Source organism: Sinorhizobium sp. NFACC03, assembly GCF_900103435.1.
In the GTDB taxonomy this organism is placed as follows: domain Bacteria; phylum Pseudomonadota; class Alphaproteobacteria; order Rhizobiales; family Rhizobiaceae; genus Ensifer.
Window position 1 is genome coordinate 56978 of sequence record NZ_FMXF01000003.1, and the last position, 229108, is coordinate 286085.

The window sequence follows — 229108 nt, forward strand, 5'->3', positions numbered from 1 at the left end:
GTCTGCCACGCGGCAAAGACCTTGTCGCTTTCCGTGCGCGTTTCGCGCCAATCGGTCTTGCCCGCTTCGTCCCCGACATCGAAGCCGTTGCGCGAAAGCAGCCGGATCGCTTCGTCGTAGAGCGATGGCGCGGCCAGGATCGCCTCGAGCTTTTCCATGATGTCGGGACGGTGTGCGTGCGGGCCGAGCATGGCGACGTTGCGGTTGCCGGCGAGAAATTCGATCGCCCGGTATTGCCACGACTGGAAGCCGGAGGATTGGCCGAGCGATTCGCGGAACGTGGTGTATTCGCTGGGCGTCATCGTGCGCAGCACGTCCCAGGCGCTGTTCAACTGTTCGAAGATGCGCGCCACGCGCGACAGCATCTTGAAGGCGGGTTCCAGCCGGTCGTCGCGGATCGAGCGGACTGCGGCGTTGATCTCGTGCAGCGCGAGCTTCATCCAGAGCTCCGACGTCTGATGCTGGATGATAAACAACATCTCGTCGTGGGCCTTCGAGAGCGGCTCCTGCGCGTCGAGTACCTTCTCCAGCATGAGATAGTCGCTGTAGGACATGCGTCCCTTGAACGACATCTGGGCGCCTTCTTTCGAAGGATCGTATGATTTGCTCATGGTTTTAGTTCTCCGACCGCAATCGGAACCGCTGGATCTTGCCCGTGGCTGTCTTCGGCAGGTTCTCCAGGAATTTGACCGATCGCGGATATTTGTAAGGCGCGATCGTCGCCTTCACATGATCCTGCAGGCGCTTGATCGTCGCGTCGTCGGCCGAGACGCCTGAAATCAGTACGACATAGGCTTCGACGATCTGGCCGCGCTCCGCATCGGGCGCTCCGACGACGGCGCATTCCGCGACTTCCGGGTGCGAAATCAACGCCGCCTCGACCTCGGGGCCGGCGATGTTGTAGCCGGCCGTAACGATCATGTCGTCCGAGCGGGCGGCGAAATGGAAGAAGCCGTCTTCGTCCTGATAGAAAGCGTCGCCGGTCAGGTTCCAGCCGTCGCGGACATAATCGCGCTGGCGGGCGTCCGCCATATAGCGGCAGCCGGTCGGGCCGCGCACCGCGAGCTTGCCGACCGTACCGCGAGGGACCTCCCGCATCTCGTCATCGACGATCCGGGCTTCGTAGCCACCGACCGGCTTGCCGGTCGAGGCGGCCTTGCGGTCTTCGAAGCGGTTGGAAATGAAGATGTGCAGCATCTCTGTCGCGCCGATCCCGTCGAGGATTGGCTTGCCGGTTTTTTCCGTCCACTCCTCGAAGACGGGCCCCGGCAGCGTTTCGCCCGCCGAGATCGCTACCCGGAGCGACGAAAGGTCGGCACCGTTGTCCATCGCCTTCATCATCGCCCGATAGGCGGTCGGAGCGGTAAACGAGATCGTTGCTTTGTACTTCTCGATGATCTCCACCATGTTGGCGGGCGTCGCGTGCTCGAGCAGCGTTGCCGCCGCGCCGAAACGCAAGGGGAAGATGGCAAGGCCGCCGAGACCGAAGGTGAAGGCGAGCGGCGGTGAGCCGACGAAGACATCGTCGGGTGTCACCCCGAGCACCTCCCTGGCATAGCCGTCGGCAATAACAAGGAGATCGCGATGGAAGTGCATGGTTGCCTTCGGGACCCCTGTCGTGCCCGAGGTGAAACCGAGAAGGGCGACGTCGTCACGACCGGTGTGTACCGCTTCGAAGACCACAGACTTGTCGAGCGCAATGCGGTCGAGTTCGGCGTCGTGGTTTGCTGTCCCGTCGAAGCCGACGACCTGCTTCAGGTAGCGACTGTCCTTGGCGCAGGCGATCATCTCGTCCATCAGGCGGGTATCGCAAAGCGTCAGGCTGACCTCTGCCTTGTCGACGATCTTGGTCAGTTCGCCGGCTCTGAGCATCGGCATGGTGTTGACGACCACGGCGCCGGCCTTGGTGGCCGCCAGCCAACAGGCGACCATGGCCGGATTGTTGGCCGAGCGGATGAGCACACGGTGGCCAGGCTTCACGCCGTAGTTTTCAACGAGGGCATGGGCGAGCCTGTTCGTCCAGTCGGACAGCTCCTTGTAGGTTCGCCGGCGCCCGTTGCCGATCAGCGCGGTATGGTCGCCAAAACCCTTTGCGACCATGGCATCCGTCAATTCGACGGCGGCGTTGAGATGGTCCGGGTAGTCGAAGCCTTCGAGACGGAATTCCGGCCATTCTTCCGGTGGCGGCAGATGGTCGCGTGTGAACGTATCGACGTGCGAAGTCGGTCCAAGCATGTGGCGGCTGTTCCCTTGTTCAGTTTCTGCCCGTTGCCCAGGCATTTTCAAAGCCGGCTAAAGTTCTGGTCGTCGCGCGGAGCCCTGCCGTGCGAACAGACGCCAAGCCTCGCCGCATCGTCGTCGATGGGGGCATGCCGTCGCCAGGGCGGCTCCAGTGATCGTGATGGGCACAGCGAGACCTCCACTTCTCGGCTGAACATGGGGCAGCATCGCACCAGTCCAAAATTATTTCAAGCCTAAAGTTTTTTTGAATGACGCATTGCGTTTCTTGATGGGGCAGGCGATTTCTATGCGTGGGGAGACATCGAAGGGAGGATTGCATCGATGCTGGAACACCGTGTTTCCGATTGGAACGACGCCTATGCCAATGGCGTGAACATTGCGCGGGGCGACCGGTGGCCGCAGGCATGGGTTGGGCCGGCGGAGGCATTCCGCAATGCGCTTTCGGCATCAGGGCTGGCGAAACTCGACCTTGCCTATGGCGAGCGATCCAGAAATCGCATGGACCTTTTCTTCCCCGATGGCGCGGCCAAAGGCCTGGTCGTCTTCGTGCACGGTGGGTTCTGGCTGCAGCTCGACAAGAGCTTCTGGTCGCATCTCGCCGCGGGCGCTGTCGCCAGTGGTTACGCCGTCGCCATGCCGTCCTACACGCTCTGCCCGGAGATCCGTATCGCGGGGATCGTCGAGGAGGTCGCGGCCGCAATCGGTGAGGCGGCAAAGCTGGTCGAAGGGCCGCTGATGCTGACTGGGCATTCGGCTGGCGGCCATCTCGTCAGCCGGATGATCACGGCGACCGCGCCGCTCTCGCCGGATGTCCAGGGACGCGTCCGCAACGTCGTCTCGATCTCGGGCGTGCATGACCTGCGACCGATTATGTCGACCGGGATGAACGAGAAGCTTGCGATCGACGAGGCGGAGGCTCTTTCGCAAAGCCCGGCGCTGCTGCGGCCGATGCGGGATGCCCGCATCACCTGCTGGGTCGGCGGCGGAGAGCGCGCCGAATTCCTGCGCCAGAATGCCCTGCTTGCCAATATCTGGACGGGACTGGGTGCAACCACGGCCGCCATCGTCGAACCGGACAGGCACCACTTCAACGTCATCGACGGTCTTGCCGACGCCGGGCATCCGCTGACGCGAACTCTGCTTTCGGTGTGAGTGCGGCGCTGGTCCAAGGGCCGGGTGGTTGCGAAATCCGGGGCACCCTGCTCGCTCTCCCTCGCCATGTCACGGGGGAGCGCCATAACACCCTAGGGTTATTGGCATAGCCCTCGGTTTCCCCGACGCTTCCAGTCTGTTCGTTGGAGGAGGGGAACATGACACAAAACATTAAACTCGATCGAACCCTTGGTCTGTGGTCAGTGGTGCTGTTCGGGCTTGCCTACATGACGCCGATGATCGTGTTCGGCACGTTCGGGGCGCTGGCCTCGGCAAGCCAGGGTACGACGGCGATGGCCTATTTCATCGCAGCGCTTGCAATTTTCCTGACGGCGGCGAGCTACGGGATCATGGCGAAGGTCTATCCGGTCGCCGGATCCGCCTACACCTACGCCCGCAAGTCGCTGAATTCCGGTGCGGGCTTCCTGGTCGGCTGGGCCGTCCTGCTCGACTATTTCTTCCTGCCGATGGTTATCTGGCTGATCGGTGCCGCCTATCTGGGCTCCGCCTTCCCGGCCGTTCCGGCCTGGCTGTGGATCGTCGGCTTCATTGTGCTGACGACAGCCGTAAACGTCATCGGCATCGCTTTCGCCAACCGGGTGAACGTCGTGCTGATGCTGGTGCAGCTCACCGTGCTGATCGCCTTCGTCGCGCTGGCAGCGCGCTATGTCGTTGCCATCAATGGTGTCGGTGGGCTTGCGTCGGTACGGCCATTCTTCGAAGCGAATGTGCCGTTCAGTGCTTCCGTCGCCGGTGCGGCAATCGCAGCCTATTCTTTCCTGGGCTTCGATGCCGTCTCAACCCTGACGGAAGAGACGCGTGACCCAACCCGCACGATGCCGAAGGCGATTATGATCATCGCGGTGATCGGCGGGATCATCTTCACCGGTTCGGCCTATGTGACACAGCTCGCCCATCCCGGCGGCGAATTTACCTCTGTCGATTCCGCTGCGTCGGAAATCGCTCTGATGATCGGCGGCGATATCTTCGTGACCCTGTTCCTCGCCACGCTCGTGGTTGCCCAGTTCACCTCGGGGCTTGCGGCACAGGCGAGCGTCGGTCGGCTGCTTTTCGCCATGGGCCGCGACGGCGTGTTGCCGATGGGGATCTTCGGCAAGCTGCATGAGAAATGGCGCACGCCGGTGTTCAACCTCGCGCTCGTCGGTATCGTCGGCCTGCTTGCGCTCACACTCGACGTGACGACCTCGACGTCCTTTATCAATTTCGGCGCGTTCCTCGCCTTCACCGCCGTCAATGTCTCGGTGATCGCGCTCTATCTGCAGGGCAATGCAATCGTGCGGCCGCTGGGCGCGCTGCTCGGGCTTGTCGTGCCGGCCGTCGGTGCAGTTTGCGACCTGTTCCTGCTGTGGAATCTCGATGGCCACGCCAAGCTTCTGGGTATCATCTGGCTGGCCATTGGGGTGTGTTATCTCGCCTACCTCACCCGGTTCTTCCAGTCAGCACCGCCGGAAGTCGAGTTCGTCGAATGATCAGCGGCGGCTGAGGAAGAGATGGAAGAGTTCCGCCTGGCTGGAAATGGAGAGCTTGGCATAGGCCTGGCGACGATGGACCTTGACCGTATTCGGCGAGAGGCCGAGCGTCGCGGCGATGGAATAGGTCGAGTGACCCTTGAGGATCAGGGTCACGATCTCCAGCTCCCGTTTCGAAAGCAACGGGTGGCTGATCGTCGCTGCGGCATCCTCCTCCTCCTCGCGGGGCGGGTCGAACCGCGCACGCCAGTGCCGTTCGGCGAGCGCCCGCACGATTGGTGCAGCACTTTCCAGCCGGGCGATGTCACGGCGGGAGAAGCCGGGCACGTCGCCGATGCGCGAGAGCGACAGCACCGCATCGACGTGCGGAAGCTTCAGAATGAAGCCGATCTCGTCGACGATGCCGGTCGCCTGGTAGTGGCGGCGGAAATATTCCGTCTCGGTGAAGCGGTCCGGCGCCAACCGTCGCATCACCAGGACGCCGCCGTCGAATTTTGCGTTGCGGACGGCATCGTAGAACGGGTCGAGGATATAGGCGCCGTCAAGGTAGTGATCGACGATGGTGACGCGGTCGCCGATAATGCGCTCGTTATGGAGATCGAAGGCCTTGCCGCCTGGCGAATAGGCAAAGCCGTTCATCATCTCGAAGGCGACGAGTTGCCGAAGCGTGCGCTCCAGGGTTTCCGGGAAACCGGGCTCGCCGAGGTTTTCCACGGCCTCTGCGAGCCCGGCGTTCCAGGCATCGATATAGGCGCTCGCCCCACCGGATCTTGCTGCCACGTCCATTCCCCACCTGTCGAAGACAAGACCTAGCACGGAGTCCGCAGTCATGCAGACGGTTTCTCGCATCCTTGCGCCCATGCATCCGCTCGACCTGCCCGCAACGGAGATCGCTGCCGGGATCCGCGCCCGCCATTTTTCGGCTGAAGCGGTCGTTGCCGAATCGCTCCGCCGCGCGAAAGTCGTCAACCAGGCGCTGAACGTATTCACGCTATTGCGAGAGGAGCCCGCGCTTGCATCCGCCCGGGCGGCTGACGCGCTCATCGCAACCGGCGGTGACACGCCCGCTCTTCTCGGCGTCCCCTTCGCCGCCAAGGACTTGACACCGACCAAGGGCGATCTCACCACGCTCGGCTCGTGGACGCGTGGGAATTGGATTCCAACGGAGACGGCGCTGTGCATCGAGCGGCTGGAGGCAGCCGGCGCGATCCTGATCGGCAAGACGACGACGCCGGAATTCGCCCATTCCAGTTTCACGTCGAGCCCACGCTGGGGCGTGACCCGCAACCCCTGGAATCCGGGGCGCACCTCCGGCGGCTCCTCGGGCGGATCGGCCGTCGCTGTCGCGACCGGCGTGGTTCCCTTCGCCGAAGGCACGGACATGGGCGGGTCGGTGCGCATTCCTGCCGCTCTCTCGGGCGTCGTCGGCCTCAAGCCCAGCCTTGGGCGAATTCCCATGACGATCCTACCGAGCGTCTTCGACAACATATCCCATTTCGGCCCGCTGGCGCGCACCGTCAGCGACGCCATCGCCTTCATGGCCGCGGCTGCCGGCCCGGATGATGCGGATATCGCCTCGTTGCCGCTCTCCTTCGCGGCCGACCGGGCAAGAGCAGGCTCACTTGCGGGCCGACGCTTCGCCCTTTCGCTGGATCTTGGCTACTACAGCGTCGATGCCTCCGTGCAAGCCGCGATCCTTGCGGCGGTCGACCAGCTTCGTGCAGCCGGCGCCACGGTGGAACCGATGGACATCGGCTGGTCCCGCGCCGTCAACGACCAATGGTACGATCTCTGGTGCGTGTTCATGGCGGCATTTTTCGGCAACGCGATCGATCGCTACCGCGAGCGCATGGATCCGATCGTGGTCGAGCTCATTGAACGCGGGCTTGGTATGAATGCTACAGTCTACAAACGAGTGGAACTGCTCCGGACTGCGATGTGGCGTGATCTCGCCACGATCCTCGCCCGCTACGATGCGCTGCTCTGCCCGACTTGCGCGGTCACGGCCCCCTCGGCTGACGCGGACGACAACGACTACATTGCCGATACGCCGGACGGGCGCTTTCGCGGGCTGGACATGACCTGCCCGTTCAACCTGCTGCCGCAGTGTCCAGCCCTGTCGGTGCCTGTCGGTCTCGCCAATGATGGCCTGCCAGTCGGCCTGCAGATCGTCGGCCGCCGCTATGCCGATGAAGAGGTGCTGTCGCTTGGCGGCGCCATCGAGAGCGTGTTGCAGGCTTCGGGTTTTGCGGTCGGCCGGGCGGAGCGGTGGCGCTGGTAACGTGGGCGGCGCCTACGATCGGCAAGCTCCGCCCCTCAAAGCAGCAGGAGCTTCTTCAGCACCGAAACGACTTCCACGGCTTGCTTTTCGGCAATGTCTCATCGGGCGTTGAACTGGAAATAATCTAATAAAATCAATTGCGTGATTGTTGTTGCGTCGGTGTACTCCACGAATGCGAAGCTCGGTATCGAAGAGTCCGCCGATCGCCCGAGAGGTGCTCACCTCGCACTGCCCGGCCAATGAGGCGCACCATGAGCGTGTCAGCGAATGAAGATCAGCGCCATGCCGAGGACGACGAGGGCAGCACCGGCCCAGGCGCCGGCGGCAGGCCGTTCGCCCGTCCTCAGCCACAGCATCGGCAGGATCATGACCGGCGAGGTCGCGGACAATGTCGATACGATGCCCACCTTGCCGCCCGAGAGCGCGAAGAGCAGCAGCGTCATCCCCATGCCAAGAGCGAGGACTCCGGTCAGCGCGGTCATTGCGGCAACCTTCAAGGTTAGCGGCGCCCTCGGCTTGACCGATGGAATGGGCAGCTGGATCAAGGTGCTCAGGCACAACGCCGCAATGCCGACGCGCAGCATGGAGGCGACAAAAGGATCGATGCCGGCGGCCATGACCGGTCGCACGATGATCGAGCCGATCGCCTGGCCGGTGGCGGCGCCGAGCCCAAGCAAGACGCCGACCCAAAGCGGCCCCTTGACCTTTTCCCATTCGTGCATCTGCGCTCGGCGCTTGCCGAAGAGAATGGCGAGGAACACGCCGGTGGCCGTCAGCGCGATGCCTCCAACCGCGGTTGGTGACAGCGCTTCGCCAAGCACCAGCCAGCCGAGCAAGGCGGCGATCGGCGCGTTGAGGGCGAAGAGGATGCCGGAGCGGCGCGGACCGAGCCGGTTGAGCGCGGCAAAGAGCAGCGTGTCGCCGATGAAAATGCCGATCAAGCCGGACAAAAGCAGCGGCGTGACGCTTGTCGCATCCAGCTCACGCCACGCCCCGGTGGCGAGCACATAGATTGCCAGAAGTCCCGTGACGAAGATCTGCCGAAGGCGGTTGAAGGCGGGTGCGCCGAGATGGCCGGCCGGTCCGGCCGAGATCAACCCCGTCAGGGCCCAGCACGTCGCGGCCCCCAGCGCAGCGAGTTCATGAATTGGCATGATATTCCGATCGGTAGACTGCGGCCCCGAAGGAGCTCTCCTCGGCCTTCGTTAAAGCTTGAGCGAGCGGCATTCGTCCAGCGCTTTTTCAGCCGCATCAACAGGGCGCTTCGCGCCGGGCGGCGGATAGTGCAGCAGCGCTCATCATGGTCGTCTTGTGCCCACAGGCGATATGTCCATGGGGCCACGCGCCGACCTTGATTCCGAACGAATTTTTCAGCACTTTTCCCCAGGCGATTGGAACGCCTGAAGGCGGCTGCCGTTAGGTTGGACATTAAAGGAATCCGCCATGAAAAAGGTCCTGATTGCCCTTCTGGTCTTCGGCGCGCTCGCGGCCGCTGGCGGCCTGAGCCTCGGCTATCTGTCGCGACGGGAGGCAACGGTGCCGATTGAAAAGACCTACGGTCCCGATCCGGTTCTGGTCGAACCAAGGGTGGAGCTCGTGCCATCCGTCAGTGTCGCGGAAGCCACGCCCTGGCCTGCAGGCATGATGCCATCGGCCGCGCCAGGCCTTGCCGCTAAGGAATTTGCGGGCGGCTTCGATCATCCCCGCTGGCTGCACGTGCTGCCGAATGGCGATGTGCTGGTCGCAGAAAGCAATGCACCACCCCAACCCGACCCCGGCTTTTCGGTGCGGGCCTTTGCTGCTCAGCTCATCCAGGGCAGGGCCGGCGCCCGAAGTGAGAGCGCCAATCGCATATCGTTGTTGCGCGACGCGGACGGTGACGGCGTGGCGGAAACGAAAACGCCCTTCATCACCGGGCTCAATTCGCCGTTCGGCATGACATTGGTTGGCGGCAAGCTCTACGTTGCCAATGCCGACGCGATCGTGGCCTTACCCTACCAGGAAGGTGCAACCGAGATTACGGAGCCGGCGGACAAGATTGTCGACCTGCCGGCAGGCCGCAACCACCACTGGACGAAGGACGTCATCGCCAGCCCGGACGGGACCAAGCTTTACGTCACGGTCGGCTCCAATTCCAACGTCGGCGAAAACGGCATGGAGGAGGAAAGGGGACGCGCCGCCGTGCACGAGATCGACCTTTCCACCCGGCAGATGCGGCCGTTCGCATCCGGACTTCGCAATCCCAACGGCCTCTCATGGCAGCCGGATAGCGGTGAGCTATGGGTTGCCGTCAACGAGCGCGACGAACTCGGGCCCGATCTCGTTCCCGATTACATGACCTCGGTCAAGGACGGCGCCTTCTACGGCTGGCCCTATAGCTGGTACGGGCAGCATGTCGACGAGCGGGTGAAGCCGCAGAAACCCGAACTGGTGGCGCGCGCGATCAAGCCGGACTATGCGCTCGGCCCCCACACCGCCTCGCTCGGCCTGACCTTCAACACCGGCGACCTGTTCGGCCCGGAGATGAAGAACGGCGCCTTCGTAGGCCAGCATGGCTCGTGGAACCGGATTCCGCGCAGCGGCTACAAGGTCATCTTCGTGCCTTTCAGCAACGGCAAGCCGTCCGGCCCGCCGCGGGATATCCTGACGGGTTTCCTGACCGACGACGGCAAGGCGCTCGGCCGTCCGGTCGGCGTCGCCATCGCTCGTGATGGCGCGCTGCTTGTTGCCGACGATGTCGGCAACAAGGTGTGGCGGGTCGTGCCCGTACCGTGAGCGATCCAGCGGCGCTGGGCCAGTGGGCATAATGTGCAACTATTTGGTTGCGCATCCGTCTGCGATCCCTATACTTGCAACCAAGTCGTTGCACGAAAGGAAAGCGTCATGAGCTCATTCGATCGTATCGAGAAGGCAATCCTGCTGCGCGCGCCCATTGAGCGCGTCTGGCGGGCGATAACCGATGTCTCGGAATTCGGGCAGTGGTTCGGCGTAAAGCTGAACGAGCCTTTTGCTCCCGGGCGGGCGATAACCGGCTCTTTTAAGGGAGAGTTCAAAGCGGAGGACATTGCGAAATATCAGGCTTCGATCGGGATCGAGCCGGCACCGATCCGCCAGCCCGAGCCGAATGCAGTTTTTTGCACCGTCGAGGAAATGGATGCGCCGCGGCTTTTCAGTTTTCGCTGGATACCCTATGGCCTCGATGCCGAATGCGATCCCGCGCGGGAACCGACGACACTCGTGGAATTCCGGCTGGAAGCGGTTGCCGGTGACACACGGCTGACCGTCACCGAATCCGGCTTCGAAGGCGTGCCGGCGCATCGGCGCAAGCGCGCATTTCTCATGAATGACGGTGGCTGGAGCGCCCAGATTGAAAACATCAAGCGCCATGTCGAACACGCCTGAGCGGGAACTGGCGGGCGTCTTCGCCGCCCTGGGCGATACGACCCGCCTTGCGCTGATCACGCGGCTTTTGGCTGCCGGTGCCCTGACGGCAACCGCGCTGTCCGAGGGGCAGGCGATCACCCGGCAGGCGATCGTGAAGCACCTGCAGGTGTTGGTATCAGCTAGGCTGGTGGTGCACGAGCGTCACGGCAAGGAGGTCCTCTACGCGGTCGATCCGCGCCGTCTCGAAGAGGCGCGCGCGTTCCTGACGGCAATCGCTGAGGGTTGGGACAAGGCGCTTGGCCGGCTCAAGTCGCTTGTCGAGGCGCCGTGACGCGAGACACCCAACCGCGCTGGGCCGCTCGGAGCAAAGTGCGTGCCCGCCGGCAACCTGGATGACCTGGCCGTGATCCAATCGGACGCGCGTCGCTGAGAAGAAACAGCACTGCGGCTGCAATTCGATGGTTGCCGACGGCCTTAGCCGTGGCTACTTTTTCCCGGACGGCCGCCTGCCGACACGCGCGGCGAGCGCCGTGCCTCGGTGCACGAGGCCTATGTCGCGCCGATCAAGGTCGAGAGCCCCCACTCGGTCGCTCCCCGCACTTGCCCGTGATCGGTCCAATCGACCGCTCCAGCAGGCTTGAAATCGAAACGCCCCGCTACAGTTGTTTCCTTTTGGTCACCAGGCGTGGGACCAATTTCACAAGCGGATTCGTGATCGCAGTCTTTAGCGGTGGTCCCCGTAGATCGCTGGCCGGGACCCGGAGTGCAGACATGAGGCAGAGTTCGTCCGGCGTCGATAGCTCCTGGATCAAGAAGGCGGATGAACTGGCGGCTCTGTTTCAGTTCACGGATGCGCTCTATCGTGCCAATTCGCTGGCCGACATTTTCGATGCCACGTTCGATGCGATCGAGCGAGCCTTGCGCTGCCGCCGCGCCTCCATCCTACTTTTCGACTCTGCGGGGGTGATGCGTTTCGTCGCTTCACGCGGGCTCTCCGAAGGCTATCGCCGGGCGGTCGACGGTCACTCACCGTGGAGGCCCGGTGACCGCGAAGCCACCCCGATTTTCGTCAGCGACATAGATCTTGCCGAAGAGCCTCAGGCGCTCAAGGACACCATAAGGGGCGAGGGGATTCGCGCGCTCGCCTTCATTCCCTTGACCGCCAACGGCGTGGTCATTGGAAAATTCATGACCTATCGCGAAGTCGTGCATGTCTTCACGGAGGAGGAGGCCGTCCTCTCCCTGACGATCGCTCGGCAACTGGGCTTCAGCATCGAGCGCAGACGGACCGAGGAGGCGCACCAGCGTGCTGAGGAGGGACTTCGCCGCAGCAACGAGCGGCTGCGGATCATCCTCGACAGCGCCAGCGAGTATGCGATCATCACGCTCGACGGTGCCGGACGGATCGCAAGCTGGAACAGTGGCGCCGAACGGCTGCTCGGCTATCGCGACACCGAGATCCTCGGTCAGCCGGGTGACATTTTCTTCAGCCCGCAGGACCGTGCATCGGATGTCCCCGAGCAGGAGATGCGAACGGCGCGCGAGGAGGGGCGCGCGACCAACGAACGCTGGCACTATCGCGAGGATGGATCCCGTTTCTGGGGCTCCGGCGTCATGCTTCCCGTCGAGGAGAGCGGACCGGATCGCTATCTCAAGATCTTCAGGGATCGAACCGAGGAGCGCAGAGCACAAAAGCGCCAGAAGCTGCTGATCGGTGAGCTCAACCATCGTGTGAAGAACACGCTTGCAACCGTGCAGTCCCTTGCCGAACAGACGTTGAAGAGTGCCGATAAGCCGGAAGCCTTTGCCGAAGCGTTCAACGGCCGACTGCTTGCTCTTGCCGAGGCACACGACCTGCTGACCCGCGAGGCATGGCAGGCGGTGTACCTGAACGATATCGCCCAGGCGGTTCTCGCAGCCTGGATCGAAGACGGGCGCGTGGCTCTCCACGGGCCTGCGATCCGCATCAGCCCGAAACAGGCCCTGCCGCTTTCGATGGCGTTCAACGAATTGCTGACCAATGCGATCAAATACGGTTCTCTATCGAGCCCCGGTGGCCGTGTTGCGCTGTCATGGCAATGTAGAGACGTGTGCACGGTCCGGTGGGAAGAGCGCGGAGGACCACTGGCATCGCCCCCTCAGCGGCAGGGTTTCGGGCTGCGCGTTCTCAACCGCGGCCTCGCCAACGAACTGGGACACCCCGTCGATCTCCGGTTCGAGCCGGAAGGTGTCACCTGCACGATCGCGATGGACTTCGTCGACGGTGAGCGTGCCGGCATGGACGACAAGGGGGAATGACCATGTCTGGGATATTGACGGGACGCCGGATACTTGTCGTCGAAGACGAGATGCTGGTGGCCATGTCGATCGAGGACACCTTGGTCGATGCCGGCGGCGAAGTGATTGGTCCTGCGCCAACCGTCGGGCGGGCATTGGGGTTGCTGCAGGAGGAGACGAAAATCGACGCCGTCGTGCTGGACATGAATCTCCAGGGGCACAGCGGGCTCCCGGTCGCCGACGCATGCGATGAAAGATCGATCCCGTTTCTCATATTGAGCGGCTATGGCGACACGGCCCTGAACGGCACGCACCATGCGGCCCCGATCCTTTCCAAGCCCTTCGCGAGTGCGGTGCTGGTGGAGACGCTCAAGACGCTTTTCGGAGGCAACCGCGCGTGACGGGTCCGGGTCGTACCCGGTTGGTGACACCTGCACCGATTGCGTACAGCCGGGATAAGGAACCGCATTTCATCTCGCAGAGTTTGTTCGTTTGACCCAAATGCATCGGGTGGCCCATGTGTCGGGTGGATTGTGATCATGAACGCGGAACGCTGGATTCATATTTGCGTCGACATGCAGCGAATGTTCAACGAGGAGACGCCGTGGCAGGTGGATTGGATGGCGACGATCTCCGACCACGTGGTGGAGGTCGCTAGCCGCTTTCCGGATCGCACCATCTTCACTCGGTTCGTCCCGCCACATTCGCCGGCGGAAATGCCGGGCATGTGGCGGCCCTACTACGAAAAATGGCCGATGATGACCGCGACGCGGCTCGATCCGGGCCTGATCAATCTCCTTCCTCCCTTGCAGCGTCTGGTGCCGCCCGCCCGTGTTCTCGACAAGCGCACCTATTCCCCCTGGTTAAGCGGCAAGCTGGAAAGCCTGCTCGCTCATCAGGATATCGGAACGGTCGTTGTGACCGGCGGCGAAACGGATGTCTGCGTCTTGGCGACCGCGCTCGGAGCGATCGATCTTGGCTACAGGGTGATCCTGTTGAAGGACGCCGTCTGCAGCTCGGTCGATCAGACGCACAATGCCGCGCTCGAGCTTCTCGGCAATCGCTTTTCGGTTCAACTGGAGATCGCGACGACCGCGGAGTGGCTTGCGCAGGCGCGGGATTAGGCGCGGCCCATTCGGGAAACTTTGCGCGCCACCCTGTTCGCCGCCCTTCAAGCCATGCTTGGTTCCCTCTCCGGCGATGCGCGGCTGGCCATCAGACCCATGAGACCGATGCCGATGATCGCTGCCGCATAGATGTCGGTCGTGAGCTGGTAGCCCACCGCCTTCGCCAGAAAGCCGGCCAGAATCGCCGGCAGACTGAACGCCAGATAGCTCTGGATGTAGATGGCGGACAGCAGCCCGGCGCGCTCTTCGGTTTTTGCCAGCGGCATGACCGAGCCGAGCGTGGCGAGGAAGCTCGTGCCGAAACCCATGCCGGTGAGAAGCGTGCCGACGATCAGGACGGGCACATAGGCGAGATGCGTTCCGGCGACCACGGTCAGCATGCCGAAGGTCGTGCTCAAGACGCCGAAGGTCAGGTTTGCCTGAGGGTTGCGCGCACGGCGAAGGAAGACGCCGAACGCGCCGGCGGCCATCAGCGCCGCGACCACGGCGCCTCCGGTGAGCGGGTTCTTGCTTCCCGTGGTGGCGGCGACAAGCGAGGGGACGAGCGAGAGGTAAAAACCCCCAAGCGCCCAGTTCGCGATATTTACGGGGGTGACGAGCGCCAGCGGCCGCTTGGCGCGCTGCGGAATGGCGATCCGCGGCATGAGCGAGGACAGCGCTCCGGGACGACGCGCGCCGGTTTCAGGGATCAGCCAGATCGCCGCTGCCTGGACTATGAAGCCGACGAACAGCAGCACATAGATGAGATGCAGCGGAAGGGGGCCGTACTGTATCAGCGCGCTGGTGCCGAGCGCCCCGACCGCCAGGCCGATCAAAGGTGCGAGCGAGTTGACCAGCTGTCCCCTGACGTGATCGACATCGACGAGCGCCGCGCCGAGCGAAGCGCCGGCAACGCCGGTCGCAAGACCCTGCACGATGCGTGCTGCGATCAGCCAGCCGGTTCCGTCGGCAAGGACGAACAGAGCCATCGCTGCCATCTCGACGAGCAGCGCTGCGAAAATCACCGGCTTGCGCCCGAGATGATCTGAGATCGAACCGGCGATCAGCAATGCCACGAGAAGTGCGAAGGCATAGACCGCGAAAATAACGGTCATCTCCACCGGGCTGGCGGCGAAGTTCTCCTGGTAGAAGCGGTAAAGCGGGGTTGGGGCCGAGGAGGCGCCGAAGAATGTCGCGAGCGTGACGGCGTAGAAGGCAATGGGATTTGCCGCGCGAGTGCTCTCTCTGGATTCGGAGGATGAAGACATCTATATAACCCTTAAAGCTAAATCGTTGCGTTTGGCAGATTTAGGTATGCTTCGCGCTAAAAGCAAATAATTTGCTTTTATGTTGTTGTGAGAATTTCTGAAGCATCGGCCGCACGGCCGAAGAAAGACGGGGTTGGAGCGAATGGCGACAAAGGAAAGCCCGCGGCCGGGCGGACGAAGCGCCCGGGTTCAGGCATCGGTTCACAAGGCCGTGCAGACCTTGCTGGCGACGCTCGAGCGCACCGAGGTCACAGTTCCGCTGATCGCAGCGGAAGCGGGCGTCACGCCTTCGACCATCTATCGCCGCTGGGGCGACCTGCAGGAACTGCTCGCAGACGTCGCGGTCGAGCGGCTGCGTCCCGACATGGTTCCGGTCGACACTGGAAGTTTTGGCAGTGACCTGATGGCCTGGGCCGAGCAATATGCCGAGGAAATGTCCTCCGGGCCGGGTCGCGAAATGATCCGTGACGTGCTTGCGGCGCAGGATGGAAGCGGTGCCTACCAGTGCTGCAACTTCACCAGGCAGCAGATCGAAGTGATCGCCGAACGCGCCGAGGAGCGTGGTGAAGTCTTTCCGGATGTCGAGGCCGTCATGGACGGCGTCGTCGCGCCGATCATGTATCGGATCCTCTTTGGCGGTGCGCCTGACGCGGCGCACGTCGAGCGTCTGGTGACGGCATCGCTGGCATCAAACCCGGCGCCTTGAGGCGTAGTTGCTTCCAAGAAGCATAACACCCGCATCCCGCGTAGGTCTTGTGAGGATCCCGCAACCGGAACCTAAACCCGTTCCCGGGGTTGGAACACCTGCTGAACACCTGTTCTGGAGGATGCGAGATGAGACCGTTCCACAAGAGTTCCCTTCTGGCTGGCCTTGCGACTATTGTGATCTTGGCCGCCGGCGGCGTTTCGGCCGAAACCCTGAAGTTCAAGGCGGACATGACGGGACCGGGTGAGGTGCCGCCGAACGAAAGCGAGGGCAAGGGCACAGGCGAGATCACCCTCGATACGACGACGAAGAAGGTGACCTGGACGGTGACCGCCGATGGCCTGTCGGGGGATGCGACCGCCGCCCATTTCCACGGTCCGGCAGCCGCAGGCGAAAATGCCGATCCGGTCGTCGACATCTCGACCTCGATGAAATCTGGTTCTGCCGAGCTTACCGATCAGCAGCTCGCAGATCTGCAAGGCGGAAAGTGGTACCTCAACATCCACACGGCGAAATTCCCCGACGGCGAGATTCGCGGCCAGGTGGAGAAGGCACAGTAGACGCTGGCGGTCTTCTACTTCACTGCGCCATGGGCCAGTCCGCTGACCAGATAGCGCTGCATGAACAGCGCGATCAGGTAGACCGGGGCGATGCCCGCGAGCGAGGCTGCGGCCATCTGGCCGAAATTCACCAGCCTGTCGCCCTGGAAAAGAGAAATGCCGACCGGCAGCGTTCGCGTGGCATCGGAGAAGGTGAAGGCCGAGGCGAAGAGGAACTCGTTGTAGGCGAGCACCGTGACGATGATGAAGGTCGCCACGATGCCGGGCGCAATGATCGGCACCACGATCTGCAGCAGAATGCGTAGCGGCCCCGCCCCGTCGATGGCGGCCGCCTGCTCGATCTCGAGCGGCATCCGGCGCAGGAACGGTGTCAGCAGCCAGAAGGCGACGGGCACGTTGGCAAGCCCGTAGATCAGAACCAGGCCGGCGCGCGTGTCGAGCAGGCCGCTCGTCTTCAGCAGGAAGAACAGCGGGATCAGTGCGACGATCGGCGGCGCCATGTAGCTCGAGAGCGTCACGTCCGAAAGCCATTGGCCACCGATCTTCAACCGCAGGACCGCGTAGGCCGACGGCAGCGTGAGCGCGATGGTGAGCAGCCCCGCCAGCAGCGACACGGTCACGGAATTCACGATGAACCCGATGACATTGGCCGCCTCGAAGGCCGCCGGCCAGTTGGCAAGGGTTGGCGCCGTCGGCCAGAACGAGCCGTTCAGCACGTCGTCCTTCGTCTTCAGGGAAACGGCGATGAGATAGAGGATGGGCAGGGCGAAAAAGCCGACGATCGGCGCCGTTGCCAGACCCAGCCAGAGATGGCGTCCGACGCGCCTCATAGTTCGCGCCTTTCGAAACGCTGGTGCAGGCGCACCACCGGCAGCGTCGCCAGACCGATGATCAACGCATAGACGATTGTCTCGGCGGCCGCCCGACCGACATCGAACTGCTCGATCGCCCGGCGATAGATGGAAAATCCTGCCGAGGTCGTCGCAAACCCAGGCCCGCCGAAAGTGAGGATGTAGACGAGGTCGAACAGCTTGAACGAGAGGATCAGCTTCAGGAGGTAGATGGACGAGAGCGGTGCGGCGACAAGCGGCAGCGTGATATGCCAGAAGCGCTGCCAGCCATTCGCGCCATCGACGAGTGCCGCTTCCCGCACACCCTCCGGGATCGTCGAAAGGGCTGCAAAGCAGAGGATGACGATGAAGGGCGTCCATTGCCAGAGGTCGGCAACGGCGATCGCCAGCCAGGCCAATAGGGGGTGGCCGAGGAAAGAGATCGGCTGGGAGATCATGCCGTAGTTGATCAATGTGCCGTTCAAAAGTCCGCCCGCGGGCGCGAAGATCAGCTTCCAGGCGATGCCGACCATGACGGGCGGCGTCATCAACGGCAGCAGCACAAGGCTCATCAGCAAGCGACCGCCTTTCAGCAGAGACGTGAACAGCAGCGCGATCAGGAAACCCAGTGCGAGTTGCAGCAGCGACGTCGACAGCGCATAGGCGACACTTCTGCCCATTGCCGAAAGGAAGATCGGATCCTGAAGCGCCGTTGCGAAGTGCTTGACGCCGACGAAGCCGCGAAACGGTTTTCCAAGCGTGCTCTTGCTGAAGGCAAGCCCCAGCAGGAAGACCGTCGGGTAGAGCGTGGTGACGGCCAGTGCGAACACGACGGGAGCGATCCACAACGCGCGGCCGAGACGCGCTGCAAGGACGCCTCGTCGCGCGAAATGGCGATCGGTGTCCGGCCCAAGAGCGTCGAGGGTGAAGGCGGTCATGCCGCCTCTGCCAGAGCCGGCCGCGTCGGCCCACTGCCAGCCCGCGTGGCAACCAGCATGTCCTCGATGTCATCGAGGTCGCCAGGGGTGAGCGCCACGGTCGCCGCTTCGATCCAGCCGTCGATATGCGTTGGCTGACGTGCCCCTATGATCGCCCCGGTGACACCGGGCCAGGAGAGCGCCCAGGCGGCAGCGATCGCGGCAATGGTCGTCTCGTGCCGCGCGGCGATGTGCCTCAGTCCCTCGGCGAAAGCGAGATTGCGGTGGAGCGCCTCGCCGGAAAATTCCTCGTCGCGCGACCGCCAGTCGTTCGTCGGAAGCGCCCGGGCGCGGGCCGGCGTGAAAGCGCCAGTAAGCAGGCCCGACTGCAGCGGACTATAGGCGATGACGCCGCTGCCATGCGCGCGCACCCAGGGCAGGTCGTTCTCGGCGAACGTGCGTTTGATCGCGGAAAAAGGTGGCTGCACCACGTCGACGGGAGCGACCGTGGCAGCGCGCTCCAGCAGTTCCCGGTCGTGGTTCGAAAGACCGATTGCCCCGACCTTGCCCTCTTTCTTGAGGTCGGCAAAGGTTGCCCAATAGTCTTCGACCGGTGTGCCGTCGTTGGTGGGCCAATGCATCTGGTAAAGGTCGATCACCTCGACGCCGAGCCGCTTCAGCGAAGCCTCCACCTCGCGGCGCAGCGATTTGGCATTGCCGATGCGGGCCGGAAGGGCGTTGCGATTGTCCGGATCCCAGACCAGTCCGGCCTTGGTGAAGATCAGCGGGCGCTCGGATTTCGGGATTGTCGAGAGCGCTTCACGAACGATCTCCTCGGAATGACCGAGACCGTAGACCGGTGCCGTGTCGATCCAGTTGATGCCGCGCTGCACCGCATGACGGATAGCTGCAATAGACTGGGAATCGTCCTGGCTTCCCCAGCCCCATCCCCAATCGGGGCCGCCGATCGCCCAGGCGCCGAAGCCGACGGGAGTGATGTCGAAGCCGGTACGGCCGAGTCTGCGCTTCGGCAAGATTTCCGTGGTCATGATCTTTCACCTCTAAAGAGAAGAGGGGCGCTGCCGGGAGGAAGCGAGCGCCCCCAGGGAGCAATCAGCCGTTGGTCTCGATGATCTCGGTCCAGGTCTGGTGGGCATCGGCGATCGCCTGTTCTGCGCTCTTGGTGCCGGCCAGCGCCAGCGCCAGCTCGTCGGTCAGCGCGTTTTCGAGCTTCGGCGCATAGACGGCGGTCGGCCAGGCAAGGCTGTTTTCCAAGGCGCCGTCGTCGAGCAGCGGCTGCACGAGCGGCTGGAACGCCCTAAACTTCTCCGACTTCAGGCCCGACTGGCGGTCCGGGTCGATGCCGGAGCCGGTCAGCGCCAGCAGCTGCTCGTGATAGTCCTTACTGGTGGCGAGCTTGATCAGGTCCCAGGCGACATTCTTGTTCTTGGATCCGCTGGTGATCGCAAAGCCGAAGCCCGCGTTGAAGGCGAGGCGCGGCGTCTTGTTGCTGCCGCCGGTCGGAATACGGGCCACGCCCCATTTGTCGACGATCTTCGAGCCCTTGGGATCCTGGGCGTAGCCGCCAAGATCGGTCCAGAAATCGATCTGCGCCGCCTTGCCGTTGAGAAAGGCGGGCAGGCCTTCCTCAAAGCGCGTTTCGAGCGGGGTCGGCAGCGCGTGGGGTGCGGAGGCGAGCAGCGACTTCAAGGCCTTGACGGCCTCGGTGCTGTCAAGCGCGGAGGTGCCGTCCGGCTTCAGGAAGTTGCCGCCGAAGCCGGTCAGGCGGTTGGCATAGGTCGAGAGGATGATGACCGGGATCTTGGCGCCCAGGACGGCCGCGCCATAGATGCCGTTCTTCGATTCGGCCTCGGTGATCACCTTGGCGTTCTCGTTGTATTCGTCCCAGGTGGAGGGCGCCTTCAGGCCGTAACGGTCGAAGAGTTCGCGGTTGTAGAACAACAGGTGGCTGTCGCCGTCATAGGGCAGGCCATAGCGGCGGCCGTTGTGCAGCGTGTACTGGTCGTAGATGGTCTGGATGAAATCTTCCGGCTGGATCTCGACCTTGTCGCGCTCGATAAGGTCGGTCACGTCCTCGATCACGCCGTCCTCGGCAAGCTGACCCTTGTAGGTGTAGAAATAGTCGATGACATCGAACTGGTTGGCGCCCGATTGCACGTCCAGCGTCGCCTTGACGCTGACCTGGTCATAAGGCACCGCCGTGACGTTGACCTTGGCGCCGGTCAGCTTCTCGAAGTCCTCGGCGATCTTCTTGCCGGTGACGACATGCGGCTGGATGATCAGCAGATTGATCGTGCGCCCGGCGTACTTGTTGCCGGAAGCAAGGGCCGTCGACGAGGCAAGTGGGGCGATGAAGGGCAGGGTGCCCGCGGCGGCAAGCGATTTCAGCACGCTGCGGCGGCGATAGGCCTGGCCGAAAATGGAACTGGACATGGAATCCTCCGTCGAGATCTGAGTTCTGGCGGTCGGCGATGGCGTGCGCCAATCCGTTGGCCGGCGGTCTGCGCCGTGCGACTTTGCTTCAGCATCATGGGGGAGAAGAGGATTCTGATATACAGATAATACATATATTTTATGGACTATCTGAGAACGATTTTCCTGCGGCGAGCCGCCGGTCGGGGTAGGAATTTCTCAGGCGACCCGATCGCCGCATCAATGCCGTTGGAGGCGGAAGACGCTCCCGTCGGCGCTGTTGCGGGAACGAGCCGCGCCAGACCGTAGAGACGGCAGAGGAAGCCGATTGGGTCCCGGCGCTCAGACGCTCAGGGCCCAATCGCTGCGGTCATACCTCGAAGACGTCCTCGAACGATTCCGGGAAGCTCTGGCGGGCAACCTTCTCGTTGATGATGAGCAACGCTTCATAGGACACGGGATCGAAATCCTTGTCGACCGGCAGCACCTCGCGTCCGAACAGGAGGTTCAGCCGGGCGGCATCGAGATTGCCGCGCTCGAAAGGTTCCGCACCGAAATGATGCCAGAGGGCGTGGAGGAAGGCCGCATCGATGCGGTGCGCCCCAGATCCCGGCCGGGCATGGCGAGGCAGCGCCTTGATCGGCGTTGCCCCCTTGGGATTGGCCCGACGGATGACGAACTGGATGCCCGTGCCCGGCATGGCGTAGGGAAAACCCCGATGTTTCGTCATATCAGCCAGCTTGGCCATTCTGTTCTCCTTACGCGGTCTGCTTCTCGACGATCTTGTCCTCAGTCTTCGTGTCGAAGTCGGAGGCGTCGTGACGCTCATGCAATTGCTCAGCCGGATCGCCGCTCAGCCGGTTGACCATGCGGCCGCGCTTGACCGCCGGGCGAGCGGCAATTTCGGCCGTCCAGCGCTGGACGTGCTCGTAGCTCTGAACCTCGAGGAAGGTGCCAGCGTCGCCATAGACCTGGCCAAGTGCCAGGTTGCCATACCAGGGCCAGGTCGCCATGTCGGCGATGGTGTATTCGGAGCCGGCGAGGAACCGGTGGTTGGCAAGATGGCGGTCGAGCACATCGAGCTGGCGCTTCACTTCCATGGCGTAGCGGTCGATGGCGTATTTGATCTGCATCGGCGCATAGGCGTAGAAATGACCGAAGCCGCCGCCCAGGAACGGTGCCGAGCCCATCTGCCAGAACAGCCAGTTCAAGGTGTCGGTGCGGGCGCGAAGCTCGCTCGGCAGGAAGGCGCCGAATTTCTCGGCGAGATAGGTGAGGATGGAGGCCGACTCGAAGACGCGGACCGGCTCGCCGCCGCCCTTCGGCTGATGGTCCGTCAGCGCCGGGATCTTGGAGTTGGGGTTGACGTCGACGAAGCCGGAACCGAACTGGTCGCCATCGCCGATCCGGATCGGCCAGGCGTCATATTCGGCGCCCGAATGGCCCGCCGCCAGAAGCTCTTCGAGCATGATCGTGACTTTCACGCCATTCGGAGTCGCGAGCGAATAAAGCTGCAGCGGGTGCTTGCCGACCGGCAGGTCCTTGTCGTGTGTCGGTCCGGCGATCGGGCGGTTGATGCTGGCAAACGCGCCGCCGTTGCCTTTGTCCCAGGTCCAGACCTTGGGAACTTGGTAGCCGGCAGGGAAATTGTCAGCGGGGGATTTTTCGGTCATGAAATCTGTCCTTGTCGTCTAAAGGCATATCCAACGGGCAAGCAACGTCACAAAACATGCGATGTCGGCCAGCTGCTTCGCGCAGTTCTATACCGTCCTTTCGGTACCTGCCAGAAAAACGGTTTCTCTTCCTGCCCGCGCTAGCAAGCAAGTTTCGGAGACGTGCGACTTTTTCGACATGCGCATGTCCGCTTTGGCCAGCGGGAACACCAGCGGCAGATCGCCCGCCGCGGTGCAGCATCAACCGCGCCGTGCCGCCTCGATCGCGGCCACGTCGATTTTGCGCATGTCCATCATGGCCTCGAATGCGCGCTTCGCCTCGCCGCCGCCGGCCGCCAGCGCTTCCATCAGGACCCGGGGCGTGATCTGCCAGGAGATCCCCCATTTGTCCTTGCACCAGCCGCACGCGCTTTCCTCGCCGCCATTGTTGACGATGGCGTTCCAGTAGCGGTCGGTCTCTTCCTGATCGTCGGTGGCGATCTGGAACGAGAAGGCCTCGTTGTGCTTGAACATCGGCCCCCCGTTGAGGCCGAGACAGGCGACGCCCGCAACGGTGAACTCGACCGTCAACACATCGCCCTCCTTGCCGGACGGATAGTCGCCGGGCGCCCGGTGCACTGCGGTCAGACGGCTGTCCGGGAAGACCTCGGCGTAGAACCGCGCAGCGGCTTCGGCGTCCTTGTCATACCAGAGGCAGATCGTGTTCTTTGCCATAGCCTTGTTCCTTTCGCGTTGAAGGCTTGCGGCCCTCTCCATGGGGTCTCATACGAAATAGGTAGCAGCCCGGTTATCTCCAGCCCGAAAGTGCTAGTGCGCTTTGCTGAGCGCAGATGATGACGACGCCACCGCTTGCGGCTTCTACGCGTCGGTTCGATCGCGTACGATCTGATTTCCGTTCGTCGCAAGATCAATCGTCTACATATGTGAACGATAAGTCTATTTTCGGCAGTCTACAGAGGTAGCGTCCACGCGAATATATCCATGGCATCAACCATGGAGAAACCGACATGCACACTATCGCTGAACCGATCTTCACCGCGGGCTTTCCGCTCGGCAGTTCCGCCGGACTGGTCACCGCGTTTGAATGGCTCGGCCAACCCTACCGCCTCACCCGCGTCGACATGCTCGGTGAAATGCGCACCGAGGCCTATCAGCGGCTGAACGGCCGGGTCGAAACGCCCGTGTTGGTCACCGACGAAGGGCGTGTCCATACGGAAACGATGGCGATCGCGCTGTGGCTCGAGGGGCGGGACCATGAGCGCCGCATCAGCTTCGCGCCCGGAACCTACGAAGCCGACCGGATGCATCAGTTCATCGCTTTCCTCAACACCGGCTTCACCGGTGCCTTCTTCCCGATGTGGGTGGCGCTGGAGGCGGAAGAGGCTACGGAAGAATATCGCCAAACGCTCCGCGTCTTCGGCCGTGAGTTTGTCGCTAAGCGCCATGCGCAGCTCGAGGCGATGATGGGCGACAGCGACTACCTGCTGGGCGGCCGGCCGACACTGGCCGATGCGGTTTTCATCGGCGTCGCCCGCTGGGTGGATTTTCACGAGGCGATCGAGCCCGAGGACTATGAGCGGAACTACCCGCGCATCCATGCGCTGCGCAAACGCATCGAGGCTGATCCCGCATTCCGCTTCGCATTGGCGATCGAAGACGGCGAACCTGCCGCCGGCAACGGTTCGATGAAAGGTCTCGTTCCGCTTGAGGACGTATTGCGTTTGACGGGCGCGATTGCGGTCTGAGCCGCCGGAGTGTTGCGCGCCGATGGTCGCGGCGCGCGACCTGCCACTCTGTCAGAGGCGCCGCGCGAAATCGATGATCGCGTCGCTCACGAGGTCCGGACGCTCCTGCGGGAGCCAATGTCCGCTGCCGGGCATGACGATCTTGCCCTTGAGTTGGGGGACGAGGCCGGGCATTGCATCGATGATATCGAGCATCCCCGGTATGCTGAGCCCCGTGTCCCGCTCGCCGATCATGAACAGGGCCGGTACATCGACCATGACGCCGGCGAGCGCCGCTTGCAGTTGCCAGTTGCGATCCAGGTTGCGGTAGTAGTTCAGGCCACCGCGAAAGCCGGAGCGAGTGAAAGCGGCCGCATAGGCGCCGAGGTCGGCAGCGGTCAGCCAGTCCGGCATTTGCTGCGGATCGGGAAGGGCTGCGAGCAGCCCGTCGCGCCGCGAGACCATTCCGAACGGATTTGGCGTCTGGTCTCCGGCTTGCCGCGGGCCGGCCTCTCCCGAAGCCGCGAAGAGGATTTTCCGCAGCGTCTGTCGAATGTCCCGCTCCAGTTCTGCCTCGGCGATCCCGGGTTCCTGGAAGTAGAGTGTGTAGAGTTGTGCCTCATCGGTCTGCGGGAAGATGCGGGTTGGCGGCACGGGTGGTTGGGCCATCATCGGAACGCTGATCGCGACCACGCCGCGGAAGCGGTCGGGCCGCATCTGCGCCGCCTGCCACGCGACCGTCGCGCCCCAGTCGTTGCCGACGATGAAGGCGGTCTCTGCGCCGAGGGCGTCCAAGAGCGCGACCATATCCCCGACAAGGTGAAACAGAGTGTATTCGTCGATCGCCGAGGGGCATTCCGTATGCCCATATCCGCGCATGTCCGGCGCCACCGCACGAAATCCGGCCTTGGCCAGCGCCGCGATTTGATGACGCCAGGCGTGGGCCGTTTCCGGAAAGCCGTGGCAGAAGAGGACAAGTGGCCCTTCTCCCTGTTCGACGACATTCATCCGGATCGTTCTCGTCTCGATGGTGCGAGCAGGCATTTTCGGTCCTTCCGTTCTTGATGTCGTACCGCAGATGGCGCTCGGCGCGGCGCTACACGGCCATGCGGCCGCCAACAGACCGGCCAACATCGTTCGTCTTCGCATCCCTGGGCCCTTGATTCCGTAATTATCTAAGTTACAGAATTGGGTGAGGTCAAGTATGCGTAACAATAATAGTTACGCTTTGGGGGTGGCATATGAAACGAGACAGCCGGCTGGCGCGCATGATCCACGTGCTCATCCATATGGGGCTTTTGGGCGGGCGCGAGACCTCGGAAACCATCGCGAAGATGCTGAACACCAATCCCGTGGTCGTGCGCCGCACGATGGCAGCTTTGAAGCGCAAGGGGGTGGTGGGTTCCGAGGGAGGGCGAGGTGGCGGATGGGTGCTGCTGCGGTCTCTGGACGACTTGACGGTCCTGGACATCCAGAAAGCGCTCGACGAAGGCGAGGTTTTGTCCGCCGGCCTTTCGGAAGATCATCCAACCTGTCCGGTGGAGCGGGCGGCGAACGCCGCCCTGGTGCAGGCCTTCGATAAGGCGGAGAGCACTCTGCTGGACGAGTTCGCAAAGCTCAGGCTATCGATCATCGCGGAGCATGCCCTGTCGGCGGACAGGCAGCTGACATGGCACCAAGACGGAAGAAATGATGGCTGACAACAGCGCTGACCATCCGCGTTTCGTATGGCGCGGCGACTTCGCGAATGCCGAGTTGAATGGCCTGCATGCCGAGTGTTTCGAGCACGCGCTTGCCGGTGACGATTGGTGGAAACAGGTGAACACCTTCAGCCTCGGCTGGGTTTGCTTGCGTCTCTCGGGCAAGCTTGCCGGTTTCGTCAATGTCGCCTGGGATGGCGGTGTGCACGCTTTTCTGCTCGACACCATGGTCCCCGCACCCTGGCGGCGAAAGGGTTACGCGCGCCGGCTCGTCGACGAGGCGGTGGTAAATGCAAGGCTGTCGGGTTGCGAGTGGCTGCATGTCGACTTTGATGCGCATCTTCGCGACTTTTACCTTCAAGCCTGCGGGTTCGTTCCCACGGATGCCGGCCTGATCCGTCTTCGCCAGGATTAGCGAATGCGAGTCCGATCGGGGCTTCCGTTGCGAATTAAAGATGAGTAAAGAAGGAAGGAATTAGTTCGAGGCGCGGCCTCTGATTTCCCCGAGCATTGGGCAATTGATGACGTTCCAGCCACGGATGCAGAACAAGATCTCCGGCTTCAAGGTCCTCGGCGGTTTGCGCCGCCGGGAATGGAACGGGATCATCGCCGACGTCTGGGATGTCGAATGCGAGGCGCGGGCGGGCGGTCACTACGTGTCCGATGATCCGCGCATGTTCATCGTGCTCGATGCGCAGGGTGGGAGCCGCTGCAACGTCAAGCTTTCGCCCGGCGGCCCCGGGACCGTGCAGAACTATCGCGAACAAGGGCTTTCCTACATCCCGGCGGGCATGGAGATCTGGGCCGATGTCGTTGACGTGCAATACATCCGCCATCTCGATCTGCACTTCAATCTCGATGTCCTCAGCCGACGGCTGATGGAGGATCTTAACGCCAGCCGTTGCGACGCACCCAGGCTGATGTTTCATGATGAGCGTTTCCTGCAGCTCGCGCGGCTCATCGCTGCGGAGTGCCTCAATCCGCAGCCCCTGCATGATCTCTACGGGGACGGCCTTACCGTCGCGCTGTTCATCAACCTGATGAAGCTCAGCCGCGCCGATCCGCGCAAGCGCAGTCCGCTTGCTGCCTGGCAGATGCGCCGCGTGGCCGACTACATCGAGGAGAACTTCGGTCGCAACATTCGGCTCGAGGAATTGGCAGCGCTTGCCGGGTTGTCGCAGTCGCATTTCAGCCATGCCTTCAAGGCCTCCACCGGCATGGCGCCGCATCAGTGGCAGACGAATGCGCGCGTCGAACGGGCCAAGCAACTCCTGCTCGGGAACGACGCGTCGCTGACGGCGATTGCCGTCGAGACCGGGTTTTCCGACCAGGCGCATTTCACCCGGGTCTTCCGCAAGGTCGTCGGCACAACGCCGGCGCAATGGCGGCGGAGCCGGTTGGCCTGAGCAAATCCCCGCAGGTGTGGGCGGTTGTTCGCTGTAAATAGCCCAGGATCGTTCAATTGTCGCGGATCGCTCCAAGCGCCGGCATAATAGTTGATATAGACACTCATCTTATAGGGATTACTTTCTAACGCTGCATATCGCCCCGGGGATTGGCGCGATGGGCGGCTCAGGGCGATGACGAGATGATGGTGAGTGGCAGGGCGGCACGTTTCGCCGAATGGCTGGCAGGTGGGGTAGCCGGTATTGCAATTCTGGCGGCGGGCGCCGCGATGGCGCAGGACGCGCCGGCGACCTGGCTGGAAAAGATCGAGGTCCAGGCTGGAGCGACCGCAGACGACGCAACCGGTCCGGTCGAAGGCTATGTCGCCAAGGCGACCACCACCGGCTCGAAGTCGGCAACGCCGATCAACGAAATTCCCCAGTCCGTATCGGTCATCGGCCGCGATGAGCTGGACGATCGCGGCGTCGTCAACAAGATCGACGAGGCGCTTCGCTATACGCCCGGCGTGATGGCCGAGCCCTTCGGCGTCGATCCGGATACCGACTGGTTCTACATCCGCGGCTTCGATGCCACGCAGACCGGCGTCTTCCTCGACGGCCTCAACCTCTTCTCCTATGGTTTCGGCGGTTTCCAGATCGATCCCTTCATGCTGGAGCGCGTCGAGGTGCTGAAAGGGCCGGCTTCGGTGCTCTATGGCGGCGCCAATCCCGGCGGCATCGTCAGCCTCATCAGCAAGCGGCCGAGTGACGAGACCTCGACCTACGTGGAAACCGGCATCAACAACAACGGCAATGCCTTCCTTGGCATCGACGTGAACCGCTCATTGGATGATGCGATCAACTACCGCGTCATCGGCAAGGTCTCCGGCGGCAACAACTACACCGACCATTCGGAAGACCTGCGCGGCTTCATCCTGCCGCAGATCACCTATCAGCCCGACGATGCGACCAGCCTGACCGTTTACGGCCTGCTGCAGGGCCTTGATCAGGTCCATACCGGTGGCGGCTTCCTGCCCTATGTCGGTACGGTCGTCGATGCGCCGTTCGGCAAGATCGATCGCAAGGCCTTCTTCGGCGAACCGGCTATCGATACCGGCACCTATGTGCAGCAGATGCTCGGCTACAAGTTCAAGCACGAGTTCGATAGCGGTTGGCAGTTCAGCCAGAACCTGCGCTACGGCCACCTCTACAAGCATGAGAACGGCCCGTACACCTACGGCTACTACGATCCAAGCCTGCCGTTCCCGGTTTCGCCGACGCCTGCCACCCCGGACAATCTGCTTTATCGCCTGGGCTTCGAGGCGACCTCCAAGGTCGATACGTTCAGCGTCGACAATCGTCTCGAGGGCGAATTCGAGACTGGCGCGCTCGATCATACGCTGCTGGTCGGGCTGGACTACAAGCTCTTCCGCCTGGACCACGTTCAGGCGTCGTCCGCGGGAACGCCGATCAGCGCCACGGATCCGGACTATGGCGCACCGCAACCGGCCAACGCCATCTATATCAACCAGGTGATCACCCAGCAGCAGCTTGGCGTCTACGCGCAGGATCAGATTCGCTTCGGCGACGGTTGGCTTGTCACGCTCAATGGCCGATACGACTACGTCGACACGAAGACCGATAACGGCCCCACCTTCTGGGCTCCGACGCAGAATTCGAGCTTCGATTACAGCGAAGGCGCCGTCAGCGGCCGCGCCGGACTTGCCTATGAATTCGACAATGGGCTGACCCCCTATGTCAGCGTCGCGACCTTCTTCAATCCGATCGTGGCGGTAACGGCGACCGGCAACACCAAACCCGAGGAGGGCGAACAGTTCGAAGCCGGGGTCAAGTACGAACCGACCTTCTTCGATGGTGTGCTGACGGCGTCGATCTACCAGCTGACCAAACGCAATGCTCTCGTCACCGACCCGCTGACGAGCATTTCCACCCAAACCGGCGAAGTGCGCTCCCGTGGCATCGAGTTCGAAGGCAAGGTCAATCTCAACGAGAGCTGGAAGGTGATCGCCGGCCTCGATTTCATGGATATCGAGGTGACCGAGGACGCGAACCGGGTGCTGGTCGGCAAGGCGCCCTATCTCGTCCCCGATGCGCAGGCTTCGCTGTGGATCGACTACACCGTGCAGCAGGGTGCGCTTGAGGGCGTCAGCCTCGGTGCTGGTGTTCGCTACCGCGGCGAAAGCTGGGCGGACAAGGAGAATACGGCGAAGGTACCCTCCTCGACGGTGTTCGATGCCGGGCTGCGCTATGAAAAGGATGGCTGGGGTGCCGCTCTCAACGTCACCAACCTTTTCGACAAGGAATATGTGAGCGGTTGCAGCGGCGTGCTCGTCTGCGGTTACGGCGACGCCCGGACCGTCACGCTCAAGCTCAGCAAGACATGGTAGTTTGAACCATCGGGCGGGGCCGGAGCGCACCGGCCCTGTGCCACTTCGGGGACGGCCTCAACCACGGTCCGGGGAGCCCCGCCCGGCTGCCTCAAGAGGCGCCATTGTTTTCCAGCTGAACCAGCCATTCCGAACCGATCCGGTAGCGGCGCAAGACCGTGGCCGGGTCCTCCGCATCGAGCCGCGAGCAGATGCGGTAGACTTCAAGCGTCTCGGCATCCATCAAACCGCGCTGGTAGAAGAGCATGGCGGCCGGCACGACGAGCCCGACAAGCTTCGCAGGTCCGGCGTGGAACTCTTCGAGATGCCGGAATATGACCTGCCCTTCGTTGCCGGTTGTTCCGCCTGGCTGGTCTGCCGAACGATCTCCGAGCCATCCATTCAGGGCCGCTATGAGCTCTTCATCGGCGAGGTCATCGCGGTCTGGGCGGATGATCGCGTGTTTCGCGATGGGCACTGGATGTTCGAGACGGCTGACCCGGCCTTGCGCAGCCTGCACTATGTCGCGGGCGGGCATTTCCACGCGATCGGCGAGGCGACCGACGTCTCCCCGAAGTAGTTGGTCTCTCGCCTATCTGCTCCAATTCCGCGGACGGACCGACCTGGAAAACGGGTTTCCGCAAAGCATTTGACAAACGCATAGTCAATTGGCTATATGTCATCCCATAGCCAATTGGGTATGAGACATGTCGCAGTTACAGGATGCGGTATTTCGGGCGCTTGCAGATCCCACACGTCGCGGGCTCTTCGAACACCTCTGCCGCCAAGGAGATACGACGGTCGTCGGATTGCTGGCCGATGCCGGGGTTTCGCAGCCGGTCGTGTCCAAACATCTGAAGATCCTGAAGGCGGCAGGGCTCGTGCACGATCGGCATGAAGGCCGTTACACCTATTACAGCGCCAAGCGCGAAGCTCTTGCCACCCTGGTCGATTGGACGACCGAGATGGCCAGCTTCTGGCAGGAGCGTTTCGATGATCTCGATGATTTACTAAAGAGAATGGACCAATGAACGAAACAACCGAAACAACACGCTCTGTCGTGGTCGAACGCGAATTTTCTCATGCGCCGGAAAAGATCTGGCGCGCGCTGACCCAGCCCCATCTGATTGCCGAATGGCTGATGCGGAACGATTTCGTGCCCGAAGTGGGCCGTCGCTTCACGCTTTCGGCCGACTGGGGACAGGTCGATTGCGAAGTCGAAACGATCGAGAAGGACCGCTCGCTCGCCTATCGCTGGGACACAAAAGATCTCACCAGCGTCGTCACCTGGACACTCGTTCCCACCAACGGCGGCACCAACTTGCGTATGGAACAGCGCGGCTTCAAGGCGGATCAGAAGTCTTACTACCAGGGCGCAACCGTCGGGTGGGGACGCTTCATCGACCAGCTGGCCGAAGTTGTCGCAAAGCTCGACTGACCATCTCCCGGCTTCAGGACCCTTTCTCAAACAACGAGGTGCCAGAAATGACCGCTCTCATCCGAACAATCCATCGCTGGACGTCGGTGCTTTTCTCCCTGGCCGTTGCGGCGATCTTTGCCGGCATGGCTCTGACGACGCTTCCCGAATGGGTCTATCTCATGCCACTGCCGCCGCTTGCCGTGCTTGTGCCGACCGGCCTCTATCTCTTCGCGCTTCCCTATATGGGCACACAGCGGGGCAGGGTTCAGGCGGCCGAGTAGGGGCGGCAGCCTGCCAGTTTATCCGGCCGGAAGAGCCGGGCTGGCGAAGCGCTTTCGGTACTCTGCCGGCGTCACGCCGACATGGCGCATGAAGGCACGGCGCAGCGTATCGGCATCGGAAAAGCCGCATTGAGCGGCGACCTGCTTGGGCGCTTCGTGTCCCTGCTCGAGAAGGCGGCGGGCAGCGTTGACCCGCGCCTCCTCGACCCAGGTTGCCGGGGTGATGCCGACTTCGCTGCGGAAGAGCCGGGAGAAATGGCGCGGGCTGAGATCCATCCGGCTGGCGAGGCTTGCAACGCTGTGATCGTGCGCGGGATTGGCCGCGATCCAGCGCTGCAATTCCTGAAGCGCGGACCGGCCCGCTGGCATGGCCTCGCCCTTGCGGCTGAACTGCATCTGCCCGCCGGGCCTTTTGAAGAACATCACCAGCTGGCTCGCCACGCGTTTGGCGATCTCATGCCCGAGGTCCTCCTCGACCAGTGCCAGCGCCAGGTCGAGCCCCGCCGTCACGCCGGCCGCCGTGCGCACCGGCCCGTCGCTGACATGGATCGCGTCCTCGTCGACGGTGACGTCAGGAAAGCGCCGCGCGAGTTCTTCGGCGACGGCCCAGTGCGTCGTCACGCGTCGCCCCGTAAGCAAGCCAGCTGCCGCGAGGAAAAAGGCGCCGCTGCAGACCGAGCCATAGCGCCGGACCGTGGGAGCCCGCTGCCGCAGCCAATCCAGAACGACCCCATCTGCCGGCACTTCCGCCGCATTCGGGCATCCGGCGACAAGAAGCGTGTCGATCGTGTCATCGAAGTCGCGGCCGATGACGCGGTCCGGCATCAGCCGCACGCCCGACGAGCTGCGGAGCGGTCCTGGCTCGGCTGCTGCGACGAGAGGGCTATAGGCCTCGCGGCCGACTTGCGCATTCGCTTCTGCAAAGACATCCAACGGGCCGGAGACGTCGAGAAGTTGAACGCCGGGTAGCGCCACCATCACGATCGTTCTCGTCTTCGCCTGCATGTGCGTCCGCCTCCATCTGGATTTGTCCTGATATCACGTATCACGCCGATTGCAGACAAAATAGGCGATTTCTATCCTGCTGGCGAGTAGAAAGCGCAGGAGAAAGCAATGTCGCTCATCGTCAAAGACGCCGCCATTCCCGATAGCAAACTTGCAAAAGCCATTACCGAGTACATCCGCGACACCGAGACGGAACTGCTCTTCAACCATTCGAGCCGCGTCTATCATTTCGGTGCACTCGCGGGCATTCATAGCGCGCTGACCTTCGACCGCGAACTGCTCTATGCCGGTGCGATGTTTCATGACATCGGCCTGATGCCGAGCCACAGCAGCAAGCATGAGCGCTTCGAAGTCGACGGCGCCCATGCGGCGCGCGACTTTTTGCGCGGTCACGGCATTTCGGAAGCAGAAGCCTACACGGTCTGGACGGCAATTGCGCTGCACACCACGCCGGGCGTGCCCGAGCACATGCATCCGGTCGTGGCGCTCGTGACCGCCGGTGTCGAAATGGACGTGCTCGGTCTCACCTACAAGCAATATTCCGACGCCGAGCGCGAAGCAGTCGTCAATGCCTTCCCGCGCACGCCTGATTTCAAGGAGGATATCATCCAGGCCTTCTACGATGGCATCAAGCACAAGCCCGAAACGACCTTCGGCAACGTCAAGGCCGATGTCATCGCCGACAAGGATCCGTACTTCCACCGCGGTAATTTCTGCAGCGTGATCCGCTGCTCGCACTGGCACGGCTGAGGCGTCCTATGCGCGGGCTGCCGCATGTCCTGCGGCAGCCTTTGCCTGTTCAGCTTACTCCAAGAGGCAATCGATCAGCGCTCGCGTTGCGGCCGAGAGGTGGCGATGCGGCGAATAGATGAGGGAGAAGGGACGCGACCGGCCGCCGGAATCCGGCAGCAGTTCAGCCAGGCTTCCCCGCGCCAGGCGATCGCGCACGACGAAGTCGTAGGTCTGGCATATGCCAAGGCCTGCTTCCGCCAGCGACACGGTGCCGAGGACATCATTCTCGATATGGACAGGACCCTGCGGCACCCACTCGATGTCATTCCCATCGACCCGGAACAGCCACGGCCCGGGACGGCCGGTTCTCGGCATGATGAACGGCAAGCACGTATGCGTCACGAGATCGTCGATCGAGCGCGGCAGTCCGCGCCGCGCCACATAGGTGGGAGATGCCACCAACCTTAGCGGTGCGTCCTCGAGTTTTCGCCCGATCATGCCGCTATCGGGAAGCTGACCAAGTCGTATGGCGAGGTCGTAGCCTTCGGCGACCAGATCGACGTTGCGGTTGGCAACCGACAATTCGACGATGACGGACGGGTGCTTCAGCGCGAAGCGTGTCAGCTTTTCCGGCAGGCGGAAATGACCGTAGGTGGTGGAAACGCTGAGGCGGACCCGCCCGGCCAGAACGCCCTCGCCCTGAACGGCCCGCTCGGCCTGGTCGATCGTCTCGAACGCCGAGCGGACCTGTTCCAGATAGGTGCGTCCCGCTTCCGTAAGGCTGATGCGCCGCGTCGTTCGCCGCATCAGTTGGGTCCCGAGCTTCGTTTCCAGCCGGGTGATCGCCCGGCTTAGCACCGAAGGCGTCGTACCAAGCGCCACGGCGCCGGCCGTCATCGAACCCCTGTCCATGACCGTGATGAAAGCCTCGACATCGGCGAGGTGATCGAAGCGACGCATTTTTGCCTTTCAAGACCAAATCATTTCCCTAAAGGCGAATTTATCGCCGATATCGAAGCTAATAAATAGACGCCATCAGCAACGCCCGCGACGTCGGGCCCATTCCAAAAAGGGAAGTGATGATGACGGAGACAGCCCCGTTAGCCGGAAAACCCGTGCTTTTCGTTCTCACCAGCCACGGCACCAAGGGCGACGGCGGCCAGCCGACCGGCTTCTATCTCGGTGAGGTCACGCACCCGCTGGCCGTGCTCGAAGCGGCTGGGATCTCCGTCGAATTCGCGTCGATCAAAGGGGGTGAACCGCCGATCGACGGTCTCGATCTCGAAGACACGATCAACCAGCGCTATTGGAACGACGAGGCGTTTCGCGCCGCGATCCGCACGACCGCCAAGCTCGATGAGGTCGACCCCTCGCGCTACGCTGCGATCTTTTTCGCCGGCGGCCACGGCGCCATGTGGGACCTGCCGCAAAGCGGCGCGGTCGACCGGGTGACCCGTTCGATCTTCGAGGCCGGCGGTGCTGTCGCGGCGGTGTGCCATGGCCCGGCGGCGCTCGTAAACGTCAAGCTTTCCGGCGGCAGCTACCTGGTGTCCGGTCGCGATGTCAGCGCCTTCACCGATTCAGAAGAACGCGCCGTCGGTCTCGACAAGACCGTGCCCTTCCTGCTCGCCACCATGCTCGTCGAGCGCGGCGCGCGGCATCACCCGGCGCCGGACTGGACGTCGAAGGTGGTCGTCGATGGCCGATTGATCACCGGCCAGAATCCGCAGTCCGCCACAGGCGTCGGTGAGGCCCTGCGCGACGTTCTCGTCGCCTGAAGCACCCCAGTTGCAGGAGGCCGTGAGACCTCCATTCGGAGACTTAGAGATGAAAATGCTGATGAACCTGGCAGCCACGATGGCAATCGTCCTCGGCGCCACGCACGCGTATGCCGCCAATATCCTGGTAGTGCTTTCGGATGAAAACAGCCTGGACCTCAAGGATGGCAAGGTTTTCGAGACCGGCTTCTACCTCAACGAATTGATGCAGCCGGTAAAGGCGTTCATGGACGCCGGTCATGAGGTGACCTTTGCGACGCCGAAGGGCATGGCCCCCAGCGTCGACCGTACGTCGATCGACAGGATGTATTTCGGCGGCGATGAAACGGCGATGCGGGAAAGCGAAGCGCTGCTCGGCAAGCTCAAGATCACCTCGCCGGCCGAGACACCGGTTGTCAGTCTGTCGCGGGTGGAACAGATCGGCTACGACCATTTCGATGCCGTCTATGTTCCGGGCGGGCATGCGCCGATGCAGGATTTGCTTGTCGACGCGGACCTCGGCGAGTTGCTTCGGCATTTTCACGCGAGCGGCAAGACGACCGCCCTGATGTGCCACGGGCCGATCGCGCTTCTGTCGACATTGTCCGAGCCAGTTGCGTTTACCGGCGAACTGGCAGCGGGCCGTCAGGCTGCCGCCGATGCCGGCTGGATCTATGCCGGCTATCGGATGACGGTCTTCAGCAATGGCGAGGAAGAAATGGCCAAGCCGCTGCTGAAGGGCGGCGAGATGAAGTTCTATCCGCAGGATGCGCTAGCCTTGGCGGGCGGCGCAATCGCCAACGGTGATACGCCCTTCCAGCCGAACATGATCGTCGACCGCGAACTGATCACCGGCCAGAATCCGGCGAGCGCCACGGAAGTCGCGGCAGAGATCCTGAAGCGCGTGCAATAGTCTTTTATTGTTGGGGTGGCGCTCGGGGTCGCTTAGATTTCGTTTGCGAATTAAGTCTATGCAATGCATAGGTTTTTGATCGCCTTCACGAGGTTGCTCCGAGGTCGCTCATGCCCATCGCAAGTCTTGCCATGTATGTCAGTCCGGCGCCGCTGAAGGACGCGATGCGGCAGTTCTGGGAGGCGCTGGCGGACCGCCTTCGCGCCGTGGGGGTCGATGCGCCCACGGCTCTGCAAGAGGATATGCGCTATGACGAGGCGTGGCTTCGTCCCGACCTCCTGTTCGGCCAGACCTGCGGCTATCCCTATGTCCAGCGCCTGCGCGGTCAGCTGCAACTGGTGGCGACGCCGGTCTACGGACTGCCGGGCTGCGATGGTCCGCTCAAATGCAGCTTCATCATCGTCAACGCCAAGTCCGCCGCGCGCTCGATCGAAGATCTGCGGGGGGCACGCGCGGCGATCAACGATCCCGGCAGCAATTCCGGCTACAACCTGTTCCGCGCCTCTGTGGCGCCCCATGCGATCGACGGCCGGTTCTTCTCGTCGGTGCTTCAGACCGGCGGCCATGTGGCGAGCATCGACGCGGTTTCGAGCGGGGTCGCCGATATCGCGGCGATCGACTGCGTGACCTTCGGCAACACCTTGCGCTTCGACCCCGATCGCGTCGCTGGCGTGCGCATCCTGGCGGAGACAAAAAAGGGTCCGGGTCTGCCTTTCATCACCGCGGCATCGACGCCGGCAAAGGATCTCGTGCTGCTGCGCCGCGTGCTTGCGGAAACCATTGCCGATCCGGCGCTTGCGGAGATCTGCGATACGCTTTCGCTGCGCGGTATCAGCCTGCTCGGAGACAGCGACTACGAGGCCCTGGCAGCGCTTGATCGCGATGCCGCCGGTCAGGGGTACCCGACGATCGCCTGACGGTTCATCGGTAGCGTTTCATGGCGACCCGTTGCGAAAATAACGGTCGAGAAATAGAATATAAATTACATAGAATAAATATTTTACCTGTGTGACGTTTGGCGCAAGCAGTATTCCAGTTTGCGCCGCTTCGCCGCAAAGCCATGCGGCGCGTTCCCATTGGCCGGCTTTTTATATTGGCGATTGAAATCTATCGCTTTTCCGGCCGGAGACCGCATGTCGACTGATGCGCTGCCCCCACAATCGAACCTAACTGCCATCGCCCACGTGGAATGGCAGACCGTTGCTCTGGCCCTCGTCATCTATGGTGGCTTTCTCGCTCTGACCTGGTTCTGGCAGTCGCTTCCGATTGTCCTCGTGATCGGTCTTGGCGGTTGGCTCATTGCCTGGCACGGGTCGCTGCAGCACGAAGTCATTCACGGGCACCCTACGCGCAATCAGCGCATTAACGATGCGATCGGATGGCCGCCGCTGTCTCTCTGGCTGCCCTATGCGATCTATCTGGAAGGCCACCTCGTCCACCATCGCGACGAACATCTGACGGATCCGATCGAGGATCCGGAGTCCTCCTATTTCACCCGGGCCGCCTGGGAAGGCATGGGCAAGGTGGGGCGGAAGCTTGCAGAGTGGAATACGACATTGCTCGGCCGGCTGACGCTCGGGCCGCTGGTCATGATCCTGAGCTTCCTCGCACAGGAACTGGTGCTGATCGTGCGGGGTGACAGGGAGCGGGCAAGGATCTGGCTCTCGCACGGGGCAGGCGTCGCCATCGTGCTCGCCTGGGTCGTCGCGGTCTGCGGCATGCCGCTCTGGCTCTACCTTTTCGGCTTCGTCTATGTCGGTGCGGCGCTGACCAGGCTTCGCTCCTATGCGGAACATCGTTATGCCGGCCATCAGGAGGAACGGACGGCGATCGTCGAAGACACGCCGCTTTTCGGTCTCTTGTTTCTCTACAACAACCTGCATGTGCTGCATCACCAGCGGCCGGGTATTCCCTGGTACCAGATCCCGGCGCTCTATCGCCGGCACAGACGTGCGCTGCTGGCGATCAACGGCGGCCTCGTCTATTGCGGCTATCGCGACGTGGCCCGTCGCTTCCTTCTGAAGCCGCATGATGATCCGCGCCATCCGCAGCATCTCTGACGTTACCGACGCGCGCCGCGATCCGCGAAGGTCTGCGCGAAGCCCTAGGCGCCTCGCCGGTGGTGGGCGACGAAGGCGCGCACGGCCGCCGAGCCTTCGACCTTGCGATAGGCGACGGCGAGGTCCGACGTGACGCGGTTTCGCGCCAGTGAAACATAGCGCACGCCGGGAAGCTGCAGGCAATGTAGCGACTGCGGCACAAGCGCGATGCCGAGCCCCACGGCGACCATGCTCATGATGGTGGTGAAATCACGGCCCGTCGCGCTGACCTTTGGCGTGAGCCCAGCGTCCTTGCAGGCGTCGAGTGTATTGGAGTGGAAGCCGACATCGGCGGGTTGGCGCGGCGTTATGAAGGTCTGGTCCGAGAGCGCTGCGAGATCGATCGCATGCTGGGCGGCGAGGGGATGCGCCTCCGGCAGCGCCACGACCAGCGGCTCGCGCAACACGGTGGTCGTCGTCAGGCCGGCCGGGATCGGCGCCGGCGGGCGGATGTAGCCGAAGTCGAGTTCGCCTTCCGAAATCATCGTGAGCTGCTGGCGCATTTCGATCTCGACAAGCTGAAGCTCGATGTCGGGAAATTCCTGTCGGAAAGCAGTCAGAGATTCCGTCAGCACGCCCGAATAGGCGGCCGAAGCGACATAGCCGATCGATATTCTGCCCGTCTGGCCGCGGCCGACCCGTTGCAGTTCCGACAGGGCGAGGTCGGCCTGGGCGACAATCTTTCGGGCTTCGTCAAACAGCAATTGCCCCGACAGTGTCAGCTGCACGGAACGTTTCGCGCGGTTCAGCAGCGGAATGCCGACCAGGCTTTCCAGGTTGAGCATCTGCTGGCTGAGGCCGGGCTGGGCAATGCCGAGCCGGGCGGCCGCCCGCTCGAAGTTCTTTTCCTCCACGAGAGCGATGAAATAGCGCAGGTGGCGAAGTTCGAAGGTCGCGGCGCGTGGCGATTTTGGAGCCGACATGAGGCCTCGAGTGCGATAACTGAAAACGATGCTGTGCACATGTACCATAACTGATAGTTCTGAAAAATCCTGTGCCGAGTTATTGGAATGCCGGAAAATTTGGCTATAGAAAGATGACAAAATTACTCCAGATTGAGCGCGCAGATGCCACGCGCGCAGAGGCTTTCGTCATCCCATGTCACGCGTTCATTGGCTGCTGTTAACGTCCGTCGCTTTCATGGGGTCCGTCGGACAGACCGCCATGGCACAGCAGCAAGCCGAGACCAAGCTTGAGGCGATCGTCGCGAAAGGCGACGGCGAGGCCGGCGGCCCGGTCGAGGGTTATGTGGCGAAGTCGAGCCGCACCGCTTCGAAGTCCGGCGCGCCTCTGCTTGAGACGCAGCAGTCGGTGTCCGTCATCACCCATGACCAGATCGAGGCGCAGGGTGCCCAGACCGTGGGGCAGGCGCTGAATTACACGCCCGGCGTTTTCGCACAGCCCTTCGGTGCCGACCCGCGTTTCGACACGCCGATCATCCGCGGTTTCGACGGTCGCCAGGTCCAGTTCCTGAACGGGCTCAGGATGATGCGCACCGCCGGCGCACCGGCCGTTGAAATCTACGGGCTTGAAAACATCGACGTCCTTCGCGGACCCGCTTCGGTCATGTACGGCCAGGGCAATCCGGGCGGTATCATCAGCATGATCAGCAAACGGCCGGTCTTCGAGAATTTCGGCGAAGTCGGCGTGCAGGGTGGAAGCTACGAGACTTTTGGTGGGTTCTTCGATTTCGGCGGCACGCTTGGCGAGGAGGCGGATTATGCATACCGGCTGACCGGTCTTGGCAAGAACGCCGCTGCGCAGGTCCACGAACTGGACAACGATCGCTATTTTATCGCGCCGGCGCTCACCTGGCAGCCGGACGAGGATACGAAACTGACGATCCTTGCGAGCGTCCAGCACGACAACCCCGGCACGCCCTCGGGCCTGCCGCCGCAATATACACTGAACGCCACCGACTTTCGCCTGCCGCGTGATTTTTATGTCGGCGACGAATCCTTCGACCGCTCCAGCCGCACGCTTACAAACCTCGGATACGAACTCGAGCAGCACCTGAGCGAGAGCTGGATCTTCCGGCAGAACTTCCGTTACACCGACCTCGACTGGGACTACCAATCGCTTGGCATGTCGACGCTTGGTCTTGCGGCCGACGGGCGCACACTCCGCCGAAACGCGACTTTCCAGGACGAGGCGCTCAACACCGTCAATATCGACAACAATCTGCAAGGCGAATTCTCGACCGGCGAGGTCGACCATACGCTGCTTGTGGGCCTCGATTATCGCTACTTCGATAACAATGTGCGGACCCGCTTCTTCCAGGCGACACCGCTCGACGTGCGTTCGCCAAGCTATGGCGGACCGATCCGGCTGATCGCGCCGACGCTCGATACGACTGTCGATAGCGAGCTTTCGCAGCTTGGCGTCTACGTGCAGGACGAACTGGCACTCGGAGGCTGGCGCGCAGCGTTGGGCCTCAGGCAGGATTGGACCAGCAGTTCGGGAACGTCGCTCAATGGGCTCTCGCGCGTTTCCCGTCCGCTCGACCAGGACGATCATGAGCTGACCGGCAGGGCCGGCCTCAGTTACGTCTTCGACAACGGCATTGCGCCCTATGTCAGCTACTCGACGTCCTTCGAGCCGGTGATCGGCGCGGGTCCGGACGGCAGGCCATTCGAGCCGACTTCGGGCGAGCAGGTCGAGCTCGGCGTGAAATACGAACCAGCGGATTGGAACGGCTTCTTCACGGCGGCCGTCTACGACCTCAAGCAGAAGAATGTGCTGCGCACCATCGCCGGCATTTCGTCGCAGATCGGCGAGGTCAATGTCCGCGGCCTGGAACTCGAAGGTGTCGCGAGCATAACACAAGGGCTCGATTTGCGGGCGGCCTACACCTACACGGATGCCCACATCGCAGCAGGCGCCGACGACGGCAATCGCGTCGAAAACGTGCCGGAGCATATGGCGAGCCTCTGGGCGAACTACACCTTCCAGGAAGACACGGCGCTCGAAGGTCTCGGCGTCGGGGCGGGCGTGCGCTATGTCGGTCAGCGCTATGGCAACAGTGCCAACACCTTCAACCTGGACTCGGTCGTACTCGCCGATTTCGCGCTCTCCTATAAGAAGAATGGTTACAAGGCGTCGCTCAACGTTCAAAATCTCTTCGACAAGGACTATGTCGCAAGCTGCAGTTCCTTCGGCTGCTACTACGGCGACGGCCGCACGTTCATGGGGAAGCTGACCTATAGCTGGTAGCGAATTGAGAGAGCGGGCATTGGGTCCTTTTGTCAGTCGCCGGGAGCTGCTTCTCGGCGCGGCGCTTTTCTTCGCCGCGCCTGAGGTCAGGGCCGGCGCGCCCTTGCGCATTGCCGCGATCGACTGGGCGATGCTGGAGACGCTGTGCGCGCTCGGCCTTACTCCGGTTGCCGCGACGGAGCTCATTCAGTTTCGAAGCGGTGCCGTCGAGCCCCTATTGCCAGCAGATGTCGTCGATCTCGGTCTGCGTGGTTCGCCCAACTTCGAGCTGCTCCACCTGCTCAGGCCGGACCTGATCCTGATCTCGCCGTTCTATGTACGCCACGAGGCGGCGCTCGGCCGGATCGCGCCGCTTTTCTCCCTGCCATTCTATGTGCGGGGCGAGCCGCCTTTCGAAAAGGCGCTCGCAGCGGTGAAGGCGCTCGGCGAGCGTCTCGGACGCTCCGACAAAGCGGAGGCGCTGCTGAAGGAAATAGCCGGCGAAATCGAAGCTCCCAGGCAGACGGTCGCCCCCTTCGCGAACAGGTCCACCTATATCGTCAATATCGGCGACGCGCGGCATGTCCGCGTCTTTGGTTTCGACAGCATGTTCGGCGACATGCTCGCCCGGCTCGGGCTGCCGAATGCCTGGACGGATCGTTCGCGCTTCACCTTTGCGGCACCCGTCCCGATCGAAAACCTTGCGGCCGATCCCGACGCGCGCATCGTCATTGTCTCCGAGGTGCCCGTCGAGGCGCGCAGTGGCCTTCGAAACAGCATCATCTGGAATTCGTTGGAGCCGGTCCGCAAGGGGCGGGTCATCCAGCTCGCCAACGTCAATCCCTACGGCGGTGTTACTGCGGGCCTGCGGTTTGCGCGCCTCTTTGCCGAGGCGATGCTTGCAGGAGACCGGCGCGGATGACGATGCGGGCATGGTCCTTCCTGTCGGCCAGCCTGCTCGCCGGCCTCATGCTCTTCGCGCTGGCCGCATCGAGCCAGGTCCCGTTTTCGCAATGGGGAGACCTGTTGGCCCCTCCCGCCGAGCTCACGCTCGACAAGATCATCCTGGCCTATAGCCTGTTCCCGAGGGCAGCGGTCGCTCTGGTCGCGGGCGCCGCACTCGGCCTATCCGGGGCGCTTCTCCAGCAATTGCTGCGCAATCCGCTTGCCGATCCCTCGACCCTCGGCATCTCGGCGGGCGCCCAGTTCGCGATCGTCGCAGCGACGCTCTATGTTCCCGAGATCGTCGATGGCCACCGAACTTTGGTCGCGCTCGCCGGCGCCGCCGGCGCAGCGGCGATCGTCTTCGCGCTCGGTTGGCGTCGCGCTTTCGAGCCGGTGACGATGGTGGTCTCCGGCCTGCTTGTGGGGGTGACAGCCGCAGCCTTGTCCGCAGCGATGACGCTCGCGCGGGGCGAGTACCTCATGTCGCTCGTGACCTGGAACGGCGGATCGCTCAGCCAGCAGGACTGGTCAGTGTTCCAAAGCCTTGGCCTGGAGTTGGTGCTCCTTGGCCTGCTTGCCGGGTGTCTGTTGATCCGCCCGTTGCTGCTGTTGGGGCTTGGCGATACGAGCGCGCGCAGCCTGGGGGTCAATCTCGGCGGCATCCGATTTGCGGTTGCCGCGATCGCCACGGCGCTTGCCGGCTTCGTCGCTTCAGCGGTTGGCCTGGTGAGCTTCGTCGGCCTTGCCGCCCCAGCCTTCGTGCGCGCCTGCGGCGCCCGCCGACCGGCGGCGATCGTTGCGCTGTCGCCGCTCGCCGGCGCACTCTTCCTATGGCTCTGCGACGGCATCGTGCAGACACTCGCGCGCGCCTCGAGCGAGAATTTTCCGACGGGCGCGGTCACCCCACTCGTTGGTGGTCCTTTGCTGCTCTGGCTTCTGCCCAAGGTGCGAAGCATGGAAGTGCCGCACGAGGTGCGCGAAAGCGTTCATCGCGGCAATCTAAAAACAGCATTCGCCGCCTTTCTGGTTCTCGTGCCGTTCCTTGTCGCGATCGCATTCTTCGTCGGGCCGTCCGGGCATGGCTGGAAGATCCTGAGCTGGGCGGAAACGCTCGATCTGGCACCGCTCAGATGGCCTCGGCTCCTGGCGTCTGCCGCGGCCGGCGGCCTGCTGGCCGTGACCGGCGCGATCCTGCAGCGCATGACCGGCAATGCGATGGCCAGCCCCGAGGTCGTCGGCGTCAGCGGTGGTGCCGGCCTTGGGTTTGCCGCAGCGCTCACCTTCGCGCCCGATGGCGGCACAGTCGTGGTTTTCACTGGCGCCGGGCTCGGTGCGCTCATTGCCATGCTGGCGGTGCTCCTCTTCGCCAGCCGCCGGCATCTGCCGCCGGAAAAGCTGCTGCTTGCGGGCGTGGCGGTCGGTTCCTTCAGCTCGGCCGTCCTGTCGGCGCTGCTGGCGATCGGTGATCAGCGGTCTTGGCAAATTCTCTCCTGGCTCGGCGGTTCGGCATCCACGGCAACGCCGGCGACCGCAATATTCCTCGCTATTCTCTCTTTGCTCGTCCTTGCCGCCGCACTGCTGTTGAGCCGCTGGCTGACGATCCTGCCGTTCGGGCCGTCGATCGCCCTGTCGCTCGGCCTGTCGGTGCGGTTGAGCCGCGTGCTTCTCCTGCTTCTTTCAGGTGCTGCGACCGGCGCGGCGTCCCTGCTTGTCGGGCCCTTGAGCTTTGTCGGGCTCGTCGCGCCGCATATCGTCCTGCGCGCCGGTCTCGTCACGACGCCGCAGCACCTGGCGGGCTCGTTCCTGCTCGGCTCGATCCTGATGACCCTTGCCGATTTCGGCGCCCGCACGGCGACCTTCCCCTACGAACTGCCGCTCGGCCTTTTTGCTGCCCTCGTCGGCGCGCCCTACCTCATCTGGCTTCTGGGGCGGCAGAGATGATGGTGAACCAGCTTCCGGCGCTTCCGATTCCGTTCGCGGATGCAGCCCTGAGCCACGCGGTGCCGGCTGAAGACGATGATCTCCTCAGCCTGGACAGCATTCTCGAGCCAGGGCCGGTTGCGAACGCACTGGATGGACTGTTGCGGCGGTGGGGGCCGGGCGATCGCCGGGCCGCGGCGTCGCTATGGACGCAGGGTTACTTCGGCCGGCTGCTCAGACCCGTTATCGCCTATGGCCTCGTTCACGACATCTGGTTTTCGATGACGTTGCCGGACGTTCAGGTCGGCCTATCCGATATGGCGACGCCCGTCCGGTTCGCTCTGAAACGCGCGGCTCCCGCTCCGTTGAGCGCGCGCCTGCGGGGGATTGTCGAAGACAATGTGCGACCTTTGATCGTCCGGATGGCGAACGTGACGGCCACGTCCGAACGGGTGCACTGGAGCAATGCGTCCTTCGCGTTTTGCCGCGCCCGCCGTCATGTCCATGATCTCTGGCCACAGGAGGCCATGCCGGCCGATGTTGCGGCGCGCTTGCGTGAGATGGAGACGCTGATGGCTGCGGACCATCCCCTTTTTCGGCTGACGCAGACGGTCCCGGATGCCGCGGGCGGTGCCTGTCTCCAGCGAAAGATCTGCTGCATCCGCTATAAGCTCGACGGCCTGAAGAAATGCGGCACAGCCTGCCCGATCAATGCCTCGACCTTTTGCCGTCAATGATATCTATCGATGAGACCAACAGCAGGTCCAGCGATCCTGCCCGGAACGAAAAGATGCAGAACCACGCGACTGAAACTCCACCCATCGCCCGCGACCAGGCCGTACTGTCGCTTCATGATGTGAGCTTTGCGATCGATGGGCGCAACCTGCTGCACCCGCTGACGCTGGAGATCCCGGCAGGACATTCCATCGCGCTGATCGGCCATAATGGTTCCGGCAAATCGACGCTGCTCAAGCTGATCGGGCGACAGCTCGCGCCGACCACGGGGCGTATCGATTTCGAGGGAAAGCCGCTTGCTGGCTGGGGAACGCGGGCCTTCGCCCGGCGGCTCGGCTATCTGCCGCAGAATACGCCGCCGGCACCCGGTATGCTTACCCGGGAGCTGGTCGCACTCGGCCGCTATCCCTGGCACGGCGCGCTCGGCCGCTTCGGGGCGGCCGACAAGGCGAAGGTCGAAGAGGCGATCGAGGTCACCGGTATCGACCCGTTCGTCAACCGGGAGGTCGACAGTCTTTCAGGTGGGGAACGCCAGCGCGTTTGGCTCGCCATGCTCGTCGCCCAGGATGCCACCTGCCTGCTGCTCGACGAGCCGATCTCCGCCCTCGACATCGGCCACCAGCTCGAGGTGCTGGCACTGACCCGCGATCTCTGCCGGGACAAGGGCATCACCATCATCTCGGTACTGCACGAGATCAATATGGCGGCCCGCTTCTGCGACCGTATCGTGGCGCTCCATTCCGGCCGCCTCATTGCCGAGGGCACGCCTTCCGACATCATGACGCCGGAAGAACTGGCGCGGATTTACGACGTGCAGATGGATGTATTGGAACAGCCCGTCAGCGGACGTCGCGTGGCGCTGGCGCGGTAGGCCACACGGCCACGGATCTGGCCGATAGTCCGACCGAGCGCGTACTGAACAGAGGTCCCGTTTGCTCGAACGGCGAGGACGGGCTTCGCCGTCCCAAGCGATCAAGAGCCACAGATCCCAATAACAACCCGGCATTTGGCACCAAGGCGCCTGACCCGCAATTGACATGAGTCAATGCGGCAGCCTCGTCCTTCGGGCCTATTCCCGGTTGTGTTTGAGTGGTCGCGGGCTATTCTCGTGGTCCGTTTTGATGGTGGGACGCTGAAATGGAAAAAGCCCGGAAGAATTGGCTCCTGGTTGGTCTGGTCATTCTGGCGCTCGCGGGCGGCTACTATGCCTGGCAGAACATGGATCGCAATGCGCTACCCGCCGGGATCGCGAGCGGCAACGGACGCATCGAAGCAGTTGAGATCGACATCTCGACCAAGACGGCAGGCCGGATAAGGGAAATCCTGGTGGATGAGGGCGATTTCGTCACTGCCGGCCAGGTGCTCGCCCAGATGGATACCGTGCAATTGGAAGCGCACAAGCGGCAGGCCGAAGCGCAGCAGCAGCGTGCGATCATCAGCGTCGAAGCGGCGAAGAACCTGGTCACGCAGCGCGAAGCGGAAAAGGCGGCGGCGGAGGCTGTCCTCGCGCAGCGGCGCGCACAACTGGACGCTGCCGAACGGCGGCTCGCCCGGTCCGAACAACTCGTGAAGACGAGCACCGTTTCGCAACAGGTGCTCGACGACGACAGGGCCACCGCCGAGGGCGCGCGCGCTGCCGCCAGCGCCGCGGAAGCATCGCTCGCCGCGTCAAATGCGGCGATCAATTCGGCGAAGTCCCAGGTCGTCGATGCCGAAGCCTCGGTCGAGGCGGCCAAGGCGTCGGTCGAAAGCATCATCGCCGACATCAACGACAGTACCCTGGTCTCGCCGCGCGACGGCCGTATTCAGTATCGTGTGGTCCAGCCGGGCGAAGTGCTGGCGGCCGGCGGCCGCGTGCTTAATCTCGTCGATCTCGGCGATGTCTACATGACGTTCTTCCTGCCGACGGATCAGGCCGGACGCCTGTCGATCGGCAGCGAAGTCCGGCTCGTACTGGACGCCGCACCGCAATACATCATTCCCGCCAAGGTTTCCTATGTCGCCGACGTCGCGCAGTTCACGCCGAAGACGGTCGAGACGGCAGAGGAGCGGCAGAAGCTGACCTTCCGCATCAAGGCGCAAATTCCGAAGGAACTGCTGAAGAAGTACATCCGCATGGTGAAAACCGGTCTTCCGGGCGTCGCCTATGTGAAAGTCGATCCGAATGCAGAGTGGCCGGCAAGCCAGACCGGCACGCTGGTGCAGTGATGGCAGCCCCTGATCGGGCCGGCCTGCCGCCGGCAGAGCCCGTGGTTCGTCTGGGCGCCGTCACGCTTTCCTATGGCAAGGCCGAGGCGCTGGATGACGTGACGCTCGACATACCCTCGGGCTGCATGGCCGGGCTGATCGGGCCCGACGGCGTTGGGAAATCGAGCCTGCTGTCACTCGTCGCCGGCGCACGCGCCGTACAGGCGGGGCGCGTCGAGGTGCTTGGCGGTGACATTGCCGATGCCGGCCATCGGCGCCGGACCTGCCCGCGTATTGCCTACATGCCGCAGGGTCTTGGGAAGAACCTCTATCCAACCCTTTCCGTCTTCGAGAACGTCGATTTCTTCGGCCGGCTCTTCGGCCACGATCGCGAGGAGCGCGAGAGGCGGATTGCCAGCCTGCTCGAAAGCACCGGGCTTGCCCCTTTCGCCGACCGTCCGGCGGGCAAGCTCTCCGGCGGCATGAAACAGAAGCTCGGGCTTTGCTGCGCGCTGATCCACGATCCCGATCTCCTGATCCTCGACGAGCCGACGACCGGCGTGGACCCTTTGTCACGACGGCAGTTCTGGGAACTGATCGATGAGATCCGCACTGAGCGGCCGGGCATGAGCGTCATCGTGGCAACCGCCTATATGGAGGAAGCGGCCCGTTTCGATTGGCTGGTCGCGATTGATGCGGGCCGGGTGCTGGCCACGGGCACGCCCGAACAACTGCTTGAAAAGACCGGCGTCGACACGCTTGACGCCGCCTTCATCGCGCTGCTTCCCGAGGAACTCAGGCGCGAGCACCACGACGTCGTCATCCCGCCGCGTCCGGAAGGGGTGGGCGGCGACATCGCCATCGAGGCCAACAACCTCACCATGCGCTTCGGCGATTTCGTCGCCGTCGACAATGTCAGCTTCCGCATCGGCCGCGGTGAGATCTTCGGCTTCCTCGGCTCCAATGGCTGCGGCAAGACGACGACGATGAAGATGCTGACGGGCCTGCTGGCTGCCAGCGAAGGGACGGCAAAGCTCTTTGGACGCGAGGTCGACCCGCGCGACATGGAGGTACGCCATCGCGTCGGTTACATGTCGCAGGCCTTCTCGCTCTATACCGAGCTTACGGTCCTGCAGAACCTGGAACTGCATGCCAAGCTCTTCGGCATGGCGGCGGACAGCATTCCCAAGCGGATCGAGGAACTGGCGAAGCGCTTCGATCTTTCTGATGTGATGGAGGTCTTGCCGGACGCCTTGCCGCTCGGCGTGCGCCAACGACTCTCGCTTGCGGTTGCGCTGATCCATTCACCCGATATCCTCATCCTCGATGAACCGACATCCGGCGTCGATCCCGTGGCGCGCGACAGTTTCTGGCAGATCCTCGTCGATCTCTCCCGCAACGATCAGGTGACGATCTTCATCTCCACCCACTTCATGAACGAGGCGATGCGCTGCGATCGCATGTCGTTGATGCATGCGGGCAAGGTGCTCGTCAGCGATACCCCGGCTGGTATCATGAAAAGCCGTTCCGCCTCGACGCTGGAGGAAGCCTTCATCGCTTATCTGGAAGAGGCGATCGCCGGGGCAAAGCAGCCGGCGCCCGCAGTGGTCAGGGCCAAAGCGCCGCTGGAGCCGATTGCCGAACGGCACGCCGAGACGATGCGGTCCTCGACGCCAGGGTTCTTCGACGTCGGGCGGATGTTCAGTTATACCCGCCGCGAGGCGCTGGAACTGGTGCGCGATCCCATTCGCGCGACGCTTGCCACGATCGGCACCGTGATCCTGATGTTCGTCATCGGCTACGGCATCAACATGGATGTCGAGGACCTGACTTTCGCGGTGCTCGACCGCGACCAGACAACGACCAGCCGCGACTACATCCTCGAGATTGCCGGTTCGCGCTACTTCATCGAGAAGGATCCGATCACCGACTATGCCGATCTCGACCGGCGCATGCGCAACGGCGAACTGAGCCTGGCGATCGAGATCCCGCCGGGCTTTGCCCGCGATGCGGCGCGCGGCGATACGGTGGAGATCGCCGCCTGGATCGACGGCGCGATGGCGAGCCGTGCCGAAACGGTCAAGGGCTATGTGCAGGGGCTGCACGCCCATTGGCTGACCGGCAAGATCCGCGAACGCTATGGGGCGGCCGCGACCACCGGCAGCTTCAAGATCGAAACGCGTTTCCGCTACAATCCTGATGTCAAGAGCATCGTTGCCATGGTGCCGGCGGTCATCCCGCTCCTACTGATGCTGATCCCAGCCATGCTCTCGGCGCTCAGCGTCGTGCGCGAGAAGGAGCTGGGGTCGATCGTCAATCTCTATGTCTCGCCGGTGACGCGGCTCGAATTCCTGATCGGCAAACAGATTCCCTATGTTGCTCTGGCGATGCTCAATTTCGTGTTGCTAACCGCATTCGCGATCTTCGTCTTCCGGGTGCCGTTCACCGGCAGTCTGCTCGCCTGGACGGCCGCGGGCCTGATCTATGTTTCGGCGGCAACGGCCATGGGGCTCGTCATCTCGACCTTCATGTCAAGCCAGATCGCCGCGATCTTCGGCACGGCGATCCTGACGCTCATCCCAGCAATCCAGTACTCCGGGATGATCGATCCGGTCTCCTCGCTCGAAGGGGCGGGCGCCTTCATCGGCCAGATCTACCCGACCACACATTTCATGACGATCGCCCGCGGCACCTTTTCCAAGGCTCTAGGCTTCGGTGATCTCGGCGGCGCGTTCGTGCCGATGCTGATCGCGGTGCCCGTACTGCTCACGATCGGCACGCTATCCCTCAAGAAACAGGCGAGGTGACGATGCGCCTGTCCCATATCTACCATCTCGGCATCAAGGAACTCTGGGGCCTCTGGCGCGATCCCATCCTGTTGATCCTGATCGTCTATTCCTTCACGCTGTCGGTCTATACGGGCTCGACCGCAATGCCGGAAACCTTGAACCGTGCGGCAATCGCCATCGTCGACGAGGACCGCTCGCCGGTTTCGACGCGGATCTCGACGGCTTTCTATCCGCCCTATTTCGTGCCGCCGCAGATGATCACGCCGGCGGAAATGGACCGCCGCATGGACCAGGGGCTCGATACCTTCGCGCTCGACATTCCGCCGAATTTCCAGACGGATCTGCTGGCCGGCCGCTCCCCGACGATCCAGCTCAATGTCGACGCGACGCGCATGAGCCAGGCCTTTTCCGGCAACGGCTACATCCAGCAGATCCTCACCGGCGAGGTCTCGGGCTTCCTTGACCGACACCGCAGCGAGACGCCACTGCCGGTCGATCTGGTTTTACGCGCTCGCTTCAATGCCGAACTCAACAAGGGCTGGTTCGGCGCGGTGATGAACGTCATCACCAACATCACCATCCTGTCGATCGTGCTCACGGGTGCCGCCCTCATCCGCGAGCGCGAGCACGGGACGGTGGAGCACCTCCTGGTCATGCCCGTGACCCCGTTCGAAATCATGGTCAGCAAGGTCTGGTCGATGGGGCTCGTGGTGCTGCTCGCCTCGGCGGTCTCGCTGATCTTCGTGGTCAAGGGCGCGCTCGCGGTTCCCGTGCAGGGCTCGTTCGCCCTGTTCCTGCTGGCAACGGCCCTGCAGCTCTTTGCGACCACGTCAATGGGCATCCTGCTTGCCACGATTGCCGGCTCCATGCCGCAGTTCGGCCTGCTGCTGATGCTTGTGCTCTTGCCGCTACAGGCCCTCTCCGGGGGCATGACGCCGCGCGAAAGCATGCCCGAGATCATCCAGAACATCATGCTGGCGGCGCCGAACACACACTTCGTCATTCTGGCGCAGGCGGTTCTCTTTCGCGATGCCGGTCTGGACGTGGTCTGGCCTCAGCTTCTTGCCTTGCTGCTGATCGGCGCCATCCTCTTCGCCTTTGCCATGCGGCGCTTCCGGGTTTTCCTGAAGTAGGCATCCCATACATGGCTGATCGGTTGACGTGACGTGCCGACCGACGAGCGCTTTGTCGGAAAAACGCTATTGTCGGCACCGTGCGCGAGGCGTCAGGCGGGAATAAACTTTCCGTCGTAGCGCACGCGAAAATTCCGGCGTTGGGCGTCTTCCTGGAAGCAGACAAACACCAGTTCGAGATCGTGCGTGCTGCTGCGTCTGCCAAGCAGGCTCAACGTGATCACGATGACGCCGCCATAGGTGCGCGTCAGATTGATGGCGGCGCGCCGGATTTCATTGGTTCCGGCATCGTCCCGGTCTTCGCGCCGCTCGTATACCTGCCAGAAACGCGCGCTTTCCCAGGCCGATCGCAATGCTTCGGTTATCTCAGCCTTGAACTCGTCCACCGACCTGCCCTTGCTCCATGAAACGGTCCGCTCGGTGTGATCGCCAAAGATATCGAGATAGCCGTCATAGTCGTCCGGATCGGAAAAACACCGCTCGATCATTCCGAATGCTACGTCGTCGGAAATTGCTGCCTTAAAGAAAATCGTCATCGAATCGCAATCCTGCCTTGAGCGCCTATGTTGTCAAAGCGTCGACGGTGTATCCAGCCCCTCGGCGTCTGATCGCCGCCGCGCGAACAACTATCGTCTCGCTGAATGGCTTAGGTGGGTCGATCGCATCGCGCCGGCGGCCGATACCGCGTCCATGATCGTTGCCTTATGTTCGGGCTCCATGCTATCGTTGGCTTCATTATTCACTGACGCAACTTTCATTTCTCTTTCGCCATCCCGCGCACGATCGCAGCAATGGATGCGAAAGAACTATTTGTTTTGATAGTCATATTTCCAGAATGAAATTTGCGGGGGGCCGCGCACCACGCTGATGCGAAAAGGGATCGGGCGAGATCCCTGGACCGCCGGCGCAGGGACAGTCGGGAGAGGGACAGTTTTTTGATCGGCATGGCATTTCCACGAGAAGTTTTCTCGCGTTCAGTGGTCATTGTCTGTCTGTTGGTTGGGCTCCTGGCCTCGGCCGCGACGGTTCGAGCGGCGCCGGCTGGCGGCGCTGACATGCAGTTCTTCGTGGTTCGCAGCGGTCAGCCAGGGTGCGAGCCAACCTGTCCGGAGTGGATATCGGCTGAGGGGACGCTCGTTCGCGAAAGCCCGGCGCAGTTCAAGAAGCTGCTCAAAACCATCGGCAAGCGCCGCCTGCCCGTCGTGGTGACGTCACCCGGGGGAGACGTCGATGCTGCGCTGGCGCTAGGGCGGCTCATCAGAGCGCGAAAGCTTGAAGTGGCGGTCGGCAAAACGCGCTTCATCGGTTGCCAGCCGCAGCAGAAGGATTGCCGCGAAAACGACGGCAAGGGCGCCCGCTATATCGGTATCGCCTATTCGGGCGGAGCCTACTGCAATTCGGCCTGTCCGCTGATGTTCGCCGGCGGAACCCGCCGAGTGGCTGGGGAATGGGCCTATCTCGGCGTTCACCAGATCACCACTGTCTTCGTTCAGACCCAGACGCGGTATCGGGAGGAGTACCGTATCGTCAACGGCAAGAAGAAGGTGACCAGCAAGAAGGTCGTCAGCCGCAGGAATGTCGGCAGCCGCAAGATCTACGAGATGACCAAGGCGCAGGAGCGCGAGTTGACCGCCTACCTCGCGGAAATGGGCATCGGCCGCACGGTTATCGATCTGATGAAGATCACGCCCGCCTCCGATATGCGCAAGATCGAACCCGTCGCGATGACCGAGATGAAATTGATCACGCAGCTGGGCGGGGTCGAATTGCTGACCTCGGTCGAGACCTGCAGAACGGTACCGGCGTCCGCCAATTGTCGGGTTTTCGTCATGTCGGACCTGAAGCGTTAGACCAGGGGATTTGGGTTGGAGACCGGAATGCGAATATGGAGTTCTCCCGTCGGCGCAGCCACGCCCCGCCTGCTACGGGTTGCGCTGGTAATCTGTCTGCTGGCCGCAAGCCTGTTGATGGAGCGGCCGGCAATGGCGGCTGAGCAGGAGATGCGGTTTGTCGTCGTGCGCTCCAACCAGGCCGGGTGCGAGCCGACATGTCCGGAGTGGATTTCCGCCGCGGGCACCATCGGGCCGGAGACACCGGTCCTGCTGAAGGCAACCTTGAAGACGCTCGCAGGCCGCAAGCTGCCATTGGTCCTGCGATCGCCCGGTGGCGACATGGCGGCTGCGATGGCACTCGGCCGCCTCATCCGCAAAAGCAAACTGAGCGTGGCGGTGGGCGCGACCGTTTTCTTCGGGTGTCAGCGCGATCAGAAGAACTGTACCGCAAACGACCAAAAGGGGGCCGCCTATATCGGCAAGGCCGTTTCGCTCGGAGCCTGCTCACAGGCATGTACGCTCGTCCTTGCGTCAGGCAGTCGACGGCTCGCGGGAGAAGGGACGATCGTCGAAGAGATTCCGATGGTGACTGGAAACGAAGCCAGCAGCAAAAAGCTGGCGGCCTACTATGATGAAATGGGCGTGCGCTACCAGATGCTGGCCGAGGGCCCGCGCGATGCGGCTGGCAATCCCGGTCTCTGGCAATTGTTCAAGGCCCTTCTGCTGACGAACACGCTGGCAGTGGACCAACTGGTCGATGCGCAGATTTGCAAAAGCACGCCTGCGCCCGACAATTGCCGCGTCTTCACCACGATGGATCTGGAGTAGCTGCGCCCAAATAATTGTCGGCCAGTCTCGGCCGTCGATCCGTCTCCCGCCAAGATCTCCGGGCGACGCACGCGGGTCTCCAGGCGGGCAACGAGCGATGGTGGGTTGAGGTGGCAGCAAGCAATGGCTATGTGGTGCGTTCCGTACTCAACGAACCATAAGGCCAATCGGGATGATCCCAGCGTTTCTCGTTACCCATTCCGGTGGCTTCCATGCCGACGAGCTGTTGTCCACCGTCATTCTCACGCGGCTTTTCCCGCAGGCTCGTCTGATCCGCAGTCGGGCTCCGGAATGGATCAGGCCCGGTGCAGACCGTATCGTCTACGATGTGGGTGGCCAGTATGACGCCGCGGCCGGTATCTTCGATCATCACCAGCGCGGCGCGCCGCTGAGAGAGGACGGCCAGCCCTACAGTTCGTTCGGGCTGATCTGGAAGCACTACGGCCGCGACTATCTCGCCGCTTCAGGCGTTCCTGAACCATATCGAGGCGGTCCATGCGGCCTTTGATGCACGCTTCGTGCTTCCGGTCGACCTGGTGGATAATGGTGCGCTCGACCCTTCCGTTGCCGGGCCGCTCGCAGGGCTCACCCTGCCGGCGCTTTTGGAAACCTTGAAGCCGGTTTTCGACGAGGCCGGCCAGGAGGCTGACGATCGCGGCTTTCAGGCGGCCCTGGCGGTTGCCCGTGCGCTCGTCGAGGCCAGCGTCGCCCAGCGCGCCTCCAAGCTCAGAGCCGAGGCACTCGTTCTTCAGCAAATCGCCCGTGCCGGGGATGGTCGCGTCCTCGAGCTGCCGATGGGCATGCCCTTCCGTCCGGCCGTCGTGAAGTCCGGTGCCGATCACCTGTTGTTCGTCGTTCACCCGCGTGACAAAGACTGGTGCCTGACGGGCATCCGCAAGGCCGATGAGGGCTTTGAGCTTCGCGCAGACCTGCCCGCAGCCTGGGCCGGCCTGACCAACGGAGAACTGGAAGCGGCCTGCGGGGTCGCGGGCGCAAGCTTCTGCCACAATGGCCGCTTCATCGCGGCTGCCGCAACGCGCGAAGCTGCCCTTGCCATGGCCGAGCTGGCCGTCGCGGAGGCTGCTACGTCCGCAATGGAAACCAAGGCGTAAGTCAGGGGATGGCCCGCGTCGGGGCGCCTTCGCCTGTTCCGGCCTTAGCCGGAAGCGGCGGCGTCATGGTCCGACCGTGGCGCGGTCGGTCGCTGAAGCAGCTTCGCGTTAACTCTTGGTGAGGCCGGTGCCCGCAGTCCTGATGAAATCGACGAAGGCGCGTAGCGCCGCCGGCATTTGCCGCCGGCTGGGGTAGTATAGATAGAGACCACCGTAGTAGGGGCACCAGTCCTCGAGCACCCGAACAAGTTTCCCTTCGTCTATCAGCGAAAGCACCTGATCCTCGAAGGTGAAGGTTACGCCGGCGCCCGCAAGGGCAGCGTCCACCATCATGTCCTGGTCGTCGACGATCAGGGGGGCGCTCACTTCGACCTGAAGTTCCACGCCGCCGCGCTCGAACTCCCATGCGTAAAGTCGGCCGCTGCCGAAGCGCAGTCCAACACAGGGGAGTTCCCTCAGGTGATCGGGAGCGGTCGGTTTTGGAAAGCGCTCGAAGAAGGAAGGTGTTGCCACAATCGCGGTGCGCTGGCGCGGCCCGATCGGGACGGCAATCATATCCTGCGCGATGACCTCGCCGAAACGAACGCCGGCGTCGAAACCCTCCGATACCATGTCGACGAGGTCGTTGTCGGTGACGATCTCGATGCTGATTTTCGGGTAGGCTTCGAGAAAGCGTGCGACCAAAGGCAGAAGCACCATCTTCGCGGAGGCGCGCGCCGCATTGAATTTCAAGCGCCCGACAGGTGTGCCTCGGAAATTATTCAGGTCGTCAAGCGCATCCTCGATGTCGCGGAAGGCGGGTGCGACGCGCGCGAGCAGAAGTTCGCCGGCTTCCGTCAGCGCGACGCTGCGGGTCGTTCGGTTGAAGAGGCGAAGATCGAGCCGTTCTTCAAGAGCCTTCAGGGCATGGCTGAGTGCGGATGGCGTGCAGCCGACCTCGTCAGCGGCGCGGCGAAAGCTTCGGTGCCGGGCCAAGGCCAGGAAGGAGGACAGGTCGGAAGGCGATACGGTTCTCATTCATGAATCTTACTCATCAGCTCAAGGAGAATCCAGTCGATTATCTCAGCAGATGGAGCGCGGTAAAACCTTCTCAGCCGCCGACGATGGAGCGGCGAAACAAAACAGGAGGTTCACATGCATACATGGTTCGTTACCGGGGCATCCCGTGGATTTGGCGCCCTCATTGTCGAAAAGGCGCTCGCCAAGGGCGATCAGGTCGTCGCGACGGCGCGCAATCCGAAGGCGATCGCCGAGCGTTTCGGCGAGCAACCCAACCTTCTGGCCGTGGCGCTCGATGTTACCGACGAGTCCCAGGCGCATCAGGCGGTCGGGCAGGCGATCGCCCGCTTTGGACGGATCGATGTTCTGGTCAACAATGCCGGCTACGGACTGCTGGGCGCGGTCGAAGAGGCAAGCGGTACCGAGATCGAGGCTCTCTATCGCACCAACGTCTTCGGACTGCTGGCCGTCACCCGTGCCGTGCTGCCGCATATGCGCCGCCAGCGTTCGGGACGCATCCTGAACTTCTCGTCGATCGGCGGCTATCGCAGCGGCCCTGGCTTCGGGGTCTATTGCTCGACGAAGTTTGCGGTCGAAGGCCTGACCGAAGCGCTTGCGGCAGAGCTTGCCCCGCTCGGTATCCATGCGACGGCGATCGAACCCGGCTACTTCCGCACCGACTTCCTCGACTCGACCTCACTCGGCATCAGCCCGGTCGAGATCGAGGACTATGCGGAATCGGCGGGCGTCGTTCGCAGCAAGGCGAGAGAGATCAGCCACAACCAGCCCGGCAATCCCGACAGGCTGGCAGAGGTCTTGATCTCGTTCGTTGACGCTGAAAATCCGCCGGTGCGGTTGCCGCTCGGCAGCGACACGTTGGCCGCGATCGAAGCCAAGCACGCATCAGACGTAGAAATCCTTGCCCAATGGCGTGCCGTGTCCCTCTCGACCGACTTTGAACCGGCCGCATAAACGACGAGGAGCGGCGGTTGCCGTTCCCTCAGAAGCCCCGCCATAGCGCGGGGCTGCTCGTTGGCTGAGCCAACTTCGGTCAGTGCTTCGGAGCTCACTCAACCGTTCAACGCTGCGCGTCTTCTGCATGCTTGGATCCCGTAGGTCTTGTCGCCAGCCAGAAGAGCAGCGAGGTAAGGCTGATCGCCGCGCCCATCTGGCAGACGCCGTTCCATCCCGCATGCGTATAGGCGACCGTGGAGAGAGAAGATCCGATCGCGCTGCCGAGCGAATAGAAGAGCATGTAGGCTGCCGTCAGTCGGTTCTGCGCTTCCGGACGGACGCGATAGATCAGGGCCTGGTTGGTCACGTGGACCGCCTGGAGCCCGAAGTCGAGGACGAGCACACCGGCGATCAGCCACAGGATCGAGTGATCCAGCAAGGAGATCGGCAGCCATGCGATGAGCATGAGCGCGAGTGCAATGCCCGTCGTCGCCTGGCCAAATCCGCGATCGGCCCAATGGCCCGCACGAGAAGCGGCCAAAGCCCCGGCGATCCCTGCCAAGCCGAAGAGGCCGACCTCGGTATGCGACATGGAGAAGGGCGGCGCACTCAGCGGCAGGACAAGCGGCGTGAGCAGCGTCGTCACGTTCGCGAAGATCAGCATGGCGATCACGCCGCGGGTGCGGAGCACCGGCTCTTCCCAGATCAATTTGAAGGTGGAGCCGACAAGGCGGGGGTAGCTGAGCTTGCTCGTTTCCCGTCTCTGGTGCGGCAGCAACCTGTACAGTAGTCCGGCGATCAAGAGTGTCGCGACGCAGGATGCCAGATAGACCGATCGCCAGCCGGAGAGATCCGTCAGAAGGCCTGCGACGGTGCGTGCGGAGAGGATGCCGATCACGATGCCGCTGGTGACAAACCCCACCACCCGGCCACGTTCCGATGGTTGGGCCAGGCTGGCCGCATAGGCGACCAGGGCCTGTGTCAGGACGGCAAGCATGCCGACGGCTGCGATCGAAGCCATCAGCATTTTGGCGTTGGCCGAAAGGGCGACGAAGCTGAGCGCGACCACGGAAAGCAGGGATTGAATGATGATGACCTTGCGGCGATCGAAAAGGTCGCCAAGAGGAACAAGCAGGACCAGGCCGAGCGCGTAGCCGATTTGCGTCGCGCCGACGATCAAGCCGGCGCTGGTCTGCGAAAGGCCGAGATCCGCGGCCATCACATCCAGCAGCGGATGGGCAAAGTAGGCATTGGCGACCGCAAGGCCAGAGGCAAAGGCGAAGAGGGTCATCATCGGGCGCGTCAACGGTGATGCCGTGGCATCTCCGGCATTTGGGCGCGCAGCGTCGTTTGCGGCGTCGATCGACGCCGCAGCAGCTCTACCATCCATTGGACTTCTTCCTTATTTCGGTTTAATAATGAAACCAAATTAATCGATACCGATTTGGTTTCATAATGCAACCAAAATCTCGTGGCCGCGAGAGAGGAGAGTTCGTATGGTGGCGCGCAGAAGCCTCAAGGGAGACTACTGCCCCAGTGCGCGATCTCTGGACGCGATCGGCGACTGGTGGTCGCTGCTGATCGTGCGCGATGCGTTCGACGGATTGAGACGCTTCAGCGACTTTCAGAAAAGCCTCGGCATTGCCAAGAACATCCTGACGGAGCGCCTGCGCACGCTCGTCGATCGCGGCATTCTGGAGACGGTTCCCGTCGGCGAGGCGAAAGCGCGGGTCGAGTATCAATTGACGGCGATGGGCCGGGACCTCTTTCCTGTGATGGTCGCCTTGCGCCAGTTCGGCGAAAGGCACCTCTTTCAGCCCGGCGAAGAGCATTCCCTGCTGGTCGAAAAGGAAACCGGACTACCGGTGAAACTCGACATCCGCACACAGGACGGCAGGCCGATCAAGGCCGCCGAGACGGTCCTGATCAAGGTGCCCGAAGACAGCGGCGAACCGATCTAACTTTAGACGAATATTCAGTTTTCTCTGCTAGTTTGCTGGAGTCCTTCCGCAGCCGGGGAAATTGGTAATGGGCGTTGTCACGCTAGACCAGGTAGAGAACCAGATCGCGCGCGGCTTTCGTTATCTGCAATTCTCGCCGGAGATCGAGGCGCTGTTCCGCAAGGAATATGCGGCCGAACGTGTGCGGCTCGCGGTGATCTGGGGCGTGATCGGCGTTTTTATCTACGATCTGGTCTATTTCGGCGATCGTACGATGCTGCCCGACGTGTTCAACGAGCTGCTCGTTGCCCGCTTCCTCGTGTTCACGCCGTTCGTCATCGGCTGTATCCTGGCGGTGCGCCGCTGGCCGAATGCGCTTCTCTACGACGTTCTGGCCGTGGCGATCGCGGTGCTGGGCGTCACCCTGCCGATGGCGGCGGCCACGCAGAGCGCCAGCTCCTACCTCTTCGTCTATCAGAACGGCAATTCCGCCGCCTTCCTGTTCTTCGTCATCGCGCTGCGGCCGCGCTTCTTTGCCGTCGTGATCGGACTCGCGCTGATGTGCGCTTCCCATTTCACCACCACGCGCCTGACCGGCGCCTTCGACGATGTCACCTATTCCGGTATCATCACCTTCTATCTGACGCTGTCGATCTTCCTGGCGGTCAGCGCCTATTTTCTGGAGCAGAAGGACAGGCAGAATTTTCTCAACCAGTTGAGGGGCAGCCTTCTCTACCGCCAGCTTGAGCGTAATGCCGAACGAGATGAACTGACGGGACTGCTGAACCGCCGCTCGCTGGCGCGGGTTGGCGAGATGCTGTGGAACGACGCACCTCGTCTGGCGCCGGTTTCGGCGATCCTGCTGGATATCGACCACTTCAAGCGGTTCAACGACGTTCACGGCCATATCGAGGGCGACGCCTGCATCCGCGCCGTCGCGCGATGCATGCGCGACACGGTGGATGACGCCTCCTTCGTCTTCCGTTTCGGCGGGGAGGAGATGCTGGTGCTCGCGGCGGATCGGGAGCCGCTGCAGGCGCTGGCGATGGCCGAGCGTATCCGCACGGCGATCGAACGGCTCGACATTGCACATCGCGGACTTGGTAATGGGTGCGTGACGGCAAGCCTGGGCGTTGCTGCGGCGCTTGCGACTGAGACGACGCTTGAAAAGCTGCTGCAAAAAGCAGACGCGGCTCTCTACGAGGCGAAGCACATGGGCCGCAATACCGTCGCGTTGGCTAGCGCGCCGAAGGCCGGCGCGCAGGTCGCCTGAAACACGGGGATTACCGCTCAGCCAATGATCGCCTTCGGCTCGAGAAAGGCTTCGAGGCCGAAGGGCCCGAATTCGCGGCCGATGCCGGAATGCTTGAAGCCGCCAAAGGGAGCCTGAGCATCCGCCGGCGCCTCGTTGAGGACCACGCGTCCGGCCTCGAGTTGGCCGGCCACGCGGCGCATGTGTTCCACATCGGTGCCGAGAACGTAGGATTGCAGGCCATAGTCCGCGTCGTTGGCGATGGCGACAGCCTCGTCTTCGTCGCGATAGGAAAGAACGCTGAGGACGGGGCCGAAGATTTCTTCCCGCGCGATCCGCATGTCGTTGGTGACATCGGTGAAAACGGTGGGGCGAACGAACCAGCCACGATCGAGCCCTTTCGGGCGACCTTCGCCGCCGGCCAGCAGCTTTGCGCCGTCCTCCTGACCGAGACGAATATAGGACTGGACGCGCTGCCATTGTCTGGCGCTGACCATCGGGCCGATATCCGAGGTCGGGTCGCTCGAAGGGCCGATCTTCAATGCCGAGACGGCGGTGGCCAGACGCGAGGTCACTTCCGCTAGCCTCCGCTCCGACACCAGAAGCCGGGTGCCGGCAATGCAGGCCTGGCCGCTGTTGCGGAAGGCGGAAGCAAGCACGTGCGGAATGGCGTGATCGAGATCGGCATCGTCGAGCAGGATCTGCGGCCCCTTGCCGCCGAGCTCCAAGGTCACGCGCTTGAAGCTTTCCGCAGCAGTTCGAAGGATCGTCTTTCCGGTCGTGGTCGAGCCGGTGAAGGTGATCTTGGCGATACCCGGGTTCTGGCTGAGCTCCGCACCGACGACATGCCCATAGCCATTGACGACGTTGAGTACGCCGCGCGGCAGACCGGCTTCGTGCAGCGCTTCCAGCAGAGTCTGGGTCTGGATGGCGCTCATTTCCGACGGCTTGATCACGATCGTCGTGCCGGCCGCAATTGCGGTGGCGAGCTTGGTGCAGATGAAGCCGATGTTGCTGTTCCAGGGGGTGATGGCGGCGGCAACCCCAACCGGTTCCATGACGACCGCGGCGTTGCCGATCTGCCGGGTAAAGGCATAGCCAGCAACGGTCTTCGCGGCGACCTCGAAAACGTGCGAAGCATGCGGGACTGAGAAAGCGAGGAAGGACTGCGGTGCGCCGTACTCGGTCGCCATGGCCTCATGCAAGGTATCGGCGTGCGCGGCGACCGCATCGCGCAGCGCCTGCAGCATGGCGATGCGCTCGGCTGGTGTCGTGTGCCGCATGGCCGGGAAGGCGCGCTTGGCGGCTGCGATCGCCGCGCGGGCGTCTTCCGCATCACCGAGGCGGACCTCGCCGATCTTCTCTTCGGTGGCGGGATTGAAAAGCTCGAAGCGCTCGCTGCCCTCAGGGGTCACGAAAGCGCCGTCGACATAGATCTGTTCGATCATCTTCATCGTTCGGTTTCCTGTTGTGATGAAGGGGATATGCGCCGGAAGGGTCGCCAGGATAAGATCATCAATCATAGACAGGTTGATGAGGAAAATAGCGCAATGAGACCCAGTCTGTCCGAACTCGAGGCGGTGACGACGATCGCGCGGCTCGGCGGTTTCCGCGCCGCTGCCCGGGAACTCGGCGTTTCGTCCTCCGCGCTCAGCCATGCCGTGTCGGCGCTTGAAGAGCGGCTGGATGTCCGCCTGTTCAACCGGACGACCCGGTCGGTGGCGCTCACCGCGGCGGGCGAGGCCTTCGTGGCCGAGGTTCTGCCGGCTCTCGCCGCGATCGACGGTGCGGTCGAGAGGGTGACGGAATCCCGGGCGCGGCCGACCGGGACGCTTCGGCTGAACACCTCGCCCGGGGCGGCACGCATGGTGCTGCAGCCGCTGCTGATGGAATATCTCCGGCGCTTTCCGGACATGGCGGTGGATGTCGCGACCGACAACGCGCTGGTGGACATCGTCGCCCTCGGCTTCGATGCCGGCTTCCGGCTGGTTGAGGCGGTGCCGCCGGACATGATCGCAGTGCCGGTCACGCGCCAGTCGCGCATGATCGTCGTCGGGTCGCCGGATTATTTCCGGGAGAGGGCGGCGCCTCAGCGACCGGCCGATCTCATGAACCACACTTGCATTCGGGCGCGCATGGCGAGCGGCCGGATTTATCACTGGGAGTTCTCGCGTCATGGCGAGAGCGTGGAGATCGATGTGCCCGGACGGCTCATTCTGGACGAGAGCGGGCTGATGCTCGAGGCGGTACTGTGTGGCGCAGGGCTGGCCTATCTCTCCGACTATGCGGTCCAGGAGCATGTCGCTGCCGGACGGCTGGTGCGGGTTCTCGAGGATTGGACGCCACCCTATGACGGCCTTTGCCTCTATTTCTCCGGCCGGCGACACGTACCGGCAAAGCTCCGGGCGTTGATCGAGCTCGTCAGAGAGTTGCGTGTCGAGGGCGCGGAGATTGGTGGCGCCCTTGAGTCTCGACACCGAAAGTGAGACGAACCGGACAGGTTGAGCGCTCGACTGCCGTTTCGTTGGCCATGGCGAGAAACCGGAAAAACCGCCATGTTCGCCATCCCTGCCGCGTCCGGTTGACACGGTTCGTGCTCAGATGGGTAATCGCCCTCGGAGCGAAAAGTTCCGCTTCTGCAACGGGATACGGTCTCCGGCCAAGGATGCTCAGGCTCGGCGGCGAGGCGTCGAGGCAATTGGCTGGAAAAATAACATGACTATTACAGACAAGTTTATTTACGCGTGCTAAGAGACGTCGCGTTCGTTTGGCCATCCGGTCCACCGATCGCGTCGCGGCAGCCAGTGTGAACGACGCTGGACGCCACATCAAAGTTGTTTTGTTCGGATCAGACGCCTTGGTCGACATGGAAACGCGCCATCAGGTCTATTTCGCCAATCGTACCGCTTTGGTCGCCTATGCGACCCGCATCGTCGGGTCGCGTGAGACGGCCGAAGACATCGTACAGGAGGCGTTCATCCGCTTCGCGCCGGCCAATGCCGACAATGGTTCCCAGGGCCTCACGCCTGCCTATCTCTACAGAATCGTCCGCAATCTGTGCCTCGATCTTCTCAAGCGTCGGAAGATAGAGGCGCGGGAGGAACAGGACGAGCCCCCGTTCTGGTCGATGCCGATCGAGATGCCGACGCCCGAAGACATCGCCGTGGTGACCGACGAGATCCGGCGCATTTCAGGTGTCCTCGACGATCTTCCCACGGACGTTCGTGTTGCCCTTGAGATGCACCGCTTCGGTGGATACACCCTGGAAGAAATCGCCGCCCACCTGAATATCTCGGTCGCAACCGTACATCGCCATGTTCGCACCGCCATGATGCGGGTGGCGACAACTCTGGCGGGCGATGTCTCCTAGAATTTTGGGCCGGCGTGAAAAAAAATCCGAAGTAATTCGTCTTTGTGACAGACCGAATGATTCCGCTACTGCATGTTTCCTTTAATCGTGCCCGATTAAAGGATGAAAACATGCAGCAATTCAAAGTGCTACAGCGACCTTTGCGCGTCCGATAAGACGCGCGGCGCTGTAGTGTCTCGTCGAACACGAACCAGCAGGCAGAGCTTTGACCAAGGAAAACCACATACCGGAGGTATTGCTCGAAGAGGCCATGGACTGGTTCCTCGAACTGAAGGCGCGTCCGAACTGTCGGGAGACGGAGGTCGCGTTCCGGACCTGGTTGGGCAGGTCGGAACTGCATGTCCGATCCTGGGAGACGGCATTGAAGACCTGGCAATTGCTGGGAGAAGTGCCGCCGGTTCATGAGCAGCTTTGGCGCGGGGCGACGCCGTTAGTCTCATCTGCGGCAACCACCCGCCAGCCGAAGCGTTGGGCGGCCAGAACCTTAGTTGCCGGCACCGCGGTGATGGCGCTTGCCGCCTGCCTGGTGCTGTTCGTCGCGCTCCCGTCGCTGCTGGTGTGGTGGCAGGCCGATCATGTGACCGAGACCGCGCAGAGCAGGACGATCACGCTGGAGGACGGCACGACTATCCAAATGGGTGGCGGCAGTGCCATCGCCACCGAGATCAACACCGCGGCCCGGCATGTCCGGCTTCTCAAGGGCGAGGCCTATTTCGATGTCGCGCGCGACCCGTCGCGTCCGTTCGTCGTCGATGCCGGCGGCGTGGAGGTTTCGGTTCTCGGCACCTCTTTTGACGTGCAGCTTGCGAGTACGGAGACAACGGTCGAGCTCGCCCACGGCACGGTGGCCGTTTCGTATAGCGGCGAAAACCATAAGCAGAATTTCGAACTCGCGCCGGGAGAAATGGCGACGGTGGCGCATGCGACGGGTGCTGTCACCCGAAGCGCGATCGCGACCGAAGAGATCGGCGCCTGGCGCAGTGGCAAGATGTTCGTCAACAACGTCACCGTTGCGGCTGCCGCCGAGCGGCTGCAACGTTACCATTCCGCCTGGATCTCCATCCCGCAATCCGAACTCGCGGCGCGACGGGTGACGGGCGTCTATGATCTCACGGATCCCGATCACGCTCTTCAGGCATTGGTTCAGCCGTTTGGTGGCAATGTGCGCGAGGTGACATCCTATGGCCGCGTTCTGACGCAATTTTAATTTGGACTCAAAAATTCAAGAAAAAATCGCGGACCGGTGAAAAAAAATCCGGAGCCCGTCGTCTTTGGTCCGAAGCGCCTGCCGAGAGGCAGCGCGCGGATCATCGAGACGGGGGTAAAATGAGTTCGCCGAAATGCCGCAACGCAGGATATAGCCATGCAGGTCTGCGCCTGCTGACAACGACGGCGATCGTCGGGCTTTCCTCCCTTGCCTTCATGCCCCTTTCCATCGCCTCCGCCCAAGAGACGACGTCGCGCGTCAGCACGGCCCGCACATTCAACATTCCGTCGCAACCGCTTGCGAGCGCATTGAATGCCTTTGGGCGGCAATCCGGTCTGCAGGTGACCCTGGCTGCAGCGACGTCGAAGGGCATCCGCTCGACTGCCGTCAGCGGCACGCTGGAGCCGCAGCAGGCCCTGGCACAGCTTCTGTCAGGCACCGGCATCTCCTACAGCGTATCGGGCGGAACGGCGCTGATCGGCTCGACCACGGCGGCCGGCAGCGGTGACGGCGTGGATGCTTCCGGCGCCACCGTCCTCGACCCGATTTCCGCCTTTGGCAGTGGACCGCTCGGCGCCGGCGAGATCGTCATCTCGTCGGAGGACCTGAGGCTGAAGAACCCCGCCAACATTGCCGACGTCTTTTCAGGGGAGCCGGGCATCGCCGTCGGCAGCTCCTTGCCGATGTCGCAGAAGGTCTACGTTCATGGCATCGAGGAAACGAGCCTTGCCGTGACCATGGACGGCGGCCGCCAGAACAACAAGGTCTTCCACCACAATGGCACGAACCTCATCGATCCGGGCCTCCTGAAGGCCGTCAACGTCGATGCCGGCGTTGCCCCGGCCGATGCCGGCCCAGGGGCGCTCGCCGGTGCGATCGCCTATGAAACGATTGATCCGCGCGATCTGTTGGATGCCGACGGTTTCGGTGGCTTCGTTACATCCAGCTATAATTTCAACAGCGACACGGTGACCACGGGGCTCTCCGCCTATGGCATGCATGAAGGGCTTGAGTTCCTCGGCTACTTCAACTTCGGCAATGGCAACGATTTCACCGCGGGCAACGGCAATCAGGTCGAAGGCACCAGCACCAATCTGCTGAGCGGCCTCGGAAAGCTCGCCTACGAGTTCGAGAGCGGCGACCGTTTCGAGATCAGCCACGACCGTATCAACGACGATGCGCCACGGCCGTTCCGCGCCAATGTGGGTTCGATTTCGAACCCTAAGCCGTGGGAGCCGCGCAGCCGCGACTATACGCTCGACCGGCAGAACACCGTCTTTACCTATACCGACAGCACGCCGGAGGGATGGTGGGACCCGAAGCTCCTGGTTGCCTACAGCAAGACAGAGGTCGATCTGCCGATCTTCCCGAAGCCGGGACCGGGCGTTCCCACCACCTATGACGCTCTCGGCACGTCGGATAGTTTCAATGGCAAGTTCGAGAACAAGTTCTCTTTCGATATCGGCAATGTGATCGCCGGCATCGACTTCTACAGCGACAAGGCGGAGCTTGAGGATCTCTACGATCCCGGTACCGAGAAGGCGCGCAATGTCGGCATTTACGCGCAGGCGAGGCTTGAGCCTTGGGAGAGGACGCGCCTTTCCTTTGGCGCAAGAGGGGACAACCAGCACTTTACCGGAACGACGGGTGAGAAATGGACCAACTCGGGCTTCAGCGGCAACGTCTCGGGCGAATATGATCTCATCGAGGATCTTCTGACGGCCAAGGCCGGGTATTCGCATGTCTGGGCGGGCATTCCGCTTGCCGAGAACTTCATCATCAATCCCAACTGGGACTATGGCAACGGTCCGAAGCCGGTAACGGCGGACAATTACGTCTTGGGATTGGAGGTCAACTACAACGGCTTCATAGTCGAGGGCAGTGTCTTCCAGACCGATCTCGATGATGCGCGCGCACCACGCTTCCGCGCAGACCTCGGCATCGCCGCCCATGATGTTCGCTCGCGCGGCTTCGAAATCGGTGGCGGCTACACTTGGGGCGATGGCTATTTCAAGGTGAAATACGCCAATATCGACGTCGAGATCGACGGCAAGCCTGCCGATTCCGACCTCGGCACCTATCTCGCAGCACCCGCAGGCCAGATCATCACGCTGCAGGCGATCCACACGCTGGCCGACTGGGGCGTCACCTTCGGCGCCGACGCCGAGATTGCGCTCGACTACGACGACGTCGCCGCCGGCAGCAAGCCTTTCGAGGGCTACGAGGTCTTCAACGCCTTTGTCGAATATGTACCGCCGCAACGGCCGAACCTGACGCTGCGGGCCGAACTCAAGAACATCTTCGACGAAACCTATTCGGACCGGGCGACCTACGGCCAGGAGTTCGGGAACGTGACGCCACTCTACGAACCCGGCCGTTCCTTCATCCTGACCGCAAGAGCGACCTTCTAGGCCGACGGTTCACGATCGCGGCCGCCGTGTCCTCCCCACGGCGGTCGCCCAAGACGCTCAGGCGGTCATCCCGGGCCGACTGGGCAACAAAAAGCCTGATGACAGGAGTTCCAGATGCAAGAAGCGACCACCCACTTTGCAACGGACGACGGCCAGAAATACCTGACGCAGCTCTGCAAGCACTTCGCCCACAAGATCGACGTCGAGCAGACGGGCGATCGCGCCGAACTCCGGTTTTCCTGCGGGACCGGCTATCTCCAGGCCACACCGGATGGCCTGAGCATCCGCGCCCGCTCGCCTGGCGAGGCCGATCTCGACGATACGAAATCGGTCATCGAAAGCCATCTTCTGCGCTTCGCGTTCCGCGAGCAGCCGGGATCGCTCCACTGGCAGGCCGCCGGCTGAGCGCCACGGGCTGACAACGCTCTCAATAAGAAAATTCAATGTGTTGGTCGAAAACGTCCAACGCCATTGCGCGGCTATGCGTCGCGTGCCGAGGATCGACAGGATGCAATCGTCTAGGCAAATCGCAGAAATCGCCACCTTTCAAAGCTTCGCCAACTGCTATCTACGCGAAGTGAACCCGGGTATCCGGGTCATGCATCGAACCGCCGGCGGCGCTTTCGACTGTGTGGAATGGTCGCTCCCGAGGCAGCACATGATCCTGCGCGTCGAGGTGACGTCGCCGTCACTCTGCGGCCCGCATCACTTCGGCCGGGTCTGGGGCAGGGGCGTTTCCGACGGGACATGGCGCCAGATCGAACTGATCTCGGCGCTGCATATCCTCATCCACGAGTGCTACCGCCAGGGCGATGAAAACCAGGCGGATGCCTTGCGCGGCTTCGAACTCGAACTGCTGATGCGGGTGCTCGAAAGCTATCAGCAGACCGCACTCTATATCGATAAGGCGGAGCCCGAGCCGGCAAGCGGCGGCTACTTCATCGAGGCGGAGCAGTCACTCGCCTTTGGTCATTGGCAGCATCCGACGCCGAAGAGCCGGCAGGGCATGACCTACTGGCAGCAGGAATCCTACGCGCCGGAACTGCGCGGTACGTTCAAGTTGCACTATTTTGCCGCCAAGGCGGAGTGTGTGCGGCACGCGTCCGCCCGTTCGACGGTGGCCCATGAGATTGTCCGTTCGCTGTTGGGACCGGATGCGGATGGCGTCACGCTCGGCAGCGATGAATGCCTGCTGCCGATGCATCCGCTCCAGGCGGAGGCGCTGCTGCTTGATCTCGACATTCGGTCAATGCTCGAGAAGGGGCAGTTGCGCCACTTGGGGCCTGCCGGCCGTGCCTTTACGGCGACCTCATCAGTGCGCACGGTCTATGACGCCGATGCCGACTGGATGCTCAAATTCTCCCTGCCCGTCCGCATCACCAATTCCGTGCGTCTGAACCGGCGTCAGGAGCTCGAGGCGGGCGTCGCCATGGCGAAGCTGATCGATCGCATCGGCTTTGCCGCGCGGTCGCGAAATTTCCGGATCATCCAGGACCCCGCCTATATCATGCTCGACCTGCCCGGCCGGAGCGAAAGCGGCTTCGAAGTCATCCTGCGGGAGAACCCGTTTTCGGGCGCGAAGGGCAGGGGCGTTGTGACGGTTGCCGCCCTGACGGCCGATCCACTTCCGGGCCAGGGTTCCCGCCTGGAGCGCCTCGTCCGAGCCCTCGCCGCGCGCACGGGTGAAAGCCTGCCGGGCGCGGCCCTGATGTGGTTCCGACGTTATCTCGATTGCGCCGTCGAGCCATTGATCCGCCTTTATGACGATTATGGCATCGCCCTTGAGGCGCACCAGCAGAACAGTCTGCTGGACATCGCTAGCGGTTATCCATCCGTCAGCTACTACCGGGACAACCAGGGCTTCTACCTCTCCGAACGTTATCGCGGCCTGATCGTCAGCCATGTTCCCGAGACGCAAACGATCGCCTCACTCTATTTTGCCGACAGCGAAATCCGCGACCGCTTCGCCTACTACCTGATCGTCAATCAGGTCTTCTCAGTCGTCAGTCGCATGGGCCATGACGGCGTCTGTGACGAGAGCCTGCTCTTGCGCGAACTGCGCCTGCATCTCGAAGGTTATGCCGCCCGCATGACCGGAGCCGGACGCGAATTCGCGCGTCACGTCCTCGACCTGCCGACGATCGCCTCGAAGGCCAATCTGACGACGCGCCTCTATGACGTGGACGAGCTGCAATCCAATCACGCGCCGACGCTGTATCGCCCCGTGCCAAACCCGTTGCGGGCGCCGGCCGTCCTGACAGTGCCGAGGACCGATCATGCCATTGCCTCTTGATCTCAAGGGACGGCCGGACGAACGCGTGCTTCGCCAGCTCGCCGCCGCCCTCCTATACGAAGACATCGTCGATGCCAGTGAGCACGCCCACGGGGATGCGGTCGATTTTTCTTGGTCGCTCGGCGGCCGGGATTTCCGGTGCCGCGGCGCCATTGGCCCCTTTGGACGGCTTCGCTTGATGCCGGGTTCGGTGGAGATGCGCGAAGACACGGACAGCTGGGTCGCGCCGCCGCTGGCGCAACTGGTTGCCGCCTTGCCGGGCAGCGGCCCGACGCGCGGAAAGCTGCTCGACGAGCTCACCCAGACGATCGCCTTCTGCCAGTGGAACGAACGTCACCTCCCTGCGCGGTTGCGGCGCACGATGTCCTTCGCCGAACTGGAAGGCGCACTTGATGAGGGGCATCCGTACCATCCCTGCTTCAAAGCGCGTACCGGCTTTTCCTTCGCAGACCATGCGGCCTACGGACCGGAAACGGGTCGGGCGTTCAAGCTCGTCTGGCTCCTCGTCGCTCGCAAACATCTTCACCAGGCAATGCCCGGCGGCGAGGGTGCCTTCTGGCGCGTGGAACTCGGACATGAGGTGTGGGCCGAGCTGCTCGCGAAGCAGCAGCAACGCGGCGTCTCGCCGGAAGATTTCGGGCTTGTCCCGCTGCACCCCTGGCAGTGGCGCGAACTGCGCGAAACTGAGCTTGCCGGTTGGATCGCATCGGGGGACATCCATTATCTGGGGCCGGCCGGCGACCGCTACACGGCAACACAGTCGGTGCGCTCGCTGCTGAACCAGGACAGGCCTCTTGCGGCAAGCATCAAGCTGCCGCTCAACATCGTCAACACCTCGTCGCGGCGGACGCTTGAGCCGCATTCGGTCTGCACGGCGCCGGTGATCTCGCGCTGGATTGCCGGGATCGTCGAGAGCGATCCGGCCTTTGGCGAACGCTATCCGCTCACGATCCTGCAGGAATATGCCGGGATTATCGCCGGTCGCGAAGGACCTTTGGCGGGCCAAGTGGCGGCGATCTGGCGCGAGAGCGCTGAAGCCACCCTTGCAACAGGCGAGGCTGCCATTCCCTTCAATGCCCTGATGATGATCGAGGCGGACGGACGCCCGTTCGCCGACGACTGGATCCGCCGTTTCGGCCTCATGCCGTGGATCAACCGGTTGATCGAGATCGCCATCCTTCCGGTCTGGCATCTGCTCGTCCATCATGGCCTGGCGGTCGAGGCGCACGGGCAGAATATGCTGCTCGTTCATCGCGAAGGCTGGCCGGTCAGGCTCATCCTGCGCGATTTCCACGAGAGCATCGAGTTCTCGCCGGGCTTTTTGCGCGAGCCGGAAAAGGCGCCGGACTTCCTGGCACTGAACCCAGTCTACCGTGATGCCGAGCCGGACCAGTTCTACTTGACGGACAATCTGGATTCGCTGCGCGAATTGGTGATGGACACGCTGTTCGTCTACAATCTCAGCGAGATCTCCCATCTTCTCGACCACTGCTACGATCTGCCGGAAACGCTTTTCTGGCAGCGGGTCCAAACCGTGCTTGCGTCCTATGAGAGCGAGCAAGGGGCGACCGAGCGGCTGAGCCAGCTCGGCTGTGGCCAATCCCGCATTCTCACCGAATCCCTGATGACGAGGAAGCTCCTCGCGCTCAAGCCGGAATACCACCACACGGTGCCGAACAGCTTGGCCGCAAAAGCGCTTCAACGAAGGAGAAAGTCATGATCCGCATCGATGATAGGCTCTACGACGAGTCCTATTTCAGCGAAACATCGGCACGATTGGCCGCCGAGATCGGCCTTTCTGACCGTGACAACGGCCGCTACGCCGTCTGCTTTCCGGAAACTGTCGACTGGCTGGCGCTGTTTTTCGCCATCCGCAAGGCGGGTGCAAGCGTGCTGCCGATCCATCCAGGTACGCCCTATGCGGCCGCACGCAAGCTCGCGATCGGCGCCGGTTGCGACCGGCTGTTCTATAACAGCCTGACAGCCGAAGTTCTCCAGAAGCCCGAGCTGGGGTCGCCGCAGGGCACGCTGTTGCAGATGAGTTCCGGGACGACAGGCGCGCCGAAATGCGTGGCGCGAAGCTGGGCGGAAATCGACGCCGAAAACGAAAGCTATGTTCGCACGTTCCGCCAGCCGGAGAACATGACGCCGGTCATCGCCTGCCCGACCACCCACTCCTACGGGCTGATCTGCGGCATTCTGGTGGCGCTGAAGCGCGGCCAGACGCCCGTGATCGTCAACACCGGGAACCCGAAATATCTGCTGAAGGTGCTGCGCGAAACGGAGCGACCGTTGCTCTATTCGTCGCCGGCGATCCTGCACACGCTTGCGCGGCTCCTGCCCCAGGGCGAACAGATCCACGCGACGATGACGTCCGGCACCCTGCTCCCCGATCCATGGTTTGCCGATATCCGCGCCAAGAGCCGGTTCATGTTTCAGCAATATGGCTGCTCCGAATCCGGCTGCATCGCCATCAATCCGGATGTCGCTGCCGCTGGCGACATGGGCTTCATTCTGCCGCATCTTTTCGCGGAAACGGGCAGCAGTGTCGAAGACGCCGGAGAGATTGTCGTCAGGAATGGCGATGGCGCGCCAATCCACACGCGCGATCTCGGCTATCGCCGCGCCGACGGCATGTTGGTCTTCGTCTCGCGTTTGGACGACATGATCAATGTCTCCGGCCTCAACGTCTACCCGAAGGACGTGGAGGATGCCGTCATGGCCATGCCCGCGATCACCGATGCGGTCGCCTTCCGCAAGAGCGACCGTTTTGCCGGAGAGCGCGTCGCGCTGCTCTTCAGCGCCGAGGTGCCGGTAGCGCCGCCGGCGGTACGCGAATGGTGCAGCCGCCATCTCACCGGCCACCAGTTGCCGATGGAGATCCTGCAGGTCGATGCGGTTCCGCGTCAGGCGAACGGCAAGATCAGCCGTCGCGATGTCGCGGCGCGCCATCTGGCAGGGGAGTTCAACAGGCCAATGGCGGGAGCCGCATCATGAGCGAGAACGAAATCCTGGCGGCGATCGAGACTGTCCTCACCGAAAAGATGGCACATGGGCATATGGAAGGCTTCGGCACGGATGCCCGGCTGAATGAAGACCTCTATCTCGACTCCGTGCTGATCCTCGAGATCTTCCTCAATCTCGAACTGGAATACGGGCTTTCCGTGCCGGAGGAGGCGATCGCGAAACACGAGATCGAGACGGTCGGCGATCTCGTCTCGCTCTATCTGCCGAAGACAACGGGTACCGTCGTTCCGGCCTTTCCGCTCACGGGCGGGACGGCCGACGAGGGCGTTCATGGCGAGGCCTACTACGACATCAAGGTCCATTGCTTCGTCAGCTGCGTTTCCGATGGCCTGAAGCGAAATGGGCTGGATCAGCGGCCGTTCTATTTCGGCGTTTGGGACGCGAAGTTTGCTGTCAGCGACCGATTCGAGCTTCTCTATCACGCACCCGACATTACCCAGGAGTTCTTCCGCGGCTGGTGCGAGCGGCTCTACGGTGTATCCGTCGTCGAATGGTACGATCCGGCGCGCACCAAGCTCGACAACCTTGCAGTGCTGCTCGGTCTTCTCAAGCAGCGTAGCGAAACCGGCTCGGTCATGGTCATGCTCGACATGTTCCACCTACCGGAGCGCGAGAACAAGTTCAATCAGAACCCCTTCCCGCACTACCTCATGCTGCAGGAAACCGCCGATCCCGAGGCCTGGTTCGTGCACGACCCCGACTATCGTTGGGAAGGCGAGATCGCCAAGGAAAAGGTCATTCACGCGATCATGCAGCCGACAGTCGGCGGCGGCTATGTCTTCGATAACGCCGAAGCGCGCGCGCCGTACGCGGAAGACCTGAAAGCCTATTTCGAAGCGTGCTTCGTTCGTGACCGGAACCCGCTTGTCGATGCCGTCCGCGAAATCGTCACCGCGCACCTCGACGAACGAGACGGGCTCACGCTCTCGAATCTTGGCGCCGCGGTGCGCGAACTGCCCGTCATCACCGTCCGCAAATATGCCTATGAGCATGGCTTTGCCTTCTACTGGCGGGCACTGAAGCTACCGGCGGCGGAATTCGAGAAATGGTGCGAGGAAATCGAGGCGCTTGTTCAGGCGCTGAAGACCCTGCACTACGCCTGCATGAAGCTGGCCCGGGCGGGAGATCGCGCCCTGGCCGGAGCAGTCTTCGAACGGCTCGACGAAGCGGACCGGTTGGAGGCGAAGCTTAAGGCAAAGCTCGCCGAGGTCTTCGATCTCTGGTCCGACCTCGTCCTTCCCGCAGAACTTCCCCCATTGAAGAGGGTCGCACGATGAGAGTCTCGCTCTGCACCATCACCTTCCGGCATCATCTCATCTCGCTCGACGAGATCGCCACCTGGGCCGAGGCCAACGATTTCCAGGGCATCGAACTCTGGGGCGCGCATGCGCGCAACCTGGCGCCGCGCTCGGACCGCAACGCCGAATGGCTCGACGGCTACGGCCTGTCCGTGCCGATGATCAGCGACTACTTGCCGCTTGATGGCGATACCGAAGCGTTGCGGCACAAGACGGTGGAGCTTTGCAGGCTTGCCCGCCGTTGGCGCACCCGCAAGATCCGCACCTTCGCCGGAAGCCGCGGCAGTCTGGCCGTCGGGGCGGAAGAGCGGCGGCAGATCATCGCTCGCCTGAAGGAGATCTGCGAGATTACCGCCAGCTACGGCATTCACCTGCTTGCCGAGACGCACCCGAAGACACTGGCCGACACGGCGGCCTCGACCATGCAATTGATCGAAGAGGTCGACCATTCCCATTTCGCTGTTAATTTCGACACGCTGCATGTTTGGGAGGGTGGTGACGATCCGGTCACGGTTCACCGGGCCATGAAGCCGCATATCCGCCACTACCACCTGAAGAACATTGTCGATCGGGCGGATCTCACCGTCTTCGAACCGGCCAATGTCTATGCCGCCGCCGGTAGCAGGCGCGGTATGACACCGTTGTTCGAGGGCACCGTCGACTACGATCGATTCCTCCGGGAGATTTCAGGCGATCCCCTGGCCGATGCATCGCTGGAGTGGTTCGGCAATGATTGCCTGGACACCCTAAGGCGCGACCGCAGGCTGGTGCGCCAGGCGATCGAAGGCGGCGAGCGCCCGCTCCGGACAGCGAACGTCTAACGATACGTAAAGAGGGCCTTGGTGGCGGACCGCAGCGTTCCGCCACCAAGGTAATGCGTCAGTCGGAAAGCGTGGTCGCGGCCTTCTCAATCAGCGCGGCGACAGCCGCCGGCTGGGACATGAAGACTGCGTGGCTGGCTTTGACTTCGACCGGTTCGCTCCCGGCGCGCTTCGCCATCTCCCGCATCAGATCGGGATGAATGGCCCGATCGTCGGTGGCGATCAGCGCCCAGCTCTTCTTGCTTTTCCACGCCGGTGCCGTGATCTTGGTCTCGAAGGCGGCCTTCGCGGGGAAGACCTGGGATTGCGCCATGAAGCGAGCCTCGTCCGCGGGGATATCGGCGGCAAAATCCTGAGCGAAAGCCTTCGGGTCGAGGTGGAGATAACCGTCCTTCGTCGCCGCGATGCTCTTGGTTGCCGCGGGTGTCCGGGCGGCGAGGTCGAGCAGGGTCTCGCCTGCATCCGGCTGGAACGCCGCCACATAGACGAGGCCCGCGACGTTGTCGGCGCTTCCCGCTTCGGTCACCACCATGCCGCCATAGCTGTGGCCGACAAGAATGGACGGACCGGCCTGCAGGTCGAGGATGCGCTTGGTTGCAGTGACATCGTCGCCAAGCGAGGTCATCGGCGGCTGGACGACGGAGACGTTGAAACCCTTGGCACTCAAGAGGTCGAAGACCTTGCGCCAGCCAGAGCCATCGGCAAGTGCCCCGTGCACGATGACGACGTTCCTGATGGGATCGGCAAAAGCCTGCCCGAGCGGGGCAACCACCATTGCCAAGAGAGTGGCTGCCAGAATTCTTATTGTTCGCATTTGGAAAATCCTTTCCTGTTGGGTGCGGTTTCCCCTCGTACGGCGTCTGTTCCGGGACGGTGACGCTTCTCGGTTTTTGGAAGACGCAGGCGACCGCTCGCTGCCGGACAGACAACGCGAGGCCATTCGTCTTCAAAGGTGTTGGTGTTCAGCCGGCGCTACGGAAAGAGGAGTGCCTCTTGCCCGGCGGCGGTCCGCCGCCCCGCGGTCAGCGCCATGACCGATGCGGCGATGGCGCTGCGGTCGAGACGGAAATGCCGGTAGAGATCGCCGATCGTCCCGGTCTGGCCGAAGTGTTCGACGCCATGTGGAATGGTCCGGTGGCCGGCGACTGCGCCGAGCCAGGAAAGTGTGGCCGGATGGCCGTCGATCACGGTGACGATCGCGCAATTGTTGGGCAGCGGATCGAGCAGCCGTTCGATGTGGCTTCTTGCCTGCGGGTTGCCGCGGGCGCGCTCGCGCTGTGCAGCCGTCCAGCCGGCATTCAAACGGTCGGCGGAAGTGACCGCAAGCACGCCGATGTCGCGGCGAACCTCACCGATCAGACCTGCGGCGGCAATCGCCTCATCGGCGACGGCGCCCTGGTAGGCGATGACCACGGCGCAGTTCGGGCCGGGCTTGCGCAGCCAGTAGGCGCCGTCGATCGCGCCCTGACGGAAATCGTCGTCAACGCGCTTCAACGGTTGTTCGAGCGGCTTGGTGGTGAGCCTGAGATAGACCGAGCCGCCGGTCTCGTCGCGCAGCCAGGTGCGTTCGTCCGGGTCACCCTCGCCGTCGCGCTGCATGTAGTCGAAGGCCCATTCCATGATGACCGCGAGCTCATCGGCAAAGGCGGGCTCGAAGGCTGCCAGGCCATCCTGGCTGATCCCGATGAGCGGTGTGCCAATCGACTGGTGCGCGCCGCCTTCGGGCGCGAGCGTCACACCTGACGGCGTGCCCACGATCATGAAGCGGGCATCCTGGTAGCAGGCGTAGTTCATCGCATCGAGGCCGCGGCAGACGAACGGGTCGTAGACCGTGCCGATCGGGATCAGCCTTCTGCCGAACAGCGAATGGCTGAGGCCGGCGGCGCCGAGCAGCAGGAAAAGATTCATCTCGGCGATGCCGAGTTCCACGTGCTGACCTTCCGGCGTGAATTCCCACTTCGCCGTCGAGGCGATGCGGTGTGCGATGAAGGCATCAGCAAGCGGCTTTCGGGCGAAAAGCTTTCGCCGGTTTACCCAGCCGCCGAGGCTCGTGGTGCCGGTCACATCCGGCGATGTCGTCAAAATGCGCTCGGCGAGTTCGGATTGGCCTTTGGCGAGATCGTCGAGGATCTTGCCGAACGCCATCTGGGTCGAGATTTCGCGTTGCGTCTCGAAGGCGATTGGCAGCACCTCCAGCCGACGGTCGGCATGCCGCCGTGCACCCTCGGCGAAGAAGGGGGCGGACGCGAGGAACGCCTTGAGCGCGCCCTGATCCCGCACGCCGGCGAACGGCTCCCACTCCTCGCCCTGTGCCACGCCCATATGCGCCTGCCATTCGGCAAATTGCGCTGTTGTCATCAGGCCGCCGTGGTTGTCCTTGTGGCCGGCGATCGGCGTGTTCCAGCCCTTGATCGTATAGGCGAGGAAGCAGGTCGGCCGGTCGTGGTCGATCGCGGCGAAGGTCTCCGCCATCGTCTCGACGCAGTTGCCGCCGAGGTTTTCCATCAGCGCTGAAAGCTCGGCATCGCTGCGCCGGTCGATCAGCGCGGAGACGTCGCCCTGGTCGCCGAGATCGTCGGCGAGGCGCTTGCGCCAGACGGCACCGCCCATGAAGGTAAGCGCCGCATATTCCTGGTTGGAGCAGCGGTCGATCCAGTCGCGCAGCTTCTCGCCGCCGGGCTCGGCAAAGGCCGCGCGTTGCAGCACGCCATACTTGACCCGCACCACGTCCCAGCCGAAAGCGCTGAAGATCTTTTCCACCCGCTCGAACAGGCCCTCGCGCACGATGCCGTCAAGGGACTGCCTGTTGTAGTCGATGATCCACCAGCAATTGCGCAGGTCGTTCTTCCAGCCCTCCTGCAGCGTTTCGTAAACATTGCCCTCGTCAAGCTCGGCGTCGCCGACGAGCGCCACCATGCGGCCGAGCTTGCCCTCTCCCCATTCCTTGGCGCGGACGAAATCCTGGACGATCGAGGCGAGCGCAGTGATGCCGACGCCGAGCCCGACGGAGCCGGTGGAGAAGTCGACGTCGTCGACATCCTTCGTCCGGCTCGGATAGCTCTGCGCCCCGCCATAGCCGCGGAAGTTCATGAGTTTCTCGCGCGTTTGCCTGCCCATCAGATATTGCATCGCGTGGAAGACCGGCGCCGCATGCGGCTTGACGGCGACGCGGTCCTCCGGCCGGAGTGCCGAGAAATAGAGCGCCGTCATGATCGAAACGACCGAGGCGGAACTTGCCTGGTGCCCGCCTACCTTGATGCCGTCGATCTTCGGCCGGATGTGGTTGGTGTGATGGATCATCCAGTGGGAGAGCCAGAGCAGGCGCTTTTCAATGGTCTTCAGATGGGTGGTGTCGGTCATCGCCAGGTTCCGATGGAGAAGGACGAAAGGTGACAGAATTTGGCCGGCCTTCAGCCGTCCTTGTAGTAATAGCTGTAGCCGTTGAGCGCCGGTGCGCCACCGAGGTGGGCGTAGAGCACACGAGATCCCTCCGGGAAGAAGCCCTTGCGGGCAAGGTCGATCATGCCTTGCATGGATTTGCCCTCATAGACTGGGTCGGTGATCATCGCTTCGGTGCGGGCCGCAAGCCGGATCGCCTCGTTGGTTTCTTCCGATGGTACGCCATAGGCGGGATAGGCGTAATCGGGATTGATGACGATCTCGTCGTCGCGGATCGGCCTCCCGAGGCGAACCAGTTCGGCGGTAGCATCGACGATGTTGCGCACCTGCGTGCGGGTCTGTTCAAGCGTACCCGACGCATCGATGCCGATCACCCGCTCGGCGCGGTTCTGCGCGGCGAAACCGACGATCATGCCCCCTTGAGTCGAGCCGGTAACGACGCAGACGACGATGTAGTCGAAGGTGAAGCCGAGCGCCTTCTCCTGTTCAGCCACCTCTTCGGCAAAGCCGACGTAACCGAGCGCGCCGTATTTGTGCACCGAAGCGCCGGCCGGGATCGGATATGGCTTGCCGCCGGCATCCTTCACTGACTGGATCGCATCTTCCCAGCTCTTGCGGATGCCGATATCGAAGCCGTCATCGACCAGCCGGCTGTCCGCCCCCATCAGCCGCGTCATCAGGATGTTGCCGACGCGGTCATAAACCGCATCATAGTGCGGCACCCATTTTTCCTGGATGACGACGCATTTCATGCCGATCTTGGCGGCGGTCGCAGCGACCATCCGCGTATGGTTCGACTGTACGCCGCCGATCGAGACCAGGGTGTCAGCGCCGGAGGCGATCGCATCCGGAACGATGTATTCGAGTTTCCGGAGTTTATTGCCGCCCATGGCAAGACCGGAATTGCAGTCTTCGCGCTTGGCATAGATCTCGACTTTTCCGCCAAGTGCTGCCGTCAGCCGCGGCAGATGCTCGATCGGCGTCGGGCCGAAGGTGAGCGGGTAGCGTTCGAACTTTTCGAGCAGTGACATTGATCCAGGCCTCCATGTGAAAATTGTGAGCGAAGGATAGGTGAAGTCGCGTGAAAGGTGCTCTCTAATTTCCTGTTCTGATTTTTGCAGATGAGATAGAGTTCTCAAACAATTTCGTTGTTCTTCAAGATTGTGGCTCAGAAATGAAAGATTCTTCCAACGAAGATTTCGACAGGATCGACATCAAGATCCTGCGCGCCCTGCAATCAGAGGGCCGGCTGACAAATGCTGACCTGGCCGAGCGGGTGAATGTCAGTCCGGCCACCTGCCACCGGCGGACGCAAAGGCTGTTCGACGAGGGTTACATTACAGGCGTTCGGGCGGAAATCGCACCCGCTGCCGTCGGTCTCGGCGCTTTGGTGATGGTCGGCGTGGTGCTCGACCGTTCGACGCCCGAAAGTTTTGCGGCCTTCGAAGGCGCGGTGATGGAGATGAAGGAAGTGCTCGACTGCAACCTGGTCGCCGGCGATTTCGACTATCTCCTGAAGATCCGCGTCCGCGACATGGCCGATTTCAACAAACTGCACGGCCTGAAGCTGATCGCCTTGCCCGGAGTGCGCCAGACGCGGACGTTCTTCGTGATGAAGGAAGTCAAGGAGAACGCGCGGCTGCCGTTCTGACGGCCGTCATACGGTTGGCCGCCCGCGCAGGAAGGTGCGCGCGGCTCACCTGTCTCGATCGAGAAGGATGCGGCCGGCTTGACGCAGTCCGCCTAGACCTGGACGAAGTGGTCCTCGGCGACCTGTTGATAGCGCCGCTCGACCGGAACGTAGTCGGGCGCGCGCAAGGGGCTTTTGAGCTCGTCGCTCGCAACGCCACGGCGCGTGTGGCGGCGGGTCGGGTCGGCGATCGGGACGGCGGCGATCAGCTTCCCGGTATAGGGGTGCTGCGGGTTTTCGAACACCTGTGCGCGTGAACCGATCTCGACGATTTCGCCGAGATGCATGACCGCCACACGGTGGCTGACGCGCTCGACGACCGCCATGTCGTGCGAGATGAACAGGTAGGCGAGGCCGAGGCTCGCCTGCAGGTCGAGCAGCAGGTTGATGACCTGCGCCTTGATCGAGACGTCGAGTGCGGAAACGGATTCGTCGGCGACGATCACCTTCGGGTCGAGCGCCAAGGCGCGCGCGATGCAGACGCGCTGGCGCTGGCCGCCGGAGAATTCATGCGGATAGCGCGCCGCCATGTCGGGTTGCAGGCCGACGCGTTCGAGCAGGTCGGCAATCCTCTCGCGGGCCTGGCGTGGCGTGCCGAGCTTGTGTTCGAGATAGGGCTCGGCAATGGCCGCCCCCACCGTCATGCGCGGATTGAGGCTCGCGAAGGGATCCTGGAAGATCATCTGCATGGTGCGGCGCATTTCGCGCAAGCTCTTGCGGTCCATCGCCAGCACGTCCTTTCCGTCAAGCATCACCGAGCCGCTTTCCGGTTCGATCAGCCGCATGATCGCGCGGCCGGTCGTCGATTTGCCGCAGCCGGATTCGCCGACGAGCGACAGCGTCTCGCCCGGCTGCAGGCTGAACGAGACGTCTTCGATCGCGTGCACGCGGCCCTTGAGCTTGCCGAGCAGGCCCGCATGGATGTCGAAGCGCTTGACGAGGTTCTTCACCTCAAGGATCGGCTTGCGGTCGGATTGAACCGTGTCGGTCGCTTCAGCCACGGTACCCGGAAGACCGGTTGCCGCATCGATGACCGGAAAGCGCATCGGCTGGGGCTCGCCCTTCATCGCCCCGAGCATCGGCACTGCCGAAAGAAGCGCGCGGGTATAGGGATGTTTCGCCCTGAGGAAGATGTCTTCCGTCTTGCCGGTCTCGACCGCGTCGCCGCGGAACATCACCACGGTGCGATCGGCGATCTCGGCGACGACGCCCATGTCGTGGGTGATGAACAGCACCGAGGTGCCTTCCTCCTCCTGCAGCACTTTGATCAGGTCGAGGATCTGGCCCTGGATGGTGACGTCGAGCGCCGTCGTCGGCTCGTCGGCGATCAGTAGCTTCGGACGGCTTGCAAGCGCCATGGCGATCATCACGCGCTGGCGCATGCCGCCGGAGAAGCGATGCGGATACTCGTCGAAGCGCGAGGCGGCCGAAGGGATACGGACCTTTTCCAGAAGGCGAATGGTTTCTGCTCTCGCCTCCGCCTTCGACATCGGGCTGTGGCAAAGCAGGGCTTCGGAGATCTGGTCGCCGATGGTGAACAGCGGATTGAGGCTGGTCATCGGCTCTTGGAAGATCATCGCGACGTCGTTCCCGCGCACATGACGCATCTCGGATTCGGGCAGGTCGAGGATGTTGCGGCCGCCCATCATCACCCGGCCCTCGACGCGGCTCGTTTCCTTCTGCAAGAGCCGCATGATCGAGAGCGAGGTGACGCTCTTGCCAGAACCGGATTCGCCGACAATCGCGACGGTCTCTCCCGGCGCCACCTGGAAGGAGATGTCGCGCACGACGGGCTTCCATGCGCCATCGACCAGGAACGAAGTCGTCAGGTTCTCGACGGAAAGAACAGGCGTCGTCGAGCGGGCCTCTGCGATTGCGGTGTCGGTCATGTCGGCTCCTCCGCCTGTTGCTATGCTTGTCGTTTTCGGTGTCCGGTCAGTCGGGCCAGCGCAGCAGGCCGGCGAAGCGCCGGGCGTTGCGCTCGCTGAGCGAGGTGGCGATGATCTCGTTCGAGGCGCGCGCCTTGTCGAGTTCCTCGGCAAGGCGGCTTGCGACCACCTTCTCCTGGCCGGGGTGCAGGTTGCACGGGTCGAGATAGAAGTAATTGTGCTCGGCCTCGTGGTCCCGCACGATGATCGGCGGTGTGCCGCGGGCGAGCGCATCGGCGAGATCCCAGGCGGTGATGTGGGCTTCCTGCGGGTCGATGTTGACGCGCAGGCGGTCGAGCGGGTTGTTGGTCGGATCGGTCTCGACCACCGGCTTGATGCCGGGGCGGCCGCTCAGCGTCTCGTGCCAGAGGTTCAGGTAACCGGTTTCACGCTCACGGATGCCGGCGTGGTCGCGCTTTTCCCAGGCTTCGAGTGCCGCCATCACGCCCAGCATGCTTTCCTTGCCGACCTTCATGCCGCGGCCGATGCCGAGGTTCTGCAGGAAGGTGTTGCGCACCAGGTCCTTTTTTCCGGCGACGATGCCCGAAGTCGGGCCACCCAGGAACTTGTGGCCGGAATAGAGCACGATGTCGGCGCCCTCATCGAGGAAGATGCGCAGGTCATATTCCGAGGCCGCGTCGACGATGACCGGCACCCCCTTCGAATGGCAGACCTCGGCAAATTCCTTGAGCCCCAGGAGGCCGTATTGCACCACATGGTGCGAGACGACGTAGACGGCGCAGGCCGTACGCTCGTTGATCGCGCCCTCCAGATGGTAGCGATAGGCCGATGTCGCCTGGCCGACCAGCACCGGCTTTGCGCCGGCGATGCGGATCGCCTGATCGACGGGCGCGCCGTAGCTCACCACATGGCCCATCTGGATGAGGACCTCGTTCTTGAGGCCGTTCGTATCGGGCAGGCGCTCGATCGCGGCCAGATCGCTGCCGGTCATGCAGCCTGCGACGGCAAGGCTGATGCCGGCGGAGCAGGAGGCCGTGACGAATCCGGCTTCGGCACCCGTCAGCCGCGTAATCACTGGGCTCACCTTGCGCTGCAGGTCGTTGATCTCAACGAACTGCGGCAGTATGCCTGTCATCGCGGCGATCGCTTCCGGGACCACGATCGATGCGCCGAGCCCGGTCATCGTGCCGGAGACGTTGATAACGGGACGAAGTCCGAGAGCTTCGCGAATGTCACGGTCAGGCATAGTGGTCTCCATGTAATTTTCTGGCAGGCGATTTTCTGGAAGTCGAAACGGATAGACTATTCCGTTTTCGCGGAATATCTACCATAGTAATGAAGTATGCGTGAGGCCTTCCGCCATCTGTCACAGCCGCCATCGAGGGCGCGTCAGCAGGGGGAGCCGACACTTTCCCGGCAGTGCGCAATTCGAGCCGCGCAGGAGTTGAGCAGTGGACAAGACGACGACCGGCGCCGAGCCGAATGACGACATCGAAGCGACCGGCAAGCCGCGCCGTTCGCGCGTAAGCGGCATGGACCGCGCCTTGCAGGTGCTCGATTTCCTTTATGAGACGGGTTCCCCGAGCGGCGTCTACGCGATCGCCAAAGCGGTCGGCGCGCCGCTGTCGACGGCCTATGTGACTGTCGACGATATGGTCGAGAAGAACCTGCTCAGCCGCGATATCGATGGTCTCGTCTGGCTTGGCGACCGGCTCTATCACTATGGCCTCGCCTATGCCCGCTCGCTTGATTTCCTGGGTGTCGCCACCCGTGAGATGCATGACCTCGGCCGCGAGGTTTCCGAAACGATCCAGCTTTGCGGTCGCGACGGCGACTACATGCAGGTGCTCGCCATGGCCGACGGTCCCGGCCATTTCCAGGTGACCTCGCGCGTCGGTACCCGTGTGCCGCTCAACTGGACGGCATCCGGTCGCCTGCTCGTCGGCCATCTGCCGGCCGACGAAAGGCTCGAGCTCTTCCGCCGCTGCGCCCGCACCTCGCCGACCGGCCGCGCCGATATCGACCCGGCTGCCCTTTCCGCTCAGGCCGAGAGTGCGCTGACGGCGCGGCTTTCGATCCAGGCGGGCGAATCCGACTATGCCGTCGCCTGCGTCGCAGCCCCGATCCTTGACGACAGGGGCAATTGCGCTGCCACGATCTCGATCGTGCTGCCCGAGCAGAAAATCCTCGACGACCAGGCGTTCTACGCCGATCACGTCAGGGTTTCCGCCGAGCGGATCGAGAAGATGATGGGCTGGCGCAGCCATTGATCCGACCTCCCGTCGTCACTCGTAGAGAGCGACGATCGCCTCGATCTCGACGGTGATGTTGCCGGGCAGCGACCCGAAACCCACCGCCGAGCGCGCATGGCTGCCGGCCTCGCCAAAGACATCCATCAGGAGATCCGAGCAGCCGTTGATGACGCGCGGATGGTCAGCGAAATCCGGCACGGCGTTGACCATACCGAGCAGCTTGACGATGCGCTTGACGCGGCCGAGATCGCCCAGCGCATCATGCATGACGGCAAGCAGGTTGATGCCCGTCAGCCGCGCGTGCTCATAGGCGCTTTCGACGTCGACATCGGCGCCCACCTTGCCGGCATGCAGATGGCCATCGACTTCACGCGGGCCCTGGCCTGAGAGGTAGAGGATGTTGCCTTCGCGCACATGCGTCACGAAATTGGCGATCGGCGGCGGCGGCGGCGGCAGGTTGATGCCGAGGGCCTGAAGCCGTTGATAGGGCGAGACGGCGGCAGGGCTGTCTTTCTTCTGGTCCAGACTGTTCACGCGATGTCCTGTCATTGCTGTATTCTGTCGTCTCGAGTCAGCGATAGCCGTAACCATGGCTGTGATCGGGGCACTCGATATGCGGCGGCTGATAGCGGTTGGCCGCGACCACCTCGGTGCCCACCACCGCGTAGCGTGGCTCGAAGAGGCGGTTGAGATGCGCCTCAGCACCGAGTGAATCGAACACCCTGAGTTCGCTATCGACGAGATCGAAGAGGGTGAACTCGGCGCGGGCGCCGACGCTCAAGAGATTGTCCATCGGCAGGCGGATCACCGAGGCCGGCGCCTGGGTCACGGCCTCGACCACCTTTTCAAAGGGCATGCCGACGCTGAGCAGCTTCGACATGGTGGTGCCGAGATCCCAGACGGACTGGTTCATGCTGCGCAGATGTACGTCGGTGGAGATTGAGAAGGGCAGCAGTCCGCGGGCGATCGCGACTTCCGCGACGCGGAAGGAGAAGGAGGCGCCGCCATGGCCGATGTCGAGGCGGATGCCTTCGCCGGCGCAACGTTCTGCAAGCTCGAACAGGTCCTCGTCCTCGATGATGCTGGAGCCGGCCTTGCCGTTGAAGCAGTGGGTGACGATGTCGCCGGGGCCGAGGATCTCCAGCACCTCGTCATAGAGCGCCGGGGGTTCGCCGACATGCACCATCATGGGGACCTTCAGGATCTTGGCGATCTTCTTACCGAGCTTGACCGGCGTCACGCCCCAGGACCCGGTGATCACATGGCTGGCACGAACCTTCAGCCCGACGATGTGCTCGCGGTTTTCCTGGTAGCAGGCGATGATGCGGTCGATGTCGATCGAGCGGATGTCGGAGAGTTCACTGACGCGGTTGCAGGCGACAAGGCCGATCGAGCCGAGATTGAGAAACGCCTTGATGCGCTCGCGCGACGGCTCGATGATGTATTCGCGAAAGCCGTGGAAATTGGCTTCGCCGGCGGAACCCGCATCGACGATGGTGGTGACGCCGCGCTCCATGCCGCAAAGCTGCGGGCGTACGGAGATGTCGGTGCCGCCATGCCAGACATGGGCGTGCAGGTCGATCCAGCCGGGCGAGATCCAGGCGCCATTGCCTTCGACGCGACGCACGCTGCCTGATGCCTCCAGGTTCGGGCCGAGGGCCGAGATGCGGCCTCTGCCATCGACGAGTATATCGATCGTTTCGGCCGGCGCGTCCATGCCGAAGGCGACGGGTTTCACCTGCCGGATCAGGACCGGACCGGCGTCCTTGGTTGCGTTCGTCATGACTTACAGATCCTTTCTGAGGCGGGGGTCAAGCATGTCGCGCAGGGCGTCTCCGACCATCTGCAGCGACAGCACCGAAAGCACGATGGCGATGCCGGGGAAGAGCGTCACCCAGTCTGCCTGGCCGATATATTGGCGTCCCGAGGCGATCATCGTGCCCCAGGTGGGAATTTCCGGGCTCACGCCGACGCCGAGGAAGGAAAGGCCGGCCTCGGCCAGCATGGCATGGGCAAAGAGGAAGGTGCCCTGCACCAGCACCGGAGACAGAAGATTGCGCAGCACATGCCGCGTCATGATGTGCGGCGTCGAGATGCCGAGCGCGCGCGCCGCCTCGACGTAAGGAAGCTCGCGGATCACCAGCGTCGAGGCGCGCACCACGCGGGCAAGCCGCGGCGCATAGACGATGCTGAGCGCGATGATTACGGTGGTCAGCGACGGTCCGAGGGCGGCGACGAGCGCGATCGCAAGCAGGATATCCGGGAAGGCCATCATCGCGTCGATGACGCGGGCGATCGGTGTGTCGAGCTTCGGGAAGAAGCCGGCGAGCAGGCCGAGCACGACGCCGATCACCGTTGCGAGCGTGACGACGGCCGCACCGACGAGGAGCGATAGCCGGCCGGCATAGATGGTGCGGGAAAAGACGTCACGGCCGAATTCGTCGGTGCCGAAGAACCATTGCAGGCTCGGCGGCGACAGACGGTTGACGATCGACAGCTTGCCGGGCGCATAGGGTGCGATCAGCGGTGCAAAGACGGCCAAGAGCACGAAGACGCTCAGCACGATGAGGCCGAAGGCAACGGTCTTGCGCATGAGCAGCCGGCGGATGAACTTGCGGCCCTCGCTCTCGGAGGGAGCAGATACGGAGATAGCCATCAGTAGCGCACCCTTGGATCAACGAGGAGATAGAGCATGTCGATTGCGAAATTGATCAGCACGTAGAGGGCGGCAATGACGAGCAGCGCGCCTTGGATCACCGGATAGTCGCGGCGAAGCACGGCGGAGACGACGAGGTTGCCGACACCCGGCAGGCCGAAGACGGTTTCGGTGACGACGGCGCCGGAAATCAGCACGGCGGCGGTCAGGCCGATGATGGTGAGGATCGGGATCAACGCGTTTTTGAGAGCATGTTTCATCACCACCTTGCGCTCGCCAAGCCCTTTGGCTCGGGCGGTGCGGATGAAATCGTCGCCGAGCACATCGAGCATCGAAGCGCGGGTGAAGCGCAGGATCAGCGCGGAGGAAACGACGCCGAGCGCGATCGCCGGCAAGGTCAGGTGATACATGCGCTCGGTAAAGGAGGAGCCGGGACCGCCATAGCCGGAAACCGGGAACCAGCCAAAGCGCACCGCAAACACCTGGATGAGGATCAGGCCGAGCCAGAAGCTCGGTATGCTCGCCGCCAGCATGGCGAGGGTCGTTGCCGCCTGGTCGACGAAGGATCCGCGCCTATAGGCGGCGTAGATGCCGATCGGTAGCGCGATGGCGCAGGCGATCACGATCGAAAACAGCGTCAGGAAGAAGGTCGGCTCGGCGCGTTCGGCCAGCGCTGCGGTCACCGGCTGATTGAGGAAGATCGACTGGCCGAGGTCGCCCTGAAGCAGCTGCCCGACATAATAGACATACTGCAGCCCGAGCGACTGGTCGAGGCCGAGCCGGGTGCGCAGCGCCGCAATGTCCTCCTGGGTCGCTTCCGGACCGAGCATCACGGCGGCCGGGTCGCCGGGAGTTACTCGGACGATGACGAAGACGATCGTGACGACGATCGCCATGACGACGATCATGCCCATCAGCCGCTGGAAAATGTAGCGTAACATGGTGGCCTCGAACCTTTCCTGTGCGCCGCAACCGCCGGAGCGGGCAACGGCGCGCCCTTCCGGCGGGCGCCAGGCTTGTAGCCGGGCGCCCGCCGAAGTCCCTGGGAGGGTGGGAGCTTACTTCTTGATCGAAGCGTTCCAGAAATACGGCCATGGCGCCGGTGACACGCCTTCAAGCGTCTTCGACTTTGCCGAGAGCGCGTTGAAGTCACCGATCTTGATGAAAGGCACTTCTTCGAAGATCACCTTCTGCACATCGGCCCAGAGAGCCACGCGCTTGGCCGGATCGGATTCGGCGTTGAAGGCATCGACCGCCTTGGCACGCGCCGGGGTATCCCAGTTACCGGGGGCCTTGGTCGACATCATGCCGATGAGCGCCGGTTCCGGCAGGAAGGGGCTGTGGGTGATGTAGATGTCCCAAAGCGTCGGGTCGGCGCGGCGCTGGGTGAGCGTCGCCCAGTCGACCACCTGCAGATCGACCGTGAAGCCGGCGAGCTTCAGATATTCGGCCGCGACCTGCGCCATCTTGTAGTGGAACTCGTACTGGCGGCTGGTGAGGATGCGCAGCGGCTCTCCCTTGTAGCCGGCGGCCTCTAGCAGTTCGCCAGCCTTTTCCGGGTCGGCGATGTTGTAGGCGCCTTCGGTGCCGGCATCGGTGCGCCAGGTGAATTGCGACGGATAAAGTGCGGCATCGAGCGCATAGAAGTCGGTGGTGCCGAAGGCGGCCGCCATCATGTCTTCCATGCTGAGCGAGGCGCGGATCGCCTTGCGCAGATCGACATTCTTGGTCATGCCGTTGCCGGAGTTCAAGACGAAGACCGGCCAGCCGAACGGCTGGAGCATGACGGGATCGGAGGCGCTGGACCCCTTCACGCGGTCGAAGGATTCGACCGGCAGCGAATCGACATAGTCATACTGGCCGGAGACGGCCGCCTCGACGCGGGTGTTCGGGTCCGGCACCGGCACGAAGCGGATTTCGTCGGCATACTGGTGGCGGGCGCCGCCGTAGCCGTTGGCGTCGCCTTCCGGCGACGTGTAGGCGTCGTAGCGGGTCAGCTGGATATACTGGTCCGCCTTTCGCTCCTTCAGCTGGTAGGGGCCGGTGCCGACGAAATCGGTCATCGGTTCAGCCTGCTTTTCCGACGGAAGCACGATCGCCGCGGAATTGTTGAAGGCGAGCAGCGAGACGAGCGGCGCGTAAGGGGTGTTGAGCGAGATCTTGACCGTCAGCGGGTCGACCGCTTCGATGCCGGCAATCGAGGTTGCCGTCTGCTTGCCGCGCGAGGCGACCTTCGTCCAGCGCTCGAGCGAGGCGACCACGTCCTTGGCATCGAGGTCGGTGCCATCATGGAACTTGACGTTCGCGCGCAGCTTGATCGTGTAGGTTTTGCCGTCGGCGCTGATCTCGGGCAGGCTGGCAGCAAGCAACGGCGTTGGCTTCCAGTCCTTGTCGAAGGTGTAGAGCGTCTCGAAGATGTGCTGCGAGATGATGCCGACGAGGTCGGCGGTCGATGCCATCGGGTCGAGCGTCGGTGGCTCCCCGACCGTCGCGACGTTGATGACGCCGCCCTTTTCCTGTGCAAAGGCAAGGGTTGCCGATGCCACGAGCGCGGTTCCGATAAGCAATGCAAGTTTGGTCGATTTCATATTTGCTCCTCCTCGTATTCCATAATTATGCTATGTCGTTCTTTATTTTGGAATATAAAAGTCCACGAAACCGGAAATGTCAACCGGTTGTCGTCGTCACGTCACGCAGCTTTGCGGAAGAGTCCGTTGATTGGGGCGGGAAAGGCGCTCGTCGGAGACCGGCGTCGAGCCCCGCAATTGCCTTCTGCGCCGGGCGCTGGCGGTCGCTGGAGCTATCGCGATGGCTCGCGATTTGTTAGCTCAGAGTCCGGATCGAAAATGGAGCGCGCAAAGTGAAGGTCATCGGCCTGATTGGCGGCATGAGCTGGGAGAGCTCGGCCGAGTACTACCGCATCATCAACGAGACGGTTCGCGGCCGCCTGGGCGGCGTGCATTCGGCAAAATCGCTGATGTGGTCGATGGATTTCGGCGAAATCGAACGGCTTCAGCATCATGGCGACTGGCCGGCTCTGACAGAGGAAATGATTGCGGCGGCGCGTCGCCTGGAGGCCGGCGGCGCCGATTTCCTGATGATCTGCACCAACACGATGCACAAGATGGCAGCCGACGTTTCGGCAGCCGTTTCCATTCCGCTGCTTCACATCGCCGACCCGACGGCGGAGAAGATCAAGGCCGCAGGCCTGAGCAAGGTCGGTCTGCTTGGAACCGCCTTCACCATGGAGCAGGATTTCTACAAGGGCCGTTTGAAGAACACGTTTGGTCTCGAGGTGCTGGTGCCGGAGGCGGACGACCGCGCCAAGGTACACGAGATCATCTATCGAGAACTCGTCGCCGGCATCGTCAAGGACAGCTCGCGCGACGCCTATCGCGGCGTCATCGCGCGGCTGGTCGATGCGGGCGCGGAAGCGATCATCATGGGCTGCACCGAGATCATGCTGTTGATTTCGCAGGCCGACAGCCCGGTTCCGGTGTTCGATACCACTGAGATTCATGCGCTGGCCGCCGTCGACCTCGCGCTCGAAGGCGTGTGAGACGCCTAATGGCCCGCTGAGCAGCCGCCGCGGCCGGTCGAGGATAACCATCATCGACCGGTGCAAAGTGGCAACGGCCGGCTGGTCGCCGGCCGTGGGTCGTAAGCTTTAGTGCAAGGTGAACTCTCGGGGCTCGCCCTGAAACAGGCTGATCAACGCGATACCCTGCTGCAACAGAAGTTCGGCCGCCGGCAGATCGCCAACGACCAGGTCGTCAGCACAGCTGATGATGATGTTGGCGAGGCTGATCGAATTCTCTGCAAACCGGTCATCGCCGATCTCGTAGGCCTTCTCGGCCGTTGCTTCGAGTGCGTCTGCGACGAGCGCCATCATGTCCGAGCGCTCGTGGAGCGTCATCTTGTCCAGTGTCTTGGCGTCAAGCGTCTTGGCAGAAGTCTGCATGATTACCTTCCCTATTGTTCAAGCCGGAATTGGCCGCGCCGGCCAGTGGCCGGGGGAAAAGTCTACGACTGGGATGGAGTGCTGAAGGGAGCCGGCGTCGAACGCGGCTTCATCATTAAGATCGTGAATAGCGGCGCGGGATGCAAGGAATGGCTACTATGCGCCCTGCGCATGGGTCTGCGGATCGAAGGCGAAGAGGTGCCTTCGAGACGCACTAAACGCTCATATGGGTGGTGTTCGTCGGTTATGCCAGACTCTCGTCGACCGTCAGGCGATCGGCAGCGCATTCCTGGGCGAGAAAGTCGATGAAGGTGCGAACCGACGGCAGAAGCCCGCGCCTTGAGGGAAAGACAGCGTGCACGATGCCGGATGCAGGCCGCCATTGCGGCAGCACCGGCACCAGGGTTCCGGCCGCCAGGTCCTTCCAGATCATCATCGTCGGCAATTGCACGATTCCGGCTCCGTCGAGCACCGCTTCGCGCAGCGCTGCCATATCGTCCGTCAGGAAGCGCGGCTCGTGCCGGACGACCGCCTGCTCTCCCGTGGCACTTTCCAATCGCCATTCGTAAGCGTGTGTGGCCGAAGTCCAGGCAAGGCTTGCGAGCCCCGTCAGTTGCTCGGGCGTCTGGATCGGTTCCTTCAGGAACCCCGGCTTGGCAACGAGATATTGCGAGCTGTCGTCGAGCTTGCGCATGACCAGCTCGCTTCTTTCCAGCGGCGGAAACCGGACTCGGATCGAGACGTCGAAACCCTCGGCGATCACGTCCACGCGGCGGTTGGTGCTTTCGAGCTGCAGGCTGATTTTCGGATGCGCGGTCATGAACCGGGCGAAAAGCCTGCCGAATTGGAAGGAGATCAGCGCCGTCGGGCAGCTCACCCGGATAGTCCCCTGAGGTTCTCCCTGCTGCTGCGCGATAAAGGCATCTGCCGCTTCGGCTTCGATTAACACGGCGACGCACCGCTGGTAATATTCGCGGCCGACATCGGTGACAAAGAACCGGCGCGGCGAGCGCTGGATCAGCCGGACGCCGATCCGGTCCTCCAGCATCGCGATGCGCCGGCTCAGTCGGGATTTTTGCGTTCCCGTCGCCCGTGCCGCTGCCGCAAAACCGCCATGCTCGACGACTTGCACGAAATGATAGAGGTCGTTCAGGTCTTGCATCGTTCTATTGATAGGACACTGCGTCGGATTCCACAATCTTTTTGCATGCGTGGTCCTGAAGTAGCCTACGTTCAATCACAGCGGATCAGACAGCAACAAACGTCCTCCTGGCGGTGATGGAACTAAACGAAAGAAAGGACTTCCGATGACCAAGCCCTACGTACGTCTCAACAAGGATGATGTTACCGTCCTATTCGTCGACCATCAGACCGGCCTCCTGTCGCTGGTACGCGACTTCGATCCGGACAAGTTCAAGAACAATGTCCTGGCGCTCGGCGACCTTGCCAAATACTTCAAACTGCCGACGGTACTGACGACCAGCTTTGAAGATGGTCCGAATGGCCCGTTGGTGCCTGAACTGAAGAAACTGTTTCCCGATGCGCCCTTCATTCCCCGTCCGGGCCAGATCAACGCCTGGGACAACGAGGACTTCGTCAGGGCGGTGAAGGCCACCGGCAAGAAGCAGTTGCTGATCGCCGGCGTGGTGACCGAGGTCTGCGTGGCGTTTCCGGCGCTTTCGGCGATCGAGGAAGGCTTCGAGGTTTTCGTGGTCGCCGACGCTTCCGGCACGTTCAATGAGGTGACCAGGGATTCCGCCTTGTCGCGCATGACCGCCGCCGGCGTTCAGCTAATGACCTGGTTCGGCGTTGCCTGCGAATTGCACCGCGATTGGCGCAACGATATCGAGGGGCTCGGCACGCTGTTCTCGAACCATATTCCCGACTACCGCAACCTCATCACCAGCTACAACACGATGGCGGCGCGCAAATAAGTTTGCTGATGAACGACGAAAACCCCGGCCGAAAATCGGCCGGGGTTTTCACGGTTGCAAGGATCTATCGCCTTGGCTGTTACGCGCGGCTCGCGGCTTGCTGAGCGTCCTGCGCACTCACGCGGGTGGCCGGTTTCAAACGGCCGGTCAAAAGTAGGCTGACGGCGAGGAAGGGCACGAGCACGCCGAGACCGAAGCGCATGTCGCTGTGCTCGGCGATCAGGCCGATCAGTGGTGGTCCGAGCAGGAAGCCGAGCAGAGCGATGAAGGACAGGCTGGCGACGCTGGCTGCGGCCGGCCGGTCCTTCTGGTCGGCGGCCGCCGTGACGGCGAGCGGGAAGCCGACGGAGACCCCGAAGCCCATGGCGGCAAAGCCGAGCAGCGCTGCCCAGGCGGCGGGGCTTGCAACGACCAGAAGCAGCCCGGCAATGCTGGCGATGCCACAGGCGCGCGCAACCGCCACCGGACCGTAACTCGCCTTCAGCCGGTCACCGGCAAAACGGCCGGCTGCCACCATGAAGGCGAAGATCGAATAGCCGAAGCCGGCGCTGGCGCTGGAGAGCCCGAAGACATCGCGCAGGAAAACGGCCGACCAGTCTGCCACAGCGCCCTCGGTCATGGTGATGCCGAAGACGAAGAAGCAGACGCCGAGCAGCGCAAAGCTCGGCAGCCGTCGCCTGGACGGCGCCGCCTCCGCAGCCGCGGCCTCGCCGGTTTGGAGGAGCGGCAGCTTTCTGGCGAAAAAGACGCTGATCGGCAGCATGACCGCGGCGGTCAGCGGCACTGCCCATTCCGGCGCAACATGGACCGCGGCGAAACCGACGCCGATCAGGCTGCCGGTCATGATGCCGAGGCTCCAGAAGCCGTGACAGGTGCTCATGATCAACTGTCCGGAGTGCTTCTCGATCGCATCCGCCTCGATGTTGAGGCCGAGCTCGAGCGTCGTCAGGGCCGCACCGACGATGGCGAGCGTCACGAAGAGCATCTCGATATTCGAGGCCCATGGCGGCAGCCAGACGAGCGCCAGAAACACAATGAAGCCGTAGAGGATGGTGGCGCGACCGCCGACCCGGGCGACCAGGCGTCCGGCAAACGGCAGCGTCAAAAGAATGCCGACGGGCATTCCGAGCAATGCGATTGCCAGTTCCGCTGGGCCGAGGCCAAGCCTTTGCTGTACATCGGGGATGCGCGGCAGCCAAGCGCCGAAGGCGATCGGCTGAAGGAAGAAGATCAGCATGATGAGACGTTGATTGGTCATGCGCATTGGTCCCCAACAGGTATCGCATCGCGCGATCAACCACGGCAGCGGCGGCCGGGGTGATGTGGTCTATGAAGCAATTCTGATATTCTGAAAATCGTTTTCAGAGCTTGTCGCGCGCGACAGGAGCCGTCAAGGCTAGAAAAAGTTGCCAAGCCGGAAAGCTATGTCCTTTCGGTCGAATGGCCGGAAGTGTTGCGGATGTGTCGCCACCAATTCCGCCATTGGTCTGGTCGCGATGAAAAAAATGTACACGCTGGGCAAGGAGGTGGGGTTGGTGCCTTCCGCGCCGTTGGGGGACCTTCGCTTTCATCGCAGCAATTTCAGGGATCCCGTCAGCGATTTGACCCACTTGGACGCACCGGCCAGTCCAATGCCATCGATCGTTTCCTCCGAGAGATCACGCTCGGGGAATTGCGTTTCATAGTCCGCATAGCTGTGCAACGAGCGCGCAAAAGCCGGAAACGGCACGATGATGCGGTCTTCCTCTTTCGGCAGCGCCTTCAGGAGCAACGCGCCGATCGTCCTGCCGTCGGCCTGCAGGATCGGGACGGGTCGGTTGGAACTGATGTCGATCGTATTTTGATTGCTGTCGGTAAGGTGCTGATTGCCAAGAACGGGCATGGCCGCGCCGATTCCGATGGAAATCGCCGCGATGGTGTTGGCGAGATGACCCGGCGGCAGCTCCGGATTGACGATAATGGCGAGGCGGATGTCCTGAAGCACGGTGGTCTATCCCTTCTCTGTTTCTCGATGGGGAGAATAGATCGGACCCTGTGGTAAGTTCTTTCGGAAGTTGCGGCGAATTACGAATGCGGGGTAGGTTCTACCTGTATTGACCAAGCAAGAGGTAGGATGTGCCCGCGACCTTGACGCCCGCCGATGTGAAGATTTTGACCGCGCTGCAGAATGACGGGCGCCTGAGCAACCAGGCGCTTTCGGAGCAAGTGGGCATGTCGACCTCGCCCTGCTGGCGGCGCGTGCGCCAGCTTGAGGATGATGGCGTCATTCAGGGCTATATGGCTGTCCTGAACCGGAAGGAAATCGGCTTGGGAGTGCTCGCCTTCATCCGGGTGAAGATCGACAGCCACACGGAGGCGGAAGCCGATGCTTTCGCCGATGAAGTGATGAAGCTCGACAGCGTTGTTGCCTGCTACAGCATAGCCGGCGATGCGGACTTCCTTCTGCAGGTCGTTTCGCCCGACCTCGATTCCTATTCGGATTTCGCCATGAAAGTGGTGCGGCGGCTGCCGTGCATCAAGGAAATGCAGACGACCTTCGTGCTGAAGGAGATCAAGGCCTTCAACGGACTCCCGTTGCGCGCAACAATCGGACAACGCTGAGCGGCGTTCCGCTGTCAGGAGGCGGACGCCATCAACGGATCTTCCTTCACTGCCTCGACAAGAAAATCGAGAACGGTTCGCACACGCAGCGGCATGTTCCGGCGCGACGGATAGACGACGCTGATCGGCAGACGCGCCGGGGGGAAATCTGGCATCACATTCACCAGCTTCCCGGCCTCGATATCGGGGCAGGCGAGGATGTGCGACAGGATTGCCAGGCCGCTTCCCGCAAGCACCGCGCGGTGCACGGCCACCGCGTTGTTGGCGACGAGACGTGGTGCGATGCGCACGAAGATGTCATCGGAACCATCGGAAAAGGTCCAGGAGCGTCCGTCACCGGCACGACTATAACAGATGCACTCGTGGCCCCCGATCTCGTCAGGCGTTTTCGGTCTGCTCCTTCCGTCCAGATAGCCGGGTGCTGCAACGAGGAAGGCGGTCGTCCAGCCGATGCGCCGGCACATCAGGCTATTGTCCGTCACAGGCCCGAGGCGCACTTCGAGATCAATGCCTTCGCCGACCAGATCCGACGGCTCTTCCCGGAAGATCAACTCGACCGACAGGCTGGGATGCCGCTCGAGAAAGGCGGCGAGCCGATCGCTGACATAAAGGCCGAGGGGCGCGGGCAGGGTCAACCGGACTCGACCGGAGACCAAGGCAGTCTCGGCACATGAGGCTTCGTTCAGTGCGTCGACCGCTTCCACTACCCGGAGCGCCATCGGGATCATGTGCTCGCCCTCGGCGGTGAGCGCCAATGCGCTCGTCGTCCGATGAAGAAGGCGCGTGTTCAGGTGCTCTTCGAGCGCCGATACCTGCCGCGAGACGGCCGGCTGCGTCAGGTTGAGATCGAGTGCGGCGGCGGAAAACGAGCCCGTCTCCGCCACGCGCAGGAAGGCTCTCAGCGCTGAGACAATATCCATACGGTCCCTCAAACGTTTCGGCATAAGCCTTATGCGCCGAGTGTATGACCGTTGCGCTTTACTGTCCAGTAATTACGGATATCTTGTATCCATAAGGATAACAAATATCCGTAATTGTGGAGCGAACCCATGACACAGCGCCTGAACTACGCACAGCATTCTCCCGAATTCTTCAAGAAGATCTCCGACCTCAGCCTCAGCCTGAGGGACAGCGTCATCGAGCAGAAGATCCGCGACCTCGTGAACATAAGGGCGTCGCAAATCAATGGCTGCGCCTTCTGCGTTGACATGCATGTGAAGGAGGCAAAGATTCACGGCGAGAGCGAACTGCGTCTCTACCACGTAGCGATCTGGCGTGAATCGAACCTCTTCGCCCCGCGCGAACGCGCAGCGCTTGCCTGGGCCGAGGCGGTTACGAAACTGCCCGAAGGCGGCATTCCGGACGAACTTTACGAGCGTGTACGCGGCCAGCTTTCGGAGAAGGAGATCTCCGATCTCACCTTCTCCATCATGGTAATCAATGCCTGGAACCGCGTCAGTGTCGCCTTCAAGGCCGTGCCCGGTTCGGCCGACAAGCTCTATGGCCTCGACAAGGCCGGACTGAACTAAACCCTGTTCCTGAGTGATCGAACAACGCGGCCAGCCGCCGCAACGATTGGGGGGTCCCATGAAAATCGTCATTATCGGCGGAACGGGCCTGATCGGCTCCAAGACGGTCGAACGCCTGCGCAAGCAAGGCCATGAGGTGGTTGCCGCCTCTCCGAATACCGGCGTCAACACCATCACCGGTGAGGGTCTCGCCGAGGCGCTTTCCGGTTGCGAGGTCGTCATCGACCTCGCCAACTCTCCCTCCTTCGAGGACAAGGCGGTGCTCGAATTCTTCGAGACCTCCGGCCGCAACCTGCTTGCGGCGGAAAAGGCTGCCGGCGTCAAACACCATATCGCGCTTTCGGTCGTCGGGACCGAACGTCTGCAGGAAAGCGGCTATTTCCGCGGCAAGCTCGCCCAGGAGAAACTGATCAAGGCCGGCGGTATCCCCTATACGATCGTGCATTCGACCCAATTCATGGAGTTTTTGGGCGGCATCGCCCAATCCGGGACTGTCGGCGACACCGTGCACCTCTCGCCGGCCTATGTGCAGCCGATCGCGTCCGATGACGTCGCCGATGCCATGGCCGCGGTCGCGCTTGCCGCCCCGGTCAACGGCACGATCGAGATTGCCGGACCGGAGCGCTCACGCCTCAGCGATCTCGTCGCCCGCTACCTCAAGGCGAGCGGCGACAACCGCAAGGTCGAGGCCGATCGGGAGGCTCGCTACTTCGGCGCGCTGCTGCAAGACGGCTCGCTGGTCTCCGACAACAATCCCCGCCTCGGCCGGATCACCTTCGAAGAATGGTTCGCCACGGCTCCCCGTAAGTGAGCACATACGGGTGCGCCGGCGGCGCACCCCCAGCCCCCTGAAAGGACTTCCGACATGATCAAGTCTCTCATCACCGCCACTGCGGTCACCGCCGCATTGTTCGGCACGGCCGCTGCCGGCGACGCTGCCAAGGTCACCCTGGTCTATGAGCACGAGTTGCCGAACGTGCCGGGCAAGAGCATCAAGGGCGTTCTTGTGGAATATGGGCCCGGCGGCTCTTCGGAGGCGCATACCCATCCAAGCACCGCTTTCATCTATGCGACGGTGCTGGAAGGCTCGATCCGAAGCCAGGTCAATGATGGACCGGTCAAGGTCTACAAGGCCGGCGAGAACTTTTCGGAAATGCCCGGCGACCGTCACGGCGTCAGCGCCAACGGCAGTGAGACAGAGCCCGCCAAGCTGCTCGCGGTCTTCGTCGTCGATACCGCCGAAAAGGAACTGACCTATCCGATGAAATGATCCTGCAGGACCGGCCGCACAAGCGCCCGGTCCTGCAATTTGCCTGCAATCGTTGGAGCCTGCCATGTTCGCCGACCAATTGCCGTTGCCGCTCGTGCTGATCAATCTTCTCGGCATCACCGGCATTGTTGTCTGGCATGTGCAGGGTCGCCGTCGCCCGCTCGCCAGGCTGATTGTCCAGATCCTCTTCTTCTGCATGATGACGACGGTTCTCCTCCTTTCCGGGATCATGCCGCATCGGAGCGACGATCAGCATCTTCAGGGAGCGCTCGCCTTCCTGGCGACGTCGGCGCGGGTGCTGTGGTGGACGCACCTCGCCTGGTCGCTTATCGGCTTCGTGCGTCTCTACATCGTCCTTGAAAGGCGGCCGCAGGAGGCCCGCCTGTTGCAGGACCTCATCGTCGCCATTGTCTATCTCGGCGTGGCACTGTCGACACTGGGCTTTGTCTTCCGGGCGCCGATCGGCACGCTGGTTGCGACCTCCGGGGTGGTTGCCATCATCTTCGGTCTCGCGCTTCAAAATACGCTCGGCGACGTGTTCTCGGGTATCGCGCTGATACTGGGGCGGCCCTTTGCCATCGGCGACTGGATCGTGCTTGGCGACGGCACCGAAGGCCGTGTCATCGAGAACAACTGGCGCTCCACCTTTCTGCTCACCGGAGCGCACAATGTCGTCGTGCTGCCCAACAGCGCGCTCGCCAAGGTCGGGCTCACCAATCTCAGCCGTCCGGACGAAACGCACCAGATCGCTTTGTCGATCCGTCTTGCCGCGGATCATCCGCCACGCCGGATCGAAGAAACGGTGCAGAGAGCTCTGCAACGGTGCGGCCTGATCGTGCGCGAGCCGCCGCCGGTCGTCGCCCTCAAGGCGATCGACGCCGTGGCCGTCGAGGTCGAGCTGCAGTTCCGCGTCAAGAACCCGCCTGAGCGGACGCCGGCACGCAACGAGGTGATCGACCGCGTTCATGAGCAATGCCGTCTCGAGGGCCTCTCGCTTGCGCCGCCGGCTCAGGCCTATTTCTACGTGCCGCCTTCAGGTACAGACGCCGGGCTTCGCTCAACCGGCGCGCTCTAGAACCCACGCGAAACTCCGTTTCCAGAGATCCGGGGGAATTTCCTGCGAGAGGATCTCGATCAGGTCGGATAGGCGCACGCTGCGCAGCTTGTCGCGCCAGGCTTCGTCGGCCTCCCACATGATGCGCGCCACCGCGCACGGCGTCTCTTCGCAGTAGCCGGGTGCGCGACAGGGATTGTTGGCCCTGATATTGGTGCAGACGAAGGTTCTCGATCTGCCTTCGACCGCCTCGACGATTTCAAGAAAGGTCAGCTCGGCCGCCGCCTTTGCCAGCCGGTATCCGCCCGATGGACCGAGGGTCGTGTGGACGAGACCGGCCTGCGAAAGGCTCTGCAGTGCCTTCGACAGATACTCCTTGGGCAGCCCGTGGAACTCTGCCAGCGCCTTGGTTGAGAGATAGCGGCCTTCAGGCAGGCCGGCGAGAATGGCACAACAATGCAACGCCCATTCGACTTGGCTTTTGAGGATCATGTCTTCGTCCGGCGGATGCAATGCGCATCTATTAAGGATAAAAAATATCCCTATTTTTCTGTTGTGTAAACAGTATCAAACCGATGCGGGTGGTCCCGTCTTCATGGTGCGGTACCCACGACGGGGAAAATCAGGAGAGGTTCGGCGATCTCGGCGCTGAGCCGCCCCTTGAGGATTTCAGCGAAAACAGCGCCGCCGCTGGAGTGCCGCCGGTGGCAGGCCCGGCGGAGAACCGAGGCACACCGGTTACATCCATCGACCACACGGCGTTTCGGCCGGTTGTCTTCGCCGCATAGAGCGCCGCATCGGCGGCCGAAATGAGCGCATGCGAATCCTCATGGCCATCGGCGAAGGCGACGCCGATGCTGACGGTCGCAGACAGGACGCCCTTGGCCGTGCCAAGCCGGCGCGCTTCGAGCGAGGCGCGGATACGCTCGGCAATGGCGATCGCGCCCGGACGGTCCGGGTGGGGCAGGCAGGCGGAGAATTCCTCTCCGCCGATCCGTGCGATGAAAGCGTCATCGGGCACAGCCTTGGAGATGATATCGGCAAATTCGATCAGCACCTGGTCGCCGGCGGCATGCCCAAAACGATCGTTGATGGCCTTGAAGTGGTCGATGTCGAGATAGAGTAGCGCCCCTTTCACCGAGCCTGCGGTGAGATGGGCGTCAAGCCGCGCGAGGAAAGCGCGACGGTTCGGCACGCCCGTTAATGCGTCGGTTTCGGAGGCGAGTTTGTAGCGTTGCTGCGTTCGTTCCTTCACCAGGGCGAAGAAGGCGAAGCCGCCGGCGAGGCTGTGAAGAAACAGCTCGAAGGTCAGAAGTTGATACCAGAGCGGCTGTGCCGTTCCCGCCGCCGTGTTGCCGGCGAGCGGCCACAACACGATCAGTGGAATGCGCGCGAGATAAAGCACGCCGTGCGTGGCGAAGACGAAGGCGACGATGTAGGAACTCGGAAGCCTGCGGAAGTTGTCGGACCGGAAGATCTCAAGCGCGATCACGGCCGAATAGGCGAAGATCAGCACCGAGTAGAGAACGATCCTGCTCGTGACGCTTTCACGGAAGAAATCGGAGAAGTAAGTCACAGCGATCCAGAGGATCGGTCCGGAAAGCGCAGAGGCGATCTTCAGCGGCTGATTGTCGAAAGCGCGCAGGCCAAGCCAGATCATCGCGAGCGCCAGCACCGCAAGCGCATTGCCGAGCGAGATGGTAACAAAGTTGTAGCCATCACCGCGCAGCGTCAGCAGGACGAAGCCGACCGCGCCGATGGAGAAGGCCGAGGACCACAGAAGCAGTTCGAGGCTCTTGCGCTCCTGCCGCCAGGCAAGGCCGAAAAAAACGGCGAAGACCACCAGCGTCGCGAACGAACTGAGCATGATCGTCGGGGTATGCAGGATGTCCACCGTCGTCTCCTGATGTTGGTGCGGAACCTTGCCCGACAACCGTAAAGCTTTCGCAAATGGCTGCGCTCTCGACGTCTGCTTGATGTCGAGCAGCCAGTAAGCGGCGGCCACCGAGGCAGGAAACGGGTTGAATTCGTAGCCCTCCGGCACGATTTTGATGGTAGAGACACAGGGAGGCTATACGGATGGGCCAGGCAGGACATCGCTATTTCATCTTCGAGACTGCGGCCGGCTTCTGCGGCATCGCCTGGAACGATGTGGGCATCACGCGATTCCAACTGCCGACCCGGGCGGCACAGGCAACCGAGCGGCTGCTGTTGCGGCGTCTGTCGGCCGCCGAGGCTTCCCAGCCGACACCCGAAATCCGGGAGGCAGTGGAGGCCGTTCAACGCTACTTCGATGGCAAGGAGGTCGACTTCACCGGCTTTGCGGTCGATCTGGAAGGGCAGGATGAGCTTTTCCGGCGCATCTATGCTGCGACCCGCGAGCTGCGCTGGGGGCAGACGACCACCTATGGCGCGCTGGCAAAGGAACTGGGCGCAGGCCCGGAAGTCGCGCGCGACGTCGGTCAGGCGATGGCCAAGAACCCGGTGTCCCTGATCATCCCCTGTCACCGGGTGCTTGCCGCCGGCGGCAAGATCGGTGGGTTCTCGGCGCCTGGCGGTTCCACCACCAAGACCCGCATGCTGGAGCTGGAAGGCATACATGTGGGGCAGGCGCCCGAACCGACGCAACAGTCCTTCGGTTTTTAAAGATATCGACAATCGTCAGGCCGACTAGACACTCAAAGCGCTTTTGCTCAAGCAATTGTACGCGGCCCGCGTGCGCGCGCGTGTTAACGTTGACTGAGGGTTGCGCGTTGCTGCCTTCTTTCCGAGAGGTTCTCAGGCTCGCTGCTCAATATATGTTACAAGCTTTATCGGCGCTTCGAGAAATATATAGTATTTTCAATCTGTTGCTGATGCAGCCCGATCGGATTAATTCTGATTTTCTCATGACAGACTATCAGAACGGAAATATTTTAGGCACCGCAACTTGTCGCGAACGAATCCTGGGGGCGACGCATGTCCATCAGTTCAGGAACGCCGTGCCGCAAGGACCGTACGCCGACCGGGATTGTGATAGAACACCAGACGCTGGTGCGCAGTGTCATCGTTGCCGTTCTCGAATACGAACTCTCTGGTTGGAATTTTATCGATATGGTCTCGACCGACAGCCTGGACCAGGCGCTCGGCTACGACGTGCGTTTAATCGTGCTGGACCTGAGCGCTCGCAACGACGGCGGGTGCAACTTGCATGATGAGCTTGCGGAAATCCGCAAGCGCTTTCCGGACGTGCCGGTTGCGGTGCTCTCGGACACGGACGACAGGACGACCGCTGCCGATGTCCTCAAACTTGGAGTTCGCGGCTTCTTCACGACGTCCTTGCGGATCGAGCTTGCGCTTGCCGGCTTGCGGCTGGTCCTTGCCGGCGGCGTCTTCTGTCCAGACCCGCTTGCCGCGCTCACCGATTGTACGGCTGCCGCTCGTCATAGCGAAAGGGTGCCGATCAGCGCTTATCGAAGCGAGTTTGCGCTCGCCGACTTCACGCCGCGCGAGGCGGATGTGCTCGCGGAGTTGCGATGCGGCTCTTCGAACAAAGTGATCGCTGGAAAGCTCAATCTTTCCGACCATACGGTGAAAATGCATCTGCAGCACATCATGCGCAAATTGCAGGTGCAAAACCGCACCGAGGTCGTCGCCTTGCTGGCAGACCGGGGAACCGCCGGTAACGGTCATGGCGTCGCCACCAACGGCAGCAGCGTCGTCAACGTGATGTCTTTTCGAGCATCTCGCTGAGCGTTGCGGCCGTCAACATGGCTTCGGCCAGTAGCTTCTTGAGCTTCTGATTTTCCAGTTCGAGCGCCTTTACGCGCTCCGCATCGAAGTTGGGACCCCTGCTTTGCAGCGATTGCCAGCGATAGAAAGTCGGCTGGCTGATGCCATGCCGGTGGCAGACATCGGCGACGGTCGCACCGTACTGATGCTCCTTGAGGATCTCCAGGACTTCGTCGTCATTGAACTTACGTTTGCCCATTGCGGCTGTCCTTCCGGGAACCGACTGGCACATGTGATCGCGGGGCCGGATAACAGAGCCCACTTGGTACGCCCACGGCGTTCCGCGCGCCACGCCTCAGTTCTCGCGAAATGCGGTGTTGAAACTGTCAAGCAACGGACGCAGCGCGTAAAGCGCCACGCTGCTCGTACCGGTCTCTATCATGGCCCGCACCGGCATGCCCGGTACCATCTCCACGCCCGGCATATGGCCTAGCCTCTCATCGGTAACGCGGATCGTTGCCGCGTAGTAGGTGTGGCCGGTTTGCCGGTCGACCAGATGATCGGCGGACACATAGGCGACCGTGCCCTTCAACAGCGGAACCCGCCGCTGGTTGTAAGGAATGAGATGAACCTGTGCCTCGAGCCCGGCATGGACCTGGGCGATATCCTCCGGCTTCACCCGCGCCGCGACGACCAGTGCGCCGGCGTCCGGCACGAGGTCGGCCAGCGGCTCTCCGGCGCCGATGACGCCGCCTGTCGTATGGACACGCAGATCCATGATCACTCCGTCGTCGGGCGCCCTGATCTCGGTTCTCGCCAATTGATCATCGATGGCGTTCAAACGCTCACGCAGTTGCGCCAGCTGATTTTCCGTATCGCGCAGCGTGAGCGCGACTTCATTCAGCCGGTCGCTGCGCAGCTTGACGATATAGGACTGTGACTCGCTGATGACCTGATGGGCGCGGGATATGCGCGCGGAGACTTCGCCGATCTGACCGCCGATGTCGGCCCTTTCCCGCGCCAGGATGAGAACCCGGCTCTTGCGTTCGAGACCCTTCGCGGTGAGCGCCGAAACCGTCTCAAGCTCCTGGCGTGAAATGGCACTCCTCTCGATCAGGGACGCCTTCTGCGCGCTCAGTCCGGCGACTTCCTCTAGCACTTCCTTGATCTTCTGCTGCGTGATCACGATGTCGGACTGCATCACCTGGCGGCGGGCATCGAATATATTCTGCTGACCGTCGAGAATATCGTGGATCACCCGGTAGTTGCCGGCTTGCTCCACGAGATCGGGGGGGAAGGCGACGTGATCCCAACCGTTCTGCTCGGCGGTGAGCCGCGCCTGTCGCGCCTCGGCATCCCAAAGTTGGCCGCGAAGGCTGTCCCGTTCCGAACGCGGCTTCGTATCGTCGAGCTTGATCAGTACCTGGCCGGCGGACACGGAATCGCCGTTGCGAACAAGGATCCGCCTGACGATCCCGCCTTCGAGATGCTGGATGGTCTTGCGGTTCGCCTCGGTCTCGACGACGCCGGACGCGATCGCGGCGCTGCTGAGCGGGGCGAGAACCGACCAGATCCCCAGACCAAAGACGAAGACGCCGATAAGCAGGTTTCCCGTCCATGCCACATGGCGCAGCCGCGACATCGGCGAGGCTTCGGCAAGCGTCACCGGAAGGCGGGTGGAGACCGCTGTGGAGGGCTGGGGCCCGGCTATCCCTTTGGCGTCGCAGGCGTAGCCATCGATTTCCGGTCCGCGTCGGGTCAGGTCGGATTTGATGAGCTCCATCGTTTTCTCGCCTCCCTCCTCAGGTGCCCGCTCGGGCCGGTGGCTGCAGATAGGTATCGAAGACCCAGTCGCTGTCGCCGAAGGCTTCGATCGTGCCATTGCGCATGATCGCGATCTTGTTGGTCACCGGGAGAATGCCCATGCGGTGCGTGATGATGATGATCATCATCCCCATGGCGCGCATGCGGGCGATTGCTGCAAACAATCGGCGTTCGCCGTCATAGTCCAGACTGGAATTGGGATCGTCGAGGACGACGAGGGCGGGATTGCCGTAAACCGCGCGCGCCAGTCCAAGCTGCTGGCGTTGGGCCCGAAGCAGGGTCGCGCCGCCATCACCGACATCCGTCTCGTAGCCCTGCGGCAGTTGCATGATCGCATCGTGCAGCCCGACAAGCTTTGCCGCTTCGATGACCTTGCCGACGTCGGTTCCGTCGAGCCGGCCGACGACGTCCTTCACCGCGCCGCCGAAGAGTTCGATGTCCTGCGGCAGGTAGCCGACATGACGCATGCCGCCGCCGAGCCGGAGGGTGGCAATATCGACGCCGCCGAGCAGGGCGCTGCCGCAGGTCGTCGGCTGAACGCCCGCAATGATGCGGCCAAGCGTCGACTTTCCGGAACCGGATGGACCGATCAGCGCAAGACAATCGCCCGGCGCCAGCCGCAAAGTAACGGCATTCAGTATCTGACGGTTGCCCGAAGGAAGCATGTAACCGACGCGGTCAAGCACGAGCCCGCCCGCTTCGGGCATCGGTATCGTGCGTGCGCTCTCCTGCGACGCGATCGATATCAGCATCGCGTTGATGCGATTGAATGCGGCATAGGCGAAGGCCACGGCGCGCCACCCGCCGATCGCGCCCTCGATCGGGGCAAGCCCGCGACCGAGAAGCAGGCTGGAGACGAAGATGATGCCGGGGTTTCCGCTTTCCTCCAGGACGAGCCAGGCTGCGGACCCCATCATCAGGATCTGCGCCAGCATGCGCACCGATTTCGAGAGCCCGAGAATGGTTTCGGTGCGCTTCATCGCTTCGTCTTGCGCTTGTCGTGCGGTCTCTGCGTCGCGATAGACGAGTTGGGCGGCGCCGTTTTGCATATTCATCGCGCGGATGACTTGGATATACCGCAATGCAGTTGCGAAACGCATGTGGCTGCGGGAGAGCGCCAGGTTGGCTTTCATCAATGGCTGCCGGGTCGAGAATTCCGTCGCGATGGCGAGCAGCAGCAAGGTGAGCGCGGTGAATAGCCCGATGGTTCCGAGCAACGGATGGACCAGGAACAGAAGCAGCAGAAAGATTGGCGCCCAGAGAACGTCGAAAAGCAGCGAGCTGGCCGGTGCGTCGAGGAACTGGCGCAGGATCGATAGGTCCCGGTAGCAGTCGTTGGCGAGGCCCGCTTCGGTATGGGCTCCATATTCGAAGCAGGCCGTCAGCACGACGGGCCGCAAGCGGTGATCGAGCCAGCTGCCGATCCGCGACAGCGCGGCGCGCCGCACGATATCCAGAATCGAGCCGACCAACACCGCTGCCGCGATGATGAGCGTCAGCATGAGCAGCGTGTCGGCGCTGCGGCTCGACAGGACGCGATCGTAAATCTGCAACAGGTAAATGGAGGGAGCCAGCAGGAACAGGTTGTAGGCGCAGCTATAGAGAAAGACCAGCAGGAAGGCTCCCGTGCAGGCCTTGAGAGCCAGGACCAGATGGGTTGGAGGATGCTGCGCCCCTGTCGGATTCGTCGTCATTATCGGATCTCGATCGGATCGGCATGATCGATGCTGATGCGGTCGGCTTGGCTGCTTCAGGCTTCTTTTGCTCGGGCTCGATCCGTGGCCAAATGCAACTCAAAGGTCCCGTAGCGTTCTTGCACGCCGCGACACAGGTGAAAAGAGGATCGCCGGCCATGGCCGGCGATCCTTGTCGAGCGACTCAGATACCGATGTCGCTGATGTTGCCTAAGGTGTTGTCGAAATTGTCGAGAACATTCGAGACCGCCGTGGTGGTGGTGGTCGTGGTGGTTTCCGAGATCGGGTTCGAATGAACCAGAGCGGCGGAAATATCGCCACCGAGGGCCGCATTGCCGCTGCCGCCGGCACCGCCCATGCCCGAGATGATCGTCGCACCTTGGTCGGCGAGCAACGTCGTCGTCTGCGTGGCAGTGGTGCTCGCGTCTACGCTTGCGGTGTTACCGCCGCTCGTGCTGCTCTGATCGCCACTCGAGGTCGGATTGCCGCCGGCGCCGCCAGCACCGCTGTTGGTAAGCGAGGCGAGGACAGCGATCGGCACCTGGACAAGGCCGCCGCCGTCAGCGCTGCCGGTTCCCCAGGCCGCACCCTGACCGACGTCATCGCCGTTGTCGACAGTGGGGATTGAGCCGATGACGGTCTGCGTCGGCGCTACGGTGACAGTGGGATTGAAGTTGATATCGCCGGAGTTGGTGCCGTCGCCACCGTTACCTGCATTCGCGTCGCCCGCAATGGGATTGGTCAGGTTAATCGTGTCTGATGTCGCGAAGGTAATAGGCATAGCGTCGCTCCTCTACTTGTTGCCCCGTAGTCTTGGACGGTTCGATGCCACAGCACACCGCCGCAGCGGGGGGTCAGCGCAAAGCTATGGTGCGCGTGATCACCGGGGCGAACCAGCCGGACATTCGGAGACGTTCCTTTGGGTAGGGTCTGCCCGCGTTTCAGCTTGGCCGGCGTCAGGCGGACCCGGAGGCGCTCGATTCAGGGAGTAGATCGTGAGGGATGGCAGCGGAACGCAATGAATCCGCGGCGCCAGGGCGCGCTTGCTGCGCTTGAGCGGGAATGCGGGGGTTCAGCCGTGCAGGACGTCGTCGATTAGCGCGGCATTGGCCTCAGCGATGTTGCCTTCGCCGCCAGCTCCCCCGATGCCGCTGATCTGCAGCGTATGCTGGTCGACGAGCAGGTGGTTGAGCTGGTCCGCCTCGGCGGTGCCGCCTGCGGGCACGGCGATGTTGATCGGGTGGAAGTAGCCGATGTTGACGTCGACGGCGCTGCCGTTCGAATAGCCGTCACCGCCGCCGCCAGCGACCCCGCTTCCGGTGAAGATTGTGTCCGAGGAGAGGTTGAAGCCGCCACCCTTGCCGCCGACGCCGGCGATCTGCACGCCGCCCTGGTCGAAGATCACGTTGTTCGTCTGCGTGGCGTGGGCGTCGCCGCCGGCGGCGCTGACAGCAATGTTGATGGGCGAGAAGACCGCGACGTTGACGTCAACCATGCTGCCAATGAAAGTGCCATCGCCGCCATGGCCCGCATAGGCGTCGCCATTGAAAATGAACGTCGCGCCCTGCGGCTGTGCCGGCGCGGTATTGCCGGCAACGTTATGATCCCCGCCGGAGCCGCCAACACCGCCGATCTGGGTGGCGCCCTGAAGGAAGGCGGCATTGTTTGTTTGTCCGGCCGTGGAGGTCGAACCCGGACCTGCCGCGACAGCCAGGTTCAAAGGCGCAAACACCGCGGTGTCGGTGCTGACGAGGCCGCCGAAAAAGGTGCCATCGCCGCCACTGCCGGCCACGCTGCCGCCGCCATGGCCGCCGGCAACATTGCCATTCCCGCCTTCACCGCCGATGCCCGCCATCTCGGTGACGTGCTGATTCATCAGTGCGGTGTTGCCTTGGTGCGCATCGGCGTCCGTGTGCGAGCCGGCGATTGCCGCGTTCGACGGTGTGAACATTGCCAGCGTGTTGCTGCCGATCGTACCCAGGCTTGTGCCGTCGCCGCCGCTTCCGGCGGAGTTCTGCGCCGGCGCTATGTCGAGTGGAAGCCACGTCGGCACCAGTGCGAGATGTCCGCCGGCAACTGTGCTCTGATTGGAGTTCGCGTTCGGTGCCTCTTCCGACAAAAGACGAGTTTCCGCCATCGCCATCACTCCCATAGACTTCATCCCTCGCAGCACGATCATGCGACGTGTACGAGCGCGCATCGCGAGCTATTTTGAAGGCGGTTGCGGCAAAAGGTGAGCCTGCAATTCGGCTACGTCCGTTCGGGGAGGTTGCTAGCCGATTGGCTATCGTGGCCGGCTCACTTCGGCAGTGTCGCGCGCATCTGGCGCGGCGACTGGCCGAAGGTCTTGGCAAACGTCCTGGAGAAATGCCCGGCGCTTTCGAAGCCGACTTCGAGGGCGATCTCGATGAGCGAGGCATCGGTCTGGGCGAGAAGGTGCTTGGCGCGATCCAGCCGGAATTTCCTGTAGACGTGCGCGGGCGACATCTTCGCTTTTTCCATGAACAGGCGTTCGAGCTGCCTGCGTGACAGACCGACGGAGGCCGCCAGCTCAGGGATCGAAAGCGTGTTCTCGGTATTCTGCTCCATGATGATAAGCGCAGCGTTCAAGCGAGGGTCGTTGCTCTCGATCGCGAGCGGCTTTCTCGGCTGTACATGAAGATGGGAGCGGGCCTTGTCGATTTGCAGAACTTCCAGCGCATTGCGCTCCGCCTCCCTGCTGATGTGGAGGCGCACGATGTGGGCGGCCATGTCGGCCGCACTGCTGCCGCCGGCGCAAGACCCGCGGGTGCGGTCGAGGTTGAACAGGCGGTCCGAGCGAACCTTCAGATCCGGGAAGCGCTCGCGGAACGCCTGGTAGTGGAGCCAGCTCACGCAAACGACGTGCCCCGCCATCAGCCCGGCTTCCGCCAGGATGAAGGTGCCGGTGCACAGGCCGATCAACGGCACTTTCTTCGCGGCTGCCTTCTTCAGGAAAGCGATCGTCTCGTCGTCGATCGGGTGCTCGTTCTTAAGCAGGCCGCCGACCATCACGATGTAGTCGAACTGGCCGGGATCGACGAGGTCCGACGTGGGCGCCACCTGTACCCCGCAGCTGGATGCGATCAGATGGCGCGTGTTGCCAAGCACCTGCCAATCGGCACGCACGCGGCCCGATTTATCGAGCTCGTCGCTCGCCAGCCGGAGCGTGTCGATGAAGAGAGCGAAGGCCGAGAGTGTGAACGACCGGGCGAGCACGAAGCCGATCTTGAGGCGATTGGCTGCAGCATCGTTGGATTTCGTGTTCATTGTCATTGCGAACCCACTTTAAACTCGTCATGCCCATTGGTTGGCGCGCAGGTCACTTGTCGCGGCCAAGACGCGTCCTGACGGTCGTCGCGCGACTTTGCAAGCGCCGATGACAGGAACCGCAAGCCTCCGGTTCCGCCATCCCTGGTCCCGATCCGTTATCCTATCTGAAATCTGCGTGCCAGGGGATCACAATCATCCACGAAGATCAGCCGGCGCCTGATGCGCTCTGCTTTTTCGGTCCCCTACTGGCCGTTGCTCATCGTGGGATGAAGCAGACCTGCAACGGGCACCATGTCGCATGACGACGGCGCACGCTCGCCGGCCACGGCAACATTGCCGGTATCAAGGATTCCGGCGGTGCAAAGGAGACGCTGGAGGCCTATCTGCAGGTTGCCAAGGAGGTCGACGGTTTCGAGGTCTATTCCGGCCCCGACCACCTCGTGCTCTGGGCGCTGCAGAACGGCGCGGCCGGCTGCATTTCGGGCCTCGGCAACGCCATGCCGCATGTACTTGCAGGCATCCTGAAGGCGTTCAATGCGGGGGAGATCGGCGAAGCCGAAAAGCAGCAGGCGATCTTTACCGCTTTTCGCACCGACCTCTACGCGCTGGGCTTCGCCCCTGCCTTAACGGCAAAACCGCAGCCCCGGGGTCGGTGGCTGCGGTTCCGGGTGCCAGTTGTAACGTGCAGGGACAATGGCAACCGACCAGAGATTGCGGGGAAGTGGGTTAATTTAGGGTTGCCACACCGACGGGGTCTTTGGAGCCCTTCAAAGCCGTTGCCGCGTCATCTTGGCTGCTTCACGGCAGATCTCCAAAACATCCTCTTTCTCCATGCTGCGGGCGGTCCCGCAGGCGGCACACCGGATCACCTCTCTTGTCTCCATGTCGTGGAAACTGAGGCGCTCGCGTGCGCTGCAGCTGGTGCACTGAATTTCAAAGCTGTCGGGACCATCCATGGCTGCCTCCCGTTGCTTTTCAATCTCCCTACAATCTGTCCCACCGCGAGGTAATTTCAAGATGACCTACCGCCTACCGCTGGAATGGCTCCAGCCGGTGAAGATGTCGCGTATCATCGCGCATTGGAGTGCCGGCGCCTATCGAGCATCCGAGCTCGACAAGGAGCACTATCACTTCATCGTCGAGGGCTCAGGAACCGTGGTCCGCGGCGATCACACCATCGCCGACAACGTGAACACGGCCGACGACGACTATGCCGCCCATACGCGGGGCTGCAACACCGGCTCGATCGGCGTTTCGCTCGCCTGCATGGCCGGAGCCATCGAAAGCCCGTTCAACCCGGGCAAGTTCCCGATGACGGAAACCCAGTGGCATCGCGCCATGGACGTCATTGCCCACCTGGCCGAGTTCTACAAAATCCCGGTCACCTCGAAGACCATTCTCTCTCATGCCGAGGTTCAGCCGAACCTGGGCATCAAGCAGGCCGGGAAGTGGGATTTCACCCGGCTCCCGTTCGCGCCGAACGTCATCGGCGCCAAAGCATGCGGCGACAAGATGCGCGCCGAAGTCAAAGCACGCCTCTAACCAACCTCCCAACATCGAAGGAAACCACATGCGTTCTCTGAAACAGCGCACGCATCGTTCATCGCTGCATCGGCCTCCGGCAACATCAAGGCATCGACCATCGCCAAGGAGAATGCCGCCTACGATGGCGTGCGCGTCATCTGTGCCGACCCGACCAGCGTCACGGCGGCAAACGCTCTTGTCGTTGCGGCAACGGCACTACGCGACCATCTCTCTCGCACTGAAGGAGGCTCAGTAATGGGCGCCATCTCGAAAGCACTCGGCGCCGGCGTCGGTGGCGCTCTTGCCGGATCGGCCGGTTCATGCCGGAAGGCACTCAGTTCGGATATGCGACTTGTGCGCGAGATACTGCAGCGTCTGGAAGAGAACGGGCGCGGGTCACGGACGCGGTCGCCTTAAGGGTGAAGTAGCTCAGTCAGTAACCGCCGCTAACGACGCCACAATATCCTTGGCAGGCAGTATTAGGCGCCGCTCCATATTCTTTGTCTCTTGGAAGCCGTGGTGCTTGTAGAATTTCTCCGCCTCTTCGTCTAAGGCGTGGACGACAACAGCGCGAAACGCTACCAACTGAGCGGCCGAAACAACGCTCATAAGCGCATTCTTCAGCAACGCCTTTCCCAGACCGTTACCTTGATGTGCGGTACTAACCGCTAAACGAGCCAGTAGCGCAACAGGAATTTCTGTTGGCGCCTTATTCCCTTTAACGGTTTTCGGCGCATCGTTTCGATGGAGCATCCCTGCACAAACAGATTGATAGCCGACAACTTTATAGTCAGCATCGGCAATCACAAAGGTTCGACAGTATCCTTGGGCCTGATTGTAGAGAGCCATGTCCCTAAGCCATACATCCAATGACTCTTTTCCCGATGAAAAGTCGGAAAGCACGTGATGGTCGGCTATGGGGCATGGCTTTCTGTAAGGCATTGGTCAGTCGATCCACTCAATTTTCGTCTGGAAGAGCTTCACCAATTCCTCCCGGGCCTTGCCCGGAGCGGTCAACGCATCATCAACCGCCTCGAACACTTCCGAGGACACCCCTATGAAACGCTGGTCAAGAAGCTCCTCCTGAGCGGAGTAGACAGACGCTTCCGTCATGAATGCCGTGATGCTCTTGCCGCATACCTCGGCAGCCCTTGCGATGAGGTCATGCGCTTCCGGATCAATGCGCAAGTTGACAGTTTTTGATTTTTTCAGGGCAGACATATCTAACTCTCCATTACAACTTCGCTCTTACAAAAGCAGAAGCCGCAGATCAGCGTGGCAGCTAATATGCGTTCGTATGGACAATGTAAACACAAGCCGTGTTTAATCAATGAACCTAATCGCCGCACAGGCGCTAACTGCAACAAACAACTCAGAAATTTTTTTAACCTCAAACGGCCGCCAAAATGAGAAACCTATCGAATGGGGACGAGCAGACCATTTCTGGCCATGGATGACGCCGACCAGTGTAGCGATGACACAACGGGGCTCGTTACCTCGCGAGGTAATCGTGTTGAACAAAATGTTCGCGATCTGCGAATAGCCATCCCCAACGGCCAATGCAGGTTGCCGCTCGCTGGCATCTCTGAGGGGAGAGTGCTTAGAAAGTGCATGAAAAAACCCGCAAAAAGCGGGCTGAAATGCAAATAAAGTTCTTGCGTGTTAGCGCCTCTCAGGCAGCGAGAGACGCGCTGTCTCTAGCGTATAGAAATTGATTCGTCAACTCCCCTAACAGTTGACCCATCGGGTAAAAGGACCATATTGAAAGCATCACCCACCCGCAGCTTGCTGCGGGCTCAAAGGCCGCAAGGGGTTCGCCTCTTAGCGGCCTTTGCTTTTGGGTAGGGGTGGCGCATGAGAACAACTGTATATGTGGACGGGTTCAACCTCTACTACCGCATGCTTAAGGATCGGCCACAAAGCAAGTGGCTAAATCCTTTGACGCTCGCCGCGCAGGTTCTCCAGCCGCAGAACACAATTGTGCGCCTAAACTATTACATAGCTCGGGTTTCGGCGAGAGCCCACGACCCCCAAGCGCCAGCTAGGCAGGCGACCTATCTGAACGCGCTTGGCACAGTTCCAGAGATTGCAATCCACGAAGGCTCTTTCATAACCTCCAATCCTTGGATGTCATTGGCTGTGCCCCGGAATCGCGTCCTAACGGATACGTTTGGAATCCGCCGGTTCCTTCGGTCGTGAGGGTTGTCAAAAGCGAAGAGAAGGGAAGTGATGTAAACCTCGCGGCTCACTTGGTCCGTGACGCGTTCACTGACGCTTTTGACGTTGCCGCCATTATCACCAATGATACCGACCTGGTCGAGCCAATCAAGATTGCTGTGCGGGAGGCAGGGAAGGTGGTTGGGTTGTTGGCGCCGGTGCGCTTCCCATCCCAGAGTTTGATGAACGTTGCCTCATTCTACAGGCATATCCGCCCACAGCATCTCGCTAGATCCCAGTTTCCGAGCCCTCTGAATCTGGCCGACGGATCGGTCATTACCAAACCCGTGACATGGGTCTAGCAACGTCGGCCTAATGCCGAGTAGCCTCCGAGGCAACCTCTACGTATCGCCCGATCGACCAGAGGCCAAACTCCGAGCGGCGCAAAAGAAGAGCTCCACTTCCGCCCTAACGTCGATGGAGCTCAACTATGACCCGGAGGGATCCTGGGCCGCCGAAAGAACGTCCGAAACAAAGAACGGTTCCATCCCGCGTCACTGCTTTCAGGGGAAGTCTCCGATGGGCCCCGAGCGCGCCAAATAGCTTGGGGCGGTCGCGCTCAGGGGGCCTGCGTCACGGGAGAGGTGACGCTCAACAAGTATGGGCGACTGACCCTGAAATTGACAATGACCTTAATCAATCGTTCCGTGCAGCACAAAACAAAGGCCCCTCGAACGTCGAGGCCATCCGGCATTTGCGTAGCAATATCAAGGAGATCTACTCGCCTGCACTCAAACGAATGAAGCCCCGCAGGGGAACGCGGGGCCTCATCCGTGGAAGGTCGTCAAACCTTAAAAAACGCAATGCGTGCATTAATGCAGTGGACGCACGGCAATGAAAATCACAACCATGGATTAGTTCTGTTGCGCGACCACGGTTGTATCGTGGCAAAAGTGCTGGCCGATCGCAATCATACCGAGGGGTTAGTTGCGTAATCAATTCGGGTTACGCAATTGCTTGCGTTCCGGCTAGGGCGTTAACGCGAGGGCGATCAGCCAAGCTGCCAAGGCGAGCAAAAGCCAAAGCCGCGCGCCCTTATACCGTTGCCGTCTGGCCCCTTCCCAATCGTAAGACATCAGCGCCTCCTTCTCGGTGGCGCACAATGCACGATTGCAACCACGAGGAAAAGACCATTTTCGTCATATGCACAGCGCTACTTGCGCCGCTGTCTCTGCGCGGGCGTTCACCGGCTAGGACGCAGGCAATGCCGCGTCCCCTCGGTCTCCAGGTCTACGTATCGGCCGATCGACCAGAGGTATGCGACAATCTCCAGCTTTAGTGGATCACGATTGCCGTACCTCTCACTGATCCTGTCGAGTTCGTCTCTAGCCCGGTGCTGCTCTTCAATGTCGCCGATCACGTACCTGTCGTGACTGACGGCGCAGATGTTGCAGCCGGCCTTGATTACCTCGTCGACAAAAGCGGGAATTTGGCTCGCTTTCATTTGGCGTTTGTCTTCGGTCATGTCGGGTCCTCCTTTGATCGGGAGGCTAGTACGAAGCGCGCGGGAGTTGCTAGGGGCAAAAATGCTCCTAAAGATTTCGGGGCAGGGCAGACAATGAAATGGCCCCGACGGGAGACGGGGCCAAAGGTAGACGGGAGACGGGGCCAAAGGTAGAGTGTGCTGAGCTTCGGGCCCCAGCAGGAGAAAGCGCGTACCGGGGCCTGTTCTGTAAACGGCGGTCAGCTGAAGTGGTTCCGCAAGGTATGTATTTTCCCTCCGGCCACCTCCACATCGGTGGCTCGTGGCTATTGGGGGAATCGTGGGCAGCCGACGCGTACCAGAACGCGGTCCGCTCCTACTATATCCTCGGCAACTCGCCGGATGAACTCGTCGCCGCCGGGGGCGTTCACCGCTCCTTCGATAACGACGCCGTTTCCAAGCATCCTGAAGCAAAGGTTAGTGGTGTCGAATGGCGCTTCCGCCGCCAGAGCGTACTTAATGGAGGCGATCAGGCCCGAGGTATCCGAACCTTCGCCTCCTTGGCGATCAAAGCCAGGTGGGATCAGGATCATCGCCAACCTCCTCTCCTGATCCAATGCGCTGATAGTCGTTATGTTCCTGATCGATGGACATCAAAAATGGTCCCGAGCACGCAGTATGATCGGGACCTCCCAAGACATGTTGCAACGGGCGCCCTTTCAGGGACGGAACAAAGGAGCCCGGGCAGAAAGCGAGCCAAAAAGAATGGCCCCGAAAGGCGACTAAAGGGGCCAAGAGGAGGGTACTAACGTGCTCCAGGTTCCAGCAGGGGGAAGGGAGTGCTGGAACCCGATCTATAAACGTCGGTCGGCCGAAAGTGGTTCCGCATAGCGCATGTGTTCACCGCTGGCGGCAATCTGCCGCGCTCATTCCGTCTCATCCAGGATGATCCGCAACGTCCTGATCATGTTTGCCGCGTCGAGCAGCGCCTCCCTCATCTGGTCGCCAGTCTGCCTCTCGATTCCCGCCGCAGTCGTCTGAAGGTCGATCACCGGATCCGCTTCGGTCTCGCTCGCGGCTATTCCGACTTGCTCGCGCATCTCACGGATGGTGACGACGGCGCGATCTAGGAGCCGGCGCTTTTCGAACGCTGTCAGGTGATCGGCCTGGTTGGCGGCCCAGACGAGCTCGGAGATGAAGGCGGTGGTGAGAGACATGGCTAGCAAAAGTATCGCGTCCTCGGCTGGCGTCAATGAGCGGACCGATAGGACGACGGTCCCATGCCGCGATACTCCGGCTTGAAGAACGTGCACTCGTATCGGGTCACGAGTGTGGTCAACAGCGCCTGCGTGATTGTTGCCTTGGCGGCGTCCCTCTTGTTGGCATCAACGCCGACGAAGTCCTTGGCAGTCTGTTCGGGCACCTTCCAGAGCTCTTCCGTCAACACCTCGATGATCTCCGCTTCATCGACGGAGACCGCGCCTCGCTCAATCCGGTGGTTTCTCCGAATGCTCTCGACGATAGAGCGCGCGATCGAGGCTGCGCTCGTCTTCTCTCTCCGTCTGGACTGTCCAGTGCCCGCGAATGCTCGCTTGATCGGCTCGCGAGTGGTCACAAGGCTGATGTAGATGCCTTGGTCAAGGTTCTTGTGGTCGGTCATAGCTTTCACGTCTCTTTCGACAGCGGCCATGTCGCTGGCTTATGCTCAACGCAAAACCACTTCGACGTTCCCTTGCCGATGGCGAAACCGAAGCCGCCCCACTTCTTGCAGCCAGGATGTTCGCAGAGGTGAACCCAGGGACCTTCGGTTGATTTTTTCGCTGGGCCCTCGCGAGCGCCGAGTAGGACGACCAGATCGCGGCAAGCCTCCGCAGATACGAACTTCTGGGGTGATGCCGCCAAAGCCGGCGACCGCACGACCGCCGGATCGGCGCCGGCTACTTCAGAAGCTGGTTGAACAGTTTTCCCAAGGTGCCGCTTTCCTCGGCAGGCTGCTCCGTGCCAGCGGCTGGTTGCTGGTCGGGCTGCTGCCCCTCCGGCGCTGGTTGCTCGGCGGCAACGTCGGGCGTCACGGCTTGTTCTTCAGCCGGCGGAGCGGGTGGCGTCTCGCTGCCCTCGGTCGCCTTGCCACCGATGATCTCTTCGATGGAGAGTTGATCGCCCCCGTTTTTCGCTGGCTTGCCGATGGCGCCACCAATGATGTCGCGGATTGATCCGGCCTTTCCTTCGCCGGAGAGAAGCTCGTCGAGCTTCATCTTGCCGGTCGGCAATCCCAGCTTCTTCAGCGCCGAAAGTGCGGCGTCAGGGTTCGTCAGCAGGCCTGAGAGATCGGGATAGATGCGCGGGGCAGCAAAGGAACCCTCGATCATCACAGGCACGCCGATGCCTTCGGTTGCGATATCGGCGCCCTGACCTTCGAGCGAGGCGACGACGCGCGGATCCAGGCGGAAGTTCAGCTGGTCGTTCGGAAGGTTTGCCTCACCGCTGCCGCTCATACGCACCAGCGGGCCGACGAGCTTGATATCTTCGGTGCGCGCGACACCGTTCTCGATGGCAAAGGATGCCCCAAGCTCGGTGAAGCCGGTCGCCTTGTTTTCGTTCTGCTTGAAGCCCGACGACATCAGGCCGACGAGGTTGTTGTAGACATCGGCGACGTCGATGCCGCGGATGGCGCCGTCGGAAAAGCGGACGTTCGCCGACCCCTGAAGCGCGCGCTTGAGCGCTCCGGCCGTAGCGCCTGCGCCGGTGATGTCGAACTGGGCTTGCAATGCGCCTTCGAGATGCTTGAAATTTGCAAGGTCGATCAGCAGCGGGGCGGCCGAAGCGCCCGCGATCGAGGCCTTCAAGGCGATCGAGGCCTCTTCTTCCGTGCCGTCAGCTCTAAGGTTCGCGGCCATCCGCCCGCCATAGAACGGGCTTTCGGGAAGGTCGAGGCTGGCCACACCCTCGGAGACCACCAGGGTGGTTGCTACCGGTCCGGCAAAGACGCGGCTATAGCCGAGCTTCTCCGCATCGACCTTGATGGATGCATCGATCGTTCGAAGCGACGACAGGTCCAGCGGCGCGTCGGGAGTGGGGCTGCCTGCTTTGCCCTTCGCTTGCGGCGATGCGGGGCGTGCACCGGCAAGCCGCGCGAGGTCCAGTTCGGCGAAATGGAGCGCACTGGATATCTTGAGGGGCGTGCCCAGCTCTACGGAACCGTTGCCGGTTCCTTCGACCCCGTTGACGGACAAGGTGGCTTTTTGAAACGCAACGCCGGTGGGGCTTGCGTTGACATCGCCCTTGAAGGCGAATTGCTCGATGCTGTCGCCGCCGCCCTGGCCGATCCAGGCAAGAAGCGCGCGCAGATCCGTGGCCGCGAAGTTCACCTTGCCGGCATAGCTGCCCGCGAGCGCCGCCTTGCCGTCAAGGGAGAGTGTCGCTTCTGGCATGCGCAGATCGAGCTTCAGGGGCAGCTCACTCGGAACCGAGCCCGAGAGCAGTTCGCGGACCGGCAGTCGCAAATCGACATCGGCTGCTTTCCCGCGCCAGACCAGGTTGCCGGATAGGAGCACGGGCTTGGTAAGATCTTCGATCTTGACCGCCAGCTTCTTGATCGTCACTTCGCCCATCGATGGGTCGGTGACACCGGGTGCTACGAAGGTGGCGTCGCGCAGGCCCGCAGTGCCACTTAGGTTGACGGTCTTTCGGAACGCATCTCCGCCGAGCCCGCGGAACGCAAACCCGGTATCCATCGCAAGCGTTCCCGACAGTGAAACCGATTGGCCGGCGAGGCTCGCGAGCTTGGAGATGTCGAGCCCTTTGCTTGCGACGCGTCCCTTGAACGTCGGCTCGCTCTTGCGGACGTCGGCGGTGATTTCGGCCGAAATGCCGCCGGCGTCTATGCCGAGATGTTCAAGCCGGGTCGTCAGCAGCCCATCCTTCAGCGTTGCCGTCAATGCCGCATCGGAGGCGGAAATATCGTTGACGGTAATAGCACCCACAGTGACGCTGACATCGGCATCGAAGCCGGCGAGTGCCTGCAAGCCGGTCGAGGCCGACTGCTTTTCCGATTGCCCTGCCGGTTGTGACGACCCCGAGGCGCTGGTTCCGACAAACGCGCTGAAATCCAGCTGATCGGCACTGAGGTCGGCCAGGAACCGCGGCCTGTCACCGGGAATGAACAGCGCGTCGAGGCTGAGCTCTTCGTCCCCCACGAGCAGCTTGCCGCCGCGGATCTGGTAGCTGCCGTTGCTGTTTAGCGCTACCTGCCCGCTGGCCTTGAGCTCGGTCAGGCCCGGCGCAAGCAGCGGGTCGGCTTCCACCGAGAGGCTGAGGTCGGCGGGCTTGCGCTCGAGGAGAGGGCGAAGCGGGGCGACGGAGAGAGCGATCTGGTAGCGCCGGTCTTCAAGCCGGGCACCGGCCGAAAGCGAAAGCTCGCCGTCGATATCAGGGGCTTGGAGTGTAAGGTCGAGATCGCTGACAACGTCAGCCGCCCCGGCTGCATTCTCTTGCCTCAGCGTGCCCTCGGTGATCGAAATCGTATCGATGGCGCTTCGTTCGAGGAAGGCGACCAGGGCCGCGAGTGGGTCGTTCTGCTTGGCCTCGCCATTGCCGCCGTCGCCGTCTTCCGCCGTTGATGCGTTCTCCGGTTTCTGCCGTATCACCACGACCGGCCGCGTGAGCCTGACCTCTTTGACGTGCAGGCGGTTCGACCACAGCGAGGAGAGCGTCACGGAGCCCGCAACCTCGCCAATCTCCGCCGTCACGCCATCGCTTTGCGCGTCGAGCGAAACATCCTCGGCCACAACAGCCAGATGGGGGATGACGGAGAGCCGGACGGGACCCTTCAGCGCGATCGAACTGCCCGTCGCGCTCGAGAGCTGACGGCTGAGCTCGGCGCGCATCCAGTCGCTGGAAACAAAGCTCGGCAGGACAATGAGAGAGACGACTGCGAGAACCCCGAGCGCCAGCAGGCCGAGAAAGAAACGCCGCATGTGTCTCTCCGTTGCGATAGCAATTGATTCGGTATCGTTTTCCACGGAGGCGTGTTTTGCAACTCTTGCGGCGTGATCACTTGGATGCCACGGCACTTCCCGCACCTAAGGTGAGGTCCGTCGTCGTCTGTGCATCGATATTCGTTGTCGATAGGTTTCCAGCCGCTGCCACGTAGTTTCGCGGGCGGTGGACGAGCGTGACCAGCACGAAGGACAGGATCATCAGCAGGTACCAGGCGCCGAGCTTCTGGAGAGAGACCGGGGTCCAGCCATTGTGCTGCGAGGGATAGATCCAGGCGCGCGACCAGGTGCCGATGTTTTCTGCAAACCAGATGAACAGGGCGACGAGTAGAAAGCCGAGAAGCAACGGCATGCGGTGCCGAAACCGGAAGACGCGATAGTGCACTGTCGTGCGCAGAAACAGGACCGCCGTGATCGCAAACAGCGCGTAGCGCAGGTCGATGACGAAGTGGTGCGTAAAGAAATTGGCATAGATCGCCAAGGCGAGCAGCATCGTCGCCCAAAGCGGCGGATAGTTGCTGTAGCGCATGTCGAGGATACGGGTCACGCGGGCGAGATAGGAGCCGACGGCGGCATACATGAAGCCCGAGAACAGCGGAACGCCGCCGATGCGGAAGATGCTTGGCTCCGGGTAGATCCATGACCCGACCGACGTCTTGAAGATCTCCATCACCGTGCCGACGATGTGGAAGATCAGAATGACCTTGGCTTCGGCGATGGTCTCAAGCTTGAAGACGAGCAACGAAATCTGGATGACAAGGGCCGCGACGAAAAGGAAATCATAGCGGGCAAAGCCCATGTCCTCTGGCCAGAACAATTTTGTCGCGAGTATCAGGGTAAGCATGGCGCCGCCGAAAAGGCAGGCGAAGGCCTGCTTGATACCGAACACCAGGAACTCCGTCAGGCCGCCAAGGAGGCCGGCCGCCGGCAGCCGATCAAGCAGGCGGTGCGCCGCAGCGTCGATGCGCGCTTCCCGGCTCGTGAAACGCCTATCGTCCGACATTCGAGCCATCGGTACCGCCTCCGCTTCGCCGTTGGGGACGCGATGCCGGGACAATGCGGTTGAATTAAGGATGCACGACAACTGCCGGGTGGGCGGATATGCGGCCGGCCCGTTTTATGGCATGGGCGCCTTCTGGTGTATCAGTGGCCCCTGCGGTTAGCCGCCTCAACGGGGGAAGGAATAGCGCTCGACGATCGACCAGATTTCCCTGTTGACCCCCTGCAACTGCTCGATGACTTCGTTGATCCGCGAAATCTCCGCATCGTTGATCTGCTCGATCTTGCCGTATTTGATCGTGTCCTTGCTGTCGAAGATGGCCATCAGCTGGGTGCTTGCCTGGTCTCCGGTCTCGTCGAAAGAATAGATGCAGTGGCTGTATTTGTTGCGAAGCTTCGCTTGCCGGCCCAGCTGCTGTGTCAGCGCGAGGATTTCCTGCCGTTGGTTCAGAGGTGTCTTGTTTGTTTTGGCCAATCGCTCGACCAGCTCGATCCGAGCCCGCGTCGTATTCAGCGTCAGGAAGATGATGATCGCGGTTTCCTTGTCCACGCGCGCAAGACCGGCGATCAGATAGATGAGCAGGCTTTCCGTGTTGGTCCAGGTGTAGTTGAGCTGTCCGATCAGGAGAAGGATGTCGTGAAATCTCGCCATGGGCACCTGCCGAGCTTGCTGTTCAAGAACAATAGTGTTTCAGAATAGCGCATTCCCCTCGTCAGTACATTCTCCCAATAAGGCTATGCGGCGCACGCATTCGGTGCCGTTGAGCTTTGTGCAAGGAATCCGTTTAAAAGCAATTTCTAATAGGTACTACATTGGGCGGACCGGCGGCTAAGTCAATGCTACCCCGGCAAGGCTAGCCCGAAGTGGCAGCTTACAACGCATGTCTGTTTGCGACAGACTTGCCTCCGTAATCGGCGAGCAGGACGTGTTCAGGCCTTTGAGGGCTAGTACTGCAGCGAATTGGAGAATGTCCTTTTCAGAACCTGAAACCGCTGCTCTCCACCAAGTGAAGGGAGAGTCAGCTCAATATTAAATTGATTGCATATTAGAGCATATAGGCGCGCAAGCGCCTCGGAGGATCCAAGCTTTCATCAAATCCAACCGCAGCCCGCCAATGGCCCAAATCCGCGTAAGAGAAGAATGCGGTTCGGCTATGGCGGCCTCAACTTGAGGTGATCGTCATGAGCAAGGACAAGAATATTCTGTTCCCATGGGACCCGAGCCAGGATCAAAGCCAGGACCAGGACCAGGACCAGGGTCAAGGCCAGGGTCAAGGGCAACTGCAAGCTGAGCTCCAGGCCCAGCTCCAAGGTCAGGGACAAGGCCAGGGACAAGGCCAAGATCAGGGCCAGGGTCAAGGACAAGATCAGGGCCAAGGCCAAGGTCAGGATCAGTCGCAATACAGCGAATCCTACAATGGCAACCTGAACGGCAACGGCAACGGCAACCTGAACGGTAACGGCAACCTGAACGGCAACGGTAACGCCAACCTGAACGGTAACGGCAACCTGAACGCCAACGGTAACCTGAACGCCAACTTCAACGCAAACAAGACCGACGTTGACGTCGACGTCGACAGCAAGACCAAAGTCGACGTGGATGTGGACATCGACCTCGACGGCTACAAGCCGTCGGACGACGACTTCAACGACATCGACCATTCCAAGATCGACGGCATGGCGAGCACGAGCTTCAAGGACATCTTGAATGACTCGCTCAACGGCAACAACAACGTTGCCAATGTCTTCAGCCAGAACGCCATCATGTCGGACGACGACAAGGCTGAAAACATCCACAACAGCGGAAAGCTGTACCAGAACGGCAGCGCCTGGGGTGGCACCGCCAAGTCGGGTGACGGCATCCAGTCCGGAGCAGACGGTGGCGAGGGCGGAAGCAAAGCTTATGCCGATGGTGGCGCCGGTGGTGACGGTGGTCACACGGTCGGCGGCTTTGCCGCTGGCGGTAAGGGTGAGGGCGGTGATTCCGACAACGACGGCGACGCAACTGGCGGGCACGGCCTTGGTGGTATTGCAGCCAGCGTTGGCGTCGGCGCCGATGGCACAAGCGGTGACGCCAACGGTGGTGCCGCCACAGGTGGTGCCGGTGGTCAGGGTGCTGCTGGTCTCGGCGTAGGTCTTGGCCTCGGTCTTGGCCTCGGTGTCGGCGCAGCAGGCGGCGGTGATGGTGGCGACAGCACAGCCGGCGCCGGCGGTCAGTCTGGCAACGTCCAAAGTGGGAATGGTGACGGCGGTGACGGCGGTGATGCTGGTGACGGCGGCGACGCTGGCGGCTTGATCCTGCCGATCCTGAACTTCGCTGGCGACGGCGGCGACGGCGGCGACGGCGGCGATGGCAACAGTGTTGCACTCGGCAGGACCGGTAGCGCTGACGGTGGCGAATCGGGCGATGCCGGCGACGGCGGCAATGCTTTCGGCGCAGGCCTCGGGGCTGGTGGCGGCTACGGCGCAGGCGTTGGCTACGGCGGTGACGGCGGTGCCGGCGGCGGTGCCAGCGCCAACGGTGGAGCCACGGGTGATGCCTATGGCGGTGACGGAACCGGTGGCGCGGCGGCCGGTGGCCATGGCCTCGGCGGTCTTGCTCTCACGGGCTCGTGGGCCAGTGGCGGTGAAGGCGGTGCTGCCTATGGCGGCGACGCCTGGGGCGGAGACGGTGGTGCCGGCGGCAACGGCGGCCTTGCCACGAATGGCGACGGTGGTGCAGGTGGCAATGCCGGCACTTGGGGCTCGTTCAATGGCGGCGACTCTGTGGTCGAGGGGCTCTCCCAGGCGACGGCAGATGCCGTGATCGACACCAACGCCTTCAACCAGCAGATCGTGCTCGGCGCGAACCTGCAGGGCAACACGATCGACATGACAGTCGTCGGTGGCGACTACCATGCCGACGTAATCGGTCACGACGACAACGCTTGATTGTAAGCGACGCGGCCGGTTGCGATTATGCGCAATCGGCTTCGAACAGGGCTGCGCAGGTCTCCCGCGCAGCCCGTCATGACCCGATGCGCTTAGGGGCACTACCCGCTACCAAAAGGAGGCCCTGACCTTGTATTCCGCAAAAATCACCGAAACCATCGCCCATTTCATCGGTCTCTTCCAACTCTCGATCGAAGACGCCCGCCTACGCGAAGCGCACGAGAAGTTCGACCCCGACCGAGAGATTCACAAGGACCCGAAGGACCTTGAAACCGCGCCCGTCAAGGTGACGGCGCCCTACGACCTCGACGACTTCAATCCAGACGTTCCCTACCGGCCGCTCGATACGGACATTTATACGCCCGTTCCATACGGCTATGCCGGCTTGCCTTTCCCGGAGTACCCACACTCTGAAGGGACGTACGGCCGTCCGGAAGCCGATGGCGCCGTGCAGAACTCGTCGTTCAAGTCGACCTATTTCAGCACCCCGCACATCAATCCCCCGGGTTCGGTCGTGGTCTATAGTCAGCAGACCGCCGAGCTCTCGGACAACGACTATGTCAACATGGGCGGACACGGCCTGAAATCCGTCCTGCACATCGATAGCAGCGCGGTCATGGCCGAACTCATCGAAGGCTCGCTGCAGGTTTCGCCGCTGGGCCTTGTGGATCCCGCAGGCTCGGCCGAAACGATTGCCAGCCTGGTGACGACGACCGCCACGACGCTCGATGCATACTCTGCCGGCGGTGAAAGCCAGGTGGGCGGGCTGGCCGCCAGCACATTCGTCGCGAAGGCAGCAGCGCTTGAAGGCGTTTATGTCAACGGCGAACTGGTGGAGACCGCGCCCGTTCTCAAGGACCATCTGCCGAACCAGGACGAAACCGAGGAAACGCCGGAACCTGAACTGACGGAGGGCCCGAAGGAGGCGAGTGGTGCCGTTGCGCATGGCGAAGGGGAGGTTGCGATCTCGGCCTCGGTAGAGCTGGATGCCGGCAGCAACACGCTGGTCAACGAGGTTATCATCACAAACAATTGGCTGCAGTCGAACGTCCTCGCCGTTGCCGGCGACCATGTTCAGCTCAATGCCATTGTGCAAACCAATGCCTACTACGACAGCGATCTGGTAAGCTCCGCGCTTTGCGGCGGCGGCCTGGCGGCGGACAAGGCGACCGAAGCGTTCAACATCGCGTCATTCAAGCGCGTCACTTCCACGGAACCGACGAACAACGAGTCGGGTGTTTTCCCGAAGGCATGGGCCATTACCGAAATCAAGGGCGACCTGATGATGGTGAACTGGCTCCAGCAGTTTACGTTCATGTCCGACAACGACACCGCTATCCTGGCGGCCTCGGGCTCCAAGCTTTCGATCATCGCCGGCGACAACACCTCCGCCAATCAGGTGTCGCTGCTTGAACTGGGGTTCCGCTACGACCTGATATTCGTCGGCGGAAACGTCTTCGACGCCAACATCATCCACCAGACGAACATCCTGCTCGACAACGATTTTATCGGCGCCGTTGGCGGATTCCAGATGAGTGGCAACGGATCCGTCTCTACCGGCGGAAACCTGTTGTGGAACTATGCCAACATCGTTGAGGCCGGTGGCGCGAGCACTGTCAACCCGATGTCGGAAGGGTACCTGTCGGCCCTGCAAGACCTTGCGGAAGGCAAGAACCCTTCGTCGAAGGATTTCATGCACGACGCCGCATTTGCCGGACTGCTGGGGCTGCGTGTGCTCTATATTTCCGGCGATCTGCTCAGTCTCAACTACATTTCGCAGACCAACATCCTCGGCGACAGCGACCAGGTGACGCTGGCAATGAACGCGCTGACGGCACTTCCGGATGCGGATTGGACCATCTCGACGGGCTCGAACGCCCTGCTCAACTATGCCGGGATCGTCGATGTCGATACTGGCGGGACGATCTATGCCGGCGGTGACGTCTATTCGGACGAAGTCCTTTTCCAGGCCGAACTGATCAAGGATGAACCCTATCTTGGAAGCGAGGATCCCGACGCGCTCGTCAGTGAAGCGGTGGTATTTCTCGGCGATGACATGTTGGCGCCGGATCCCGGGCCTCAGTCGCCCGATCACGAACCGCCTGGCCACCAGAAAAACGGGCACAAGAATCACGACGCAAAGGATAACGGACATTCCGACCATGGGTCGGCGCATCACGGGGCGCACTCGATCGATTCGGCAGACGCCGATCCGATGCAAAGCGTATTGGCCTGATCGGGACGCGGGAGGAAGACATGACCGACCGTGGCAACCCCTGGCAAGCGTCTACAGAGGGCGGTGGCGTGGCTTCGCCCGGCGCCGCAGAAGGGGGACGGCAACCGGAAAAGCCCGATGCAGAGGCTGTGCGGCGGCAATTGATCCGCCAGCTTGACCAACAGGAATACATTCTGGACCGCGCTGTAAAGGAGATCGACGGGGTGGCGGACCAACTGCGAAGAGCGGCGGCAAACGGCGCCAATGAAAACGGGAACTGGGCCAATAAGGCAGCAGTCCCGCTTCCGGGACCGGGCGCCAGGGTCGCGAGCGTCACGCCCGCGCCCATCGACATTCCCCCCCCGCCGACAAATACCGCATCCGCGACAGCAAAGTTCCCACCCGCGCCAACGGGCGTCGCAGGGGCTGCCAGCTTCACGCCGCGGCCCTGGCCCCCCAGAGCCGAGACCCCTTCCAAGGTCGAGACGCTTCCGAAAAACGAGACACCGGCGAAGGCGGAGACTCTGTCCGCCTTGCGCGATCGGATGTCGGTGGAACGGCAGCCGTCTCAGGGCGAGCAAAAGCCGGAACCGCGCGCCGAGCGGCCGGTTATCTGGCCGACGGCCGAGATGAAGGAGAGGAGCTCGCCGCCCGGCATGGTCGTGATCGATGGCGATCGCGGACCCATCAAGGCCGAGGCGCGATCGCCCGGCAAGGGCGGTGGCTCGTCCAGCGGCAATGGTGGCGGCGGAGGCGGTGGCGTCTTTCATAAACGCCTCGGACCCGTCGATTTTTCCGCGAGCCTCAAGGCCGGCCTCAAGGCGATCCGTCAGAATCTGATGATCGTGATGGTGTTCACGATCGCGACCAACGTGCTCGTGCTGGCGATACCGGTCTATCTGTTCCAGATCTCGGACCGGGTGCTGACCAGCCGGTCGCTCGACACGCTGGTGATGCTGACGGCCCTGATCGTCGGCGCCGTGGTGCTGCAGACGATCTTCGACGGTATTCGCCGCATGATCCTCATGCGGACGGCGGTCGAAGTCGCCGCTCAGCTCGGCGCACCGATCCTGAGCGCGGCCGCAAGGGCCTCCCTTCATAGCAACGGGCGCGAGTATCAGACGCTCGGGGATTTGCAGCAGCTGCGCTCCTTCCTGGTTTCGGGCACGCTGCTTTCCTTTCTCGATGCGCCGATCGCCCCTTTCTTCGTGCTGGCGGTGTTCCTCATCCACCCCCATCTCGGCGCGATCGTGCTCACATCGGCCTTCCTGCTTCTGATCATCACGCTGATAAACCAGAAGGCGACCGCGCGAGGCTTCGGTGAAGCCACCAACTACCAGACGAAAGCCAACCTGCATCTCGATTCGATGTCGCGCAATTCGCAGATCATCAATGCGCTGGCAATGATCCCGGAGGCCGTGCAAATCTGGGGCAAGGACATGGCCGGTTCGCTCAAGGCCCAGGTGCTGGCGCAGGATCGCAACATCGCCTTTGCGTCGCTTTCCAAGGCTGTGCGCCTTCTCACCCAGGTGACGATGCTCGGCTGGGGCGCCAATCTCGCGCTCCACGGCCATCTGACCGGTGGTATGGTGATCTGCGCCTCGATCATCGCCGGCCGCGCACTCGGCCCGATCGAGGCGGCCATCGAAGGCTGGCACCAGGTCATCCAGGCCCGCGCCGCCTATGGACGCATCTCCTCGCTGCTGCAGACGTCTCCGTTGAACTTCGAACGGCTGAAGCTGCCGCGGCCAGAGGGGCGGCTCGATGTCGAACGGCTGCTCTTCGTCCCGCAGGGCACCAAGCGTGTCGTGCTGAACGGCATCACCTTCGCGCTCGAACCGGGCGATTCCCTCGCGGTGATTGGCAGTTCCGGCGCCGGCAAGACGACGCTCGGCAAGATGCTCGTCGGTTCGATCCTGCCGACCTCCGGCAACGTCCGGCTCGACCTCATGGATCTGAGGAACTGGGATCAGCGTCAGTTTGGTGAGAGCATCGGCTATCTTCCCCAGGATGTGCAGCTCTTCCCGGGCACGATCAAGGCCAACATCGCCCGCATGCGCGAGGATGCCACGGACGCGGACATCTATGCCGCCGCCAAGCTCGCTGACGTGCACGACATGATCGCCATGCTGCCGCATGGATATGAGACGGTCGTTGCCGCTGACGGTTCGCCCTTGTCGGGTGGCCAGAAGCAGCGCGTGGCGCTTGCCCGTGCCTTCTTCGGCAATCCACGCATAGTGGTGCTGGACGAACCGAATTCCAATCTGGATACTTCAGGCGAAGCGGCGCTGACCCGAGCACTCACGCATGCAAAGCGCGAGAAGATCACCGTCGTCACCATCACCCAGCGGCCCGCCCTTCTCAACAGTGTGGACAAGGTGCTGCTCTTGGTGAACGGCACGGTCGCGCTCTTCGGCCACCGGCAGGACGTCCTCAAGGCGCTCGCTGCCCGTGGGGTGAACACCGAAGGCAACCCGCTCGACCAACCGCAGCTTCCGTAAGCGACCAGGACGGACATAGCTCTATGACGGACATTGCCAAAGTACAGGACCTGACGTGGTACGCGGAGGTTCCGCGCTCGATCTGGCAACACACACTGATCGGCGTCGTGCTGATAGCGGTCACCTTCGGCGGGTTCGGCTTTTGGGCCGTTACTGCGCCGCTGGCCGCGGCCATCATCGCTCAAGGGAGCTTTGTCGCAACCGGCCAGAACAAGGTGATCCAGCATTTCGAAGGTGGGATCATCAAGGACATCCTGGTCAGCGAGGGCGATCACGTGACTGTCGACCAGCCGTTGGTGCTGCTGGACGAAACGGCGGCGCTGGCCAATGAGCGCCAGTTCTTTCTGCGGCGGGCAAGACTTGAGGCGATCGTCGCCCGCCTCAATGCGCAGACGCACGGTCTGAAAGAGATCGTCTTGCCCGATATCCTGACCCCGCACCTGAAAAATGACCCGGAGATCGGCCCGATCGTGCAAAGCCAGCAACTCAGCTTCCAGACCTGGAGGAGCAAGCTGGAAAGCGATCTCGGCTTGCTGAGACGCAACATCGAGAGCCTGGAATTCCGGTCGCAAGGCTTCCAGGAGCAGCTGAAGTCGGTTCGGGAGCAGCGCCGGCTGCTCCAGGAGGAATATGAAGGCAAGAAGACGCTGCTTGCGAAAGACCTGATCCGCAAGACGGAGATCAAGACCATCCAGCGGGCAATCGCCGACGCAGAAGGTCAGATCGGCAGGCTGATGTCCGAAGTCTCCGAAACGGGCTCCCAGATCCTCAAGCAGGAACAGCAGGTCAACCAGACCGAACAGAGTTACCGCGAGGCGGCGCAGGACGACTTGCAGAAGGCAGAGGCTGAACTGGACACGGTGCGCGAACAGTTGCGCGGGGCCACCAATGTTCTTCGCCGTGCCACGATCAACGCACCGGTGACCGGTACCGTGATCAGGATGCATTACCACACGTCCGGCGGCGTTATCGAAAGCGGCAAACCGATCATGGAGATCCTGCCAGCTGACGTGCCGCTGATCATAGAGGCCCAGGTGCTGCGCACCGAGATCGACAACATCAAGGTCGGCGAGAAGGCAACCGTACGGTTGACGGCTCTCAACCAGCGCACGACGCCAGTGCTGAACGGCCAGGTCTTCTATGTATCGGCCGATGCCCTGCCGGTGCAGACTCAGGAGGGGACGCGCGAGGTTTACGTCGCCCGCATCAGCCTGCCGACAAGCGAGCTTGCAAGGGTGCATAACTTTGCCGTGACGCCGGGCATGCCGGCGGAAATCCTGATCCAGACCGCTGAACGGACCTTCTTCGACTATCTTACCAAGCCGATCCGCGACAGCATGGCCCGCGCCTTTATGGAAAACTGACAGAGGCTCTTCGAAGGCTATTCGCTGAGCCTGGCTGGGGGCTTTCTCACGGGATTGATGACGAACTCGGGGAGGGAGGAGGCCGTCAGCTTCTCCCCCCTGGTTCAGTTCGCGGCGAAGCAATAGAAGAGGCCTTCGCCGCCCGTACCCTTGAAGGCTTCGACGGTGCAGCCTCCCCGCGTCGTGTGTGACGAGTTCCAGGATTTGGCCTCGGCGGAATCGTTCAGGCCCGCACGGTCGCTGTGACCGACGATTGCCGCGCCGTCGGCGCCGCCCATCGTCCAGTTGCCACAGGTATCCGGCGCCGCAGTGCCATCGGCCTTCGAGCCGGTCAGGATGTCATGACGGTTGGGTGTGTCGCCACGCCCGTTGATGACCTCGCCTTTTTCATTGAGCGCGGTCTGTTTGGTGAGGTTGTTCTTGTCGCTGTGGAGCGAGGCCACGTCGTCGGCGATCTTCTCGCCCTTGGCGTTGTACCATGGCCCCTTGCCGATCCGGTCTTTGGCATTTTCGCCGTCGATGGACAGATAGGCTTTCCACGTCTTGCCGGTCGAGCCGGCCACCTTTGCCAGGGTGTCGCAATGGGCGTCTGCGCCCGTAAGCCCGCCAAGATCGCCACCCTTTCCGGGGTTCACGCTGGTGACGAAGAAACTCATGCTGGTGTCCTGGGCATGGGCCGCTCCGGAGCAGGCCAGGACGAATGCGAGAGCTGCAAGTCTGCTTCTCATTGGTCTCTCTCCCATCAGGTTTTCGAGAAGCCTATCGATCGCGCCTGGCGGAGTAAAATCGAAATGGCGTGATGAACGAGGGGAAGTGTCCCTCTGAGACGCATGCGCCAGGCATCGTGTTGCGCGCGGGGCGCATGGCTGGCTTGCGAAATCCCATCTACGATTTCGGCGCGATCGCTGTATATTCAAATCATCGAAGCGATGCACCTCCTCCCGCAAAGCTTCGACAGGTAAACGACCTTCTCCTCCTCCCAAAGGTCGTTTGCGAGATCAGCGCCACTCCTCCTCCCAAGGTTGCTGATCGGTTTTTTAAGAGCCTGCCGCTCCTCCCGCGGCGGGCTCTTTTGTTTTCACCGGATGGGACGCCAGCTTGCGCTCGTCGCTTTCTTCGGAAGCGGCAGCGACACCCACTCGATCATGGATCGCGTTCTGCCGCTTGCAAAGACGCAGGGCTACGAGGCCGATAATCTGGTCTGTGCAGGCGACCTGCCGCACGGACGCCCGACCCCGATGAACATGTACAAATGCTTCCTCGATCTCGACGTCTGGCCGGCGCTGGCGGTGGTCAAAATCGACGATACCGGTGTCGGCATCGACGAGGGGCGCGCGGCCAGCTGCTGGACCGTCGGGCTCAGCCTGAGCGGCAACGAGGCTGGGTGACGCCTGACGAGCTCGCCAGGATGTCGGACGCTGAAAAGAATGCGCTTCGGGAAAAGGCCTCGGCGGTGCTGAAGAGACAACGGCCGGATTACATCATTGATAGTCGCTGACCGCCTGCCGGTTCTCGATGAAATCGAACAGAGGCTGGCGAAGGGAGAGCGGCCCCGGACCTGAGCGATGCTATTTACTCCCTCTCCGGACGCTGCGTCGTCCGCAGCATGGACCTGACACGACAGCGGATGATGACACGCACCAACTCTGCGGAACAAAGTGCCGGCTAGATAGTTGAACCTCCGGGAGGTTCCAATGTCGATCCGGCACTTGAAATCCAATGTTGAGCAGAAATCGCCGCGGTGGGCGTTCCACCATGGCGCGGGACGTCTCCGCCGGGCGGAAAGTGACGATACAGGCAGCCGACTGGTCGCTGAAGGGCAGCGTGAGCAGATCGTCGACGCGGGCGACGGCGGCCTGGTAGCGCCGGACCTTGCAGCCACCCCTGTACCCGATCGCAGCCGCCAACCGTCTCCACACGACTACAGCCGTCCCGCGACGAAGATCGGCAAGCTGCTTTCCGCCCAGGCTATGCGCGACGAAGATGGCGCCGGCGGGCCGGTCTGGTTGGCCGTGCTTGGCGATAATACCAGCGAAGCCATGCGACAGTTCATGGGGCTGGTGCTCGCCTTTATCTTCCTGTCCGCAGTCTTTTTCTGGTTTCTTGGGTAGGACGACGAAAACGAGCGTGGTGTGACTGGAAGTCACCCGATCGCGCAACGCCGCCACGGTTGACGACCAAAGGCCGAACCCTAGATTACCGGCGACATCCCGCCTCATTCCAACGCCAGCGAGCTCATCATGCACTACAGAACCTTCGGCCGTAGCGGCCTTCGCGTATCCGAAATCGGTTATGGTGCCTGGGGCATCGGCAAGAGCCATTGGCGGGGAGCGAGCGATGACGAGTCCGCCCGCGCCCTCAATCGCGCCGTCGATCTCGGCCTCAACTTCATCGATACCGCGCTTGGCTACGGCCAGGGCCACAGCGAGAAGCTGATCGGGGCTTTGCTGCGCGAGCGGTCGGAGACGATCCATGTCGCCACCAAGATCCCGCCAAAGAACATGCAATGGCCTGCCCACGCCGGCACGCCGGCCGAGCAGACCTTTCCGGCCGATCATGTGATCGCCTGTACCGAGACGAGCCTGCGCAATCTCGGCGTCGAGACGATCGACGTGCAGCAGTTCCATGTCTGGTCGGATGAGTGGGTCGGTCGCGGCGACTGGCTGGAGGCGGTCGAGCGACTGAAGCGCGACGGCAAGATCCGTTTCTTCGGCGTCTCGATCAACGACTACGAGCCGGACAACGCACTGAGGCTGATCGAAAGCGGCGTGGTCGACAGCGTGCAGGTGATCTACAATATCTTCGAACAGGCGCCAGAGGAAAAGCTGCTGCCTGCCTGCCTAAAGCACAATGTCGGCGTCATCGTCCGCGTGGCGCTGGATGAAGGCGGCCTGACCGGCCAGATCCGCGCCGACACCGTCTTCCCCGAGGGCGATTTTCGCGAGACCTACTTCCGCGGCGAGCGCAAGCGCGAGGTCGAGGAGCGCACGCAGAAGATCGTCGAAGACCTGGAGATTGCGCCCGATGCGCTTGCCGAAACGGCACTGCGCTTCGTTCTTAGCCACCCAGCCGTATCGACCGTCATTCCCGGCATGCGCTCGGTCCGCAACGTCGAGCGCAACTGCGCTATCGGCGACGGCCTCGGCTTGCCGGACGCTCAACGGGCAAAGCTGAGCGCCCATCGCTGGCGGCGCAACTTCTACCGGGATTGAGCGGCCCAGCGGCCTGGCGGTTAAGACACTCCCCCCCCCAAGGGATCATTGCCGTCGGGCGACTGCTCTTTCGGTGCCCCGCGCGTCTGGATGTGCTATCCATATGGTTGCAGGAGCCCGGGGGCGCCGATGGAACAAAAGCTATCCGTCATCATGGCCGCGGACGTTGCCGGTTATAGCCGGCTGATGGAGAAGGGTACGCTTGCGGCCCTGATGGCTCATCGACAGGAGCTTTGGGACGTCGAGGTCGCCGCGCATCATGGGCGTATCGTCAAGCTCATCGGCGACGGTATGCTGGTGGAGTTCCGTGCGGTGGAAGACGCAATTCTCTGCGCTGTCGAGATCCAACGGGGTATGCGGAGCAGAAACGCAGGCATAAGCCCGGATCGCCGGATAGAATTTCGCATCGGGATCAACATCGGCGACATCCTGTTTGAAGACGGCGACGTCTATGGCGACGGCGTCAATGTGGCGGCGCGCATCGAGGGCCTCGCCAAACCGGGTGGGGTATCCGTCTCCTCCTCGGTCCACGACACCTTGGGTGGTCGCCTGGGCATCCGCTTCGAGGATGCAGGCGAGCAGGCATTGAAGAACATCGGCCGCCCCGTCCATATCTACAATGTCTTCATCGACGCTGCCGGGTCTGGGCCTGCCGCGCTCATGGCGCCACCATCACAAGAGGTTCGAGAAAATCCCCCGGTCAAGTCGGGCCGGACGCTTCTCCATGTGTCGCGCTTCGCGAATCTGAGCGGCAATCCCGACCAGGAGTATTTCGCTGCGGGCATAACGCAGGATGTCGTCGCAGCATTGTCGCGCTTCTCCGGCTTGAACGTGATTGTTCGGGTGCCGCGTGTCGAGTCGCAACACCACCCACCAGCCACCTACTACACGCTTGAGGGCAGCGTCAGGCGCGGTGGCGACCGTATCAGGGTCAATGCCAACCTGACGAACGCCACTGGCGAACACATCTGGGCGGAGAAATACGATTTCGACCTGATCGACATGTTCGACGTCCAGGACGAACTGTCTCGTTCCATTCCGGCGGCCCTGAACGTCAAGATCGAAGAGGCCGAACGATACAGGGTTCTCGCCGAACCGCTCAAAGGGTCGAGAGCCTACGATTTCTATCTGCGCGGCCGGCACATTGAAAAGAGCCTGAAACCGGATGAGATCAGGTTGGCGAAGGAGATGTTCCTGGCAGCGATTGACGCCGATCCGGCTTATGCGCGCGGATATCTCGGGCTCGCCTGGCTGGAGATACGCAAGCTGAAGTGGAACGAGCGCGTTGATATGGAGGCGACGCTCGCCAGCGCTATCGCCTCGGCAAGCAAGGCTCTGGAGCTCAGCCCCTATGATGCCGACATTCACTGGGCGCTTGGCGTCGTGCATCTGTGGAGGGGAGAGGCCGATCGGGCAATCGGTTGTTATGAACGCGGCCGCGAATTGGCACCCAACAACTGCGATCTCCTCGCAGAATATTGCGATGCCCTCGGCTATCTCGGTCTTCTTGAAGACGCGATCAGGATCGGCGAGCTGGCATTGCGGCTGAACCCCAGTCGCCCGGACTGGTATTTCTGGAATATCGCGGCCAGCAAATACCTCTCCGGGCAATATAGCGAAGCGCTGGCGCTGCTGGAAAAGATGGCCGAGCTTGGATCGGCCTACCGATTGCTCGCGGCGACCTACGCGCAACTCGGCCGTTTGGAGGAAGCGCGCCGCGCCGCGGCCGAACTCTTAAAACTCAATCCGGAATTCTCGATCGAGCGATACAGTTCTCGCACTCCCTATCGGGACAAGGCGCTGCTCGCGCGATACGTTGAAGGGCTGCGGCTGGCGGGACTGCCGGAATGAGGTCTGGTTGTCGCGAGGGCGCCGCCTCGGCCGTGTTCAGTTGGAGGATACGCAATGTCGGAAACAGTCAACGTCCGCTACATGGTCGACGACGTCGAGGCCGCGGTCACCTGGTACACCACCCATCTCGGCTTTTCGGTTCTGTCGAACTATGCGCCGGCCTTCGCGGATGTCCAGCGCGGAGCGTTGCGGCTCCTGCTCAGCGGGCCGACCAGCTCGGCGGGCAGGCCGATGCCGGATGGCGAGACGCCGGGGCCTGGCGGCTGGAACCGCATCCATCTCATCGTCGATGACCTCAACGCCGAAGTAGAGCGGCTGCGCGGCGCCGGCGTCAGGTTTCGCAACGACATCGTCACCGGTCCCGGAGGGGCGCAGATCCTTTTGATCGACCCCTCCGGAAATGTCGTCGAACTGTTTCAGCCGGCACGCTGATAACGATCGCGCCTGAACACGTTCGTTGACGCCGCGCGTACCGTTGGAGATGCGAGAAGCGGATCTGGTCTCAGCCGGCGCTGGTGTCGACCACTTCGAAATCGTGCGTGATCGTCGCGGTCTTGGCGAGCATGGCCGAGGCCGAGCAGTATTTTTCGATCGAGAGCGAGATGGCGCGTTCGACCTTGTTGACCGCCAGTCCGCGTCCCTTGACGATGAAATGCATGTGGATGCGGGTAAAGACGCGCGGTTCCGTCTCGGCGCGGTCCGCATCGAGTTCGACGACGCAATCCTCGACCGGCTCGCGGCCCTTTTCCAGGATGTGCACGACATCATAGGCCGAGCAGCCGCCGGTGCCGATCAGCACCAATTCCATCGGGCTCGGACCCGGCGTGCGCCCTTCCTCACCGAAGGCGGTTCCCAAAACGACCTTGTGGCCGCTTCCGGACTCTCCGACGAAGGTCCGGTCTTCCACCCATTTGACGCGTGCTTTCATGTGTTTCGTCCTGTTGCAGCAATGTCCGGATCATAGACCCGCGCGGCCGATGACCTCCAGTTCACATACCGTTTCGAACGATTTTCGCAAATGCCCCGCTTCCGGTAAAATGCCAAGCCTGCGCCATGTGTGCGCGAAACAGGCGAGGATTGATCGGATGAACGAGACGACCGCAAATGCGCCCGACAGTTCCGGCGCGGTGGTGCACCCGCCGATCGCCTGGGTGCTGGCGGTGGGTGGCGGTCTCGTGCTCGACCGGCTCTACCCGTTGCCGTTCGTGCCGGAGATGGCGCCTGACGCTTTGGTTGGAGGCCTTGTGTTTCTGGCCGGTCTTGCGCTGCTCGTCTGGGCAGCGATGACCTTCGGCCGTGCAGGAACCGACATACCGGTCAACCGCCCGACGTCAACGATCGTCGAAGCAGGTCCTTACCGTTTCACCCGCAATCCCATCTATATCGGGATGTTCCTCGGCCTGATCGGCTTTTCCATCGTCTTCAACAGCCTGTGGCTGCTGATCCTGCTGGTCCCCTTCTACCTCGTCATCCGCTATGGCGTGGTGGCGCGCGAGGAGGCCTATCTCGAGCGCAAGTTCGGTGACGTCTATCGGGCCTACAAGACGCGCGTCAGGCGCTGGCTTTAGCGGCGCGGACGAAGGATGGAGAGCTTGAAACTGCCCGGAGCGCATCGGCCAGCCGCTCGACGTCGCGCGGCAGTAGACCGGCGATGTTGATGCGTCCGTTCGCCGTTCCGTAGACGCCGAAGTCCTCGCGGAGCCGGTTCATCTGGCGCTGGTCGAGCGGCAGCAGCGAGAACATGCCTTTCTGTCGGCGGAGCGCCTGAAATCTATCCGGAGCGCCGCATCCGGCGAGCGCCTCGGCGAGGTCGCGGCGGATCTCGGCGACGCGGCGGCGGCTCGCCTCCAGTTCGGCAAGCCACATCTCGGGGCTTTCGAAGAGGTGCGCCGCAATCGCGGCGCCGTGCTCCGGCGGCATGGAGTAGTTGGCCCGGGTGATCCGCTCCAGCGTGGCGCGAATGTTGGCGAGCGGGCCCCGATCGGGTGCGATCACCATCGCCGCGCCGGTACGTTCGCAATAGAGACCCATGTTCTTGGAGCAGCTTGCCGCGACGAGCACCGTGTCGAGTTCTTGAGCGAAATGCCGCAGGCCCGCGGCATCCACTTCGATCCCGTCGCCGAAGCCCTGATAGGCCATGTCGATCAGCGGTATCAGCCCCTTGTTTTTGCAGAGTTTGGCAAGGCGCCGCCACTGCTCCGGCGTCGGATCGATGCCGGTCGGATTGTGGCAGCAGCCGTGGAGGAGAACGACGTCTCCCTGGCGGGCCTCCCCAAGATCTGCGACGACGGCGTCGAGATCGAGGCCTGCCTCGTTCTCCTGCCAGCGGAACGACCGTACGGCGAGGCCCGCGGCCGTCATGATCGGGCGGTGGTTCACATAGCCGGGGCTGGTGTTCCAGATCGTCGCGTGCGGCGAGACGAGGGCGATGAAATCCGAGAGGATCCGGAGCGCCCCGGTGCCGCCAACCGTCTGGATCGTGCACTGACGGTCGAGCGCTTCCGCACCTTCGCCGAGAAGGAGCCTGGACATCCCGTCGTTGAATGCCAGGTTTCCGGACAGTGCCCTGTAGGACTTGGACGCGGCGGCGGAGGCGAGACGCGCCTCAGCGTCCTGGACCGCTCGCATGACCGGTGTTTGACCCGAAGCATCGCGATAGACGCCGACGACGAGGTCGATCTTGTCGGTGCGACGATCCTGCCGGAACGAGCTGATGAGAGCCCACAACGGATCGGGTTCGGCGATTGGCAGAGCGGCGAGCATACTGGGTTCCCTATCGTTCTTGAAACTAGTGGCGGTTTGCCAGGATTACGCCCGTCGTGATGACGAGGATGCCGATGGCGGTCGCAAAGGCGAGCGCCTCGCCAAGGATCGGAATGGCCATCAGGCTTGCGAGCGCCGGCGCGAGCGAGCCGATCGTCGCGCTTCTGGCAGCGCCGAGCCGCGAGATCGCGAAGGCGTAGCCGACGGTCGAGACGAGACCGACGCCGAGCCCTTGCACCAGAATGAAGGGCAGGGCCTGGTGCCAGGAAAATTGCCCGATATGCGTGCTGACGGCGCCGGTCAGGAGCAGGGGGACGAGGATGATGAGCGAGCCGATGGAGAGCAGCAGTCCGTTGCTGATCGCATCCACTCCGGTGCGGCGCAGCCCGATCGTATAGGCGCCCCAGATGAGGCTCGCGACAAGCAGCAGGCCGACGCCGCGGAGAGTTTCGGTGGTCACCGCGTGCTTTTGCCCGGCAACAATGCCGATGACGCCAGCAAGGATCAGCGCGAGCGGCAGCCAGCGCTTCCTCGGCACGCCCTTTCGCTCAAGCAGGAAGGCGAGCAAGGCGACGGAAAGCGGCGTCGTTCCGGCAACGAGCGCGCCGACATAGGCCGCGGAGGTTGCTTTGGCACCTTCCGAGACGATGAAGAAGAAGGGTACGCCGCCAAGCAAGACGAGGGCCGCATCCATTGGCCTGACCTTGCGAAGTGCGGAAAAGCGCAGGGGGATGGCCGGCAGCAGGGCGAGGATCGGGATCGCGAAGCGAATAAGGGCGACGTCGGCGGTGGCAAGCGGCGAGGCCCCGATCGCCCGCATGGTCAGCGCGAAGCCCGCCCAGACCAGCACGACGATGGACAGCACGATGTAGCCGACTGTCGTCGGTGTCAGCCATCCGTTTCTCGATTGCTGAAAATCTGACGTCACGTCGGTCATGCGGGGCCTCATCGCTAGGATGGCTCACATGATATGCTTCTCGCGCAGTCGATATCTTGCTATTTCACTCGCCGTTTGCATAGAGTTTGGCAGAATCTGCCATCGGGGAGGGGTGAATGGACGAAAAGGACATGCAGATCATCTGGGCGCTGCAGAGGGACGGCCGCCTTTCCAATCAGGATCTCTCCGAGAAGGTCGCGCTGTCTCCGTCTCCGTGCCTCAGACGGCTGCGCCTGCTCGAGGAGGCGAAGATCATCAAGGGCTATACGGCAATCGTCGACGAGGAGGCGTATGGTCTGCCGATCACGGCTTTCGTCCGCATTCGGCTCGAGCGCCATTCCGAGGCTTCCGTCGCCGCCTTCGAACGCAAGGTGAGAACGATCGACAACATCCAGGATTGTTACGTCATGACCGGCGAAGCCGACTACCTGCTGCGCGTCCTGGTGACGAGCCTCAAGGACTACGAGCAGTTCGTCCGCACCCAACTGCACAATATGGAGGGCATTGCCGCGATCGATACCAGCTTTGCCTATGGCACGGTCAAGCGCGCAACCGTCTTTCCGCGTCTGTGAGCGGCCAGCGAATGCCGCGCCTCGTCACTCCGCCCAACGTCGGAAGACAACGCTGGCATTGACGCCACCGAACCCGAAGCCGTTGGAGATGGCGTAGTCGAGCGACAGCTTCCGTGCCGCGCCGGTGACAAAGTCGATACCGTCGGCAGCCGGATCCGGCGTTTCGAGATTGAGCGTCGGCGGCGCGATCTGGTCGCGCAGCGCAAGCACGGTAAAGATCGCCTCCAGACCGCCCGCTGCACCCAGCAGATGCCCGGTTGCGGATTTCGTCGCGCTGACGGCGATTTCGCGGTTACGGCCAAAGACCGACTTGATCGCCTCGATTTCGCCCTTGTCGCCGACCGGCGTCGAGGTCGCATGGGCATTGAGATGGCGGATATCGCTTGGCCGAATGCCGGCCTGGGCGATGGCGATTTCCATCGCCCGCCGGGCGCCTGCACCATCCTCCGGGCCTGAGGTGATGTGGTGGGCATCGGCCGTGGTGCCATAGCCGACGAGTTCGGCGATCGGTGTGGCGCCGCGTGCCAATGCGTGCTCGAGCGCCTCGATCACGACAATGCCTGCGCCTTCCCCCATGACGAAGCCGTCGGCCGCGAAGCGCGATCGGGCGTCTCGTTGAAACCGGTCGACAGGGAACGGGCAGCGGCAAAACCGCCGAGGCTGATGGTGTTGATGCAGGCTTCCGCCCCGCCGCAGATCGCGATATCCGCCTCCTGCGCGCGGATCAGCCGGGCCGCGTCGCCGATCGCCTGGACGCCTGCGGCGCAAGCGGTCACCGGCGCGCCGATCGGCCCTTTGAAACCGTGACGGATCGAAACCTGGCCGGCGGCGAGGTTCACGAGAAACGATGGCACCGTGAAGGGCGAGAGCCGCCGAACGCCGCGCTGATCGACCGTGCGGACCGCCTCCGAGATCGCCGGGAAGCCGCCGATGCCGGACGCGATCACCGTGGCCGTGCGCTGCTGTTCGATCGCGGTCGCGGGCTTCCAGCCCGCTTGCTCAATTGCCTCCTCCGCCGCGGCCAGTGCCAACAGGATGAAGCGATCCATCTTGCGCTGGTCCTTCGGCGGAATGATCCGATCGGGATCGAAGCCAGCCGTTGCGTCGTCCGCGAGGGTAGGCACCGTCCCGCCGATCTTGCTGCCAAGTTCGGCGACGACCTCTTCCGGCAGACGACGAAGCCCCGAGTTTCCGGCAAGAAGCCGCGACCAGCTTGCTTCTACGCCCGCTGCCAAAGGGCTGATCGTCCCCATTCCCGTTACGACGATGCGACGCATCGGTTCTCCTGACCTGGGTTATGCAATCCGAACGGAAAGCCGCTCATGTAGTTCCTGCAATTGCTCACGGATCCGGGCCGCAAGGCGCGAATGGCCGCAGCACGGATGACCTCTCTCATGTGCATGGTCCTCAGCGAGGACGCTCGATGGCGATTGCGGTCGCTTCGCCGCCGCCGATGCACAGGGCAGCGACGCCGCGCGAAAGCCCCCGCCGCGCCAAGGCGTGAAGCAGGGTCACGATCAGCCGCGCGCCGGTGGCACCGATCGGATGGCCGAGCGCGCAGGCGCCGCCGTTGACGTTCAGCCGGTCGCGGGCGATGCCAAGATCCTTGGCCGCGGCCATCGCCACCACGGCGAAGGCTTCGTTGATTTCGAAGAGATCAACGTCATCGACACTCCAGCCGGTCTTTTCCAGCAGCTTGCGGATCGCAGGAATAGGTGCCGTCGTGTACCAGGCGGGTTCCTGACTGTGGGTCGCATGTGCCTTGATTTCGGCGAGGATCGGCATGCCTTCGCGCTCGGCGATCGAGCGGCGGGTCAGGACAAGCGCTGCCGCACCATCGGCATTGGCCGAGGCGCTGGCTGCCGTGATCGTGCCATTGGCGCGAAAGGCGGGCTTCAGGTTCGGGATCTTTTCGGGCGACACCTTCAGCGGATGTTCGTCGGTATCGATGACCATGTCTCCGCCCTTGGCCGCGACGGCGATCGGCGTGATCTCGTCGGCAAAGGCCCCGGTTTCGATCGCGGTGCGGGCACGTGTCAGCGTCTCCACCGCATAGGCATCCTGGTCGGCGCGGGTAAACCCATAGGCTTCGGCCGCTGCCTCGCCGAAATCGCCCATCGGCCGGCCGGGCTCATAGGCATCTTCCAACCCGTCGAGCATCATATGGTCGAAGATCCGGTCATGCCCGGCGCGATAGCCGGCTCGTGCCTTGGGGAGCAGATAGGGCGCGTTCGACATCGACTCCATGCCGCCGGCGACCGCGACATCGATCGATCCGGCAAGAATGAGATCATGCGCCAGCATGGTCGCCTTCATGCCGGAACCGCAGACCTTGTTGATCGTGGTGGCGCCGACGGCATCGGGCAGACCCGCGCCGCGGGCTGCCTGCCGGGCCGGTGCCTGTCCCTGGCCAGCGGGAAGTACGCAGCCCATCAGCACCTCGTCCGGGCGATCGGGTGAGAGGCGTGCCCGCTCAACTGCGGCACGGATGACGTGGGCGCCGAGCGCGCTCGCCTGGGTCGGCGCAAGATCGCCGAGGAAGCGGCCAAGCGGCGTGCGCACCGCCGATACGATGACGATGGGGTCGGATGTGCTGGACATGGTCCGGTCCTTTCCGGCTGGAGGGAAACCCTGAACGTTTCGTGGGGGATCTTTGCCTGCTACTGCAGTGGCGACGCCTGCGACGCCCCTTCGTCGGCAAGCAAGCTCTCGGCCGCCGCCTTCAGGAACCGGTTCGAGAGTTGCTCGTCATCGACTGCGCGCGAAAGCACCAGCGCACCGACCATGGTCGAGAGCGCGGCGATCGATTGATCACGCACGTCCTGCCCCGGCGCAGGTGTCATCAAGCCATCGAGAATGTCGAGATGATTGTTGATGCCGGCCTCGAAAGCCTGGCGCAAAGCAGGGCTGAGACGGGCGGCTTCCGGTGCGAGCGCGGCCAGCGCGCATCCGTCTGCCTTTTCGTGGCGATGCGCATCCGAAAGGTAAAAGCGGAGCAGGGCGCGAAGCGGCTTTCCGGCCGCCTTGGAGACGATCCCGGCCCAGTTCGCCACGCCGCTCTCCAGCGCCTTGGAAGAGGCCTGAACGATGAGGTCGTCCTTGGATTCGAATTGCTTGTAGAAACCGCCTTGGGTCAGGCCGGCGCCCTTCATCAGGTCGTTCAGACCGATGCCGTCGAAGCCTCTCTCCCGAAAGAGGCGACTTGCGACGTCGATGACCGTTCGGCGGTTTTCGTCCGCCTGTGCGCGGCTTACTCTCATTGTCTGCTCCCATCAGGCACATGCGACAAGGAGAATATATTGCGATCACCATCTATCCGTCAAGTATAGATGGTGATCGAAATCTTAATGGCGGTTTGAGCGGTTGCGACGAGAAGGCTCAGGCGCCTAGAGAGCATCCTGCTTGGTCATTCACCTGCGCCGCGATGATGCCGGGGTGGATCAGTTGCAATGGCTCATCCGCGAGCTGGTGCAGGACACCATGGCCGCAGCGCCCGGTGCAGATGCCGCGCGCTCGGGCCTTGCCCATCTGATGTTCCTGCAGATCCTCAGGGGCTATCTGTCACGGGAGCGTGGCGTCAATGTCGGCTGGCTGCGCGCTGCATGCGATCCGAAGCTGGCGCCGGCGCTCTCACTGATGCATGGCGACCCGACACGCAACTGGCATCTGCCGGAACTGGCGCGCGCTGCGGCCATGTTTCGCACAGCCTTTGCCACCTATTTCAAGGCAGTCGCGGGCATTGCTCCGCTCAGCTATCTCGCCGAATGGCGCATGCGGCTGGCGGAGCGAAAGCTACAGGATGGCGGTCAGTCGGTGGCGATGGTCGCGCAATCCGTCGGCACGCTTCCGAAGCCGCCTTCAGCACCGCGTTCAAGCGCATCATGGGCCGCTCGCCACGGCAGCGCGCCAACACTTGACGTCAGGTCTCGCCGGTTGCCGGCCACGCTCTGACCCTTGGCCGGAGGGCGGTCAGGCATCCGGCAGGGTGAAGACGGCGCAGGGCGCTGCGATCCCACGCAATTTATGGTCGCCGAGGGGTAGGAGCGGCGTCGTCGTGACGTTGGCGACGGCGCCTGAGATCAATACGGACCGGCCAAGCGGCCGACACAGGCCCTCCAGGCGGCTGACGAGGTTCACCGCCGCGCCGATGGCGGTGAAATCGAGCCGGTCGGCTGCGCCGATATTGCCCCAGAGAATGTCGCCGAGATGCAGCGCCACGCCGAAGGAGAGTGGCGGCAGACCCTCGGCCTGCCGTGCCGCATCGAGATGCGCCATGCCGGCGCGGGCGGCGGTCACCGCGCGCAAGGCCGCGTCGCAGGCGTCGGTCGGCGAACCGCCGACCGGAAAGATCGCCAGGACGCCGTCGCCGATGAATTTCAGCACCTCGCCGCCGAAGGCGTGGATCGCGCCGGCCACCCGATCGAACCAGGCGTCGAGGGCAGCGATCACCAAGGCGGGTTCCGTCGCTTCCGACAAAACCGTGAAATTGCGGAGATCGGCGTAGAACAATGCGGCGCGAATGGTCTCGCCGGTGCCGCGGGTCAGTGCCCCGGCCCGGACGCGGGCGGCACTGCGACGGCCGAGATAGGCTTCGAGCAGGGCAGCGAGCGCCGCCCGCTCGGCAAGCGCTGCCAAGGGCGCAGCCGCAAAGCGCGTGACCTGACGAAGCTTTGCGGTCTCGTCCAGGTCGAAAGGGCGGGTTCCAGCCCAGCCGAGCGTCGCTCGGTCCGTCCCCGAACCGGTTGATTGTTCCAACACCGGTCCAAGACCGGTCAGCCAGTCATGTCCTGCACGGCCGGAGGCCGCGCCCGCAAAGCCAAGGCTCTCGATCACGACGCCGGTCTCGGCCCGCCACAACCAGGTGCGGTGGGCGATGATCGGATGCGGCACGGCCAAGCTGAGCGCACCGCCGGCAAGCGGCAGGTCGTCGGCGACAAGCAGGCGCCCAAGCCCGGACAGGAACCGATCCGGCTCGGGCGAGGCGCTCGCTTCATCCACGAGCCAGGCGAGGGGCGCAGACAAATCCATGGCGAAGAGGATAGCGCCGGGGCCCATTCCGGCAAGGGGCTGGCCTGCAAGGTGGCGCCAAAAGGCGCGCGGGGCTATGATCGCGGCAGCCCGGGTTCCGTGCTTCACCTCTCCTGAACCGGCGGGCAGGCCCAACAGCAAAGGGAAGACCGATGCAAGAAGCCCTCGTCGTCCGCCGCGAAACGCGTATCCAGGCGCCGCCCGCCGCGGTGTTCGCTCTCCTGACCGATCCGGAAAAGATCCTCCGCTGGATGGGAACGGAGGCCGACACCAAGGCGGAGCCCGGCGGTCTCTATCTCGTCAACGTAACCGGAGCGCGTTTCGCCCGCGGCTCTTTCCGTGAGGTGGTGCCGGTGCATCGGCTCGCCTATAGCTTCGGCTGGGAGGGCAGTGACATCGTCCCGCCCGGCTCCAGCTTGATCGAGATCGACCTGATCGAACAGCCGGATGGAACGTTGCTGCGTCTCACCCACACGGGATTGCCCAATTCCGAACAGTGCGCCGGCCACGCGGAAGGCTGGGCGCACTATCTGGAACGGTTGGGGCAAGTCGCGTCGGGGCGCGATCCCGGGCCCGATCCGTGGCTCGGCCGTGACGGCAGCAGCAGCTGACGACCTCTCCTGATTGCTCAGATCGGCAGTAGCGCATCCGGCTTCACGTCGCCCACCGATGCGTAGGTATGGGTCTCCCTGACACCGGGGAGCGGCAAAATCACCCGTTCGAGAAAGTCCTGGAACAGCGACATGTCGGCAATCCGCGCCTTCACCAGATAGTCGAAGCCGCCGATCACCATGTGGCATTCCAGAACTTCCGGCGCCTTTGCGATGGCCTCGGAGAACCGCTCGAAGATATGCGGGGCCGTGTGATCGAGGCGCACCTGGATGAAGACGACGGTGCCCCGGCCTATCTTCTTCGGATCGAGGATTGCTCGTACCGCCTTCACATAACCCTCGCGGAAGAGGCGCTTGACGCGCTGGCTGGTACCGGTCGGCGAGAGCCCGACGCGGTTTGCCAGTTCAAGCGTTGTGCGCCGGCCGTCTTCCTGCAGCAGCCTCAGCAGGTTGCGATCAATGGTGTCGAGACCTGCGATTTCCTGATTCACGCAAATTGATCCTCGATAGAGTGTATTTCGCTTACATGTGGCGAAATCGTTGTATTTAAGCACGCTCATATCAGCAATAGCATGCGGCTTCCGCAGTCCGACAACCGTTTCTGTCCGGACCGATCTCGTCGTCATGGAGGCAAACGTGCGTGTTCTGTTGGTCGGGCAAGATGCCGGCAGCAAGAGGCTGGCGATCCTGGCGGGCCTGGTGTTCGTTGCGATCACCACCATCCAGTTCGTTGCCGCCCGCTTCAGCCTGCGCGAACATCTGACCGCCGCCGATATCGTCAGTTTGCGGTTTGCGGGCGCTGCTTTCGCCTTCCTGCCGGTCGTTTGGAAGACCGGGGCTGCGAGGCTGAGGGCACTCGGCTGGCGGAAGGCTGGTTTGCTGGCCCTGCTGACGGGGTTACCCTATCCGCTGATCATCAACCAGGGGCTCACCCAGGCGCCGGCCGCCCATGCTGCGGCTCTCTCCCCCGCCTTTATTATGTTCTTTTCGTTCCTGTTCTCGCGCCTCGCCTTCAAGGACAGGGTTTCTGGCCAACGGGTGATCGGCATTGCCGTGATCATGGCGGGGCTCGCGCTGTTCGTCTTTCACGCAGGCATCGGTTCCCGCGACACCTTGCGCGGCGATCTTCTTTTTGCAGGTTCGGGCATCATGTTCGCGGTCTATGCGGTGCTGGTGAGGCTCTGGTCGGTCGATGCGATTACGGCGACCATCGCCGTGGTCTTCTTTTCCTGTCTGCCGCTGCCGCTGCTGCACATCCTTGCACCGAGCGGGCTCGGTGCCGCGTCGCTGGCAGAAATCGCAACGCAGCTGGTGATCCAGGGGTTCCTTGCCGGCGCCGCTGCCGTCGTCCTCTACACCTTCGTGGTGCGCCAGCTTGGGCCGCAGCCGGCTTCGCTGTTCATGCCGTTCATTCCGGTTACCACGGCTCTGGTCGGCATGGTGGTGCTCGGCGAAATACCGGCGCCTCTGCAATTTGCGGCAATCGCGGTCATCACGTTTGGAATGATCTTCCCGATCCTGATGCGAGCGTAGCGATTTTCCGGATGGAAAGGATGCTTCGGCTTCCACGGGGTGCCGGAAAACGCCTACTTTTGCGCCTGCTCGGCGGGCATCGGCTTGACCGGCGCGCCCGGGAAAATCTTCTGCAGGTTTCCCGCGATCACCTGATCACCTTCCGAAACGCCTGACGTCAGGCCGATGAGGTCGCCGCTTGTCGGGCCGAGGGTGACCAGCCGCTGCTCGACCGTGTCGCCCTTGCCGACGACATAGATGTATTTGCCGAGCTGGCTCGAGCCGAGCGCCGTTTCCGGCACCATCAGCACATTTGGTTCGTCGCGGACTTTCAGCCGCACGCGGACATATTGGCCGGGTAGCAGGGTCAGATCGGTATTGTCGATCGTCACGCGCGCGATGACCGTTCCGGTATTGCCCTCGACCGTATTGTTGATGAAGCTGAGGTCGCCCCGATAGCGCGGCTCCTCGTCGCCGGGAAGAAGCACTTCCGCCTCCACCTTGCCCTTTGCCCGAGCCTTTTGGATGTCGGCGAGTTCCATTTCGCTCGGGTTGAACGAGACATAGATCGGCGAAAGCTGCACGAGGTTGTTGAGGGGCGTTCCGGTGGTATTGCTGACGAGCGTTCCCTCGGGCGCCTGGTTGCGGCCAAGCCGGCCGGCGAAGGGCGCTCGTATTTCGGTGTAGTCGAAGTTGATCTCGGCCGTGCGCACCGCCGCTCGCGACATCGCCAGCGCCGCCTCCGCCTGATGCACGGCGCTCTGGCGCTGGTCGAAACTGTCCTTGTCCAGATAGCCCGTGGTCGCGAGTTCGTTGCCGCGCGTAAGGTTGGACCGAAGATAGTCAAGCGATGCCTGGTCGCGCTCGACCTGGGCCTTCGCCTGATCGAGTTCTGCACGATAGTCGCGGGCGTCGATCCGGTAGAGAAGGTCGCCTTCCTTCACATCCAAACCGTCGGGAGCCGCCTGCGATTCGATGTAGCCGGTGACCTTGGCGCGAAGCGTCACGTTGCGGATCGCCTCGGTGCGCGCCGAATAGTCGAGATAGATCGGGATCGTCTTCTTAATCACCGCCGCGACCGGAACGGGCATCGCCTGCTGCGGCGGACCCACCGCCGCGCCGGCGTCGCCGCCTTTCAGCTCAAAGCCGCCGTTCTTGTAGTGATAGGCTGCAGCGAGGGCGGCGATCACGACCGCTGCGGCAAGGACCAGTCTCGAACCACGCATGTCAGGCTCCAATTCCTATTCCGCCGCCTCCGGCTCGCGGCTCTGGCCGATCGGCTTCGAGGACGTACGCTCGCGCCATTGCTCGATGACCGCGTAGAACACCGGGACGAAGATGAGTGTGAGAATGGTCGCTGCCAACATGCCGCCGAAGACGGTGGTGCCGATCGACTGGCGGCTGGCAGCACCCGCGCCTCTGGCATACATCAGCGGCAGCACACCGAGGATGAAGGCAAAGGCCGTCATCAGGATCGGCCGCAGGCGCAGGCGCGCCGCTTCCGCTGCGGCCGCGACCACGTCGAGACCCTCCTCGCGTCGTCGTCTTGCGAACTCGACGATCAGGATGGCGTTCTTGGCGGCAAGTCCTACCAGCATCACGAAACCGATCTGCGAATAGACGTCGATCTGCAGTCCGCGCAGCCACAGCGCCGAAAGCGCACCCAAAAGCGCGAGCGGCACCGAAAGCAGCACCATGAACGGCATCGACCAGCTTTCGTACTGGGCGGCCAGGATCAGGAAGCAGAAGACGAGCGCGAGCGCGAAGACGAGCGCGGCGATCGAGCCTGCGCGGATCTCCTGATAGGTAATGCCGGTCCACTCGAATGTGTAGTCCCGCGGCAGCGTCGTGCGGGCGACGCGCTCCATCGCCGCAACCGCCTGGCTCGAGCTGAAGCCGGGCGCTGCCGCGCCGTTAACCAGCGCCGACGGGTAATTGTTGTAGTGGGTGATGGTCTCGGGGCCGACCGTCGGCTTGAAGGTTCCGAGCGTGTTGAGCGGCACCATTTCGCCTTCGGTGTTGCGCACATAAAGGCGGGAAAGATCGGTCGCCGACGCCCGCGCACCCTGGTCGGCCTGTAGCGTCACGCGGAAGGTGCGGCCGAAGATGTTGAAGTCGTTGACATAGAGCGAGCCGAAATAGATCTGCAGCGTGCTGAAGATATCCGGCAGGCTCAAGCCCAGCAGCTTCGCCTTGTCGCGGTCGAGGTCATAGTCGAATTGCGGGCTCGAGGTGCTGAAGGTGGTGAACAGCTGGTAGGGATTGATCTCCGGCTGCTTGCGCGCCTCGGCAATCAGCGCCTGGGTCGTGTCGTTCAGCGCCTGCGCACTGCGCCCGCCGAGATCCTCGACCTGGAATTCGAAGCCGCCGGTCGCGCCGAGCCCCTGGATCGACGGCGGATCGAAGGCAAGCACCAGCGCATCCGGGATCTGCAGCAGTTGCGGCATTACGGCCTCGCGCAGCGCCGAGGCACCCTGTTCGGGTGGACGTTCGTCCCATGGCTTCAAGACGGCGAACTGCACGGCGGAATTCGACTGGGCGGCGAAGGACAGGAAATTGAAGCCGACGACGGAGCCGACGAAATCCACGCCGGCGGTGCCGCGCAGGATCTCCTCGGATCGCCTTGCAACGGCCTCGGTGCGTTCGAGCGAGGCGCCGTCCGGCAGCTGGATGACGACGAAGAAATAGCCCTGGTCCTCGACCGGCAGGAAGGTCGACGGTATGCGCTGCCACAAAGCATAGGTGGACCCGATCGCGACGAGGAAAAGGGCAAACAGTGCCCAGCGCCAGCGCACGAGCCCCGCGACGCTGCGCGCATAACCGTGCGACAGCGCATGAAAGCCCGAATTGAACCAGCGGAAGAGGGCGAAGCGCGGCTCGCCGCGATAGCGAAGGAACGCGGCACTCAAGGCCGGGCTCAGGGTCAGCGAGTTGAAGGCGGAGAAGGCGACGGAGATCGCAACCGTCAGGGCGAACTGGTTATAGAGGCTGCCGGCGACGCCCGGAATGAAGGCGACCGGGATGAACACGGCGAGCAGCACGGCTGTCGTGGCGATAATCGGGCCGGTCACCTCCTGCATGGCCTTTTTGGTGGCGGCAAGCGGCGGCAAGCCGGCCTCGAGCTGGCGCTCGACGTTCTCGACGACGACGATCGCGTCGTCGACCACCAGCCCGATGGCAAGCACCATGCCGAGCAGGCTCAGCATGTTGAGCGAGAAGCCGAAGAGATACATGACGACGAGCGTCGCGATCAGCGAAACCGGAATGGCGATGGTCGGGATGATGGTGGTGCGCAGGTTCTGCAGGAAGATGAAGACGACGAAAACGACGAGGGCAAGCGCCTCGAGCAGGGTAAAGACCACATCCTTCATCGCCGCCGAGACGAAACGCGTGGTGTCGTAGAACATGTGATAGGCGATGCCGGCGGGGAAACGCTGCGACAGCTCGTCCATTTTCGCCTGCACGCGGCTCTGCAGGTCGAGCGCGTTGGAGCCCGGCGCCTGGAAGACGGCAAGCACGACGCTCTCCTTGCCGTTGAAGGTGACCGATGACGAGTAGAGAAGGGCGCCGAGCTCGATGCGTGCGATGTCGCGCAATCTGGTTGTCGCGCCGGTCGTCAGGTCGGCTCGAAGCACGATGTCACCGAACTGCGAGGGATCGCTCAATCGCCCGAGTGCGTTGATCTGCATCTCGAAGGGCGTGCCAGCTGGCGCCGGCGATTGCCCGATCTTGCCGCCTGCGACCTGGATATTCTGCTCGGCGATGACGTTCTGGACGTCGACGGCGGTGATGCCGAGATTGGCCATGCGATCCGGATCGAGCCAGACGCGCATCGAATAGCGGCGCTCACCGAAAAGCTGCACGTCCCCGACGCCCGGCAGGCGCTTCAGCGGATCAAGGATCTGCAGGTAGGCGTAATTGCTGACCGAGGCGAAATCGACAGAATTGTCCGGCGAATCCAGGCTGACGAGCACGGTGAAATTGGGGATCTGCTTGGCGATGGTGACGCCGGTCTGATTGACGAGCGCGGGAAGCGAGGAGGCCGCCTGGGAGACGCGGTTCTGGACGTCGAGTGCCGCGACGTCGATCGGATAACCCACCTCGAAGGAAATGATGATGCGCGACGAGCCGTCGTTTGAACTCGTCGAGGTCATGTAGAGCATGCCCGGCACGCCATTGATCTGCTGTTCGAGCGGCGTCGTCACCGTGTCGGCGACCACCTGGGCGCTGGCGCCCGGATAATTGGCGGCAACCACGATCTGCGGCGGCGTCACATCGGGAAACTGCGAGATCGGCAGCAGGAAATAGCAGATGCCGCCGGCAAGCGTCATGATGATCGCGATGGCCGATGCGAAGATCGGCCGGTGAATGAAGAAGTCGATCATGGCGGGATCGATCCTTTGCAGGCGCTGCCATCGTGGCGGGCGGCACAGCAGAGCATTTCGAAACCGGGCATGCGCACGCTTGCCGCGCGGACCTTCCGGTCCGCGACGTTCTCCTCAGCCCTCAGCCCATCCAGCATGCGCATCGTAAGGCTCCAGCACGAGATCCTGACGGGCCGGATCGACCCAAATCACGAGCGTTATCGAATCTTAAAAGTCTCTGCGGTGTGCGCTCTGGCTAAAAGACGCCTGACGACTGCGCTCACCGACACTGGGCTAGAAATTATTCTGCGGTTACCGCCGTCTCCAGAAGGCCTTCGCGGCAAGCGGCTACTCCTCTGTGCCGCGTTGGCGAAAATGTTACTGGTCGGTAACAGCGTTGCATGTTATCGACCAATGACAGGGCGTCAAGGGCAAGATTTTTCACGCCGACCACGCCGGGCCAATGCGATGACAACGGATTTCTGCAAGCCATCCCGTCGTTCGCCGCGCGATCGCATCGTCGAGGCTGCGCGAGACCTCTTTCGCCGGCACGGCATTCGCGGAACCGGCGTCGATGCGATCGCCGATGCCGCCGGCAGCAACAAGATGACGCTCTATCGCCATTTCAATTCGAAGGATGAACTGATCGTCGAATGCCTGCGCCATGCGGGAATGGAGATGGACGGCTTCTGGCGAGAGCTGGAAGACGCGTACCCTGGCGACGGACTGGGGCAGCTCAGGGCCTGGGTCCGGCGGATCGCCGACCATCTCGGTGACGACAAGTGCCAATGCGAAATGATGAGCGCGGCCGTGCAGCTGACCGACGAGGATCATCCCGGGCGCTCGGTGATCCGCATGTTCAAGGACGCGCAACGCGACCGCGTCGTTGAGCTCTGCCGCAGGGCTGGCGTCGCCGATGCGGAACTGCTTTGCGACACGCTGCTGCTGTTGATCGAGGGCGCTCGCGCCGCTCTGCAAAGCAGCGGTGCCGAAGGGCCGAGCGCCCGTTTTGCGGAGATCGCCGACGCGGCGATCCTGTCCTTTGCCGGCAGCGGTGACGCTTTGAAGTAGCAGTCGTTTGCCTATCTCTCGGCCGGCCAGTCCGGGTGATGGCTGTCGATCACAAACACATGGGTGTGCCGGTGACCGCCGCCGACGCGTGTTGCCCCTGCGAGATGAGGGTGACCGTCGGCAAGCTCATGATGGACGTGCTCGATTTCGTCCGGATCCTGCGCCGGCCAGAGCCGGGCCGCCGCGACGATGGCGCCTACAGCGATGAGGCCAAGCGCTGCAAAGGTCGGCGTGAGCCCGGCCGTCGCGCCGAGCCAGCCGGCAAGCGGATAGGTGATCAGCCAGCAGGCATGCGAAAGGGCGAACTGCGCGGCAAAGAGCGCGGGCCTGTCTTCCGGTTGCGCCGAGCGGCGCAGCAGCCGGCCGGATGGTGTCTGTGCCAGCGAATAGCCGAGACCGATGGCGAGCCACAGAGGCAGCAGCGAAACGAAACTTGGGACAAGCGCGCCGATGAACAGGCCGGCGGTGAGAACCGCTGCACCCGAAAACATGGCGACGCGATCGGGTGTCCTATCGAGCAGGCGGGGCAACAGCAGCGCGGCGATCATCGAGCCGCCGCCAAAGGCGGCGAGTGCGATGGCTGTGTCGGTCTGGGTGAGCCCGAATTTGGCCTGGACCAACACCACCGTGTTGACGATGACCATCGACCCGGCAGCCGAGACCGCGAGGTTGAGCGCGAGCAGCCCCCTGAGCCGCGGCGTTGCCAGGTAGATGCGCAGGCCCCGCGTCGTCCGGTCGTAGATGCCGCGCCGATCCGTCGCCTTCGGACTTGGAAGCGCGACTGAGACGACGAGTGCGGCGGAGGCAAGGAAGCCAATGACCGTGCCGGCAAACAGGTCGTGGAAATTGAAGACGGTGAGCAGCGCTGCGGCCAGCATCGGGCTTGCGACGCTCTCGAGGTCATAGGCAAGCCGCGAGAGCGACAGGGCGCGCGTGTATTCCCTTTCATCCGGCAGCACATCTGGAATGGTTGCCTGGAAGGTGGGGGTAAAGGCGGCCGACGCCGACTGCAGCACGAAGATCAGCACATAGACCTGCCAGATCTCGGTCACGAACGGCAGGAAGAGCGCAACGGCGGCGCGCACCAGATCGAGGCTGACGAGCATCGCGCGACGCGGAAGCCGCTCCGCAACGGCGGCGGCGATCGGCGCCACGCCGACATAGGCGATCATCTTGATCGCGAGTGCCGTGCCCAGGACGGCGCCCGCCTCGGCGCCTGCCAGATCATAGGCGAGAAGCCCGAGCGCAACGGTCGCAAGACCGGTTCCGACCAGCGCGATCACCTGCGCCAGAAACAGATGGCGGTACGTGCGGTTTGCGAGAATCTGCAGCATGATGTTTGGGCTCGCTCATTCGGTGGCGGTTGCAGTAGGGGCGGGCGTGGTCGTTCAGAGATACTTTGTGATCGCCTTGAACTCGTCGATGGAGTGGCGCTGGTCACGCGGAAGCGCACCGATCGTGTCTTCCAGGCAATGGTCCAGATGGTCCTGGATCAGGGTTCGTTTCGCCTGGCTGATCGCCTTCTCCACCGCGTGGAGCTGCTGGGCGATGTCGAGGCAGGGGCGGCCGCCCTCGATCATGGCAATGACGCTCTTCAGGTGCCCTTCGGCGCGCTTCAGCCGCTTGACGATCTCGGGATGGGTATCGTGCCTGTGTTCGTTCATGCTCGTAACCTATCCCCCTGGAGGGGATATATCAAGGGATGCTTGCGGAGATAGCGCTGCCCCTCAAGCACGAGTTTGGAAGCGCGGGTATCGCCTTGGCGTCATTCAACTCGCGCGAACGCTACGACAAGTGACGCGGTGTTCTTCATATTGCATACAATTTGAAATTCGGCAATCTTCGGAGATTTCAAGTCAGGGAAGGCCGATTTGGCTGATAAACCCCAGTTGCTGAATCCATTTGTTGATCAAATGAGCCGAGAAGCGGGAGAATTCTTGCCAACTTCGATGCGCCAGACCTGGTGGGTTTTCACTCAAGGTTCAAAATGCCTACAATCTAAAATACGATATTGACGCAAGATTGCATACATGAGACAGTTCTTTTGTCTATACAAAACGGTGTGGAGGCCGCTTGTATCGACGGCGCGAGGAGCGCCCACAAGGAGGAGAAAATTCATGTCAGTGAAGAGACGTACGTTCCTGCAAGGGGCGGCCGGCGCTATCGGCTTGGCCATCGCACAGGGTGCCTTGTCGAAAATCGCCTATGCGCAGGGTGCAGCCGGCACGCTCCGGGTCGCCATCGCCAAGCCTGCCGGCAATCTCGATCCGCAGAGCCACTATGCCATCTGGGCGATCCAGGATCTGATGTTCGAACCGCTCGTGAAATACGGCAAGGGCGGCCAGATCGAACCGTGCCTAGCGACCGACTGGAAGATCGAGGACGGTGGCAAGACGCTGCATCTGACGTTGCGCCAGGGCGTGACGTTCCAGGACGGCACCAAGTTCGACGCTGCCGCGTGCAAATGGAATCTCGAGCGCTGGATGGGGCTCGACCAGTTCAGTTGGATGAATTGCTCAAAACACTTTCAGTCGCTTGAGGTGGTCGACGACTACCACATCACCCTGCATTTCAAGGAGCCGGTTCTCGCGCTGATGCAGGAGCTTTCCTACACCCGGCCGACGCGCTTTCTTTCGCCCAAATCGGTTGGCGCTGATGGCAAGTTCAAGGAGCCTGTGGGCACCGGGCCGTGGCGTCAGATCAGCGCCGACGATACGCAGAGCGTCTTCGAGCATCACGAAGGTTACTGGGGCGAGTTGCCATCCTATGAACGCCTTGAAGCCAAGGTCGTCCCCGATGCACGGTCGCGGGTTGCAGCGCTGCGTGCCGGCGAACTTGACCTGATCGGCGGCTTCTGGATCGCGCCGCTCACCCCGGAAGAAGGCAAGCAGCTCGAGGCGGCGGGCTTCAATGTTGTCGTCGATCCGGGCAATGTCACGCTTGTGATGGCCTATAATCCGGACCGCGCCGAGGCGCTCAAGGATCCGGCGGTGCGAAGGGCCGTCAGCATCGGCATCGATCGCGCGGCGATCTCCAAGGTGCTCTACCACGGCTACGCCAAGCCCGCCGGCAACATGTTCTCCAGCGCTTTGCCCTATGCTGGAACGCAGAGTGATGCACCGGTTCGCGATGCGGCGGCCGCCTCGGCCCTGCTCGAAAAGGCCGGCTGGACGGGAAGCCCCATAAGGTCCAAGGACGGCAAGCCGCTGACGCTCGAACTGGTCGTCAGCCCGGACGCCGTGCCGGGATCGCGTGTGATCGCCGAAGTCATCCAGTCGGAGATGAAGGAGATCGGCATCGACCTGGTGATCCGCTCGGTCGATCACGCCTCCAAGCACACCGACATGCTGGAACAGAAGTACGATCTCGGCTTCTTCCTGACCTATGGTGCGCCATACGATCCATTCGGCTCGATCGTGGGGCTGTGCCTGTCGACCTTCCACAATGACGTCGAGGGCAAGCTGGTCACCGATCCGACCAATCTTGATCCATTGATCAACGCGGCGATGGCGGCAACGGGGGACCAGATTCAGCCGACTATCCAGAAGGTCTACGACTGGCTCAGGGACAACGACGCGATTGCGCCGCTGGTCTACGTGCCGAGCATCTGGGCGCATTCCAAGCGGGTCCACGGCTTTTCGAGCCCGGTCACCGAATACGACATGCCCTACGAAAACGTTCTGCTGGCCGAGTAAGAGGAGAGTACCTTGATCCACTTCATCAGCAAGCGGCTGAAGCATTCCCTGGTCCTTTTGTTCATGGCGTCCCTTGTTTGCTTCACCCTCGTGGTTTCGGCACCCGGTAATGTTGCAGTCTTGATTGCCGAGCTTCGCGGGGCGGTCGCAACACCGGGTTACGTCGAACAGGTTGCCGAAGAGATAGGACTGCATAAGCCATTGCTGATGCGCTACGTGGATTGGCTGGGCGATGCGGTTCGCGGAGATTTCGGCATCTCCTACAGAACGGGAACGGACGTCAGCGCGGACCTCGCGAACCGTATGTTCGTGACGGGAACGCTGATTGCGGGCTCGGCCGTGATCGCCACCCTCATCAGCCTGGCCTTGGGGTTCCTCGGTGCCTTCTGGCCCTACAAATTGCCGGACCGCGTTTCGCGCGGTCTGGCGCTCCTCGGCGCATCGACCCCGACGTTCTTCGTCGGCGCGCTGATGATCTACGCCTTCTCCGTCACCTTCCAGCTCCTGCCATCGTTCGGTTTCAATGGTCCGAAAAGCTGGATCCTGCCATGGCTCACCGTCGCCGTTCTGCCGGCTGCCGTCCTCAGTCGTGTCGTGCGGGTGGGTCTGGAAGAGGCGATGACCAGTCCCTTCGTTCTGACCGCGAAAAGCAAGGGCCTCGGCCGCACCGCCATCTTGTTCCGTGAGGCGTTGCCCAACATCACACCCCTCTTCATCAACGCGCTCGGCACCCAGGTCGGCCTGATGACCGCGACGGCGATCATCGTCGAACCGCTGTTCGCCTGGCAGGGCCTGGGAGACTACTTCCTTGCCGGTGTGCGCTTCCGCGATTTCATGGTGGTGCAGGCGTGCCTGCTCATCTTCCTCACCTTCTTCATCGTGGTGAACCTGATCGTCGATCTGGCAGTCCTGCTGACCGATCCGCGCATTCGTCGCCAATGGAGCTGACCATGAACATGCTCAATCCCATTTTTGCCCGATTGAACAAGATGCCGCGCGCGGCACTGATCACCATCGGCCTATTCGTTGCTCTCGGTACCTTCGCGCCCTGGCTTGCACCCCAGGATCCGAGCACCCAGAACCTGCTCGATGCCGGACTCGGTCCGGCCCCCGCTCACTGGCTCGGAACCGACCACCTCGGACGCGATACCTTCAGCCGGTTGATCATCGCCGCGAACACTTCGCTCGTCAGCGTGGGCTCGGTTCTCGGCGTCGCCATGACCATCGGCATCCTGCTCGGAACGATCGCCGGCTATCATCGCGGCTGGGTGGATGACCTCTTGATGCGCGTGGTCGATGTCGGTCTCTCCATTCCGAGCCTGATCATCTCGCTTGCCGTCATCGGCATCGTCGGCCCCGGATACTGGACGATGGTGCTGGCGCTGGCGCTTGCCTGGTGGCCGATGAGCGGTCGCATCAGCCGGGCGGTCGCCGTCAGCATCATGAGCAAGCCGCATATCGAGGCCTTGCGGGTGCTGGGCGCCAGCCCCTGGCGCATCTACTTCGGTCACCTTCTGCCAGGGACGATCGGTTCGGTGATGGTCTATGCGACGGCGGACGCCGGCACGGCTGCGCTCGCGGTCGCGACGCTGAGCTTCCTCGGTCTCGGCATCCAGCCGCCGACGCCGGAATGGGGGCAGATGCTCGTCGATGCGCTGCCCTATCTCGAATCCGACCCGCGCCAGGTGCTGCTGCCGGGCCTCGCCCTCACCGCAGCCGTTATCGGCTTCAACACGCTTGGGGAATCCATCGCGCTCAACCGCATTCCGAAACCACTCACCCGACGCATGCTCGCAATCCGTCGGGCCGAGGTCGCAAGCTGGGGCAAGGAGAATTCCGATGCATGACGAACCGCTCCTTGATGTCAGTAACCTGACGGTCAACTTGCTGACCGCGAAGTCAGCTGTCCGTCCCGTCGATGGGGTCAGCTATTCGGTCCGCCAGGGCGAATGTCTCGCCATCGTCGGCGAAAGCGGCAGCGGCAAGACGGTGATGAACTTCGCACCGCTCGGCCTGATGCCGACAGGCGTGGCGACGATGCTCTCCGGCTCCGTCAAGCTCGAGGGCCGCGAACTGATCGGCCTGCCCGAGGCCGAGATCCAGAAGCTGCGCGGCAAGTCCGTCGGCTTCATCTTCCAGGACCCGATGAGCGCCCTCAACCCGGTGCGCCGGATCGGTCGGCAAATTGCCGAGATGGCCGAACTGCATCTCGACATGACACCGAGGGCCGCCGAAGCGCGCGCATTGGAACTCGTGAAGCTCGTCGGCATCTCCGACCCGGTGGCACGGCTTCGGCAATATCCGCACGAGCTCTCCGGCGGCCTGAGGCAACGCATCGTCATTGCCATCGCGCTTGCCGGCGAGCCGAAGCTCCTGATTGCCGACGAGCCGACGACCGCACTCGATGTGACGGTTCAGGCGCAGATCCTGCGGCTGCTGAAGGACGTGCAGCGTCGGCTGAACATGGCGATGGTGCTGATTACCCACGACATGGGCGTGGTCGCGGGTGCAGCCGACAACATCGTCGTCATGTATGCGGCGCGCGCTGCCGAATGCGGTCCGGTGGATAAGGTGCTGGTGAGCCCGCGTCACCCCTACACGCAGGGTCTGATCAACGCGATACCGCGGCGAGAGGACCCGATCGGATCGGAGTTTCGCGGGCTACCCGGCATTCCGCCGACGCTCGGCGCTCCGATCAAAGGGTGTGCCCTTGCGCCGCGCTGCGAACTCGCCGTCCCTGCATGCGGCAAAAGCCGCCCCCCGCTGGTCCGGTCCGACGATAGCACCGTTCTGGTGGCTTGCCCCGTCGTCAATCAAGGAAAGGCTGCCGCATGACACAAGCACCTGTTCTCAAAGTCGAAAACCTGCAGACGCGTTTCAAGAGCGTTCAGCGCGGCAAATATGTCCATGCCGTCGACGATGTCTCGATCGAGCTCTATCCGGGCGAGATCGTCGGCCTGGTCGGCGAATCCGGTTGCGGCAAGTCGACCCTCGGCCGCACCATCGTCGGGCTCGAGAAGGCGAGCAGCGGCCGCGTGCTGCTCGACGGCGTCGATCTCAGCGCCCTCTCGGGAGCCGCCCTGCGCGACAGCCGCCGGGCACTGCAGTACGTCTTCCAGGATCCCTACTCGTCCCTGAACGATCGACAGACTGTGGGCGAGGCGATCGACGAAGCGCTCGTGATCGCCGGCACCCGGTCACCGGAGGAGCGCGATCGCCGGACGAAGGAGCTTCTGGATCAGGTGGGCCTCGCATCCGCGGTCAGGGACCGTCACACGCGCGAGCTATCTGGCGGTCAGCGCCAGCGCGTGGCGATTGCCAGATCGCTCGCCGTGAACCCACGGGTGCTGATCTGCGACGAACCGGTGAGCGCGCTCGATCTTTCAATTCGGGCGCAGGTGATGAACCTCTTCCTGCGGCTGCAGAAGGATCTGGGCGTTGCATGCCTGTTCATTGCCCATGATCTTGCGCTAGTGCGGCAGGCGGCTTCGCGTGTCTACGTCATGTATCTCGGCAAGATCGTCGAGCATGGCTCGTCGCGGGAACTTTACGACCATCCGAGCCACCCCTATTCGCAGATGCTGCTGGCGTCGGCGCCCGAGGTGGATCCGCGGATCGAAAAGAACCGCAGGGGACCGTTGATGATCGGGGAGGTGCCCAGCCCTATCAATCCGCCGTCCGGCTGCCGGTTCCGGACCCGCTGCCCTCTTGTCGTCGACGATTGTGCCAAGGCGATGCCGCCATCGCGGGTGCTTTCGCCGGGCCATACGGCGGCTTGCGCCTTCGCCGCGGATCTCCACCGCGGCAATCGAACGGCTCTCGTTCAACAGGAGATGTCGGCGGCATAGAGCCGGGAGCGGCTCGCCTCGGAGCCACCGGTCAGGACGTTGCCTGCTGCGAATCTCAAGTTCCCTCGCATCCTTTAAGCTGGGGATGCGCGCCTGCCCCGCCATCGAGCGGGGCATTTTTTTGTTCGGATAGACGTGTGGACCGCACCGCGGGTGTCGCGGACCCGATCAACATGGATGGGACTAGAGCGCCGTGCGTTTAGACGAACGCACCAAGGACGCTCTCGCACTTTGATTCTGGAGCATCTTATCCGCTTTCTGTGATTCCACTTGAAAGCGGGATGCTCTAGAGGCGGACGAGCATCTTGCCGGTGTAGCAGCGTCATGACCAAGGTTTTGCCACCGAACCGATTTTGACAATGAGCGCGGCAAGCGTCGCAACGAACAGCACGTAGGCGAGCGCCGCCTGCCAGGCCCCTGCGGGCAGACCGATCAGCAGCAGCGTGTCGTTCCCACCGGGAATGAGTAGTGCACCCAGTCCTATAAGGATGCCCGCAAGCGTTCTCTTGACCATGGTCTTCACTGTCGGCCGTTTCAGCATGAATCCATGCTTCCGAAGTCTTGCGGAAACGAGGCTGCCGCCGAACATGCAGACCGAAATCACGACGCCCGCGACAGGTATCGAAGCGATCGCTCCGACCGATGCGGTGATTGAGAACCCGGGCGCAAGAAGCGTCAGGACCGTAGAGGTGATGCCGATCGCTCCCATCGCTATCGTCAGCCGCCGGAAGTTTGACTCGGATCTGCGTGAAACGCCGAGCCTCAGAGCCATGATCGCCAACAATGCAAGCGCCAGAAGCGCCGCCTCCAGCGACGAAGGAGCACTTATCGGCGGCTGATCCGAAAGCAGATCAAACACGGATTCAATATAGAGGACCGCATAGATCCCGAGAAACGTGAATGCGAATCCGATTTCGCCATTTCCGATATGCCCAACAGACCCGAACACACAAGCGCCGTTCACATAGCTGCCGATCCCAAGCAAAATGGCAGCGGGAACGAGGTAGCCGAGTGGCGACCAGCCCTCCTGCATCATCGGTGCCGCTTCGAGGATTGCGTAGACGAGGGCCGCCCAGACGGCGCATTCGACCAGAGCGATGAAACGTGCCGGCCTCTTGTCGGATACCAACTCCTTCGTGGCGATGACGGTGCAGATCGATCCACGATTCATGGCGAAGCCGAGAACAAATCCGAGCGCCCCGATCAAGGCCATACCTACCCAGATCTCCAAGCTCGTGGTGACAGGGCCCGTGCCTGATATGTTGAGGAGAAATTCACTCATGCGGCAAACGGACTCGCGTCCTGCTCCAGTTTCGGACACATCCAGAGGTTCATATTGATCACCGCGCTGACATTTCAGCGACTCCGGCGGTGAGGTTCTCCCGCTCCGGCAGGCGCCCAATTGTGCCTCAAATCTTTTTGGGCGGACAGCACTTCGGTGGTTTCGATGCGAACGATCGCTTCGGAGGAGCGGGCGATCTCCCCGGGCGACTTCAAGCCGACCATTGCCGTTTAGCCAGTTGCCTCCGCCCCGACCTTGGCGTCGCCCGGGCGGGCTGTGCTCTTCCTGTCTTTGGGAAAAGGTGTGCTCAAAATAGCGTTCAGACGCGGGCGAGGCGACGCACGAGACCGCGCCGGCCACGCTCCATGACCACCCCATGGTTCCAACGGAAGATGGGCTTCAGGATGAATGAGAGCCTGATCATCCAGGGTTTGGTGACCTTGACGATCCAGTCGTAACGGACATGGCAACGCGGGCCTTCGCCCAGCAACGTCCAGCGGCCGACGCCCTCAAGTTCGCCGAAGGCCCTGCCTTCGATGATCGAAGGTGCTTCGACCCTTACCGTCTCCATGTCGAAAGCCAGTTCATAGGGCAGCGCCGTCACCCATTCGAGACGACGAACCCAGCCCACCCCGCGCTCGTCCCCTTCGCGCACAAGTGAAACCCGCTTTACCGATGGCCACCATTCAGGCCAGGCCTCTGGCGTACTCAGCTCCCGCCACACGTCTTCGACCGGAGCATCATAGCCGGAGGACGCAGCACGCCGGCGGCGATGCCTGAGCAAAGCGCAGGCCCGCCAGCGTACGCGATCCAGCCAAGCACTCGATAAGTCTCGATAGTAGATCCACTGCTCGGTTCGCTTGTACAATCTCTGCTTGATCGGCGGAAGGGGATTTGCGGCCGCTGGAAATAGGCGTCTCGCAGTGCGGGTACGCTTGACTTAAATGGTGGCTGTGCACCTTGCCGAGCGGGACATGCGGGCCGTCGTGGCCCGCATGTCTATTTGGAGCGCTAGGCCGCGCGTGCCGCAGCCGCGAGCGACTCAAGGTCGTCGACGACCTTGTCGCCGTTGTAGACGGTCTCGTCGAGAATGCCCTCGCGCTTGGAGACGATCGTCGGCACCAGTGCTTGGCCGGCGACGTTGACCGCCGTGCGGCCCATGTCGAGGATCGGGTCGATGGCGAGCAGCAGCCCGACGCCTTCGAGCGGCAGACCAAGCGTCGAGAGCGTCAGCGTCAGCATGACGGTTGCGCCGGTCAGGCCGGCGGTGGCGGCGGAGCCGAGGACCGAGACGAAGACGATCAGCACATAGTCCTGGATCCCGAGCGGCAGCCCGAAGAACTGCGCGATGAAGATCGCCGAGATCGCCGGGTAGATTGCAGCACAACCGTCCATCTTGGTGGTGGCACCGAGCGGCACGGCGAAGGCGGCATATTCGCGCGGCACGCCGAGGCTCTTTTCGGTCACGGTTTCGGTGACGGGCAGGGTGCCGACCGAGGAGCGCGAGACGAAGGCAAGCTGGATCGCCGGCCAGGCGCCGGCAAAGAAGCGCGACGGCTTCAGGCCGTGGCCGATGAGCAGCGCCGGGTAGACGACGAAGAGTACGATCGCGAGACCGATGTAGACGGCCGCGGCATACCAGCCAAGCTGCGCCAGCGTTTCCCAGCCATATTGGGCGACGGCGCGGCCGAGCAGGCCGATCGTGCCAATCGGCGTCAGGCGGATGACCCACCAGAGGATCTTGCGGACGATGGCGAGCAGCGACTGGTTGAATGCGAGGAACGGCTTGGCGGCGTCACCGACCTTCAGCGCAGCGGCACCGACGGCGATCGAAACGACGAGGATCTGCAAGACGTTGAAATTGAGCGAGGTGTTGGCGCCTGCATCGGTGACCTTGGTGCTGGCTTCGAGGCCGAGCATATTGGCAGGTACGAGGCCCTTCAGGAAATCAAGCCACGAGCCGGAGTAGGAGGGTGCCTTGGCGGCTTCCTGCGAAACGGCAGAGCCGACGCCCGGCTGGAGAATGAGGCCGAGGGCGATGCCGATGACGACGGCGATCAACGAGGTGATCGCGAACCAGAGCAGCGTCTGCGAGACGAGTTTCGCGGCGTTCTGCAGCGTCGCCAGATTGGCGATCGAGGCGACGATGGCCGTGAAGACGAGCGGCGGCACGAGGGCGCGCAGAAGCTGGACGAAGATCGAGCCGATCGTCTGGAGGGTGACGGTCAGCCAGTTGGGGTTGCCGCTGGCATCGACGCCCATGTTGCGGGCGATGAGGCCGAGCAGCAGGCCGATGACCATGGCCGCGAGGACCTGGAAGCCGAAGGAGACGTAAATCGGCTTCGGTGAGGATTTGGTGGTTGCTTGGGACACGTTCTGCACTCTCGATTGATGTTGATGGCCGCATCTTGGGCTGCGGCCGCCGCAGGTGCCCAAAAATTAGTCGAGCGCTCTCCGGAAGATAAGAAACTCTTTGGCGCGTCAACCACTCAGAGTAGAATAATTTCCCCGGTGCGATTGGTTGATTGTCCGCGTGCCGCCCGAGTCTCAAGGAGAGCCGGCATTGCAGCCGAAGCGGTATGCGCCGCGGCGATATCGCGCGTTCCACGTCGATGGTCCAGCGGTGGAGAGTCCTGCAGGATTTCGCGGCTCGCCGCGCTCTTCTGAAGAAAAGTTACAGCGCAACCTGCCTTTCTCTCTCAAGCTCTTCGTCCCCAGGGACACGGCGATTGATCTCGCTTTCTGCGCCGATGTCGAAAATCTTTTCACTTGCTTCCGGCGCACGGGAAATACTCTTTCTCTATAAAGATTATAGATAATGTAACCTCTCTCTAATGGCAGCCAAGGTCGTGGGTCTGGTCGCAGACAGCCCTTCATCCGTGCCGCTGGGGCGCTTGACGCCCAAGAATTTGCAGCGAGAAGAGGAGTGGATTGAGATGACACGCAAGATCCGGCTTGGAGCATTTCTTCCCGGTGGCGGACAGCATATCGCCGCCTGGCGCCACCCCGACCAGCCAGCCGATGGGGCGACCAGCTTCGAATTTCACAAGCAACTGGCGCTGACGGCGGAGCGCGGTCTGTTCGACGCTTACTTTCTGGCCGATGGGCTGGCGATCGGCTTCGGCGGGGCGCGCGAGGGCGGCAACGCCCGGGTGGCGGGCTTCGAGCCAGTGACCCTGTTTTCGGCGCTGGCGCCGCTCACCACTCATCTCGGCTTTATCGCGACCTCGTCGACGACCTACGAGGAGCCATACACCACGGCGCGCAAATTCGCCTCGCTCGATCTCATTTCCGGCGGCCGCGCCGGATGGAACGTGGTGAAGACAACAGGTGATGCGACGGCGCAGAACTTCAACCGCGAGACGCAGCTTCCGCACGCTGAGCGCTATCGGCGCGCCGCCGAGCATGTCGACGTGGTCAAGAAACTCTGGGACAGTTTTGAGGACGACGTATTCATTCGCGACAAGGAAACGGGCGTCTTCTTCGACCCGGCGAAGCTGCACGATACCGACCATCGTGGCGAACATTTCAAGGTGCGCGGCCCGCTCAACATTTCGCGCTCTCCACAAGGGCATCCTGTCATCGTCCAGGCCGGCCAGTCCGATGACGGCCGTGGGCTGGCGGCTGCAACGGCTGAGGTGATCTTCACAGCGCACCAGCACATCGAGACGGCCCAGGAATTCTACCGTGACATCAAGGCTCGCGCCCGGGGGCTTGGCCGCAACCCGGACCACATTCTGGTGATGCCGGGCGTTTCCCCCTTCGTCGGGCGAACGGAGGCCGAAGCGCGCGAAAAGTACGATCGCCTGACCTCGCTCATCGTCGAGGAGGATGGGATTGGCTTGCTCAACGGCCTGACCGGCGGCACGCTCGATCTCCATGGCTACGATCTCGACGGCCCGCTGCCACCGGCACCGCCGACCGAGGGCATGAAGAGCCGCCAGGCGCTGATCCGCCAGATTGCCGACGAAAACAACTTCAGCATTCGCCAGCTCTATCAATGGATTGCGTCGGCGCGTGGCCACTACACGATTGTCGGCTCGGCCGAGCAGATCGCCGACACCCTGCAGGAGTGGTTCGAAAACGAAGCCGCCGATGGCTTCAATATCCTGCCGCCCTGGTTCCCGACCGCGCTCGACGATTTTGTCGAACTGGTCATCCCGGAATTGCAGCGTCGCGGCCTTTTCCGCACCGCCTACGAGGGCAGCACGCTCCGGGAAAATCTCGGCCTGCCCGTTCCCGTCAACCGCTGGGCCGCCGTGCGATCGGCCGTCCAGGCTGCAGAGTGAGGTGCGATCATGTCCTACGAACACGTCAACACATCGCTTGCCGCAAGTTTTGGACTGGGCCGCGCAGAAGGCCACGCCTCCACCGCAGTCCCGGCCATCGTCTCGCGCTGGCGCGCACTGCTTGGCGCGATCGTCGCACGCTATGGCGTCGTGCTCGGTTTTCTCGCCTTCTGGCAACTTTCCAGCACGCTTGGCTGGGTCAATCCGGCGGTCTTTCCGCCCCTCGATGTGATCCTGTCAGCGCTCTGGAGCGGTCTTGCCAGCGGTGCGCTGCTGGATGATATCGCCATCAGCCTGCAGCGATCGGGCATCGCCTTTGCGGCGGCCGTTGTAGTCGGCATCCCGCTCGGGCTGTTCATGGGACAGGTTCGGCTCGTCGAGCAGGCGCTCGACCCCATCCTGCAGCTCTTCCGCCAGACCTCGGCCCTGGCGCTCTATCCGGTCTTCATCCTGCTGCTGGGCCTCGGCGAGACCTCAAAGGTCTTCGTGATCTTCTGGGCGACGCTGTTTCCGATCCTGCTTTCGACGATCGGCGGCGTCAAAGAGGTCGACAAGAAACTGATCGAGATGGCCCGAACTTACGGCGCCGGGCCGCTCACAGTGTTCCGCCGCGTGGTGCTGCCGGCCTCGGTGCCAGCGATCTTCGTGGGCCTGCGCCTCTCGGCCACCACGGCGCTTCTGCTGTTGATCGCCGCCGAGATGATTGGCGCCAACAAGGGCATCGGCTTCCAGGTCATGAACGCCCAATACAACTTCCAGATCCCGCTGATGTTTGCGGCGATCTTGTTGCTCGCCCTGCTCGGGCTCGCCGCCAACGCGCTGCTCGTTCTGCTCCAGCGCAACCTCTGCCGCTGGTCGCAACCCAACGCCTGATCGCTTCTTTGCCAGATTTCTCCTTCGAAAGGATATCGATATGACCTTCCATGCCCGTAATCTTCTTCTCTCGGCGGCGGTCGCCCTCGGTCTTGCCGCACCGGCAGCCGCAGCCGATGACGTGAAGCTGCGCTATCTCGCCAGCCAGGGCGGCCTGTCGGCGCACGAGCTCGCCCAGGAACTCGGATACTTCGAGGGCACCGGCATCACGATCGAGAACATCGGCTACGCGACGGGCGGCCCGGCCTCGCTGATCGCACTTGCCTCGGGCGACGTCGAGATCGGCGGTGCTGCGACGTCCGCCGTGCTGAATTCGATCATCAGCGGCAACGATTTCGTCGCCGCCTATCCCTCGAACGGCATCAATGACGAGGTGCAGTCGATCTTCTACGTGCTCGAAGACAGCCCGATCAAGGGCATCAAGGACATCGCCGGCAAGAGCATTGCCGTCAACACGCTCGGCGCCCACCTCGACTATACGATCCGCGAAGCCCTGCATTCGGTCGGCCTGCCGACAGACGCTGCCAACCAGGTTGTCGTCCCCGGTCCGCAGCTGGAGCAGGTTCTGCGCTCCGGCCAGGTGGATATTTCCGCTTTCGGCTACTGGCAGACGACCTTCGAAGGGGCAGCCCGCAAGAAGGGTGGCCTGCGTGCGATCTTCGACGACACTGATGTGCTCGGCGAGATTGCCGGAGGCTTCGTCGTGCTGCGCCGGGATTTCATCAAGGAACATCCGGAAGCCGCCAAGACCTTCGTCCTGCAGTCGGCCCGTGCGCTGGACTACGCGCGTGAGCATCCCGAGGAAACCAAGGAAATCCTCGCAAAGGCATTGCAAGCGCGTGGCGAAAATCCTGACATCGCCCAGTATTTCCGTGGCTACGGCGTGCGGGCGGGCGGCCTGCCCGTCGAGCGTGACCTTCAGTTCTGGATCGACGTTCTGGTGCGTGAAGGCAAACTGAAGGAAGGCCAGCTGACGCCAAAGGACGTGCTCTTCGCCGTCGACGGCGCATCGGCCAGCAACTGAGGACCGGCCATGAGCGTTGCCCAGAACCTTCGTCGTGGAGAGGTGGCGATCCGCCATCTCTCCAAGTCCTACCGCCTGAACGGCGCGCCACTGCCCGTCCTCAGGGATATCAACCTCGACATCCGCTCAGGTGAGACGCTCGCGATCGTCGGCGCCAGCGGTTCCGGCAAAACGACCTTGCTGCGGGTTCTGGCAGGGCTCGAGGATCCGGATGCCGGAGAGGTACTGATCGACGGCAAGCTGACGAAAGGCGTCGGCACCGACCGCGCGGTGATCTTCCAGGAGCCGAGGTTGCTGCCTTGGCTGACGGTGCTCGACAATGTCGGCTTCGGGCTGGAGACGCAGGGGCTCCCGCGCGGCGAGGCGAGGAACCGGGCACGACGCTATGTCCAGCTCGTCGGCCTGCAGCAGTTTGAAAGCGCCTATCCCCGGCAACTGTCCGGCGGCATGGCGCAGCGCGTCGGCATCGCTCGTGCGCTGGCGGTCCAGCCCGAAATCCTGCTGCTCGACGAGCCGCTCGGCGCGCTCGACGCGATGACAAAGATCAGCATGCAGCAGGAACTGGCGCGGATCTGGCGGGATGAGGATGTGACGACCGTTCTCGTCACCCATGATCTCGAGGAGGCGATCTACCTCGCCGACCGTATCCTGATCCTGCCACGCGAGAAGGGTGGCGAACCAAGGCTGATCGAGATCGATCTGCCGCGACCCCGCGATCGCAGCACGCCCGAATTTGTCCGCCACCGCGAAGAACTGCTCAATCTCTTCGGTCTGCATTGAGGCTGCGGCGGAACGGTTGCAGCGATCAGGCGTTTATCTCTCGGGCAGCATCCGACAGGAGGCGCAGCCTGCTGGGCCTCCTGCGCGGGGCCGGATGCGAAGCCGAGACAGGAGCAACGCTATGAGAATTTCCAAAAGGATGTCATTCGCCGCAATCGTCTTTGCCTTGAGTGGGGCAGCTGGTCCGGTGCTGGCCAACGGCTTTTATACGGGTATCGACCCGCACAATCCGCCGGGCACCCAGAACAGGCTGATGTCGACGGGTCCGTATTATCTCGAGCCCGCACCTGGGCCTGTCTATGTGGAGCCGGCGCCAGGGGCGGTCTATGTCGATCCGATGCCAACAGGCAGTATCTATATGGATCCAGCGCCGGGCTACGTCTATCGCCCGCCGGCACGCACATTGGGCGACGCCCGCCAGCGCTACACGGGTGAGTATCAGAGCGGCGGCGAGGGCGACTACTATCTCGGTGTCGCGCATCCGCCACAGGTTCCTTAAGCCCCTGCCGCGGATCCAACCGACAATGCTTAGAGGCGACGCGTGGGATAGCGATCTCACGCGTCTGTCGGTTGGCGCGTCTCCCGAACAGGGCCGCCTATTCGGGCAGGTCCAGCAGGCGGTAGCCTTCCACGAAGTGCTGCAGCATCTTCTCGTCCCGGAACGGTTGCGAGGCGGCCCATTGGGCGATCGTGAAGTTCGGATTGTTCATCAAAAACAATTGCGCTTCGGTCCGTGCCTCGTCCAGGCGACCGAGCCGCGCCAGACTGGCAGCGAGCAGACGGCGTGATGTCGCCCGGTAGGTTTCAGGGCGACGCAAGGTTCGCACCGCGGCCTCGTAATCCCGAATTGCATATTGAGCCTGACCAAGCATCCAATAGTACCAGCCCGGTGGGTGCGGGTTGAGGCGAAGCGCCTTGTGAACATGCTCGATCGCCTGCGCCGGTCGACCGCAAAGGACGATGAGGTCGGCGCGCATCGCCCAGGCATCGGCGTGGTTCGGATCGAGCGTCAGGGCCAGGTCGAACTCGGTGTCGGATTCCTCCCAACGGCGCTCGTGACCGAGAATGATGCCAAGGACCCAGCGGTTCCCGGCGTCGTGGGGGTCGAGCGTTACCGCCCGTTGTGCTTCGCTGATGGCGCGCTGCCGATAGGGAACGATCGGCTGGTCCCAGAACTCCCAGCTCATCCAGAGGTTCAGCGCCAGCAGTCGATGCGCTTCCGCATAGTCCGGATCGAGTGCGAGCGCCCGCTCGAGAAGGAAGATCGCCTCTCTCGCTGCCCCTGCGGTCTGCAGACCGAGCGAGCGCGCTCGCACGCAATAGTCGTAGGCTTTCAGGTTCGATGGGCGGTTCCGGGCCGGCGCGTCGGTTAGGCGCCCGACCAGGGCTTCGACGATCCTGCTCGTCACCTCGTCCTGAACGGCGAACATATCCTCCAGGCTGCGGTCAAACCTCTCCGCCCACAGGTGATCACCCTGCAAGGCGTCGATCAGTTGGGCGTTGATGCGGACACGCCCGGCCGCCCGTCGGGCACTGCCTTCCAGCACGTAGCGAACGCCGAGTTCGCGTGCGATGCGGCGCACATCCTCATGCCGGCCCTTGTAGGCGAAAACCGAATTGCTGGCGATGACGAACAGCCCGCCGGCCCTGGAGAGGTCGGTGATCAGGTCTTCGGTCAAGCCGTCGACGAAGACCTCCTGCTCCGGCTCGTTGCTCATATTGGTGAAGGGAAGGACGGCGATGGAGGGCTTGATGGGCAACGGCAAGGAGGCCCTGGCGCCGCTACCTTGGCTCAAGGTCGCCGTGCTGATGCGATAGAGAGAAACCGGCTCGACTATGTTCTTGATCGCGTGGGGGCCAAGCGCGTCGAAATCGCAAAAGAGGCGCCGCCGCACCTGGTCGTAAATATTGCCGGAAACGTAGATTTCGCCGGGACCAGCCATGGTCTGAAGCCGCGCGGCGACAATGACGCCATCACCGTAGAGATCGCCGCTTTCGACGACGACATCGCCGAGATTGATGCCGACGCGCAGGAGAATTCGGCGGTCGTCGGCAAGGCCCTGATTGGCTGCTGCCATGCCTTTCTGAATGTCGATCGCACACGTGACCGCATTCACGGCGCTGGCAAACTCCACCAGCACACCATCGCCCATCGTCTTGACGATGCGGCCGTTGTGCTCGCGGACAAGGGGATCGAGAATCTGCTTGCGGCGTTCCTTCAACGTCGCAAGTGTACCGCCTTCGTCCAGTTCGACGAGGCGGCTGTAACCGACGACATCGGCAGCCACGATAGCGGCGAGACGCCGTTGAGCGCGTTCTTCAGCCATATCGCGCCCTTCCGCAGAATGGGGTGCACGGAATTGTAGGACGTCCGCCGGAAATGTCTATGAGGGAATGCTTATGGGCTCGATCGACGGCAATCGGAGCTCCAATGGTGACAACCCTGCCTGCTTCCGCCGAGGCGGGCCGCCGGCCTTAGCGCCAGCCGAGAGCGGGTGCGACGTGCTTCAGAATCGCCTCGATCACATGAGCGTTGTAGTCGACGCCGAGCTGGTTCGGGACGGTCAAAAGCAGCGTGTCGGCCTCGGTAATCGCCTCGTCCTTGGCCAGCTGCTCGATGAGTACGTCAGGTTCGGCGGCGTAGCTGCGGCCGAAGATCGCCCGCGTCTTGTCGTCGATGAAACCGATCTTGTCCTCGTGCTGGTTTCCGCCGCCGAAATAGGCGCGATCGCGATCATCCACCAGCGCGAAGATGCTGCGGCTGACGGATACGCGCGGCTCACGCGTGTGACCAGCCGCCTTCCACGCTTCCCGGTAGGCGCGGATCTGGTCGGCCTGCTGGACATGAAACGGCAGGCCGGTCTCATCGTCCTTCAGCGTCGAGCTCTGCAGGTTCATGCCGAGTTTGGCGGCCCAGACAGCGGTGGCGTTCGAGCTGGCGCCCCACCAGATGCGCTCTCTGAGACCATCGGAGTGCGGCTCGACGCGCAGCAGGCCGGGGGGATTGGGGAACATCGGCCGCGGGTTGGGTGCAGCGAAACCTTCGCCGCGCAGGACGTCGAGCAGAACTTCGGCGTGTCGTCTGGCCATGTCGCTATCGGTCTCGCCCTCCGGCGGCTGGTAACCGAAATGGCGCCAGCCGTCGATTACCTGTTCCGGCGAGCCGCGGCTGATGCCAAGCTGCAGGCGTCCGCCGGCGATGAGGTCGGCGGCACCCGCATCCTCGGCCATGTAGAGCGGGTTTTCGTAGCGCATGTCGATGACGGCGGTGCCGATCTCGATGCGGCTGGTCTTGGCGCCGACCGCCGCCAGGAGCGGGAACGGCGAGGCGAGCTGGCGGGCGAAGTGATGGACGCGGAAATAGGCGCCGTCAGCGCCCAGTTCCTCGGCCGCGACGGCGAGATCGATCGACTGCAGTAATGCCTCTGCCGCGGATCGCGTCAGCGACTGGGGCGAAGGTGTCCAGTGTCCGAAGGAAAGAAAACCGATCGTCTTCATGCTCGTGCCGCCTGTCGAAATGAAACCGACCGCTTCATGACACGATTCCGGTTTTGGATACAGACGGCCATCGGTGACTTCGCCGTGAACGGCGGCGCGTCGATAGCTCGCGCCGCTGTTGTGGAGTATAGGCGCTGCACTCCGGTTTCACCTGACTTGCAGGCGTGCTTTCATGTTCGGATGAAAGCGGCAGTAGTAGTCAAAGGTGCCGGCCCTGGTGACGGTGAGCGTCGCTGCCTTTTTTTGGGGCGGGATCACGACGTCGAAGCCGTCCTTGGCCGTTGCCGTGTGCGCCATGACGTCCTTGTTCTGCCACTCGATCACGTCGCCGACGGCGGCGCTGATCTCGGCGGGCGAAAAGACGAGCTTTTCGATCGTGACCCGGATGGTTTCGGCCCGCACCGGCGGTCCGGCCAGCATCAGGACCAGCCCGCAAAGAGCACGAAGGCTCAGTTTCGAGATCACGGCGCAGCCTACTTCATCATGGCAGCGACATGCTCGGCATGTTGCTGGTGGCCCTGAAACAGCTTAAGGCCGGTCTCTAGCAGATCCTTGAGTTCGGCATTCTTCGCTGACGGAATCAGCAGGGCTTCGAGCGCGCCGTTGACCTGCTTGTGGTAGGCAACCTCGTTGGCAACATAGGCCTTGTCGAAGTCGGTTCCGCTCAGTTTCGCCAGCTTTTCGCGCTCTTGCGTGGCGGTCTTCGTCAGCGCGCGGCTGGTGTCGTTGTCCTCGGGCTTCACGTTGAGCTTCGTGACGAGATCGAGGGCCTGCTTGTTCACAGCCTCGTGGTCACGCAGCATGTCGTTGGCGAAGGCGATGACGTCCTTGTCCTTGGAAATCTTGAGAGCCTGCTTGGCCGCCTCGATATCGATGACGCCGGCGGTGTAGGCGATATGGGCGATCTGGGGATCGGTGATCGTGCTCCCTGCCGCAAGGCTGGCGCCACTGATGAGGCAGGCGAGGGCGAGGGCGGAGGTCAGGCGGGCATACATCGGGAACTCCTCTCCGGCGGCGCGTTGCCGCCGGTCTCTGTGGATGACACCCATTGGATGCGCGCCGCCGGCGGAGGTTCCCGAAAATTTCACCCGACGAGCCCGAGCCGGCTCATGACGGCCGCCGTCAGCCGTTCGCAGCGGCGACCGGCAAAGGGAAAGGCATTCATCAGCACGGGTCCGATCTTGCGGTCGATATGCTGGCGCAGGAGCTGGCGGGCCCGGTGCAGGCGGCTTCTGACCGTCTCCGGCTTGATGCCAAGCAGGGCGGCGGTTTCCTCGACGCTCATGGCTTCAATGACGCGCGCGGTGAAGACCAGGCGAAACGCTTCCGGCAAAGCGTCCGTCGCCTCTTCCACCAGGCGCAGAATCTGCCGTTGGGCAAGGGCTCGCTCCGGATCCTCCGAGCTTGCCGCATTGGGAAAAGGCACGATGTCGGCGCTCGCCTGCTCGGTTGCCAGCGGAACTTCCCGTCGGGTGGACGACTTTCGCAGACGTCCGAGCGCCTCATTGAGCACTACGCGATGAAGCCAGGTGGCAAGACTGGCGTCGCCGCGGAACGTTTCCAAGTGTTCGAAGGCGCGGAGATAGGCTTCCTGCACCACATCCTCGGCGATGCTGTCGTTGCGCACGACGGCGCGTGCGATGCGGAAGAGCCGCTGATTGTGTCGGCACATGATGGTGCGGAACGCTTCAGGATCATTGGCGAGCGCACCCTGCACGAGATCGTGGTCCGTCAAACGATCAGGCTCGGGCGCGACCCGTGTTGTTTGCAAGAGAACATCCTTCATCATCCACCTCCAAACCACCGTTTGATGCGGATCCGGCAAAATCGTTCCCGATCGGTCGACGGAAAGAATACGCCTTGCTGAGGGGGACGGATATTGAAAACGAGCACCCGCTGTTTTTCGGCACGCGCCACGCGTGGTTCCGCCGGCTGAGGAATTTGGGCACTTTTGCCAGCGAAAGTTGGGAGCAAAGCCGCGCTTCGCGCGGAGGTACGCGTCGACGATATTTTTTTTATTGGCAAGGGAACTGTGGTTCCCGCTGGCGAGTTGGTGAAGCGGCGACCTGCGTGTGGAGGGGCGCACACCGAGGTCGCATCTTCGGACCAGGAGAGACGACTATGAAGCATCAATCGATTGAACAATTGCAAGCGCTCGCCGAAATCCGTCCCGCTCCCGTCATGACGAGAACGGAACGGCTCCAACGTTGGGCCGAACTCTTGGAAAGCAATCCCGATCGCCGGCTGGGCACGCTTTCCGGTACCGAACGTGCGACCGCTGCCGTTCGGCAAGCCATGCAGGTCAACGGTTCCCCCATGACCGTCGCATTCGAGGATCCGCAATTGCGGCTCGTGGGCCTTGCCGATGACAGCTACGGCGAAGCAAAACGGTTCTTTGAAATATCGGACCACCAACTGCACGACATCGTCTGCGACTGCAATTTCGGCAGCTCGGTACGTGCTGCCTATGCCGCCCGGCGGGTTCGCTCGGCCATCGGCCTCTGGCCGCGACTGAAGGCGCTCTTTAGCTGAGCTAGATCGGCCTCACCCCAGGGAAGCCAGGGCGCCAGCCGGAAGCTTCCCTCACCTCCCGTCTTTAATGCCGGCGACAGGACATGATCGTCGGAGGGGGTCGGTTGCGGTGAAATCGGGCAGCCAGTTATGGCGACCTTCGACCACCGGATTTGGCGCGAAACCGATCGAGTTGTCGATTGAATATGACAAAATGCTACCATAAGCTGTCCCTGTCCAATGACGGGGGCGCTCATGCGATATCTTGATGATGACGTCGTAAATCTCCGCCGTGCCGATGGCAGTCAGGGGCAGTATTACTGGGGCGACCGCTGCAACGTGCTCTCGACCGAAGGCAGTCGTATGCGTGTCGAAATCCTCGGCGCACGCGGAAAAATCGACGAAGGCTTCATCCGGGCCGAGACCAGGCTGCGCGACACGGGCTTGCCGCGGCTGTCGATGGTGGACGTGCAACAGGGCGATGGTCTCATTCTGGAGACCCCTGAAGGCAAGGTGATTTTCATCGATGGCGGTGACAACCAGCTCTTTGCCCGTCACGCCAATGCCCGCTTCCCGAATACGAGCGACACCGATCCACTGGTGGTCGATCTGATCCTGATCACCCATGGGGATGCCGACCATTTCGAGGGGTTGGTGGAACTGCGTAAGTCGGAGGACCGACAGCCGCCCGAACAAGCGGATTTTCATCGCGCCGAGGCGGGTTTATCACAACGGCATCGTCAAACGGCCGAGCGAAGACAGCAATCAGAAACGGCGCAAGGATACTGAGCTGCTCGGGCAGACCGTAGCGGTGGACGAGCGTGTATTCATCGTCGGCCTCGTCGACGACCAGGCGGCCGTGCCGCGCGAAGAGAGGAATCGTCCCTTCAACAAATGGGTCGATACGCTTGCCGCCTGGGAGGGGCGGGTGCAGACGGTTACCGGCAACGGCATCGAGCGCCGACGGATCGACCACCTTTCCGCCGTCGCCTTTCTTCAGGATGAGGTGATCGCCGTCGATATTCTCGGGCCAATCGTCGAGGCTGTCGGCGGCCAGCCTGCGTTGCGCTTTCTGCGGTCGCCGCCTGACGACGCCAACTTGATGCTCGGCACCGTGGTGGCGAGCGGCCAGGGCGCCTATTCTGCGTCGCACACGATCAACGGCCACTCCATCAATTTTCGGCTGCGGTTCGGCAATGTGCGTTTCATGTTCACCGGGGACATGAACCAGGAAGCAAGCCAGCGCTTGCGCGAGGCCTTGCCGTCGGCCGCCCTGCGATCGGAAATCCTCAAGGCGCCTCATCATGGCTCTGCCGATTTCGACATGGAATTTCTCAAGGAAATCGGCGCCGTCGTTTCGCTGATTTCATCGGGAGATGAGAGTGAAGCCAAGGAATACATCCACCCCCGCGCAACGCTGATGGCGGCGCTTGGGAAAGCTGGGCGCACCACGCCGGCGATCATTTTCTGCACGGAGCTGGCCGCTTTCTTCAAAACGCTGGGTTACGTGCAGGATCCCGCTGACGCCAGCAAGAAAGTCTTCGCGTTCGAGCGCACGAATTTCGGGATTTCGCATGTGCGGACCGACGGCGAGCGGGTCCTCGCCTTTACCCATTCCGGCAAGAGGTTCATGAACGAGGCCTATCGCTTCAACGTATCGCCCACGGGCGATGTCGTTTTCGGAAAGAGCGTCGTCAAACGATCGGCGCCCGCGGCGCCGTAGACCGATCGTGCCTCTTTTCAAGGTGCGCTCGGACTGGGCGCCTCTAGTCAGGGTGCGGCCCGGCGCCCGACGGACTGTGCTATGATGCCCCGACATCCGCTTTGATGGAGGTATCCATGGGCGTGACCTTTCCGAACGAAAGCCCCAACTATCGCGATGCGCGCAACAGGCTGTTGCAACGGGAGGCAGCACTCAGGCGCGAAATGGAGAGCGTCGCCGCCGAAATCCGTGCACTCCCGCCGGGCGGGCATGTCCTTGAGGATTATGAGTTCGACCATATTGATGAGACGGGCTCTCCGGCCAAGGTTCGGCTCTCCGAGCTGTTTCGACCGGGCACCGACACCCTGATCCTCTATCACTATATGTTTCCGCGTCACCACTCCGATAGCCGCGCCGGACCGCGGAGCGGCCCGATGGCAGGTTGTGCTCTGGAAGACGGGCCGTGCCCCTCCTGTACCGCCCTGCTCGACAATTGGGAGGGCGCCGTGCGGCATGTCGAAGGCTTCGGCGTCAACATCGCCGCCGTCGCCAAGGCGCCGATCGAAAGGGTTTCGGCCTTCGCCGCCGATCGCGGCTGGCGGGCTTTGAAGCTGCTTTCGGCCGCCAACAACAGCTTCAAGCGCGACTACCATGGTGAGAGTGAAGATGGACAGCAGGTCCCAATCCTGACCGTATTCCACAAGGATGGCGACGGGTCGATCAGGCTGAGTTGGGCTTCGGAGTTGTTGTTCGAACCAGCCGATCCCGGGCAGGATCCGCGGCATCTCGGCACTGTCGAACCGATGTGGACCCTGCTCGACCTGACACCAGGCGGTCGGCCCGACGTCACCGAACAATTCGATTCCGAAACCTATCGGGCCGAGATGGACGAACGGCAAACCTAGCCCGAGGGAGTATATCGCTGCCTTCCCGACTTGCAGCATCATCCATTCAACGCCGGTGCCGCGCGACTCGCCGGGGGGTGGAGGGATGCAGTCGCGGGAGGAAAATCTTATGACATTGGCAGCAGTAACCCGGGCGCTGAGCGCGACCTCGGTCCTGGCGATCATGGTTTGCGCCCGACAGCCGGTTTGGGCGGCGCCGGATCTGATCGTGCTGAATGGCGACGTGCGCACGGTCGATCAGAGCACGCCGGAGGCTCAGGCCTTCGCGGTCGAGAACGGCAAGTTCACTGCGATCGGCAGCAATGACGAGATCAAGGGGCTGGCCGACGCCGAGACCAAGGTGATTGACGCCGGCGGCAAGACCGTCACCCCGGGCTTCATCGACGGCCATACGCATCTGACGTCCGGCATGGACATGGTGACCGGTGTGGATCTCTCCTACATTCCGGAAAAGAAGACCTGGCTCGAAAAGATCAAGGAAGCCGATGCGCGCCTGCCCAAGGGCGTTTGGCTGATGGGCGGCGGTTGGGATTACACCCTCGGCGAAGGCAAGCTGCCGACCAAGGAGGATCTCGATGCCGTGGTGCCGGATCGCGTCGTTATCCTGCGCGACATCGATTTCCATTCCTACTGGGTCAATTCCAAGGCGCTCGAAGTGGGCGGTGTGACCGCGACGTCCAAGGTCGAGGAGGGCGGCGAGGTCGTACTCAACGACAAGGGCGAGCCGAGCGGCATTCTGCTCGAGAGCGCTGGCGATCTAGTCGAGAAACATCGGCCGGCGGTCGCCGATGCGGAACGGCGCGAGGCCCTGCTGCAGACGATGAAATTTGCCAACAGCTTGGGGATCACCGGCGTCAACGATATGTCCGATCTTGCCGCCGTGCACGACTCATCCATAGCTTCTGCGAGTCAACCAGCGCGACGCATTAGCGGTAGTGCCTCCAGCCGGCCAGGTAATAGTCGAGCAGCACGGGGCGATCGAGCGTATTGGTCTCGACGCCGCTTGCGACGATATCCTTCTCAAACAGGAAATGTTTTGCGACATTGGCGTCATCGAGGTAGCGCGTCGTGACGCTGAGCGCCGGGCGCGCGGTTTCGAGCGGCGTGTCGCTTGCCACCACGAACCCCCAATCGCCAAACGAGGGCACGTTGGCGTGATAGGGATAGACGTTACCGAAGCCCGCGGCTTCGACGGTGTTCGCGATGCTCGCAAAAGCTTGCGGGGCGAAGTAGGGGCTCGTCGCCTGGGTCACGAACAAACCTCCCGGGACAAGGTTGTTGCGAACCAGCCGGGAAGCCAATGGCGGTGCGGCCGGGTGCGGGAAGACGGAATCAGTGCTTTGCCGGCCGCAGGCGGCTCCAGATCGGCGCGACGACATTGCCCATCACGACGATCGTGGCAGCGCCGACGGCGATGGCAAGCAGCGCCTGGAGCGCCGAGGTCGTGAACCAGCCGACGACCGCCGGGGCGACCGCCAGCGTGTGGGCGACGCTCTCGGAGACATCGTGGATGAAGTGTTCCGGCTCGGCCTGGCCCAGTTGCGCCATGCCATGCACGAGGATGCTGCCGCCGACCCAGAGCATGGCCGCAGTGCCGATCGCGGCAAGAACTTTCAGGAACGCGGGCATGCCGAGAACGAGGCCGCGGCCGAGAACGCGCAGGGCGGACAGCGGGTTCTTCGCCAGCGCGACGCCGGCGTCGTCGGCTTTGACGATCAGGGCGACGACCCCATAGACGGCGAGCGTAATCAGGATGCCGACGCCCGCGAGCACAGCGCCCTGCATATAGATGCCGGCATCGGCGACGGCCGACAGGGTCAGCGCCATGATCTCGGCAGAGAGAATAAAGTCGGTGCGGATGGCGCCGGCAACCTTCTCGTTTTCAAGCGCCAGCGGATCGCTCTTTTCGCCGAGCACCGCTTCCTCGTGCGCGTGGGCCGCATGCGGAAAGATTGCGCCGTAAAGCTTCTCGGCACCCTCGTAGCAGAGATAGATGCCGCCGAGCATCAGAAGCGGCGTGATCGCCCAGGGCGCGAAATAGCCGAGCAGCAGTGCGCCGGGCAGTAGGAAAAGCAACTTGTTCTTCAGCGAGCCAAGGGCGATCCGCGCAATGATCGGCAGTTCCCGTTCAGGCGTGAGCCCCACCACATAGCGCGGCGTCACCGCGGCGTCGTCGATCACGACGCCGGCTGCCTTGGCGCTGGCCTTCGCGGTCTGGGCCGCCACGTCGTCCAGCGATGCAGCCGCCATCTTGGCGATGGCCGCGATGTCGTCGAGGAGGGCGATGAGACCTGTGGCCATAAGTTGCTAACCCCTTGAGAAGAATCCGAGAAACGCGGCTCCAGAAGCGCCAGTAACCACCATAGCGTGTCGAGTCAACGACAGCCGGGTGACATTGAAAGGTCGTCGGCCGCGCGCGGCGAGCTCAATGTTGGTTATCAAATCGTGAACGTGTGAGCGCATTCTTTCGTTGACGAGTGTCTCATTTCGATTTACGACTGACGAAATACAAAATTCGTCAGTCGTAAATCGAAAGGCAAGCGATGCCGGTTAGCAACGATAACGTCATGGATCAGGCGCGTCAGGACAACATCACGCGGATCCTCGACGCAGCGGAGCGGTTGTTCCGGCATTTCGGCTACAGCAAGACCAATGTCGCCGACATTGCCAAGGAACTCGGCATGTCGCCGGCCAACATCTACCGCTTCTTCGCCTCGAAGACGGAGATCCATCAGGCGATCTGCGGCCGCATGCTGGCGGCCAGCTACCAGATGGCCCAGGAGATCTGCGCCTTGCCATTGAGTGCGACCGAGCGGCTGCGCCGTTACGTACACGCGCAGCATCAGATGACCGTTGAGCTCATGCTCGACGATACCAAGGTGCATGAAATGGTGGTCGTTGCCATCGAACGCGAGTGGCACGTTATCGACAAGCATATCGACAGGCTCGACGCGCTTCTCGCCGACGTCATTCGCGAAGGCATCGCCGCCGGCGAGTTCCCGGAACAGGACGCCGATGCGGCGTCGCGCTGTTTCGGTGCGGCGACCGTCACGCTCTGTCATCCGCAAATGGTTGCGCAGTGTCTCAGCAAGACAAACCGCGCGGCACCGGAAGAGCTGGTCGAATTCGCGATCAAGGGACTGAAGGTTTAGCCGGACTGCTTCCGGCGCCAATGCGGCGTCGGCCTATTTTTCAGGAGTGCGACTATGTTTATGCCGATTGAATTTCGCCGCCGTATTTCATTCATTGCCACCGTTGCGCTGATTTCGACCCTCTCGGCGGCGCTTGCCGGCTGCTCGGAAGAAAAGTCCGAAACCGCTGAAGTCGTGCGCCCGGTCAAGGTCGTCGAGATCGCCCAGGCCGACAATGTACGCCAGCTCAGCTATTCCGGCGCCGTGCGGGCACGGACCGAGATGAATCTCGGCTTCCGCGTCAGTGGCAAGATCGTCGAGCGCGTCGTCAATGTCGGTGACCGCGTCAAGGTTGGCGATCTTCTAGCCCGCATCGACCCGACCGACTACGAGCTCGCGGTGCGCAGCGCGTCCGCCAATCTGGATGCGGCCGAGCGTCAGGTCGAAACGGTCGAGCTGGTGCGCGACCGCGCCAAGCAACTGCTTGCCAGGAAATTCGCCTCGCAGGCCCAGTTCGACCAGGCGGTGCTGAGTTACAACCAGGCCGTCGCCACGCGCGATGCAGCAAAGTCGGCACTGTCACAGGCGAAGAACCAGGTGGTCTATACCAGCCTCGTCGCCGACCGGCCGGGCATCGTGACCTCGATCAACGCCGATGTCGGCCAGGTCGTCGGCGCTGGCACGCCGGTCGCCACCGTTGCAGTCGAAGGCGAAAAGGAAGTCCAGGTCGCCGTACCCGAAACGGAAATCAGCAATTTCAAGGTTGGCTTGCCGGTCAAGGTCGAGATCTGGTCCGATGCGGGCCTGTCGCTCGATGGCACCGTGCGCGAGGTTGCCGGCAGCGCCGACCAGCAATCGCGCACCTTCTCGGTGCGTGTCAGCCTGCCGAACGACCAACGCGTCCTTCTCGGCATGACCGCGATCATCGAAGCTTCTGCCGGCAATGGCGTGTCGTTCGTTTCGGTACCCTTGAGCGCACTGGCTGAGAAGGATGGCTATCCGATCGTCTGGGTCGTCGACCGCGGTACGGAAACCGTCCGCAGCCGCCCGGTCACGCTTGCAGACTTCACCACCAATGGTGTGCGGGTCACCGAAGGCCTCAAAGTCGGCGATCTCGTTGTTGCCGCCGGAACGCAGTTCATGACGGACGATCTCAAGGTGACGATCTCCAACGATACGACGCACCAGGCTGCTGCCGCAGCCGAAACCGTCGTGCGCTGACGTCACCAGGATAGCGGAACCGAGCCGATGATGACCTCCTCTACCGAAGAAAAGCGGCCTTTCAACCTTTCGCGCTGGGCGATCGCGCATCCGAGCATGGCGCGGTTCCTGTTCGGCCTCATCATTCTCGCCGGTGCCTTTGGCCTGATGCGCATGGGGCAGAAGGAGGATCCGGATTTCACCTTCCGCGTCATGGTCGTGCAGGCTTTCTGGCCTGGCGCCTCGATCGAGGAAATGCAGGATCAGGTCGTCAACAAGATCGAGCGCAAGTTGCAGGAAACGCCGCACCTCGACTTCGTGCGCTCCTACACCCGCGCCGGCAGTGCGATCATCACGCTGCAGGTCGAGGGCGATACCAATGCCGAGCAGGTGGCGGACGCATTCTACCAGGTGCGCAAGAAGGTCGGCGACATCTCCAACGAACTGCCCGAAAGCTTACTCGGCCCCTATTTCAACGATGAGTTCGGCGACACCTTCATCACGCTCAATTCACTAAGCGGCGAGGGCTACAGCTATCCGGAGCTGAAGAAATTCGCGATCCAGGCGCGCGATATGCTGCTGACGACGCCGGGCGTCGAGAAGGCTGTGATCATCGGCGACCAGCCGGAGAAGATCTATATCGACGTCTCCTCGAAGGTGCTGGCCGAACGCGGCCTGACGCTCAACGATCTGCGCAGCACCATTGCGGGCCAGAACAATATCGATCCTGCAGGCTCCGTCGACACCGGCACGCGCTCGGTGCGCATCTCGGTCGAAGGCGGCCTGGACAAGGTCGAGGACCTGAAGAACCTCCGGCTTCGTGCCGGCGGCCAGGTCACGCGCCTCGGCGATATCGCCACGGTGACCTCGGGGCTCGAGGATCCCTATTCGCGCAAATTCCGCTTCAACGGCCAGGACAGCGTCCAGATCGGCGTCGTCATGGCCAAGGGCTTCAAGGTGACGGATGTCGGCAAGGCGGTCGAAGAGACCTATCAGCGCTTCGAGACGTCGCTGCCCTATGGGGTCAGTGTCGACCAGGTCTCCAACCAGCCTGAGGTCGTCAAGGAAGCAGTCGGCGAGTTCATGAAGGCGCTCGGCGAAGCGCTGGCGATCGTGCTCATCGTATCGTTCCTGTCGATCGGCTGGCGCTCGGGCCTGGTGATCGCGATCACCATCCCGCTGGTGCTCGCCGCGACCTTCGCCATCATGTACGAGCTTGGCATCGATCTGCAGCGCATCTCGCTCGGCGCCCTCATCATTGCGCTCGGCCTCCTGGTCGACGACGCCATGATCGTCGTCGAGATGATGGAAAGAAAACTGGAGGAGGGACTGGTCAAGGTCGAAGCCGCGAGCTTCGCCTATACCTCCACCGCCTTCCCGATGCTGACCGGCACGCTGATCACCACCGCCGGCTTCATTCCTGTTGGCTTTGCCGCCTCGACCGCCGGCGAATATGTACGTTCGCTGTTTTATGTGGTCGGCATCGCGCTGGTCGTCTCCTGGTTCGTTGCGGTCTATTTCACGCCCTGGCTCGGCAACATGCTCTTGAAGCAGCGCAGCCACGCCGGAAACCATCACGACGTCTTCGACACGCGCTTCTATCGTCATCTGCGTTCGACGGTTGCCTGGGCGGTGCGCCATCGCATCATCGTGCTTTCGACCACGCTCGCCATCTTCTTCGTCAGCCTCTGGGCCTTCCAGTTCATTCCGAAGAACTTCTTCCCGCAGTCGTCGCGGCCGGAAATCCTGGTCGATCTGTGGCTGCCCGAGGGCACGAGCATCAAGGAGGTCGAAAAGCAGGCCAAGGCGCTTGAAGCCCGGATGATGGATGATGAGGACAAGCGCTTCATCGCCACCTATATCGGCGAGGGAGCCCCGCGCTTCTTCCTGCCGCTCGACCAGCAACTGCGTAATCCGAACTTCGCCCAGCTTCTTGTCATGGCCAAGGACGAACCGGCGCGCGAGCGGCTGATTGCCAAGATGCGTGCGATCCTTGCCGCCGACTTCCCGTCGATCCGTTCCAAGGTCGACCGCCTGTTCCTGGGGCCGCCGACCGGCTGGCCGGTACAGATGCGCGTCATGGGTCCGGACCGCGAAGAGGTCAGGCGCATTGCCGACCGGGTAACGGCGAAGTTCCACGAGAACCCACTTCTGGGCGCCGTTCACGACGATTGGCTGGAGCCGGTAGCGGGCATGAAGCTGGTCATCGACCAGGATCGCGCCCGCGCGCTTGGCGTCACATCCCAGCGCATCCGCCAGATGCTGCAGGCGAGCGTCACCGGCGCGCCGCTCGACAACTTCCGCGACGGCGAGGAGACGGTGGCGATCGTCGCCCGCGAGCCGGCCGAAAGCCGCAAATTGCTGAGCTCGGTCGATTCCATCTACATCCCGACCGATTTCGGCGGCTTCGTGCCGCTCTCGCAGGTCGCCAAGGTCGTACCGGTACTCGAGCAGGGCATCGAATGGCGCCGTGACCGCCTGCCGACGATCACCGTGCGGGGAACCTTGCCGGACGGCGTGCAGCCGAACGACGTGGCGATGAAGATGTTCGGTGAGATGCAACCGCTGCGCGACAGCCTGCCTGCCGGCTATTCGATCGCCATTCAGGGTGGGGCCGAAGATTCAGCCGAAAGCCAGGCCTCGATCGCCGCCAAGGCGCCAATCATGCTCGGCGTCATCGTCGTGCTGTTGATGATCCAGCTCCAGCATTTCGGCAAGGCGATGCTGGTTCTCGCCACCGGACCGCTCGGCATCATCGGTGCGGCGGCGGCCCTGCTCATCAGCGGTGCCCCTTTCGGCTTCGTCGCGATCCTCGGCGTCATCGCGCTGCTCGGCATCATCATGCGCAACTCGATCATCCTGGTCGACCAGATCGACCAGGACATTGCCGCCGGCATGGACCGCGCCGAGGCGATCATCGGATCGGCCGTGCGACGCTTCCGCCCGATCACGCTGACGGCGCTAACTGCGGTGCTGGCCCTGATCCCGATCTCCCGCGGGGTCTTCTGGGGACCGCTTGCCTACGCCATGATGGGCGGCATCCTGGTCGCGACGGTGTTGACCATTCTGGTATTGCCCGCCGGCTACGCGCTCTTCTTCGGGCGCGAGCCCAAGAAGGGCACGGTCGAGCCGGATAAGGCGGAAGAGGTCCATGCGGATGCCGAACTTAATGAGCCGCTCGCTTATCCGCCGGCCGTGGCGGCGGAATAACGCCACGGCCCTTTCAAAGCCAATTCGGGCTAGAACTGTCTGGGGTCAGGCCGTGACATACATGGCCTGGCCCTGAGCCAGATATTGGAACAGCTCATAGCTCATCCAGATGTAGCCGCGACGTCCGTTCCACTCGCAGCCCCAGTCCTGTCCGAAGCTGTTTTGGATGAGGATCGCCTGCTGATCGTCGTCGTAGCCGATAATCAGCATGCAATGGCCGACATTCGGGACCTTGTTGAGGGGGCCGGTCATCGGGCCGGGGCCTTCGTATTTCATGAAGCCTTCGTTGAGCGACGTGCCGTAACAAAGCGCACCGCCGGCGGCGATGACCGCCTTGATCGCGTCGAGATCGCTGGTTTCGACGATGGCCCAGCCGGGAATCTGGAAGCTGCCATCGGTGGCGGCGTTGGGATCGTAGCTCGACCAGAGCTCGGGGCAGTTCGGATAATAGGGGGCGGTCTGCCAGTTCGGCGTTCCGCTCTGCTTGAGCAGGTTGAGGTAGGATGCAAGCCGCGATCCTGCACAGCCCTTTTGCCCGTAGCTCTTCATGACTTCGATATAGATATGGGCTGGGCTTGCCTGCAGCGCCGTGCTCGATGGGGACTGGCTCGCCGCTGCGGCCGCCGTGTAGGTGGCGAGCCCATAGGTCGAAGCCCAGGCGGCGCAACTTCCGGGGCTGCCGACATGGCGTGGCGTCCCCTGCGCCTTCGGAGGCGGGAGATATTGTGGGTCGACGGTGGCCGAGCTCGGCAGTGCCACAGGCACCGGCGGCCGGACGAGCGGGCCATCCTCTCTGATGGTGGGATCATAGCCGAGATCGAGAATTGCTTCATGCACGGACATGGAGGCCTCCTGTCAGCAGCTCCAGCTGCGTAGGTTGAAGGAATGATGTCACTGGGCAGGTTCCGGCAATCCGCCGGTATTTCGAGGCGTGCTCAGGCTAAACCCCGCTCCGGCCAAGGATCGCAGTTCGCTATGTTTCGAATTGATACACGCAATGGTAGAGTTTATCATGATCTTGCACGTTGGATATCCTGAGTTTTAACGGGGCAACTCCGGAAGTTCTCCAGTTTCGCGGCGTCGGTCATCATGTGCTGCGAACCGGTCTGGGTGCTGCTTTTCACGCGGGCATTTCTCGGGACGCCGTTGAGCCTTTCGCAGATCCTGGGCTAGGCCGTGATTCTCTTTGCGATGCTGAGCCAGGTTGTTCTGCGATCAAAATCGGGCGGCCGAACCGATCCCCGAGGCTCGATTTCCGCAATTGGTATTGCAATGAGAAATACCACTCACCCTCTTTTCCCGAAACTTTAGGCAGGGCGAATTCGCCCGATTGACAGCGCCTCTTTGGCAGACTTATCGTTAAGTCAAATTACTTGACTTAATAGATCGATCAACGAAACCTGAGGGGGAATTCGTCATGACGGCAGTCGAGGAAATGCGGCTTTTGGGTAACGCTCCGGAGGCCGGGAGGAAGAGGGTGACAGCGGCGCGATGGCGTCTTGGACCGGTCGCCGCAGCGCTGATGATGGTCGCGGCCGCCGAGGCCCGGGCCGAAGCGGTGCTCACCATGCACATCGAGGAACAAACGAGCTGGGTGCAGAACTTCAACCCGTTCGACCTCGGCGGCCGGCGGCAGAGCACCATGGATTTCGTCTACGAACCGCTGGTGATCTTCAACGACTATGACAGCGGCAAGCCGGTCTGGCGGCTGGCGACAGGTTACAAGTTCGCCGACGATCTGAAGTCGATCACCTATACCCTGCGTGACGGTGTGAAATGGTCGGACGGCAAGCCGCTGACCTCGGCCGACATGAAGTTTACGCTGGAGATGATGTTGAAGAACCCGGCCGTCGATACCGTCGGCGTCGGCGAAACGGTCGCCTCGGTGGAGGCGCCATCACCGACCGAAGTGAAGATTAATCTCAAGGGCGTCGACACGCATTTCCCGGAATCGCTCGCCGACTTTCCCGTGGTGCCCGAGCACATCTGGAAGGACGTGAGGGACCTGCTCGCCTTCAAGAACGAAACGCCTGTCGGCTCCGGCCCGATGACCGAGATCCGCCGCTTCACGCCGCAGGTCTACGAACAATGCCGCAACCCCAACTATTGGGACGCCGCCTCGCTCAAGGTCGATTGCCTGAAGTTGCCGCAGATCTCCGGCAACGACCAGATGCTGGCGCTTTTGCCGGAAGGCGCGATCGACTGGTTTGGGTCGTTCCTGCCGCAGATCGACAAGACCTATGTCGGCCTTGACGCCGAGCACAATGGTTACTGGCAGCCACCGGCGGAAACCGTTGCCTTCCAGATGAACTTCAAGTCGTCGAATCCCGGCAATGCCGAGGCCTTCAACGACATGACCTTCCGGCGCGCCTTCAGCCTCGCGATGGATCGCACCGCGATGGTCGATATCGCCGGCTTTGGCTATCCCGTCGTCAACACCCTTGCGAGCGGCCTGCCGCCGCGCTTCGACAGTTGGCGCAACAAGGCAGCCGAGGGTGCGCAGGACGAGTGGCTGGCCTATGACATCGACAAGGCCAACAAGCTGCTCGACGATGCCGGTTACAAGAAGGACGGCGAAGGCTTCCGCACCACGCCGAGCGGCAAGCCGATCGCTTTCCCAATCATCGTTCCGAACGGTTGGACCGACTGGATCGACGCGGTGCAGATCGCAACCGAAGGCCTGCGCAAGATCGGCGTCAATGCGTCGGTTGCCACGCCCGAATACGAGCAGTGGCAGAAGCAGATCCTCGACGGCAGCTTCGAGGCGGTGATGAATTCCCGCGCCGATGGCCCAACGCCTTTCCGCGGCTACTTCCAGTCGCTGTCGACCGGCTTCGGCGGGCGCATCACCAGCGCGCCGTCGCGCTATTCCAACCCCGAGCTCGACAAGGTCTTCGATGAATACCGCCGCGCCGCGACGGACGAGGAGCGCAAGAAGCTGTTCGACCAGGTGCAGGTGATCGTTGCCGACAACCTGCCTGTCGTTCCCGTCTTCAACGGCCCGACCTGGTACCAATTCTCGACCAAACGCTTTACCGGCTGGGTCACCAAGGACGAACCTGTCATGAACCCGGAGGACCACGACAACAACCGGATGCGGCTGGTGCACCTGCTCCGCCTCAAGCCCGTGCAATAAGCGACGACAGGCCCCAACGATGTTACTTTCCCGTCGACGGCTTGCCGTCTATTGCGTGGCGTTCCTATTCGCGATCGTCATGAATTTTGCGGTTCCCCGGCTGATGCCGGGGAGCCCCGTCGACAGCATGATCGCCCAACTCGGACCGCGGGCAACGCCCGCGGCCATCGAGGCGATCAAGGCGCGCTTCGGCGCGATCGAGCAGCCGATCTGGCAGCAATTCGTCGACTATGTCGTCGGGCTCGCCCATTTCGATCTCGGTGTCTCCGTCAAATATTACCCGCAGACGGTGCTCGAGGTTCTCGGCCGTTCGGCCGGCTGGACCGCATTCCTGGTCGTTACCGCCATCGTCTTTTCGCTCTCAATCGGCGTGCTCTTAGGCGCCATTGCCGCCTGGCGTCGTGGTGGCCGTTTCGACAGCTTCGTCTCGCCGTTCTCGGTCGTGCTGATCGCCGTGCCGCCGGTGATCATCGCGCTCGCGACGTTGTTCACCTTTGGCGTCACGCTGCGGCTGCTGCCGGTCGGCTACGCCTATGATCCGAGCCTTGATCCCGGGCTGAACTTTACCTTCTTCGGCAGCGTCTTCCTGCATGCGATCATGCCGGTGCTGACGCTTTCGCCCTATCTCATCGGCGAGTTCCAGACAACGATGCGCTCCAGCATGATTTCGGTGCTTGGCGAAGATTATGTCACCATGGGACGCGCGAAGGGCCTGTCCGAAGCGGCCGTGATGTTCGGCTATGCGGCCCGCAACGCCATGCTGCCGGTTTTGACCAACCTGGCGCTGATGCTGGGGGCGGTCTTCGGCGGTTCGATCGTCACCGAGATCGTCTTCAACTATCCCGGCCTCGGCCTGACGCTTTATACCGCGAGTGTCGCCCGCGATTATCCGGTCATCCAGGGACAGCTGCTCTTGATGACGATCGCGACGCTCGGGGCCAATCTCCTGGTCGATATCATCTATGGCGTGGTCGATCCGCGCATAAGGGAGGGCAGGGCATGAATGCGGGCGTCTCCTTGTTCTGGCGGCAGAAAAAAGCCGTCGCCGGCCTTATCATCATTCTCACGCTCTGTCTGACGGCGCTGTTCGCACCGGTTCTGGCGCCCGGCGATCCGAGCGAGCGCGTCGGCCGCTCGCACCAGCCACCGACGGTCGAGCATTATTTCGGCACGACGAAGATGGGCCGCGACGTCTTTTCGCAGTTCGTCTGGGGCGCCCGGCCATCGCTTGCCGTCGGCTTTGCCACCGGCCTTGCCATTACCGGGCTCGGCACCATCGTCGGCCTCGTTGCCGGCTATTTCGGCGGGCGCACTGACGCGACACTCGACCTCGCGACCAATGCCGTGCTTGTGATCCCCAACATTCCGCTATTGATCCTGCTCGCCTCCTTTGCCGGCACCGTTGGGCCGCTGGCGATCATGGCGATCATCGCTCTCACCTCCTGGCCCTGGGGCGCGCGCATGACCCGGTCGCAGACCATGGCGCTCAGGCAGCGCGAATTCGTGGTGGCGGCGCGTATGGTCGGCGAGCCGCATTGGCGGGTGATCTTCGTGGAAATCCTGCCCAATCTGGTGCCGCTGATCGGCATCAACGTCGTCGGCAGCATCATCTACGCGATCGTCGCGCAGACGACGCTCGAATATCTCGGCTTCGGCGATCCGCTGCGGGTGACCTGGGGCACCATGCTCTACAACGCCCAGAACTCCTCGGCGATCATCGTCGGCGCCTGGTGGGACATCGCCGTACCGGCCGCAGGCATTGCTCTCGTCGGCCTAGGTCTCGCGCTCGTCAATTTCACCTTCGACGAGATCGCCAATCCGCAGCTTCGCTCCGGTCCGGCATTGAGCCGTTGGCTGCGCCTCACGCGGCTGCGCCGCCGCGAGCTGGAGGCTGCCCGATGAGCGACGCACTGCTTCAGATCCGCAATCTCAACGTCGATTACCTGCTCGACGACGGCGCTTTCCGTGCCGTCAACGACGTCTCGTTCGAGGTTAGGCGCGGTGAGCTCTTCGGCCTTGCCGGCGAATCCGGCTGCGGCAAGAGCACGATCGCCTACGCGATCACCCGGTTGTCGAAAGCCCCGGCCTGGGTCGCCGGCGGCGAAATCCTGCTCGATGGGCAAGACCTTCTCAAGATGCCGGAATCCGCCTTGCAGAATGTCCGGTGGCGGCGGATCGGCATGGTGTTCCAGAGCGCCATGAACTCGCTCAACCCGCTGATGCGGGTCGAGGCGCAATTCTTCGACGTGCTGCGCAAACACACCGGCGCGACGCGGCCACAGGCGCGGGCGCGGGCGGAAGAAATGTTCCGGCTCGTCGGCATTCCGGCGGGTCGTCTCGACGACTATCCGCACCAGTTCAGCGGCGGCATGCGGCAGCGCATCGTCATCGCGATCTGCCTGGCACTGAAGCCGGAGCTCATCATCATGGACGAGCCGACGACGGCGCTCGATGTGGTGGTGCAGCGGGAAATCCTGGAACAGCTCGTCGACCTGCAGCGCAGCCTCGGCTTCTCCGTGCTGTTCATCACCCACGACCTGCATCTGATGGCGCAGCTCTGCCACCGCATCGGTGTTATGTTGAAGGGGCAACTGGTCGAGGTCGGCGACACCCATCAGATCAGCCGTGCGCCGATCCACGAGTACACGCGAAAACTCTGGGGCGCGATCCCGCAACTGCCGTCATCGGTCCGCAGCCTGGGGGTCGTCGAATGAACATCATGCCGGTATCGAGCACAATCCTTGACCATCAGGCCGCCATCGTCCGTCTGAAGGATATCAGGCGCAGCTTCGGCGCTGTCGAGGCGCTGCGAGGAATATCCCTGTCTTTGAAGCCTGGCCGGGCTCTGGCGCTCGTCGGCGAATCCGGCTGCGGCAAGACGACCTGCGCCCGCATTGTCGCACGGCTCGATGCGCCGAGCGCAGGGACGATGCAATTTCGCGGCGCAGACGTGACCGAAGCGGGTGACCGCGTCGCCGAGAAGCTGCGGCGCCGCGCCATCCAGATGGTCTTCCAGGATCCCTTCGCGTCGCTCAATCCCGTCTTCTCCATCTATCACCATCTCGCGCGACCGCTGCTCCTGCATCGCCACGCAAACAATGCCGGCGAAGCGCGGGCCGCGGTTGCGCGCCTGCTTGCCGATGTCGGCCTCGATCCCAATGTGACGGCACGGAAATTTCCGCACGAACTGTCCGGCGGCCAGCGGCAGCGTGTCAACATCGCCCGGGCGCTTGCTGTTGCGCCGGACGTGCTCGTCGCCGACGAGCCGACGTCGATGCTCGACGTTTCGATCAGGCTCGATATCCTCGAGCTGCTCGCGCGGATCAAACGCGAACGGAACCTCGCGATGCTTTACATCACCCATGATATCGCCACGGCCGCACACATTGCCGAAGAGATCGTCGTGATGTTTGCCGGGCAGATGGTCGAATGGGGAGAGACGGCCGCCGTCATCGGCAACCCTCGCCATCCCTATACCCAGCTTCTTCTTTCGGCCGTGCCCGATCCGGATCGCCCGTTCGTGCCGGGGCGGAGCGCCCGCTTCCTGGCGCATGCCGATGAAGTGCGGCGCCTGAGCCGTCCGGCCTCGAACACTGTCGAGGAGGTCGCCGAAAACCATTTCGTCCGCGCCCTTGGCCAAGCTCCGGCGTGAGCTATGTGAACCGAGGGCAGCCAATCCCCAGGAAAACCCGCCGGCCACTGGGCTGGCTTGCGAGATCAATCTTTCATGGAGCCGTTTGATGACGTTTGCCGCCAAATCTGAATTCCTGCTGGAAACCCTCTGGGTCCCGGTCGGCACAGCTGACAGGTCGGTCTATGCACTGACCTTGACCAACAACTCGGATCGAGTGCTCAAGGGTTTTCGCCTCGGCGTTTCCGGCCCGGCTCGTATCGACCCAGCTGCCGAGATTGAAGGTGGCCGGCTCCTGATCCGCCTCTCCAACTATGCGGAGTTCGCACCGCCGGAAGGCCTCGAAGTGCCGCCGGGCGCCACCTGGACGCTGAAGGCACACGGCATGAGCTATGAGCCGCGCCACTGGACCGATGGCGCCAACGCTGCCTTCCTCGTGCTTTCCGACGGCACGATGGCGCCGGTCGCGGTGCGTGCCGCGCGGGCGCATGGCGACAATGCCGAACTGAAGCGGGGTGCTGCCGTCTATCCGGTGCCGAAGGTGGCACCGGTGCCGGTCTCGATTGTACCGTGGCCGCAGGCCGTTTCCGTTTCCGGACAACTGGTGACGCCTCCCGGCCTGGATCTGAAACCCGAGGGCAACGAGGCTTCCGGCGCTGCCAAAGCCTTCGCCGATCTGACGGCAAACCTGTTTCCGGTCGAGGGCATCGTCCGTCCGGCGTCGGAGGGCGGCTTCCCGGTAGCCCTGTCGAAAGCAGAAGATCTTGGCCCGGAAGCTTACATTATCCGCTTCTCCCCCGCCGGTGTCACCGTTTCCGGCAGCACCGAAACCGGCATCCTCTATGGTCTGATCACGCTGGGACAGGTCCTGCGCGGCGCGCGGCTTCATCCGGGCACGTTCGTGTTTCCCACGGGCGGGGAGATCAAGGACGAGCCGGCACTTGCCTGGCGCGGCACCCATCTCGACGTGGCCCGGCAGTTTTACAGCACGGCGGAAGTCGAGCGCTTCCTGCGGCTGATGGCCTGGAACAAGCTCAACCGCTTCCACTGGCACCTGACCGATGACGAGGCCTGGCGCGTCGAGATCGACGCCTATCCGGCCCTGACGGAAATCGGCGCTTGGCGCGGCCATGGTCGCAAGATCCCGCCGCTGCTCGGCTCCGGTCCTGAGCCGACCGGCGGTTACTACACCAAGGCAGCGATCCGTCAGATCGTGACGCTCGCCGCAAGCCTCGGCATCGAGGTGATGCCGGAGATCGACATTCCGGGCCATTCCTTTGCGATGCTGCAGGCGATCCCGGAACTGCGTGACCCCGAGGAGCAGGGCAGCTATTTTTCGGTCCAGGGCTTCCCGGACAATTGCCTCAATCCGGCACGAGAAGAAACCTACCGGGTGCTCGAGATCATCTTCGACGAACTGATTGAACTGTTCCCGATGCGGGCCATTCATGTCGGCGCCGACGAGGTACCGCTCGGCGCCTGGTCGGGCTCGCCCGAGGCGCTCACACGGCTTCGGGCGCTTGCCGGAGACGAGGTTGCCGAAACCCATGCCAAGCGGCTGAACGTCGTCACCAACACCCACGGCGCCGACGAGATCGACGGATCGGGTGCTGCCGTATTGCAGGGCGAATTCCTGGCGCGCGTGCAGGCGTTTCTCGCGAGCCGCGATTGCGTCACCGGCGGCTGGCAGGAGGCAGCGCACGGCAACGTCATCGACAAGAAAAAGTCGCTGCTTTTCGGCTGGCGCACGGTCGAGGCGTCGGCAGCCCTTGCCGAGGAAGGCTACGACATCGTCGTCTGCCCCGGTCAGGTCTACTATCTCGACATGGCCAACAGCCCGGCCTGGTCGGAGCCTGGCGCCAGCTGGGCCGGCTGGTCGGATCCGGAAAGGCTCTACACCTTTGATCCGGTCGAGGGCTGGACCGACGCGCAGAAGAAACACCTGCTCGGCGTGCAATGCTGCATATGGTCGGAGCCGATGACCGATCGCGCCGTCTTCGACCGCCTCGTCTTCCCGCGGCTGTCAGCGCTCGCCGAAACCGGCTGGACGCGACCGGAGCGCAAGTCCTTCAAGCGCTTCGAGGCGCTGGTCGGGCTGATGCCGGTGCTTTACGGTTTTTACGCTGCGGAGTAGGAGCGAGTGAGTTTCCAGTTTGGCTTGGCCAGGCGATTGATTGGATAGGCAAGCGGCGGCGAAAGCCGCCGTTTGTCGTTCGGAGACAGCCGGGCGCGTGCTTGCGGTCAGCCTGGAGCGATTTGGATTTTCGCGCTTGTACGCTGGAGCGTGGCACGCAAAAGTGCGCATCGATCCCGCGACGACGGTCGCGGAGATGTGAGTGTAAAGCTTTCTGAGGCCAAAATATCGATGCGAAGACTTCCAGGATTGTCGGCGATGAAGGTCTTCGAGGTGGTCGGGCAGACCCGCAGTTTCACGCGCGCGGCCGAGCGCCTCAACCTGACGCAAAGCGCCGTCAGCCGGCAGGTGCGTAACCTCGAGGACGAGCTTGGCGAAGACCTTCTCATCCGCCGCCACCATTATCTTGAACTGACGCCGGCCGGCGCCGAACTGTTGGCGACGATCCAGGAGGCGTTTCACAGCATCGAGGTTTCGCTGCGCAGCATCACCGAGAAGAGCAACCAGAACCGGCTCAGGATCAACGTGCCGCCGACCTTTGCCAAGCGCTGGCTGCTGCCGCGTCTTGCCCGGTTGCGCGAGGCTCTGCCCGACGTCGATATCAGCCTCAGCACGGAAGCCACGGATACGCTTGCCGAGCGCGGGCTTCTGGACTGCGCCATTCGTTTCGGCGACGGCGAGTGGCCGATGCTGGATGCCAGCATTCTGATGACGGAACGGCACGTCGTCGTCTGCGCGCCGTCCTTGCTTGAGGGGGCGAAGGTCGAAGGTCCGTCCGACCTGCAGCGCTTCACTTTCCTGCATGTGCTCGCCTCGCCCGACCGGCGTTATCTGACCTGGCGGCACTGGCTGGATGCGGCCGGTTTTCAGGACGTCGATACCCGCGGCGGACTGGAATTCGACCTGCTCGATCTGGCGATCGAGGCAGCCTGCGCCGGGCTCGGTGTCACCGTTGCCGACCGCTCGATGGTCCGCAACCAATTGCAGTCGGGTCAGTTGGTGCAGCTCTTCGACGTTGAAGTCGAGGGCCATGAATCCTACTGGTTCGTGACACGGCCGCAATCGGCAGGCAACCGCAAGGTCGAGGCCTTCCGCGCCTGGTTGCTGGCGGAGGCCGCCGCCGACCGGGCCGAGTGAGCAAGCATTCCTTTTTGGAATGCTCTCACCGAAAATTACTCGCTTGTGCCCTTTTCCGCATCGTCGCATCAATTTTCCTGACGGTTGCGGTCAGGGAGAGAGGCCGGATCGTCGCTCGTGAAGCTCTCTCCCGGCTAGTCCGCCTCCCGCACCGCCATCGGCGTGCGGATCGCGCCGAACAATTCCGAGATGCCATGAGCCCCTATCGCAACTTCTCCGGCGGCCGCTTCATCGGAAGCTCCTCTACGACTGTGATCGACGTGCGCAATCCGGCGACCGGCCAGGTGTTCACCTCCGTGCCGGCGGCAACGGATGACGAGGCGAAGGCAGCGGTCGATGCCGCGGTGAAGGCGCAGCGCGTCTGGGGTGCCTTGCCGGCAATCCAGCGCGGTGACGCGCTGCGCCGGCTGGCGGCGGTGTTGGAGAGCCGGGCCGAACGCATCGGTGCCGCGCTGGCGAAGGAGTCGGGCAAGAGCCTTGCCGATGCGACCGCCGAAGTGATCTACGGCGCCGAGCTGATGCGCTACCACGCCGAATGGGCCCGCCGCATCGAGGGCGAGGTGATCGAGAGCGACAATCCCGGCGAAACCCTGATCCTCAAGCGCGTGCCGATCGGCGTCGCGGCGTGCCTGATCCCATTCAACTATCCGATCTATACGCTCGTGCGGAAGATCGCCCCGGCGTTGATTGCTGGCAACGCCGTTGTCGTGCGGCCGAGCAACAACACGCCGACTTCCGCTTTCGCCGTCGCCGAGGCAATCGTCGAAGCGGGTCTGCCCGACGGCCTCGTCAACATCCTCACCATGTCGCACGATGTCGCGAAGACGCTCTGCACCCATCCCGGCGTCGGCATGATCACGCTGACGGGCAGCGTTTCGGCCGGCCGCATCGTGCTCGAATATTGCAAGGAAAACATCGCCAAGCCGTCGCTCGAACTCGGTGGCAAGACGCCCGTCATCGTCGAACCGGACGCGGATCTCGATGCCGTGGCGCAGATGATCATCGCCGCCAAGACCACCCATTGCGGCCAGGTCTGTACCAGCGCCGAGCGGCTCTACGTTCATGAAAGCGTCCATGATCGGCTGCTGGCTAAGTTGCGCGAAGACTTTGCCGCCCGCACATTCGGCGACCGCGCCGAAGATGCGGGTCGTATGGGGCCGCTCGCCAATGCCGCCGCCCAAAAGCGCGTGCACGAGATGGTCGAGCAGGCGAAGGCCGAAGGCGCCGTCGTTGAGACCGGCGGCTATCTGCCTGAGGGGGACGGCTATTTCTACCCGCCGACGCTGATTTCCGGCTGCCGGCAGGATATGGAGATCGTTCGCGAAGAAGTCTTCGGCCCGGTGCTCGCCGTTCTGCGCTACACCACCTTCGAGGAAGCGCTGGCAAAGGCGAGCGACCATCAGTTCGGCCTGAGCTCGGTGCTCTTCACCGAGAATTACCGCACGGTGATGCGTGCCAGCGATGCGATCGAGGCCGGCGAACTCTACGTCAACCGCTTCCCGGCTGATCCCTATCAAGGCTTCCATGCCGGTTGGAAACGTTCGGGCCTTGGCGGCGACGACGGCAAACACGGCATGCTGGAATTCACCCAGACGCGCCTCGTGGTCCTGAAACACTGATCATCTTGAATTCGAGCAATCCCGACGGAAAGCCGGAATTGCTCCGACACCACCAACAACAATACCAGGCCGATGGCATCGCTCTCGCCCTCGGCCGCGGAGGAGACTGCCCGTGAGCTCAATTGCCGAAACAGAAATCGCCGCGCAATCCGTGTCGGCCCGCAGCCGCTACCTTCAGCTGGCACTGATTGTGATCGCCGCCGGTGCGATCTATCCGATCCTCTATCTTCGTCAGTCCTACCAGACGACGATGCTGGAGGTGCTGAAGCTCACCAACACCGAGCTCGGCGTCCTTTACTCCATCCTCGGAACCAGCTTCCTCGTCGGCTACCTGCCGAGCGGGTGGCTTGCCGACCGCGTCCAACCGCGCATCCTGATCCTCATCTCCATGGTCGGCACGGGTCTGCTCGGTCTCTGGTACGCGACGCTGCCGGGCTATTCGTCGCTCCTCGTCATCTATTGCGGTTTTGGCGTCACCACGGGTCTCACATTCTGGGCGGCGACGCTCAAGCAGGTGAACCTGATCGCCGGTGCCAATGAGCAGGGACGCTTCTTCGGCATCCTCGATGGCGGCCGCGGTCTGGTCGAAGCGCTGCTCGCAAGCGTCGCCATCGCGCTCTTCGTCTTCACGACGGAAACGGGCGGCGCCGGACTTGCTACCGGCTTCCGCGACGTCGTGCTGCTCTATGCCATTTTCTGCATCGTCGTCGGCATCGCCTATTTCGCGGTGTCGCCGCCGGTTGCTGCGGACAGGACCGCGCGCAAGCGCGAGGGCAGCCTTGTCGCCGACATCAGGACGCTGCTCGGCATTCCCGAGGTCTGGCTGGTCGCAGCGATCATCTTTTGCGGCTACCACGTCTTCCTCGCGACCTACAGCTTCTCGGCCTATCTGCAGGAGGGTGGTTTCGGCATTTCCGCCGCCATGGCCGGCCTGATCGTCACGGTCAAGCTCTGGCTGCGTCCGGTCGGCGGTATCGGCGGCGGCCTGCTCGGCGACCGCTACGGCAAGAGCGGCATCCTGCTCCTGAGCTTCATTGTCGCGGCCGCCAGCCTCGTGGCAATGATCGTCCTGCCGGGCATTGGCTCAACGGTCCTTTTCGTTGCGCTGGTGCTGCTCGTTGGCCTCATCACCTATACGATCCGCGGGCTCTACTGGGCGATCCTCGACGATTGCCATGTGCCGGCGAACATCACCGGTCTCGCCATCGGCATCATTTCGCTGGTCGGCTACGCGCCCGACACCTACCTGCCGCTGGTCAACGGATACCTCTCGGACCGCTATCCGGGCATCACCGGCTACCAGCTCTATTTCGGCTATATCGCCGCCGTCTGCGTCCTCGGCGCCATTGCCACCCTGGCCCTGATGGCCCGCCTCAAGAAAAAGGGATGACACCCATGAAGATCGCGTCTCTCAAGACCTATGCCGTTGCCGTCCCGCCGCCGCATGTGGGCGGCATGTACTGGATCTTCGTTCGCCTCACGACTGCCTGCGGCATCGAGGGCATCGGCGAGATCTATGCGACGTCGTTCCATCCAAGCGCCTTGACGCCGCTGATCGAGGATGTCTTCGAACGGCACCTGCTCGGCCATGATCCGCACCAGATCGAGCGCCTCTGGCGCTCGGCCTATTCCAGTGGCTTCACCCAGCGCCCCGACCCGACGATGATGGGCATAGTCTCGGGCCTCGAAATCGCCTGCTGGGACATCATCGGCAAGGCCGCCGGCCGGCCGGTCTCGGACCTCTTGGGCGGGACGGTGCACGAGAAGCTCCGCGCCTATACCTATCTCTACCCGAAGAACGCCGCCGGCGAGTTCGATTTCAACGATCCGGATCTTGCCGCCGAATGCGCGGTCGAGATGGTTGAGATGGGCTTCACCGCGGTCAAGTTCGATCCGGCCGGCCCCTACACCAACTATTCCGGGCACCAGCTCTCGCTTGGCGTGATGGACCGCTGCGAGGAATTCTGCCGCAAGATCCGCGACGCGGTCGGAAGCAGTGCGGATCTGCTCTTCGGCACCCACGGCCAGATGGTTCCGTCCTCCGCCATCCGCCTTGCCAAGCGCCTGGAAAAATACGATCCGCTCTGGTTCGAAGAGCCAGTGCCTCCGGGACAGGAGGCGGCGATGGCCGAGGTCGCGCGCGCAACCTCCATCCCCGTTTCGACCGGAGAGCGCCTGACGACCAAATACGAGTTCCAGCGCGTGCTTGAACTCAAGGCCGCGTCGATCCTGCAGATGAACGTGGCACGCGTCGGCGGCTTGCTCGAGGCGAAGAAGATCGCCGGCATGGCTGAGGCCTATTACGCCCAGATCGCGCCGCATCTCTATAATGGTCCGGTGGGAGCGGCGGCCAGCATCCAGCTTTCGGCTGCCACGCCGAACTTCCTCATCCACGAGGCGATCCTCGATTTCTCCGGGTTCCACGCCGATGTGCTGAAGACCAAGCTTACCGTCGAGGACGGCTATCTCATCCCGTCGCGCGAGCCCGGCCTCGGCATCGAACTCAACATGGATGTCGTGGAAAAGCATACGCCCTACGCCGGGGAGCGCCTGCACCTGCAGATGGACAGCCGGCCGGCGGACGTGAAGGCCTTTGCCCCCGCGCGCGGGTGAATTCGGATATCAGGGACACGAGATGATCTACGATTACATCATCGTCGGCGCCGGGTCGGCGGGTTGCATCCTTGCGAGCCGGCTCAGCGAGAACGGTCGCCACAAGGTGCTTTTGATCGAGGCCGGCGGCAACGATAATTCCTTCTGGTTCAAGATCCCGGTCGGCTACGCCCGCAGCTACTATAACCCTCAGGTGAACTGGATGTATTCGAGCGAGCCGGAAGCCGAGCTTCAGGATCGCAGCATCTACGTGCCGCGCGGCAAGGTCCAGGGCGGCTCCGGATCGATCAACGCGATGATCTACGTGCGCGGCGCGCGCGACGATTTCGACGACTGGAAAGCCGCCGGCAATGCGGGCTGGGGCTATGACGACGTGCTTCCCTATTTCCGCCGGCTCGAAACCCATGCGCGCGGATCGTCCGAATGGCATGGCGGCGAAGGCCCGATCCACATCACCCCGATGCGCGGCATGACGCATCCGATCACCGACGCCTTTCTCGAGAGCTGCGGATCGTTGCAACTGCCACTGAACGAGGATTTCAACGGAGCCTCGCTCGAAGGCGCCGGCGTCTACGACGTCAACACCAACAATGGCCGCCGCTCGCATTCGAGCGCCGAGTATTTGCGCCCGGCGCTCAAGCGGCCCAACCTGACGATCGAACGCTACGCTCAGGCCGAGCGGCTGGTCTTTGCGGATGACGGGCGCGTAACCGGGGTCGATGTCGTCCAGAACGGTGCCCGCCGGCGCTTTACCGCCGGCCGCGAAGTCATCCTCGCCGCTGGCGCCGTCGGCAGCCCGCAACTGCTGCAGGTTTCGGGCATCGGCGACGGCAAGACGCTGTCTTCGCTCGGGGTCAAGACACAGCGGCATTTGCCGGCGGTTGGCCAGAACCTGCAGGATCACCTCTGCGCCAGCTTCTACTATCGCGCCACCATCCCGACGCTCAACGACGAGTTCGGCAGCCTGTTCGGCCAGATGCGGCTCGGCCTGCAATATCTGCTCACCGGCAAGGGTCCGTTCTCCATGAGCGTCAATCAGGCCGGTGGCTTCTTCCGCGGCAGACCCGACGAAGAGCGGCCGAACATCCAGCTTTACTTCAATCCCCTGTCTTATCGGATCCCGAATGACCCGAAGGCCGGGTTGAAACCGGAGCCCTATCCGGGCTACCTGATCTGCTTCAACTCCTGCCGGCCGACCAGCCGCGGCAGCATCCAGATCGCATCCGGCGACCCCGCGCAAAAGCCGCTGATCCGGCCGAACTACCTGACGACCGACCGCGACATCGACGAAGTGCTGCAGGGAAGCCGGCTGGTGCGGCGGATCGCGTCGGCCACGGCGCTCTCCTCACTGACCGCGGAAGAAATCTCGCCCGCGCCGCGCGTTCAGAGCGACGACGCGCTGATGGATTATTTTCGCGAAAACTCAGGCTCGATCTACCATCTCTGCGGCACCTGCGCGATGGGGCCGGACCAGGCGAGCTCCGTCGTCGACAGCAGCCTGCGGATCCATGGCGTTCCGGGTCTGCGCGTCGTCGACGCCTCGATCTTCCCGAACATTACGGCTGGCAACATCAATGCTCCGACGATGATGGTTGCGGAAAAGGGCGCGGCTCTCATCCTGGCGGATGCCGCCTGACGAGAGCCGTATGGTTCCCCCCCCGTTGCCTGCGGGGGAGCCCGCCCAAGACAGCCCCTCGCGTTCAAACGCTGCCATCGGTCAGGTGTGAATTGCCATCGCCGACCGGGCGTGGCTATACTCCGCTGACTTCATAGCTGCCCACAATCAGTGCTTGCCTGGCCAAAAGATTGTTGCCGCCGCGTTGAACGCGGTGGCGGGCGTCCGCGTCGCGGCCGCCGGCAAGGCACTGCGAGCAACGCCTGCGAGGGAGAGACGCATGCTGAGTTTTCGCTTGAAGAGCCTGCCCGTCACCTTGTTTCTTGCGCTAAGCCTGGCTCCGCCAGAGGGCCGAGCCGCCTCGCCGGAGCCGATCAAGGCCGAGCATGGCATGGTGGTGACTGCCCAGCACCTGGCCTCGGATGTAGGTGTCGCGGTCCTGAAGAGCGGCGGCAACGCGGTGGATGCGGCGGTTGCAGTCGGCTATGCGCTCGCCGTCACCTATCCGACTGCCGGCAATATCGGCGGTGGCGGGTTCATGACCATCCGCTTCAAGGACGGCAGGACGACCTTCCTCGATTTCCGCGAGCGGGCGCCGCAGGCGGCAACCAAGACCATGTATCTCGACGGGAAGGGAGATGTCATCAAAGGGTTGAGCACCGATGGTTATCTCGCCGTCGGCGTGCCGGGGCCCGTCATGGGTTTCGAGGTCGCGCGGAGCCGCTATGGCACGAAGCCGCTTGCCGAACTGATCGCGCCGGCGATCGCGCTAGCCAAAGATGGCTTCGTGCTGGAGGAGGGCGATGTCAGTACCTTCGAGGGCAGGGCCGAAAGGCTGGCGAAAGATCCGGCCGCGGCCGCGATCTTCCTGAAGCCCGACGGCAAGGCCTTTGCGGCCGGCGAAAAACTCGTCCAGACGGACCTTGCCGCATCGCTTTCGAGCATTGCCGAAAAAGGCCCGGACGCCTTCTACAAGGGCGCGATCGCCGATCAGATCGTCAAGGCGAGCTCGGAGAAGGGCGGCGTGCTCGCCAAGGCGGACTTCGAGCGCTATGCGGTGCGCGAACTGGAGCCGGTCAAGTGCAACTATCGCGGCTATGACATCGTCTCCTCGCCGCCGCCGTCTTCCGGTGGCGTGATCATCTGTGAAATCCTCAACGTGCTCGAAGGCTATCCGCTTTCCTACATGGGCTATGGCGCCGCAGACACGGTTCACGCGATGATCGAGGCGATGCGCCATGCCTATGTCGACCGCAACACGTCGCTAGGCGATCCTGATTTCGTCGAAAACCCGATCGCCAAACTCACCGACAAGGCCTATGCGAAGGAAATCCGCGCCAAGATCGATCCGTTCCGCGCCGGCGTCTCCGCGACGCTGATCCCCAAGGGCTTCGGCGAAAGCAAGGAGACGACCCACTATTCGATCATCGACGACGAGGGCAACGCGGTCGCCGTTACCTATACGTTGAACGGCTCCTTCGGCGCCGGCGTGGTGGCGCCTGGAACCGGTATCCTGCTCAACAACGAGATGGACGATTTCACCTCGAAGCCGGGCGTGCCCAATCTCTATGGGCTGATCCAGGGCGAGGCCAATGCGATCGCGCCCGGCAAGACGCCGCTGTCGTCGATGAGCCCGACGATCATCTCCAAGGACGGCAAGCCCTTCATGGTGATCGGCAGCCCCGGTGGCGCCCGCATCATTACGATTACGCTCGAGGCGATCCTCAACGTCATCGATCACGGCATGAACATCCAGGAAGCCGTCGATGCGCCGCGCATCCATCACCAGTGGCTGCCGGACAAGGTGTTCATGGAGCCCTATGCGCTCTCGCCCGACACCCGCAAGCTGCTGTCGGCGATGGGCCATAACGTTCAGATCGACGAAAGCTGGACGATCTGGGGGCAGGCGACCGGCATCCTCGTCGGCGGCGAGAGCCTCTCCGACATCGGGGCCGGCGGCGGCGCCCGCTACAATGGCGCCGTCGACAGCCGCATCGGCGCAGGTGCTGCGCGAGGTTACTAGAGCAATTCCAGGAAAAGTGCGAAACGGTTTTCCGTCCGGAATTGCGTAATTTCAAAGACTTAGATCACTTCAGTGTTTCGGTGAAACAATGAAATGATCTAGAGAGCCCGAGATAGCGGGTGGCAAGTCGGTGCTTTGACACCCTTTGAAAGCAGCGGATCGTCGGTTCGCTGCGCGCTTTCGCATGTGCGATCACCGGGTACTCGCGCGAAAAAGATTTGAAAGCGTTTTCGATTGAATTTATTATGATTTCCAGAGCGTGCGCCGCACGCGGTCGTACGCTTTGGTCAAACTTCATTCGTGGAGGTTGTCATGGCACTGATGGAAGGAAAGAAAGCGCAGGACTGGATCAATCTGGTTCTCGCCCTCTGCCTGTTCATCTCCCCGTGGATCATGGGCTTCGTTGTCGAGAGCGTTCCGGCTTGGAACGCTTGGGCCGCCGCCGTCGTGCTCGGCGTTCTGGCGATCGCAACACTTGCCATGTTTGCGGAATGGGAGGAATGGGCAAGCCTCGTCGTCGGGCTCTGGCTGATCGCTTCCCCCTGGCTGCTCGGCTTCTCGACCAGCGCCAGTCCCATGTGGACGCACGTCGTCCTCGGGGCACTGGTGACTGCGCTCGCGATCTGGTCGGTCTGGGACGAACGGCAGCACCCGCATGCGCATGCATGATGACGAGCAGTGAAGGTCGCGGCCCGGCGCCGCAGCGCCGGGCCGCGAACAGCTGGCGTAATGTCGGTGCAATCTCGAGTTTGCAGCTTCACCCGGATTGAGAGCAAATCCTGAAACCGTGTAGAACGATCTTCTTTCAGATTTGCGTGATTTCAAAAAGTTAGCTCCCATCGAACGCGTCCGAGCGAGGCCCGACGATGCACCGCGCATTCAATTCCAGCCCTATGGTGCCGCCGGTGAGGAAACCGTGGCCCCGATCTCTCAAACAGCGGCTGATCGCCCAGCTTCTCGTTCTCCAGTTGGCGATGCTGCTGGCTTTCGGACTTTCGTTTGTAAGCCTCCTGGTCCTTGCCGACGAAGGCGGTGTGCTGGTCAGCCCAGCGCCGGTGGAGAAGGCCTTCGACGCGATCCGGAGAGGTCCGGAGGGCAAACTCGTACTGGCAAAAACCGAGGAAATGGGGGACGTCCATGCCAGGCATCCAGACTTTTGGTTCATCGCGCGCAACGACTACGGAGAGACTGTTCAGGTCGGTGACATCCCCGCGATCTACCGGGGCGTGAGCGAGAATCTCGGCAGGATGACCTATTCGGACATTCGCGATGCCGGTGATCCATCACCCTATCTTGCCGTTCTCCGGCGGCGGTCGAATGCGGAAGGCGATTTCACGGTATTCGGGCAAGGCGAGTTGATGAGCCAGTCGGCTCTCATCCTGCAGTTTTCGCGAGCGCCGATGCTGGTCTTGCTGGCCCTGGTGACGGTCGCCGGCGTGCCATGGATCGTCAATCGGACGAGCCGGGACATTTCAACGCTGGCGATCGATGAAGCTACGACTTTTCATATGAGCCGGCGGTGCAGCGCTCGCTCGTTCAGGCGGGCTCGCCTTCTCTCAGGCGTGCCATCATCAACCTGGTAAAAAATGCGATCGAGCATGCCGGAAACCGGGGAGCGATTGTCGTTCGGGTCGAGCGTAACGGCGTGATCGAGATCTGCGACGATGGTCCCGGCGTTCCCGAGGCAGCCATTTTACCGGCTGAAGCCGCGGCATCTAGGCGCGGGCCACGGTCTCAATCTCGTGCTGCAGATTGCGCGAAGGCATGGTGCGCAAATGACCGTTCTGAATTCGCCAGGCGGCGGCGCATGCTTCCGCATGGACTTCGGTAGCGAGGCCGCCACTTTGCCTTCCCATAAGCCGTAGAACTCCACGCAGGCAAAAGCTGATTGCCCATGACATTGGCGTTCACGGAACGACCGCGCACCGCCCGGTGCGCGCGTGCGGTGCACAATTGGATAATACCAATATAATACCAACTAGCAACTGTCTCTGAATGCTGACGCAACTTGTGTGCGCTATCTGTAAGAAATGTAATATGATTTATTCCGAATCTGGTCGCAGTCGCGGTCCGTTTTGACATCGCGCACTAGACAGGTGGTCATGTTTTGGTATTGCTAATACTGGCCGCATATAGATTGGCCAGATCGGAAGTGATTACGGAACGCTTATCGGCCCGAGGGCGAGCAAGCCTGTGGGCAACCGGAAAACTGGGAGATATCAAATGAAGCCAAGTTCCATTCTTGCCCTTTTGACGGGCTCGATCGTGTTTGCGTCGGATGTTCCGCATCGGACGAAGGCGGGCGGCGCGAGACGCCGACTCCTGGCAGTGTTGACAGCAACAGCGTGTCTTATCTCGGTCGCTCCAGCCGTGGCCTTCGATCAGACCAGCGCTGGCCGTATCAAGCAGCTGGTGGACACTGGCATGCAGTATTACTGGTCGGGAGGCGACGTCAAAAAAGCGGAAGCCGAAGTCTTCAAGGGCATTACCTTGCACGGCAAGTACGATGTCGTGGAAGCGGCCTTCAAGGAAGCGTCGACGTTAGCACCAGAGCGGCTGGATTTTCAGTATGCCGTCGCCTCAACGCAGATCATCCAGAAGAAGCTCGACGAGGCGCAGACGACGTTCCAGGGTATCCTTGACAAGGAGCCGACCGCATTTGACGCTCAAAGCTGGTTGGAAGCGATTGCCCGCATCCGTGGCGATGAGACCGGCGCGGCACTCGCCCATCAAGCGCTCGCAGGGCTCGATCGCGAACGCGCGGAGGAGTATCGCAAGCGCTTTGTTCGCGCAGAACAGATCATGGCCGAAAAGCCCAACTTCGATATCCCAACGGTGCCCGGCAAAATCGTGGTCGTCGCCTTGGGCTACGCGCTGGCGGATGACGGCACGGCGCAGCAGACTTTGCTCGATCGCCTCGACGTGACGTTGAAGGCTGCAGAGGCGAACCCGACAGCACTGGTGATGGTAAGTGGCGGCGTGCCGAAGAATGGCGTTACTGAAGGCGACGTGATGTCCAAGTGGCTGGTCGACAAGGGTGTCAGCCGCGATCGCATCATCATTGAAGACAAGTCGAAAGACACGATCGGCAATGTGATCAATGCTGCCAATCTGTTGGTGCGGCATCAGGCCGACACAGTGATCCTGGTGACCAGCTCAAGCCACATGCGCCGAGCTCGCACAGTAATGGAAGACGCATTGAAACAGCGCGACCTGCTGACGGCAGTGGTGCCGCTGAATGCGCTGGACGCACCATCCCAGGATGAGGCGGCAAAGGTCGGGTCTGACGAGAGGTTGGTAATTTACCGCGATCTGATGCGTGTTTCGGGCGTATGGGCGTATCCGGGGCTTCAGCAATAGCCACTGACGCATCTCAAGAATCATCGAAACCCGCGCGCCCAGTTCCGCCATTATGGGCGCGCGAGCTATTGACCAATGCATCGGCGACCTTCACGCCGCAACGCTTGCAGACGCTTCCCGTTCCCCTTGGTGATCGAAAATTTCTCTTGGCCTTGTGCCACAGCGCCGATGTTCGGTCGTCGAAACAGTATTTGTTCGCCACAATCTCCGACATTAAGCTTCCCATCGCCTCTGCTTTGTCCTAGAAGGCACCCCGTAATCCGGTCGCAGCCTACCCGGTCAAAACAAGGACACCTATCATGAAGACGATTGTCATCTGCTCCGGCGGATTGGACTCGGTATCGCTTGCCCACAAGGTCGCAGCCGAGCAGGAGCTTATAGGCCTGCTCTCCTTCGACTATGGACAACGACACCGCAAGGAACTGGACTTTGCCGCCGCCTGTGCGAGGCGGCTTGGCGTTCCACATCAGATCATCGACATTCGCGCCATCGGCGCCCACCTCACCGGATCGGCGCTGACGGACGATGTCGACGTGCCCGACGGCCACTATGCCGAGGAAACCATGAAGGCGACGGTGGTTCCGAACCGCAACGCCATCATGCTCGCGATTGCCTTCGGGCTTGCGGCGGCGCAGAAGGCGGACGCGGTTGCGGTCGCCGTGCATGGCGGCGATCATTTCATCTATCCCGATTGCCGTCCCGGTTTCATCGATGCGTTTCAGGCGATGCAGAACCAGGCGCTCGACGGCTATGCCAGCGTTGCACTCTACGCGCCCTATGTGACCGTATCGAAGGCGGATATCGTCACCGACGGCGCAAGCCATGCGACACCCTTCGAAGAGACCTGGTCCTGCTACAAGGGTGGCGCACGCCATTGCGGCCGCTGCGGCACCTGCGTCGAGCGGCGCGAGGCCTTTCATCTTGCCAGTGTTGCGGACCCGACCGATTATGAGGATCCGGATTTCTGGGTGGCGGCGACGTCTGCTTTTTCAGCCGAGGAGGTGAAGTGATGTTCCGGATTACCAAGGAGTTCCATTTCTCCGCCTCGCACCAGCTGAAGAGCCTGCCGGCGGACCACCAGTGCGCCCGGCTGCACGGGCATAACTACGTCGTTGAAGTCGAGCTTGCCGGTGCGGAACTGAACGAACACGGCTTCGTGCGCGACTATCACGAGCTGGCGCCACTGAAGCGCTACATCGACGAGAGCTTCGACCATCGTCACCTCAATGACGTCCTCGGCCATGACCAGGTGACGGCCGAATGTCTGGCAAAGCATTTCTACGATTGGTGCAAGGTGAGGCTCCCTGAAACCTCGGCGGTGCGCGTCAGCGAAACACCGAAGACCTGGGCGGAATACCGGCCATGACCGGGCCTGGCGAAACGCGCATCCGGATCAGCGAAATCTTCGGGCCGACGATCCAGGGCGAGGGCATCCTGATCGGCCTGCCGACCGTGTTCGTGCGCACGGGCGGCTGCGATTATCGCTGCAGCTGGTGTGACACGCTGCATGCGGTCGACAGCGAATATCGCGACCAATGGCTGCCGATGACGGTGGAGGAGATCTGGAGCGAAGTCAGCCGGCTATCCGGCAGCAAGCCGCTCACGGTCTCGTTATCCGGTGGCAATCCGGCGATCCAGCCGCTTGGACCTCTGATCGCGCGTGGGCGAGAGGAAGGCTACCGGTTTGCCCTGGAGACGCAGGGCAGCACCGCCAAGGACTGGTTTGCCGATCTCGACGTGCTGGTCTTGAGCCCGAAGCCGCCGTCGAGCGGCATGAAGACCGACTGGAACGCCTTCGACGACTGTCTTCGCATGGCGGCAGGCCGGCCCGAGGTGGCGCTGAAGATCGTCGTCTTCGACGAGCGCGATTATGCCTATGCCCGCGATGCGGCGGCCCGTTATCCGCATCTGCCGCTCTACCTGCAGCCTGGCAACCACACGCCGCCGCCCCCTGATGACGACGATGCCACCGTCGATATCGACGGCATTATCGACCGCATGCTCTGGCTTGTCGGCAAGGTGACGGAGGACCGCTGGTTCGAGGCTCGGGTGCTGCCGCAACTGCATGTTCTGCTCTGGGGCAACAGACGCGGGGTATAGCGGTCGCGCCCTTGGTGTCTGCCTGCAAATCCTCCAGGCTTGGTTGGACAGCGGCGGGCGGCTATGGTCCAAGCAATGCGGTCAGGCGAGGGGCGTTCATGCAGCTGAAGACGAAACGTGTCTATGAGCCGAAGGCGGATGGGGACGGCATGCGCATCCTGGTCGATCGCCTGTGGCCGCGTGGTCTGACCAAGGCGGAAGCGGCGGTCGACCTCTGGCTCAAGGAGATCGCGCCGACGACGGAACTGCGCCGGTGGTTTCACGGGGATCAAGGCACCTGGGACGAGTTCAGCAAGCGCTACATTGGTGAGCTCAACGACAACCGGGCCGCCGTCGATCTCTTGCGGCAGCGCATCGACGAAGGCCCCGTGTGTCTGCTCTACAGCGTAAAAGACGAAGGGCGCAATCACGCCTTGCTGCTCAAAGACTATATGCTGAGACAGCTGTAGACGGGGTCGTGCCCCACTTCAAGCCGTTACGACGGACGCCTCGGATGGATCCGTCAACGCGGGCGATGATGCCGCGCCAATCGTCCTGAGAAGGCAAGCCGAAGACGTCCGGCAAGGTCTGTTCGATCTGGCGGCGGCGGATGGTAATCCGAGGCCTCGCTGCCATCCGGCAGCCGCGGCGCGAACCCAGGCGGCCACTTGTCCACGTGTGGGAGGCATACGCGCTTGCACGAATCAGCCGTCGCCGTGAGGCGCCAGAAACGGTGCGACAGTGTCAGATGGAGGCGGATTGATGGACACAAACGATCTCGGATTTGCCGGCAAGGTCGCCTTGGTCGCAGGGGCCAGCAAGGGTATCGGCGCGGCCACCGCCCGCGCCTTTGCACAGGCCGGAGCATCCGTCGTCCTCCTCCCCCGTTCACAGGCGGCGGTCGAGGCGTGGGGCCTGTGGCCGAAACTCAATCCGCCGAGCTGAACGCCTGTGCGGCGACTGCTGCGTTAGACCCTTTCGGCGCGCCGCAATGCAAAGCCGAAATTTTCTTGAATGTCGACGTCGGGATGGGAAAGCGCCGCGCGTCTTAAGCTCGACGGCGGTTTTGAACCGCGCTGACAACAAGGAGGTGACATGAAAGAGGTCGCCTCTGGGAGAGAACGGATCACGGAGATGGCGGTGATGATTGCGGGACAGTCACGCTTCCAGCCTTTCGGCTTATCCTGTTGGGGTTTTCGAGATCTCAACAAGGGAGTTGGAAGCACGACTGCGTCCTATGATTACCACATCGGCGTCGACTACCACAAATCCTACAGCCACCTGGTGGTGCAGGATTCGTGCGGCAAGACGCTACGCTCCGGTCGGGTGAAGAACGACCGCCAGTCGCTGGGCAGCTTTCTCGAGCGCTATCGCGAGAACAGCCATGCGGTTGTCGAGGCGACGCGCAACTGGATGGTGATCTACGACTGGCTCGACGACATTTGTGATGATGTCGTTCTCGCCCATCCGTTGAAGGTCAAGGCGATCGCCGACGCCAAGATCAAGACCGACAAGATCGACGCCACCGTGCTGGCACACCTGCTCAGGGCCGACCTGGTGCCACAGGCCTGGGCACCGAGCGACAAGGCCCGCGAGCTGCGCGTGGCGCTGCGCGAGCGGATGTTTTACGTGCGGCTGCGCACGATGACGAAGAACCGCATCGTCACGGTGTTTGATCGTTATCCGGAACAGACGGCCCAGCTCAAAAAGTTCGGGGACCTGTTCGGCAAGGCCGGGCGCATCCAGCTGACGCAGGTCGCGGTCTCTGCGATCGACCGCGTCCAGATTGATCGTGGCCTCGCCTTCATCGGCGACATCGATGCGCGCATCAAGCAGGCGGAGACAACGATCCGGGCGATGACCAAGGGCAATGGCAATGTCAGGCTGTTGAAGACGATCCCCGGCATCGGCGAGTTCTTCGCCCGGCTGATCGATGCGGAAATCGACGACATCAACCGGTTCCGCAACCCGAAGAAGCTTGCTGCCTATGCGGGCCTGGTACCGTCGACCTATTCCTCCGGCGGCAAGACCTTCCACGGCAAGATCATCAGGCAGGGCAATAAATGGTTGCGCTGGGCGTTCGTCGAGGCGGTCACCCCCGCCATCGCCAGCGATCCTGAGCTGCGCGCCCAGTACGACCACTTGAAGTTCAGAGGAGTGAACAAGGCGCGGGTTGCCATCGCGCGCAAGCTTTTGACGATCGCCTTCCAGATCCTGCGTGACCAGCGCGCCTACGAGCGGCGCGACACCAGCCCCATGGAAAGCGCGTCGACGATATCCCGGTTGTCCTGATGCACTTCTAGCGAGCCCGGCAGGACTGGGCTGCGCTCATCAAGGAGAATGCGAAACCGGGAGCCGAACGTCACTCTGTGGCCGAAGCCAAGGCATCAGGCCACGTATTGGAGAATGGTTCGAGAACCGCAGGACGGCCACACACTGTCCAGCGGAAGGAAAAGATTGAGCCGATCGGCGTCTTGCCGATCAAAATCTAACCGAACCCAAGGAAATGCCGCCAGCTCAAGGCGTTTTGCCCCTTGTGTTCTTTCATTGGAGAATATGCATGTTCCGCACCGCTTTCATTGCTGGCGCTCTGCTGATTTCCGGCACCACATTTGCCGACGCCGAGCCGGTGGGCAATCGCGTCGATGTCAACGGCATGAAGATGTATTACGAGATCTCGGGCGGGGGCGAACCGCTGGTCGTGCTGCACGGCGCCTACATGAACATTCCGTCGATGGGCGCGATCATCCCGAAGCTTGCAGAGACCCACAAGGTCTATGCGGTCGAGCTGCAGGGCCATGGCCGCACCACCGATATCGACCGGCCGATCACTTATCCGAACCTCGCCGATGACGTCGCTGCCTTCATGGATGCGATTGATCTCAAGAAGGCTGACGTCTTTGGTTACTCCATGGGTGCGGCCGCCGGTCTGCAACTGGCGATCCGCCACCCGGAAAAGGTGAACAAGCTCGCTGCCGCATCCGTCGCTTACGACGCTGACGGCTGGAAGCCGGAGTTCAAGGCGGTCATCCCGCAGATGACGGTTGAGATGATCGTCGGCCTGCCGTTTGCCGAGGACTATCGCAAGCTCGCCGTCGAGCCCAACGGCTTTCCGGAACTTGCACGCAAGCTCATCCAGCTCGAAAAGGAACCGATGGCTTGGGAGGCAGACGTCAATACCCTGAAGACACCGGTGCTGATCATTGCCGGCGACGCCGACGTGGCGACGCTCGAGCACAACGTCGCGCTGTTCCGCCTGCTCGGCGGCGGTGCGATGGGCGACATGGGCAAGCCGCTTGCGGCTTCGCGCCTCGCGATCCTGCCGGCGACGTCGCACACCGCGGTCATCAATCAGACGGATCTGCTCTACGCCTTCGTCGAGCCCTTCCTGAAGGGCGAGACGCCGAAGGGCATGTTCCAGTAGGATTCGACCGGCGCCATCTCCAGAGGGATGGCGCCGGCGCAACAACACGCGCGGGCTGCCTAGATCATTTCATTGTTTCATCGAAACACTGAAGTGATCTAAGTCTTTGAAATTACGCAATTCCGGACAGAAAACCGTTTCGCACTTTTCCTGGAATTGCCCTACCGCAGACGCCTTCCGTCGGCGTCGAACACCAGAACGGCGGCCGGATCGAAGCGGGCGGCGATGCTATCGCCGGACTTCAGGCCGCGACCATTCTTGGTCTCGATGATGATCAATTCGCCGTCGCCATGGCGGGCATAGGCGAAGGTCTCGCCGCCGAGATGTTCCAGCATGTCGATCGTCAGATCGAGGCTTGCCGAGCCGCTGTCGCCGAAATGTTCGGGCCGGATGCCGATGGTCACGGAGCTCCCAGGCGTAGCCTCCTTGATGGCTACTGGAATAGTCGCGTTGCCGAAGTCGGGCAGACGTACCTGCGTTCCGCGAGCGTCGACGATCCCCTTCAAGAAGTTCATTTTCGGTGAGCCGATGAAGCCGGCGACGAAGAGATTGGCCGGATCGTCGTAAAGGTCGAGCGGCGAGCCGACCTGTTCGACCACGCCGCCGCGCATGACGACGATCTTGTCGGCAAGTGTCATCGCCTCGACCTGGTCATGGGTGACGTAGATGATCGTCGTTGCGAGCTTCTTGTGCAGCCTGGCGATCTCGATGCGCATGTGGACGCGCAGTTCGGCATCGAGATTGGAGAGCGGCTCGTCGAAGAGGAAAATCTTCGGGTGCCGCACGATTGCCCGACCAATCGCCACCCGCTGGCGCTGGCCGCCGGAAAGCTGTTTCGGCTTGCGATCGAGCAGCGGACCCAGCTCCAGGATGTTCGCAGCCTCACCGACCCGTTGTTCGATCTCGACCTTCGGCACGCCGGCAAAACGCAGCGCGAAGCCCATGTTTTCCCGAACCGTCATATGCGGGTAGAGCGCATAGGATTGGAACACCATCGCGATGCCGCGCTTTGACGGATCGACATCGTTCATCCGCTCGCCGTCGATCGTGAGATCACCGGATGTGATCTCTTCGAGACCGGCGATCATCCGAAGCAGGGTCGACTTGCCGCAGCCGGACGGACCGACGAAGACGACGAACTCGCCGGTCTTGATGTCGAGGTCGACCCCCTTGATGACCTCGAAGTTGCCGTAGGACTTTCTGACGTCGCTGAGTTGGAGTTCGCTCATGCAGCCGCTGCCTCGCTTGCCACTGCCGAAAGTTCCAGTCTTACGGATCCAAGCCGTGTCGAGGTTACCGCGACGGCGATGCCGCCAGCAGCCCCCGTCGTCTCCAGCCAGAAGCCCGTCGAACCACCCTGGAAGACCAGGCGCTCGGGCCCAAGCAATCGGGCAGGGCCGGTGACGGTGACGTCGACCGCATCGTTGAGGAACGGCAGGACGTTGCCGGCCTGGTCGAGCGCGCGCACGATCACGCGAACACTGTCACGCCCTTCGGTCCGCAGTGTGGTGTTGTCTGCCACGACCTCGAGCGTCGTCGGTACCGGATCGGCGACCATGCGCAGGCTGGCTGCGGCCTTGCCGTCGATGAAGCCGGTGAACGCGGCGTCTTCCCACTTCATGCCCCAGACGCCGAGTTCGTCCTTGGTGAAGTGGCGATGGTCGATGACCACAGGCGGATGCGGCAGATGCGGGAAATTTTCGCGGTCCGGACCAACGCGCTTCACCAGCGAGCCGTATTTCAGCTCGACCTCGTCGCAATTGGTGAGCACGATCAAAGGCAGCACGCCGCCGATGTTGCGCTCGCCGCGCGCCCAGAAAGTGACCGGCTTCATAACCACGTCCTCGGACGGCTCGCATTGGCTGGCGTAGACATAGGCTGCAAACTTCGGCTGGCGGAACATGTCCATGACACCGTGATAGCAGATCCGGTCGCCGGAGCCGAAATCCTTGTGGGTGTTGTAGTCGAACATGCACCAGCCGATGGCGCCGGAGATGCTGGGGTCACCATGCGCGGCGTTCAGCACCTCCAGGTGCCGGCGCACATGCTCGGCCTGTCGCTGCTCCTGATCGTAAATCTTCGTCGGGTACATGTGGCCGCCGAATTCGGTGATGAGGTAGGGCACCTTGCGATTGAGCCCGGTGCACTCCTGCTGTGGGCGCAGCGCCGTGCGCGGGCGGTTTTCCCCCGGCAGTTCCTCGTTGCCGAGGATGAAGTCGTTCATCGTGTAGACGTCTTCGAGGAACTCGCTGTCGGTGATGTAGCGCACGCCGCCGGTTTGCCGCGTCGGGTCGAGTTCACGCGCCAGCCGGTTGGTCTCGACGTAGAAATCGTGGGAGTCCTGCGACTCGTTGATGCGCACGCCCCAGATGATGATCGACGGGTGGTTCCAGTCGCGCTCGATCATGCGGCGGACGTTTTGGATCGCCTCCTGCTTCCAGGCCTCACCGCCGATATGCTGCCAGCCGGGGATTTCCTCGAAGACGAGCAGGCCGATGCGGTCGCAATGGTCGAGAAACCACTTGGATTGCGGATAGTGCGAGGTGCGGACAAGGTTGCAATGTAGCGTGTTCTTCAGGATCTCGGCATCGCGCTCCTGGGCCGACCGGCCCATGGCATAGCCGACATAGGGGAAGGCCTGGTGGCGGTTGAGACCACGGATCTTCAGCGGCCGGCCGTTGAGCTTGAAACCTTCCGTGGTGAACTCTGCTGTACGGAAGCCAAAGCGCGACGAGAGCCGGTCGCTGCCGCGATCGCTGCGCAGTTGCACCTCCGCCTCGTAGAGGACGGGACTGTCGATATCCCAGAGCGAAAGCCCCTTGAGACCGGTAATCTCCAATGTGACGCTCTCACCGCGGGTCTCGCCGATGGCTTCCGCCAGCACCTTGCCGTTCGTGTCCTTGAGCAGTGCCGTGACAGTTCCGGCTAACGTCAAGCTTTGCGGATTGGCGAGATTGCAACGGACCGTGACGGACTTGGCGTCGCTGAGGACATCGCGGGTCTCGATCTTGATGTTGGCGATCGAAACCGCGTCGGTGACCTTCAACCAGACGTCGCGATAGATGCCGGCGTAGGTCAGATAATCGATGCGGCCGCCGAATGGTGGGATCTCCGGGTTTTCGCTGCCGTCGATCTTGACAGTGATCAGGTTATCGCCCTCCCGCAGCCTGTCGGTCAGGCGCGCTTCGAAGGGCGTATAGCCGTCCTTGTGGGCAACGATCTCTTCGCCGTTGAGATAGACGACGGCATCGGCCATCGCAGCGTCGAAGACGAGCGAGACCTCGCGGCCATGGAACTCCCGACGCCAGGCGAGCGGCTTTTGATAGGTGAATGCGCGCTGATAGGAGGCCTCGTCGAAGTAATTGAACGGCAGTTCCACCGCATTGTGCGGCAGGCTCACGGGCCTGCCCGCCTGCAGGCGGCCGGCTTCAGTGGCGGCGCAGCCTTCGGAGAAGACCCAGGAATCGTTGAAAGAGGTAACAGAACGCATCATCATTCCTATTTGACTGAGCCCAGCATTCCCTGGACGAATTGGCGTTGCATGAAGAAAAAGACCGCGAGGGTGGGAAGCGTTGCGAGGATGGTGCCGACCATGACGACGCCGTAATCGGGGTAGTAGGCGGAGGCGAGCGAGGAGACGACGAGTGTGATTGTCTTCGTCTCGTTCGACTGCAGCACGATTAGCGGCCAGAGATAGTTGTTCCAGGCGGTCATGAAGACGATGATGAAGGCCGCCGCATAGGTCGAGCGCATCACCGGCACGTAGATGAACAGGAAGATCTGCCATTCCTTCAGCCCGTCGACCTTGGCTGCGTCGCGCAGCTCCGAAGGGAACGCCTTGGTGCACTGGCGGAAGTAGAAGACGATGAAGGCCGAGCCGATCGACGGCAAGACGACCGCGAGGTGGGTGTTGATCAGCCCCGCCTTGCCCATCATGATGAAGAGCGGGATCATCAGCGCCGCAAACGGGATCATCATCGTCAACAGCAAGGCGCTGTAGATCCGGTCACGATGGCGCGAGCGGAACATCTCGAAGCCATAGCCGGCAAGCGACGAGACGGCGAGCGTCAGCGCCGTTGCCAGTATGGCGATCTTGGCCGAGTTCCAGAAGACCAGCGGCGCATTCACCTGGGTGAAAAAGGTGGCGATGTTGGTGGCGAGCGCGCTGCCCGGCAGCATCTTGCCCTTGATGATGTCGATCGACGAATTGGTGGCGCCGAGCAGCATCCAGACGAAGGGGAAGATCGAAAGAAAGGCCATCAGCCCGACGAAGCCGTAGGTGACGATGGCGGTTGCGATGCGTGCGGATCCGTTGTTCATCGGTCGCGCTCCCGTGCCGCGAAGAACTGAAGGCAGGCGAGCAAAGCGACGAGCACGACGATCACGTAGGAGACCGTCGCCGCGTAGCCGAAGTTCGGCATGAAGCGGAAGGTCAGGTTGTAGATGTAGAGCGACAGGGTCAGCGTCGCGTTGGAAGGGCCACCCTTGCCCTCGGTCAGATTGTAGACCTCGTCGAAGAGCTGGATCGTGCCGATCGTCGAGATGATCGTGGTGAACAGGATGACGGGTTTCAGCAGCGGGATGGTGATGTGGGTGAAGCGGGCCCAGGCGGGCACCCCGTCGATACGGGCCACCTCATAGATCGACTTGTCGATGTTCTGCATCGCCGCCAGGTAGAAGATCATGTTGTAGCCGGTCCAGCGCCAGGTGATGGCGATGATGACGAGCACCTTCGCCCAGAAGGGATGCGTCAGCCACGGGATCGGCGAGGCGATGATGCCGATCGCCTCAAGGGTCGAGTTGACGATGCCGTCGAGCGCGAACATGCCTTTGAACAGCACCGAATAGGCGACGAGCGAGGTGACGCAGGGCAGGAAGATGGCGGTGCGGAAGAAGCCGCGGCCGACGAGCCTCGGATTGTTGAGCAATGACGCCAGGATTAGCGCCAGCAAGATCATGATCGGCACCTGCACGACGAAATAGGTCAGCGTGTTGGTGAGCGCCTTGATGAAGACCGGGTCGTTCCAGAGACGGACGATGTTGGCGAAGCCGGCGAATTTCAGCATCATGCCGCGGCCGGACTGGAACGACATCCAGAGCGACCAGACGATCGGATAGATCATGAAAAGGGCGATCAGCCCGAGCGCCGGCGCAACGAAGAGCCAGCCATTGACGTTGTAGTATCGGCCGATGCCGCCGCGGCGCGCGAGAGCCATCATCATCCCCATGGATAGCTGGAGCCGTTGGCCGCGGCGCAATCGCCACGGCCAGGAGTGGTGCAGACAAACGCCGTAGCGACTACTGGACCTGTGCGCTGACCTCGGCGTCGATCGCCTTCAGCACGTCGTCGACAGGTGTTCCCTGCGAGAGCGCCGGCAATTGCGCGGTGACCGCGGTGTCCGCCTCGTTGGTGAAGACGCCGTAGTTGACCGAGGGAACCTTCGCGAGCCAGTCGGAGAAGTTCTGCCAGACCTTTTCACCGCCGAAGAAGGCATCGGCCTCGCCATAGGCGGCCCCGCCACGGGCAGCGAGCAGCGAGCCGACGGCGCCGCGGTCCTGCAGGATCGTCTGGTAGAAATCGACGTCCTTGGCGTAGACCGCGTTCAGGAAGTCGATCGCCTCGGCTTTCTCCGCCGAGCTTTCAAGCACGTACCAGCTCGATCCGCCGAGGTTCGAGGCATGCGTCGCGCCGTCGATCGAAAGGGCCGGGATCGGCGCCACGCCCCACTTGCCCGACTGGTCCGGCTGCGCCTTGACGGTGCCGGTGATCCAGACGCCGGTGATGACGGTGGCGACGTCACCGGAAGTGAAGGTTCCGACCCAGTCGGCCCAGCCGGCGGCCGGCTTGTAGATGTTGGAAGACATGATCTTGCCGACCGTCTCCAGCGCTCCCTTCAGCGCGGCGTTGCCGGTGATGTTCGCCTTGCCTTCCTTGTCGAAGTACCATTGCCCGGCCGATTGCATGATGATGCGCACGAGGCCGGCGTCGGTCGGGTCGAGACCCATCATCTTCTTGCCGGTCTTGGCTTCGACCTGCTGGCCGATCTCGATGAAGCGGTCCCAGGTGATGCCCTGCATGTCCTCGGGCTTGAAGCCGGCCTGCTCCAGGTAGTCCTTGCGATAATAGAGGCCGGTGACGCCGGAATCGAAGGGCATGCCATAGACCTGGCCATCCAGCGTCATCAGCTCGACCTTGTAGGGAGCGAAGCCGGAATAGTCGACCGTGCCGGAGAGCGGCGCGAAGGCGCCGGGGAACGATTGCAGGTATTTCTGCGCGCCATAATCCTCGATCAGCACGATGTCGGGCAGTGCGTCCGCCGTGCCGGACGAAAGGCCGGTCTGCAGCTTCTGCTCGACGTCGGCCTTGGCGAAATCGACGATGTTGAAGGTGACGTCAGGATGCGTCTTGGTATAGCGCGCGCCGGCCTCCTTCATGATCGCGACGTTGAAGTTCGGATCCCAGCACCAGACGGTGATTTCCTTGGCTTGCGCCGCAGTCACCGCCAAGAGGCTGGCGCCGGCGAGCGCGATGGCGCTAAAGCGCGGCAGATAGATACGCATGTCCATTGTTTTCCTCCCTTGAATTTCGTTCCCCGAGACGTTCCTCCTAGTCTCGGCGCGGAGTATTTCGCAAAATTCTGAAGAAGGCAATATTTCAGTAAATTTTTACCACCGTGTTTTTACCGGCTGTTTACCGGTCAGCAACGGAGCCCGTCGTGGCCGTGCTGCCGCGCCAGACCATCTCTGTTCCGAGGATCACCTTCTTGGCCACGTCGCGTCCGGTCAGCCGTTCGACCAATAGGTCGACAGCCGTCTCGCCGATCACTTCGGCCGGGATCTTGACCGTCGAAAGCGGCGGGCCGAGAAACTGCGCGACCGGGATGTCGTTGAAGCTTGCCACGGCGACATCGTCGGGGATCCGAAGGCCCATCTCGTGAATGGCCCGGTAGGCGCCGATCGCCATGTTGTCGTTGCAGGTCACCAGGATTTTGGGCGGATTGGTTTTTGACAGCATCGCCTTGGCGAGCATATAGCCGCTGTCCGGCGTCAGCTTCTCGACCATGCAGAGTTCCGGATCGTAGAGGCTGGCCTTCGTCATCCACTGGATGAAGGCGCGGCAGCGGCGCTCCGAATGGATGTCGTCCTTGTCGCGGAAGGCGTCGATCCAGCCGAGAAAGCCGATTCGGCGGTAACCCATGCCGTATATGCCTTGAAGCAGGCGGTTCATGGCCACGGACACGTCGCTCATCACGCTGTCGTCGACATCGTCGTCGGGGGCGAAATCGGCAAAGACCAGGTGGCGGCTGTGCCGCCGCAGCCAGTGAACCTCTTCGCCGTAATGGTGGCCGACGGCAACGACGCCGTTGGCGCCCTGCAGGATCGCCGCCTCCGGCAGGTTGCCGTTGTGGAAGACCTTGACCACCTCGATCTTCAGCGACTGGCAGCGGTTTTCGATGCCAAGCCTGACGCCGACATAATAGGGATCGATCAGTTCCTGGGCGGGCTGGAGAAAATGCACCAGCGCGAATTTCAGGCCCTGCATCGGTCCCGCACCGCGCCCGCGGTTGCGGGGCGTCGCATAGTTCAGCGCCTCGGCTGTCTCGATGATCGCCTGCCGCTTCTTGGTGGAGATCGAAAGCGTTGGATCGTAATTCAGCACCCGTGAGACGGTCGCCGAAGAGACCCCGACAGCCGAAGCGATTTCCTTGATTGTTACCATGTCCAACGTCCTGCCCGCCGCCGCAACCCAGGCTTCGGGCGCGGCGCAATCTTTATTTAGTAAAATTTTTCTCGGGTTTTTTCAATCTCTGGGCGTTGTATTTCGTTCGTCGAGCGTGACGCAACCGCGGTTGAGATCACGCTGCGCGGCCCGTTGCCAATGCCTGCGCCTGAAGCTCTTCGGAAAGGAACGCCCAGAGTGCTGAGACCGGGCGGGATGAGAGGCCCTGGTCGTCGGCCGCGAAAAGCCCGAGTTCGATCACCGGGGCGGGCGGCAGGCCCTCTTCGGTCCCGAGGACCCGCATCGTGTTGGCGCGGATATTGAGATCCAGCAGAACGGCGATGCCGAGCCCCGCCTCGATCATCGACTGGATCGAGGAGAGGCTGGCGCTCGTCAGCACCGTGCGCCAAGGCCGATCCCCACCCTTCAGCGCTTCAATCATCTTGTGGCGCCAGGTGCAGACCCCGTCGAAGGTGACGAGCGGCAAAGGCCCTTCCTGCGGGAGCTCGAAACCGCGCGCCGCGACCCAGCGCAGCGGCAGCCGCCAGGTGAGGATCGGCTCACCACGGATTAGGGCCGGATCGCCGATCGCGACATCGAGCTGACCCTGCGACAGCTTCTCCGACAACACGGTGCTTTCGGTGACCGTCAGTTCGAGCGCCACGTTCGGATGACATTCGGCGAAACGCTGCAGTGCCCTTGGCAGCGAGCCGACGGCGATGTCCTCGATCATGCCGAAGCGGATCGGGCCCTGGAGCGCCTGCCCGGCGAGCGCTCGCCGGGCTCCTTCGCTCAGCCCCAGCATCTTCTGGGCATAGGGAAACAGCACATGCCCGGCTTCGGTCAGGTCCATGCCCCTGGTGCTGCGGTTCAAAAGCCTGGCGCCGACATCGTCCTCCAACCGGCGCAACTGCATGCTAACGGCGGCTTGAGTCCGTGCCAACCGCTGGGCAGCACCGCTGACGCTGCCGCATTCGGCGGTCACGACGAAGGCGCGCAGCAGGCCGATATCCAGATCATGCATATAACGATCCCTTATAGCGACATCACAACTATTAGCGTTCATTATTGTGCCGGGATTGCTATGTCTGTTCAAGCCCAACGGGAGAATGGACATGGCGGAAACGGAGACGACTGCGGATAGCGGGTGGAGCGGGCAGGGTACGACGGACGATTCCACAGGGCGTGTCTCTGTCGCGATTGTTTTTTGTCTGCTCTCCATGTCGAGCGTGCAGTTCGGCGCTGCACTCTCCAAGCCGGCGATGGAAAGTGTCGGGGCTTTTGGCGCGACCTGGCTGCGGCTCTCCTGGGCGGCGGCATTCCTGCTGCTTCTCGTCCGGCCCGCCTTCCTCAGCTACACCCGGGCGCAGTGGCTCTCGGCGCTTTCGCTCGGCGCCACGATGGCCGTGATGACGCTCTGTTTCTTTGCGGCGATCGCGCGCATCCCGCTCGGGCTTGCGGTGGCGATTGAGTTTCTCGGTCCGTTGACGGTCGCTGCGATTTTCGGCGGCCGTGGCTGGCGCCTGCTTTGCCCGCTTGTGGCAGCGGCGGGCGTACTCTGCCTCTCCTGGGATGGTGGCGCCTGGGTCGGAGACACAATCGGCCTACTTTTCGCCTTCGGCGCGGCGATCGGCTGGGGCGGCTATATCGTGCTGATGAAACAGGCCGGCCAACGCTTCAGGGGATTGGAGGGACTTGCTGTTTCGCTGCTGTTTGCTGCAGTCTTCGCGACGCCGTTCGGTCTCCATCAGGTTCAATCCGGCTTCTCCCTCGACATGCTGCTGGTGACGGCTGGGCTCGCCATTCTGGTGCCGCTGCTCCCCTACGCACTCGAGTTCATGGCGCTGCGTCGCATGCAGCCGTCGGCCTTCGGCATCCTGATGAGCCTTGAGCCGGCCATCGGCGCCTGCGCCGGCTTCATCGTTCTCGGGCAGGCGCTCTCCCTCAACCAGATCTTCGGTGTGGTTCTCGTGATGACCGCCAGCGCCGCCGGCACATTGCTGGCGAGGGCCTAGCGCGTAGCGGAAGGCGCCTGTTCTCGCCCGCTAATCCTCTGAACGTTCCGACGCTCCCGCGTCGGGGTCGGCTGCCCGCGTTCAGCCTTCTGCGACCTCCGATGAATTTCATCGACGTCTTGCGCGTTAGATGAAAAGTGCCCGTTTACAAAAGTAATATTATATGATTTTTATCTCGATGGCTGCGTGGAGGCAGCTTTCTTTGGGAGGACATCATGAAAATCGCCAAGGCACTTGCGAGTGCAACGATCTTTGCTGCCTGCACGTTCGGCAGTGCTTCCGCGGCCGATCTGGTCGTCGGCTTTTCGCAGATCGGCTCGGAGTCCGGCTGGCGCGCCGCCGAGACGACGCTGACCAAGCAGCAGGCAGAGCAGCGCGGCATCGACCTCAAATTCGCTGATGCGCAGCAGAAACAGGAAAACCAGATCAAGGCGATCCGTTCCTTCATCGCGCAGGGCGTGAACGCCATCCTCGTCGCCCCGGTCGTCGCTACCGGCTGGGACGAGGTGCTGCAGGAAGCTAAGGATGCGGAAATTCCGGTCATCCTGCTCGACCGCACCGTCGACGCCTCGAAGGATCTCTATCTGACGGCCGTGACGTCCGATCTCGTGCATGAGGGCAATGTTGCCGGCAAGTGGCTCGTCGACGCCGCGGCCGGCAAGCCCTGCAACGTCGTGGAGCTTCAGGGAACGACCGGCTCCTCGCCGGCGATCGACCGCAAGAAGGGCTTTGAGCAGGCGCTTTCCGGCCACGACAACCTGAAAATCGTCCGCAGCCAGACCGGTGACTTCACCCGCACCAAGGGCAAGGAAGTCATGGAAAGCTTCCTCAAGGCGGAGGACGGCGGCAAGAACATCTGCGCGCTCTATGCCCACAACGACGACATGGCCGTCGGCGCCATCCAGGCGATCAAGGAAGCCGGCCTGAAGCCGGGCAAGGATATCCTTGTCGTCTCGATCGATGCGGTTCCGGACATCTTTCAGGCGATGGCCGCCGGTGAAGCCAATGCCACGGTCGAGCTGACGCCGAACATGGCCGGCCCCGCCTTCGATGCGCTTGCCGCGTACCAGAAGGATGGCACGGCGCCGCCGAAGTGGATCCAGACGGAATCGAAACTCTACACTCAGGCCGACGAGCCGCTGAAGGTCTACGAGGAAAAGAAGGGCCTCGGCTACTGATGTCGGCCGTGGCCCGCGCTGCTTCTCGCGCGGGCCACGCTCTTTTCCAAGTTTCCGGCTGAAGAGCGCTGCTTGCCGCAGACAGGCGCCGTGCTTCTCGTCCGACAGATACCAGCATCGCGGAGACGGTACCGATGCAGACCAGTGACCACATTCTCCAGGCGATCCGGATCGAAAAGACCTTCCCGGGAACGAGGGCCCTCGACAAGGTCGATTTTCACCTGCGGCGCGGAGAAGTTCATGCGCTGCTTGGCGAAAACGGCGCCGGCAAGTCTACTCTCATCAAATGCCTGACCGGTGCCTACCGCCGCGACGGCGGCGCCATCCTGCTCGATGACGCGGAGGTCGATCCGCGCGACACGTTCGAGGCCCAGACGCTCGGTATCGGCACGGTCTACCAGGAGGTCAACCTGCTGGCGAACCTGACGGTTGCCGAAAATCTCTTCCTCGGGCGCCAGCCCCGGCGCTTCGGCATGGTCGACGTTAGCGCCATGAACCGGCGTGCGCAGGAGCTGCTCGCCGACTATGAACTCGACATCGACGTCACCCGCGATCTTGCAAGCTATTCGGTCGCGATCCAGCAGGTCGTCGCCATCGCCCGCGCCGTTGATCTCTCGGGCAAGGTGTTGATTCTCGACGAGCCGACGGCGAGCCTCGACACGCATGAGGTGGCGATGCTCTTCCGTATTGTCCGGCGCCTCAAGGCGCGTGGGCTCGGCATCGTCTTCGTCACCCACTTCCTTGAACAGGTCTACGAGGTTTCAGACCGGATAACGGTCCTCAGGAACGGGCAACTCGTCGGAACCCGTGAAACTGCCAATCTTGATCGGCGCGAACTGATCGCGATGATGATCGGCCGTGAACTGGCGGCGGAAATCCACGCGCCGCGCGCGCAGGACCAGGAAGGGCCGCTGCGCTACCGGTTTCGCAATTACGGTCGCAAGGGCCGCGTCCGCCCCTTCGACCTCGATGTCTGCGCCGGTGAAGTCGTCGGCATGGCTGGCCTGCTCGGTTCCGGTCGAACGGAAACCGCGGAGCTTCTCTTCGGGGCCCATCGTGCCGACAGCGGCGAGGCCGAGATCGACGGCCGCGCGGTCGATCTCTCATCACCGCGTGCCGCCATTCGCCACAGATTCGGTTTCTGCCCGGAAGATCGCAAGACATCAGGCATCATCGGCGACCTCTCGGTACGCGAGAACATCGTGCTCGCGCTGCAGGCCCGCCGTGGCTGGACGCGGCCAATCGCACGGGCGGAACAGAACCGGCTGGCGGACCACTACATCCGCGCGCTCGATATCCGTACGGCCGATCGGGAGAAGCCAATCAAGCTCTTGTCCGGCGGCAACCAGCAGAAGGCGATCCTGGCGCGCTGGCTTGCGACCGAGCCCGAATTCCTGATTCTCGACGAGCCGACGCGCGGCATCGACGTCGGCGCCCATGCGGAGATCGTCAAGCTGATTGAGGCGCTGCGCGAGAAAGGCCTGTCTTTGATCGTCGTCTCCTCGGAGATCGAGGAACTGGTCGCCTATAGCACGCGGATCATCGTGCTTCGGGATCGCGCCCATGTCGCTGAACTCGACGGCAACCGAATTACCGCCCACCAGATCGTCGAAGCGATCGCCGCAACCAATGAAAGGAGGACGTCATGACGTCGTTCTTCCGGCTCTATCTGAACCGGTTGCTACCGCAACTGATCGCGCTTGGCGTCATCATCCTGGCGGTTTCGCTCGTGTTTCCCGGCTTCCTCAACCTAGAAATCCAGAACGACCGGCTTTATGGCAGCCTCATCGACATCCTCAATCGCGGCGCCCCCGTGGTGCTGCTGGCAATCGGCATGACTGTCGTCATTGCCACCAAGGGCATCGACCTCTCGGTCGGCGCGGTCATGGCGATCTGCGGCGCTACCGCGGCTGCTTGTATCACGTCGGGGCATTCGGTCGCCGTAACCCTGCTGATCACGCTTGCCGTCGGTATCCTTTGCGGTCTTTGGAACGGGGTGCTGGTGGCGGTGCTCGACATCCAGCCGATCATTGCGACACTGGTCCTGATGGTCGCCGGGCGCGGTATCGCCCAGCTCATCACCGAGGGCGCGATCCTGACCTTCAATGATCCCGGCCTCGCCTTCATCGGCAGCGGTTCCTTCGCGGGCCTGCCGATGCCGGTCGTGATCTGGCTGGTCTTCGGCGTGCTGATCGCCATGGTCGTCCGACGGACGGCGCTCGGCATGCTGATCGAAGCGATCGGCGTCAATCGTCAGGCGAGTACGCTGTCCGGCGTGCTAACGCCCGTGCTGCTGATCGCCGCCTATGTTCTTTCCGGCCTTTGTGCCGCCATCGCCGGCATCATTGCCGCCGCCGATATTCGTGGCGCCGATGCCAACAATGCCGGGCTCTGGCTGGAGCTCGATGCCATCCTCGCGGTCGTGGTCGGCGGCACATCCCTGCTCGGCGGCCGCTTCAGCATTGCCGCATCGGTGCTCGGTGCGATCATCATCCAGGCGATCAACACCGGCATTCTTCTTTCCGGCTTCCCGCCGGAGTTCAACCTGATCATCAAGGCCGCGATCATCGTCTTCATCCTTGTGTTTCAGTCGCCGCGGTTCCGCACCGCCTTTTCCTTCTTGGTGCCGGCGCGTGGCGCGAGCAAAGCGAGCGAGCGAGCTGCAAAATGAAGCCTAAATATCTTCCGCTGATCGCTACGCTCGTGATCTTTCTTCTCGGCTATGCGCTTTGCGTCGCGCAGTATCCGAACATCCTCTCCACGCGGGTGATTGGAAACCTTTTGACCGACAATGCCTTCCTCGGCATCGCGGCCGTCGGGATGACCTTCGTCATCCTCTCGGGCGGCATTGATCTCTCCATCGGTTCGGTCATCGCGTTCACCGGCGTTTTCCTGGCCGTCGTGCTGGAACACACAAGCGTCCACCCGCTCATCGCTTTCGCCATGGTTCTAACGGTCGCGACGCTTTTCGGCGCGGCGATGGGCGCGATCATCCACTATCTGGAGATGCCAGCCTTCATCGTCACGCTTGCGGGCATGTTTCTCGCGCGCGGTCTGGCCTTTGTGTTGTCGATCGATTCCATTCCGATCAAGCATCCATTCTACGCGACGTTGAAGAGCCTATACTTCAAGCTGCCGGGCGGCGGACGCATCACGCTGATCGGCGGGCTGATGCTGCTCGTCTTTGCGATTGGCATTCTCTTGGCGCATCGAACCCGCTTCGGCACCAATATCTACGCGCTCGGCGGCGGCGCGGCGACGGCGCGGCTGATGGGCGTGCCGGTCGCAGCGACGACCGTGCGGATCTACGCGCTTTCGGGGTTGCTGGCGGGGTTGTCCGGCATCGTCTTTTCGCTCTACACGTCCGCCGGCTACTCCCTTGCGGCCGTCGGCGTCGAACTGGACGCGATTACTGCGGTCGTCATCGGCGGGACGCTTCTGACCGGCGGTTCCGGTTTCGTTGCGGGTACATTTGTCGGCATCCTCATCCAAGGCCTGATCCAGACCTACATCACTTTCGACGGATCGCTGTCGAGCTGGTGGACGAAGATCCTGATCGGCCTTCTGCTGTTTGCTTTCATCCTCTTGCAGAAGGGCATCATCTACGTCTCGCGTCATCGCCGACAGCCGGCGTGATCTGGCAAGGACCGGGCGATGTGGCCATTCTTCCAGCCGCCGCGTAAAAGGACGAGCCACCGGCTCGTCGTCGAAGAGCTCGGCCAGGCGGTTGTCGCAGGGGAATTCGCCGTCGGCGCCATCCTGCCCGGAGACGTGGAGCTTGCGGCACGATTCAACGTCTCCCGCACGGTTCTGCGGGAAGCAATGAAGACGCTCGCCGCCAAGGGGCTCGTCGTCGCGCGCGCCCGCATCGGCACACGCGTGATGCCGCGGGCGAACTGGAACCTCTTCGACGGCGACGTGCTTTCCTGGCATTTCCGGGCCGGTGTCGATGAGGAGTTCCTGCGCCATGTCACCGAGGTCCGTCTCGCTCTGGAGCCCTATGCAGCTTTGCTGGCTGCGCGCCGCGCCACGGACACCGATATCTCCCATATGATGCGGCTGGCGGTTGCCATGGGCGACGCCGACCACAGCGCACAGACGCTGGCCATTGCCGATCTCGAATTCCACCTCCGCCTGCTCGAAGCTTCGCTCAATCCGTTCATGCAGACCGTTGGCAGCCTGATCGAGGCGGCGCTGATCGGCGTTTTCCGGTTGAGCAACTCGGCGGCCGATGGCGCCGAGATCGATCGTGTCGCCGTCGCGCATATCCGCATCGTCGAGGAAATCCGCCTGCGCAACGAGGAAGGTGCACGAAGCGCGATGGAGCATGTGATACGCGTTGGGCAGCAACAGTTGATCGCAAATTTGAGGGCGCGCGGCTGATCCGGAGGTGAGCGCCGGACGCTCCGCAGACGAGTTGCCACAAAGCACTTTCTGCGCAGCTTGGCTTTGTCTGTCGCGTGGGCGTAGGGTCGGCGAAGATGCCGGCGCAACTTTTGCCGCCGGCGAAGGCGAGCGGAGAGCAGGGTGACGGAACAGGACGTTCTGATCGTCGGCGCGGGACCGACGGGGCTGGTGCTTGCTCTCTGGCTGACCGCCCAGGGGGTGAAGGTCCGCATCGTCGACAAGAATACCGGTCCTGGCCCAACGTCGCGGGCGATGGTGGTGCATGCCCGCACGCTCGAACTCTATCGCCAGCTCGATCTGGCGACAGCGGTGATCGCGGCCGGACACCGCAACCCGTCGGTCAACCTTTGGGCGAAGGGCAGGATCAGGGCGCATATCCCCTTTGGCCCCACCGGTGGGGAGCTGACGCCCTACCCTTTTGTCCTGGTCTATCCGCAGGATCATCATGAGCGCTTGCTGACCGAGCGATTGGAAACCATGGGCGTCACCGTCGAGCGGCAGACCGAGCTGGTCGACTTCGAAGACGCGGGCGGCGCGGTTCGCGCGCGCCTTCGGCTGCCTGACGGCAGCGAGGAGGTCAGCGCTGCGCGATACCTCGCTGGCTGCGATGGCGCCCGTTCAGCGGTGCGGCACAAGCTCGCTATCGGGTTTGAGGGCGGCACCTATAACCAGACTTTCTACGTGGCCGACGTCGAGGCGAGCGGCCCCACCGCCAACGGCGAGGCGCACATATCGCTCGAAAGCGGCGACTTCGTTGCGCTTCTCGCCTATGCCAAGGGGCGAGGACGCCTTATTGGCCTGGTCCGTGACGAGCGCGAGGACGCGCACAAGCTCACCTTCGAAGATGTCAGCCACCGGGCGATCGAGGGCCTGCGGCTCACCATCGACAAGGTCAACTGGTTCTCGACCTATCGCGTCCATCATCGTGTGGCTGACCGTTTTCGGGAGGGGAGTGCCTTCCTGCTGGGGGACGCGGCGCATGTGCACAGCCCTGTCGGCGGGCAGGGCATGAACACCGGGATCGGCGATGCGATCAATCTTGCGTGGAAGCTCGCTGCGGTGCTGAGGGGACGAGCGCCCGATGGTCTTCTCGACAGCTATGAGCGCGAACGCGTCGGCTTCGCGCACCAGCTCGTGGAGACCACCGATCGCCTGTTCACCTTCGTGACGGCAGAGGGCCGCTTCGCAGACTTTTTGCGGGTCGAGATCGCGCCGGTTCTGGCAGGTGTCGCCTACCGCATCGGCGGCATCAGGGCATTTCTGTTCCGGATCCTCTCGCAAACCCAGCTGAACTATCGTGGCGGACCTTTAAGCCGCGGCAAGGCCGGCAGGGTGGACGGCGGAGACCGGCTTCCCTGGGTCTTGGTCAATGGTCTCGACAACTACCCGCCCCTTGCCGCCATCACCTGGCAAGTTCATGTCTATGGTGCGGCGTCCGGGGAATTGAAACAATGGTGCGCGGCGCGCGGCGTGCCGCTCCATGTATTCCCCTGGACGGAGGAACACACGGCGGCAGGGCTGGCGATCGACGCCGCCTATTTCTTGCGCCCCGATACCTACGTAGCGGTTGCCGCTTTGGAGCGGGCGCCCGATGTGTTCGACGCCTATCTGGTGGACGTGGGGATCACCCCCTGCTGACGCGCGCCGTACAGGGGCCCGGCAACCCCGAAGGCAGTTCCCTTTGGGATTGCGGGGCAGGCAGATCCAACGCCGATTGGCGGAAAGGGTCGAATGGAAACGGGGCCGAACCGGCCCCGTTGTCGATGTTGCCGTCGGGTGGTCAAGCCGATCCATGGCTGGTTGGTGTCTGGGCGCCGCTCTCCGTCGCGTCGCTTTCTGCCGACGCGCCGTGCGCTCCGACCGGGTGCATGGAAATGCCGGCGAGTTTGTGGCCGCGCTCGCGCAGCCACTGGAAGGCGACGTAGAGCGCCGGGATGACGAAGATGCCGACGAGTGCCGCGGCAAGCATGCCTCCGGCAACGCCGGTGCCGACCGCGCGACGGCTGAGTTCGCCGGCGCCCTTGGCGACCACCAGCGGCACCAGGCCGACGATGAAGGCGAAGCTCGTCATCATCACGGCACGGAAGCGGGCGCGCGCCCCTTCGATCGCCGCATCGACGATCGAAGCGCCGGCTTCGCGGTGGGCCTTGGCGAACTCGACGATCAGGATCGCGTTCTTCGATGCGAGCGCGATCAAAACGACGAGGCCGATCTGGGCGTAGATGTCGAAGGAAAGCCCGGCGACGAGCACCGACAGCAGCGCACCTGATACGCCGAAGGCGACCGACAGCAGCACCGGTACCGGGATCGTCCAGCTTTCATAGAGTGCAACGAGGAAGAGGTAGGCGAAGAGCACGGCCATCGCCAGGATCGCCGTCGTCTTGCCGGCCGCTTCCAGTTCCTGCAGCGCCGTTCCAGTCCATTCGTAGCTGTATCCGGGCGGCAATGTCGAAGCGGAGAGCGCCTCCATCGCGGCGAGCGCCTCACCGGACGAATGTCCCGCGGACGGCTGGCCGTTCAGCGTGATCGAGCGATAGTTGTTGTAGCGTACGATCGACTGCGGGCCGACGATATAGTCGACCTTGGCGACCGAAGCGACCGGCACCATGTCGCCGTTTGCGTTGCGAACGTGCAGACGCTGAATGTCGTCGACGGCGTTTCGGTCCGTCTGAGAAGCCTGCATCGTCACCTTCCAGGTGCGGCCGAAGAGGTTGAAGTCGTTGACATAGTAGCTACCGAGCGTGCCTTGCAGCGTGGTGAACAGATCGCTCACCGAGACGCCGAGCGATTGCAGACGGTCGCGGTCGATATCGAGATAGAGCTGCGGCGAGCTCGCCGAATAGGTGGTAAAGGTGGGGCCAAGCGCCGGATTCTGGTTCGCGGCGATGATCAGGCCGCCCGCCGTGGCCGAAAGATCGGCGACCGAACGACCCTGCAGGTCGAGCAGCTGGTATTCGAAGCCCGAACCGGTGCCGAGGCCCATGATCGGCGGCAGGTTGAAGGCGAAGATCTGTGCGCCACGGATCGCCTGACCCTTGGCCATGGTCGTGCGGATTGCCGTTTCGACGCCGGCCGCATCACTTAGGCGCTCTGCGAAGGGCTTCATGGTGACGATCGCGAAGGCCGAGTTGGACTTCGACAGGCCATCGAGGAAGGAGTAGCCGGTGACGGTGATCACATTGGCGACCCCCTCGATGCCGCCAAGCATCGTCTCCACCTGTTTCACTACCGCGTCGGTACGGTTGTACGAGGCGCCTTCCGGCAGGCGGATTTCGGTAAAGAAGGCGCCCTGGTCTTCCGCCGGCAGGAAGCCGGTCGGCACGACACGGAAGAGGAAGCCGGTCGCGACGAAGGCGACGGCCAGCAACGCAAGCCCGATGATCGCGCGGCGGGCGATGTGGCCGGCCACATAGGCATAACCGTCGCGCCCCTTGTCGATGGTGCGCGAAATGTAGCCGAGAATGCCGCGCTTCGGTCCGTGGTGCGGCTTCAGAAGCACGGCGCAGAGCGCCGGGCTGAGCGTCAGCGCGTTGATCGCCGAGATCACCATCGACACCGAGACGGCGACGGCGAACTGCTGGAACAGCTGGCCGCTCAAGCCCGGGATGAAGGCGACGGGGACGAAGACCGACAGCAGCACGAGCGTGATGGCGACGATGGCGCCGGTGATTTCACCCATCGCACGACGCGCGGCTTCCGCTGCTGAGAGGCCGGGATTTTCCTCCATCACCCGCTCGACGTTTTCGACGACCACGATGGCGTCGTCGACGACGATACCGATCGCCAGAACCAATGCCAGCAACGACACGGTGTTGAGCGAAAAGCCCATGGCGAGCAGCACCGCGAAAGTGCCGATCAGCGCGACCGGAACGGCGACGAGCGGGATCAGCGTTGCCCGCCAGTTCCCGAGGAACAGGAAGACGATGATAATGACGAGGACGAAGGCCTCGAACAACGTTTCTTCGACGTTGTCGACGCTGGCTTCGACGAACTGCGCCGTGTCATAGGAGACCGAATAGGTGAGGCCCGGCGGGAACGATTTCGACAAGCGTTCCATCGCCTCCTGCACGCCCTTGGCGGCGGCAAGCGCGTTGGCGCCCGGCGCCTGATAGGTGCCGATCATGGCAACAGGCTTGCCATTGATCCGGGCGTTGGAGTCCGAACTGGCCGCCCCGAGCTCGACACGCGCAACGTCGCGGATGCGCACATAGGAACCATCGGGCCGCGCGCGCAACACCACATCCTCAAACTGCTTG

208 protein-coding genes and 4 pseudogenes (2 of these 212 cut by a window edge) are annotated in these 229108 nt (G+C 62.6%); 126 read left to right on the plus strand and 86 right to left on the minus strand.

Annotated features, from left to right (window positions below):
• Both kynA and BLU35_RS07215 read right to left on the minus strand, forming a co-directional pair.
• Positions 1–611, minus strand: partial view of a tryptophan 2,3-dioxygenase gene (gene kynA, locus BLU35_RS07210; protein WP_093232528.1) — the 5' portion only. 226 nt of this gene lie to the left of the window's left edge; the window shows 611 of its 837 coding nt (coding positions 1–611); the start codon lies at positions 609–611; its stop codon lies beyond the left edge, outside the window.
• A 4-nt stretch (positions 612–615) separates the two neighbouring features.
• Positions 616–2235: a benzoate-CoA ligase family protein gene (locus BLU35_RS07215; protein ID WP_093232529.1), complete on the minus strand. Its 1620-nt coding sequence runs from the start codon at positions 2233–2235 to the stop codon at positions 616–618.
• A gap of 327 nt (positions 2236–2562) precedes the next feature.
• Here BLU35_RS07215 and BLU35_RS07220 point away from each other — a divergent pair, with 327 nt between their 5' ends.
• Positions 2563–3393 carry a hormone-sensitive lipase gene (locus BLU35_RS07220; RefSeq protein ID WP_093232530.1) on the plus strand — a complete coding sequence of 277 codons (831 nt, stop codon included), beginning with the start codon at positions 2563–2565 and terminating at the stop codon, positions 3391–3393.
• A 158-nt stretch (positions 3394–3551) separates the two neighbouring features.
• Positions 3552–4883 (plus strand): APC family permease, encoded by a 1332-nt coding sequence (locus BLU35_RS07225; RefSeq protein WP_093232531.1) that lies wholly within the window; start codon positions 3552–3554, stop codon positions 4881–4883.
• Here BLU35_RS07225 and BLU35_RS07230 read toward each other — a convergent pair whose 3' ends face one another.
• Positions 4884–5663: a helix-turn-helix transcriptional regulator gene (locus tag BLU35_RS07230; RefSeq protein WP_176907155.1), complete on the minus strand. Its 780-nt coding sequence runs from the start codon at positions 5661–5663 to the stop codon at positions 4884–4886.
• A 49-nt stretch (positions 5664–5712) separates the two neighbouring features.
• Between BLU35_RS07230 and BLU35_RS07235 the strand changes: the two genes are divergently transcribed.
• A complete protein-coding gene (locus BLU35_RS07235; RefSeq protein ID WP_093232533.1) occupies positions 5713–7164 on the plus strand; it encodes an amidase in 1452 nt (483 codons plus the stop codon).
• A 260-nt stretch (positions 7165–7424) separates the two neighbouring features.
• Here the strand turns inward: BLU35_RS07235 and BLU35_RS07240 are convergent, their stop codons facing one another.
• Entirely contained in the window at positions 7425–8318 is an 894-nt protein-coding gene (locus BLU35_RS07240; RefSeq protein ID WP_093232534.1) for a DMT family transporter, read from the minus strand.
• Positions 8319–8607: 289 nt separating this feature from the next.
• Here BLU35_RS07240 and BLU35_RS07245 point away from each other — a divergent pair, with 289 nt between their 5' ends.
• From BLU35_RS07245 to BLU35_RS07270, 6 genes are all read left to right on the plus strand, one after another.
• Positions 8608–9939, plus strand: a complete 1332-nt coding sequence (locus tag BLU35_RS07245) for a PQQ-dependent sugar dehydrogenase (protein WP_093232535.1) — start codon at positions 8608–8610, stop codon at positions 9937–9939.
• A 108-nt stretch (positions 9940–10047) separates the two neighbouring features.
• On the plus strand, positions 10048–10566 hold the full coding sequence (locus tag BLU35_RS07250) for an SRPBCC family protein (protein ID WP_093232536.1): 519 nt from the start codon (positions 10048–10050) through the stop codon (positions 10564–10566).
• A complete protein-coding gene (locus BLU35_RS07255) occupies positions 10550–10879 on the plus strand; it encodes an ArsR/SmtB family transcription factor (protein ID WP_058322323.1) in 330 nt (109 codons plus the stop codon). The genes BLU35_RS07250 and BLU35_RS07255 overlap by 17 nt, the downstream gene beginning before the upstream one ends.
• A gap of 440 nt (positions 10880–11319) precedes the next feature.
• Positions 11320–12846, plus strand: a complete 1527-nt coding sequence (locus BLU35_RS07260; protein WP_093232537.1) for a sensor histidine kinase — start codon at positions 11320–11322, stop codon at positions 12844–12846.
• Positions 12847–12848: 2 nt separating this feature from the next.
• Positions 12849–13226 (plus strand): response regulator, encoded by a 378-nt coding sequence (locus BLU35_RS07265; protein WP_093232700.1) that lies wholly within the window; start codon positions 12849–12851, stop codon positions 13224–13226.
• Between the two features lie 138 nt (positions 13227–13364).
• On the plus strand, positions 13365–13949 hold the full coding sequence (locus BLU35_RS07270) for a cysteine hydrolase family protein (RefSeq protein ID WP_093232538.1): 585 nt from the start codon (positions 13365–13367) through the stop codon (positions 13947–13949).
• Positions 13950–13996: 47 nt separating this feature from the next.
• Here BLU35_RS07270 and BLU35_RS07275 read toward each other — a convergent pair whose 3' ends face one another.
• On the minus strand, positions 13997–15199 hold the full coding sequence (locus BLU35_RS07275; RefSeq protein WP_093232539.1) for an MFS transporter: 1203 nt from the start codon (positions 15197–15199) through the stop codon (positions 13997–13999).
• A 142-nt stretch (positions 15200–15341) separates the two neighbouring features.
• Here BLU35_RS07275 and BLU35_RS07280 point away from each other — a divergent pair, with 142 nt between their 5' ends.
• A complete protein-coding gene (locus BLU35_RS07280; protein WP_093232540.1) occupies positions 15342–15905 on the plus strand; it encodes a TetR/AcrR family transcriptional regulator in 564 nt (187 codons plus the stop codon).
• A 128-nt stretch (positions 15906–16033) separates the two neighbouring features.
• Positions 16034–16465, plus strand: a complete 432-nt coding sequence (locus tag BLU35_RS07285; protein WP_093232541.1) for a CHRD domain-containing protein — start codon at positions 16034–16036, stop codon at positions 16463–16465.
• A 14-nt stretch (positions 16466–16479) separates the two neighbouring features.
• On the opposite strand, the gene BLU35_RS07290 is transcribed toward BLU35_RS07285, so the two are convergent.
• The 7 genes from BLU35_RS07290 to BLU35_RS07320 form a co-directional block, all read right to left on the minus strand.
• Entirely contained in the window at positions 16480–17295 is an 816-nt protein-coding gene (locus tag BLU35_RS07290; protein ID WP_093232542.1) for a carbohydrate ABC transporter permease, read from the minus strand.
• The gene (locus BLU35_RS07295; RefSeq protein WP_093232543.1) at positions 17292–18233 is read right to left on the minus strand and encodes a carbohydrate ABC transporter permease; all 942 of its coding nucleotides are present in this window, start codon (positions 18231–18233) and stop codon (positions 17292–17294) included. The genes BLU35_RS07290 and BLU35_RS07295 overlap by 4 nt, the downstream gene beginning before the upstream one ends.
• Entirely contained in the window at positions 18230–19261 is a 1032-nt protein-coding gene (locus BLU35_RS07300; protein WP_093232544.1) for an aldo/keto reductase, read from the minus strand. The genes BLU35_RS07295 and BLU35_RS07300 overlap by 4 nt, the downstream gene beginning before the upstream one ends.
• A gap of 64 nt (positions 19262–19325) precedes the next feature.
• A complete protein-coding gene (locus BLU35_RS07305) occupies positions 19326–20666 on the minus strand; it encodes an ABC transporter substrate-binding protein (protein ID WP_093232545.1) in 1341 nt (446 codons plus the stop codon).
• 349 nt (positions 20667–21015) lie between these two features.
• Entirely contained in the window at positions 21016–21393 is a 378-nt protein-coding gene (locus BLU35_RS07310; RefSeq protein ID WP_057255252.1) for a hypothetical protein, read from the minus strand.
• Positions 21394–21403: 10 nt separating this feature from the next.
• The gene (gene yghU / locus BLU35_RS07315; protein WP_093232546.1) at positions 21404–22318 is read right to left on the minus strand and encodes a glutathione-dependent disulfide-bond oxidoreductase; all 915 of its coding nucleotides are present in this window, start codon (positions 22316–22318) and stop codon (positions 21404–21406) included.
• Positions 22319–22558: 240 nt separating this feature from the next.
• Entirely contained in the window at positions 22559–23032 is a 474-nt protein-coding gene (locus tag BLU35_RS07320) for a VOC family protein (protein WP_058322334.1), read from the minus strand.
• Positions 23033–23325: 293 nt separating this feature from the next.
• On the opposite strand from BLU35_RS07320, the gene BLU35_RS07325 reads away from it, so the two are divergent.
• Complete coding sequence (locus BLU35_RS07325; RefSeq protein WP_093232547.1) at positions 23326–24063, plus strand: glutathione S-transferase family protein; 738 nt, start codon at positions 23326–23328, stop codon at positions 24061–24063.
• Between the two features lie 51 nt (positions 24064–24114).
• On the opposite strand, the gene BLU35_RS07330 is transcribed toward BLU35_RS07325, so the two are convergent.
• A complete protein-coding gene (locus BLU35_RS07330; protein ID WP_093232548.1) occupies positions 24115–25086 on the minus strand; it encodes an alpha/beta fold hydrolase in 972 nt (323 codons plus the stop codon).
• Between the two features lie 197 nt (positions 25087–25283).
• Here BLU35_RS07330 and BLU35_RS07335 point away from each other — a divergent pair, with 197 nt between their 5' ends.
• The 4 genes from BLU35_RS07335 to BLU35_RS07350 all read left to right on the plus strand — a co-directional run bounded on the left by BLU35_RS07335 (position 25284) and on the right by BLU35_RS07350 (position 29535).
• A complete protein-coding gene (locus tag BLU35_RS07335; protein ID WP_093232549.1) occupies positions 25284–25742 on the plus strand; it encodes an Rrf2 family transcriptional regulator in 459 nt (152 codons plus the stop codon).
• Positions 25735–26157 (plus strand): GNAT family N-acetyltransferase, encoded by a 423-nt coding sequence (locus BLU35_RS07340; RefSeq protein ID WP_093232550.1) that lies wholly within the window; start codon positions 25735–25737, stop codon positions 26155–26157. The genes BLU35_RS07335 and BLU35_RS07340 overlap by 8 nt, the downstream gene beginning before the upstream one ends.
• 106 nt (positions 26158–26263) lie before the next feature.
• A complete protein-coding gene (locus BLU35_RS07345) occupies positions 26264–27148 on the plus strand; it encodes an AraC family transcriptional regulator (protein ID WP_093232551.1) in 885 nt (294 codons plus the stop codon).
• A gap of 182 nt (positions 27149–27330) precedes the next feature.
• Positions 27331–29535 carry a TonB-dependent siderophore receptor gene (locus tag BLU35_RS07350; RefSeq protein WP_093232552.1) on the plus strand — a complete coding sequence of 735 codons (2205 nt, stop codon included), beginning with the start codon at positions 27331–27333 and terminating at the stop codon, positions 29533–29535.
• 91 nt (positions 29536–29626) lie between these two features.
• On the opposite strand, the gene BLU35_RS35580 is transcribed toward BLU35_RS07350, so the two are convergent.
• Entirely contained in the window at positions 29627–29794 is a 168-nt protein-coding gene (locus BLU35_RS35580; RefSeq protein ID WP_176907157.1) for a hypothetical protein, read from the minus strand.
• Here BLU35_RS35580 and BLU35_RS07355 point away from each other — a divergent pair.
• From BLU35_RS07355 to BLU35_RS07370, 4 genes are all read left to right on the plus strand, one after another.
• The gene (locus BLU35_RS07355; protein WP_353615022.1) at positions 29768–30094 is read left to right on the plus strand and encodes a flavin reductase family protein; all 327 of its coding nucleotides are present in this window, start codon (positions 29768–29770) and stop codon (positions 30092–30094) included. The two genes, BLU35_RS35580 and BLU35_RS07355, sit on opposite strands and share 27 nt — an antisense overlap.
• Before the next feature lie 127 nt (positions 30095–30221).
• The gene (locus tag BLU35_RS07360) at positions 30222–30545 is read left to right on the plus strand and encodes an ArsR/SmtB family transcription factor (protein WP_058322340.1); all 324 of its coding nucleotides are present in this window, start codon (positions 30222–30224) and stop codon (positions 30543–30545) included.
• Positions 30542–30952 (plus strand): SRPBCC family protein, encoded by a 411-nt coding sequence (locus BLU35_RS07365; RefSeq protein WP_093232553.1) that lies wholly within the window; start codon positions 30542–30544, stop codon positions 30950–30952. The genes BLU35_RS07360 and BLU35_RS07365 overlap by 4 nt, the downstream gene beginning before the upstream one ends.
• A 47-nt stretch (positions 30953–30999) precedes the next feature.
• Positions 31000–31215, plus strand: a complete 216-nt coding sequence (locus tag BLU35_RS07370) for a hypothetical protein (RefSeq protein WP_058322342.1) — start codon at positions 31000–31002, stop codon at positions 31213–31215.
• 18 nt (positions 31216–31233) lie between these two features.
• Here the strand turns inward: BLU35_RS07370 and BLU35_RS07375 are convergent, their stop codons facing one another.
• Positions 31234–32220, minus strand: coding sequence for a GlxA family transcriptional regulator (locus tag BLU35_RS07375; protein ID WP_093232554.1), 987 nt, complete (start codon positions 32218–32220; stop codon positions 31234–31236).
• A 108-nt stretch (positions 32221–32328) separates the two neighbouring features.
• Here BLU35_RS07375 and BLU35_RS07380 point away from each other — a divergent pair, with 108 nt between their 5' ends.
• Positions 32329–32970: an HD domain-containing protein gene (locus BLU35_RS07380; RefSeq protein WP_093232555.1), complete on the plus strand. Its 642-nt coding sequence runs from the start codon at positions 32329–32331 to the stop codon at positions 32968–32970.
• 54 nt (positions 32971–33024) lie between these two features.
• Here the strand turns inward: BLU35_RS07380 and BLU35_RS07385 are convergent, their stop codons facing one another.
• Positions 33025–33912: a LysR family transcriptional regulator gene (locus BLU35_RS07385; protein WP_093232556.1), complete on the minus strand. Its 888-nt coding sequence runs from the start codon at positions 33910–33912 to the stop codon at positions 33025–33027.
• Between the two features lie 122 nt (positions 33913–34034).
• Here BLU35_RS07385 and BLU35_RS07390 point away from each other — a divergent pair, with 122 nt between their 5' ends.
• From BLU35_RS07390 to BLU35_RS07405, 4 genes are all read left to right on the plus strand, one after another.
• Positions 34035–34730 (plus strand): type 1 glutamine amidotransferase domain-containing protein, encoded by a 696-nt coding sequence (locus tag BLU35_RS07390; RefSeq protein WP_502688140.1) that lies wholly within the window; start codon positions 34035–34037, stop codon positions 34728–34730.
• Positions 34731–34779: 49 nt separating this feature from the next.
• A complete protein-coding gene (locus BLU35_RS07395) occupies positions 34780–35622 on the plus strand; it encodes a type 1 glutamine amidotransferase domain-containing protein (RefSeq protein WP_093232558.1) in 843 nt (280 codons plus the stop codon).
• Positions 35623–35732: 110 nt separating this feature from the next.
• Positions 35733–36539, plus strand: a complete 807-nt coding sequence (locus BLU35_RS07400; RefSeq protein ID WP_093232559.1) for a phosphate/phosphite/phosphonate ABC transporter substrate-binding protein — start codon at positions 35733–35735, stop codon at positions 36537–36539.
• 216 nt (positions 36540–36755) lie between these two features.
• Positions 36756–37682, plus strand: a complete 927-nt coding sequence (locus tag BLU35_RS07405) for a fatty acid desaturase (RefSeq protein ID WP_093232560.1) — start codon at positions 36756–36758, stop codon at positions 37680–37682.
• A 44-nt stretch (positions 37683–37726) separates the two neighbouring features.
• Here BLU35_RS07405 and BLU35_RS07410 read toward each other — a convergent pair whose 3' ends face one another.
• A complete protein-coding gene (locus tag BLU35_RS07410; RefSeq protein WP_093232561.1) occupies positions 37727–38644 on the minus strand; it encodes a LysR family transcriptional regulator in 918 nt (305 codons plus the stop codon).
• A 241-nt stretch (positions 38645–38885) separates the two neighbouring features.
• Here BLU35_RS07410 and BLU35_RS07415 point away from each other — a divergent pair, with 241 nt between their 5' ends.
• The 8 genes from BLU35_RS07415 (at position 38886) to BLU35_RS07450 (ending at position 50622) form a co-directional block, all read left to right on the plus strand.
• On the plus strand, positions 38886–40934 hold the full coding sequence (locus tag BLU35_RS07415; protein WP_286161453.1) for a TonB-dependent siderophore receptor: 2049 nt from the start codon (positions 38886–38888) through the stop codon (positions 40932–40934).
• Between the two features lie 19 nt (positions 40935–40953).
• The gene (locus BLU35_RS07420; protein ID WP_502688141.1) at positions 40954–41835 is read left to right on the plus strand and encodes an iron-siderophore ABC transporter substrate-binding protein; all 882 of its coding nucleotides are present in this window, start codon (positions 40954–40956) and stop codon (positions 41833–41835) included.
• A complete protein-coding gene (fhuB, locus tag BLU35_RS07425) occupies positions 41832–43799 on the plus strand; it encodes a Fe(3+)-hydroxamate ABC transporter permease FhuB (RefSeq protein WP_093232564.1) in 1968 nt (655 codons plus the stop codon). The genes BLU35_RS07420 and fhuB overlap by 4 nt, the downstream gene beginning before the upstream one ends.
• A complete protein-coding gene (gene fhuF / locus BLU35_RS07430; RefSeq protein ID WP_093232565.1) occupies positions 43796–44515 on the plus strand; it encodes a siderophore-iron reductase FhuF in 720 nt (239 codons plus the stop codon). The genes fhuB and fhuF overlap by 4 nt, the downstream gene beginning before the upstream one ends.
• A 53-nt stretch (positions 44516–44568) precedes the next feature.
• The gene (locus BLU35_RS07435) at positions 44569–45384 is read left to right on the plus strand and encodes an ATP-binding cassette domain-containing protein (protein ID WP_093232566.1); all 816 of its coding nucleotides are present in this window, start codon (positions 44569–44571) and stop codon (positions 45382–45384) included.
• Between the two features lie 266 nt (positions 45385–45650).
• A complete protein-coding gene (locus BLU35_RS07440) occupies positions 45651–46721 on the plus strand; it encodes an HlyD family secretion protein (RefSeq protein WP_093232567.1) in 1071 nt (356 codons plus the stop codon).
• Positions 46721–49507 (plus strand): ribosome-associated ATPase/putative transporter RbbA, encoded by a 2787-nt coding sequence (gene rbbA, locus BLU35_RS07445; protein ID WP_093232568.1) that lies wholly within the window; start codon positions 46721–46723, stop codon positions 49505–49507. Before BLU35_RS07440 ends, rbbA begins: the two co-directional genes overlap by 1 nt.
• Positions 49508–49509: 2 nt before the next feature.
• Positions 49510–50622 carry an ABC transporter permease gene (locus BLU35_RS07450; protein ID WP_093232569.1) on the plus strand — a complete coding sequence of 371 codons (1113 nt, stop codon included), beginning with the start codon at positions 49510–49512 and terminating at the stop codon, positions 50620–50622.
• Positions 50623–50714: 92 nt separating this feature from the next.
• Here the strand turns inward: BLU35_RS07450 and BLU35_RS07455 are convergent, their stop codons facing one another.
• Positions 50715–51158 (minus strand): hypothetical protein, encoded by a 444-nt coding sequence (locus tag BLU35_RS07455; RefSeq protein WP_057255277.1) that lies wholly within the window; start codon positions 51156–51158, stop codon positions 50715–50717.
• A 519-nt stretch (positions 51159–51677) separates the two neighbouring features.
• On the opposite strand from BLU35_RS07455, the gene BLU35_RS36050 reads away from it, so the two are divergent.
• The 3 genes and pseudogenes from BLU35_RS36050 to BLU35_RS07465 all read left to right on the plus strand — a co-directional run bounded on the left by BLU35_RS36050 (position 51678) and on the right by BLU35_RS07465 (position 54394).
• Positions 51678–52472: a COG3904 family protein gene (locus BLU35_RS36050; protein ID WP_286161454.1), complete on the plus strand. Its 795-nt coding sequence runs from the start codon at positions 51678–51680 to the stop codon at positions 52470–52472.
• A 165-nt stretch (positions 52473–52637) separates the two neighbouring features.
• Complete coding sequence (locus tag BLU35_RS36055) at positions 52638–53282, plus strand: hypothetical protein (RefSeq protein ID WP_286161455.1); 645 nt, start codon at positions 52638–52640, stop codon at positions 53280–53282.
• A 172-nt stretch (positions 53283–53454) separates the two neighbouring features.
• Positions 53455–54394, plus strand: a pseudogene (locus BLU35_RS07465) (MYG1 family protein).
• 108 nt (positions 54395–54502) lie between these two features.
• Here the strand turns inward: BLU35_RS07465 and BLU35_RS07470 are convergent.
• On the minus strand, positions 54503–55411 hold the full coding sequence (locus BLU35_RS07470) for a LysR family transcriptional regulator (RefSeq protein ID WP_093232570.1): 909 nt from the start codon (positions 55409–55411) through the stop codon (positions 54503–54505).
• A 117-nt stretch (positions 55412–55528) separates the two neighbouring features.
• On the opposite strand from BLU35_RS07470, the gene BLU35_RS07475 reads away from it, so the two are divergent.
• On the plus strand, positions 55529–56365 hold the full coding sequence (locus BLU35_RS07475) for an oxidoreductase (RefSeq protein ID WP_093232571.1): 837 nt from the start codon (positions 55529–55531) through the stop codon (positions 56363–56365).
• A gap of 106 nt (positions 56366–56471) precedes the next feature.
• Here the strand turns inward: BLU35_RS07475 and BLU35_RS07480 are convergent, their stop codons facing one another.
• Positions 56472–57737, minus strand: a complete 1266-nt coding sequence (locus BLU35_RS07480) for an MFS transporter (RefSeq protein WP_093232572.1) — start codon at positions 57735–57737, stop codon at positions 56472–56474.
• Positions 57738–57843: 106 nt separating this feature from the next.
• On the opposite strand from BLU35_RS07480, the gene BLU35_RS07485 reads away from it, so the two are divergent.
• Positions 57844–58308 carry a winged helix-turn-helix transcriptional regulator gene (locus tag BLU35_RS07485; protein ID WP_093232573.1) on the plus strand — a complete coding sequence of 155 codons (465 nt, stop codon included), beginning with the start codon at positions 57844–57846 and terminating at the stop codon, positions 58306–58308.
• Between the two features lie 67 nt (positions 58309–58375).
• The gene (locus BLU35_RS07490; RefSeq protein WP_093232574.1) at positions 58376–59560 is read left to right on the plus strand and encodes a GGDEF domain-containing protein; all 1185 of its coding nucleotides are present in this window, start codon (positions 58376–58378) and stop codon (positions 59558–59560) included.
• A gap of 17 nt (positions 59561–59577) precedes the next feature.
• Here BLU35_RS07490 and BLU35_RS07495 read toward each other — a convergent pair whose 3' ends face one another.
• A complete protein-coding gene (locus BLU35_RS07495; RefSeq protein ID WP_093232575.1) occupies positions 59578–60993 on the minus strand; it encodes an aldehyde dehydrogenase family protein in 1416 nt (471 codons plus the stop codon).
• A gap of 96 nt (positions 60994–61089) precedes the next feature.
• Between BLU35_RS07495 and BLU35_RS07500 the strand changes: the two genes are divergently transcribed.
• From BLU35_RS07500 to BLU35_RS07550, 10 genes are all read left to right on the plus strand, one after another.
• Positions 61090–62025 carry a LysR family transcriptional regulator gene (locus BLU35_RS07500; RefSeq protein WP_093232576.1) on the plus strand — a complete coding sequence of 312 codons (936 nt, stop codon included), beginning with the start codon at positions 61090–61092 and terminating at the stop codon, positions 62023–62025.
• Between the two features lie 380 nt (positions 62026–62405).
• Positions 62406–62909: an RNA polymerase sigma factor gene (locus tag BLU35_RS07505; protein WP_093232702.1), complete on the plus strand. Its 504-nt coding sequence runs from the start codon at positions 62406–62408 to the stop codon at positions 62907–62909.
• Between the two features lie 205 nt (positions 62910–63114).
• Entirely contained in the window at positions 63115–64116 is a 1002-nt protein-coding gene (locus BLU35_RS07515; RefSeq protein ID WP_112948112.1) for a FecR family protein, read from the plus strand.
• Positions 64117–64235: 119 nt separating this feature from the next.
• Positions 64236–66527, plus strand: coding sequence for a TonB-dependent receptor (locus BLU35_RS07520; RefSeq protein WP_093232578.1), 2292 nt, complete (start codon positions 64236–64238; stop codon positions 66525–66527).
• A gap of 114 nt (positions 66528–66641) precedes the next feature.
• Entirely contained in the window at positions 66642–66932 is a 291-nt protein-coding gene (locus BLU35_RS07525) for a DUF2218 domain-containing protein (RefSeq protein ID WP_058330038.1), read from the plus strand.
• A gap of 193 nt (positions 66933–67125) precedes the next feature.
• Positions 67126–68820, plus strand: a complete 1695-nt coding sequence (locus BLU35_RS07530; RefSeq protein WP_286161456.1) for an IucA/IucC family protein — start codon at positions 67126–67128, stop codon at positions 68818–68820.
• On the plus strand, positions 68804–70540 hold the full coding sequence (locus BLU35_RS07535; RefSeq protein WP_093232579.1) for an IucA/IucC family protein: 1737 nt from the start codon (positions 68804–68806) through the stop codon (positions 70538–70540). The genes BLU35_RS07530 and BLU35_RS07535 overlap by 17 nt, the downstream gene beginning before the upstream one ends.
• Positions 70537–71817: an AMP-binding protein gene (locus BLU35_RS07540; protein WP_093232580.1), complete on the plus strand. Its 1281-nt coding sequence runs from the start codon at positions 70537–70539 to the stop codon at positions 71815–71817. Before BLU35_RS07535 ends, BLU35_RS07540 begins: the two co-directional genes overlap by 4 nt.
• Positions 71814–73124: a DUF6005 family protein gene (locus tag BLU35_RS07545; RefSeq protein WP_093232581.1), complete on the plus strand. Its 1311-nt coding sequence runs from the start codon at positions 71814–71816 to the stop codon at positions 73122–73124. The genes BLU35_RS07540 and BLU35_RS07545 overlap by 4 nt, the downstream gene beginning before the upstream one ends.
• Complete coding sequence (locus tag BLU35_RS07550; RefSeq protein ID WP_093232582.1) at positions 73121–73966, plus strand: sugar phosphate isomerase/epimerase family protein; 846 nt, start codon at positions 73121–73123, stop codon at positions 73964–73966. Before BLU35_RS07545 ends, BLU35_RS07550 begins: the two co-directional genes overlap by 4 nt.
• Before the next feature lie 58 nt (positions 73967–74024).
• On the opposite strand, the gene BLU35_RS07555 is transcribed toward BLU35_RS07550, so the two are convergent.
• From BLU35_RS07555 to BLU35_RS07565, 3 genes are all read right to left on the minus strand, one after another.
• The gene (locus tag BLU35_RS07555) at positions 74025–74741 is read right to left on the minus strand and encodes an alpha/beta fold hydrolase (protein WP_286161470.1); all 717 of its coding nucleotides are present in this window, start codon (positions 74739–74741) and stop codon (positions 74025–74027) included.
• A gap of 197 nt (positions 74742–74938) precedes the next feature.
• The gene (locus BLU35_RS07560) at positions 74939–77326 is read right to left on the minus strand and encodes a thiamine pyrophosphate-binding protein (RefSeq protein ID WP_093232584.1); all 2388 of its coding nucleotides are present in this window, start codon (positions 77324–77326) and stop codon (positions 74939–74941) included.
• A 50-nt stretch (positions 77327–77376) separates the two neighbouring features.
• Positions 77377–78396, minus strand: coding sequence for a 1-aminocyclopropane-1-carboxylate deaminase (locus BLU35_RS07565; RefSeq protein ID WP_093232585.1), 1020 nt, complete (start codon positions 78394–78396; stop codon positions 77377–77379).
• 143 nt (positions 78397–78539) lie between these two features.
• Here BLU35_RS07565 and BLU35_RS07570 point away from each other — a divergent pair, with 143 nt between their 5' ends.
• The gene (locus BLU35_RS07570) at positions 78540–79016 is read left to right on the plus strand and encodes an Lrp/AsnC family transcriptional regulator (RefSeq protein WP_057255298.1); all 477 of its coding nucleotides are present in this window, start codon (positions 78540–78542) and stop codon (positions 79014–79016) included.
• A gap of 92 nt (positions 79017–79108) precedes the next feature.
• On the opposite strand, the gene BLU35_RS07575 is transcribed toward BLU35_RS07570, so the two are convergent.
• Both BLU35_RS07575 and BLU35_RS07580 read right to left on the minus strand, forming a co-directional pair.
• A complete protein-coding gene (locus tag BLU35_RS07575; RefSeq protein ID WP_057255299.1) occupies positions 79109–80944 on the minus strand; it encodes an ABC transporter ATP-binding protein in 1836 nt (611 codons plus the stop codon).
• A gap of 46 nt (positions 80945–80990) precedes the next feature.
• Positions 80991–82190, minus strand: coding sequence for an aminotransferase class V-fold PLP-dependent enzyme (locus BLU35_RS07580; RefSeq protein WP_093232586.1), 1200 nt, complete (start codon positions 82188–82190; stop codon positions 80991–80993).
• 286 nt (positions 82191–82476) lie between these two features.
• On the opposite strand from BLU35_RS07580, the gene BLU35_RS07585 reads away from it, so the two are divergent.
• Complete coding sequence (locus BLU35_RS07585; RefSeq protein ID WP_093232704.1) at positions 82477–83214, plus strand: IclR family transcriptional regulator; 738 nt, start codon at positions 82477–82479, stop codon at positions 83212–83214.
• Positions 83215–83229: 15 nt separating this feature from the next.
• On the opposite strand, the gene BLU35_RS07590 is transcribed toward BLU35_RS07585, so the two are convergent.
• From BLU35_RS07590 to BLU35_RS07610, 5 genes are all read right to left on the minus strand, one after another.
• The gene (locus BLU35_RS07590) at positions 83230–83721 is read right to left on the minus strand and encodes a RidA family protein (protein WP_502688144.1); all 492 of its coding nucleotides are present in this window, start codon (positions 83719–83721) and stop codon (positions 83230–83232) included.
• A gap of 46 nt (positions 83722–83767) precedes the next feature.
• Complete coding sequence (locus BLU35_RS07595) at positions 83768–84979, minus strand: amidohydrolase/deacetylase family metallohydrolase (RefSeq protein WP_093232588.1); 1212 nt, start codon at positions 84977–84979, stop codon at positions 83768–83770.
• A 3-nt stretch (positions 84980–84982) separates the two neighbouring features.
• Entirely contained in the window at positions 84983–85852 is an 870-nt protein-coding gene (locus BLU35_RS07600; protein ID WP_093232589.1) for an ABC transporter permease, read from the minus strand.
• Complete coding sequence (locus BLU35_RS07605; protein ID WP_176907161.1) at positions 85852–86793, minus strand: ABC transporter permease; 942 nt, start codon at positions 86791–86793, stop codon at positions 85852–85854. Before BLU35_RS07605 ends, BLU35_RS07600 begins: the two co-directional genes overlap by 1 nt.
• 117 nt (positions 86794–86910) lie before the next feature.
• The gene (locus tag BLU35_RS07610; RefSeq protein WP_093232590.1) at positions 86911–88440 is read right to left on the minus strand and encodes an ABC transporter substrate-binding protein; all 1530 of its coding nucleotides are present in this window, start codon (positions 88438–88440) and stop codon (positions 86911–86913) included.
• Between the two features lie 272 nt (positions 88441–88712).
• On the opposite strand from BLU35_RS07610, the gene BLU35_RS07615 reads away from it, so the two are divergent.
• Entirely contained in the window at positions 88713–89411 is a 699-nt protein-coding gene (locus BLU35_RS07615) for an aspartate/glutamate racemase family protein (protein WP_093232591.1), read from the plus strand.
• Between the two features lie 108 nt (positions 89412–89519).
• Here the strand turns inward: BLU35_RS07615 and BLU35_RS07620 are convergent, their stop codons facing one another.
• Both BLU35_RS07620 and BLU35_RS07625 read right to left on the minus strand, forming a co-directional pair.
• Positions 89520–89813, minus strand: a complete 294-nt coding sequence (locus BLU35_RS07620) for a hypothetical protein (RefSeq protein WP_057255307.1) — start codon at positions 89811–89813, stop codon at positions 89520–89522.
• 244 nt (positions 89814–90057) lie between these two features.
• Positions 90058–90975: a LysR substrate-binding domain-containing protein gene (locus BLU35_RS07625; RefSeq protein WP_093232592.1), complete on the minus strand. Its 918-nt coding sequence runs from the start codon at positions 90973–90975 to the stop codon at positions 90058–90060.
• 145 nt (positions 90976–91120) lie between these two features.
• On the opposite strand from BLU35_RS07625, the gene ycaC reads away from it, so the two are divergent.
• Positions 91121–91747, plus strand: coding sequence for an isochorismate family cysteine hydrolase YcaC (gene ycaC / locus BLU35_RS07630; RefSeq protein ID WP_093232593.1), 627 nt, complete (start codon positions 91121–91123; stop codon positions 91745–91747).
• Between the two features lie 79 nt (positions 91748–91826).
• On the opposite strand, the gene BLU35_RS07635 is transcribed toward ycaC, so the two are convergent.
• Positions 91827–93005 carry an MFS transporter gene (locus tag BLU35_RS07635; protein ID WP_093232594.1) on the minus strand — a complete coding sequence of 393 codons (1179 nt, stop codon included), beginning with the start codon at positions 93003–93005 and terminating at the stop codon, positions 91827–91829.
• Positions 93006–93314: 309 nt separating this feature from the next.
• Complete coding sequence (locus BLU35_RS07640) at positions 93315–93731, minus strand: DUF2000 domain-containing protein (protein WP_093232595.1); 417 nt, start codon at positions 93729–93731, stop codon at positions 93315–93317.
• A 131-nt stretch (positions 93732–93862) separates the two neighbouring features.
• Between BLU35_RS07640 and BLU35_RS07645 the strand changes: the two genes are divergently transcribed.
• Positions 93863–94348 carry an Lrp/AsnC family transcriptional regulator gene (locus tag BLU35_RS07645; protein ID WP_093232596.1) on the plus strand — a complete coding sequence of 162 codons (486 nt, stop codon included), beginning with the start codon at positions 93863–93865 and terminating at the stop codon, positions 94346–94348.
• 14 nt (positions 94349–94362) lie between these two features.
• On the opposite strand, the gene BLU35_RS07650 is transcribed toward BLU35_RS07645, so the two are convergent.
• Positions 94363–95268 (minus strand): LysR family transcriptional regulator, encoded by a 906-nt coding sequence (locus tag BLU35_RS07650; RefSeq protein ID WP_093232597.1) that lies wholly within the window; start codon positions 95266–95268, stop codon positions 94363–94365.
• Positions 95269–95397: 129 nt separating this feature from the next.
• Between BLU35_RS07650 and BLU35_RS07655 the strand changes: the two genes are divergently transcribed.
• From BLU35_RS07655 to BLU35_RS07670, 4 genes are all read left to right on the plus strand, one after another.
• Positions 95398–95877 (plus strand): carboxymuconolactone decarboxylase family protein, encoded by a 480-nt coding sequence (locus BLU35_RS07655; protein ID WP_093232598.1) that lies wholly within the window; start codon positions 95398–95400, stop codon positions 95875–95877.
• Between the two features lie 58 nt (positions 95878–95935).
• The gene (locus BLU35_RS07660; RefSeq protein WP_057255313.1) at positions 95936–96688 is read left to right on the plus strand and encodes an SDR family oxidoreductase; all 753 of its coding nucleotides are present in this window, start codon (positions 95936–95938) and stop codon (positions 96686–96688) included.
• Positions 96689–96742: 54 nt separating this feature from the next.
• Positions 96743–97147, plus strand: coding sequence for a cupin domain-containing protein (locus BLU35_RS07665; protein ID WP_058322120.1), 405 nt, complete (start codon positions 96743–96745; stop codon positions 97145–97147).
• 64 nt (positions 97148–97211) lie between these two features.
• Positions 97212–98222, plus strand: a complete 1011-nt coding sequence (locus BLU35_RS07670; RefSeq protein WP_093232599.1) for a mechanosensitive ion channel family protein — start codon at positions 97212–97214, stop codon at positions 98220–98222.
• On the opposite strand, the gene BLU35_RS07675 is transcribed toward BLU35_RS07670, so the two are convergent.
• Positions 98205–98693, minus strand: coding sequence for an RrF2 family transcriptional regulator (locus tag BLU35_RS07675; RefSeq protein WP_093232706.1), 489 nt, complete (start codon positions 98691–98693; stop codon positions 98205–98207). The two genes, BLU35_RS07670 and BLU35_RS07675, sit on opposite strands and share 18 nt — an antisense overlap.
• A 130-nt stretch (positions 98694–98823) precedes the next feature.
• Positions 98824–100095, minus strand: a complete 1272-nt coding sequence (locus BLU35_RS07680) for a GGDEF domain-containing protein (protein WP_143032897.1) — start codon at positions 100093–100095, stop codon at positions 98824–98826.
• A 185-nt stretch (positions 100096–100280) separates the two neighbouring features.
• Here BLU35_RS07680 and BLU35_RS07685 point away from each other — a divergent pair, with 185 nt between their 5' ends.
• Positions 100281–100847 carry a methylated-DNA--[protein]-cysteine S-methyltransferase gene (locus BLU35_RS07685; RefSeq protein ID WP_093232601.1) on the plus strand — a complete coding sequence of 189 codons (567 nt, stop codon included), beginning with the start codon at positions 100281–100283 and terminating at the stop codon, positions 100845–100847.
• A 312-nt stretch (positions 100848–101159) separates the two neighbouring features.
• Positions 101160–101933: a LuxR C-terminal-related transcriptional regulator gene (locus tag BLU35_RS07690; protein WP_058322125.1), complete on the plus strand. Its 774-nt coding sequence runs from the start codon at positions 101160–101162 to the stop codon at positions 101931–101933.
• On the opposite strand, the gene BLU35_RS07695 is transcribed toward BLU35_RS07690, so the two are convergent.
• The 6 genes from BLU35_RS07695 to BLU35_RS07720 form a co-directional block, all read right to left on the minus strand.
• Entirely contained in the window at positions 101902–102171 is a 270-nt protein-coding gene (locus tag BLU35_RS07695) for a transposase (protein ID WP_058322126.1), read from the minus strand. The genes BLU35_RS07690 and BLU35_RS07695 overlap by 32 nt on opposite strands.
• 96 nt (positions 102172–102267) lie before the next feature.
• Complete coding sequence (locus BLU35_RS07700; RefSeq protein WP_093232603.1) at positions 102268–103695, minus strand: HlyD family type I secretion periplasmic adaptor subunit; 1428 nt, start codon at positions 103693–103695, stop codon at positions 102268–102270.
• Between the two features lie 19 nt (positions 103696–103714).
• Complete coding sequence (locus BLU35_RS07705; protein WP_093232604.1) at positions 103715–105430, minus strand: type I secretion system permease/ATPase; 1716 nt, start codon at positions 105428–105430, stop codon at positions 103715–103717.
• A 184-nt stretch (positions 105431–105614) separates the two neighbouring features.
• The gene (locus BLU35_RS07710; protein WP_058330014.1) at positions 105615–106211 is read right to left on the minus strand and encodes a hypothetical protein; all 597 of its coding nucleotides are present in this window, start codon (positions 106209–106211) and stop codon (positions 105615–105617) included.
• Between the two features lie 291 nt (positions 106212–106502).
• Positions 106503–107567, minus strand: coding sequence for a hypothetical protein (locus tag BLU35_RS07715; protein WP_093232707.1), 1065 nt, complete (start codon positions 107565–107567; stop codon positions 106503–106505).
• A gap of 161 nt (positions 107568–107728) precedes the next feature.
• Entirely contained in the window at positions 107729–108718 is a 990-nt protein-coding gene (locus BLU35_RS07720; protein ID WP_286161457.1) for a GlxA family transcriptional regulator, read from the minus strand.
• Positions 108719–109035: 317 nt separating this feature from the next.
• Here BLU35_RS07720 and BLU35_RS07725 point away from each other — a divergent pair.
• Positions 109036–109356 (plus strand): annotated as a pseudogene (locus BLU35_RS07725) (dihydrodipicolinate synthase family protein); the annotation flags it as partial.
• 132 nt (positions 109357–109488) lie between these two features.
• On the opposite strand, the gene BLU35_RS34870 reads toward BLU35_RS07725, so the two are convergent.
• Positions 109489–109677 carry a hypothetical protein gene (locus BLU35_RS34870; protein WP_143032898.1) on the minus strand — a complete coding sequence of 63 codons (189 nt, stop codon included), beginning with the start codon at positions 109675–109677 and terminating at the stop codon, positions 109489–109491.
• A gap of 61 nt (positions 109678–109738) precedes the next feature.
• Here BLU35_RS34870 and BLU35_RS07730 point away from each other — a divergent pair, with 61 nt between their 5' ends.
• Positions 109739–110263 carry a peptidoglycan recognition protein family protein gene (locus BLU35_RS07730; RefSeq protein WP_093232606.1) on the plus strand — a complete coding sequence of 175 codons (525 nt, stop codon included), beginning with the start codon at positions 109739–109741 and terminating at the stop codon, positions 110261–110263.
• 411 nt (positions 110264–110674) lie between these two features.
• On the opposite strand, the gene BLU35_RS07740 is transcribed toward BLU35_RS07730, so the two are convergent.
• Entirely contained in the window at positions 110675–111094 is a 420-nt protein-coding gene (locus BLU35_RS07740; protein WP_286161458.1) for a GNAT family N-acetyltransferase, read from the minus strand.
• Between the two features lie 96 nt (positions 111095–111190).
• Positions 111191–111466 carry a type II toxin-antitoxin system TacA family antitoxin gene (locus BLU35_RS07745; protein ID WP_093232608.1) on the minus strand — a complete coding sequence of 92 codons (276 nt, stop codon included), beginning with the start codon at positions 111464–111466 and terminating at the stop codon, positions 111191–111193.
• 974 nt (positions 111467–112440) lie between these two features.
• On the opposite strand from BLU35_RS07745, the gene BLU35_RS36620 reads away from it, so the two are divergent.
• A complete protein-coding gene (locus tag BLU35_RS36620) occupies positions 112441–112764 on the plus strand; it encodes an NYN domain-containing protein (RefSeq protein ID WP_176907163.1) in 324 nt (107 codons plus the stop codon).
• An 881-nt stretch (positions 112765–113645) separates the two neighbouring features.
• On the opposite strand, the gene BLU35_RS07755 is transcribed toward BLU35_RS36620, so the two are convergent.
• The 7 genes from BLU35_RS07755 to BLU35_RS07790 all read right to left on the minus strand — a co-directional run bounded on the left by BLU35_RS07755 (position 113646) and on the right by BLU35_RS07790 (position 120533).
• Positions 113646–113906, minus strand: coding sequence for a Y4lK-related protein (locus tag BLU35_RS07755; RefSeq protein ID WP_093232708.1), 261 nt, complete (start codon positions 113904–113906; stop codon positions 113646–113648).
• A gap of 305 nt (positions 113907–114211) precedes the next feature.
• Positions 114212–114484 carry a hypothetical protein gene (locus tag BLU35_RS07760; protein ID WP_143032899.1) on the minus strand — a complete coding sequence of 91 codons (273 nt, stop codon included), beginning with the start codon at positions 114482–114484 and terminating at the stop codon, positions 114212–114214.
• Positions 114485–114811: 327 nt separating this feature from the next.
• Complete coding sequence (locus BLU35_RS07765; RefSeq protein ID WP_093232611.1) at positions 114812–115102, minus strand: hypothetical protein; 291 nt, start codon at positions 115100–115102, stop codon at positions 114812–114814.
• 32 nt (positions 115103–115134) lie between these two features.
• Complete coding sequence (locus BLU35_RS07770; protein ID WP_143032900.1) at positions 115135–115554, minus strand: hypothetical protein; 420 nt, start codon at positions 115552–115554, stop codon at positions 115135–115137.
• 268 nt (positions 115555–115822) lie between these two features.
• Complete coding sequence (locus tag BLU35_RS07780; RefSeq protein WP_093232613.1) at positions 115823–118861, minus strand: AsmA family protein; 3039 nt, start codon at positions 118859–118861, stop codon at positions 115823–115825.
• Positions 118862–118937: 76 nt separating this feature from the next.
• Positions 118938–119885 carry a DUF817 domain-containing protein gene (locus BLU35_RS07785; protein ID WP_093232614.1) on the minus strand — a complete coding sequence of 316 codons (948 nt, stop codon included), beginning with the start codon at positions 119883–119885 and terminating at the stop codon, positions 118938–118940.
• A 165-nt stretch (positions 119886–120050) separates the two neighbouring features.
• On the minus strand, positions 120051–120533 hold the full coding sequence (locus BLU35_RS07790; RefSeq protein ID WP_093232615.1) for a hypothetical protein: 483 nt from the start codon (positions 120531–120533) through the stop codon (positions 120051–120053).
• 530 nt (positions 120534–121063) lie between these two features.
• On the opposite strand from BLU35_RS07790, the gene BLU35_RS35585 reads away from it, so the two are divergent.
• From BLU35_RS35585 to BLU35_RS07810, 4 genes are all read left to right on the plus strand, one after another.
• Positions 121064–122812, plus strand: coding sequence for a hypothetical protein (locus tag BLU35_RS35585; protein WP_093232616.1), 1749 nt, complete (start codon positions 121064–121066; stop codon positions 122810–122812).
• A gap of 130 nt (positions 122813–122942) precedes the next feature.
• Positions 122943–125048, plus strand: a complete 2106-nt coding sequence (locus BLU35_RS07800) for a type I secretion protein (RefSeq protein ID WP_176907165.1) — start codon at positions 122943–122945, stop codon at positions 125046–125048.
• A 20-nt stretch (positions 125049–125068) separates the two neighbouring features.
• Positions 125069–127528 (plus strand): type I secretion system permease/ATPase, encoded by a 2460-nt coding sequence (locus tag BLU35_RS07805; RefSeq protein ID WP_286161460.1) that lies wholly within the window; start codon positions 125069–125071, stop codon positions 127526–127528.
• Between the two features lie 23 nt (positions 127529–127551).
• Positions 127552–128892, plus strand: a complete 1341-nt coding sequence (locus tag BLU35_RS07810) for an HlyD family type I secretion periplasmic adaptor subunit (protein WP_093232617.1) — start codon at positions 127552–127554, stop codon at positions 128890–128892.
• 104 nt (positions 128893–128996) lie between these two features.
• On the opposite strand, the gene BLU35_RS07815 is transcribed toward BLU35_RS07810, so the two are convergent.
• Positions 128997–129620: a hypothetical protein gene (locus BLU35_RS07815; protein WP_093232618.1), complete on the minus strand. Its 624-nt coding sequence runs from the start codon at positions 129618–129620 to the stop codon at positions 128997–128999.
• A gap of 357 nt (positions 129621–129977) precedes the next feature.
• Between BLU35_RS07815 and BLU35_RS07820 the strand changes: the two genes are divergently transcribed.
• From BLU35_RS07820 to BLU35_RS07840, 5 genes are all read left to right on the plus strand, one after another.
• A complete protein-coding gene (locus tag BLU35_RS07820) occupies positions 129978–130280 on the plus strand; it encodes a hypothetical protein (RefSeq protein ID WP_093232619.1) in 303 nt (100 codons plus the stop codon).
• Positions 130281–130586: 306 nt separating this feature from the next.
• On the plus strand, positions 130587–131003 hold the full coding sequence (locus BLU35_RS07825) for a hypothetical protein (protein ID WP_093232620.1): 417 nt from the start codon (positions 130587–130589) through the stop codon (positions 131001–131003).
• Positions 131004–131132: 129 nt separating this feature from the next.
• Positions 131133–132104, plus strand: coding sequence for an aldo/keto reductase (locus tag BLU35_RS07830; RefSeq protein ID WP_093232621.1), 972 nt, complete (start codon positions 131133–131135; stop codon positions 132102–132104).
• Positions 132105–132233: 129 nt separating this feature from the next.
• Positions 132234–133955 carry an adenylate/guanylate cyclase domain-containing protein gene (locus tag BLU35_RS07835; RefSeq protein ID WP_093232622.1) on the plus strand — a complete coding sequence of 574 codons (1722 nt, stop codon included), beginning with the start codon at positions 132234–132236 and terminating at the stop codon, positions 133953–133955.
• 54 nt (positions 133956–134009) lie between these two features.
• Complete coding sequence (locus BLU35_RS07840) at positions 134010–134387, plus strand: VOC family protein (protein ID WP_093232623.1); 378 nt, start codon at positions 134010–134012, stop codon at positions 134385–134387.
• 70 nt (positions 134388–134457) lie between these two features.
• On the opposite strand, the gene BLU35_RS07845 is transcribed toward BLU35_RS07840, so the two are convergent.
• Positions 134458–134883 (minus strand): OsmC family protein, encoded by a 426-nt coding sequence (locus BLU35_RS07845; RefSeq protein ID WP_093232624.1) that lies wholly within the window; start codon positions 134881–134883, stop codon positions 134458–134460.
• Positions 134884–135040: 157 nt separating this feature from the next.
• Here BLU35_RS07845 and BLU35_RS07850 point away from each other — a divergent pair, with 157 nt between their 5' ends.
• Positions 135041–135523 (plus strand): methyltransferase family protein, encoded by a 483-nt coding sequence (locus tag BLU35_RS07850; RefSeq protein WP_093232625.1) that lies wholly within the window; start codon positions 135041–135043, stop codon positions 135521–135523.
• Here BLU35_RS07850 and BLU35_RS07855 read toward each other — a convergent pair.
• Together BLU35_RS07855 and BLU35_RS07860 are read right to left on the minus strand one after the other, a co-directional pair.
• On the minus strand, positions 135507–136718 hold the full coding sequence (locus BLU35_RS07855) for an aromatic amino acid transaminase (RefSeq protein WP_093232626.1): 1212 nt from the start codon (positions 136716–136718) through the stop codon (positions 135507–135509). The two genes, BLU35_RS07850 and BLU35_RS07855, sit on opposite strands and share 17 nt — an antisense overlap.
• Before the next feature lie 25 nt (positions 136719–136743).
• Positions 136744–137655 carry a DMT family transporter gene (locus BLU35_RS07860; protein ID WP_093232627.1) on the minus strand — a complete coding sequence of 304 codons (912 nt, stop codon included), beginning with the start codon at positions 137653–137655 and terminating at the stop codon, positions 136744–136746.
• Between the two features lie 116 nt (positions 137656–137771).
• Between BLU35_RS07860 and BLU35_RS07865 the strand changes: the two genes are divergently transcribed.
• On the plus strand, positions 137772–138227 hold the full coding sequence (locus BLU35_RS07865; protein ID WP_093232628.1) for an Lrp/AsnC family transcriptional regulator: 456 nt from the start codon (positions 137772–137774) through the stop codon (positions 138225–138227).
• A gap of 24 nt (positions 138228–138251) precedes the next feature.
• Here BLU35_RS07865 and fabF read toward each other — a convergent pair.
• The 3 genes and pseudogenes from fabF to BLU35_RS07880 all read right to left on the minus strand — a co-directional run bounded on the left by fabF (position 138252) and on the right by BLU35_RS07880 (position 141487).
• Positions 138252–139504: pseudogene (gene fabF, locus BLU35_RS07870) on the minus strand (beta-ketoacyl-ACP synthase II).
• Between the two features lie 130 nt (positions 139505–139634).
• Complete coding sequence (locus tag BLU35_RS07875; RefSeq protein WP_093232629.1) at positions 139635–140828, minus strand: acetyl-CoA C-acyltransferase; 1194 nt, start codon at positions 140826–140828, stop codon at positions 139635–139637.
• Positions 140829–140887: 59 nt separating this feature from the next.
• Entirely contained in the window at positions 140888–141487 is a 600-nt protein-coding gene (locus tag BLU35_RS07880) for a TetR/AcrR family transcriptional regulator (protein ID WP_093232630.1), read from the minus strand.
• A gap of 142 nt (positions 141488–141629) precedes the next feature.
• Between BLU35_RS07880 and BLU35_RS07885 the strand changes: the two genes are divergently transcribed.
• Positions 141630–142178 (plus strand): helix-turn-helix transcriptional regulator, encoded by a 549-nt coding sequence (locus BLU35_RS07885; protein WP_093232631.1) that lies wholly within the window; start codon positions 141630–141632, stop codon positions 142176–142178.
• 18 nt (positions 142179–142196) lie between these two features.
• Here the strand turns inward: BLU35_RS07885 and BLU35_RS07890 are convergent, their stop codons facing one another.
• Positions 142197–143255: an adenylate/guanylate cyclase domain-containing protein gene (locus tag BLU35_RS07890; RefSeq protein ID WP_093232711.1), complete on the minus strand. Its 1059-nt coding sequence runs from the start codon at positions 143253–143255 to the stop codon at positions 142197–142199.
• Between the two features lie 152 nt (positions 143256–143407).
• On the opposite strand from BLU35_RS07890, the gene BLU35_RS07895 reads away from it, so the two are divergent.
• The gene (locus tag BLU35_RS07895; protein ID WP_057255354.1) at positions 143408–143866 is read left to right on the plus strand and encodes an SRPBCC family protein; all 459 of its coding nucleotides are present in this window, start codon (positions 143408–143410) and stop codon (positions 143864–143866) included.
• A 17-nt stretch (positions 143867–143883) separates the two neighbouring features.
• Here the strand turns inward: BLU35_RS07895 and BLU35_RS07900 are convergent, their stop codons facing one another.
• Positions 143884–144345 carry an Lrp/AsnC family transcriptional regulator gene (locus tag BLU35_RS07900; RefSeq protein WP_286161471.1) on the minus strand — a complete coding sequence of 154 codons (462 nt, stop codon included), beginning with the start codon at positions 144343–144345 and terminating at the stop codon, positions 143884–143886.
• 157 nt (positions 144346–144502) lie between these two features.
• On the opposite strand from BLU35_RS07900, the gene BLU35_RS07905 reads away from it, so the two are divergent.
• Positions 144503–145399, plus strand: coding sequence for a DMT family transporter (locus BLU35_RS07905; protein ID WP_286161461.1), 897 nt, complete (start codon positions 144503–144505; stop codon positions 145397–145399).
• Between the two features lie 53 nt (positions 145400–145452).
• Here the strand turns inward: BLU35_RS07905 and BLU35_RS07910 are convergent, their stop codons facing one another.
• Both BLU35_RS07910 and BLU35_RS07915 read right to left on the minus strand, forming a co-directional pair.
• Positions 145453–146604: an efflux RND transporter periplasmic adaptor subunit gene (locus BLU35_RS07910; RefSeq protein WP_093232633.1), complete on the minus strand. Its 1152-nt coding sequence runs from the start codon at positions 146602–146604 to the stop codon at positions 145453–145455.
• Between the two features lie 15 nt (positions 146605–146619).
• Positions 146620–149763 (minus strand): efflux RND transporter permease subunit, encoded by a 3144-nt coding sequence (locus tag BLU35_RS07915; protein WP_093232634.1) that lies wholly within the window; start codon positions 149761–149763, stop codon positions 146620–146622.
• On the opposite strand from BLU35_RS07915, the gene BLU35_RS36625 reads away from it, so the two are divergent.
• Positions 149743–150813 carry a TetR/AcrR family transcriptional regulator gene (locus tag BLU35_RS36625; RefSeq protein ID WP_353615020.1) on the plus strand — a complete coding sequence of 357 codons (1071 nt, stop codon included), beginning with the start codon at positions 149743–149745 and terminating at the stop codon, positions 150811–150813. The genes BLU35_RS07915 and BLU35_RS36625 overlap by 21 nt on opposite strands.
• Positions 150814–150824: 11 nt before the next feature.
• On the opposite strand, the gene BLU35_RS07925 is transcribed toward BLU35_RS36625, so the two are convergent.
• Together BLU35_RS07925 and BLU35_RS07930 are read right to left on the minus strand one after the other, a co-directional pair.
• Positions 150825–152147, minus strand: coding sequence for an MFS transporter (locus tag BLU35_RS07925; RefSeq protein WP_093232636.1), 1323 nt, complete (start codon positions 152145–152147; stop codon positions 150825–150827).
• Positions 152148–152201: 54 nt separating this feature from the next.
• Positions 152202–152477 (minus strand): metal-sensing transcriptional repressor, encoded by a 276-nt coding sequence (locus BLU35_RS07930; protein ID WP_058322157.1) that lies wholly within the window; start codon positions 152475–152477, stop codon positions 152202–152204.
• Between the two features lie 453 nt (positions 152478–152930).
• Between BLU35_RS07930 and BLU35_RS07935 the strand changes: the two genes are divergently transcribed.
• Genes BLU35_RS07935 through BLU35_RS07955 form a run of 5 tightly spaced genes read left to right on the plus strand, consistent with a single transcriptional unit; the run spans position 152931 to position 158356 of the window.
• Positions 152931–154508 carry a nickel ABC transporter substrate-binding protein gene (locus BLU35_RS07935; protein WP_093232637.1) on the plus strand — a complete coding sequence of 526 codons (1578 nt, stop codon included), beginning with the start codon at positions 152931–152933 and terminating at the stop codon, positions 154506–154508.
• Positions 154509–154520: 12 nt separating this feature from the next.
• Complete coding sequence (locus BLU35_RS07940) at positions 154521–155456, plus strand: ABC transporter permease (protein ID WP_058321216.1); 936 nt, start codon at positions 154521–154523, stop codon at positions 155454–155456.
• A complete protein-coding gene (locus tag BLU35_RS07945; RefSeq protein WP_093232638.1) occupies positions 155447–156355 on the plus strand; it encodes an ABC transporter permease in 909 nt (302 codons plus the stop codon). Before BLU35_RS07940 ends, BLU35_RS07945 begins: the two co-directional genes overlap by 10 nt.
• Entirely contained in the window at positions 156348–157343 is a 996-nt protein-coding gene (locus tag BLU35_RS07950; protein WP_093232639.1) for an ABC transporter ATP-binding protein, read from the plus strand. The genes BLU35_RS07945 and BLU35_RS07950 overlap by 8 nt, the downstream gene beginning before the upstream one ends.
• Complete coding sequence (locus BLU35_RS07955) at positions 157340–158356, plus strand: ABC transporter ATP-binding protein (protein ID WP_093232640.1); 1017 nt, start codon at positions 157340–157342, stop codon at positions 158354–158356. The genes BLU35_RS07950 and BLU35_RS07955 overlap by 4 nt, the downstream gene beginning before the upstream one ends.
• A gap of 322 nt (positions 158357–158678) precedes the next feature.
• Here BLU35_RS07955 and BLU35_RS07960 read toward each other — a convergent pair whose 3' ends face one another.
• From BLU35_RS07960 to BLU35_RS07970, 3 genes are all read right to left on the minus strand, one after another.
• Entirely contained in the window at positions 158679–159758 is a 1080-nt protein-coding gene (locus BLU35_RS07960) for a YeeE/YedE thiosulfate transporter family protein (RefSeq protein ID WP_286161462.1), read from the minus strand.
• Between the two features lie 199 nt (positions 159759–159957).
• Positions 159958–160506 (minus strand): SRPBCC family protein, encoded by a 549-nt coding sequence (locus tag BLU35_RS07965; RefSeq protein WP_353615021.1) that lies wholly within the window; start codon positions 160504–160506, stop codon positions 159958–159960.
• Positions 160507–160649: 143 nt separating this feature from the next.
• Positions 160650–162011: a dicarboxylate/amino acid:cation symporter gene (locus BLU35_RS07970; RefSeq protein ID WP_093232643.1), complete on the minus strand. Its 1362-nt coding sequence runs from the start codon at positions 162009–162011 to the stop codon at positions 160650–160652.
• 563 nt (positions 162012–162574) lie between these two features.
• On the opposite strand from BLU35_RS07970, the gene BLU35_RS07975 reads away from it, so the two are divergent.
• The 5 genes from BLU35_RS07975 to BLU35_RS07995 all read left to right on the plus strand — a co-directional run bounded on the left by BLU35_RS07975 (position 162575) and on the right by BLU35_RS07995 (position 167103).
• Positions 162575–163927 carry an LLM class flavin-dependent oxidoreductase gene (locus BLU35_RS07975; RefSeq protein ID WP_093232644.1) on the plus strand — a complete coding sequence of 451 codons (1353 nt, stop codon included), beginning with the start codon at positions 162575–162577 and terminating at the stop codon, positions 163925–163927.
• A gap of 9 nt (positions 163928–163936) precedes the next feature.
• Complete coding sequence (locus tag BLU35_RS07980) at positions 163937–164800, plus strand: ABC transporter permease (RefSeq protein ID WP_093232645.1); 864 nt, start codon at positions 163937–163939, stop codon at positions 164798–164800.
• Positions 164801–164840: 40 nt separating this feature from the next.
• Entirely contained in the window at positions 164841–165824 is a 984-nt protein-coding gene (locus tag BLU35_RS07985; protein ID WP_093232646.1) for an ABC transporter substrate-binding protein, read from the plus strand.
• A gap of 9 nt (positions 165825–165833) precedes the next feature.
• Positions 165834–166604 (plus strand): ABC transporter ATP-binding protein, encoded by a 771-nt coding sequence (locus tag BLU35_RS07990; RefSeq protein ID WP_093232647.1) that lies wholly within the window; start codon positions 165834–165836, stop codon positions 166602–166604.
• A 121-nt stretch (positions 166605–166725) separates the two neighbouring features.
• On the plus strand, positions 166726–167103 hold the full coding sequence (locus tag BLU35_RS07995) for a hypothetical protein (RefSeq protein WP_093232648.1): 378 nt from the start codon (positions 166726–166728) through the stop codon (positions 167101–167103).
• A 97-nt stretch (positions 167104–167200) separates the two neighbouring features.
• Here BLU35_RS07995 and BLU35_RS08000 read toward each other — a convergent pair whose 3' ends face one another.
• The 5 genes from BLU35_RS08000 to BLU35_RS08020 form a co-directional block, all read right to left on the minus strand.
• Positions 167201–168931 carry an adenylate/guanylate cyclase domain-containing protein gene (locus BLU35_RS08000; protein WP_093232649.1) on the minus strand — a complete coding sequence of 577 codons (1731 nt, stop codon included), beginning with the start codon at positions 168929–168931 and terminating at the stop codon, positions 167201–167203.
• A gap of 148 nt (positions 168932–169079) precedes the next feature.
• Positions 169080–170102 (minus strand): LLM class flavin-dependent oxidoreductase, encoded by a 1023-nt coding sequence (locus BLU35_RS08005; protein WP_093232650.1) that lies wholly within the window; start codon positions 170100–170102, stop codon positions 169080–169082.
• Positions 170103–170249: 147 nt separating this feature from the next.
• The gene (locus BLU35_RS08010; protein ID WP_093232713.1) at positions 170250–170522 is read right to left on the minus strand and encodes a cupredoxin domain-containing protein; all 273 of its coding nucleotides are present in this window, start codon (positions 170520–170522) and stop codon (positions 170250–170252) included.
• 53 nt (positions 170523–170575) lie between these two features.
• Positions 170576–171097, minus strand: coding sequence for a DUF4142 domain-containing protein (locus tag BLU35_RS08015; RefSeq protein WP_093232651.1), 522 nt, complete (start codon positions 171095–171097; stop codon positions 170576–170578).
• Positions 171098–171186: 89 nt separating this feature from the next.
• Entirely contained in the window at positions 171187–171888 is a 702-nt protein-coding gene (locus tag BLU35_RS08020; RefSeq protein ID WP_093232652.1) for an RNA polymerase sigma factor, read from the minus strand.
• A 335-nt stretch (positions 171889–172223) separates the two neighbouring features.
• On the opposite strand from BLU35_RS08020, the gene BLU35_RS08025 reads away from it, so the two are divergent.
• The 5 genes from BLU35_RS08025 to BLU35_RS08045 all read left to right on the plus strand — a co-directional run bounded on the left by BLU35_RS08025 (position 172224) and on the right by BLU35_RS08045 (position 176292).
• Positions 172224–172634, plus strand: a complete 411-nt coding sequence (locus tag BLU35_RS08025) for a hypothetical protein (RefSeq protein ID WP_057255380.1) — start codon at positions 172224–172226, stop codon at positions 172632–172634.
• A gap of 234 nt (positions 172635–172868) precedes the next feature.
• Positions 172869–173402, plus strand: coding sequence for an MBL fold metallo-hydrolase (locus BLU35_RS08030; protein ID WP_143032901.1), 534 nt, complete (start codon positions 172869–172871; stop codon positions 173400–173402).
• A 22-nt stretch (positions 173403–173424) separates the two neighbouring features.
• Positions 173425–174336 carry a ComEC/Rec2 family competence protein gene (locus BLU35_RS08035; RefSeq protein ID WP_093232654.1) on the plus strand — a complete coding sequence of 304 codons (912 nt, stop codon included), beginning with the start codon at positions 173425–173427 and terminating at the stop codon, positions 174334–174336.
• Between the two features lie 116 nt (positions 174337–174452).
• On the plus strand, positions 174453–175220 hold the full coding sequence (locus tag BLU35_RS08040) for a DUF899 family protein (protein WP_093232655.1): 768 nt from the start codon (positions 174453–174455) through the stop codon (positions 175218–175220).
• A gap of 109 nt (positions 175221–175329) precedes the next feature.
• The gene (locus BLU35_RS08045) at positions 175330–176292 is read left to right on the plus strand and encodes an amidohydrolase (RefSeq protein ID WP_176907167.1); all 963 of its coding nucleotides are present in this window, start codon (positions 175330–175332) and stop codon (positions 176290–176292) included.
• Between the two features lie 46 nt (positions 176293–176338).
• Here BLU35_RS08045 and BLU35_RS36630 read toward each other — a convergent pair.
• Both BLU35_RS36630 and BLU35_RS08050 read right to left on the minus strand, forming a co-directional pair.
• Positions 176339–176599: pseudogene (locus tag BLU35_RS36630) on the minus strand (spermine/spermidine synthase domain-containing protein); the annotation flags it as partial.
• A complete protein-coding gene (locus BLU35_RS08050; protein WP_058323078.1) occupies positions 176553–177521 on the minus strand; it encodes a DUF808 domain-containing protein in 969 nt (322 codons plus the stop codon). The gene BLU35_RS08050 and the pseudogene BLU35_RS36630, both read right to left, overlap by 47 nt.
• A 266-nt stretch (positions 177522–177787) precedes the next feature.
• Between BLU35_RS08050 and BLU35_RS08055 the strand changes: the two genes are divergently transcribed.
• The 3 genes from BLU35_RS08055 to BLU35_RS08065 are packed head-to-tail and all read left to right on the plus strand — an operon-like array spanning position 177788 to position 182761.
• The gene (locus tag BLU35_RS08055; RefSeq protein WP_286161463.1) at positions 177788–178372 is read left to right on the plus strand and encodes a TetR/AcrR family transcriptional regulator; all 585 of its coding nucleotides are present in this window, start codon (positions 177788–177790) and stop codon (positions 178370–178372) included.
• Positions 178373–178426: 54 nt separating this feature from the next.
• Entirely contained in the window at positions 178427–179572 is a 1146-nt protein-coding gene (locus tag BLU35_RS08060) for an efflux RND transporter periplasmic adaptor subunit (RefSeq protein ID WP_502688142.1), read from the plus strand.
• Between the two features lie 30 nt (positions 179573–179602).
• Entirely contained in the window at positions 179603–182761 is a 3159-nt protein-coding gene (locus BLU35_RS08065) for an efflux RND transporter permease subunit (protein WP_093232715.1), read from the plus strand.
• A 45-nt stretch (positions 182762–182806) separates the two neighbouring features.
• Here the strand turns inward: BLU35_RS08065 and BLU35_RS08070 are convergent, their stop codons facing one another.
• On the minus strand, positions 182807–183604 hold the full coding sequence (locus BLU35_RS08070) for a C1 family peptidase (protein ID WP_093232658.1): 798 nt from the start codon (positions 183602–183604) through the stop codon (positions 182807–182809).
• Between the two features lie 679 nt (positions 183605–184283).
• Here BLU35_RS08070 and BLU35_RS08075 point away from each other — a divergent pair.
• From BLU35_RS08075 to BLU35_RS08185, 23 genes are all read left to right on the plus strand, one after another.
• Positions 184284–185897, plus strand: a complete 1614-nt coding sequence (locus BLU35_RS08075) for an ABC transporter substrate-binding protein (protein ID WP_093232716.1) — start codon at positions 184284–184286, stop codon at positions 185895–185897.
• Between the two features lie 19 nt (positions 185898–185916).
• Positions 185917–186900 carry an ABC transporter permease gene (locus BLU35_RS08080; protein ID WP_093232659.1) on the plus strand — a complete coding sequence of 328 codons (984 nt, stop codon included), beginning with the start codon at positions 185917–185919 and terminating at the stop codon, positions 186898–186900.
• The gene (locus BLU35_RS08085; RefSeq protein ID WP_093232660.1) at positions 186897–187799 is read left to right on the plus strand and encodes an ABC transporter permease; all 903 of its coding nucleotides are present in this window, start codon (positions 186897–186899) and stop codon (positions 187797–187799) included. Before BLU35_RS08080 ends, BLU35_RS08085 begins: the two co-directional genes overlap by 4 nt.
• Positions 187796–188611, plus strand: coding sequence for an ABC transporter ATP-binding protein (locus tag BLU35_RS08090; protein WP_093232661.1), 816 nt, complete (start codon positions 187796–187798; stop codon positions 188609–188611). Before BLU35_RS08085 ends, BLU35_RS08090 begins: the two co-directional genes overlap by 4 nt.
• Entirely contained in the window at positions 188608–189549 is a 942-nt protein-coding gene (locus BLU35_RS08095; protein WP_286161464.1) for an ABC transporter ATP-binding protein, read from the plus strand. The genes BLU35_RS08090 and BLU35_RS08095 overlap by 4 nt, the downstream gene beginning before the upstream one ends.
• A gap of 88 nt (positions 189550–189637) precedes the next feature.
• On the plus strand, positions 189638–191662 hold the full coding sequence (locus BLU35_RS08100; protein WP_093232662.1) for a beta-N-acetylhexosaminidase: 2025 nt from the start codon (positions 189638–189640) through the stop codon (positions 191660–191662).
• Positions 191663–191920: 258 nt separating this feature from the next.
• On the plus strand, positions 191921–192799 hold the full coding sequence (locus BLU35_RS08105) for a LysR substrate-binding domain-containing protein (protein ID WP_093232663.1): 879 nt from the start codon (positions 191921–191923) through the stop codon (positions 192797–192799).
• A gap of 194 nt (positions 192800–192993) precedes the next feature.
• Entirely contained in the window at positions 192994–194418 is a 1425-nt protein-coding gene (gene aldA, locus BLU35_RS08110) for an aldehyde dehydrogenase (protein ID WP_093232664.1), read from the plus strand.
• A 112-nt stretch (positions 194419–194530) separates the two neighbouring features.
• On the plus strand, positions 194531–195808 hold the full coding sequence (locus BLU35_RS08115) for an MFS transporter (RefSeq protein ID WP_093232665.1): 1278 nt from the start codon (positions 194531–194533) through the stop codon (positions 195806–195808).
• Between the two features lie 5 nt (positions 195809–195813).
• Positions 195814–197031: a mandelate racemase/muconate lactonizing enzyme family protein gene (locus BLU35_RS08120; RefSeq protein WP_093232666.1), complete on the plus strand. Its 1218-nt coding sequence runs from the start codon at positions 195814–195816 to the stop codon at positions 197029–197031.
• 22 nt (positions 197032–197053) lie between these two features.
• Positions 197054–198667, plus strand: coding sequence for a GMC family oxidoreductase (locus tag BLU35_RS08125; protein ID WP_093232718.1), 1614 nt, complete (start codon positions 197054–197056; stop codon positions 198665–198667).
• Positions 198668–198926: 259 nt separating this feature from the next.
• Complete coding sequence (gene ggt / locus BLU35_RS08130) at positions 198927–200669, plus strand: gamma-glutamyltransferase (protein ID WP_093232667.1); 1743 nt, start codon at positions 198927–198929, stop codon at positions 200667–200669.
• A 312-nt stretch (positions 200670–200981) separates the two neighbouring features.
• Positions 200982–201338, plus strand: a complete 357-nt coding sequence (locus BLU35_RS08135; RefSeq protein ID WP_093232668.1) for an SPW repeat protein — start codon at positions 200982–200984, stop codon at positions 201336–201338.
• A gap of 224 nt (positions 201339–201562) precedes the next feature.
• The gene (locus BLU35_RS08140) at positions 201563–202252 is read left to right on the plus strand and encodes a hypothetical protein (protein ID WP_093232669.1); all 690 of its coding nucleotides are present in this window, start codon (positions 201563–201565) and stop codon (positions 202250–202252) included.
• On the plus strand, positions 202189–202500 hold the full coding sequence (locus BLU35_RS36635; RefSeq protein ID WP_093232670.1) for an ATP-binding protein: 312 nt from the start codon (positions 202189–202191) through the stop codon (positions 202498–202500). The genes BLU35_RS08140 and BLU35_RS36635 overlap by 64 nt, the downstream gene beginning before the upstream one ends.
• A 392-nt stretch (positions 202501–202892) precedes the next feature.
• Positions 202893–204029, plus strand: coding sequence for a YdcF family protein (locus tag BLU35_RS08150; protein ID WP_093232671.1), 1137 nt, complete (start codon positions 202893–202895; stop codon positions 204027–204029).
• Positions 204030–204328: 299 nt separating this feature from the next.
• Positions 204329–205039 carry a 7-cyano-7-deazaguanine synthase QueC gene (gene queC / locus BLU35_RS08155; protein WP_093232672.1) on the plus strand — a complete coding sequence of 237 codons (711 nt, stop codon included), beginning with the start codon at positions 204329–204331 and terminating at the stop codon, positions 205037–205039.
• On the plus strand, positions 205039–205395 hold the full coding sequence (gene queD / locus BLU35_RS08160) for a 6-carboxytetrahydropterin synthase QueD (protein WP_058329947.1): 357 nt from the start codon (positions 205039–205041) through the stop codon (positions 205393–205395). Before queC ends, queD begins: the two co-directional genes overlap by 1 nt.
• Positions 205392–206129 (plus strand): 7-carboxy-7-deazaguanine synthase QueE, encoded by a 738-nt coding sequence (gene queE, locus BLU35_RS08165; RefSeq protein ID WP_093232673.1) that lies wholly within the window; start codon positions 205392–205394, stop codon positions 206127–206129. Before queD ends, queE begins: the two co-directional genes overlap by 4 nt.
• A gap of 98 nt (positions 206130–206227) precedes the next feature.
• Positions 206228–206578, plus strand: coding sequence for a DUF488 domain-containing protein (locus BLU35_RS08170; protein ID WP_093232674.1), 351 nt, complete (start codon positions 206228–206230; stop codon positions 206576–206578).
• 292 nt (positions 206579–206870) lie between these two features.
• The gene (locus tag BLU35_RS08175; protein ID WP_210185119.1) at positions 206871–207053 is read left to right on the plus strand and encodes an SDR family NAD(P)-dependent oxidoreductase; all 183 of its coding nucleotides are present in this window, start codon (positions 206871–206873) and stop codon (positions 207051–207053) included.
• Positions 207054–207242: 189 nt separating this feature from the next.
• On the plus strand, positions 207243–208400 hold the full coding sequence (locus tag BLU35_RS08180) for an IS110 family RNA-guided transposase (protein WP_176907168.1): 1158 nt from the start codon (positions 207243–207245) through the stop codon (positions 208398–208400).
• Positions 208401–208668: 268 nt separating this feature from the next.
• On the plus strand, positions 208669–209532 hold the full coding sequence (locus BLU35_RS08185) for an alpha/beta fold hydrolase (RefSeq protein WP_093232675.1): 864 nt from the start codon (positions 208669–208671) through the stop codon (positions 209530–209532).
• A gap of 161 nt (positions 209533–209693) precedes the next feature.
• On the opposite strand, the gene BLU35_RS08190 is transcribed toward BLU35_RS08185, so the two are convergent.
• From BLU35_RS08190 to BLU35_RS34890, 7 genes are all read right to left on the minus strand, one after another.
• Positions 209694–210761 (minus strand): ABC transporter ATP-binding protein, encoded by a 1068-nt coding sequence (locus BLU35_RS08190; RefSeq protein WP_093232676.1) that lies wholly within the window; start codon positions 210759–210761, stop codon positions 209694–209696.
• Entirely contained in the window at positions 210758–213022 is a 2265-nt protein-coding gene (locus BLU35_RS08195; protein ID WP_093232720.1) for a glycoside hydrolase family 2 protein, read from the minus strand. Before BLU35_RS08195 ends, BLU35_RS08190 begins: the two co-directional genes overlap by 4 nt.
• 8 nt (positions 213023–213030) lie before the next feature.
• Positions 213031–213852, minus strand: a complete 822-nt coding sequence (locus BLU35_RS08200; RefSeq protein ID WP_093232677.1) for a carbohydrate ABC transporter permease — start codon at positions 213850–213852, stop codon at positions 213031–213033.
• Positions 213849–214748 carry a carbohydrate ABC transporter permease gene (locus tag BLU35_RS08205; protein ID WP_057255556.1) on the minus strand — a complete coding sequence of 300 codons (900 nt, stop codon included), beginning with the start codon at positions 214746–214748 and terminating at the stop codon, positions 213849–213851. The genes BLU35_RS08200 and BLU35_RS08205 overlap by 4 nt, the downstream gene beginning before the upstream one ends.
• Positions 214749–214830: 82 nt before the next feature.
• Positions 214831–216099 carry an ABC transporter substrate-binding protein gene (locus BLU35_RS08210; RefSeq protein WP_093232678.1) on the minus strand — a complete coding sequence of 423 codons (1269 nt, stop codon included), beginning with the start codon at positions 216097–216099 and terminating at the stop codon, positions 214831–214833.
• Positions 216100–216223: 124 nt separating this feature from the next.
• On the minus strand, positions 216224–217252 hold the full coding sequence (locus tag BLU35_RS08215) for a LacI family DNA-binding transcriptional regulator (RefSeq protein ID WP_093232679.1): 1029 nt from the start codon (positions 217250–217252) through the stop codon (positions 216224–216226).
• A 136-nt stretch (positions 217253–217388) separates the two neighbouring features.
• Positions 217389–218276, minus strand: a complete 888-nt coding sequence (locus BLU35_RS34890; RefSeq protein WP_162765180.1) for a LysR family transcriptional regulator — start codon at positions 218274–218276, stop codon at positions 217389–217391.
• Between the two features lie 85 nt (positions 218277–218361).
• Between BLU35_RS34890 and BLU35_RS08230 the strand changes: the two genes are divergently transcribed.
• The 7 genes from BLU35_RS08230 (at position 218362) to BLU35_RS08260 (ending at position 226490) form a co-directional block, all read left to right on the plus strand.
• Positions 218362–219267, plus strand: coding sequence for an EamA family transporter (locus tag BLU35_RS08230; protein ID WP_502688143.1), 906 nt, complete (start codon positions 218362–218364; stop codon positions 219265–219267).
• A gap of 215 nt (positions 219268–219482) precedes the next feature.
• Entirely contained in the window at positions 219483–220445 is a 963-nt protein-coding gene (gene ytfQ, locus BLU35_RS08235; RefSeq protein WP_093232682.1) for a galactofuranose ABC transporter, galactofuranose-binding protein YtfQ, read from the plus strand.
• 134 nt (positions 220446–220579) lie between these two features.
• On the plus strand, positions 220580–222094 hold the full coding sequence (gene ytfR / locus BLU35_RS08240; protein WP_093232683.1) for a galactofuranose ABC transporter, ATP-binding protein YtfR: 1515 nt from the start codon (positions 220580–220582) through the stop codon (positions 222092–222094).
• Complete coding sequence (locus BLU35_RS08245) at positions 222091–223116, plus strand: ABC transporter permease (RefSeq protein WP_093232684.1); 1026 nt, start codon at positions 222091–222093, stop codon at positions 223114–223116. Before ytfR ends, BLU35_RS08245 begins: the two co-directional genes overlap by 4 nt.
• On the plus strand, positions 223113–224081 hold the full coding sequence (gene yjfF, locus BLU35_RS08250) for a galactofuranose ABC transporter, permease protein YjfF (RefSeq protein ID WP_093232685.1): 969 nt from the start codon (positions 223113–223115) through the stop codon (positions 224079–224081). The genes BLU35_RS08245 and yjfF overlap by 4 nt, the downstream gene beginning before the upstream one ends.
• An 18-nt stretch (positions 224082–224099) precedes the next feature.
• Entirely contained in the window at positions 224100–224828 is a 729-nt protein-coding gene (locus BLU35_RS08255; RefSeq protein WP_093232686.1) for a FadR/GntR family transcriptional regulator, read from the plus strand.
• Positions 224829–224972: 144 nt separating this feature from the next.
• The gene (locus BLU35_RS08260) at positions 224973–226490 is read left to right on the plus strand and encodes an FAD-dependent monooxygenase (protein WP_093232687.1); all 1518 of its coding nucleotides are present in this window, start codon (positions 224973–224975) and stop codon (positions 226488–226490) included.
• Between the two features lie 142 nt (positions 226491–226632).
• Here BLU35_RS08260 and BLU35_RS08265 read toward each other — a convergent pair whose 3' ends face one another.
• Positions 226633–229108: the 3' portion of an efflux RND transporter permease subunit gene (locus tag BLU35_RS08265; RefSeq protein WP_093232688.1), read on the minus strand. Its footprint extends 740 nt past the window's final position; the window shows 2476 of its 3216 coding nt (coding positions 741–3216); its start codon lies beyond the right edge, outside the window; its stop codon occupies positions 226633–226635.

Bases quoted from the DNA above. Each gene is read 5' to 3' on its own strand.
- BLU35_RS07215 (WP_093232529.1), bottom strand. From the start codon at position 2,235: ATGCTTGGACCGACTTCGCACGTCGATACGTTCACACGCGACCATCTG.
- BLU35_RS07220 (WP_093232530.1), top strand. From the start codon at position 2,563: ATGCTGGAACACCGTGTTTCCGATTGGAACGACGCCTATGCCAATGGC.
- BLU35_RS07225 (WP_093232531.1), top strand. From the start codon at position 3,552: ATGACACAAAACATTAAACTCGATCGAACCCTTGGTCTGTGGTCAGTG.
- BLU35_RS07235 (WP_093232533.1), top strand. From the start codon at position 5,713: ATGCAGACGGTTTCTCGCATCCTTGCGCCCATGCATCCGCTCGACCTG.
- BLU35_RS07240 (WP_093232534.1), bottom strand. From the start codon at position 8,318: ATGCCAATTCATGAACTCGCTGCGCTGGGGGCCGCGACGTGCTGGGCC.
- BLU35_RS07245 (WP_093232535.1), top strand. From the start codon at position 8,608: ATGAAAAAGGTCCTGATTGCCCTTCTGGTCTTCGGCGCGCTCGCGGCC.
- BLU35_RS07250 (WP_093232536.1), top strand. From the start codon at position 10,048: ATGAGCTCATTCGATCGTATCGAGAAGGCAATCCTGCTGCGCGCGCCC.
- BLU35_RS07255 (WP_058322323.1), top strand. From the start codon at position 10,550: ATGTCGAACACGCCTGAGCGGGAACTGGCGGGCGTCTTCGCCGCCCTG.
- BLU35_RS07260 (WP_093232537.1), top strand. From the start codon at position 11,320: ATGAGGCAGAGTTCGTCCGGCGTCGATAGCTCCTGGATCAAGAAGGCG.
- BLU35_RS07265 (WP_093232700.1), top strand. From the start codon at position 12,849: ATGTCTGGGATATTGACGGGACGCCGGATACTTGTCGTCGAAGACGAG.
- BLU35_RS07270 (WP_093232538.1), top strand. From the start codon at position 13,365: ATGAACGCGGAACGCTGGATTCATATTTGCGTCGACATGCAGCGAATG.
- BLU35_RS07275 (WP_093232539.1), bottom strand. From the start codon at position 15,199: ATGTCTTCATCCTCCGAATCCAGAGAGAGCACTCGCGCGGCAAATCCC.
- BLU35_RS07280 (WP_093232540.1), top strand. From the start codon at position 15,342: ATGGCGACAAAGGAAAGCCCGCGGCCGGGCGGACGAAGCGCCCGGGTT.
- BLU35_RS07285 (WP_093232541.1), top strand. From the start codon at position 16,034: ATGAGACCGTTCCACAAGAGTTCCCTTCTGGCTGGCCTTGCGACTATT.
- BLU35_RS07290 (WP_093232542.1), bottom strand. From the start codon at position 17,295: ATGAGGCGCGTCGGACGCCATCTCTGGCTGGGTCTGGCAACGGCGCCG.
- BLU35_RS07295 (WP_093232543.1), bottom strand. From the start codon at position 18,233: ATGACCGCCTTCACCCTCGACGCTCTTGGGCCGGACACCGATCGCCAT.
- BLU35_RS07300 (WP_093232544.1), bottom strand. From the start codon at position 19,261: ATGACCACGGAAATCTTGCCGAAGCGCAGACTCGGCCGTACCGGCTTC.
- BLU35_RS07305 (WP_093232545.1), bottom strand. From the start codon at position 20,666: ATGTCCAGTTCCATTTTCGGCCAGGCCTATCGCCGCCGCAGCGTGCTG.
- BLU35_RS07310 (WP_057255252.1), bottom strand. From the start codon at position 21,393: ATGGCCAAGCTGGCTGATATGACGAAACATCGGGGTTTTCCCTACGCC.
- yghU (WP_093232546.1), bottom strand. From the start codon at position 22,318: ATGACCGAAAAATCCCCCGCTGACAATTTCCCTGCCGGCTACCAAGTT.
- BLU35_RS07320 (WP_058322334.1), bottom strand. From the start codon at position 23,032: ATGGCAAAGAACACGATCTGCCTCTGGTATGACAAGGACGCCGAAGCC.
- BLU35_RS07325 (WP_093232547.1), top strand. From the start codon at position 23,326: ATGCACACTATCGCTGAACCGATCTTCACCGCGGGCTTTCCGCTCGGC.
- BLU35_RS07330 (WP_093232548.1), bottom strand. From the start codon at position 25,086: ATGCCTGCTCGCACCATCGAGACGAGAACGATCCGGATGAATGTCGTC.
- BLU35_RS07335 (WP_093232549.1), top strand. From the start codon at position 25,284: ATGAAACGAGACAGCCGGCTGGCGCGCATGATCCACGTGCTCATCCAT.
- BLU35_RS07340 (WP_093232550.1), top strand. From the start codon at position 25,735: ATGGCTGACAACAGCGCTGACCATCCGCGTTTCGTATGGCGCGGCGAC.
- BLU35_RS07345 (WP_093232551.1), top strand. From the start codon at position 26,264: ATGACGTTCCAGCCACGGATGCAGAACAAGATCTCCGGCTTCAAGGTC.
- BLU35_RS07350 (WP_093232552.1), top strand. From the start codon at position 27,331: ATGATGGTGAGTGGCAGGGCGGCACGTTTCGCCGAATGGCTGGCAGGT.
- BLU35_RS07360 (WP_058322340.1), top strand. From the start codon at position 30,222: ATGTCGCAGTTACAGGATGCGGTATTTCGGGCGCTTGCAGATCCCACA.
- BLU35_RS07365 (WP_093232553.1), top strand. From the start codon at position 30,542: ATGAACGAAACAACCGAAACAACACGCTCTGTCGTGGTCGAACGCGAA.
- BLU35_RS07370 (WP_058322342.1), top strand. From the start codon at position 31,000: ATGACCGCTCTCATCCGAACAATCCATCGCTGGACGTCGGTGCTTTTC.
- BLU35_RS07375 (WP_093232554.1), bottom strand. From the start codon at position 32,220: ATGCAGGCGAAGACGAGAACGATCGTGATGGTGGCGCTACCCGGCGTT.
- BLU35_RS07380 (WP_093232555.1), top strand. From the start codon at position 32,329: ATGTCGCTCATCGTCAAAGACGCCGCCATTCCCGATAGCAAACTTGCA.
- BLU35_RS07385 (WP_093232556.1), bottom strand. From the start codon at position 33,912: ATGCGTCGCTTCGATCACCTCGCCGATGTCGAGGCTTTCATCACGGTC.
- BLU35_RS07390 (WP_502688140.1), top strand. From the start codon at position 34,035: ATGACGGAGACAGCCCCGTTAGCCGGAAAACCCGTGCTTTTCGTTCTC.
- BLU35_RS07395 (WP_093232558.1), top strand. From the start codon at position 34,780: ATGAAAATGCTGATGAACCTGGCAGCCACGATGGCAATCGTCCTCGGC.
- BLU35_RS07400 (WP_093232559.1), top strand. From the start codon at position 35,733: ATGCCCATCGCAAGTCTTGCCATGTATGTCAGTCCGGCGCCGCTGAAG.
- BLU35_RS07405 (WP_093232560.1), top strand. From the start codon at position 36,756: ATGTCGACTGATGCGCTGCCCCCACAATCGAACCTAACTGCCATCGCC.
- BLU35_RS07410 (WP_093232561.1), bottom strand. From the start codon at position 38,644: ATGTCGGCTCCAAAATCGCCACGCGCCGCGACCTTCGAACTTCGCCAC.
- BLU35_RS07415 (WP_286161453.1), top strand. From the start codon at position 38,886: ATGGCACAGCAGCAAGCCGAGACCAAGCTTGAGGCGATCGTCGCGAAA.
- fhuB (WP_093232564.1), top strand. From the start codon at position 41,832: ATGACGATGCGGGCATGGTCCTTCCTGTCGGCCAGCCTGCTCGCCGGC.
- fhuF (WP_093232565.1), top strand. From the start codon at position 43,796: ATGATGGTGAACCAGCTTCCGGCGCTTCCGATTCCGTTCGCGGATGCA.
- BLU35_RS07435 (WP_093232566.1), top strand. From the start codon at position 44,569: ATGCAGAACCACGCGACTGAAACTCCACCCATCGCCCGCGACCAGGCC.
- BLU35_RS07440 (WP_093232567.1), top strand. From the start codon at position 45,651: ATGGAAAAAGCCCGGAAGAATTGGCTCCTGGTTGGTCTGGTCATTCTG.
- rbbA (WP_093232568.1), top strand. From the start codon at position 46,721: ATGGCAGCCCCTGATCGGGCCGGCCTGCCGCCGGCAGAGCCCGTGGTT.
- BLU35_RS07450 (WP_093232569.1), top strand. From the start codon at position 49,510: ATGCGCCTGTCCCATATCTACCATCTCGGCATCAAGGAACTCTGGGGC.
- BLU35_RS07455 (WP_057255277.1), bottom strand. From the start codon at position 51,158: ATGACGATTTTCTTTAAGGCAGCAATTTCCGACGACGTAGCATTCGGA.
- BLU35_RS36050 (WP_286161454.1), top strand. From the start codon at position 51,678: ATGCAGTTCTTCGTGGTTCGCAGCGGTCAGCCAGGGTGCGAGCCAACC.
- BLU35_RS07470 (WP_093232570.1), bottom strand. From the start codon at position 55,411: ATGAGAACCGTATCGCCTTCCGACCTGTCCTCCTTCCTGGCCTTGGCC.
- BLU35_RS07475 (WP_093232571.1), top strand. From the start codon at position 55,529: ATGCATACATGGTTCGTTACCGGGGCATCCCGTGGATTTGGCGCCCTC.
- BLU35_RS07480 (WP_093232572.1), bottom strand. From the start codon at position 57,737: ATGGATGGTAGAGCTGCTGCGGCGTCGATCGACGCCGCAAACGACGCT.
- BLU35_RS07485 (WP_093232573.1), top strand. From the start codon at position 57,844: ATGGTGGCGCGCAGAAGCCTCAAGGGAGACTACTGCCCCAGTGCGCGA.
- BLU35_RS07490 (WP_093232574.1), top strand. From the start codon at position 58,376: ATGGGCGTTGTCACGCTAGACCAGGTAGAGAACCAGATCGCGCGCGGC.
- BLU35_RS07495 (WP_093232575.1), bottom strand. From the start codon at position 60,993: ATGAAGATGATCGAACAGATCTATGTCGACGGCGCTTTCGTGACCCCT.
- BLU35_RS07500 (WP_093232576.1), top strand. From the start codon at position 61,090: ATGAGACCCAGTCTGTCCGAACTCGAGGCGGTGACGACGATCGCGCGG.
- BLU35_RS07505 (WP_093232702.1), top strand. From the start codon at position 62,406: ATGGAAACGCGCCATCAGGTCTATTTCGCCAATCGTACCGCTTTGGTC.
- BLU35_RS07520 (WP_093232578.1), top strand. From the start codon at position 64,236: ATGAGTTCGCCGAAATGCCGCAACGCAGGATATAGCCATGCAGGTCTG.
- BLU35_RS07525 (WP_058330038.1), top strand. From the start codon at position 66,642: ATGCAAGAAGCGACCACCCACTTTGCAACGGACGACGGCCAGAAATAC.
- BLU35_RS07530 (WP_286161456.1), top strand. From the start codon at position 67,126: ATGCATCGAACCGCCGGCGGCGCTTTCGACTGTGTGGAATGGTCGCTC.
- BLU35_RS07535 (WP_093232579.1), top strand. From the start codon at position 68,804: ATGCCATTGCCTCTTGATCTCAAGGGACGGCCGGACGAACGCGTGCTT.
- BLU35_RS07540 (WP_093232580.1), top strand. From the start codon at position 70,537: ATGATCCGCATCGATGATAGGCTCTACGACGAGTCCTATTTCAGCGAA.
- BLU35_RS07545 (WP_093232581.1), top strand. From the start codon at position 71,814: ATGAGCGAGAACGAAATCCTGGCGGCGATCGAGACTGTCCTCACCGAA.
- BLU35_RS07550 (WP_093232582.1), top strand. From the start codon at position 73,121: ATGAGAGTCTCGCTCTGCACCATCACCTTCCGGCATCATCTCATCTCG.
- BLU35_RS07555 (WP_286161470.1), bottom strand. From the start codon at position 74,741: ATGGTGGTTGCCCCGCTCGGGCAGGCTTTTGCCGATCCCATCAGGAAC.
- BLU35_RS07560 (WP_093232584.1), bottom strand. From the start codon at position 77,326: ATGACCGACACCACCCATCTGAAGACCATTGAAAAGCGCCTGCTCTGG.
- BLU35_RS07565 (WP_093232585.1), bottom strand. From the start codon at position 78,396: ATGTCACTGCTCGAAAAGTTCGAACGCTACCCGCTCACCTTCGGCCCG.
- BLU35_RS07570 (WP_057255298.1), top strand. From the start codon at position 78,540: ATGAAAGATTCTTCCAACGAAGATTTCGACAGGATCGACATCAAGATC.
- BLU35_RS07575 (WP_057255299.1), bottom strand. From the start codon at position 80,944: ATGACCGACACCGCAATCGCAGAGGCCCGCTCGACGACGCCTGTTCTT.
- BLU35_RS07580 (WP_093232586.1), bottom strand. From the start codon at position 82,190: ATGCCTGACCGTGACATTCGCGAAGCTCTCGGACTTCGTCCCGTTATC.
- BLU35_RS07585 (WP_093232704.1), top strand. From the start codon at position 82,477: ATGGACCGCGCCTTGCAGGTGCTCGATTTCCTTTATGAGACGGGTTCC.
- BLU35_RS07595 (WP_093232588.1), bottom strand. From the start codon at position 84,979: ATGACGAACGCAACCAAGGACGCCGGTCCGGTCCTGATCCGGCAGGTG.
- BLU35_RS07600 (WP_093232589.1), bottom strand. From the start codon at position 85,852: ATGGCTATCTCCGTATCTGCTCCCTCCGAGAGCGAGGGCCGCAAGTTC.
- BLU35_RS07605 (WP_176907161.1), bottom strand. From the start codon at position 86,793: ATGTTACGCTACATTTTCCAGCGGCTGATGGGCATGATCGTCGTCATG.
- BLU35_RS07610 (WP_093232590.1), bottom strand. From the start codon at position 88,440: ATGAAATCGACCAAACTTGCATTGCTTATCGGAACCGCGCTCGTGGCA.
- BLU35_RS07620 (WP_057255307.1), bottom strand. From the start codon at position 89,813: ATGCAGACTTCTGCCAAGACGCTTGACGCCAAGACACTGGACAAGATG.
- BLU35_RS07625 (WP_093232592.1), bottom strand. From the start codon at position 90,975: ATGCAAGACCTGAACGACCTCTATCATTTCGTGCAAGTCGTCGAGCAT.
- ycaC (WP_093232593.1), top strand. From the start codon at position 91,121: ATGACCAAGCCCTACGTACGTCTCAACAAGGATGATGTTACCGTCCTA.
- BLU35_RS07635 (WP_093232594.1), bottom strand. From the start codon at position 93,005: ATGACCAATCAACGTCTCATCATGCTGATCTTCTTCCTTCAGCCGATC.
- BLU35_RS07650 (WP_093232597.1), bottom strand. From the start codon at position 95,268: ATGGATATTGTCTCAGCGCTGAGAGCCTTCCTGCGCGTGGCGGAGACG.
- BLU35_RS07655 (WP_093232598.1), top strand. From the start codon at position 95,398: ATGACACAGCGCCTGAACTACGCACAGCATTCTCCCGAATTCTTCAAG.
- BLU35_RS07660 (WP_057255313.1), top strand. From the start codon at position 95,936: ATGAAAATCGTCATTATCGGCGGAACGGGCCTGATCGGCTCCAAGACG.
- BLU35_RS07665 (WP_058322120.1), top strand. From the start codon at position 96,743: ATGATCAAGTCTCTCATCACCGCCACTGCGGTCACCGCCGCATTGTTC.
- BLU35_RS07670 (WP_093232599.1), top strand. From the start codon at position 97,212: ATGTTCGCCGACCAATTGCCGTTGCCGCTCGTGCTGATCAATCTTCTC.
- BLU35_RS07675 (WP_093232706.1), bottom strand. From the start codon at position 98,693: ATGATCCTCAAAAGCCAAGTCGAATGGGCGTTGCATTGTTGTGCCATT.
- BLU35_RS07685 (WP_093232601.1), top strand. From the start codon at position 100,281: ATGGGCCAGGCAGGACATCGCTATTTCATCTTCGAGACTGCGGCCGGC.
- BLU35_RS07690 (WP_058322125.1), top strand. From the start codon at position 101,160: ATGTCCATCAGTTCAGGAACGCCGTGCCGCAAGGACCGTACGCCGACC.
- BLU35_RS07695 (WP_058322126.1), bottom strand. From the start codon at position 102,171: ATGGGCAAACGTAAGTTCAATGACGACGAAGTCCTGGAGATCCTCAAG.
- BLU35_RS07700 (WP_093232603.1), bottom strand. From the start codon at position 103,695: ATGGAGCTCATCAAATCCGACCTGACCCGACGCGGACCGGAAATCGAT.
- BLU35_RS07705 (WP_093232604.1), bottom strand. From the start codon at position 105,430: ATGACGACGAATCCGACAGGGGCGCAGCATCCTCCAACCCATCTGGTC.
- BLU35_RS07710 (WP_058330014.1), bottom strand. From the start codon at position 106,211: ATGCCTATTACCTTCGCGACATCAGACACGATTAACCTGACCAATCCC.
- BLU35_RS07715 (WP_093232707.1), bottom strand. From the start codon at position 107,567: ATGGCGGAAACTCGTCTTTTGTCGGAAGAGGCACCGAACGCGAACTCC.
- BLU35_RS07720 (WP_286161457.1), bottom strand. From the start codon at position 108,718: ATGAACACGAAATCCAACGATGCTGCAGCCAATCGCCTCAAGATCGGC.
- BLU35_RS34870 (WP_143032898.1), bottom strand. From the start codon at position 109,677: ATGGATGGTCCCGACAGCTTTGAAATTCAGTGCACCAGCTGCAGCGCA.
- BLU35_RS07730 (WP_093232606.1), top strand. From the start codon at position 109,739: ATGACCTACCGCCTACCGCTGGAATGGCTCCAGCCGGTGAAGATGTCG.
- BLU35_RS07740 (WP_286161458.1), bottom strand. From the start codon at position 111,094: ATGGCTCTCTACAATCAGGCCCAAGGATACTGTCGAACCTTTGTGATT.
- BLU35_RS07745 (WP_093232608.1), bottom strand. From the start codon at position 111,466: ATGTCTGCCCTGAAAAAATCAAAAACTGTCAACTTGCGCATTGATCCG.
- BLU35_RS07755 (WP_093232708.1), bottom strand. From the start codon at position 113,906: ATGAAAGCGAGCCAAATTCCCGCTTTTGTCGACGAGGTAATCAAGGCC.
- BLU35_RS07765 (WP_093232611.1), bottom strand. From the start codon at position 115,102: ATGTCTCTCACCACCGCCTTCATCTCCGAGCTCGTCTGGGCCGCCAAC.
- BLU35_RS07780 (WP_093232613.1), bottom strand. From the start codon at position 118,861: ATGCGGCGTTTCTTTCTCGGCCTGCTGGCGCTCGGGGTTCTCGCAGTC.
- BLU35_RS07785 (WP_093232614.1), bottom strand. From the start codon at position 119,885: ATGTCGGACGATAGGCGTTTCACGAGCCGGGAAGCGCGCATCGACGCT.
- BLU35_RS07790 (WP_093232615.1), bottom strand. From the start codon at position 120,533: ATGGCGAGATTTCACGACATCCTTCTCCTGATCGGACAGCTCAACTAC.
- BLU35_RS35585 (WP_093232616.1), top strand. From the start codon at position 121,064: ATGAGCAAGGACAAGAATATTCTGTTCCCATGGGACCCGAGCCAGGAT.
- BLU35_RS07805 (WP_286161460.1), top strand. From the start codon at position 125,069: ATGACCGACCGTGGCAACCCCTGGCAAGCGTCTACAGAGGGCGGTGGC.
- BLU35_RS07810 (WP_093232617.1), top strand. From the start codon at position 127,552: ATGACGGACATTGCCAAAGTACAGGACCTGACGTGGTACGCGGAGGTT.
- BLU35_RS07815 (WP_093232618.1), bottom strand. From the start codon at position 129,620: ATGAGAAGCAGACTTGCAGCTCTCGCATTCGTCCTGGCCTGCTCCGGA.
- BLU35_RS07820 (WP_093232619.1), top strand. From the start codon at position 129,978: ATGGGACGCCAGCTTGCGCTCGTCGCTTTCTTCGGAAGCGGCAGCGAC.
- BLU35_RS07825 (WP_093232620.1), top strand. From the start codon at position 130,587: ATGTCGATCCGGCACTTGAAATCCAATGTTGAGCAGAAATCGCCGCGG.
- BLU35_RS07830 (WP_093232621.1), top strand. From the start codon at position 131,133: ATGCACTACAGAACCTTCGGCCGTAGCGGCCTTCGCGTATCCGAAATC.
- BLU35_RS07835 (WP_093232622.1), top strand. From the start codon at position 132,234: ATGGAACAAAAGCTATCCGTCATCATGGCCGCGGACGTTGCCGGTTAT.
- BLU35_RS07840 (WP_093232623.1), top strand. From the start codon at position 134,010: ATGTCGGAAACAGTCAACGTCCGCTACATGGTCGACGACGTCGAGGCC.
- BLU35_RS07845 (WP_093232624.1), bottom strand. From the start codon at position 134,883: ATGAAAGCACGCGTCAAATGGGTGGAAGACCGGACCTTCGTCGGAGAG.
- BLU35_RS07850 (WP_093232625.1), top strand. From the start codon at position 135,041: ATGAACGAGACGACCGCAAATGCGCCCGACAGTTCCGGCGCGGTGGTG.
- BLU35_RS07855 (WP_093232626.1), bottom strand. From the start codon at position 136,718: ATGCTCGCCGCTCTGCCAATCGCCGAACCCGATCCGTTGTGGGCTCTC.
- BLU35_RS07860 (WP_093232627.1), bottom strand. From the start codon at position 137,655: ATGACCGACGTGACGTCAGATTTTCAGCAATCGAGAAACGGATGGCTG.
- BLU35_RS07865 (WP_093232628.1), top strand. From the start codon at position 137,772: ATGGACGAAAAGGACATGCAGATCATCTGGGCGCTGCAGAGGGACGGC.
- BLU35_RS07875 (WP_093232629.1), bottom strand. From the start codon at position 140,828: ATGTCCAGCACATCCGACCCCATCGTCATCGTATCGGCGGTGCGCACG.
- BLU35_RS07880 (WP_093232630.1), bottom strand. From the start codon at position 141,487: ATGAGAGTAAGCCGCGCACAGGCGGACGAAAACCGCCGAACGGTCATC.
- BLU35_RS07890 (WP_093232711.1), bottom strand. From the start codon at position 143,255: ATGGATTTGTCTGCGCCCCTCGCCTGGCTCGTGGATGAAGCGAGCGCC.
- BLU35_RS07895 (WP_057255354.1), top strand. From the start codon at position 143,408: ATGCAAGAAGCCCTCGTCGTCCGCCGCGAAACGCGTATCCAGGCGCCG.
- BLU35_RS07910 (WP_093232633.1), bottom strand. From the start codon at position 146,604: ATGCGTGGTTCGAGACTGGTCCTTGCCGCAGCGGTCGTGATCGCCGCC.
- BLU35_RS07915 (WP_093232634.1), bottom strand. From the start codon at position 149,763: ATGATCGACTTCTTCATTCACCGGCCGATCTTCGCATCGGCCATCGCG.
- BLU35_RS07925 (WP_093232636.1), bottom strand. From the start codon at position 152,147: ATGCTGCAGATTCTCGCAAACCGCACGTACCGCCATCTGTTTCTGGCG.
- BLU35_RS07930 (WP_058322157.1), bottom strand. From the start codon at position 152,477: ATGAACGAACACAGGCACGATACCCATCCCGAGATCGTCAAGCGGCTG.
- BLU35_RS07935 (WP_093232637.1), top strand. From the start codon at position 152,931: ATGTCAGTGAAGAGACGTACGTTCCTGCAAGGGGCGGCCGGCGCTATC.
- BLU35_RS07945 (WP_093232638.1), top strand. From the start codon at position 155,447: ATGGAGCTGACCATGAACATGCTCAATCCCATTTTTGCCCGATTGAAC.
- BLU35_RS07950 (WP_093232639.1), top strand. From the start codon at position 156,348: ATGCATGACGAACCGCTCCTTGATGTCAGTAACCTGACGGTCAACTTG.
- BLU35_RS07955 (WP_093232640.1), top strand. From the start codon at position 157,340: ATGACACAAGCACCTGTTCTCAAAGTCGAAAACCTGCAGACGCGTTTC.
- BLU35_RS07975 (WP_093232644.1), top strand. From the start codon at position 162,575: ATGACACGCAAGATCCGGCTTGGAGCATTTCTTCCCGGTGGCGGACAG.
- BLU35_RS07980 (WP_093232645.1), top strand. From the start codon at position 163,937: ATGTCCTACGAACACGTCAACACATCGCTTGCCGCAAGTTTTGGACTG.
- BLU35_RS07985 (WP_093232646.1), top strand. From the start codon at position 164,841: ATGACCTTCCATGCCCGTAATCTTCTTCTCTCGGCGGCGGTCGCCCTC.
- BLU35_RS07990 (WP_093232647.1), top strand. From the start codon at position 165,834: ATGAGCGTTGCCCAGAACCTTCGTCGTGGAGAGGTGGCGATCCGCCAT.
- BLU35_RS07995 (WP_093232648.1), top strand. From the start codon at position 166,726: ATGAGAATTTCCAAAAGGATGTCATTCGCCGCAATCGTCTTTGCCTTG.
- BLU35_RS08000 (WP_093232649.1), bottom strand. From the start codon at position 168,931: ATGGCTGAAGAACGCGCTCAACGGCGTCTCGCCGCTATCGTGGCTGCC.
- BLU35_RS08005 (WP_093232650.1), bottom strand. From the start codon at position 170,102: ATGAAGACGATCGGTTTTCTTTCCTTCGGACACTGGACACCTTCGCCC.
- BLU35_RS08010 (WP_093232713.1), bottom strand. From the start codon at position 170,522: ATGCTGGCCGGACCGCCGGTGCGGGCCGAAACCATCCGGGTCACGATC.
- BLU35_RS08015 (WP_093232651.1), bottom strand. From the start codon at position 171,097: ATGTATGCCCGCCTGACCTCCGCCCTCGCCCTCGCCTGCCTCATCAGT.
- BLU35_RS08020 (WP_093232652.1), bottom strand. From the start codon at position 171,888: ATGAAGGATGTTCTCTTGCAAACAACACGGGTCGCGCCCGAGCCTGAT.
- BLU35_RS08025 (WP_057255380.1), top strand. From the start codon at position 172,224: ATGAAGCATCAATCGATTGAACAATTGCAAGCGCTCGCCGAAATCCGT.
- BLU35_RS08030 (WP_143032901.1), top strand. From the start codon at position 172,869: ATGCGATATCTTGATGATGACGTCGTAAATCTCCGCCGTGCCGATGGC.
- BLU35_RS08040 (WP_093232655.1), top strand. From the start codon at position 174,453: ATGGGCGTGACCTTTCCGAACGAAAGCCCCAACTATCGCGATGCGCGC.
- BLU35_RS08045 (WP_176907167.1), top strand. From the start codon at position 175,330: ATGACATTGGCAGCAGTAACCCGGGCGCTGAGCGCGACCTCGGTCCTG.
- BLU35_RS08050 (WP_058323078.1), bottom strand. From the start codon at position 177,521: ATGGCCACAGGTCTCATCGCCCTCCTCGACGACATCGCGGCCATCGCC.
- BLU35_RS08055 (WP_286161463.1), top strand. From the start codon at position 177,788: ATGGATCAGGCGCGTCAGGACAACATCACGCGGATCCTCGACGCAGCG.
- BLU35_RS08060 (WP_502688142.1), top strand. From the start codon at position 178,427: ATGTTTATGCCGATTGAATTTCGCCGCCGTATTTCATTCATTGCCACC.
- BLU35_RS08065 (WP_093232715.1), top strand. From the start codon at position 179,603: ATGACCTCCTCTACCGAAGAAAAGCGGCCTTTCAACCTTTCGCGCTGG.
- BLU35_RS08070 (WP_093232658.1), bottom strand. From the start codon at position 183,604: ATGTCCGTGCATGAAGCAATTCTCGATCTCGGCTATGATCCCACCATC.
- BLU35_RS08075 (WP_093232716.1), top strand. From the start codon at position 184,284: ATGATGGTCGCGGCCGCCGAGGCCCGGGCCGAAGCGGTGCTCACCATG.
- BLU35_RS08080 (WP_093232659.1), top strand. From the start codon at position 185,917: ATGTTACTTTCCCGTCGACGGCTTGCCGTCTATTGCGTGGCGTTCCTA.
- BLU35_RS08085 (WP_093232660.1), top strand. From the start codon at position 186,897: ATGAATGCGGGCGTCTCCTTGTTCTGGCGGCAGAAAAAAGCCGTCGCC.
- BLU35_RS08090 (WP_093232661.1), top strand. From the start codon at position 187,796: ATGAGCGACGCACTGCTTCAGATCCGCAATCTCAACGTCGATTACCTG.
- BLU35_RS08095 (WP_286161464.1), top strand. From the start codon at position 188,608: ATGAACATCATGCCGGTATCGAGCACAATCCTTGACCATCAGGCCGCC.
- BLU35_RS08100 (WP_093232662.1), top strand. From the start codon at position 189,638: ATGACGTTTGCCGCCAAATCTGAATTCCTGCTGGAAACCCTCTGGGTC.
- BLU35_RS08105 (WP_093232663.1), top strand. From the start codon at position 191,921: ATGAAGGTCTTCGAGGTGGTCGGGCAGACCCGCAGTTTCACGCGCGCG.
- aldA (WP_093232664.1), top strand. From the start codon at position 192,994: ATGAGCCCCTATCGCAACTTCTCCGGCGGCCGCTTCATCGGAAGCTCC.
- BLU35_RS08120 (WP_093232666.1), top strand. From the start codon at position 195,814: ATGAAGATCGCGTCTCTCAAGACCTATGCCGTTGCCGTCCCGCCGCCG.
- BLU35_RS08125 (WP_093232718.1), top strand. From the start codon at position 197,054: ATGATCTACGATTACATCATCGTCGGCGCCGGGTCGGCGGGTTGCATC.
- ggt (WP_093232667.1), top strand. From the start codon at position 198,927: ATGCTGAGTTTTCGCTTGAAGAGCCTGCCCGTCACCTTGTTTCTTGCG.
- BLU35_RS08135 (WP_093232668.1), top strand. From the start codon at position 200,982: ATGGCACTGATGGAAGGAAAGAAAGCGCAGGACTGGATCAATCTGGTT.
- BLU35_RS08140 (WP_093232669.1), top strand. From the start codon at position 201,563: ATGGTGCCGCCGGTGAGGAAACCGTGGCCCCGATCTCTCAAACAGCGG.
- BLU35_RS08150 (WP_093232671.1), top strand. From the start codon at position 202,893: ATGAAGCCAAGTTCCATTCTTGCCCTTTTGACGGGCTCGATCGTGTTT.
- queC (WP_093232672.1), top strand. From the start codon at position 204,329: ATGAAGACGATTGTCATCTGCTCCGGCGGATTGGACTCGGTATCGCTT.
- queD (WP_058329947.1), top strand. From the start codon at position 205,039: ATGTTCCGGATTACCAAGGAGTTCCATTTCTCCGCCTCGCACCAGCTG.
- queE (WP_093232673.1), top strand. From the start codon at position 205,392: ATGACCGGGCCTGGCGAAACGCGCATCCGGATCAGCGAAATCTTCGGG.
- BLU35_RS08170 (WP_093232674.1), top strand. From the start codon at position 206,228: ATGCAGCTGAAGACGAAACGTGTCTATGAGCCGAAGGCGGATGGGGAC.
- BLU35_RS08175 (WP_210185119.1), top strand. From the start codon at position 206,871: ATGGACACAAACGATCTCGGATTTGCCGGCAAGGTCGCCTTGGTCGCA.
- BLU35_RS08180 (WP_176907168.1), top strand. From the start codon at position 207,243: ATGGCGGTGATGATTGCGGGACAGTCACGCTTCCAGCCTTTCGGCTTA.
- BLU35_RS08185 (WP_093232675.1), top strand. From the start codon at position 208,669: ATGTTCCGCACCGCTTTCATTGCTGGCGCTCTGCTGATTTCCGGCACC.
- BLU35_RS08190 (WP_093232676.1), bottom strand. From the start codon at position 210,761: ATGAGCGAACTCCAACTCAGCGACGTCAGAAAGTCCTACGGCAACTTC.
- BLU35_RS08195 (WP_093232720.1), bottom strand. From the start codon at position 213,022: ATGCGTTCTGTTACCTCTTTCAACGATTCCTGGGTCTTCTCCGAAGGC.
- BLU35_RS08200 (WP_093232677.1), bottom strand. From the start codon at position 213,852: ATGAACAACGGATCCGCACGCATCGCAACCGCCATCGTCACCTACGGC.
- BLU35_RS08205 (WP_057255556.1), bottom strand. From the start codon at position 214,748: ATGGCTCTCGCGCGCCGCGGCGGCATCGGCCGATACTACAACGTCAAT.
- BLU35_RS08210 (WP_093232678.1), bottom strand. From the start codon at position 216,099: ATGGACATGCGTATCTATCTGCCGCGCTTTAGCGCCATCGCGCTCGCC.
- BLU35_RS08215 (WP_093232679.1), bottom strand. From the start codon at position 217,252: ATGGTAACAATCAAGGAAATCGCTTCGGCTGTCGGGGTCTCTTCGGCG.
- BLU35_RS34890 (WP_162765180.1), bottom strand. From the start codon at position 218,276: ATGCATGATCTGGATATCGGCCTGCTGCGCGCCTTCGTCGTGACCGCC.
- BLU35_RS08230 (WP_502688143.1), top strand. From the start codon at position 218,362: ATGGACATGGCGGAAACGGAGACGACTGCGGATAGCGGGTGGAGCGGG.
- ytfQ (WP_093232682.1), top strand. From the start codon at position 219,483: ATGAAAATCGCCAAGGCACTTGCGAGTGCAACGATCTTTGCTGCCTGC.
- ytfR (WP_093232683.1), top strand. From the start codon at position 220,580: ATGCAGACCAGTGACCACATTCTCCAGGCGATCCGGATCGAAAAGACC.
- BLU35_RS08245 (WP_093232684.1), top strand. From the start codon at position 222,091: ATGACGTCGTTCTTCCGGCTCTATCTGAACCGGTTGCTACCGCAACTG.
- yjfF (WP_093232685.1), top strand. From the start codon at position 223,113: ATGAAGCCTAAATATCTTCCGCTGATCGCTACGCTCGTGATCTTTCTT.
- BLU35_RS08255 (WP_093232686.1), top strand. From the start codon at position 224,100: ATGTGGCCATTCTTCCAGCCGCCGCGTAAAAGGACGAGCCACCGGCTC.